At 45.8% G+C, this 230,686-nt stretch carries 236 protein-coding genes, 5 pseudogenes and 1 riboswitch (1 of these 242 cut by a window edge); of the genes and pseudogenes, 194 read left to right on the top strand and 47 right to left on the bottom strand.

The window, feature by feature from the left end:
* The 7 genes from HUG20_RS18670 to HUG20_RS18640 all read left to right on the top strand — a co-directional run.
* Nucleotides 1–495 carry the final stretch of an HD domain-containing protein gene (locus HUG20_RS18670; RefSeq protein WP_200086463.1) on the top strand. It extends 798 nt beyond the left edge of the window, so the window shows 495 of its 1,293 coding nt (coding positions 799–1,293); the start codon falls outside the window, past its left edge; the stop codon is at nucleotides 493–495.
* Nucleotides 496–508: 13 nt separating this feature from the next.
* The gene (locus tag HUG20_RS18665; RefSeq protein ID WP_200086461.1) at nucleotides 509–1,069 is read left to right on the top strand and encodes a YwgA family protein; all 561 of its coding nucleotides are present in this window, start codon (nucleotides 509–511) and stop codon (nucleotides 1,067–1,069) included.
* 606 nt (nucleotides 1,070–1,675) lie between these two features.
* Nucleotides 1,676–2,941, top strand: a complete 1,266-nt coding sequence (locus HUG20_RS18660; RefSeq protein ID WP_200086459.1) for a C40 family peptidase — start codon at nucleotides 1,676–1,678, stop codon at nucleotides 2,939–2,941.
* 177 nt (nucleotides 2,942–3,118) lie between these two features.
* Nucleotides 3,119–3,667, top strand: coding sequence for a YwhD family protein (locus HUG20_RS18655; protein ID WP_200086451.1), 549 nt, complete (start codon nucleotides 3,119–3,121; stop codon nucleotides 3,665–3,667).
* Nucleotides 3,668–4,041: 374 nt separating this feature from the next.
* Nucleotides 4,042–4,938, top strand: coding sequence for an N-acetylmuramic acid 6-phosphate etherase (gene murQ / locus HUG20_RS18650; RefSeq protein WP_200086449.1), 897 nt, complete (start codon nucleotides 4,042–4,044; stop codon nucleotides 4,936–4,938).
* 1 nt (nucleotide 4,939) lies between these two features.
* On the top strand, nucleotides 4,940–6,298 hold the full coding sequence (locus tag HUG20_RS18645) for a PTS transporter subunit EIIC (RefSeq protein WP_200086435.1): 1,359 nt from the start codon (nucleotides 4,940–4,942) through the stop codon (nucleotides 6,296–6,298).
* A 47-nt stretch (nucleotides 6,299–6,345) separates the two neighbouring features.
* The gene (locus tag HUG20_RS18640; protein ID WP_200086433.1) at nucleotides 6,346–7,419 is read left to right on the top strand and encodes a DUF871 domain-containing protein; all 1,074 of its coding nucleotides are present in this window, start codon (nucleotides 6,346–6,348) and stop codon (nucleotides 7,417–7,419) included.
* Between the two features lie 436 nt (nucleotides 7,420–7,855).
* Here the strand turns inward: HUG20_RS18640 and nagE are convergent, their stop codons facing one another.
* The 3 genes from nagE to HUG20_RS18625 all read right to left on the bottom strand — a co-directional run bounded on the left by nagE (nucleotide 7,856) and on the right by HUG20_RS18625 (nucleotide 14,263).
* On the bottom strand, nucleotides 7,856–9,331 hold the full coding sequence (gene nagE, locus HUG20_RS18635; RefSeq protein ID WP_200086431.1) for an N-acetylglucosamine-specific PTS transporter subunit IIBC: 1,476 nt from the start codon (nucleotides 9,329–9,331) through the stop codon (nucleotides 7,856–7,858).
* 256 nt (nucleotides 9,332–9,587) lie between these two features.
* Nucleotides 9,588–12,008: a penicillin acylase family protein gene (locus tag HUG20_RS18630; RefSeq protein WP_200086429.1), complete on the bottom strand. Its 2,421-nt coding sequence runs from the start codon at nucleotides 12,006–12,008 to the stop codon at nucleotides 9,588–9,590.
* 161 nt (nucleotides 12,009–12,169) lie between these two features.
* Nucleotides 12,170–14,263 (bottom strand): transglycosylase domain-containing protein, encoded by a 2,094-nt coding sequence (locus HUG20_RS18625; protein ID WP_200086427.1) that lies wholly within the window; start codon nucleotides 14,261–14,263, stop codon nucleotides 12,170–12,172.
* A 502-nt stretch (nucleotides 14,264–14,765) separates the two neighbouring features.
* On the opposite strand from HUG20_RS18625, the gene HUG20_RS18620 reads away from it, so the two are divergent.
* The 10 genes and pseudogenes from HUG20_RS18620 to HUG20_RS20070 all read left to right on the top strand — a co-directional run bounded on the left by HUG20_RS18620 (nucleotide 14,766) and on the right by HUG20_RS20070 (nucleotide 24,755).
* Nucleotides 14,766–15,530, top strand: a complete 765-nt coding sequence (locus HUG20_RS18620) for an IclR family transcriptional regulator (protein ID WP_200086425.1) — start codon at nucleotides 14,766–14,768, stop codon at nucleotides 15,528–15,530.
* A 97-nt stretch (nucleotides 15,531–15,627) separates the two neighbouring features.
* Nucleotides 15,628–16,289, top strand: a pseudogene (locus HUG20_RS18615) (transposase); the annotation flags it as partial.
* Between the two features lie 257 nt (nucleotides 16,290–16,546).
* Nucleotides 16,547–17,755 (top strand): CaiB/BaiF CoA transferase family protein, encoded by a 1,209-nt coding sequence (locus HUG20_RS18610; RefSeq protein WP_200086415.1) that lies wholly within the window; start codon nucleotides 16,547–16,549, stop codon nucleotides 17,753–17,755.
* Nucleotide 17,756: 1 nt separating this feature from the next.
* Nucleotides 17,757–18,704 (top strand): hydroxymethylglutaryl-CoA lyase, encoded by a 948-nt coding sequence (locus tag HUG20_RS18605; RefSeq protein WP_200086413.1) that lies wholly within the window; start codon nucleotides 17,757–17,759, stop codon nucleotides 18,702–18,704.
* A gap of 401 nt (nucleotides 18,705–19,105) precedes the next feature.
* Entirely contained in the window at nucleotides 19,106–20,104 is a 999-nt protein-coding gene (locus tag HUG20_RS18600; RefSeq protein WP_200086411.1) for a tripartite tricarboxylate transporter substrate binding protein, read from the top strand.
* A 22-nt stretch (nucleotides 20,105–20,126) separates the two neighbouring features.
* Nucleotides 20,127–20,567, top strand: a complete 441-nt coding sequence (locus HUG20_RS18595; protein ID WP_200086409.1) for a tripartite tricarboxylate transporter TctB family protein — start codon at nucleotides 20,127–20,129, stop codon at nucleotides 20,565–20,567.
* 38 nt (nucleotides 20,568–20,605) lie between these two features.
* Entirely contained in the window at nucleotides 20,606–22,117 is a 1,512-nt protein-coding gene (locus tag HUG20_RS18590; RefSeq protein WP_200086407.1) for a tripartite tricarboxylate transporter permease, read from the top strand.
* A complete protein-coding gene (locus HUG20_RS18585) occupies nucleotides 22,114–22,803 on the top strand; it encodes an RraA family protein (protein ID WP_200086400.1) in 690 nt (229 codons plus the stop codon). The genes HUG20_RS18590 and HUG20_RS18585 overlap by 4 nt, the downstream gene beginning before the upstream one ends.
* An 11-nt stretch (nucleotides 22,804–22,814) precedes the next feature.
* On the top strand, nucleotides 22,815–23,693 hold the full coding sequence (locus tag HUG20_RS18580; protein WP_200086398.1) for a prephenate dehydrogenase/arogenate dehydrogenase family protein: 879 nt from the start codon (nucleotides 22,815–22,817) through the stop codon (nucleotides 23,691–23,693).
* A gap of 16 nt (nucleotides 23,694–23,709) precedes the next feature.
* Nucleotides 23,710–24,755, top strand: a pseudogene (locus HUG20_RS20070) (Ldh family oxidoreductase).
* 138 nt (nucleotides 24,756–24,893) lie between these two features.
* Here HUG20_RS20070 and HUG20_RS18565 read toward each other — a convergent pair.
* Nucleotides 24,894–25,430, bottom strand: coding sequence for a shikimate kinase (locus HUG20_RS18565; protein ID WP_246476473.1), 537 nt, complete (start codon nucleotides 25,428–25,430; stop codon nucleotides 24,894–24,896).
* Between the two features lie 106 nt (nucleotides 25,431–25,536).
* Between HUG20_RS18565 and aroD the strand changes: the two genes are divergently transcribed.
* The 7 genes and pseudogenes from aroD (at nucleotide 25,537) to HUG20_RS18525 (ending at nucleotide 31,320) form a co-directional block, all read left to right on the top strand.
* On the top strand, nucleotides 25,537–26,301 hold the full coding sequence (aroD, locus tag HUG20_RS18560; RefSeq protein WP_200086379.1) for a type I 3-dehydroquinate dehydratase: 765 nt from the start codon (nucleotides 25,537–25,539) through the stop codon (nucleotides 26,299–26,301).
* Between the two features lie 114 nt (nucleotides 26,302–26,415).
* Complete coding sequence (locus HUG20_RS18555) at nucleotides 26,416–27,735, top strand: hypothetical protein (RefSeq protein ID WP_211199993.1); 1,320 nt, start codon at nucleotides 26,416–26,418, stop codon at nucleotides 27,733–27,735.
* Between the two features lie 173 nt (nucleotides 27,736–27,908).
* Nucleotides 27,909–29,080 (top strand): annotated as a pseudogene (locus HUG20_RS18545) (IS3 family transposase).
* A gap of 534 nt (nucleotides 29,081–29,614) precedes the next feature.
* Nucleotides 29,615–29,959 carry a hypothetical protein gene (locus tag HUG20_RS18540; RefSeq protein WP_200086373.1) on the top strand — a complete coding sequence of 115 codons (345 nt, stop codon included), beginning with the start codon at nucleotides 29,615–29,617 and terminating at the stop codon, nucleotides 29,957–29,959.
* Between the two features lie 159 nt (nucleotides 29,960–30,118).
* On the top strand, nucleotides 30,119–30,214 hold the full coding sequence (locus HUG20_RS18535; protein ID WP_200086370.1) for a helix-turn-helix domain-containing protein: 96 nt from the start codon (nucleotides 30,119–30,121) through the stop codon (nucleotides 30,212–30,214).
* A 491-nt stretch (nucleotides 30,215–30,705) separates the two neighbouring features.
* Complete coding sequence (locus tag HUG20_RS20065) at nucleotides 30,706–31,008, top strand: transposase (protein WP_200086364.1); 303 nt, start codon at nucleotides 30,706–30,708, stop codon at nucleotides 31,006–31,008.
* Nucleotides 31,009–31,320, top strand: coding sequence for a hypothetical protein (locus HUG20_RS18525; protein WP_200086357.1), 312 nt, complete (start codon nucleotides 31,009–31,011; stop codon nucleotides 31,318–31,320).
* Between the two features lie 446 nt (nucleotides 31,321–31,766).
* On the opposite strand, the gene acsA is transcribed toward HUG20_RS18525, so the two are convergent.
* From acsA to HUG20_RS18510, 3 genes are read right to left on the bottom strand one after another with little or no spacing between them, the layout of a single operon-like run.
* Complete coding sequence (gene acsA / locus HUG20_RS18520) at nucleotides 31,767–33,488, bottom strand: acetate--CoA ligase (protein ID WP_200086355.1); 1,722 nt, start codon at nucleotides 33,486–33,488, stop codon at nucleotides 31,767–31,769.
* Nucleotides 33,489–33,541: 53 nt separating this feature from the next.
* Nucleotides 33,542–35,086: a solute symporter family protein gene (locus tag HUG20_RS18515; RefSeq protein WP_200086354.1), complete on the bottom strand. Its 1,545-nt coding sequence runs from the start codon at nucleotides 35,084–35,086 to the stop codon at nucleotides 33,542–33,544.
* Nucleotides 35,083–35,418 (bottom strand): DUF485 domain-containing protein, encoded by a 336-nt coding sequence (locus HUG20_RS18510; protein WP_200086351.1) that lies wholly within the window; start codon nucleotides 35,416–35,418, stop codon nucleotides 35,083–35,085. The genes HUG20_RS18515 and HUG20_RS18510 overlap by 4 nt, the downstream gene beginning before the upstream one ends.
* Before the next feature lie 257 nt (nucleotides 35,419–35,675).
* Here HUG20_RS18510 and HUG20_RS18505 point away from each other — a divergent pair, with 257 nt between their 5' ends.
* The gene (locus HUG20_RS18505) at nucleotides 35,676–36,329 is read left to right on the top strand and encodes a LytR/AlgR family response regulator transcription factor (RefSeq protein ID WP_200086349.1); all 654 of its coding nucleotides are present in this window, start codon (nucleotides 35,676–35,678) and stop codon (nucleotides 36,327–36,329) included.
* An 87-nt stretch (nucleotides 36,330–36,416) separates the two neighbouring features.
* Complete coding sequence (locus HUG20_RS18500) at nucleotides 36,417–37,106, top strand: type 1 glutamine amidotransferase (protein WP_200086347.1); 690 nt, start codon at nucleotides 36,417–36,419, stop codon at nucleotides 37,104–37,106.
* Nucleotides 37,107–37,148: 42 nt separating this feature from the next.
* On the opposite strand, the gene HUG20_RS18495 is transcribed toward HUG20_RS18500, so the two are convergent.
* The gene (locus tag HUG20_RS18495) at nucleotides 37,149–38,579 is read right to left on the bottom strand and encodes a CopD family protein (protein WP_200086345.1); all 1,431 of its coding nucleotides are present in this window, start codon (nucleotides 38,577–38,579) and stop codon (nucleotides 37,149–37,151) included.
* A 6-nt stretch (nucleotides 38,580–38,585) separates the two neighbouring features.
* On the bottom strand, nucleotides 38,586–39,176 hold the full coding sequence (locus HUG20_RS18490) for a copper resistance CopC family protein (RefSeq protein WP_200086343.1): 591 nt from the start codon (nucleotides 39,174–39,176) through the stop codon (nucleotides 38,586–38,588).
* Between the two features lie 185 nt (nucleotides 39,177–39,361).
* Here HUG20_RS18490 and HUG20_RS18485 point away from each other — a divergent pair, with 185 nt between their 5' ends.
* The gene (locus tag HUG20_RS18485) at nucleotides 39,362–39,928 is read left to right on the top strand and encodes a DeoR family transcriptional regulator (protein WP_200086341.1); all 567 of its coding nucleotides are present in this window, start codon (nucleotides 39,362–39,364) and stop codon (nucleotides 39,926–39,928) included.
* A gap of 185 nt (nucleotides 39,929–40,113) precedes the next feature.
* Here the strand turns inward: HUG20_RS18485 and HUG20_RS18480 are convergent, their stop codons facing one another.
* The 5 genes from HUG20_RS18480 to HUG20_RS18460 form a co-directional block, all read right to left on the bottom strand.
* Nucleotides 40,114–40,920 (bottom strand): DUF3800 domain-containing protein, encoded by an 807-nt coding sequence (locus HUG20_RS18480; protein WP_200086339.1) that lies wholly within the window; start codon nucleotides 40,918–40,920, stop codon nucleotides 40,114–40,116.
* Between the two features lie 55 nt (nucleotides 40,921–40,975).
* Entirely contained in the window at nucleotides 40,976–42,019 is a 1,044-nt protein-coding gene (locus tag HUG20_RS18475) for a ribonucleotide-diphosphate reductase subunit beta (RefSeq protein ID WP_200086337.1), read from the bottom strand.
* A complete protein-coding gene (locus HUG20_RS18470; RefSeq protein ID WP_200086335.1) occupies nucleotides 41,946–42,452 on the bottom strand; it encodes a class Ib ribonucleoside-diphosphate reductase assembly flavoprotein NrdI in 507 nt (168 codons plus the stop codon). The genes HUG20_RS18475 and HUG20_RS18470 overlap by 74 nt, the downstream gene beginning before the upstream one ends.
* On the bottom strand, nucleotides 42,452–44,767 hold the full coding sequence (locus HUG20_RS18465) for a ribonucleoside-diphosphate reductase subunit alpha (RefSeq protein ID WP_200086333.1): 2,316 nt from the start codon (nucleotides 44,765–44,767) through the stop codon (nucleotides 42,452–42,454). The genes HUG20_RS18470 and HUG20_RS18465 overlap by 1 nt, the downstream gene beginning before the upstream one ends.
* A 156-nt stretch (nucleotides 44,768–44,923) precedes the next feature.
* Complete coding sequence (locus tag HUG20_RS18460; RefSeq protein ID WP_200086331.1) at nucleotides 44,924–45,130, bottom strand: hypothetical protein; 207 nt, start codon at nucleotides 45,128–45,130, stop codon at nucleotides 44,924–44,926.
* Nucleotides 45,131–45,410: 280 nt separating this feature from the next.
* Here HUG20_RS18460 and HUG20_RS18455 point away from each other — a divergent pair, with 280 nt between their 5' ends.
* Together HUG20_RS18455 and argS are read left to right on the top strand one after the other, a co-directional pair.
* Nucleotides 45,411–45,845 carry a YwiB family protein gene (locus tag HUG20_RS18455; protein ID WP_200086329.1) on the top strand — a complete coding sequence of 145 codons (435 nt, stop codon included), beginning with the start codon at nucleotides 45,411–45,413 and terminating at the stop codon, nucleotides 45,843–45,845.
* 1 nt (nucleotide 45,846) lies between these two features.
* On the top strand, nucleotides 45,847–47,523 hold the full coding sequence (gene argS, locus HUG20_RS18450; protein WP_200086327.1) for an arginine--tRNA ligase: 1,677 nt from the start codon (nucleotides 45,847–45,849) through the stop codon (nucleotides 47,521–47,523).
* A gap of 155 nt (nucleotides 47,524–47,678) precedes the next feature.
* Here argS and HUG20_RS18445 read toward each other — a convergent pair whose 3' ends face one another.
* A complete protein-coding gene (locus HUG20_RS18445) occupies nucleotides 47,679–48,620 on the bottom strand; it encodes an SDR family oxidoreductase (protein WP_425504127.1) in 942 nt (313 codons plus the stop codon).
* Nucleotides 48,621–48,800: 180 nt separating this feature from the next.
* Between HUG20_RS18445 and HUG20_RS18440 the strand changes: the two genes are divergently transcribed.
* The 10 genes from HUG20_RS18440 to HUG20_RS18400 all read left to right on the top strand — a co-directional run bounded on the left by HUG20_RS18440 (nucleotide 48,801) and on the right by HUG20_RS18400 (nucleotide 54,850).
* The gene (locus HUG20_RS18440) at nucleotides 48,801–48,965 is read left to right on the top strand and encodes a hypothetical protein (RefSeq protein WP_200086323.1); all 165 of its coding nucleotides are present in this window, start codon (nucleotides 48,801–48,803) and stop codon (nucleotides 48,963–48,965) included.
* 121 nt (nucleotides 48,966–49,086) lie between these two features.
* Nucleotides 49,087–50,328: an Nramp family divalent metal transporter gene (locus tag HUG20_RS18435; protein WP_200086321.1), complete on the top strand. Its 1,242-nt coding sequence runs from the start codon at nucleotides 49,087–49,089 to the stop codon at nucleotides 50,326–50,328.
* 121 nt (nucleotides 50,329–50,449) lie between these two features.
* Nucleotides 50,450–50,683, top strand: a complete 234-nt coding sequence (locus tag HUG20_RS18430) for an AbrB/MazE/SpoVT family DNA-binding domain-containing protein (RefSeq protein ID WP_200086314.1) — start codon at nucleotides 50,450–50,452, stop codon at nucleotides 50,681–50,683.
* Entirely contained in the window at nucleotides 50,683–51,096 is a 414-nt protein-coding gene (locus HUG20_RS18425) for a type II toxin-antitoxin system death-on-curing family toxin (RefSeq protein ID WP_200086312.1), read from the top strand. Before HUG20_RS18430 ends, HUG20_RS18425 begins: the two co-directional genes overlap by 1 nt.
* A 77-nt stretch (nucleotides 51,097–51,173) precedes the next feature.
* The gene (locus HUG20_RS18420; RefSeq protein ID WP_211199992.1) at nucleotides 51,174–51,614 is read left to right on the top strand and encodes an NUDIX domain-containing protein; all 441 of its coding nucleotides are present in this window, start codon (nucleotides 51,174–51,176) and stop codon (nucleotides 51,612–51,614) included.
* A 493-nt stretch (nucleotides 51,615–52,107) separates the two neighbouring features.
* Nucleotides 52,108–52,497 carry an alpha/beta fold hydrolase gene (locus HUG20_RS18415; protein ID WP_200086308.1) on the top strand — a complete coding sequence of 130 codons (390 nt, stop codon included), beginning with the start codon at nucleotides 52,108–52,110 and terminating at the stop codon, nucleotides 52,495–52,497.
* A 54-nt stretch (nucleotides 52,498–52,551) separates the two neighbouring features.
* A complete protein-coding gene (locus HUG20_RS18410; protein WP_343073190.1) occupies nucleotides 52,552–53,343 on the top strand; it encodes an ABC transporter ATP-binding protein in 792 nt (263 codons plus the stop codon).
* Nucleotides 53,344–53,454: 111 nt separating this feature from the next.
* Nucleotides 53,455–54,057 (top strand): MerR family transcriptional regulator, encoded by a 603-nt coding sequence (locus HUG20_RS18405; RefSeq protein ID WP_343073189.1) that lies wholly within the window; start codon nucleotides 53,455–53,457, stop codon nucleotides 54,055–54,057.
* A complete protein-coding gene (locus tag HUG20_RS19835) occupies nucleotides 54,050–54,193 on the top strand; it encodes a hypothetical protein (RefSeq protein WP_343073188.1) in 144 nt (47 codons plus the stop codon). The genes HUG20_RS18405 and HUG20_RS19835 overlap by 8 nt, the downstream gene beginning before the upstream one ends.
* A 12-nt stretch (nucleotides 54,194–54,205) precedes the next feature.
* Nucleotides 54,206–54,850 carry a hypothetical protein gene (locus HUG20_RS18400; RefSeq protein WP_200086306.1) on the top strand — a complete coding sequence of 215 codons (645 nt, stop codon included), beginning with the start codon at nucleotides 54,206–54,208 and terminating at the stop codon, nucleotides 54,848–54,850.
* Nucleotides 54,851–54,903: 53 nt separating this feature from the next.
* On the opposite strand, the gene HUG20_RS18395 is transcribed toward HUG20_RS18400, so the two are convergent.
* Nucleotides 54,904–55,128 (bottom strand): hypothetical protein, encoded by a 225-nt coding sequence (locus HUG20_RS18395; RefSeq protein ID WP_200086304.1) that lies wholly within the window; start codon nucleotides 55,126–55,128, stop codon nucleotides 54,904–54,906.
* A gap of 430 nt (nucleotides 55,129–55,558) precedes the next feature.
* On the opposite strand from HUG20_RS18395, the gene HUG20_RS18390 reads away from it, so the two are divergent.
* Nucleotides 55,559–56,773: a transposase gene (locus HUG20_RS18390; protein ID WP_246476802.1), complete on the top strand. Its 1,215-nt coding sequence runs from the start codon at nucleotides 55,559–55,561 to the stop codon at nucleotides 56,771–56,773.
* A gap of 291 nt (nucleotides 56,774–57,064) precedes the next feature.
* On the opposite strand, the gene HUG20_RS18385 is transcribed toward HUG20_RS18390, so the two are convergent.
* The 3 genes from HUG20_RS18385 to HUG20_RS18375 form a co-directional block, all read right to left on the bottom strand.
* Nucleotides 57,065–57,235 carry a hypothetical protein gene (locus HUG20_RS18385; protein ID WP_200086302.1) on the bottom strand — a complete coding sequence of 57 codons (171 nt, stop codon included), beginning with the start codon at nucleotides 57,233–57,235 and terminating at the stop codon, nucleotides 57,065–57,067.
* A gap of 153 nt (nucleotides 57,236–57,388) precedes the next feature.
* Nucleotides 57,389–58,567, bottom strand: a complete 1,179-nt coding sequence (locus tag HUG20_RS18380; RefSeq protein WP_200086295.1) for a M20 metallopeptidase family protein — start codon at nucleotides 58,565–58,567, stop codon at nucleotides 57,389–57,391.
* Nucleotides 58,567–59,499, bottom strand: coding sequence for a S66 peptidase family protein (locus HUG20_RS18375; protein WP_200086293.1), 933 nt, complete (start codon nucleotides 59,497–59,499; stop codon nucleotides 58,567–58,569). Before HUG20_RS18375 ends, HUG20_RS18380 begins: the two co-directional genes overlap by 1 nt.
* A gap of 135 nt (nucleotides 59,500–59,634) precedes the next feature.
* Between HUG20_RS18375 and HUG20_RS18370 the strand changes: the two genes are divergently transcribed.
* Nucleotides 59,635–60,060: a pyridoxamine 5'-phosphate oxidase family protein gene (locus tag HUG20_RS18370; RefSeq protein WP_200086291.1), complete on the top strand. Its 426-nt coding sequence runs from the start codon at nucleotides 59,635–59,637 to the stop codon at nucleotides 60,058–60,060.
* Nucleotides 60,061–60,324: 264 nt separating this feature from the next.
* Here the strand turns inward: HUG20_RS18370 and HUG20_RS18365 are convergent, their stop codons facing one another.
* The 4 genes from HUG20_RS18365 to HUG20_RS18350 form a co-directional block, all read right to left on the bottom strand.
* Nucleotides 60,325–62,298 carry a TRAP transporter permease gene (locus HUG20_RS18365; RefSeq protein WP_200086289.1) on the bottom strand — a complete coding sequence of 658 codons (1,974 nt, stop codon included), beginning with the start codon at nucleotides 62,296–62,298 and terminating at the stop codon, nucleotides 60,325–60,327.
* A 17-nt stretch (nucleotides 62,299–62,315) separates the two neighbouring features.
* Entirely contained in the window at nucleotides 62,316–62,813 is a 498-nt protein-coding gene (locus tag HUG20_RS18360; protein ID WP_200086287.1) for a DUF1850 domain-containing protein, read from the bottom strand.
* Nucleotides 62,814–62,851: 38 nt separating this feature from the next.
* On the bottom strand, nucleotides 62,852–63,856 hold the full coding sequence (locus tag HUG20_RS18355) for a TAXI family TRAP transporter solute-binding subunit (protein WP_200086285.1): 1,005 nt from the start codon (nucleotides 63,854–63,856) through the stop codon (nucleotides 62,852–62,854).
* A gap of 176 nt (nucleotides 63,857–64,032) precedes the next feature.
* Nucleotides 64,033–65,235: a phospholipase D-like domain-containing protein gene (locus HUG20_RS18350; protein ID WP_200086283.1), complete on the bottom strand. Its 1,203-nt coding sequence runs from the start codon at nucleotides 65,233–65,235 to the stop codon at nucleotides 64,033–64,035.
* 170 nt (nucleotides 65,236–65,405) lie between these two features.
* Between HUG20_RS18350 and HUG20_RS18345 the strand changes: the two genes are divergently transcribed.
* The 6 genes from HUG20_RS18345 (at nucleotide 65,406) to pyrG (ending at nucleotide 73,077) form a co-directional block, all read left to right on the top strand.
* On the top strand, nucleotides 65,406–67,523 hold the full coding sequence (locus HUG20_RS18345) for a (Fe-S)-binding protein (protein WP_246476472.1): 2,118 nt from the start codon (nucleotides 65,406–65,408) through the stop codon (nucleotides 67,521–67,523).
* 77 nt (nucleotides 67,524–67,600) lie between these two features.
* Nucleotides 67,601–68,779 carry an acetyl-CoA C-acetyltransferase gene (locus HUG20_RS18340; RefSeq protein WP_200086281.1) on the top strand — a complete coding sequence of 393 codons (1,179 nt, stop codon included), beginning with the start codon at nucleotides 67,601–67,603 and terminating at the stop codon, nucleotides 68,777–68,779.
* 35 nt (nucleotides 68,780–68,814) lie between these two features.
* Nucleotides 68,815–69,942, top strand: coding sequence for an acyl-CoA dehydrogenase (locus HUG20_RS18335; protein ID WP_200086280.1), 1,128 nt, complete (start codon nucleotides 68,815–68,817; stop codon nucleotides 69,940–69,942).
* 14 nt (nucleotides 69,943–69,956) lie between these two features.
* Entirely contained in the window at nucleotides 69,957–70,568 is a 612-nt protein-coding gene (locus HUG20_RS18330) for a TetR/AcrR family transcriptional regulator (protein ID WP_200086278.1), read from the top strand.
* A gap of 128 nt (nucleotides 70,569–70,696) precedes the next feature.
* Complete coding sequence (rpoE, locus tag HUG20_RS18325) at nucleotides 70,697–71,179, top strand: DNA-directed RNA polymerase subunit delta (protein WP_200086272.1); 483 nt, start codon at nucleotides 70,697–70,699, stop codon at nucleotides 71,177–71,179.
* Between the two features lie 287 nt (nucleotides 71,180–71,466).
* Complete coding sequence (gene pyrG, locus HUG20_RS18320; RefSeq protein WP_200086269.1) at nucleotides 71,467–73,077, top strand: CTP synthase; 1,611 nt, start codon at nucleotides 71,467–71,469, stop codon at nucleotides 73,075–73,077.
* 197 nt (nucleotides 73,078–73,274) lie between these two features.
* Here pyrG and HUG20_RS18315 read toward each other — a convergent pair whose 3' ends face one another.
* The gene (locus HUG20_RS18315; protein WP_200086267.1) at nucleotides 73,275–73,790 is read right to left on the bottom strand and encodes a DUF2529 family protein; all 516 of its coding nucleotides are present in this window, start codon (nucleotides 73,788–73,790) and stop codon (nucleotides 73,275–73,277) included.
* Nucleotides 73,791–73,939: 149 nt separating this feature from the next.
* Between HUG20_RS18315 and HUG20_RS18310 the strand changes: the two genes are divergently transcribed.
* From HUG20_RS18310 to HUG20_RS18285, 6 genes are all read left to right on the top strand, one after another.
* Nucleotides 73,940–74,314, top strand: a complete 375-nt coding sequence (locus HUG20_RS18310) for a response regulator (protein ID WP_200086265.1) — start codon at nucleotides 73,940–73,942, stop codon at nucleotides 74,312–74,314.
* 342 nt (nucleotides 74,315–74,656) lie between these two features.
* On the top strand, nucleotides 74,657–75,307 hold the full coding sequence (gene fsa, locus HUG20_RS18305) for a fructose-6-phosphate aldolase (RefSeq protein ID WP_200090589.1): 651 nt from the start codon (nucleotides 74,657–74,659) through the stop codon (nucleotides 75,305–75,307).
* Nucleotides 75,308–75,547: 240 nt separating this feature from the next.
* Nucleotides 75,548–76,834 carry a UDP-N-acetylglucosamine 1-carboxyvinyltransferase gene (locus HUG20_RS18300; RefSeq protein WP_200086263.1) on the top strand — a complete coding sequence of 429 codons (1,287 nt, stop codon included), beginning with the start codon at nucleotides 75,548–75,550 and terminating at the stop codon, nucleotides 76,832–76,834.
* Between the two features lie 14 nt (nucleotides 76,835–76,848).
* Nucleotides 76,849–77,817, top strand: a complete 969-nt coding sequence (gene glpX / locus HUG20_RS18295; RefSeq protein WP_200086256.1) for a class II fructose-bisphosphatase — start codon at nucleotides 76,849–76,851, stop codon at nucleotides 77,815–77,817.
* A gap of 306 nt (nucleotides 77,818–78,123) precedes the next feature.
* Nucleotides 78,124–79,422, top strand: coding sequence for a transcription termination factor Rho (gene rho / locus HUG20_RS18290; RefSeq protein WP_200086254.1), 1,299 nt, complete (start codon nucleotides 78,124–78,126; stop codon nucleotides 79,420–79,422).
* Nucleotides 79,423–79,535: 113 nt separating this feature from the next.
* Nucleotides 79,536–79,781 carry a type B 50S ribosomal protein L31 gene (locus HUG20_RS18285; RefSeq protein WP_200086252.1) on the top strand — a complete coding sequence of 82 codons (246 nt, stop codon included), beginning with the start codon at nucleotides 79,536–79,538 and terminating at the stop codon, nucleotides 79,779–79,781.
* 111 nt (nucleotides 79,782–79,892) lie between these two features.
* Here the strand turns inward: HUG20_RS18285 and HUG20_RS18280 are convergent, their stop codons facing one another.
* Nucleotides 79,893–80,099 (bottom strand): hypothetical protein, encoded by a 207-nt coding sequence (locus HUG20_RS18280; RefSeq protein WP_200086245.1) that lies wholly within the window; start codon nucleotides 80,097–80,099, stop codon nucleotides 79,893–79,895.
* A 384-nt stretch (nucleotides 80,100–80,483) separates the two neighbouring features.
* Nucleotides 80,484–81,824 carry an FAD-dependent oxidoreductase gene (locus HUG20_RS18275; RefSeq protein WP_200086243.1) on the bottom strand — a complete coding sequence of 447 codons (1,341 nt, stop codon included), beginning with the start codon at nucleotides 81,822–81,824 and terminating at the stop codon, nucleotides 80,484–80,486.
* A gap of 131 nt (nucleotides 81,825–81,955) precedes the next feature.
* On the opposite strand from HUG20_RS18275, the gene prfA reads away from it, so the two are divergent.
* The 38 genes from prfA to HUG20_RS18085 all read left to right on the top strand — a co-directional run bounded on the left by prfA (nucleotide 81,956) and on the right by HUG20_RS18085 (nucleotide 119,267).
* Nucleotides 81,956–83,026, top strand: coding sequence for a peptide chain release factor 1 (gene prfA / locus HUG20_RS18270; protein ID WP_200086241.1), 1,071 nt, complete (start codon nucleotides 81,956–81,958; stop codon nucleotides 83,024–83,026).
* Nucleotides 83,013–83,897: a peptide chain release factor N(5)-glutamine methyltransferase gene (gene prmC / locus HUG20_RS18265; protein WP_200086239.1), complete on the top strand. Its 885-nt coding sequence runs from the start codon at nucleotides 83,013–83,015 to the stop codon at nucleotides 83,895–83,897. The genes prfA and prmC overlap by 14 nt, the downstream gene beginning before the upstream one ends.
* Nucleotides 83,898–83,996: 99 nt before the next feature.
* Complete coding sequence (locus tag HUG20_RS18260; protein WP_200086237.1) at nucleotides 83,997–84,587, top strand: stage II sporulation protein R; 591 nt, start codon at nucleotides 83,997–83,999, stop codon at nucleotides 84,585–84,587.
* A 102-nt stretch (nucleotides 84,588–84,689) separates the two neighbouring features.
* The gene (locus HUG20_RS18255) at nucleotides 84,690–85,733 is read left to right on the top strand and encodes an L-threonylcarbamoyladenylate synthase (protein ID WP_246476471.1); all 1,044 of its coding nucleotides are present in this window, start codon (nucleotides 84,690–84,692) and stop codon (nucleotides 85,731–85,733) included.
* Nucleotides 85,734–86,313: 580 nt separating this feature from the next.
* Nucleotides 86,314–87,471, top strand: a complete 1,158-nt coding sequence (locus HUG20_RS18250; protein WP_200086227.1) for an ArgE/DapE family deacylase — start codon at nucleotides 86,314–86,316, stop codon at nucleotides 87,469–87,471.
* 310 nt (nucleotides 87,472–87,781) lie between these two features.
* Nucleotides 87,782–88,330 (top strand): manganese efflux pump MntP, encoded by a 549-nt coding sequence (locus tag HUG20_RS18245; protein WP_200086225.1) that lies wholly within the window; start codon nucleotides 87,782–87,784, stop codon nucleotides 88,328–88,330.
* A 104-nt stretch (nucleotides 88,331–88,434) separates the two neighbouring features.
* Nucleotides 88,435–88,875, top strand: a complete 441-nt coding sequence (locus tag HUG20_RS18240) for a low molecular weight protein arginine phosphatase (RefSeq protein WP_200086223.1) — start codon at nucleotides 88,435–88,437, stop codon at nucleotides 88,873–88,875.
* 3 nt (nucleotides 88,876–88,878) lie between these two features.
* Nucleotides 88,879–89,316 carry a ribose 5-phosphate isomerase B gene (gene rpiB / locus HUG20_RS18235; protein WP_200086221.1) on the top strand — a complete coding sequence of 146 codons (438 nt, stop codon included), beginning with the start codon at nucleotides 88,879–88,881 and terminating at the stop codon, nucleotides 89,314–89,316.
* 18 nt (nucleotides 89,317–89,334) lie between these two features.
* A complete protein-coding gene (locus HUG20_RS18230; RefSeq protein WP_200086219.1) occupies nucleotides 89,335–89,889 on the top strand; it encodes a TIGR01440 family protein in 555 nt (184 codons plus the stop codon).
* Nucleotides 89,890–90,199: 310 nt separating this feature from the next.
* The gene (glyA, locus tag HUG20_RS18225; RefSeq protein WP_200086217.1) at nucleotides 90,200–91,435 is read left to right on the top strand and encodes a serine hydroxymethyltransferase; all 1,236 of its coding nucleotides are present in this window, start codon (nucleotides 90,200–90,202) and stop codon (nucleotides 91,433–91,435) included.
* A gap of 117 nt (nucleotides 91,436–91,552) precedes the next feature.
* Entirely contained in the window at nucleotides 91,553–92,182 is a 630-nt protein-coding gene (upp, locus tag HUG20_RS18220; RefSeq protein WP_200086216.1) for a uracil phosphoribosyltransferase, read from the top strand.
* A gap of 518 nt (nucleotides 92,183–92,700) precedes the next feature.
* Nucleotides 92,701–94,914, top strand: a complete 2,214-nt coding sequence (locus tag HUG20_RS18215) for a S8 family serine peptidase (protein WP_200086214.1) — start codon at nucleotides 92,701–92,703, stop codon at nucleotides 94,912–94,914.
* A 192-nt stretch (nucleotides 94,915–95,106) separates the two neighbouring features.
* The gene (locus tag HUG20_RS18210; RefSeq protein WP_200086212.1) at nucleotides 95,107–95,337 is read left to right on the top strand and encodes an AtpZ/AtpI family protein; all 231 of its coding nucleotides are present in this window, start codon (nucleotides 95,107–95,109) and stop codon (nucleotides 95,335–95,337) included.
* On the top strand, nucleotides 95,337–95,726 hold the full coding sequence (locus HUG20_RS18205; RefSeq protein ID WP_200086210.1) for an ATP synthase subunit I: 390 nt from the start codon (nucleotides 95,337–95,339) through the stop codon (nucleotides 95,724–95,726). The genes HUG20_RS18210 and HUG20_RS18205 overlap by 1 nt, the downstream gene beginning before the upstream one ends.
* Nucleotides 95,727–95,809: 83 nt before the next feature.
* Nucleotides 95,810–96,460 carry a F0F1 ATP synthase subunit A gene (atpB, locus tag HUG20_RS18200; protein ID WP_200090588.1) on the top strand — a complete coding sequence of 217 codons (651 nt, stop codon included), beginning with the start codon at nucleotides 95,810–95,812 and terminating at the stop codon, nucleotides 96,458–96,460.
* 143 nt (nucleotides 96,461–96,603) lie between these two features.
* Nucleotides 96,604–96,825: a F0F1 ATP synthase subunit C gene (gene atpE, locus HUG20_RS18195; RefSeq protein ID WP_200086201.1), complete on the top strand. Its 222-nt coding sequence runs from the start codon at nucleotides 96,604–96,606 to the stop codon at nucleotides 96,823–96,825.
* 86 nt (nucleotides 96,826–96,911) lie between these two features.
* Nucleotides 96,912–97,415, top strand: a complete 504-nt coding sequence (atpF, locus tag HUG20_RS18190) for a F0F1 ATP synthase subunit B (protein WP_343073187.1) — start codon at nucleotides 96,912–96,914, stop codon at nucleotides 97,413–97,415.
* Nucleotides 97,412–97,957 carry a F0F1 ATP synthase subunit delta gene (locus HUG20_RS18185; protein WP_200086198.1) on the top strand — a complete coding sequence of 182 codons (546 nt, stop codon included), beginning with the start codon at nucleotides 97,412–97,414 and terminating at the stop codon, nucleotides 97,955–97,957. The genes atpF and HUG20_RS18185 overlap by 4 nt, the downstream gene beginning before the upstream one ends.
* A gap of 17 nt (nucleotides 97,958–97,974) precedes the next feature.
* Nucleotides 97,975–99,486, top strand: a complete 1,512-nt coding sequence (gene atpA / locus HUG20_RS18180) for a F0F1 ATP synthase subunit alpha (RefSeq protein ID WP_200086196.1) — start codon at nucleotides 97,975–97,977, stop codon at nucleotides 99,484–99,486.
* 30 nt (nucleotides 99,487–99,516) lie between these two features.
* The gene (gene atpG, locus HUG20_RS18175) at nucleotides 99,517–100,389 is read left to right on the top strand and encodes an ATP synthase F1 subunit gamma (protein ID WP_200086194.1); all 873 of its coding nucleotides are present in this window, start codon (nucleotides 99,517–99,519) and stop codon (nucleotides 100,387–100,389) included.
* Nucleotides 100,390–100,433: 44 nt separating this feature from the next.
* The gene (gene atpD / locus HUG20_RS18170; RefSeq protein ID WP_200086192.1) at nucleotides 100,434–101,834 is read left to right on the top strand and encodes a F0F1 ATP synthase subunit beta; all 1,401 of its coding nucleotides are present in this window, start codon (nucleotides 100,434–100,436) and stop codon (nucleotides 101,832–101,834) included.
* 27 nt (nucleotides 101,835–101,861) lie between these two features.
* Entirely contained in the window at nucleotides 101,862–102,260 is a 399-nt protein-coding gene (locus HUG20_RS18165; RefSeq protein ID WP_200086189.1) for a F0F1 ATP synthase subunit epsilon, read from the top strand.
* Nucleotides 102,261–102,595: 335 nt separating this feature from the next.
* The gene (locus tag HUG20_RS18160; RefSeq protein WP_246476470.1) at nucleotides 102,596–103,570 is read left to right on the top strand and encodes an IS110 family RNA-guided transposase; all 975 of its coding nucleotides are present in this window, start codon (nucleotides 102,596–102,598) and stop codon (nucleotides 103,568–103,570) included.
* Between the two features lie 831 nt (nucleotides 103,571–104,401).
* A complete protein-coding gene (locus HUG20_RS18155; RefSeq protein WP_246476469.1) occupies nucleotides 104,402–104,686 on the top strand; it encodes a DUF1146 domain-containing protein in 285 nt (94 codons plus the stop codon).
* Between the two features lie 408 nt (nucleotides 104,687–105,094).
* Nucleotides 105,095–106,420: a UDP-N-acetylglucosamine 1-carboxyvinyltransferase gene (murA, locus tag HUG20_RS18150; protein WP_246476468.1), complete on the top strand. Its 1,326-nt coding sequence runs from the start codon at nucleotides 105,095–105,097 to the stop codon at nucleotides 106,418–106,420.
* Between the two features lie 145 nt (nucleotides 106,421–106,565).
* Complete coding sequence (locus HUG20_RS18145) at nucleotides 106,566–106,844, top strand: YhdT family protein (protein WP_200086187.1); 279 nt, start codon at nucleotides 106,566–106,568, stop codon at nucleotides 106,842–106,844.
* Nucleotides 106,844–108,319: a sodium/pantothenate symporter gene (gene panF / locus HUG20_RS18140; RefSeq protein ID WP_200086185.1), complete on the top strand. Its 1,476-nt coding sequence runs from the start codon at nucleotides 106,844–106,846 to the stop codon at nucleotides 108,317–108,319. Before HUG20_RS18145 ends, panF begins: the two co-directional genes overlap by 1 nt.
* A 137-nt stretch (nucleotides 108,320–108,456) precedes the next feature.
* A complete protein-coding gene (gene spoIID, locus HUG20_RS18135) occupies nucleotides 108,457–109,545 on the top strand; it encodes a stage II sporulation protein D (RefSeq protein ID WP_246476467.1) in 1,089 nt (362 codons plus the stop codon).
* A gap of 308 nt (nucleotides 109,546–109,853) precedes the next feature.
* Nucleotides 109,854–110,723, top strand: coding sequence for a stage II sporulation protein SpoIIQ (gene spoIIQ, locus HUG20_RS18130; RefSeq protein ID WP_200086183.1), 870 nt, complete (start codon nucleotides 109,854–109,856; stop codon nucleotides 110,721–110,723).
* Between the two features lie 904 nt (nucleotides 110,724–111,627).
* The gene (locus HUG20_RS18125; protein WP_200086181.1) at nucleotides 111,628–112,257 is read left to right on the top strand and encodes a uracil-DNA glycosylase; all 630 of its coding nucleotides are present in this window, start codon (nucleotides 111,628–111,630) and stop codon (nucleotides 112,255–112,257) included.
* A 261-nt stretch (nucleotides 112,258–112,518) separates the two neighbouring features.
* A complete protein-coding gene (locus HUG20_RS18120) occupies nucleotides 112,519–113,121 on the top strand; it encodes a response regulator transcription factor (RefSeq protein ID WP_200086179.1) in 603 nt (200 codons plus the stop codon).
* 32 nt (nucleotides 113,122–113,153) lie between these two features.
* Nucleotides 113,154–113,426 carry a hypothetical protein gene (locus HUG20_RS18115; protein ID WP_200086177.1) on the top strand — a complete coding sequence of 91 codons (273 nt, stop codon included), beginning with the start codon at nucleotides 113,154–113,156 and terminating at the stop codon, nucleotides 113,424–113,426.
* Nucleotides 113,423–113,974 (top strand): 7TM diverse intracellular signaling domain-containing protein, encoded by a 552-nt coding sequence (locus HUG20_RS18110; RefSeq protein WP_200086175.1) that lies wholly within the window; start codon nucleotides 113,423–113,425, stop codon nucleotides 113,972–113,974. The genes HUG20_RS18115 and HUG20_RS18110 overlap by 4 nt, the downstream gene beginning before the upstream one ends.
* A gap of 236 nt (nucleotides 113,975–114,210) precedes the next feature.
* Nucleotides 114,211–115,443: an IS110 family RNA-guided transposase gene (locus tag HUG20_RS18105; RefSeq protein ID WP_200086174.1), complete on the top strand. Its 1,233-nt coding sequence runs from the start codon at nucleotides 114,211–114,213 to the stop codon at nucleotides 115,441–115,443.
* A 120-nt stretch (nucleotides 115,444–115,563) separates the two neighbouring features.
* Nucleotides 115,564–116,778, top strand: a complete 1,215-nt coding sequence (locus HUG20_RS18100) for a sensor histidine kinase (protein ID WP_200086171.1) — start codon at nucleotides 115,564–115,566, stop codon at nucleotides 116,776–116,778.
* A 231-nt stretch (nucleotides 116,779–117,009) separates the two neighbouring features.
* Nucleotides 117,010–117,594: a signal peptidase I gene (locus HUG20_RS18095; RefSeq protein ID WP_200086169.1), complete on the top strand. Its 585-nt coding sequence runs from the start codon at nucleotides 117,010–117,012 to the stop codon at nucleotides 117,592–117,594.
* A 109-nt stretch (nucleotides 117,595–117,703) separates the two neighbouring features.
* Entirely contained in the window at nucleotides 117,704–118,354 is a 651-nt protein-coding gene (locus HUG20_RS18090; protein ID WP_200086167.1) for a TasA family protein, read from the top strand.
* An 82-nt stretch (nucleotides 118,355–118,436) separates the two neighbouring features.
* The gene (locus HUG20_RS18085) at nucleotides 118,437–119,267 is read left to right on the top strand and encodes an LPXTG cell wall anchor domain-containing protein (RefSeq protein WP_200086165.1); all 831 of its coding nucleotides are present in this window, start codon (nucleotides 118,437–118,439) and stop codon (nucleotides 119,265–119,267) included.
* Nucleotides 119,268–119,325: 58 nt separating this feature from the next.
* Here HUG20_RS18085 and HUG20_RS18080 read toward each other — a convergent pair whose 3' ends face one another.
* Nucleotides 119,326–119,676 (bottom strand): hypothetical protein, encoded by a 351-nt coding sequence (locus tag HUG20_RS18080; protein ID WP_200086163.1) that lies wholly within the window; start codon nucleotides 119,674–119,676, stop codon nucleotides 119,326–119,328.
* A gap of 276 nt (nucleotides 119,677–119,952) precedes the next feature.
* On the opposite strand from HUG20_RS18080, the gene HUG20_RS18075 reads away from it, so the two are divergent.
* The 3 genes from HUG20_RS18075 to spoIIID all read left to right on the top strand — a co-directional run bounded on the left by HUG20_RS18075 (nucleotide 119,953) and on the right by spoIIID (nucleotide 121,148).
* Entirely contained in the window at nucleotides 119,953–120,285 is a 333-nt protein-coding gene (locus HUG20_RS18075) for a helix-turn-helix domain-containing protein (protein WP_200086161.1), read from the top strand.
* A gap of 147 nt (nucleotides 120,286–120,432) precedes the next feature.
* A complete protein-coding gene (locus HUG20_RS18070; protein WP_246476466.1) occupies nucleotides 120,433–120,621 on the top strand; it encodes an anti-repressor SinI family protein in 189 nt (62 codons plus the stop codon).
* Between the two features lie 257 nt (nucleotides 120,622–120,878).
* Complete coding sequence (spoIIID, locus tag HUG20_RS18065) at nucleotides 120,879–121,148, top strand: sporulation transcriptional regulator SpoIIID (protein ID WP_200086152.1); 270 nt, start codon at nucleotides 120,879–120,881, stop codon at nucleotides 121,146–121,148.
* Here the strand turns inward: spoIIID and HUG20_RS18060 are convergent.
* Nucleotides 121,135–121,491 (bottom strand): hypothetical protein, encoded by a 357-nt coding sequence (locus tag HUG20_RS18060; RefSeq protein ID WP_200086145.1) that lies wholly within the window; start codon nucleotides 121,489–121,491, stop codon nucleotides 121,135–121,137. The genes spoIIID and HUG20_RS18060 overlap by 14 nt on opposite strands.
* A 75-nt stretch (nucleotides 121,492–121,566) precedes the next feature.
* Between HUG20_RS18060 and HUG20_RS18055 the strand changes: the two genes are divergently transcribed.
* From HUG20_RS18055 to HUG20_RS18025, 7 genes are all read left to right on the top strand, one after another.
* Complete coding sequence (locus tag HUG20_RS18055) at nucleotides 121,567–122,559, top strand: LLM class flavin-dependent oxidoreductase (RefSeq protein ID WP_200086137.1); 993 nt, start codon at nucleotides 121,567–121,569, stop codon at nucleotides 122,557–122,559.
* Nucleotides 122,560–122,827: 268 nt separating this feature from the next.
* Nucleotides 122,828–123,829, top strand: coding sequence for a rod shape-determining protein MreB (gene mreB, locus HUG20_RS18050; RefSeq protein WP_200086135.1), 1,002 nt, complete (start codon nucleotides 122,828–122,830; stop codon nucleotides 123,827–123,829).
* A 16-nt stretch (nucleotides 123,830–123,845) separates the two neighbouring features.
* Nucleotides 123,846–124,670 carry a flagellar hook-basal body protein gene (locus HUG20_RS18045; RefSeq protein ID WP_200086133.1) on the top strand — a complete coding sequence of 275 codons (825 nt, stop codon included), beginning with the start codon at nucleotides 123,846–123,848 and terminating at the stop codon, nucleotides 124,668–124,670.
* A 39-nt stretch (nucleotides 124,671–124,709) separates the two neighbouring features.
* Nucleotides 124,710–125,525, top strand: coding sequence for a flagellar hook-basal body protein (locus tag HUG20_RS18040; protein ID WP_246476465.1), 816 nt, complete (start codon nucleotides 124,710–124,712; stop codon nucleotides 125,523–125,525).
* A gap of 150 nt (nucleotides 125,526–125,675) precedes the next feature.
* Nucleotides 125,676–125,786 (top strand): DNA-directed RNA polymerase subunit beta, encoded by a 111-nt coding sequence (locus HUG20_RS20060; protein WP_200086129.1) that lies wholly within the window; start codon nucleotides 125,676–125,678, stop codon nucleotides 125,784–125,786.
* A 1-nt stretch (nucleotide 125,787) separates the two neighbouring features.
* Nucleotides 125,788–126,231 carry a 3-hydroxyacyl-ACP dehydratase FabZ gene (gene fabZ / locus HUG20_RS18030; RefSeq protein ID WP_200086127.1) on the top strand — a complete coding sequence of 148 codons (444 nt, stop codon included), beginning with the start codon at nucleotides 125,788–125,790 and terminating at the stop codon, nucleotides 126,229–126,231.
* A gap of 220 nt (nucleotides 126,232–126,451) precedes the next feature.
* On the top strand, nucleotides 126,452–126,736 hold the full coding sequence (locus tag HUG20_RS18025; protein WP_200086119.1) for a DNA primase: 285 nt from the start codon (nucleotides 126,452–126,454) through the stop codon (nucleotides 126,734–126,736).
* Between the two features lie 133 nt (nucleotides 126,737–126,869).
* Here the strand turns inward: HUG20_RS18025 and HUG20_RS20055 are convergent, their stop codons facing one another.
* The 5 genes from HUG20_RS20055 to HUG20_RS18000 are packed head-to-tail and all read right to left on the bottom strand — an operon-like array spanning nucleotide 126,870 to nucleotide 131,138.
* The gene (locus HUG20_RS20055) at nucleotides 126,870–126,995 is read right to left on the bottom strand and encodes a YvdQ family spore coat protein (RefSeq protein ID WP_200086117.1); all 126 of its coding nucleotides are present in this window, start codon (nucleotides 126,993–126,995) and stop codon (nucleotides 126,870–126,872) included.
* Between the two features lie 39 nt (nucleotides 126,996–127,034).
* Nucleotides 127,035–127,235: a CLC_0170 family protein gene (locus tag HUG20_RS18015; protein ID WP_200086115.1), complete on the bottom strand. Its 201-nt coding sequence runs from the start codon at nucleotides 127,233–127,235 to the stop codon at nucleotides 127,035–127,037.
* An 11-nt stretch (nucleotides 127,236–127,246) separates the two neighbouring features.
* Entirely contained in the window at nucleotides 127,247–128,446 is a 1,200-nt protein-coding gene (locus tag HUG20_RS18010) for a Ger(x)C family spore germination protein (RefSeq protein ID WP_200086113.1), read from the bottom strand.
* A complete protein-coding gene (locus HUG20_RS18005) occupies nucleotides 128,443–129,540 on the bottom strand; it encodes a GerAB/ArcD/ProY family transporter (RefSeq protein ID WP_200086111.1) in 1,098 nt (365 codons plus the stop codon). Before HUG20_RS18005 ends, HUG20_RS18010 begins: the two co-directional genes overlap by 4 nt.
* Before the next feature lie 35 nt (nucleotides 129,541–129,575).
* A complete protein-coding gene (locus HUG20_RS18000) occupies nucleotides 129,576–131,138 on the bottom strand; it encodes a spore germination protein (RefSeq protein WP_246476464.1) in 1,563 nt (520 codons plus the stop codon).
* 380 nt (nucleotides 131,139–131,518) lie between these two features.
* Between HUG20_RS18000 and HUG20_RS17995 the strand changes: the two genes are divergently transcribed.
* From HUG20_RS17995 to HUG20_RS17985, 3 genes are read left to right on the top strand one after another with little or no spacing between them, the layout of a single operon-like run.
* A complete protein-coding gene (locus HUG20_RS17995) occupies nucleotides 131,519–132,130 on the top strand; it encodes a TetR/AcrR family transcriptional regulator (RefSeq protein WP_200086109.1) in 612 nt (203 codons plus the stop codon).
* Between the two features lies 1 nt (nucleotide 132,131).
* Complete coding sequence (locus HUG20_RS17990) at nucleotides 132,132–133,058, top strand: ABC transporter ATP-binding protein (protein ID WP_200086107.1); 927 nt, start codon at nucleotides 132,132–132,134, stop codon at nucleotides 133,056–133,058.
* A complete protein-coding gene (locus tag HUG20_RS17985; protein WP_200086106.1) occupies nucleotides 133,055–133,831 on the top strand; it encodes an ABC transporter permease in 777 nt (258 codons plus the stop codon). The genes HUG20_RS17990 and HUG20_RS17985 overlap by 4 nt, the downstream gene beginning before the upstream one ends.
* A 109-nt stretch (nucleotides 133,832–133,940) precedes the next feature.
* On the opposite strand, the gene HUG20_RS17980 is transcribed toward HUG20_RS17985, so the two are convergent.
* Genes HUG20_RS17980 through HUG20_RS17970 form a run of 3 tightly spaced genes read right to left on the bottom strand, consistent with a single transcriptional unit; the run spans nucleotide 133,941 to nucleotide 135,691 of the window.
* Nucleotides 133,941–134,411 (bottom strand): CBO0543 family protein, encoded by a 471-nt coding sequence (locus tag HUG20_RS17980; RefSeq protein WP_200086104.1) that lies wholly within the window; start codon nucleotides 134,409–134,411, stop codon nucleotides 133,941–133,943.
* A gap of 15 nt (nucleotides 134,412–134,426) precedes the next feature.
* The gene (locus tag HUG20_RS17975) at nucleotides 134,427–134,900 is read right to left on the bottom strand and encodes a hypothetical protein (RefSeq protein WP_200086102.1); all 474 of its coding nucleotides are present in this window, start codon (nucleotides 134,898–134,900) and stop codon (nucleotides 134,427–134,429) included.
* Between the two features lie 8 nt (nucleotides 134,901–134,908).
* Nucleotides 134,909–135,691 carry a hypothetical protein gene (locus tag HUG20_RS17970; RefSeq protein WP_200086100.1) on the bottom strand — a complete coding sequence of 261 codons (783 nt, stop codon included), beginning with the start codon at nucleotides 135,689–135,691 and terminating at the stop codon, nucleotides 134,909–134,911.
* A gap of 174 nt (nucleotides 135,692–135,865) precedes the next feature.
* Here HUG20_RS17970 and HUG20_RS19730 point away from each other — a divergent pair, with 174 nt between their 5' ends.
* Nucleotides 135,866–135,997 carry a hypothetical protein gene (locus HUG20_RS19730; RefSeq protein ID WP_281392463.1) on the top strand — a complete coding sequence of 44 codons (132 nt, stop codon included), beginning with the start codon at nucleotides 135,866–135,868 and terminating at the stop codon, nucleotides 135,995–135,997.
* A 14-nt stretch (nucleotides 135,998–136,011) separates the two neighbouring features.
* Here HUG20_RS19730 and HUG20_RS17965 read toward each other — a convergent pair whose 3' ends face one another.
* Together HUG20_RS17965 and HUG20_RS17960 are read right to left on the bottom strand one after the other, a co-directional pair.
* Nucleotides 136,012–136,458 (bottom strand): hypothetical protein, encoded by a 447-nt coding sequence (locus HUG20_RS17965; protein ID WP_200086098.1) that lies wholly within the window; start codon nucleotides 136,456–136,458, stop codon nucleotides 136,012–136,014.
* A 175-nt stretch (nucleotides 136,459–136,633) separates the two neighbouring features.
* Nucleotides 136,634–136,810, bottom strand: a complete 177-nt coding sequence (locus HUG20_RS17960; RefSeq protein WP_200086096.1) for a hypothetical protein — start codon at nucleotides 136,808–136,810, stop codon at nucleotides 136,634–136,636.
* Nucleotides 136,811–136,936: 126 nt separating this feature from the next.
* Here HUG20_RS17960 and HUG20_RS17955 point away from each other — a divergent pair, with 126 nt between their 5' ends.
* From HUG20_RS17955 to HUG20_RS20050, 12 genes and pseudogenes are all read left to right on the top strand, one after another.
* Nucleotides 136,937–137,254, top strand: coding sequence for an RNHCP domain-containing protein (locus HUG20_RS17955; RefSeq protein WP_246476463.1), 318 nt, complete (start codon nucleotides 136,937–136,939; stop codon nucleotides 137,252–137,254).
* A 297-nt stretch (nucleotides 137,255–137,551) separates the two neighbouring features.
* A complete protein-coding gene (locus tag HUG20_RS17950) occupies nucleotides 137,552–138,265 on the top strand; it encodes a LuxR C-terminal-related transcriptional regulator (RefSeq protein WP_200086092.1) in 714 nt (237 codons plus the stop codon).
* A 200-nt stretch (nucleotides 138,266–138,465) separates the two neighbouring features.
* Nucleotides 138,466–140,553 carry a hydantoinase/oxoprolinase family protein gene (locus HUG20_RS17945; protein ID WP_200086090.1) on the top strand — a complete coding sequence of 696 codons (2,088 nt, stop codon included), beginning with the start codon at nucleotides 138,466–138,468 and terminating at the stop codon, nucleotides 140,551–140,553.
* Nucleotides 140,546–142,162 carry a hydantoinase B/oxoprolinase family protein gene (locus HUG20_RS17940; protein WP_200086088.1) on the top strand — a complete coding sequence of 539 codons (1,617 nt, stop codon included), beginning with the start codon at nucleotides 140,546–140,548 and terminating at the stop codon, nucleotides 142,160–142,162. Before HUG20_RS17945 ends, HUG20_RS17940 begins: the two co-directional genes overlap by 8 nt.
* Nucleotides 142,163–142,176: 14 nt before the next feature.
* Complete coding sequence (locus HUG20_RS17935; protein ID WP_200086086.1) at nucleotides 142,177–142,962, top strand: SDR family NAD(P)-dependent oxidoreductase; 786 nt, start codon at nucleotides 142,177–142,179, stop codon at nucleotides 142,960–142,962.
* Nucleotides 142,963–143,491: 529 nt separating this feature from the next.
* Nucleotides 143,492–143,797 (top strand): ArsR/SmtB family transcription factor, encoded by a 306-nt coding sequence (locus HUG20_RS17930; protein WP_200086084.1) that lies wholly within the window; start codon nucleotides 143,492–143,494, stop codon nucleotides 143,795–143,797.
* An 11-nt stretch (nucleotides 143,798–143,808) separates the two neighbouring features.
* Nucleotides 143,809–144,720 (top strand): cation diffusion facilitator family transporter, encoded by a 912-nt coding sequence (locus HUG20_RS17925; RefSeq protein ID WP_200086082.1) that lies wholly within the window; start codon nucleotides 143,809–143,811, stop codon nucleotides 144,718–144,720.
* A 1,026-nt stretch (nucleotides 144,721–145,746) separates the two neighbouring features.
* Nucleotides 145,747–146,718: a dihydroxyacetone kinase subunit DhaK gene (gene dhaK / locus HUG20_RS17920; RefSeq protein ID WP_200086080.1), complete on the top strand. Its 972-nt coding sequence runs from the start codon at nucleotides 145,747–145,749 to the stop codon at nucleotides 146,716–146,718.
* A 12-nt stretch (nucleotides 146,719–146,730) separates the two neighbouring features.
* Nucleotides 146,731–147,345, top strand: coding sequence for a dihydroxyacetone kinase subunit DhaL (gene dhaL, locus HUG20_RS17915; protein ID WP_200086072.1), 615 nt, complete (start codon nucleotides 146,731–146,733; stop codon nucleotides 147,343–147,345).
* Entirely contained in the window at nucleotides 147,345–147,737 is a 393-nt protein-coding gene (gene dhaM, locus HUG20_RS17910; protein ID WP_200086070.1) for a dihydroxyacetone kinase phosphoryl donor subunit DhaM, read from the top strand. Before dhaL ends, dhaM begins: the two co-directional genes overlap by 1 nt.
* Complete coding sequence (locus tag HUG20_RS17905) at nucleotides 147,734–148,015, top strand: hypothetical protein (RefSeq protein WP_200086068.1); 282 nt, start codon at nucleotides 147,734–147,736, stop codon at nucleotides 148,013–148,015. The genes dhaM and HUG20_RS17905 overlap by 4 nt, the downstream gene beginning before the upstream one ends.
* 923 nt (nucleotides 148,016–148,938) lie before the next feature.
* Nucleotides 148,939–149,518, top strand: a pseudogene (locus HUG20_RS20050) (transposase); the annotation flags it as partial.
* 766 nt (nucleotides 149,519–150,284) lie between these two features.
* Here HUG20_RS20050 and HUG20_RS17895 read toward each other — a convergent pair.
* Nucleotides 150,285–150,808, bottom strand: a pseudogene (locus tag HUG20_RS17895) (tyrosine-type recombinase/integrase).
* Nucleotides 150,809–151,009: 201 nt separating this feature from the next.
* Nucleotides 151,010–151,139, top strand: a riboswitch (FMN riboswitch).
* 154 nt (nucleotides 151,140–151,293) lie between these two features.
* On the opposite strand from HUG20_RS17895, the gene ribD reads away from it, so the two are divergent.
* The 7 genes from ribD (at nucleotide 151,294) to HUG20_RS19725 (ending at nucleotide 156,476) form a co-directional block, all read left to right on the top strand.
* Nucleotides 151,294–152,352: a bifunctional diaminohydroxyphosphoribosylaminopyrimidine deaminase/5-amino-6-(5-phosphoribosylamino)uracil reductase RibD gene (gene ribD, locus HUG20_RS17890; RefSeq protein WP_200086064.1), complete on the top strand. Its 1,059-nt coding sequence runs from the start codon at nucleotides 151,294–151,296 to the stop codon at nucleotides 152,350–152,352.
* Nucleotides 152,337–152,999, top strand: a complete 663-nt coding sequence (locus HUG20_RS17885; protein WP_200086063.1) for a riboflavin synthase — start codon at nucleotides 152,337–152,339, stop codon at nucleotides 152,997–152,999. The genes ribD and HUG20_RS17885 overlap by 16 nt, the downstream gene beginning before the upstream one ends.
* A complete protein-coding gene (locus HUG20_RS17880; RefSeq protein ID WP_200086061.1) occupies nucleotides 152,992–154,188 on the top strand; it encodes a bifunctional 3,4-dihydroxy-2-butanone-4-phosphate synthase/GTP cyclohydrolase II in 1,197 nt (398 codons plus the stop codon). The genes HUG20_RS17885 and HUG20_RS17880 overlap by 8 nt, the downstream gene beginning before the upstream one ends.
* Nucleotides 154,189–154,198: 10 nt before the next feature.
* On the top strand, nucleotides 154,199–154,672 hold the full coding sequence (ribH, locus tag HUG20_RS17875) for a 6,7-dimethyl-8-ribityllumazine synthase (protein WP_200086059.1): 474 nt from the start codon (nucleotides 154,199–154,201) through the stop codon (nucleotides 154,670–154,672).
* Nucleotides 154,673–154,682: 10 nt separating this feature from the next.
* Complete coding sequence (locus tag HUG20_RS17870; protein ID WP_200086057.1) at nucleotides 154,683–155,159, top strand: nucleoside deaminase; 477 nt, start codon at nucleotides 154,683–154,685, stop codon at nucleotides 155,157–155,159.
* On the top strand, nucleotides 155,143–155,916 hold the full coding sequence (locus HUG20_RS17865) for a class I SAM-dependent methyltransferase (protein ID WP_200086055.1): 774 nt from the start codon (nucleotides 155,143–155,145) through the stop codon (nucleotides 155,914–155,916). The genes HUG20_RS17870 and HUG20_RS17865 overlap by 17 nt, the downstream gene beginning before the upstream one ends.
* A 428-nt stretch (nucleotides 155,917–156,344) precedes the next feature.
* On the top strand, nucleotides 156,345–156,476 hold the full coding sequence (locus HUG20_RS19725; protein WP_281392460.1) for a hypothetical protein: 132 nt from the start codon (nucleotides 156,345–156,347) through the stop codon (nucleotides 156,474–156,476).
* Nucleotides 156,477–156,955: 479 nt separating this feature from the next.
* On the opposite strand, the gene HUG20_RS17860 is transcribed toward HUG20_RS19725, so the two are convergent.
* Entirely contained in the window at nucleotides 156,956–157,327 is a 372-nt protein-coding gene (locus tag HUG20_RS17860; RefSeq protein WP_200086053.1) for a single-stranded DNA-binding protein, read from the bottom strand.
* Between the two features lie 299 nt (nucleotides 157,328–157,626).
* Here HUG20_RS17860 and galU point away from each other — a divergent pair, with 299 nt between their 5' ends.
* A complete protein-coding gene (gene galU / locus HUG20_RS17855; RefSeq protein WP_281392459.1) occupies nucleotides 157,627–158,496 on the top strand; it encodes a UTP--glucose-1-phosphate uridylyltransferase GalU in 870 nt (289 codons plus the stop codon).
* Between the two features lie 158 nt (nucleotides 158,497–158,654).
* Here the strand turns inward: galU and HUG20_RS17850 are convergent, their stop codons facing one another.
* From HUG20_RS17850 to HUG20_RS17840, 3 genes are all read right to left on the bottom strand, one after another.
* Nucleotides 158,655–159,962 carry a UDP-glucose dehydrogenase family protein gene (locus HUG20_RS17850; protein ID WP_200086049.1) on the bottom strand — a complete coding sequence of 436 codons (1,308 nt, stop codon included), beginning with the start codon at nucleotides 159,960–159,962 and terminating at the stop codon, nucleotides 158,655–158,657.
* A gap of 168 nt (nucleotides 159,963–160,130) precedes the next feature.
* Nucleotides 160,131–161,171 carry an LCP family glycopolymer transferase gene (locus tag HUG20_RS17845; protein WP_200086048.1) on the bottom strand — a complete coding sequence of 347 codons (1,041 nt, stop codon included), beginning with the start codon at nucleotides 161,169–161,171 and terminating at the stop codon, nucleotides 160,131–160,133.
* Nucleotides 161,172–161,314: 143 nt separating this feature from the next.
* The gene (locus HUG20_RS17840; RefSeq protein WP_200086046.1) at nucleotides 161,315–161,947 is read right to left on the bottom strand and encodes a YigZ family protein; all 633 of its coding nucleotides are present in this window, start codon (nucleotides 161,945–161,947) and stop codon (nucleotides 161,315–161,317) included.
* Nucleotides 161,948–162,186: 239 nt separating this feature from the next.
* Here HUG20_RS17840 and HUG20_RS17835 point away from each other — a divergent pair, with 239 nt between their 5' ends.
* The 14 genes from HUG20_RS17835 (at nucleotide 162,187) to HUG20_RS17770 (ending at nucleotide 173,089) form a co-directional block, all read left to right on the top strand.
* Complete coding sequence (locus HUG20_RS17835; protein WP_246476462.1) at nucleotides 162,187–163,323, top strand: sensor histidine kinase; 1,137 nt, start codon at nucleotides 162,187–162,189, stop codon at nucleotides 163,321–163,323.
* A gap of 58 nt (nucleotides 163,324–163,381) precedes the next feature.
* Complete coding sequence (locus HUG20_RS17830; protein ID WP_200086044.1) at nucleotides 163,382–164,086, top strand: response regulator; 705 nt, start codon at nucleotides 163,382–163,384, stop codon at nucleotides 164,084–164,086.
* Between the two features lie 72 nt (nucleotides 164,087–164,158).
* Nucleotides 164,159–164,998 (top strand): DegV family protein, encoded by an 840-nt coding sequence (locus HUG20_RS17825; protein ID WP_200086042.1) that lies wholly within the window; start codon nucleotides 164,159–164,161, stop codon nucleotides 164,996–164,998.
* An 85-nt stretch (nucleotides 164,999–165,083) separates the two neighbouring features.
* The gene (locus HUG20_RS17820) at nucleotides 165,084–166,616 is read left to right on the top strand and encodes an ATP-dependent helicase ComFA (RefSeq protein WP_200086040.1); all 1,533 of its coding nucleotides are present in this window, start codon (nucleotides 165,084–165,086) and stop codon (nucleotides 166,614–166,616) included.
* Between the two features lie 208 nt (nucleotides 166,617–166,824).
* Nucleotides 166,825–167,304: a ComF family protein gene (locus HUG20_RS17815; RefSeq protein WP_200086038.1), complete on the top strand. Its 480-nt coding sequence runs from the start codon at nucleotides 166,825–166,827 to the stop codon at nucleotides 167,302–167,304.
* Between the two features lie 118 nt (nucleotides 167,305–167,422).
* Nucleotides 167,423–167,830, top strand: coding sequence for a TIGR03826 family flagellar region protein (locus HUG20_RS17810; RefSeq protein WP_200086036.1), 408 nt, complete (start codon nucleotides 167,423–167,425; stop codon nucleotides 167,828–167,830).
* Nucleotides 167,831–167,843: 13 nt separating this feature from the next.
* Nucleotides 167,844–168,107 carry a flagellar biosynthesis anti-sigma factor FlgM gene (gene flgM / locus HUG20_RS17805; RefSeq protein WP_200086034.1) on the top strand — a complete coding sequence of 88 codons (264 nt, stop codon included), beginning with the start codon at nucleotides 167,844–167,846 and terminating at the stop codon, nucleotides 168,105–168,107.
* A 5-nt stretch (nucleotides 168,108–168,112) separates the two neighbouring features.
* The gene (locus tag HUG20_RS17800; protein WP_200086025.1) at nucleotides 168,113–168,613 is read left to right on the top strand and encodes a flagellar protein FlgN; all 501 of its coding nucleotides are present in this window, start codon (nucleotides 168,113–168,115) and stop codon (nucleotides 168,611–168,613) included.
* A 27-nt stretch (nucleotides 168,614–168,640) separates the two neighbouring features.
* Entirely contained in the window at nucleotides 168,641–170,116 is a 1,476-nt protein-coding gene (flgK, locus tag HUG20_RS17795) for a flagellar hook-associated protein FlgK (protein ID WP_200086023.1), read from the top strand.
* Between the two features lie 19 nt (nucleotides 170,117–170,135).
* The gene (gene flgL / locus HUG20_RS17790) at nucleotides 170,136–171,023 is read left to right on the top strand and encodes a flagellar hook-associated protein FlgL (RefSeq protein WP_200086021.1); all 888 of its coding nucleotides are present in this window, start codon (nucleotides 170,136–170,138) and stop codon (nucleotides 171,021–171,023) included.
* Between the two features lie 117 nt (nucleotides 171,024–171,140).
* Nucleotides 171,141–171,602 (top strand): flagellar assembly protein FliW, encoded by a 462-nt coding sequence (gene fliW, locus HUG20_RS17785; protein ID WP_200086019.1) that lies wholly within the window; start codon nucleotides 171,141–171,143, stop codon nucleotides 171,600–171,602.
* An 82-nt stretch (nucleotides 171,603–171,684) separates the two neighbouring features.
* Nucleotides 171,685–171,879: a hypothetical protein gene (locus HUG20_RS17780; RefSeq protein WP_200086017.1), complete on the top strand. Its 195-nt coding sequence runs from the start codon at nucleotides 171,685–171,687 to the stop codon at nucleotides 171,877–171,879.
* 57 nt (nucleotides 171,880–171,936) lie between these two features.
* Nucleotides 171,937–172,158 (top strand): carbon storage regulator CsrA, encoded by a 222-nt coding sequence (gene csrA / locus HUG20_RS17775; protein ID WP_200086015.1) that lies wholly within the window; start codon nucleotides 171,937–171,939, stop codon nucleotides 172,156–172,158.
* Between the two features lie 199 nt (nucleotides 172,159–172,357).
* Nucleotides 172,358–173,089 (top strand): response regulator transcription factor, encoded by a 732-nt coding sequence (locus tag HUG20_RS17770; protein WP_200086013.1) that lies wholly within the window; start codon nucleotides 172,358–172,360, stop codon nucleotides 173,087–173,089.
* A gap of 117 nt (nucleotides 173,090–173,206) precedes the next feature.
* Here HUG20_RS17770 and HUG20_RS17765 read toward each other — a convergent pair whose 3' ends face one another.
* Nucleotides 173,207–173,662 carry a competence protein ComK gene (locus HUG20_RS17765; RefSeq protein ID WP_200086011.1) on the bottom strand — a complete coding sequence of 152 codons (456 nt, stop codon included), beginning with the start codon at nucleotides 173,660–173,662 and terminating at the stop codon, nucleotides 173,207–173,209.
* Between the two features lie 209 nt (nucleotides 173,663–173,871).
* Between HUG20_RS17765 and HUG20_RS17760 the strand changes: the two genes are divergently transcribed.
* The 7 genes from HUG20_RS17760 (at nucleotide 173,872) to HUG20_RS17730 (ending at nucleotide 178,093) form a co-directional block, all read left to right on the top strand.
* Nucleotides 173,872–174,216: a DUF8042 domain-containing protein gene (locus tag HUG20_RS17760; protein ID WP_200086009.1), complete on the top strand. Its 345-nt coding sequence runs from the start codon at nucleotides 173,872–173,874 to the stop codon at nucleotides 174,214–174,216.
* 88 nt (nucleotides 174,217–174,304) lie between these two features.
* Entirely contained in the window at nucleotides 174,305–174,643 is a 339-nt protein-coding gene (locus HUG20_RS17755) for a flagellar protein FlaG (RefSeq protein ID WP_200086007.1), read from the top strand.
* A gap of 41 nt (nucleotides 174,644–174,684) precedes the next feature.
* Nucleotides 174,685–176,460 carry a flagellar filament capping protein FliD gene (gene fliD, locus HUG20_RS17750; protein WP_200086005.1) on the top strand — a complete coding sequence of 592 codons (1,776 nt, stop codon included), beginning with the start codon at nucleotides 174,685–174,687 and terminating at the stop codon, nucleotides 176,458–176,460.
* Between the two features lie 11 nt (nucleotides 176,461–176,471).
* A complete protein-coding gene (gene fliS / locus HUG20_RS17745) occupies nucleotides 176,472–176,885 on the top strand; it encodes a flagellar export chaperone FliS (RefSeq protein ID WP_246476461.1) in 414 nt (137 codons plus the stop codon).
* Entirely contained in the window at nucleotides 176,885–177,241 is a 357-nt protein-coding gene (gene fliT / locus HUG20_RS17740) for a flagellar protein FliT (RefSeq protein WP_200085996.1), read from the top strand. Before fliS ends, fliT begins: the two co-directional genes overlap by 1 nt.
* A gap of 85 nt (nucleotides 177,242–177,326) precedes the next feature.
* The gene (locus HUG20_RS17735; protein WP_200085995.1) at nucleotides 177,327–177,572 is read left to right on the top strand and encodes a hypothetical protein; all 246 of its coding nucleotides are present in this window, start codon (nucleotides 177,327–177,329) and stop codon (nucleotides 177,570–177,572) included.
* Nucleotides 177,573–177,718: 146 nt separating this feature from the next.
* Nucleotides 177,719–178,093, top strand: a complete 375-nt coding sequence (locus tag HUG20_RS17730) for a DUF8042 domain-containing protein (RefSeq protein ID WP_200085994.1) — start codon at nucleotides 177,719–177,721, stop codon at nucleotides 178,091–178,093.
* Nucleotides 178,094–178,134: 41 nt separating this feature from the next.
* Here the strand turns inward: HUG20_RS17730 and HUG20_RS17725 are convergent, their stop codons facing one another.
* On the bottom strand, nucleotides 178,135–179,025 hold the full coding sequence (locus HUG20_RS17725; protein ID WP_200085993.1) for a DUF6612 family protein: 891 nt from the start codon (nucleotides 179,023–179,025) through the stop codon (nucleotides 178,135–178,137).
* A 596-nt stretch (nucleotides 179,026–179,621) separates the two neighbouring features.
* Here HUG20_RS17725 and hpf point away from each other — a divergent pair.
* The 39 genes from hpf to HUG20_RS17540 all read left to right on the top strand — a co-directional run bounded on the left by hpf (nucleotide 179,622) and on the right by HUG20_RS17540 (nucleotide 219,210).
* On the top strand, nucleotides 179,622–180,188 hold the full coding sequence (gene hpf, locus HUG20_RS17720) for a ribosome hibernation-promoting factor, HPF/YfiA family (protein WP_200090579.1): 567 nt from the start codon (nucleotides 179,622–179,624) through the stop codon (nucleotides 180,186–180,188).
* 215 nt (nucleotides 180,189–180,403) lie between these two features.
* Complete coding sequence (gene secA, locus HUG20_RS17715) at nucleotides 180,404–182,938, top strand: preprotein translocase subunit SecA (RefSeq protein ID WP_200085992.1); 2,535 nt, start codon at nucleotides 180,404–180,406, stop codon at nucleotides 182,936–182,938.
* A gap of 35 nt (nucleotides 182,939–182,973) precedes the next feature.
* Nucleotides 182,974–184,075, top strand: a protein-coding gene (gene prfB / locus HUG20_RS17710; protein ID WP_200085991.1) for a peptide chain release factor 2 whose coding sequence is annotated in 2 segments (ribosomal slippage) — nucleotides 182,974–183,045 and nucleotides 183,047–184,075 — 1,101 coding nt in all. Because the reading frame shifts where the segments join, the coding sequence is not laid out codon by codon here.
* 58 nt (nucleotides 184,076–184,133) lie between these two features.
* A complete protein-coding gene (locus tag HUG20_RS17705; RefSeq protein ID WP_200085990.1) occupies nucleotides 184,134–185,003 on the top strand; it encodes a YitT family protein in 870 nt (289 codons plus the stop codon).
* Nucleotides 185,004–185,067: 64 nt separating this feature from the next.
* Nucleotides 185,068–185,442, top strand: a complete 375-nt coding sequence (locus tag HUG20_RS17700; RefSeq protein ID WP_200085989.1) for a c-type cytochrome — start codon at nucleotides 185,068–185,070, stop codon at nucleotides 185,440–185,442.
* A gap of 264 nt (nucleotides 185,443–185,706) precedes the next feature.
* Nucleotides 185,707–186,393: a cell division ATP-binding protein FtsE gene (ftsE, locus tag HUG20_RS17695; RefSeq protein ID WP_200090578.1), complete on the top strand. Its 687-nt coding sequence runs from the start codon at nucleotides 185,707–185,709 to the stop codon at nucleotides 186,391–186,393.
* Nucleotides 186,383–187,270, top strand: coding sequence for a permease-like cell division protein FtsX (gene ftsX / locus HUG20_RS17690; RefSeq protein ID WP_200085988.1), 888 nt, complete (start codon nucleotides 186,383–186,385; stop codon nucleotides 187,268–187,270). The genes ftsE and ftsX overlap by 11 nt, the downstream gene beginning before the upstream one ends.
* Nucleotides 187,271–187,288: 18 nt before the next feature.
* Complete coding sequence (locus HUG20_RS17685) at nucleotides 187,289–188,671, top strand: murein hydrolase activator EnvC family protein (protein ID WP_200085987.1); 1,383 nt, start codon at nucleotides 187,289–187,291, stop codon at nucleotides 188,669–188,671.
* Between the two features lie 307 nt (nucleotides 188,672–188,978).
* Nucleotides 188,979–190,439, top strand: coding sequence for a S41 family peptidase (locus tag HUG20_RS17680; protein ID WP_200085986.1), 1,461 nt, complete (start codon nucleotides 188,979–188,981; stop codon nucleotides 190,437–190,439).
* Nucleotides 190,440–190,571: 132 nt separating this feature from the next.
* Complete coding sequence (locus HUG20_RS17675; RefSeq protein ID WP_200085985.1) at nucleotides 190,572–191,720, top strand: PDZ domain-containing protein; 1,149 nt, start codon at nucleotides 190,572–190,574, stop codon at nucleotides 191,718–191,720.
* 140 nt (nucleotides 191,721–191,860) lie between these two features.
* On the top strand, nucleotides 191,861–193,843 hold the full coding sequence (gene uvrB / locus HUG20_RS17670; protein WP_200085984.1) for an excinuclease ABC subunit UvrB: 1,983 nt from the start codon (nucleotides 191,861–191,863) through the stop codon (nucleotides 193,841–193,843).
* A gap of 68 nt (nucleotides 193,844–193,911) precedes the next feature.
* A complete protein-coding gene (uvrA, locus tag HUG20_RS17665) occupies nucleotides 193,912–196,782 on the top strand; it encodes an excinuclease ABC subunit UvrA (RefSeq protein ID WP_200085983.1) in 2,871 nt (956 codons plus the stop codon).
* A gap of 61 nt (nucleotides 196,783–196,843) precedes the next feature.
* Nucleotides 196,844–198,028, top strand: a complete 1,185-nt coding sequence (locus tag HUG20_RS17660; RefSeq protein ID WP_200085982.1) for a DUF4097 family beta strand repeat-containing protein — start codon at nucleotides 196,844–196,846, stop codon at nucleotides 198,026–198,028.
* 28 nt (nucleotides 198,029–198,056) lie between these two features.
* Nucleotides 198,057–198,254: a PspC domain-containing protein gene (locus HUG20_RS17655; RefSeq protein ID WP_200085981.1), complete on the top strand. Its 198-nt coding sequence runs from the start codon at nucleotides 198,057–198,059 to the stop codon at nucleotides 198,252–198,254.
* The gene (locus HUG20_RS17650) at nucleotides 198,254–198,604 is read left to right on the top strand and encodes a phage holin family protein (protein WP_200085980.1); all 351 of its coding nucleotides are present in this window, start codon (nucleotides 198,254–198,256) and stop codon (nucleotides 198,602–198,604) included. The genes HUG20_RS17655 and HUG20_RS17650 overlap by 1 nt, the downstream gene beginning before the upstream one ends.
* 416 nt (nucleotides 198,605–199,020) lie before the next feature.
* Nucleotides 199,021–199,152, top strand: a complete 132-nt coding sequence (locus tag HUG20_RS19720) for a hypothetical protein (protein WP_281392453.1) — start codon at nucleotides 199,021–199,023, stop codon at nucleotides 199,150–199,152.
* 204 nt (nucleotides 199,153–199,356) lie between these two features.
* Complete coding sequence (gene hprK / locus HUG20_RS17645; RefSeq protein WP_200085979.1) at nucleotides 199,357–200,292, top strand: HPr(Ser) kinase/phosphatase; 936 nt, start codon at nucleotides 199,357–199,359, stop codon at nucleotides 200,290–200,292.
* A gap of 68 nt (nucleotides 200,293–200,360) precedes the next feature.
* The gene (lgt, locus tag HUG20_RS17640; protein WP_200085978.1) at nucleotides 200,361–201,221 is read left to right on the top strand and encodes a prolipoprotein diacylglyceryl transferase; all 861 of its coding nucleotides are present in this window, start codon (nucleotides 200,361–200,363) and stop codon (nucleotides 201,219–201,221) included.
* 23 nt (nucleotides 201,222–201,244) lie between these two features.
* On the top strand, nucleotides 201,245–202,201 hold the full coding sequence (locus tag HUG20_RS17635) for a nucleoside recognition domain-containing protein (protein WP_200085977.1): 957 nt from the start codon (nucleotides 201,245–201,247) through the stop codon (nucleotides 202,199–202,201).
* Nucleotides 202,167–202,823: a pyrophosphatase PpaX gene (gene ppaX / locus HUG20_RS17630; protein ID WP_200085976.1), complete on the top strand. Its 657-nt coding sequence runs from the start codon at nucleotides 202,167–202,169 to the stop codon at nucleotides 202,821–202,823. Before HUG20_RS17635 ends, ppaX begins: the two co-directional genes overlap by 35 nt.
* Nucleotides 202,820–203,326, top strand: a complete 507-nt coding sequence (locus HUG20_RS17625; RefSeq protein ID WP_200085975.1) for an acyltransferase — start codon at nucleotides 202,820–202,822, stop codon at nucleotides 203,324–203,326. The genes ppaX and HUG20_RS17625 overlap by 4 nt, the downstream gene beginning before the upstream one ends.
* Nucleotides 203,326–203,811, top strand: a complete 486-nt coding sequence (locus HUG20_RS17620; protein WP_200085974.1) for a hypothetical protein — start codon at nucleotides 203,326–203,328, stop codon at nucleotides 203,809–203,811. Before HUG20_RS17625 ends, HUG20_RS17620 begins: the two co-directional genes overlap by 1 nt.
* Nucleotides 203,812–204,245: 434 nt before the next feature.
* Complete coding sequence (locus tag HUG20_RS17615; protein ID WP_200085973.1) at nucleotides 204,246–204,869, top strand: DJ-1/PfpI family protein; 624 nt, start codon at nucleotides 204,246–204,248, stop codon at nucleotides 204,867–204,869.
* A gap of 427 nt (nucleotides 204,870–205,296) precedes the next feature.
* Nucleotides 205,297–206,487 (top strand): ATP phosphoribosyltransferase regulatory subunit, encoded by a 1,191-nt coding sequence (locus HUG20_RS17610; RefSeq protein ID WP_200085972.1) that lies wholly within the window; start codon nucleotides 205,297–205,299, stop codon nucleotides 206,485–206,487.
* A complete protein-coding gene (gene hisG / locus HUG20_RS17605) occupies nucleotides 206,480–207,124 on the top strand; it encodes an ATP phosphoribosyltransferase (protein ID WP_200085971.1) in 645 nt (214 codons plus the stop codon). Before HUG20_RS17610 ends, hisG begins: the two co-directional genes overlap by 8 nt.
* Nucleotides 207,121–208,410: a histidinol dehydrogenase gene (gene hisD, locus HUG20_RS17600; protein ID WP_200085970.1), complete on the top strand. Its 1,290-nt coding sequence runs from the start codon at nucleotides 207,121–207,123 to the stop codon at nucleotides 208,408–208,410. Before hisG ends, hisD begins: the two co-directional genes overlap by 4 nt.
* A complete protein-coding gene (hisB, locus tag HUG20_RS17595) occupies nucleotides 208,403–208,996 on the top strand; it encodes an imidazoleglycerol-phosphate dehydratase HisB (RefSeq protein WP_200085969.1) in 594 nt (197 codons plus the stop codon). Before hisD ends, hisB begins: the two co-directional genes overlap by 8 nt.
* Nucleotides 208,997–209,650 carry an imidazole glycerol phosphate synthase subunit HisH gene (gene hisH / locus HUG20_RS17590; protein ID WP_200085968.1) on the top strand — a complete coding sequence of 218 codons (654 nt, stop codon included), beginning with the start codon at nucleotides 208,997–208,999 and terminating at the stop codon, nucleotides 209,648–209,650.
* Nucleotides 209,637–210,377 carry a 1-(5-phosphoribosyl)-5-[(5-phosphoribosylamino)methylideneamino]imidazole-4-carboxamide isomerase gene (gene hisA / locus HUG20_RS17585; RefSeq protein WP_200085967.1) on the top strand — a complete coding sequence of 247 codons (741 nt, stop codon included), beginning with the start codon at nucleotides 209,637–209,639 and terminating at the stop codon, nucleotides 210,375–210,377. Before hisH ends, hisA begins: the two co-directional genes overlap by 14 nt.
* Entirely contained in the window at nucleotides 210,371–211,129 is a 759-nt protein-coding gene (gene hisF / locus HUG20_RS17580) for an imidazole glycerol phosphate synthase subunit HisF (protein ID WP_200085966.1), read from the top strand. Before hisA ends, hisF begins: the two co-directional genes overlap by 7 nt.
* Before the next feature lie 2 nt (nucleotides 211,130–211,131).
* Entirely contained in the window at nucleotides 211,132–211,752 is a 621-nt protein-coding gene (hisIE, locus tag HUG20_RS17575; protein ID WP_200090577.1) for a bifunctional phosphoribosyl-AMP cyclohydrolase/phosphoribosyl-ATP diphosphatase HisIE, read from the top strand.
* A gap of 1,057 nt (nucleotides 211,753–212,809) precedes the next feature.
* On the top strand, nucleotides 212,810–213,862 hold the full coding sequence (locus HUG20_RS17570; RefSeq protein WP_200085965.1) for a tetratricopeptide repeat protein: 1,053 nt from the start codon (nucleotides 212,810–212,812) through the stop codon (nucleotides 213,860–213,862).
* A 72-nt stretch (nucleotides 213,863–213,934) separates the two neighbouring features.
* Nucleotides 213,935–214,885 carry a thioredoxin-disulfide reductase gene (gene trxB / locus HUG20_RS17565; RefSeq protein WP_200085964.1) on the top strand — a complete coding sequence of 317 codons (951 nt, stop codon included), beginning with the start codon at nucleotides 213,935–213,937 and terminating at the stop codon, nucleotides 214,883–214,885.
* A 458-nt stretch (nucleotides 214,886–215,343) separates the two neighbouring features.
* Nucleotides 215,344–215,475, top strand: coding sequence for a hypothetical protein (locus tag HUG20_RS19715; protein WP_281392452.1), 132 nt, complete (start codon nucleotides 215,344–215,346; stop codon nucleotides 215,473–215,475).
* 174 nt (nucleotides 215,476–215,649) lie between these two features.
* Nucleotides 215,650–216,108, top strand: coding sequence for an NUDIX domain-containing protein (locus HUG20_RS17560; RefSeq protein ID WP_200090576.1), 459 nt, complete (start codon nucleotides 215,650–215,652; stop codon nucleotides 216,106–216,108).
* 52 nt (nucleotides 216,109–216,160) lie between these two features.
* A complete protein-coding gene (gene rapZ, locus HUG20_RS17555; protein ID WP_200090575.1) occupies nucleotides 216,161–217,000 on the top strand; it encodes an RNase adapter RapZ in 840 nt (279 codons plus the stop codon).
* Nucleotides 216,997–217,941 carry a gluconeogenesis factor YvcK family protein gene (locus HUG20_RS17550; RefSeq protein WP_200085963.1) on the top strand — a complete coding sequence of 315 codons (945 nt, stop codon included), beginning with the start codon at nucleotides 216,997–216,999 and terminating at the stop codon, nucleotides 217,939–217,941. Before rapZ ends, HUG20_RS17550 begins: the two co-directional genes overlap by 4 nt.
* A 50-nt stretch (nucleotides 217,942–217,991) precedes the next feature.
* Nucleotides 217,992–218,930: a DNA-binding protein WhiA gene (gene whiA / locus HUG20_RS17545; RefSeq protein WP_200090574.1), complete on the top strand. Its 939-nt coding sequence runs from the start codon at nucleotides 217,992–217,994 to the stop codon at nucleotides 218,928–218,930.
* A gap of 25 nt (nucleotides 218,931–218,955) precedes the next feature.
* Nucleotides 218,956–219,210, top strand: a complete 255-nt coding sequence (locus tag HUG20_RS17540; RefSeq protein ID WP_200085962.1) for an HPr family phosphocarrier protein — start codon at nucleotides 218,956–218,958, stop codon at nucleotides 219,208–219,210.
* 46 nt (nucleotides 219,211–219,256) lie between these two features.
* Here HUG20_RS17540 and clpP read toward each other — a convergent pair whose 3' ends face one another.
* The gene (clpP, locus tag HUG20_RS17535; protein ID WP_200085961.1) at nucleotides 219,257–219,853 is read right to left on the bottom strand and encodes an ATP-dependent Clp endopeptidase proteolytic subunit ClpP; all 597 of its coding nucleotides are present in this window, start codon (nucleotides 219,851–219,853) and stop codon (nucleotides 219,257–219,259) included.
* Nucleotides 219,854–220,244: 391 nt separating this feature from the next.
* Between clpP and HUG20_RS17530 the strand changes: the two genes are divergently transcribed.
* The gene (locus tag HUG20_RS17530) at nucleotides 220,245–220,499 is read left to right on the top strand and encodes a hypothetical protein (protein WP_200085960.1); all 255 of its coding nucleotides are present in this window, start codon (nucleotides 220,245–220,247) and stop codon (nucleotides 220,497–220,499) included.
* A gap of 48 nt (nucleotides 220,500–220,547) precedes the next feature.
* Nucleotides 220,548–221,879 (top strand): RNA polymerase factor sigma-54, encoded by a 1,332-nt coding sequence (rpoN, locus tag HUG20_RS17525; protein WP_200085959.1) that lies wholly within the window; start codon nucleotides 220,548–220,550, stop codon nucleotides 221,877–221,879.
* Between the two features lie 109 nt (nucleotides 221,880–221,988).
* On the opposite strand, the gene HUG20_RS17520 is transcribed toward rpoN, so the two are convergent.
* Nucleotides 221,989–222,168 (bottom strand): ubiquitin family protein, encoded by a 180-nt coding sequence (locus tag HUG20_RS17520; protein ID WP_200085958.1) that lies wholly within the window; start codon nucleotides 222,166–222,168, stop codon nucleotides 221,989–221,991.
* Nucleotides 222,169–222,466: 298 nt separating this feature from the next.
* On the opposite strand from HUG20_RS17520, the gene HUG20_RS17515 reads away from it, so the two are divergent.
* The 7 genes from HUG20_RS17515 (at nucleotide 222,467) to HUG20_RS17485 (ending at nucleotide 230,646) form a co-directional block, all read left to right on the top strand.
* Complete coding sequence (locus HUG20_RS17515) at nucleotides 222,467–223,495, top strand: sugar-binding transcriptional regulator (RefSeq protein WP_200090573.1); 1,029 nt, start codon at nucleotides 222,467–222,469, stop codon at nucleotides 223,493–223,495.
* Between the two features lie 41 nt (nucleotides 223,496–223,536).
* Nucleotides 223,537–224,544, top strand: coding sequence for a type I glyceraldehyde-3-phosphate dehydrogenase (gap, locus tag HUG20_RS17510; RefSeq protein ID WP_200085957.1), 1,008 nt, complete (start codon nucleotides 223,537–223,539; stop codon nucleotides 224,542–224,544).
* An 89-nt stretch (nucleotides 224,545–224,633) separates the two neighbouring features.
* On the top strand, nucleotides 224,634–225,821 hold the full coding sequence (locus HUG20_RS17505; RefSeq protein WP_200085956.1) for a phosphoglycerate kinase: 1,188 nt from the start codon (nucleotides 224,634–224,636) through the stop codon (nucleotides 225,819–225,821).
* Between the two features lie 15 nt (nucleotides 225,822–225,836).
* A complete protein-coding gene (tpiA, locus tag HUG20_RS17500) occupies nucleotides 225,837–226,592 on the top strand; it encodes a triose-phosphate isomerase (protein ID WP_200085955.1) in 756 nt (251 codons plus the stop codon).
* Complete coding sequence (gene gpmI / locus HUG20_RS17495; protein WP_200085954.1) at nucleotides 226,589–228,139, top strand: 2,3-bisphosphoglycerate-independent phosphoglycerate mutase; 1,551 nt, start codon at nucleotides 226,589–226,591, stop codon at nucleotides 228,137–228,139. Before tpiA ends, gpmI begins: the two co-directional genes overlap by 4 nt.
* A 6-nt stretch (nucleotides 228,140–228,145) precedes the next feature.
* Nucleotides 228,146–229,429, top strand: coding sequence for a phosphopyruvate hydratase (eno, locus tag HUG20_RS17490; protein WP_200085953.1), 1,284 nt, complete (start codon nucleotides 228,146–228,148; stop codon nucleotides 229,427–229,429).
* Nucleotides 229,430–229,554: 125 nt separating this feature from the next.
* A complete protein-coding gene (locus HUG20_RS17485) occupies nucleotides 229,555–230,646 on the top strand; it encodes a PRK06851 family protein (protein ID WP_200085952.1) in 1,092 nt (363 codons plus the stop codon).
* Nucleotides 230,647–230,686 lie beyond the last annotated feature (40 nt).

Genomic DNA, 230,686 nt, shown 5'->3' with positions numbered 1-230,686 from the left:
CACCTTCAGCCTTTTTTTGACGGAGATATTTCGATCGCAGACTATTTAAAGCTTGATGAAATGATTATTTTCTATTATTTTCAAGTGTGGGAAGAGGAACAGGATGAAATTCTTGCTGATTTATGCGGCCGTTTTTTACATCGGCGGTTGTTTCAATACGTTGAATTCAATCAACATTTTATTATGAATGAGTGGGCAGGGTTGCAAGAGCGATTTAAAGCCATTGGGGTAGATCCGGATTATTATTTGGTCATTGATTTTTCATCCGACCTCCCCTATGATTTTTACCGGCCAGGGGAAGAGGAAGAACGGATGCCGATCCATTTGCTTATGAATGATCGGAAACTCCGCGAGTTATCACGGCAATCAGATGTCGTCGAGGCGATTTCCGGCAAAAAACGAACGGATCATAAGCTGTATTATCCCAGTGATATCTTGCACACGCCCGGCCAAGAAAACGAGAAGCGTGAAATACTGGAGATTTTGTCAGGTTGAGGAGGAAGGCCGTGTGTTGGACCAACATGTCAATGTCTTGTCATTATTGCAGACGGTTGGAGAAATAACCGGACGCAAGAAGTTTCAAAAAATCGTTTTTATCAGCAAAAAATTAGGAATGCCGTTTCATGAAAAGTACGATTTTCATCGCTATGGTCCGTATTCCGAAGAACTGAACCTTCGCCTTGAAGAACTGCAACAATTTGAATTTATATCGGAAATTAAAGAAGAGATGGCAGGGTATCATCAATATCGCTATCAGGTGGCTACAAATGGCGAACATTTTCTGAAAACAAAAGGTAATAATCGTGAAACATTTGAACAACAGAAAAATGTCATTCAAGAAATGAATGTTTGCTCATCCAAGTTTCTTGAATTGACCGCCACGATCCTTTTTTTGGAACCTGCAAATCAAGAAGAAATCATCAGGAAAGTACATGTGTTAAAGAAGACGCAAAACTACTCCAAAGCGGATATTGAACATGCCTATGCCCATATTGAACGTTGGAGGCAACACCTTAATAAAGTGAAACTGCCATCAGAGGGGAGGGTATCATCCTCTTTTGATGGTTAGTTGAACGAATTGGGGTGTTAGTCGCCGTTATCTCTTCGCTTACGAGGGTGAAGCGGGAGCTTAACAGGCACTTACTAAAGTAAAGCTCAAGGACAGCGAAAATGGTCCTTGAGTTTTTTTAATACTATCAGTAAGTATAAATTGTTCGGATGATAGGATAAAAAGGGCTTTGATTTTCGCTGTTCGTGATTCTTGAGGATAAGTCTTTTCTATTGAAAAGAAGCATTTGGGCTTTAACAAAAAGATTACAAAAAGATTACGACAGAACTCGAGCCATTTCCACATCAAACCACATCTATGCAAATATTCCCTTCATGACGCCTATCTATTAAATTTTGAAAAAACTGTAGGATAGCATAATAGTCTATCCACATTACATTTAAAATACAAAACGGTAAAAGATATTGTCACTTCCAAGTTTAGAATCTATAATGCAATATATGACATCACAGACAGATGAAAGATAATACTAATTACACAATTTTAGGAGGTGACGATTCACTCAGTTAGTACGTTCGTCTTAGAAAGATCTGGTACATATCTACCACCGATGAAAAACCAGTTACGGATGAATAAATGTCGAACAATATATGAGTGAATATCATTATGAAAAAGTATGCTTTAAGTACAGTCGTGGCAGTAGGATTGCTATTCGCACCAAACGCAGCAGACGCATTTAGTGTAGATGCAGATTCGATGTCCGAAGGAGACGTAAATGACTCCGTAAACGAACTGCAAACAGAACTAAAAGATCTCGGGTACTTTGAAGGTTCCACAGGATCCACGTTCGGTCCAAGAACGCTAAGCGCTGTAAAAGCTTATCAAGAAGATCATAGCATTTCTTCAGAAGCGGGGAACTTCTTTGGGGTTGCAGGGCCCCAAACAATCGGTTCACTTGAAGAATCTTCTTCTTCAGATGAAAGTACTAGTGAAAGCACTAGTTCCGAAGGAAATTCAAGTTCCATGTCCAATGGAGATACTGGTGAAGCCGTAAGTGATCTTCAGGCACAACTTCAAGATCTAGGATACTACGACGGTAATGTCGATTCTATTTTCGGTCCGCAAACGGAAAGTGCCGTAAAAGCTTTTCAACAAGATCACGGCATTTCTTCAGAAGCGGGGAATTTCTTTGGAGTAGCAGGAGCAGCAACATTAAGCTCCCTTGAAGGACAGCCAAGTGAGAATACCGGCAACAATGATAACTCCGAAGATAATTCATCAGATAACTCATCTGAAGAAAGCAGCACTGAAGACACTGCTTCCGAGAACAACAACACTGAAGAAAGCAGTACTGAAGACAACACTTCCGAGAACAACAACACTGAAGAAAGCAGTACTGAAGACACTGCTTCCGAGAGCAATAACACTGAAGAAAGCAGTTCCGAAAGCGAAAGCAGCTCAGAGAACGAAAGCAACAGTGAATCCGAGAATTCCGGTAGCGACAACGCTACAAATGAAGAAGACAATACCGAAGAAGTCGTCGATGGTGCCTCGACTGATAACAATGGTGGTGACGCTAGCGGCGTGATCGATACTGCTATGGCACAGATGGGAACTCCATATAGTTATGGCGCTAACGGTCCAGGCGCATTTGATTGCAGCGGATTCATCAACTACGTGCTTGATCAAAACGGACAAGGTCCTGATCATCGCGCAGACACATCTTCTCTGTATAACATGAGCACATCCGTATCGAATCCGAGCGAAGGCGATCTCGTATTCTTTGACACTAGCGGCGGTGTATCCCACGCGGGTATCTACATCGGAAATGGTGAATTTATTCATGCGAGTGCATCAAACGGCGTAACGATCGATAGCATCGATGACCCTCATTATTGGGGCGACAAGTACATCGGAGCTGGGAGCCTCTAAGCTTCACAATTAGAATGGATTAGTTATCATTACCCCTTGAGGATAACGTTAAAACCGTTATTCCAAGGGGTAATTTTTACTCTGCGATCAGATCGCGAAAACGTTTGCTTGTTTATGGACGGGGGTGTTGTGATACACTAAAATAAAGTAGAATGTCTTCAGTAAGGAGAGGATATCGTGGAACTTTTTAATAAGAATAAAGAGAAACGCACAGGTTCAGGTTTTAATATATTAAGCGGAGATTCGACAGACGGAGACGGCGGATTCGGGGTAGGTTCCTTAAGTCTCGATCATTTAACGCCGATCATTATTGACCCTGTTGATGAACGTGTGTTTATTGACATGGGAGCCATCCACGCCCGTTCCGAAATTGAGAAGAAGGTTAAACTGCTCGAAAATAAAGAGGAGCTGAATGACCCGAGAGAATATTGGATGATTTGGGTGACGACCGGCCATACGAAAGATGGGGAACCGAAGTATGACGGCGTCGGGGCTTGCCGTTTTTATCGGGAAGTTGAGCCTCCGGAAGGCAGTCGTTTTCGCAGAGGATACAAAAGCATGCCTGAACATGTAAACAACATGGATAAAGCCTTAAAAGGCCGGATCGTTGTGGATCTTATGGATGAAAAATCCCTGTACATGTTGCGGGAATATTTGAAAGGGTTCAGTGAAGAATACTGGAACAATTCAGATGATCAACTCAAAGAAACATTGGCGGATTCGTGAGCGATTTGTGAAATGTTAGGCATCAGATTCCGAGACACTAAAGTGCGCAGGGGATAATGCATCCTTTGCCCACTTTAGTGTTTTTTTGGCAGATAAGAAACAATGTGGCTACGCTGCCCGTAGTCCCCATCTACCATGAAAATGGGAGTTTGACCCAAACGGAAGTAATCTTCGCCAAAAAGAAAAGATGAGATGGTGTAACATATGAGTGAATTTTTATCGAAAAAATAACACAGCATTTGGTTTATGTATAACCGGGCCATTTTTTTTAGGAAAATAGTATTTTTTTATTGATATTGCACTAGATTTGGGATATTGTGTAACTGCATTCATATTTAAGGGAATTTGTACATTTGTTAAAGGAAGGAGCATTTATGTTCAACCGCTTAGAAACGGAACGAAGAAATCCTAAAAGTGAGCACTTGGATGAAATGTCCGTCCATGAAATTCTGCAAACGATGAACGAAGAGGATCAACATGCGACGGAAGCGGTAAGGGATGCTTTGCCTGCGATTGCGCCATTAGTGAAAGCGGTTACAAAATCTTTGCAAACGAAAGGTCGACTCATTTATGTTGGAGCAGGCACGAGCGGACGGCTCGGGTTGCTTGATGCCGTTGAATGCCGCCCTACGTTTGGTGTGCCAACATCTACCGTCATTGGACAAATGGCAGGCGGCGAGGCCGCTTTTACTGAAGCAAAGGAGGGAGCGGAAGATTCACAGGAAGCAGGGGAGCGCGATTTAAAAAACCTTTCCTTAAAGGCAAATGATGTGGTGGTTGGTCTAGCTGCCAGTGGGCGAACACCTTACGTTGCAGGCGCTTTGCAATATGCACATTCATGTGGGGCTGTCACCGGAAGTGTTGCTTGCAACTTCTCTGCTGTAATTAGTGAACATGCGGATTACCCGATCGAGGTGAATACGGGAGCGGAAGTACTTACCGGCTCTACACGATTGAAAGCCGGCACTGCCCAAAAATTGATATTGAACATGATTTCCACCGCATCAATGGTCGGGGTAGGAAAGGTCTATGAAAATTTAATGGTAGATGTAAGGCCCACGAATGAAAAACTATACAAGCGTTCTCACCGCATTATTATGGAAGCGACTGGTGTAGATGAGGACACGGCGGTTACAGTATTTGAGGAGGCTGGCCAACACATCAAAACGGCGATCGTAATGATTATCGCTGATGTACAGGAAAAAGATGCCCGGCAGATGCTTTCACAAGCGAACGGTTTTATTAAAAAGGCAGTGAGAGGCGGGGATTAAAATGAAGAAAGAGGAAGCCATTGTTCAAGAACTGATATCCTACTTGGGCGGAAAAGAAAACATAATCTCCATATCCAACTGTATGACGCGGCTACGGTTGAATTTTCATAATTACGAAAAGGTTCAACTTGAAGAGATCCGCAACATGGATGATGTACTAGGCGTTGTGGAAGATGAGACATTGCAAATTGTCCTTGGCCCCGGCACTGCCAATAAAGTGGCCATAGCGCTTTCGGAAACGACGGGTTTAACTGCAGGAGAAGACGAAGATGAGCACGTGGCCGAGGATACGAAAAACCACATGAAACAAAAAAATAAAACGCCGGTTAAAAATTTCCTGAAACGCATCGGAAATATTTTTATTCCCCTTATTCCGGCGTTGATCGCGTCCGGGCTTATTAATGGAGGGGCCGGTCTCGCGGAAAATCTCGGGGTAGATGAACAGACGACCTGGTTGCAAATGGCGCAAGTCATAGGGGGAGGTCTCTTTGCTTTTCTGAGCATCCTTGTCGGTTGGACGACGGCTCGGGAATTTGGGGGGACACCGGCGCTCGGTGCCGTTGCCGGTATTATAATTATCAATCCTGAACTGGAAGCCATCACACTTTTCGGAGAGGAGCTTGTCGCCGGTCAGGGCGGGGTATTTGCTGCCTTGTTAGCGGCCTGGGTAATGGCGATGGTGGAACGAACCGTGCGCAAATTCGTGCCCGCGGCTTTGGATATTCTTCTAACGCCGTTTATTACCGTTCTTGTCGTTGGATTTGCGACTCTTATCGTGTTGCAACCGATCGCTGCTGCCTTTTCTGATATGGTACAAATGGGCATTAACTTTCTGTTGGAGATCGGAGGTCCGATCGCGGGGGCTGTCCTTGCCGGATTTTTCCTTCCGCTCGTCATGATCGGCATGCACCATGGATTGACACCGATTCACCTGGACTTTATCGAAACGATCGGATACACGCCGATTCTTACCATTCTTGGCATGGCCGGAGGCGGTCAGGTAGGTGCGGCTCTTGCCGTCTATGTGAAAACGAGAAGCCAGAAATTAAAAGACAGGGTTAAAGGCACAGTGCCTGCCGGTTTTCTCGGAGTCGGGGAGCCGTTATTATTCGGGGTGACCTTGCCCCTCGGGCGCCCATTTGTGACCGCCTGTTTAGGAGCAGCTGTCGGCGGAGCTTTCCAGGCCGTCGCGGGCACCGGGGCTACAGGGATCGGCATTTCCGGTTTATCCATGATCCCAATCATCGCGGAAGGGCAGTATCTCTCCTATATTATCGGTCTGGTGCTTGCTTATGCGTTTGGGTTCCTTTTCACGTATTGGTTTGGTTTCAAGGAAGAAATGGTCAAAAACTTGGAGTAGAACAACAGGAGGTCCCGGCCGGGACCTCCTCATTTAGGAGTGAGAGAATGATAGGCTTTTCCGTGTATTTAGGGAAGCAATCGGAATTAGAACAGCAACGGTTACTCTCAATGATGAAACGGGCGGGTTTTCAGTCTGTTTTCACGTCGCTGCACATCCCCGAAGATAATCCCGATACATATAAAACTGCTTTGCGTGTGTTAGGAAAGCAAGTGGGCGAACATGAAATGGAACTTTTTGCAGATGCCTCACCTGCATCTCTTTCCCATCTGGGGTTACGTTGGGAACAAGCCGAGGAAATTTTGCAATGGGGTGTGCGTGGGCTCAGAGCGGATGTTGGTTTTTCGGTCGAGCAAATTGCTTCTCTTTCCAAGCGAATGAAAGTGGCGCTAAACGCAAGTACCGTTGATCGGGAAACGCTGCAAAACTATTTGAACATGGGGCTTCGTGTAGAGAATACAGAAGCCTGGCATAACTTTTACCCACGCCCGGAAACGGGATTGTCGTTAAAAAATGTTAAACAAAAAAATGCGTTGTTCCATTCCTTTGGAATCCGAACGGTGGCTTTCGTTTCAGGCGATGGCGAGAAAAGAGGACCCATACACGCAGGGATGCCGACGGTCGAAGATCAACGCTATGTACATCCGTTTGCCGCAGCGCTAGTGCTGAGGCGAATGACGGATACCGATAAAGTGCTGATTGGGGATCCGGGCATTTCCGAAAAAAGCATTCAAGCATTTAAAAACTTTGAAAATGAGGCGGTTGTGCCCATTATGGCCAGGATAGGTTCTTTTGAAGATGAGTTGGTTCAGGCGCTTGTTTTGCAAACGCATCAACAGCGGATGGATAAGGCCGATTATGTGGTGCGCTCACAAACGTCTCGTCTTTATGCGAGGCGCGGAAACGTGAAAATACCAGCGAATGGTGGCGGGGCAAGGCCGACAGGGAGCATTACAATAGACAATGAACAATACGGGCGCTACCAAGGGGAGCTTCAAATCACAAAAACCGATCTCTCGGCAAATGAGAAGGTGAATGTTGTCGGGCACGTATTGGCAGAAGATCTTCCGATATTGAATGTTTTGCATGAAGGGGAACGTTTTTGCTTTATGGAGGGCTAGTGGTCTATATCAGAAGTTCCAAACCCCTCTTCACGTTTCACCGATAGATTGATAAAGCGGTTTAACACCCATCGCACCTCCGAGCCGTGGTTACGGTCTTTTTAGGGTTCACAACGTCCGCTGAATTGGAAGAAACCGCTAATCAAAAGTACGTTGTGGAGGCCCAACACACCCCAAGTTGGAAGAAATCGCTAATCCGAGGTACGTTGTAGAGGCACAACATCCCCCGAATTGGAAGAAACTGCTGATCCGAGGTGCATTGAAAGGGCCAATTAGAGATAGAATAAAACCCTGTTATCACACCCCGGAGTAGCGCTTTTTTGTATATCAGGTACATTGTGGCTTTTTAGTCATTAATGCGTTACCCGTTACCGTCTTCCGGCAGTACTAGGAAAAAGAAAGCGAACAGTGAGGGTGCTGTTCGCTTTCTCATGCATTATTCCCGGTTTCGAATTTTAATCATTTCATCGGCTACGAATTGGACTTGTGTCCCGACGACGACTTGTATATTGTGCTGGCCGACGACATTGACGCCCGGAACACCGGTTGCTTTAATCTTTTCTTGATCTACTTTATCCATATCGCCCACTTCAATCCGTAAGCGGGAAACACAGTTATCAATGGATGTAACGTTTTCATCTCCGCCCAGGCCTTCATAAATCTCTTCTGCCATAACGGTGGTTTTATCCCTTTGGGAAGTAGGAGCGGCGCCTCCGGCTGCAGGTTCACTGCCTTCTGTTTGGGCGACCACTTCCTCGTCTTCTCGTCCAGGTGTTTTTAAATCGAATTTCTGAATCAAGAAACGGAACAGGAAGTAGTAAAGAAAGGCAAAGAACAAACCTTGGACGAGTAACATATACGGTTGGTTCGCAATCGGTACCGCCAAACTCAGGGTATAATCCACGAAGCCGGCACTGAAACTGAACCCGGCGGTCCATTGGAACGAAGCTGCTATGAAGAGGGAAAGTCCTGTCAAAGCAGCATGCACCACATAGAGAAGCGGGGCTAGAAACATGAAAGAAAATTCAAGCGGCTCCGTCACCCCTGTAAAGAAGGAAGCGAATCCGGCAGCCATCAATAGGGATGCTGCTTGTTTTCTCCGTTTCGTTTTTGCTGTGTGATACATGGCTAAAGCGGCGGCGGGAAGACCGAACATCATAATCGGGAAGAATCCTGCCAAGTAGCGGCCGGTAATGCCTTGTTCCCCTTCGCTGTTCCAAAAGCTAGCAATATCATCAATTCCCGCGAGATCAAACCAGAAAACATTATTCAACGCATGATGAAGTCCGGTTGGAATGAGCAGTCGATTAAAGAAGCCGTATAAACCTGCGCCGGTTGCACCCATATCCATGATCCAGGTACCGAAGGTAACCAGCCATCCATAGACGATCGGCCATACAAAAAATAATACCGCCGATATGACTAACATGGCACCCGCGCTCATAATGGGAACCAAACGTTTGCCACTGAAAAAGGCAAGCGCGTCCGGCAGCCGTACATGGCTGAAACGATTGTACATGATCGAAGCTATAATCCCGGACAAAATTCCAATAAACACATTCTCAATGATCTCCTCGTCAAAAGCCATATTGACATTTTCCGGATCAATGCTTAGTAAAGCTGAAACAGATTCGGTTTCAAGCACTTGTGTGGTGACCAAAAAGGCGACAAGACCACTTAATCCGGCGGCTCCATGCTGATCTTTCGACATGCCAATGGCAACACCGACAGCAAACAAAATGCCGAGACTGCCAAGAATGGCATCACTACCAGCCATCATATAATTAGCGATTACACTATCTTCCGCGAAGTTGAGAATCCAGTGGGCGATACCGGCAAGAATCGCTGCAGCAGGTAATACCGCGACCGGTAACATCAACGAGCGACCGAGATTCTGTAGGTATTTCATCATTTTTCATTCAAACTCCTTTTTGAAAAAATAAAACGATTGAAACTAACAAGGATTTCATGGGAACAATCTAAAGATCTTTTTTTAAATTTTCATCCCCCCTCCCATTCCTAGGTTTTGTAACGTTTTTTATTCGAAATTTGCAATCTACCTAACATCATCATTAGCACGCAATCCAAGTCCTAAGTGATCCCTTAAAATTAAGAAGTACTGCTTTGAAAAGTATGAGAAATCCGTTAAAATCTCTCAAGGAGGGAATCTAGTTCGGAACCAATCGCAAATGCGTGCTCTCCGATTGATAGTTTTCCGGTACCATGGAAGTGGTATGGTAATTTCCATCTACCCAATCTAGGAGTTGATCGTGATAATGGTCACTCATGACGTGACCGGACTGTCCCGGCGCCACGATGTGCTCACTTTCACTTAAATCAGCCAGATCTATGACGCCTCGCCAACCTGCCCCATGATTTGTATCCCCGGTTTCGTCGTTATAGCTGGCGGCCATCACGGTAATACTGCTCCCGTCCACTGGTTTGGGAGAGGGATTAAAGAGAAGGTGAAGGGGTGCTACATCCCCAAGGGGATGGTCAAAAGCCGTTCGGTGATAATTCCCCCAAAGCCATGCTTCCGGTTCGTCTCCTTGTGCATCGGAGGCATAATCAACGGCGAGCTGCAAGGCTTCCGTCGCTACTACAGACAGTCCTCCGTTTTTTTTCATCCACGGTCCCGGGCTTCCTTCAGCTGCTTCACGGATCAATTGATCGACAACATTCGCCTCTCCTTCAAAAATATCCAGAATGCTCTCGGGAATGTCCTCCGCAAATAGCACATGCGGGATCGCATTCATCCATAAATGGAAGAGGAGCGGTCCACTTTCATTTTTGTCATCCACTTTATCCCAAGACGTTAGAACCCCCAGTGCATCTTCGTCGATCTCTCGCAAATCCTCATCCGCGACCGCTGCTGTTAAGATTGGAACAAACTCTTCCGCATGCATATTTTGTACATCCATTTGCATGGCTTTCATGTCATCAGCGGCGAAAGAACCGTCGTCATCAAGCATGTCGAGAATGCGTTCATGGCGGTAAGGTTGCGCCCACGTGTGTGATAGATGATAGTCGTAGCCTTCATCGTCGATCTGGTTGTTGGCGGTAGAGATCATGCCCGATTCCGGGTTTTCGATCGTCGGCAATTCATCCCAAGGAATATAACCTTCCCAATCATGGTCTCCAGTCCATCCCGGGACAGGGAAGAGGGCATCGTCATCGTCCGTACGAATCGGAATTTTTCCGTTCGCCCGGTATCCGATATCGCCATCTGTATCTGCAAATACAAAGTTTTGCGCAGGCGCATGAAAATGTTCCAAAGCGGTTGAGAAACTTTCCCAATCATCTGCCCGATTCATGCCGATTAAAGCTTGCATTTCCGTGGACGATTCATGTGCCGTCCACTTTAAAGCGAGTGCTTCATCACCGATTACACCTTTCTCATGGGAATATTCAGAGATTAGTGGTCCATGTCGCGTAATAATTGTTTCGTGTAGGAATGGCTTGTCGTATCCGTCTACTTCAATAAATTCTTCCACCACCTTCGCATCGTACCATTCATCTTCATATAAAAACTGATTCGGGTCGTCAGGATTTTGCTGCTCCATATACAATTGTTGGACATCTGGACCTACATTTGTCACTCCCCACGCGATGTCTTCGTTGTGGCCAAGAATGATTCCGGGAACACCGGCAAAGATCACCCCTGTAACGTTCACCGATGGGGAGTTCAAATGGGTTTCATACCAGATGGAAGGGGTATCAAGCCCAAGGTGAGGATCATCCCCCAGTAATGGCGCACCGGATTCCGTATGTTCGCCGGAAACAACCCAATTATTGCTGCCGTTAAAAGGCTTCGGTTGATAACTGCCGGCATCGGCAAAAGATTCCTCAATGTCTATATCCATATTTTTGGCTGTGTCCATAATTACAGGGCCATCATTTGGATATGTAGGCATTAAATCGAGTGCTTCTTCTTCACTTGCATTGTTGGCGAGCCAATGTCGAAAAGCCTGTCCTTGCCAATTGCCGCCCAGATCGTAAGCCATAAATTTGCCGATCGTTAACGAATCGAGCACGGTCCATGGTTCCGGTTCATAGCCGAGCAACTGAAATTCCACCGGGCGTTCATTTTCCGTATGCATATGGGAGATATAGTCGTTCACCCCATCTGCATAAGCTTCGAGCACAGCCAGGGTCTCTTCATCATAGGCATCCAATGAATCTTCTGCAGCTCGCCTCAGGCCAAAAGTACGAAAATAACGATCCGAATCAAGCGCATCTTCACCAACGACTTCGCTGAGCATGCCGGATGCTTGCCTGCGGCTCAAGTCCATCTGAAACATGCGGTCCTGTGCGGTTACAAATCCTTGAGCATAGTACAAATCTTCGTCATTGTCAGCTTCGATGTGGGGCACGCCGTTTTCGTCCCGATACACATCTACTTCGGACGCTAGGCCTGAAGCTTCATATTCTCCTTCCACTTGCGGAAGTCCACTCGTCAGTTGGAGGTAAGCCCAAACAGCGGTTCCGCTTGCCAATAAAGTAAAGATAAGTACAATGCTCAATATGATTTTCCGAAAGCGCAATAGGCGTCTTCGCGGCTTTTCTCTGTTATGTATTACATTGTTCATATGTTATTCACCGCCTTTTGTCATTATTTCGCCTAATTGTAGCTGAAATCCTGCAAATTGACCATATAATAAGACGGCTTTTTTATTAGAAAATAAAAAAGTGTCCAATCTTATAAAGATTGGACACTTTACATATTGTTTTCCCATGAGCACGTGCCAGGCTACATCTCTGCCTCATCACTGCCAAACCAGCGTTTTAATTTATCCATAAGTTTTTCACTCTCTTTATTATTTCGCTCTTCCCGTGCTTCTTCTTCCGCTTCTTCGTCATCAAGATACGTGACGCATGATTCTTTTGGTGCCGTGTCTTCCAAAAAAGATACGGTATAGGATGGACCACAAGCATCGTCAGCTAGCAATCCGGTTTCCAAATCTATGTCCACCTCTTCGACCCCATCAGGAGTGGAAAAGTCCTGTTTGAGGTGGCCGTCCAATCCGCTTTCAAGGGCATTAACCCAGATGCGTTTTGCAATCTGCCCGTGTTCACCGTGATCAAGTTCGGTGTTGTCATCATAACCAACCCATACACCGGTCACGAGCTCTGGCGTAAATCCAACCATCCAACTATCCGAGGGGGTAGATCCGCTTTTTCCCGCAGCCGGTCTTTGCAACAAATGGGCAATGGAATGGCCGGTGACAGCCGCGTAATCATTCATGGATGGATCAAACGTTTGCTTCATTAAATCGGTCGCAATATAGGCGAGTTCCGGTTCAAACACTTGTTGTTTTTCCGGCTCGGTTTCCAGCAATACGTTGCCCTCGTGATCTTCCACACGTTCAATCAAGCGATGTTCCACCTGCTCGCCTCCGTTTGCAAACGGACTATAACCTTTTGTCAACTCCAACACGTTGACTTCCGAGGTGCCGAGCGCAAGGGACAAGTTTGCCGATAGTGGACTTTCAATCCCCGCCGCTTTCGCAGTTTCAACGAGGGATTCCGGTTCTTGGAAGACATTGGTTTTCACGGCATAGATATTATCGGAATAGGCCATTGCTTGTGCTAGTGTGATAAAGTCATCGGCATATACTTCATTGAAATTGCCGGGTTCATAACGGCTATCCCCATGCGGGTTAGGAAAAGAGGTCGGTTCACTTTTAAGCGGTGTTGCCGCGGTAAACCCATTTTCCAGTGCCGCGTAGTAAAGAAACGGCTTAAATGCAGAGCCTGGAGGGCGGTGCGCATCAACTGCGCGATTGAAAGGGCTCTCGCTGTAATTTTTACCTCCAACCATTGCTTTTACATCGCCGGTTCTTGGGTCTATGGACACGGCAGCTCCTTGTAACGGATCATTGGTTGGCAACTCTGCTTCCACGTAACGCTCCGTGCTTTCCTGCATATCCGGATCAATGGTTGTATAAATATTCAACCCACCTGCTTCAAGAACGTCAGGATCGAGGTCATAGCGGTCCACGAGTTCTTGTTCAACAGTATCTTGAAAGTAGGGTGCCGTCGTTTCAAGCGCCTCTTCCTCTGCTGCTTCGTACGTCATGGTCTCGTCAAGTGCTTCCTCGTATTCGGCGGTCTCAAGCGTTCCCTGTTCATGCATCATCTCCAAAATCATTTGTTGGCGGTTCTCTGCCCGATCCGGATAGACGTAAGGAGAATAATAGGAAGGTCCTCGTGGCAAGCCGGCAAGCAAAGCAGACTGGGCGGCATTCAAATCAGAAGCAGATGTATTAAAATACATCTGTGCAGCTTGTTCAATGCCGTAAGCACCATGGCCGAAATTAATCGTGTTAACATATCCTTCCAGAATATCTTCTTTCGGAACATGCCATTCCAGACGGAGGGCGTAAAGCGCTTCACGGATTTTTCGATCCCATGTTTTATCATGATTTAGGAATAAATTACGCGCATATTGCTGTGTGATCGTACTGGCCCCTTGCGACATGGACGTCGCTTGAATGTTATTCAAAACAGCTGCCCCGATGCGCGTGTAATCAAACCCATGGTGGTCGAAAAACTTACGGTCTTCCACAGCGATAAAAGCATCGACCAAATGGGGAGAAACGTCCTCCAGATCCGTCCATTCCCGCTCTTGTCCTTGATGCTGCTCATTGATGACTTCATCATCACTGCTATAAATCGTCGTTGATTGTGAAAGTTCCATCGGCGGCGGTCCAAGTGCATAAGCAATGCCAAAAATGACGAGCAAACCAAACGCACCAAGGACCCCCATCCCAATCGTTAGCCGAAAAAGTACATGAAATTTGCTCTTTTTCCTTTTATATTGACGCCTCGTTGCTGTTTGCACTGCCAGCCCCCCATCTATGATTGATATATGAGTCTGTTAGCAGTGTCGGTTTTTTGAGGGGAAAATAAACGTAGAAAGGAGAGAGGATCTTAATTAACATAATTGGATGCAACATACACGAGATATTTTATATGACATCACTTCAAATATGGTATGTCTTTTAGTATAATAATTTAGAAATGCCTTTTTGTTTCGTAAAAACGCTCAAGCATTTATAGAATATAAAGTTATAAATGTAATAAAACTGTTTCCGAGAAAAGTGCTACAACAGCCGTCTTTACCGTAGGTGGTCACCATACTACACCCTCAGCAGCAGAAATGCTAATTAGTTGATAACGATAAATAGAATAATCTATAAGTTATCACCGAAACACGAACCGCTATGAATATATTGTTTTGGGACCATTGCGAAAATATGATGCGGGAAGGATTGTCTGATGAATTATGTTATATTTTCCAGGGAGAAATGAACATATGTAGAAGAGGTAGGTGACTGTATACAATGGAAAAGGAACGTGTAAAAGGCTTACGCACGGTACATCGCTCAATTCGATTGCTTAATTGTTTCACAGTGGATGAAACTGAATTATCTTTAACAGAAATATGTACTAAGCTTGAACTCCCAAAGTCGACAACAGCGCGCCTTATTGAAACATTAATTGAAACAGAAATGCTCCAAAGAAATGACCATAATTTCAAATATAAACTTGGCCATAACGTATACACATTAGGTCGAGTAGCTGAAAAATCAAATGATATTGTAAGATTGGCTGCTCCCTTTATGAAACAACTTAGGGAAGATACTGGAGAATCAGTTACTTTGTATAAGATTGAAAGAGATAAAAGAATTTGTCTCGAACGTTTTGTAAGCAATCAACCAATCAGTCATAATGTCACGGTCGGTACGCGTTTGGACCTTGATATAGGCTCTGCAGGAAAAGCCTTGCTCGCGTTTCAGGATGATCTCTTTGTTGAGAAAATACTAAAAAGACAGGAATTCTATGGCAGAATGGAACGGCTATGGTCTGAACTGAAAGAAATCAAAAAAACGAATATTACAAAAAGCTATGATGAGCGTGGAACAGGGGTGAATGCTGTGTCCTCTGCGATTTATAATATGACAGGTCAAGTCAAATTTGCACTATGTGTTTCCGGACCAAGTGTAAGATTTACAAAAGAGAAAATGGACAGGTGGGGATCGCGGGTGCAAAAAGATGCCGCCTCCATATCAAGCTCTTCGGGTTATGAACCTGAAGTAAAAACGTGAGTATTCGCACCCTGGTAAGCCAATTAAAAAACACCATGAAATTGGATGAAACAACAACTTCCGTTCTCTTTGTCAGAAGGTCGGATTCAAGAAAGACATTTGTGCTGTCAGTAAGGACTGGAGAGAAAGTGCCGATACCAAGGGAAGTACATGAATGCAAAGGAACTGATGAAAACCTTGAAAAACGAGGGTTAAAAAACGTTGCCGCAAACGCAATTATCCGGTATTATGAAGTCACCGTTATTATCTCGGGATTGATGAAACCGTCCCATTGTTTCTTGTCGCTTTCCATACCAAAAAGATTGGCGATTGTATCTCTCAACAGATCTCAGCTTATCATTCATTGAAACCATGGAAATTTATTCGGTTCGTTGGACCATCGAGATCTTTTTCAGAGAAACGAAACAGCACCTTCAGCTGGGAAAATGCGAATCCCAAGATTTTGACGCTAAAATTGCCCATGTAACGACCACTTACATCCTGTATGCCTTTTTGTCTTATTACCGACGAGTCAACGATTACGAAATCCTGGGAGGGCTATTTGAAGAGATGAAAGGCGACATGGTAGAGAAAAATATGGCGCAACAATTATGGGGCATGTTTGATGAGCTCCTGGACGTGGTTATCATGGCCATCTCAAAATCAGGAACGGTCGACATTCATGCTTTTAAGAAGTCCGAGGAATACCAATATATCAAAACGCTTTTTGAAGACTCATTTTTGAGTCATCAGCTATTTGACGGCAATAATGTCGCTTAAAGGACGAAAATGGAATTTAGGCAGAAACACTTTCATACAAGGATTTAGGAAGATATATATACGCTTAATCCCTTGTTATTTGGGTTGCGAAACTCGAGTAAAAAAATTGATTAAAGATGCGAGTCAGATTTTGGCTTGCTTCTTTTTTTTATGAAAATAATGTGGTAGACTAATAAAAAGTTCCGATAATTGATATTTAATTATTATTATGTGGAACAAAAATTCATCTAAGAAAACAATACATGGAGGTAGTATACATGTCAGAGACACAAACAGGACCATTATCTGGTATACGTGTGATTGATGCCTCAACGGTTTTAGCAGCTCCGTTTACTGCCAGTTTACTCGGGGATATGGGGGCTGAAGTGATCAAAATAGAACTCCCCGAAAAAGGTGATCCTTTAAGAGGTTTGGGACCATATAAAGATGAAGAACCGTTAAGATGGCCTGGAATGTCACGTAACAAGGAATCTATCACGCTCGATATTCGCAAACCAGAGGGGCAAGATATTTTTAAAGATTTAATCAAGACAGCGGATGTTTTAATTGAAAATTTCAGACCAGGAACACTTGAAAAATGGGGAATTGGTTATGAGGACTTGAAAAAAATTAACAGTCGTCTGGTAATGTCCCGTCAGTCAGGATATGGACAAACAGGGCCATACGCTGAAAAAGCCGGTTTTGGTACACCGGGAACTGCTTTTTCCGGTTATACTTACTTGCAAGGTTTTAAAGATCGTCATCCAGTGAGCCCTTCCTTTTCACTGCTTGATTATATTTCTGGTATCTTCATGGCATTTGGTACGGTAAGTGCACTATACAATCGCGATACGAACAATGACTCCGAGGGGCAAGTTGTTGAAATGGGGTTGTATGAAGCGATGTTTCGGATGATGGATTTTCTTGTGGCTGAGCATGACCAGCTCGGGGAAGTGAGAGAACGTGCACCAATGTTACACGGTCATTCAAGTCCAGCTGGTACTTACCAAACCAAAGATAATCATTGGGTTGTCATGGTATGTAGTACACAACGGACTTGGGAACGTTTAGCGCAGGCATTAGATCGAGAGGATTTAATTGATGATCCTCGCTATTTAACGAACGTAGAACGTATGGAAAATGATCAAGATTTGCAAGATCTGGTTACAGAGTTTATTGCAAATCGGGACAAAGAAGAATTAACAGAAATCCTTGACCATTATGGAGTACCGGTTTCACCGATCTTAAGTATTGAAGAAATTTTCAAGCATCCTCATTATCAAGCTCGAGAAAACATTGTAGAAGTGGAGCACCCACGTCTTGGTTCAATCAAAGTACCTGGAATTGTACCGAAGTTTTCTAAAACCCCCGGTCAAATTCGACATAGAGCACCAGATTTGGGAGAAGATAATGAGAAGATTTATGGACAACAACTTGAAATGACAGACAAAAAAATCACTGAACTTAAGGAAAAGGGGATCATTTAAAATGGCTGATTGGACACTACCTAACGAAGTCACTATCTGGGAAGTTTTACCGCGTGACGGATTTCAAATGGAAAGTGATTGGATACCAACAGAAGAAAAAATTCGTATCATTCGCCATTTGGCTCAAACAGGAATTAAACACATTGAGGCAACGTCGTTTGTACATCCGCGTGCGATTCCACAGTTAAAGGATGCTGAGTCTGTCATTAAAGGTGTTCAGGATCTTAATAATATTACTTTTAGAGCATTAGTTCCCAATTTAAAAGGCGCGGAACGAGCGATTGATGCAGGCGTGAGGAAACTAAAGCTTCTTTTGTCATCAACTGATTCTCACTCATTGAATAATTCCAATAGCACAGTCAAGGAAGCGCAGGAAAAATTACTTCCTATTGTTGATTTTGCAACCACAAAAAATGTTGAGGTAAGCGGTTCTCTCACGGTTGCATTTGGATGCCCTTATGAAGGTGAGGTTCCGGTCGATAAGATTATACCGTTAATCGAGCGCTACAATGAAATGGGCATCAAGGAGGTGTCACTTGCTGACACTACTGGCATGGGTAACCCGATACAAGTATACGAAGTACTTGGGAAGCTAAGAAAAACATTTCCTGATTCCATGTTCACGCTGCATCTTCATAATACAAGAGGAATGGCGTTTGCCAATGCCTTGGCAGGTTTGTCACAAGGGGTGACATCATTTGATAGTTCTACAGCTGGGCTTGGTGGTTGTCCTTACGCACCAAATGCAGCGGGAAATATTGCAACGGAGGATCTCGTTCACGGTTTTCATGAGATGAACATTCAAACAGGAATTGATGTAGATAAGCTTGTAGATGCAGCAAGCGGTGTTGCAAAAACCTTCGGTCATGACGGAGGAAGCTTCGTATTAAAAGCAGGACAAAACAAAGATCTGCATGTGAAGCCTAAAAGGCAAAAAAAGATGGGATAAAGACAAAGATAAAAGACCTATAAATGGCAGGTGACGTTACTGTACTCTGCACTTTATAATTTTCTGTCTATTATCTTAAATATTAATAGATATTGTAAATTTTTACAATCTATTTGGTAATTTTAGTTCTATCCATTCATATGCCGTTATAAAATGGAAATCGCAGACTATTTTATTAAATCTATGGGATTAAGACGATATTCAAATGCTAAATTTGTATTGCTCAAACGGGTAAATTTTCTAAACCCCTGCTTTAGAAATAATTAAGCATTGGGATTCCATAACTCGAAAAGTTTCTCTTAATAATAATTTTTTCGTAAAGTCGCTCACTCATTGATGAAACCGAATTCAATAAGTTGCTAACATCCGAATAAAAGAATATAGAAGGGAGTTGAATTCAAATGAAGAAGTTACTTCCATTTTTAATATTAGGATTATTTCTGTCAGCTTGTAATGAAACGGACTCTACTACCAGTCAGGAGGAAGAGCGTTGGGAACCTGAAGCAAATGTTGAGTTGGTCGCCCCTGCAAGAGCTGGTGGGGGATGGGACACATCGGCACGAATGATTGCTGATGTCATTATGGAACAAAATTTAATGGATCAAGATATTGGTGTGGTCAATAAACCCGGGGGGACAGGTGCAGTAGGCTGGGCATATATTGAAAATGTTCAAGACCCTCAAAATATCTTTACTACATCAACCACGATGGTTTTTTCTATGTTGGCTGGCAATTCGGATTACAACTGGGATGATATGACTCCTATCGCAAACTTAGCAGCCGATTATGGGATTATCGCGGTAAGAGAAGATGCACCATGGGATACATTGACCGAATTAATGGAAGATTATAAAGAAAATCCCGAAGACATTACAGTCACTGGAGGAAATACGCCTGGTGGTTTTGATCATGTTCAATTCATTGACTTAGCACAAGAGGCAGGTATCCCAATGGAAGATATCAGTTATGTGGCTGATCAATCAAGTGGAGGAATCCCGAATTTACTAAGTGGGAATGTAGATGTACTTACTTCCAAACTCGGTAGTGGTGTGATAGAACAACATCGTGCGGGAGACATTAGAATTTTGGCCGTGTTATCTGAAGATCGTCTGGAAGCCGAAGATGTATCCGATTTTCCGACAGCAGTAGAACAAGGATATGATACCGTGTTTATAAATTGGCGCGGAGTATATGGCCCGAGCAGTTTGACGGATGCCCAAGTAGAGTATTACGAGGACATTATGAGACAAGTTAGTGAATCAGACCAATTTGCCGATATTCGCGATCAATTTGGATGGGAAGAAATGTTTATGGGAAGCGAAGAATATACAGAGTTTATCCGAGAAGAAGTAGAAGAAAACCGAGTGATAATGGATGAACTTGGTCTTTTAGATGAATAACCCTGGGAGGAGTGGATGTCGCATGACAATGAATCAAAAAATTAGTATCCCTCTATTAGTACTTGCTGTGAGCTATATAATAGCAAGTATTCTCTTGCCAACCTATGAGTACATCATTATTGATGCTAATGCGTTCCCCATTCTTCTAGGATCATTACTGATTATTTTATCAGTTATATTGTTCTTCACGAAGAGTGACGAAGGTGCAAGTCTCTTTGTAGCAAAAAAAGATTTTAAAGTTATTGCCACTGTTCTAGGCATGCTTCTCATTTATATTTTACTATTAGAGCATCTTGGATTTGTGTTTATTACAACATTGTTTATCTTTATTTGCTCTCTATTTCTCGGCTATCGAAATCATATAGCGAATGCCATTGTCTCAATTATCGTTCCTATCAGCTTATATTTATTATTTACGAGATACTTAATGATTGCATTACCAGAGGGTATTTTACCATTTTAGACATCGTGATTATCTTCATAAGGAATTGAGGTGCAAATATGAATGGTTTTGGTGGAATTTTAGAGGGTTTTCAAGTTGCTTTTAGTCTAGAAGGAATGCTCTTTGTGGCAATCGGTGTAATTGTTGGAACTGCAATTGGTATTATGCCAGGGCTTGGACCAATTACTGCAATTGCTGTAATGATCCCTATTACATATGGCATGGATCCAACGTTTGCTTTGGTTATGATGGCTGGTGTCTATTATGGAGCAATATTCGGGAGTTCAACTTCTTCCATTTTGATAAACACACCGGGGGCAGCAAGTACAGTTGCCACAACATTTGATGGTTATCCAATGGCCCAACGAGGAGAGGCGGGGAAGGCGCTTGCGATCGCGGCAATGGCCTCCTTTGTCGGAGGGACAGTTGCAGCGATTCTCCTCATGCTATTTGCTCCGGTGTTGTCGAGTTTAGCTGTTTCATTTGGACCAGCAGAATACTTCGCGCTCATGTTATTCGGGATGACTGCTATCGCTAGTCTTTCTGAAGGTTCCTCAGTTCGTGCATTTATTTCTGCTGTATTAGGATTTATGGCTGTTACCATAGGTATTGATTCACAAACGGGAACGAGTCGCTTTACATTTGGAAGCGTGAATTTGCTAGAAGGGATTGACTTTCTCGTAGTCGCACTCGGTCTTTTTGCTTTAGCGGAAGTGAGTTCATTAATTATTAATCGTCATGATCGCTCTATTGAGAAAATGTCAAATATTGGATCCATTAAGTTGACGAGAAAAGACTTTAAAGAGATGACCGGGCCTATGTCCAGGCAATCAGTACTCGGCTTCATCATTGGTGTTTTGCCAGGTGCAGGCGCAACAATTGCATCATTCATGAGTTATATTGCTGAGAAAAGAGTATCAAAAAAACCTGAAGAATTTGGGAAAGGGTCTGTAAAAGGTTTAGCCGCACCGGAAACATCAACTAATGCAGCCTCTACAGGATCTTTTGTACCGTTATTGAGCTTAGGGATTCCCGGATCTGGTACAACTGCGGTATTATTAGGTGCATTTTTAGTATTAGGTGTTCAACCAGGTCCAATGCTTGTCTCGGAAGAACCCTCAATATTTTGGGGAATCATCGTCAGCATGTATTTGGGGAATGTAATCTTGATTATTTTAAACCTTCCTCTCATCCCCTATATATCAAAGGTCTTAAAGATCCCGAGACCACTTTTGATTTCTTTGGTTTTGACTTTTTGTTTGATCGGGATTTACGCAATCAGTTTCAGCACTTTTGATTTATATCTGCTTGTTTTGTTTGGCGTGATTGGTTTTGTCCTTAAAAGTTTAAAATTCCCAGCTGCTCCATTCATTTTGGCCTTTGTGTTGGGTGAGCTTTTGGAAGAGAACTTCAGAATGGCTTTAACCATCTCAAACGGAGATGTGATGGTATTTTTACAAAATCCTTTAATCATAACACTACTTATATTATCTGTACTTTCCATCATTCTTCCTAATCTACGTAAGAAGAAACATCAAAAATTTGATCAAAATAAAGGAGTGGAAAAATGAGAAGCGAAAATAAATATCCCGAAAAATTATCAAAAGAGATCATTGAACGAGCTCGGTTTCTTAATAGTTCCCTTATTGCGGACGCAATGGATGGTGCCAATACCATGAGTCATGAAATTAAACCAGTTGGCAAAGACATGGATTTTGTTGGTACTGCTGTCACGGTATCTATGAAACCCGGTGATAACCTGTTTTTGCATCAGGCGATTTATGATGGTGAGCCGGGATATGTGCTTGTTGCAGATGGAAAGGATCATAAAAAAAATGCTTATCTTGGAGAATTAATGGCTGCAGCAGCTAAAGCCGTCGGTTTGGAGAGTATCGTCATCGATGGGTTAGTTAGAGATAAAAACGACCTTACAAGATTAGGGTTTCCGATATATGCAAAGGGATTCGTTCCGAACGGCCCTTACAAGGAAGGGCCCGGAAACTATAATATCCCCATCGTATGTGGGGGCATAGTTGTACAACCTGGTGATTTGATCGTCGGTGACAATGATGGGGTTGTTGTTGTACCAAGAATAGAAATCGAATATGTTTTTAAGCGAGCGGAGAAAAAACAATCATATGAAGGGAAACGTCTGGAAACCATTGCTATATACGAAAAAGAAAGAAGAGACGGTTATGTTACGAGCAGTATAAAGCCAGATTGGCTCGAGGAAAAAATAGATCAATTTAAGGGATAGGAGTTTTAAGAATGAAAGTAGGTTTCATAGGATTTGGAGAGGCCGGTTTTGAGCTTGCATCTGGATTAGATAGTGAAAGTATAGATAATCTTGTAGCATATGATGCTTTCTGTGATGACCCTAAATTTGGTGCAAAAGTGAAAAACCGTGCGGATAAAGCAAACGTTCACTTGGTGAATAGACCAGAGAACGTGGTAGAAAAAGCCAATACAATTTTTGTTGCTGTTCCTACTCAATTCGCTTTAGAAGTTTGTAAAGAAATAAAAGAGAGAATTAATGAAGATATTCTTTATGTAGATGTCTCAGCATCAAACCCTGATATTAAGAAAGAAATTGATGAACTGGTCACATGCGCAAACGGAAAATTTGTTGATGCTGCAATGCTCGGACCATTAACTGTACATCAACATAAAGTCCCAATGGTGGCCAGTGGGGGTGGGACTCAAACTTTCATAGAACGCATGGAACCATACGGCATGAACATTCAAGAGGTTAGTAAAAAGGCCGGAGATGCTTCTTCTATCAAACTATTACGTAGCATTTACATGAAAGGCACTGCAGCATTACTAATAGAATTACTGGAAGCAGCAAGAACTCTAAACGTTGAAGAACCCGTCATCTATTCTCTCGAGGAAACAATGGCTGCTTCACCATTTAGAAAAACACTAAACCAATTGGTCACAGGAACCTCAATTCATGCTGAAAGAAGGGCCGAAGAACTGGAGGGCTCCCTTATCATGTTAGAAGAGCTAAAATTAGGATCAAAACTGACCGCAGCTGTAAAGGATAAATTAGAGTACGTGTCTAAACTAAATGTTCGAGAACAATTTGGGGGAGATCGCCCTGAAAAATGGGAAACCGTTATTGACAAAATCATTGATATAAAGTAATAAAGGAGCAACCGCTATGTCTACAGTCAGTATGCCAAAAGAAGAGTTAAAACAGCTTGTACAGAATATTTTCCAAGCTGAAGGTATGGAGTCTGATGATGCTCATACCATTGCAAAGCATTTAACCTTAGCAAACCTTCGCGGTATTGATTCACATGGTGTAAGCCGTGTAAAGAATTATACAGAACGTCTTCGGTCGGGCCTGTTTTCAAAGGGTACAAACTTTACCATCCATAAAGAATATCCCTCTAGTTGCTTAATAGACGGAAATAATAGTATGGGTATACTTCTTGCCACTGAAGGTATAAAAATTGCTGTTGAAAAAGCCAAAGATACAGGCGTCGGCATTGTGTCGATTAATCATTCTAATCATTGCGGAATGCTTGCAGATTATGTGAAATACGCTGCGGATAATGATTGTATCGCACTTGCGACTACAAATGCACCATCAAGTATGGCGCCATGGGGTGGAACAGAAAGTTTCTTTGGGACCAATCCATTTGCTTATGGCATTCCTAGTGGGAATGCCCCCCCATCGTATTCGATATGGCAACAAGTGTTGTTGCTCGTGGTAAAATACGCCTTGCACAAAAGAATGAAATGAAAATCCCGGTCGGTTGGGCTATTTCTAAAGACGGGGAGGAAACCGATGATCCAAATGTAGCACTGGACGGGGGATCAGTGCTTCCTGTTGGAGGACCAAAAGGGTATGGTTTAACATTTTTTGTAGAGGTGTTATCAAGTCTTTTAAGCGGGGCTAGTTTCGGACCGCATATAGGCAGCTTGTATACAGACGAAAAGCAAAACGTTGGACAGTTCTTTTTAGTTTTCAAAGCTGATTTATTTACTGACTTTGAAACATTTAAAACAAGAATGATTCAAATGAGGAGTGAAATCAAAAACACGCCACTTGCCAAAGGATTTGATCATATTTATTTACCGGGTGAGCTCGAATTCATTCAACAAGAAAAGAGAGAAAAAGAAGGAGTCCCATTAACTAAAGCAGTCTTTAATGAATTAAAACAAGTCGCTGAAGAAAATAAAATTAAAGGTTTTTATTAGTTCGCCCAATGTCCAACCTCAATGAAGAAGCAAAGGTTGGACAGTTGGCTTTCGTAAAATTGATTATTTAGGAGTGGACTTATTTTTTTGCAACCCTGAGTACAATACCTGCATGCAGTTCTTCGTTTCATATAGTTCTTAGATAGACTTACCCTGAAGAGCTGAAATAATCTTATCGCTCGCCTCTTCAGGGTCGAGTCCATCGACGGTGACACGATAATGATGTTGGTCGTAAATGGTTTGGCGATCATCGTAAAGCGTTCGGATTTCTGAGATGGTGCGGCCGTGTAGCACCGGCCGGGTTTCGACGAGCATATCCAATCGCTCGAGCCACGCGGTCCAAGAGATATGTAAAAAAATGACCGTCGTATTTTTCATGCAAATGTCACGCACCTCTTCCTGGAGAAAAGCCCCTCCACCAACAGAAATGATGGCGTTTCCAGCGGAAGACGCTGATAGATAGTTGGCGATTTCCATTTTTTCTTTCGCGCGAAACGCTGCTTCACCTTCCTTTTTGAAAATTTCCGTGATTGGCATGCTTTCCTTTTCCTCAATGATTTTATCAATATCCGCAAAAGGTTTGTTTAATTTTTTTGCTAACGCTTCACCGATCATTGTTTTGCCGGATCCCATGAAGCCGGTGAGTAAAATCGTTTCGTCTATCGATGTTGCCACGCAAATAACCTCGCTTTCCTATCATCTTTGATTGTCATTGTAGCAAACCATGATTGAAAAGTAACGATTGAAAGGGGAAAATGGTAGGAAAGGAGATGGGATGAATATGAACAAGGGATTACAACTACGTACGCGAAAAGGGGACGAAACAGTTCATCCAAAGATTTGTGTTCCGTTAATGGGAAAGAATCGTGAGGCTCTACAGGATGAATGGAAACAGTTAAAAGAAAAGACAGTGGATCTCTTGGAGTGGCGCGTGGACTACTTTGAAAACATTCGAGACGTGGATCTGATTGTTGATATCGCGACAGAGATTCAACGAGAAACAAAACGTCCGCTATTGTTTACGAAACGTTCCGAGGAAGAAGGAGGACAAGCGGTTTCTCTTAATGAGAATGAGGTTGTGCAACTTTATGAAGCAGTCATCGCAAACGATGCTGTGCACGGGGTCGATATAGAATTGCGTCAGCAGGAAAAAAATATACATCATCTCATCGAGCAAGCGAGGAATCAGAAAATTGATGTCATTCTTTCCTATCATAATTTTACGGAGACGCCTTCGGCACTATTGTTGGAAGAAAAGATAAGTGAAGCTGTGGTATTAGGGGCCGATGTTGCCAAGATAGCCGTGATGCCGCAATCAAAAATGGACGTACTTACTCTCTTGCAGGTTACTGAAAAAATGAGCCACACGATGCCGATTCCTCTCATATCGATGGCCATGGGAAGAAATGGAATGATATCACGTTTGGCAGGAGGACTGTTCGGCTCGGCACTTACGTTTGCCTCTGGCGCGCAATCCTCAGCACCAGGACAAATCCCTACCGCAGACGTTGAGCAAGTTCTTCGTATTCTAAAGCGGAATATGTAATCATAATCATAGAATAAAGCGAAGCTCCCACCTCCCACCTCCCACATCTCACCTCTAATAAAGTAGGTGTTTTCGATATTTTATTTATTTTTTATCTTAGTGATCAGTTACTTATTGAGTGAAGTCGTTGCATTGGAGTTTTTGGATTATGTAATTGGCATCAGTTCAATTGCGATTATTTTATTAACGATAAACAAGGCAGGTCCGCTGTATCGATGGGTGGGCCTTTCTTTCTTGGTGCTCGCGGTTATTTCTTATAGTACTGTTGCTCCGATTGATGAGCCTTTTTTGTCGTTGTTTGGATCGTTGGCTGGGTTGCTATCTTTGCTGTTTCTATTGCCTTGTATGAGCGTGGTGGTGTCTATTGGCCACTATGATCAGGCGCTCGGGAACATGATCAGCAATGGCCCGCGGCCGACGGCCACGACTCTTTACAAGCGGACGTCGCTTGTCACCTATATGCTTACCTTATTTTTGAACGTGGCAACGATACCGGTTGTCGTGTCAGCAGTGAATCAAAAGATTAAATCGCTAGGTAAAGAAAAAATTCAGCAGTTTTTTTCCCACAGTTTGCTGCGGGCTTATGCATTCGTGTTGCTGTGGAGTCCAACGGAGATACTCGTTGCCGCGAGCATTGACATTACCGGGCAAAGCTATTTGACGTTGCTGCCAACATTGCTTGTGATTAGCATGCTGTTCATGAGTGTTGATTGGTATTTGCATAGCAAGCGCTACAAAGGTGTTCACATTGAAGCGCTGGAAGCAGGGGAGGGGGTTGGGCAAAAGCAGTTAGCGAAAAAACTTAGGCAAATGGCACTCGCGATCACGGTATTTATTTTGCTCGTGCTTCTGTTTAACAGTTTCGGCGGACAAACCTTTTTATTTACCGTTACAATTTTAATCGTGCCTTTTACGTTCGGATGGGCGTTATTTTTGAAAAGGGGGAAGCGATTCCGTACGTTGGCTTTTTCCCGGGTGAAAGGGAATGCTCAGCAAATGCACGGTCTGTTTTTCTTGTTTTTATCTGCCGGTTTTTTTGTGGAGATTTTTCCGTATACCGGTGTGTTTGACCAGCTGCAAACGATGCTCCAACATGTATATGAAAATTATACCGTTTTGCTTTTTTACTCGATTATCGGCTTTATTATTTTCGGCCTTGCCCTGATCGGTTTCCATCCATTGATTTCTATCGCGCTCATCACGCCATTTCTCGGTGATGTCGTCGCGGCATATCCATATGGGGTCAGCGTTTTGTTGATTGGCGCAGGCCTTTGCACGATCATGATCGGACCGCTCAATGTTACGCCGACCATCCTTGCAATGCAATTAAGAGTAAGTCCGTACACGATCATTAAGCGAAACATCCCTTTCGCGCTAGTGTTTCTCACATTTATTATTTTGGTCGCTTATGGGTTTTCGGTGTTGATGGGTTGAAGGCGATGTGGGTGATCAATTTGGCTTAAAATATAAGGTTTTTTGATTACCAAGCTGTGGTCGATGAATTGAACGTTGATCCAAAGATATTCGAAAGAGTCATTTGGAGGTAGAATAAAAGTTGGACACACAAAATTGGTGCGTTGTTACAATGGATCTAAAGGAGTGTGCCGATAGTGCAACATCATGATATAGAATTTAAGCGGTATGCGGTGAAACTCATCGTTCAGGAGGGGAAAAAGCGAGCGGATGTCGCGAGAGAGCATGGGATCTCCGATAGCACGCTGGAAAATTGGGTGAGAAATTATCGGGAGGACAAGGGAGACGCCCTTTTCGGAAACGGTTATCTCACGCCAGCGGAAGAGCAGCATCAAAGGGATATGAAACGAATTGAGGAATTGGAAGAAGAAGTGGCGATTCTAAAAAAGGCGGCGGCCTTCTTCGCCAAAAACCAGGCGTAATCTATGCCTTCATCGAGGAACACCGACACGAGTTTCGTGTGGCGAAGATGTGCAAGGTTTTAGGTGTTTCCAGAGGCGGCTATTATGAATGGCGTAACCGTGCGCAATGCTCGCAAAAACAGCGGAAGGCATCCATCGTCGAAGCCATAAAAGAAATCTTCGTTCAATCCCGAAAAACGTATGGGAGTCCGCGGATAACGATGGAACTGTATAAACAAGGCTTAACGGTCACACAGAAAACGGTCTCGACTTATATGCGAGAATATGGGCTTCGTCCAAAGAGCGCCAGTAAGAAAGGGAAAAAGACAACGGATTCCAATCATCATCAACCGATTTATCCCAACCTGCTTAAACGAGATTTTCATACGGAGCAGCCCGGCGAGACTTGGGTGGCGGATATCACCTATATCTGGACCCGGGAAGGCTGGCTTTATCTAGCATCAGTGATGGACTTATTTTCTCGAAAGGTCATTGGCTGGAATATCAGTCACCGTCTCACGAAAGAACTGGCTACGACTGCCCTACATCGGGCTATGCGCCTTCAACCGCCGCAAGAGGGACTCATCCATCATTCGGACCGGGGGAGCCAATATGCGTCCCATGACTACCAGGCCATTCTCCGGGAACACGGCATGCGCACAAGTATGAGCCGGAAAGGCGATTGTTATGACAATGCGTGCATCGAGTCTTTTCATGCAACCATCGAAAAAGATCTGCTTGCGCATGAAACCTACGATACACGGGAGGAGGCTAAGATGAGCGTTTGGGAGTATATTGCCTGCTTTTACAACGAAGAACGCACGCATTCCACCATTGGCTATGTGTCGCCTAACCAATTCGAACGGCAGTATAGACAAGCTCAAGGAGGCGATACGACGGCGTAACGAAAAACGCGGAAAACAAGCATGATCGTTATTGCTGGGAGCCGTGAACTTTACCTTTGACAGCTGTGCCCGATTCCGCGATCCGACGGTTGGGGATCGGGGCCCCCGGCCGCAGGATCGTGTGAATCGATCGGTTCGTGGTATCCTAAGCATGCGGCTGATGCTAACATGAGTTTTTTCTTCCAGCCGCCATCAGATGCACACCACGAACCGAAACAGCTGTCAAAGGCGGCGGATTTGGAGAAGAGTCGCTTGAAACTTGAAGACTGAAAAGGCACCAATTTTTGTGCTCGTATTATTGACATAACTCCACATTGGTGAAATAAGAGAAGAATTTCTTAATGTTGGAGCTATTAAAGGAGGATCAACAGTTGTGACAAGGAAAAGCTGTTAAAAATGATAAAGGAATATAAGTTATATCTTTTAAATCCATCTAATCCCGATTTGAACATTCATCAGTTAGATCGCATTTTTGAAGAAAAAGGCATATAATAATGGAAATGAGGTTAAACTGAACAAAAGGAGTTGTTCTGAATGCCTGAACCTTTTAAAAAGGATTTACCATTTGATGAATTTATATATAAGTTAAAAAAAGAACTTGAATATCATCGAAATGGTGAGACAGTTTATCGCCAACAGACAGCAAAAATGGCGTTAGATGTTGCTTTAACGGTGAGAAAAGTAACTCCGTTCTTAAACCCTGTTAAAGTAAAAAAGACAGTAGATGGTTACTTTCCTTCACACGGTAATCATCGAAAAAATGATGTTGCAAAAATGTTGCGAGTGATCGCTAGAAGTATTTATTTAGAACGTACTGTTCCCGAGGAAGTAAACGAGTATGTCAATAAAAAGGTGAAAAATAAAGTTGTTTTAAAATAATTCAGGAACGGAATTCATAAAAAGCTGATGGTTCACCTATTCATATAGGCTTACTGTCGGTTTTTTTTATTTTTATTAGAAAAATAGGAAAAAAAGCTCGGTCAAGAACTTACATTTGGTATAATGAAAGGGAATCAAAGGTTTGGGAGGTGACAACAAATGCAGGTAAACATGAATTATAAATACGAAATGTTTCCAAACGAAGATCAGATGCAAAAGATGGATCATTGGTTGTCTATTTGTCGTCAACAGTAGAATTCCGCCCTTTTAGACAAACAGCGTTTTTACCAAAAGAATAAGGCCGGCCTATCCCGACATGAATTGCAAAGACAGCAATCAAAGGATAAACGAACATTTGCCCTTCTTAAAACAATGCCGTCGGAACCTTTGCAGGAGGTATTTTTTCCGCCTAGAAAAAGCGTATAAGACCTTTTTCGAAGGGCGTGCACGTTACCACAATTTGGGGTTGAAAAACGAAAGATAAAAAACAAGAAAACCGGTAATGTCAACGTACACGACGTTCGTTATGCTGCTTCGTTAGACGAGAACAATCGTCTTCTAATCTCAAAGCTCGGAGCCGTGTATGTCAACTTTCATCGCCCATTGGAAGGAAAGGTGAAACAGGTTACGATCAAACGGCAGGGTTATCGTTGGTTTGCGATCTTCAGTGTCGAAAGACACGTAAACGAAACGGTTGATTCCCTGTTCAATCAACAGGCGTTGATGTTGGTTTTCATACATTTGTCGTGCTATCGGATGGAACCAAAATCGAAAATCCGAGGTTCCTGTTGAAGGCAGAAAAGAAATTGAAACGATCGCAAAAGAAACTTTTCCGCATGAAGAAAGGTTCAAATAACTGGAGGAAACAGCTTCAAAACGTACAGCAGCTGCACCTAAAAGTGGCGAACCAACGGCGTGATTTTCTCCATAAGCGAAGCTATCATCTTTCGAAAACGTATAAATACGTTTTTGTGGAAGACTTGATTATCTCCCATCCGTTAAAATGTAAAAACATTATGATGACGTTTTCTATGAAAGAGGTGTTTTAAGTGAACGAAACAACGCCTACTTCAAAAAAACGAAGCGCTTTTTTTATCCCGGAAGTAGGAGTATGGATTCTCATATGGATAGTATTGACTGTATATTCGTTTGCTTCTTTTTTTAATACAAATATCCCTGAAGGATCTAACAACATTGAAATAATAAGTGTATATGCTTTTTACCTTCTCTTACCTCTAGTCCTCGTTATCAAAGGAATAAAAATGATTACAATGAAAAAAAGTAGAAGGGCTATTTTATACCTTTGTCTGTGTGTTTTATTTATCATACTTTTTTGGACTCCGTGGGAAAATTTATTATGATAATACACTAATTTCCATACAAAAGAGGGGGTGCCCCCTTCTTATTCAATGGTATCGTAGTAGGAATTTCGATAACAGAATCAGCCGATGAAATTCCGTTATTTTGCCTTTCTTCAATTTCATGATAACAAATAGAGTGGATTGAAAGGAAAGAGCAAAATTTTGACGATATGCCCGATGAAGCAGTTTCAGCAAGAGAGGGCAGTAGACTATCTAGCAATTGAAACGAGAAGAAGAACGCACTATTTAATGGAGAATTATATGGACAATGTCATCGGGCACATTGTTTCGATTATTGATTCACCTCACGCTAGCGTATTGTTTAAGCATGGCGTCCCAGGCAGGATTCGAACCTGCGGCCTACAGCTTAGAAGGCTGTTGCTCCTGCTTCAATAAAAAACCCGCAGCAATGCGATCCATTGCTGCGGGTTAAGCTTTACTTTGTATTAATCATCGTCCATCGTAGATAAGTCGCCGGTTGGCAAGTCAAGTTCCCAAGCCTTAAGAACACGGCGCATGATTTTGCCGCTTCGGGTTTTCGGCAATGTGTCTCTGATATCCATTTCTCGTGGCGCCGCGTGTGCAGCCAAGCCATTTTTCACGAAGACACGGATATCTTCTTTTAGTTCATCTGTTTCTTCATAGCCGTCCCTCAACGCGACGAAGGCTTTAATAATTTCACCACGTACCGGGTCCGGTTTGCCGATGACACCCGCTTCGCCTACGGCTGGGTGTTCCACGAGTTTGCTTTCTACCTCAAATGGACCTACGCGCTCACCGGCCGTCAGGATCACATCATCGACTCGGCCCTGGAACCAATAGTAACCATCTTTGTCTTTATAGGCGGAATCTCCGGAGACATACCAGCCCGGAAATTCAAAATAGCCATTATATTTTTCCTCGTTCTTCCAGATGGACCGCATCATCGACGGCCAACCCGTGCGCATGGCAAGGTTGCCCATTCGATTCGGAGGCAGTTCATTGCCCTGATCATCCACAATACCCGCTTCCACACCGGGGATAGGTTTGCCCATCGAACCGGGCTTGACTGTCAAGGACGGAAAGTTCGTAATCATAATCGCGCCCGTTTCCGTCATCCACCAAGAATCATGAATGCGCAGTCCATACACTTCATGGCCCCAACGGACGACTTCAGGATTTAATGGCTCGCCGACGCTAAGAATATGCCGCAAGCTTGAGAGATCATAATTTTTCACGATGTTATCTCCGGCGCTCGCCAACATTCTGAGCGCGGTCGGCGCACTATACCACACGGTGACATTGTATTTTTCCAATGTTCCGTACCAGGATTCGGGGCTGAATCGTCCGCCGCGAACGACATTCGTGACCCCATTAAGCCATGGGGCAAAGATGCCGTAAGACGTTCCGGTGACCCAGCCCGGATCAGCTGTGCACCAATACACATCGTCTTCTTTTAAATCCAGCACCCATTTCCCCGTTTGGTAATGCTGGATCATGGCTGCGTGCACATGGAGGACTCCTTTTGGCGTTCCCGTTGAACCGGAAGTGTAGTGCAAAATAAGTCCGTCCTCGCGGTCTACCCAGGTGATGTCATGGCTTTCGGGAGCCTGTTCCATCCGTGTTTTAAAGTCCAGCGTTTTTCCTTCTTCCCGGACATCGTCGCCTTGGATAAAGACGTTTTCCAACGCCGGCAGCTCTGAAACAGGCACACGGCCGATGAGATCGGGCGTCGTTACAATCGCTTTTGCTTCACTATTTTCCAGACGGTCCCGAACGGCGCCTTCCATAAAGGCTTCAAACAAAGGCCCGATAATCGCGCCAAGCTTTATGGCCCCGAGTGCGGCAAAATATAATTCAGGCGAGCGCGGCATGAAAATAAAGACACGGTCCCCTTTTTCAATCCCGGCTTCTTTAAAAACATTCGCCGCTTTATCGGACATTTTCTTCATCTCGGCAAACGTGTAAGCCTCATCGCGTTGATCATCGCTATAGTATAAGGCAACTTGATCTTTCTTGCCGTCTTTTTCCGCGAAGCGATCGATCGCTTCATAAGCCATGTTCACGTTCCCGGTTCTATGAAAAGTAAAGGCTTTTTCGACTTCTGTCCAGTCAAAATGTTGAGCAGCTTCTTCATAATTTTTAAGATTGAAGTCTCCACTTTTTGGTGGGAGTGATTGCAATTCCATCATTTATCTTCCTTTCCTTTAAATCCTTTTGCTTTGTGAAACTAAAGAAGCATCTACGCTTGTTCGTCTGAGTCTGAATAGCCTGTATTTGCTTTAATTTTAACTTCTCGATATTTCTCTTTATCCAATGGTGTTTTTGCAAGATAGGTCCCAATAATCGCACCTAAGAAACCGACCGGGACAGATATAATTGCCGGGTTTTCAAGTGGAAAGAGCGGCGTACCGACGAAAATTGCGTCTCCCTCCGGGGATAGCACACTCGGGCTGACAATCACGAGAAGAAGCGCTGTAATCAAACCTGACAAGATTCCTGTGACCGCTCCGGTCGTATTAAATCGTTTCCAATAAATAGTGAAAATAATAACCGGCAAGTTCGTACTGGCAGCAACAGCAAACGCTAACGCGACGAGGAAAGCAACATTTAAATTTTCCGCTGCAAGCGCTAAAATAATCGACATCACTGCTACACCAAAAGTCGCGGAACGGGCAGCGATTACTTGTTGTCTTTGGGTTGCCTGTCCTTTTTTAATAATGTGGCCATACAAATCATGGGCAAAAGCTGACGCCCCTGATAATACAAGCCCTGCTACAACGGCTAAAATGGTCGCAAAAGATACCGCAGCAATAAATGAGAAGAGAAGGTCTCCGCCAAGTACTTCAGCGAGCATTGGAGCGGCCATATTCCCCGCTGGGTTCGTCTCAATAATATCGCTGTGTCCAACGAAATACAGAGCGCCCATGCCTAAAAATACCGTAAGGAGATAGAAAAAGCCGATAATCCAAGTGGCTACAACTACTGAAGTCCGTGCCGTTTTTGCATCTTTTACCGTAAAGAACCTAAGTAAAATATGAGGCAAACCGGCAGTCCCCAATACAAGCGCGAGCATTAAAGATATCGTGTCCAAAGGCAGATCCGATTGAACGCCCGGATTTAAATAAGCATCTCCATGCGGGGAAGCGTCTCTCGCTGATGAAAATAGTTCTACAATATTAAAGTTAAAATAAAAGAGAACTAAAAAGGAGAGAACAATCATTCCGAACATTAACAAAACGGCTTTAATGATTTGTACCCAACTCGTAGCGGTCATTCCGCCGAACATCACGTATGTCGTCATCATAGCTCCGACGATAATGACTGCCAACCAGTAATCAATGCCAAATAGTAATTGGATTAATGCTCCGGCACCGACAAGCTGGGCAATCATATAAAACGTGACAATCGTAATTGTACTCAAAGCGGCAATTCCGCGTACTTTTTTAAAATCAAAGCGAGCCGTGACCATGTCAGCAATTGTATACTTTCCAATATTTCTCATCGGCTCGGCAACAATAAAGAGAACCACGAGAAATCCGACAAGGTACCCAATGCTGTAATAAAAACCATCATATCCATCAAGCGCGATTGCCCCGGCAATCCCGAGAAAAGAAGCTGCGGATAAATAGTCTCCGGCGATCGCCAACCCATTTTGCCAGCCGGTAAGCCCGCCGCCGGCCGTGTAAAAGTCACTGGCTGTACTCGTGCGTTTCGCCGCAAAATAGGTAATCACGAGTGTTGTTATTACAAAAACAAGGAATAGTGTGATAACGGTAAAGTTCATTTTTGCTGCTCTCCTTCCTCATCCAACACTTCTTGGGCGAGTTGATCAAAACGTGCAGCTTTGCGTGTATACATAATACAAAGCGTCCAAGTCATAACAAATTGCGCGAACGCCAGCACCCACGCCCAAGTGATGACGCCGATGGCTTCCCCATCTAAAACAGTTGTGTAAGACGCGAGCGTTGGCAAAGAAAAATAGAAGAGAAAAAAGAAAATGGAACAAGGAATAATAAACTTCTTTTTTTCTGAAATCAATTGCCTGAACGATGAACTTCTATCCACCCGTTCATAATTCATCCCGTGACGATGTTCAGATGACTTTTCGACATCCATAAAAACCCTCCTTCTAAATAGATATATGTCGCGAACTCAACATGAAAAGGGCATCAATAGAAAACGCTTACATACTTCTTTTTAAAACTATGATCTAGATCAGAGTAGTACACTTTGCTATTATAGAACAGGTAAACTATCTTGTGGTTATTTTTTGACAAACCATGATATCTAGTTATAGAAAATAATAATTGACGATTAACCGTGTTATAGTGTTATGATAAGTTTACATATTATAGGAATAAGGGAGCGACACGATGAGCCTGATTAATATTCAGCGAATCACCACATACATGAAAGATTGGACACCCGATGAAGCGTCAATTGCCATTGCAAGTGCAGATAAATATCTCGATTATTATGCAGGCACCCATGATATTAAGTTATATCCTGAGCAACCGGTTCCGTATGGAAGCATTTCATATGAAGTAGCCCGCAAAAAAAGGCGTGTCGAAGCATTCGTGGATCAATCGGTCTTTGGCCTTTCCTATTACGGTATCGGGTATCCGGTTGAAGAAAGCAAGAATAACGAAGTTATTGTAACAGTCATTCTCCCGCCGGATTATTTTTCAAAAAAACAGTTTTCCTATTTAACCGGTAAAAGTGGTGAAATATGGAAGCCAATACCGATTGAAGAGATCGCTTACATCGAAAGCTATCAAAAGAAAACGTGGATTTATACGGCAGACAACCAATACAGCATCATCTATTCTTTGAAAACGTTACAACAACATTTGCCGGATTCTTTTCTGCGTATTCATCGTTCCTATATTGTAAATATTTCATTTATTCAACAAATCTTTCGTGATATGTCTGCTAATTTAGTAATCTCACTAAAAAAAACCGGACATCCGCCTCTCATCGTAAGTCAAACATATGTAAAACATGTAAGAAAAATGCTAGGGTTTTAACGAGGGTTTATTGTTCCATACAGTCTGTATAAAGCGTACGGGTGATCACATGGGAATATCGAAAAGAGAAAGTGGGGCAGAAGAATCATGGCAATTTTAATTATTCAACCAATGGATATGGTCCCGGCGGGTGAACTGCTATACAGAATCCAGGCTTTTGATAAAGAGGCAAAAATCTGTAGGGTCGATGAAAATGAACAACTCCCGGGCGATTTGGAAGCCTTTGATTCTCTCGTCATTCTCGGGGGAATAATGGGTGCAAACGATATGGCCGATTTTCCTTTTATTAACAAGAGTATGTTTGCTGTGCAGAAGTTTCATGCTGCGGAGAAACCTATCCTTGGAATCTGCCTTGGGGCGCAAATTATAGCAAAGGCCTTTGGGGCTACCGTGGGGAAAATGGGGGAAACAGAGTTTGGGATAACAACCCTTGCGAAGACGGAAGAAGGCAGAAAGGACCCTGTATTTTCCGGATTACCTGAGTATTTTTCATTTATGCAGTTTCATGAAGATTCTTTTGCTATGCCACCTGGTGCAAAACGCTTGGCAACCGGTGAATATTGTGTCAATCAGGCGTATCGAATCGGCTCAAAAACCTATGGCGTTCAATTCCATCCGGAAGTTAACGCTTCCATCGTGGAACGCTGGTTTGTTGAAAAAAAAGAGACCATCGAGAACATTGAACCGAATTGGCCAAGTACGAATATTGATAAGCATTTGCGCCAAACAAAAGAATGGGCACATTGTATATTTGATGATTGGCTGGCGCTTACATAGGTGTAGACGGGAGCGATTGTTTACGGAACAATCGCTCCCGTATTACTCATCAATAACGTCCACTTCGTGCACAGGCATGCGATGCATCCCTCTTGCGGTCATATGCGGTTGGACATAATACGTTGAGGCTTCCCGGAATTGATAAGCGGCTTCATATATCCCGTTTCCGGTGTGCTCACCATCAATCATGATGCTTTGTTCATCCTCATCATGCCAAACTTCAAAAATGACATCGTCAGCATCTTCGACCGGTGTATCTTCCTGGGTGACTTCAACCTGCAACGTCCATTCATCACCGACCGTTGCCTCTGAATCATTTAATACCTCTACTTCAATCGGTTCGGTAGAAAGATCTTCAGGCGTATCTTCGGCTATCGTTTCCACATCCGCACCTATCATAAGGGTTGTGTACCCCGTCATGATGAATAAGGCAATATAGATCGGCGCGAACCAAAAAGGACGACTAGTACCGATACTATAGATGAAAAAGAGGAGAATAGTGATCGCCGAACCGGCCAGCAGGATGGCAGGGATGTTTGGAGTCCATAAGACCATTTCACCTGAAAGCAAATCCGTTGCAATCATTTGGCTCGCCAGTCCCGATACTTCCGTGAACTCCAATGTTTCTGCCACTTCATGGGGCGGTTCTTGTTCAGTCATGATGGCCGTGACGACAAAAACGATGACGAGCACAATGCTTTCCATTTGCAAAGAGAAGCGTGGTTTTCGCTTGTTGCCATATTTCATGGGATCCGTCAGTCTTTTTTTCATGATAAAGCCATGGGCGAATCCATAGAACACAATCGGAATGAATAGCAAATGTTTCAGTAATTGCCATTGACCGTACGGAAGGAGCCAACTATTCGTGTACTCCGGTGTAATGAACATGAGCATCCCGATCCCGCTCACGAAGAGAAGAAGCACCATCGTAATTGCAAATGGAGTGAACCATTGAAAAAAGCGGAACCAATGATCTTCACCGATCGAGAAGAAGCTGGCAATGAGAAGTACTCCCGTCCAGGATAACGCTGATGTCGTATGCAAGACATCAAAGATATAGCCTTGATCGGAAAGGGATGCGGCATGAGAACTCCAACTCGTGGCCAGAATCATGCCAAGAATGGGAAGCAGAAGGAGGGATCGTCCTTTCCCCGGCCCTTTTAATGTGAAGCGACCAACGAAAACAATAACAAGAAAGCATACAAACGCTACGAACCCTTGTCCGATAGCAAACTCAAATAAGCTGGAACCAAGGACAGAGATAAAGGGTTCCGAGGAAATGGCGGCTGTCTGTTCCGCGATCAGGCCGATTGGAATGAAGCTAAAGACGATCATCGCGATGGCAAGAGCCGGCAGGAGAAATTTTGGAATGCGTAATGTCGGCCGCTGATCGCCAGATATAGCTTCGAGAATGTGAATCCCGATAAAAAGCGCCAGGGCGATGAACAATACCGTATTCGCAATGATGACCATCGGTTTTTATGCAGCCTTTCTACTACGGAAGATAAAGAAAAGTAAAGCGCCTGCAATGATCACGCCAATGGCGCCGATCAAAAGTCCTCCTGCGCCTCCGTCATCGCCGCCTTCAGCTGTTTCGGCTGCAGCACTTTCTTCATCAGTGGTTTCTTCTGTGGCTGCTTCTCCTTCAACCGTTTCAGCTTCTTCTGTACCATTATTCTCTTCTTCGGTAGCTTCCTCTTCCTCACTGGCTTCATCGGCATCTACGCTAAAAGTGAATGCCTCTTCGGTCGTATGTCCGTCCTCCGCGAGCACTGTCGCTTCAACCGTATAATCCCCCGATGTTAACGGTTCTTGAAGGGTAGCGATGTAATCATCTCCCTCAATCGTTTCATCCGCAAGTTCATGTTCGTTTCCTTCTTCATCGGTCACCGTTGACGTCGTCGCTGATTCAATGCCTGAATCGAAGAAAACCGTGATCGTCTCAACTTCTTCTTCAACGGTTTCGCCGTCTTCGGGGTCGGAATCTTCCATATGTGCGTGCGCGAAAGTCGTGGACGCAAAAGCCAATGACAAAAGAGCTGTAGCTATGAATACGAAAAAATATTTCATCATTTTCCCTCCCAAATTTATCTTAACAATAGCATGTCTAAAGATTAAGCGTTTTCTACCAGGCTAACCATAACATACAGATATGTTATATAATCACATCTTATAACAATTTCACACAATATTCATCTTGTTCCATTTTTCAAGGAAGGTTTACACTATAGAGTGGGAAAGGAGTGCATGAATCAATGATGCCTTATCAGAGAAAAGAGTCTGTTATGCATTGGTTAGAGAGAGAAAAAACCTTAAGTATTGCAACGATTAGTTATAGGCTTGGCGTTTCGGAGATGACCGTTTACCGTGATATCAAACCGCTCGTGGAAAAAGGAGACATCGCTCGCATAACTGGGGGTATTGTGCTTCGAGAGCGTGAACCAACGCCTGATCATTGTGCATACTGTCTGAAGCCAAACAACCGTATTCATCAGGCACAAATGCTATATGGCGATCAACAGATTGAACATTTTTGTTGTCCCCATTGCGTTTTGTTGGGTTATCACCATCAAGCGGAAAAGGTTGATCAACTTATTTGTAGGGATTTTTTGAGGGGGACGACGATCAGCGGGAAAAATGCTTTTTTTCTTTTGGAAGCAGATGAGATATTAGGGTGCTGTTCTCCCCAGGTTCTAGCCTTTGAAAAAAAAGAACAGGCGGAGAAATTCACGGAGGGATTCGGAGGGCGTGTTTTTTCGTTCTACTCAGCTGTTCGTGAAGTGCATAAACAAATGAGCGGTTCTTGTGATTGCTCGGAATAGCTATAGTCGAGGAGGAAGTCGTTTGCTCAACTGTTCAAGTTCGATGGATGCAGCTAAGCGGCAAACAATAAAAAACCACCCCATCTTTCCTACATAAGGAGCTCACATTTTTAACGCAAGCCTTCGGATTGACAGAGTGGTATTTTTTATAGTATACACAAAAAGAGAATAAGATGCAATTAATTTTATTGCTTCGGCATAAACCTCCAATGTGAATATGGATATAGCCAGTTATTTGAAAAATCATTGTCAATCCCTGTACTTACTCCTGCATTAAATCCAGGTTTCCATTCTGATATTCTTGAATAAATGTGTTTATATAATTTTTCCTTAGCAATGGTCCTGTTTCCTCGCCTGTTTGTACTTTCATCTTTAATTAAATTTAAACGATTTAGTTTAAAGTTCATTGCACCAGTAATTATATCAACACATTGAAGGATTAAATGTTCTTTAGAATCGGCTTCGACTATGTCTTCGTATCTTATTGCGAGCATTGCCCTCTTGAATTCATCTGAAAATTGCAATTTATATATATAATCCTTGAAACTCCTTACCTTCTCTATTTTATCAGGAAATTGGTCAAAAAAAGCTCGGATATATACTTTTTCACCAATGCCGGCATGAATAAGGCCAAACGCAAGTTTGATAAATTGATAGTAAAGCTTAAAATAAGAGTCATCGAGTTTTTCACTAGGCAATTTTGTTATAATCTTATCACTGAATTCATTTTGTTGAAACATTACCCGCATTTTAATTTTTGATTCAAAAATTAAATCGAAGAAGATGTCTATAAATGCTTTATAGATTTCTAAGAAAGATGCTGACACACGTGTCCATTTCATTTCTGTGTTTATATCTTTTTGAATCTTGAAAAACCCCAGGCGCTCGTTCACTTCTTCAAGATGGATAGATTTTACTAAGGCTCCTCCATAAAAATAACTGAATCTATCTCCTCGCTTAATTGATTCATCGCAATAAAGAATATATTCCATGTGCTCCCTCGCTTTGTGCTTTATATACCATTATGTCCCCCCTAATGGGGGGGGCTTACAATTCATCAAACCCGTTATCTGCATCGACTTTCTCGTAGCTGCGGTTGCGGGCTTCGAAGAAGTCGGTTTTTGTTTCGTCGAAGTTGTCGACGAAGGCTTTGATCCAAGGCATGGCGTTTTCCTGAGCGTTCGGATAAATCGGATCCAAGCCGAGCATTTTTAGCATTTTGTTGGCGCGATACTGAATATACTGATGCATTTCATCGAGGTCGATGCCGATAATGTCGTCGAGGACTTCGTTGGACCAGGCGATTTCCGCTTCAACGGCGTGTTGAAATTCACTTTTAACGAAGTCCATGAATTCCGGCGTGTTCAAATGCGGGTTTTCGCCAAGGATGGCGCGCAATAACTCTGACATGAATTTGCCGTGCACGAGCTCATCACGGTTAATAAAGCTGATGATTTGTGCGGTCGCATTCATCTTTTGCTGTCTGGCCAGGTTATAAAAGAAGGCAAAGCCGCTGTAGAAAAAGATGCCTTCCAAGATGAGCGAATAAACGATGACGTTGACCAGTTTTTCTTCCGTCGGGTTTTCAATAAAGTCGTTATACGCGCGCATGATTCGTTCATTTCGGGCGACAATCGTCGGGTTCGTTCTTGCGTCCTCAAAAATTTGTTTTTGGTCTTCGAAGCCGAACAAACTGGAAAGCACGTAAGAATAGCTTTCGTTATGAACGACTTCCTGTTGCGCAATGACGGCGGCAATCGCGTGCACGCTGTCATCGCTGACATATTCGCTGACGCCATGAATGAGACGTCCTTGGGGAGTGTCCAGGGTGGCAAGGAGGCCAATCGTGAGTTTGTAGGCGCGTAACTCTTCATCGGATAATTCCATGATGGATTTATTGTCCGGGCTCATATTCACTTCATGTGGGATCCAGAAATTGGATAGCAGTTCTCGATACGTGCGGTAAAAAGATGGATAAGGAATGTCGTTCCAGTTCAGAATACCGCTCGATTGTCCGTTAATGATGCCGGTGGATCGCACCGGATTTGCCGGTTCCATAATCGCTACTTTTTCCAAGAGTTTGCTCATCATCAATCGCCTCCAACCAATTATCGATTTTTTCTTCGTCGCTTCTCGCGGGCATCTGTTCAATTTCTAACACCGGATAGGGGCTTTGATAATGTGTAGCCACCGTGTGTGCGGCCAGGCAATACGTGTCTCCCCATTGCGTGTCCCCGGTACCGAAAGCAGCGATTTGCTCATTCGGAAACGCGTACGTCTCCATTAACTCTTCAATCGGTTCCGGAGGGAGATGGGCGTCATCGGTGTACGTGCCAATCAAGATGGTTCCGTATGGCCCAATCATCGCTTCGGCATCTGCAATGGAGAGGTCGAGAAAAGACCGTAAAGGCATGCGTTCGACGTTTGCACCATCGTATTCAAGCATTTGTTGAATAAACATGGAGAGTTGTGCCGTGTTGCCGCTTAACGATTCATACAAAATCAATGCATTTCGGGGTGCCATCAGCTTTGGCACCATTCGCATTCGCGGATGTCCACTTTGCTGCTTCGTACGTAATACGTTGTTTTCAAACCTGAATTCCAGGCCGTTAAATGCAATTCAAGCAATGTCTTCGCTTTGATGGAAGCCGGGACATAAAGGTTAAACGACTGTGATTGGTCCACATGCTTTTGCCGCGCGGCGTTGTGGCGGATGCTCGCGAATTGGTCTTGTTGGAACGCGTTTTTCTCATAGTATTTGTAGTTCTCTCCTGTAATATCAGGAGCCGTTACGGTTACCCGGTAGTCTTTTTTCTCCTCCACGTAGCTTGCCCCAAAGAATGGATCAATGCCTTGCGTGCTGCCGGCGATCAGTGCTGTGCTGCTATTTGGGGCAACTGCAATCAAGTAGCCGTTGCGAATGCCGGTGTTCCGGACCTGCTCGGCCAGTTCTTTCCAATGATCGTTGTTTCCAAGCGCCGCATCTTCATCTTGGTCAAAATAACCGTGCCGTTCGAAATAGCGCCCGCTCTCCCATTCGGAACCCGGGAAGGCGGGATATGCCCCTTTTTCAATGGCAAGATCCGCGCTTGCCTGAATGGTCCGATAGGCGATATCTTCGTAAACTTGATCGGCGAGTTTTTCCGCTTCCGGGTCATCCCACGCGATATGGTTTTGGGCAAGAAGATGGTGCCATCCGAACGTCCCCAAGCCGATGGCCCGGTATTTATGATTGGTCATTTGCGCTTGTACGACCGGAAGCTGGTTGATGCCGATGACGTTATCAAGCATCCGTACCTGAATCGGGATCAAGCGCGAAAGAACATCGGCTCTGACGGCCCGTCCCAGATTGATCGATGAAAGATTGCAGACGACAAAATCGCCCGGTTTTTTGCGAACGAGAATCTCCCCGTCGTCTTGGATTTGCTCGATGACAACGGTCTCCGACATATTTTGCATGATTTCCGTGCAAAGGTTGGAACTGTAAACAATGCCTTCATGTTTGTTCGCGTTCATGCGGTTTACTTCATCGCGATAGAACATGTAAGGGGTGCCGGTTTCCAACTGCGATTGCATGATGCGTTTCATGACATCGATCGCGTTTACTTTTTTACGGCTTGTCAGTTCATTGGATTGTATGCATTGCTCATAGCGTTCCCGGAACGTGCCGTTGCCTTTTTCCTCATCATAACTGTCTTCCAGCGACCACCCGAAGACTTTGCGTACTTCGTGAGGGTCAAAAAGATACCAGTCGCCGCGTGCCTCGACTGCTTCCATAAATACGTCGGGCAAGGTAACGCCGGTAAAAACATCATGGGCCCGCTTGCGCTCATCTCCGTTATTCAAACGCAAATCGAGAAATTCAAAGATATCCGCGTGCCACACATCGAGATAAACGGCGACGGCTCCTGCGCGTGTACCGAGCTGATCGACGCTCACGGCTGTATTGTTGATTTGGCGAATCCAGGGAACCACGCCTGAAGAAGTGTTTTTATACCCGCGAATGTCAGAATTGGCGGCGCGGACTTTGCCGATATAAACGCCGACGCCTCCGCCGTATTTGCTGACGTTGGCGATATCGGTATTGCTGTCGTAAATGCCTTGCAGGCTGTCGTCCACCGTGTCAATAAAGCAGCTGGAAAGTTGTCCTGCTTTTTTGCCGGCGTTGGCAAGTGTCGGTGTCGCGACAGTCATATAGAGATTTGATATTGCCCAATAGGCCTCTTTCACAAGTTCCATACGCTTGGAACGGTCTTCTTGGGACATGAGCGTGAGCGCGATCGTGAGCCACCGTTCCTGCGGCAACTCGTAGACCTCCTTCCCGTCATAGCCTTTTGCGAGATAGCGGTCGCTTAATGTACGCAAACCGGCGTATGTAAGAAGGTGGTCTTTGTCAGAATCGATAAAAGAAGCGGCTTCTTCAATTTCTTCACGCGTGTAGTCCCGCAGAATGGTAGGGTCATAGATGCCCAAATGGCCGAGTCGTTTTTGCAGCCCGTAATAGCTGCCGTATTTTTGCTCGGCGTCGTAGCTGCGGTTGTACGCTGCTTTTTTGTACAAATCCCGCAAGAAAATTTTCGTGGCCGCATACGTCCATTCCGGCATGTCGACGTCGTTGTTCTCCGCGGCTGTCAAGAGTAAAAGCTGGGTGATTTCTTCGGCGGAAAACTGTTCTTTTGCCTCAATCGTCTTTATGATTTTTTCTTTGTATTGATCAATATAAGACGGAATTCGGATATCACTTGTGACTTCGTCGATAAATGCATACAAGCGGTCGCGGTCAAACGGCATGGAGCGCGAGCCGCTGTCTTTTGTAATTTTCGTTGTAACTGTCGTCATGAATCGCCACTTCCAATCTTTCGATTATATACCAATTATACCACATATAGTAGGGGTATGAAACATGGGATACTACAAATTGTGTTTTGGGAGGCTGATAAAAAAGCACATGTACGTTCATCACGGCAAAATTCGAGGAAAAATTTTTATTTTCGTTTACAAGTAAAGGAAGGATAAAACGATCAATGTCATTCCGAGTAATACATAAACGATGGCGACAAACCAATCCCGTTTTGTTTGTTTAAAATAATGGATGGCGAGTAAACAGAGCGCCGCTCCGAATAGGATAATGCCACTGATCATATGTACAAAAGCGATGAGGACAGAGAAGACGATAACGGCGACGCCGATATTTTTAAACAAAACGAAAGAGCCTCCTTGGTTCCCGCCAGAAAAAAACAACGAAAGGATTCTCCCCGCCGTTGCCTTATTGATCGTAAACATCATACGTTTTTGCAAGTGCCTTTCCATTTGTTATTCTACCGAAATTGACATGCTTTGTCGATTTGTTTTTTATTATTTTTTTCGTCCGGAGAGCAGGATTTACGGACGGGTCTCGACGAACATATCAATAGCAAATGTTCGGCTGTTGCAACCGATCAACAGAGAGGATAAACTCTACAATAGGAAAGGGGAAACGTTAATGACGGCGGAAGGCATCCCTATTCAAGTGTCAATGAAAACCGAAGTTCAACAAGGCGGAGAACGAAAAGAGATCCACGTGAATGGAAAAGGAGAGCTAGTGAAAAAAGAAAGCAGCACATATGTGACGTTTACGGAACAATTGCAAGATATCGGGGAAGTGAAAACCGTTATTAAAATTCAGCGGGCATCCGAACTGACCATTATTCGCTCAGGAGCAGTGTCCATGCGGCAAGCTTATGTGCAAGGGGAGGAGAAAGCAGGATCGTATGGGACTCCTTACGGCACGTTTGAAACATTAGCGAAAACAAAGCATGTGCAAGTGGGCTATCCAAATGAATCGTTGATACATGTTACATTGGATTATGATCTGGAATTACAAGGACAACTCGCCGGAAGTTACCATGTGGCGATTGATGTTAAGGAGTCGTCGTAAAATGAACATTTTGGATGAAACGAAACAAAAGATTAGAGAAACGTTAAGAGAATCTGTAATAGCGAATGGTTTTGCAAAAGAAGAAGAGATCCCGGATATTATATTGGAAACGCCCAAAGACAAAAACCACGGCGATTACGCTTCAAACGTTGCCATGCAGCTTGCGCGCGTGGCGAAAAAGAATCCACGGGAAATTGCGGAAGGAATTGCCCGGCATTTCGATAAGGAGAAGGCCTCCGTGCGCACCCTTGAAGTGGCGGGTCCCGGGTTTATTAATGTTTTCCTTGATCAGGCGTTCCTCCGCCAGGTCCTCCCTACGGTTCTTCGTGAGGGTGCGGCGTACGGACGATCCAATGCCGGCAAAGAAACCTCCGTGTTGGTGGAGTTTGTGTCGGCGAACCCGACGGGAACCTTGCATCTCGGGCACGCACGCGGTGCTGCCGTCGGCGATTCTCTTTGCAATATCCTCGATATGGCCGGTTACAATGTCGAACGCGAGTACTATATTAATGACGCCGGCAACCAAATCGACAAATTGGCACTGTCATTGGATATCCGTTATTTGCAAGCACTCGGCCGGGAAGCAGACATGCCCGAAGATGCTTATCAAGGTCCTGACATTGTCGGTATCGCAGAGCAGGTGGTGCAAGATCACGGAGAGGCGTTTGTCTCGTTGCCGGAAAAAGAGAGACGAGAACAATTTCGTAGACTCGGCCTTGACTACTTGCTTGAAAAATTGAAAACAGACTTGAACGATTTCCGTGTCTCATTTGATACGTGGTTTTCCGAAACTTCGCTTTATACGACGGGGAAGGTGGAGGAAACGCTTGAGACGTTGCGGGCAAACGGGGAAGTCTACGAAGAAGATGGGGCGACGTGGTTTCAATCCACACGGTATGGCGATGACAAAGACCGTGTCCTTGTAAAAAATGATGGTTCGTACACGTACTTGCTCCCGGACATCGCCTACCATAAAGATAAGCTGGACCGCGGGTTTGACAAGCTTGTCGACTTGTTCGGCGCCGATCATCATGGCTATATCGCTCGCATGCATGCGGCCATTCAAGCGCTTGGATATGCGAAGGAGAAGCTGGATTTTCAAGTCGGGCAAAACGTCAATCTCGTCAAAGGCGGCGAGCGCGTAAAAATGAGCAAACGAACGGGGAACGCCGTAACGATGCGAGAACTGGCCGAGGAAGTGGGGTTGGATGCCACCCGTTACTTTTTTGCCATGCGCAGTGTGGACACACATTTGGACTTTGATATGGATCTGGCCGTCGAGGAATCCAATGAGAATCCGGTATACTACGTGCAATATGCCCACGCCCGGGTGAGCAGTTTATTTCACCAGGCAGAAGAGAAAGGTGTCGCCTATGATTCGGAAGCAACCCTCGATTTAACGTTGATCGAATCTGAAAAAGCGTATGAGCTATTGAAAAAAATCGGTGAGTTCCCGACCGTTGTGGCAGGAGCCGCGGAACAATATACTCAGCACCGCATTCCGAATTATTTACATGAACTGGCGTCTGTGTTCCATAGTTACTATAACGCAGAGCGAATTGTGGACCCGGGCGCACCCGCTTTGACACAAGTGCGGTTAGCGCTGGCAATAGCAACGCAAATGGTGCTCGCCAACGGCCTCGCGCTCATCGGCGTGCATGCACCTGATCAAATGTGAATGTGAGTTTAAAGCCCGGATACTTCGTGTATCCGGGCTTTTTCGTGCGTGGCTGGACAGGTGTGATGAAAAATGGGTGCCTAAAGCCGTGTCCGCTGCTCCTAACACTTCGAGGTAGGTTGCCGTAAGCCGTTCAAGCTAGGATTAGATTCCGCTCATGAGTCCATTGTCTCTCCGCCGTTCACGTGGAGTACTTGCCCGGTGACTAAGCGAGCATCATCGGAGGCCAGGTAAACATAGGCCGGTGCAACTTCGAAGGGTTGCCCGATACGGTCAAAAAGATTTCCGCCGTGCAGTGCGGTTTCATCAGCGGAAAAGCTCGCCGGAATGAGCGGCGTCCAAATCCGCCCCGGCGCAACGGCGTTTACACGAATGCCCCGATCGGCAATATTCTGGGCAAGCGACCGTGTCCAACCGACCATCGCGCCTTTTGTGGCGCTGTAATCAACCAATAAAGGTTCGCCGGCATACGTCGTGACAGACGTCGTTCCAATAATTGAGCTCCCTGCCTTTAAATAAGGGAGCGCAGCCCGAGTTGTGTAAAAGTGAGAATAGATGTTTATTTTAAACGTGTCATCAAATTGCTCATCGGAAATGTCTTCGATATCCAGTTGTTGGAATTGTATTCCGACATTATTAACGAGGATGTCAAGACAGCCGAATTCCTTAATTGTGTCTTCAACAATCGCAACGCTTTGCCGTTTTGTGCCCAAATCACCGGGGAGCAACAGACATTTTTGTCCAAAGTATTCGATCCTTTCTTTCGTCCGTTTTGCATCTTCATGCTCATCGAGATAAGCGATGGCAACATCCGCACCCTCTTTGGCAAAGGCGAGGGCTGCTGCTGCCCCGATCCCACTGTCTCCCCCTGTAATCAACGCGACCTTTCCCTTTAGTTTTCCGCTTCCTTTATAATTTGGATTTTCAATGATCGGTTTAGGAACCATAAACGCTTCAAGCCCGGGTTGCCGTAGCTGACGCTGTTCGGGCTGCGCGAGAGGAACTTCTTCATACTGTGTTATTTTTCCGTAATTAGGATATAAGGGGTAAGGCTTTGTCTGTTTGTTTTCTTCGAACCATCTTTGCAGCTCTTTCATTTCTTCTGATGGATAACTTTTATCGTCATGTTGTGTCATGATGACCTCCAATATGTTATATGTTCCAAAACAATTTATGGTTGGGCGAATGCCCTTGTGCATGTCTTGAGATATTTGTGGTCATGACATGCTCCCATCGGAATGTTTTGCATAGATATAACGGTAGAAGGAGGCGATCGTTTGCGCTATGAATTTAACCCTGAGGTAGAACTGCTGCTTGTGGATGAATCCGATGAAGAGGTCACAATGGCGTATATGTCGGAGACGTGGGCAATGCCTAAAATCGGTGAGCGACCGCCTTATTATACGAACCCTCGTTATGAACCGTATTATCCACTAGTTTAAAACAAGGGGGCTTGGCAAACCGGTGCCGAGCCCTTACTCGTTTTCATTAAATTTGTTCTTGCTCCCCACTAAACCCTAAGGTATGCTGAATTCTACGATGTATAAACGGAGAGGTGCCAGTATGGAAAATAATACGTTAGTCGCCCGCTTTATAGCAAAACTGAAAGTGATCGGGCCGGGGGCCATCATCGCCGCTTCGTTCATCGGTCCCGGGACTGTATCAACCGCGACGGAAGCGGGGGCATCGTTCGGTTATGCCCTAATTTGGGCGATTTTGTTTTCGCTTGTTACCACGATGATTTTACAGGGGATGGCTTCAAAAATCGGCATTGTTACCGGAAGCGGGTTGGGAGAAGCGATTCGCGATCAATTCAAACGGCCGGTGTTGAAATACATAACGGTGACGGTTGTAGGCATATCGATTGCTACGGGCTGTGCGGCATATATGGCCGGGGATTTGACAGGCGGTGCGCTCGGGCTCACGTTGATCACCGGTATCCCGCAAAACTATATCGCACCGGTGCTCGGGATCATCATTCTCACTCTTGGGCTTTTGGGAACTTACAAATTTTTCGAAAAAATATTGATCGTTCTCGTGGGAATTATGAGCATCACATTCATTACGACAATGGTGGTCGTTCAGCCGGATGTGCTTGCGGTTTTTGAAGGTGCATTCACGCCCTCGATCCCGAGCGGCTCTATCGTGATTATTGTTGCCCTGATCGGGACAACCGTAGTCCCCTACAACCTTTTCTTACACGCATCAAGTGCGCATGAACGTTGGAATAGTCCGGCTGATCTAAATAAATCCCGTTTAGATATTGTGATTACGATTGGCGTCGGAGGGCTTATTACCGCCGCAGTTTTGATTACATCGGCGGCAGTGATGCGCGGCACGGACGTGACGGGGATCGAACAGTTGGCGGTTGCCCTTGAGCCAACGCTCGGTGAATGGGCAACGGTGTTTATTAGCATCGGCTTGCTTGCTGCCGGATTTTCATCGGCACTCGCGGCCTCGATGGGTGCAGCTTATACGATTGGAGGCGTTGCCAATTGGGGCACGGGCTTTGATAACCCCCGCTTTAAAACAGTGTTTATCATCGTCATCTCGATCGGGGTGATCACTTCAGCGACAGGCTTCGAGCCGTTGGAACTTATTTTGTTTGCCCAAGCATTAAATGGCCTGATTTTACCGATTATCGCGATTTTCTTGTTAATCGTCGTCAATAACAAAAATTTACTCGGCCAATACGTCAATTCAATCAAGCTTAACATTATCGGCGGCCTTATCGTACTGATTGTCAGCGCGCTTGGCATTTACAGCCTAGTGGAAGCGATTCTCGACTTTATTACAGAAGTGTAGTCGTTGCGTAAGGGGTCAGGGGGGTGTTCATGAATAGAACAGAAATGGCATGGACAGAATAAGGTATATACAAAAATATATACCAGGTGATAAAATGGAGAGAGAAAAAGGAGGGAATAAAGTGGCAACGAAAATACATCCTTATGGTGGCACATATGCAATGACTATCCCTGCTCATGTCAGAAAGATATTAGATATTGACGAAGATACGGAGTTGGAAATTGATATTCAAGATGGCGGATTTTTCGTGAAACCTGTCAAAGAGCATCAAACGCTTGATGACGACTTTCTGAAATTCTTAAAAGAAACAGATGAGAAGTACGGGGAAACCATGAGAAATCTCGTTGATCGTTAATGGAGTATATTACTATTCGAGAAGTCATTCTCTTTAATTCTTATTTGATTTCAACCTATTCCCCGAAGGAGCAAAAAGGCGTTAAAGATGAATCACTCTTGGAGTCAGCGGTCAACCGTCCGAAGCAGACGGCATTCGGTCAAGAAATATTCCCTACGCTTTATGATAAATGTGCAGCGTTATATCACGCGCTGATTAAGAATCATGCGTTTCATAACGCCAACAAGCGAACCGCACTTATGTCTCTCATAAGAATGCTTGCCATAAACGGGTATGAGTTTATGGCATCGCAGGAAGATGCAGAAAACATGACCGTTGAAATCGCAGATATCAAGCCCGAAGATATTGACACGGAGCAATTCATGAAAGACATTGCAGATTGGATTGAAAATAACTCAAGGAAGAAAGAATGATGGAAAGGGAACTGGATGAAAAGGTTCAATCCCTTTTTTGGTGCCAACCCTCTTGAGATGATTTGGAGGAAATTCAGATGATTAGGACAGCAAGTAGAGGGTTGTTAATCCAGGATGATCACATCCTTGCCGTGAAATATCAGGAAGACGGAAAGGTATTTTATGCTTTGCCAGGGGGAGGTCAAGAAGCTGGCGAGCCACTGCATAAAAATCTTCCGCGTGAATGTCGAGAGGAATTGGGCATCGATGTGAAGATAGGTGAATTGATGTTTGTTCGTGAGTGGCTTGACGAAGATATAGACGTTCACCAAATTGAATTTATTTTTGAGTGCTTCCCATACAAGAAAATTGAAGATGTGTATAGTGAAGTCCCAGACAAAAATCAAATAGGCATTGAATGGCTTCCCATCGCGGATATTTTCAATTATCATATTTATCCTCTTGAGATGAGGCAACACCTACATACACTGACGGATGGACAGGTGAAAGTTCCGGTATATCTCGGAAACGTCAATTGATCTTGTGTGCTGATCTCACATTTCCGGGGAGCTAACATGCGTAGTAAATGTTCTGGACCCGGAAACTTTTGGAAATACGTCACAAGAAGCAATAGATGCAGGATTATCCATGTGGCGATGAAGAAAATGAAAATGAATAAGTATTTTCGCATAAGTTTACCACTCCCGAAGATTTTATGGAGAGGGGGTGGCAGCTTGTTTTTGTTCAAAAGTTTTGATGACACTCACTTGCATTATGATAAAAAAGGGGATGGCCAATCCCTTTACTTTTTTCATCCCCCGGGGTTGGAGCAGCAATTTTCAGAGAACAACTGCCGCTTGCGCAAAATAGAAAAATTGTTGCGTTAAACGCGCGTGGCCACGGGCTGAGCTCAGGGATCAACTGCTTACGATTGATCAATGGGCAGGTGACACATGTGCGCTTGCAAAACATGAAAAAGATGATCGAACCATTATTTGCGGTTACTCGCAAGAGGTCTGGGGGCAATTGCTTTTGCGCTTAGAGATATGGACGTTGGCGCTTCAAGGAAAGTCGTTGATTGCTTTTGCATTATCACGGGTACATACATCCAATAAAGCGACGCGCAATAAGATCGCTACCTCCGTCAAAAGCGTGCAGACACACGTATTGAAGCGTTGGTTTGAATTGGGAAAACAAGCGGATTATCGCGAGTCATTACCTGAACTATCCGCTCCGCTCCTACTCATCTATGGGAAACGTGATCCTTATGCCAAATCATATCAGGAAGACTTTTATTCCCGTGTAACCCGGGTGCCGGTTCAATTTGTGTACATTGATGGCGTCGGCCACCAAGTCCCGACGAAACGGTCAAATGAATTAAACGCGATTTTACGCCAATTTGCGAAGAACGTCGGCGATTGACAAATGGTTGGATTCTTTTACCATTGTCCATAGAATGGAAAACGGAGGGTGAAAATGATGCTCATAGACATTGAAAATGTAACGTTGAAAAGAGATAAATACATTCTTAAAGATGTAAATTGGCAAGTTCGGCCCGGGGAGCATTGGGCGATGCTCGGGATGAATGGCGCCGGCAAAACAGCTCTGTTAAACGTGATTTGCGGATACGTATTCCCGACAAAAGGCACTGTCCGTGTACTCGGGGAAGAATTCGGCCGTTACCCATGGCAGGAGCTTCGCAAAAAGATCGGTTGGGTCAGTTTTTCTTTTTCCGAAAAAATGCATGATCAATTGCAAAATATCGGCTTGGAAGTCGTGTTGAGCGGGAAATTCGCTTCGATTGGCTTGCACGAGTATCCGACAGATGAGGAGATGGCTCAGGCAAAGAAAATCATGCGTGATTTGGGGGTAGGCTATCTGGAAAAACAACCGTATGCCCACATGTCCCAAGGGGAAAAACAACGGATGCTTATCGGACGCGCGCTCATGGCTGAACCGGACATCCTGTTGCTGGATGAACCGTGTAACGGATTGGACTTCTTTGCGAAAGCCCAGTTGTTGTATACGGTTGAACAGCTTGCGGAACGCCGGGAAACGACGATTATTTATGTCACGCATCAAGTGGACGAAATTTTGCCGGTGTTCGAGAAAACGCTACTTATTCGGGACGGCGAAGTATTCGACGCGGGAAAAACCGACGACCTTTTGACGTCAGAAAAGCTTTCCGATTTCTGTCGGGCACCGCTTCACATTCATCAAAAAAACGGCCGCTATGCGTTAGAAATTGAAGAAGAAAATGTTAAATAAATATCGGCGCCCCGCATTCTTTCATTAAAAAATGCGGGGTTTTTATACATAAAAAAGCTTGAAAATGACGCAACGTCATCCTTTATTATAAAGATGAGAAAGGAGCTTTCCATGATCCCTATCCAAGAAATGACGAACCAAACGGGGATAACCGTCCGTACATTACGCTATTACGACCATATTGGTTTATTGAAACCTTATACTAAAACGTCCGGTGGGCATCGAGTGTATAGTAAAGAAGAGTTAAAAAAACTGCAACAAATTCAGTTTTTTAAAACCATCGGTTTCAAGTTGCAAGAGATTCAGGACATCTTGGAAAATCCGGAATGGGATTGGGTGACCGGGTTAAAAAATCAGATGGCGCATGTCCGGAACGAGCAGAAAAAATTAAAGAAAATGGAATCCTCCATACGGGGGATGATGCACGTCATTGCCATGGAAGGGGAAGTGAGCCCAGCGAAGATCGAACAGTTGATTAAATTAACCGGAAATAAAAAACAGTCTTTTCGGGAAGAGCGCTTCGATGAAAATGAAATGAACCTGCTGGATCGTCTCCCGAATGTGAACAAGGATGATCCCGATTCTCTGGAGTGGGTGGCGTTGTTGGGACAATTGAAACGGCATATGCCAAAGGGGGCGAGGGCCTCTTCCGTACAACGCATTATACGGCGGATGGGGGGAAAAAACGGAAGAAGCATTTGGAGATGTGCCTGATTTTCTGGACAAAGTGTGGGACGTTCGCAAATCCCCTGAGCAGTCGCAACAAATGGGGCTATATCCGATGGATCGTGAATTTCTGGAATTTATTGAGCGGGCTTTTGATGTTTATGAGCAGGAACATGATAAGTAATGGAGTGAACCGATGATCGATGTATTAGTAACATATCAATGGCATTTATTTATTACTGCTGAAATTCTGTCGTTGCTGGCTATCTTGCTTTTTGGCGTGATACGTTATTTCTTTAATAAGCGTTCGTTTAGTTTATTTTTTCTATTTTTGTTTGTGGGATTAACCGGGTTTGAAGCAGTGTTAGCGTGGACCCTTTACCGGGAAACCGGTGAAATTTCTCAGTTTCAGATCATTATCAGCATTTTCGTTTTATATGCCATTACTTTCGGCATTCAAGATTTCAAAAAGGTTGATCGGTGGATGCGAGGTAAAATCGGTGATTTTCGTGGCGTAGACCTATTAACGAGTAGGGACCGAGAGCAGATGGCAAAACAAAAGGACCCTGTTCACATCGCGCGAAAATACCGCTATTCGTCACTCGCCCACATTGTTGTTTTCTTGCTTGTGCAAATCGTTTTCTGGGGGTTAAGTGTAGGGAGTTTTGAAGAAGCCACCGTTTATTTGACGGATTTTTCCTGGTTGGAGAGCGGTCATTATCATACATCCCCGTATGCAAATGAATTCATGTATAGTGTTTCCATGCTCTGGGGAATTGTTCTTGTGGTGGATACGATCTATTCTTGGTCGTATACTGTCTTCCCTTCAAAACAGGCATGACGCTTTGTGACCCCCGACTGAAGATGAAAACGAAGTACACAATATTCCGCTGTTTATTTTTCGCCCCATTCTTTTGCGTTTGTCGTCTGCTTGATCCATTCATTAATTTGTTCTCTGGTCCATCCTGCTTTATCTCCAATCAATACGGTCGGTTCAGGGAGCATCCCCCTTCCTTTGTATACGGATAAATGCCTTGTACTGTATTCCAATCCTTCTTCTTTAGCAAAGTCGGCAAATTCTTTAAGTCCATAGTATTGCACAGGTTGTTTTGAAGTCATTCAAATCACCTCGGTTACATTAGCTATTTTTCTTTCGCTTCCAGCGTGTTTTATATAAAATCATAAATGTCCACAGGCTGATCAGCATGGAAACAATGGAAATAGTAATCGTCGCCATATACATCAGGAGCTAATTGCGCTGTTCCAGAATCCTTGCCACGTAACGGCTAAGGGTAAGGAGAAAATAAACTTTCCCCCAAAATTCAATATACTCATGGGCTTAGCGACGTCCAAAAGCATTATGTTTGAAAAATCGACCCCAAAGCATAAAAAACAGGTGAAACCGCGCCGCCAGTAGGTTACAATGGTTATAGCCAAACAATTGAACACTGGAATGGAGGGGTCACCTGTTATGGCTATTATACCACAAATGAGTTTATTTTCGTAGGAAGATCTTGAGGATCTCGGAGATTTAGAACGTTTACGTTTGGTGCTGGACTATTTGCCGGATGAAGCGTTGATGAAAACGTTGGAGAAAGAACGATATAAAGGCCGCAATGACTACCCTGTTCGCGCGGTTTGGAATTCGATGCTTGCAGGGGTTGTCTTTGAGCATACAACGATTGAATCATTACGTCGGGAATTGAGCCGCAATGGGCAACTACGTGCATTGTGTGGCCTTCATAACGTTCCCCCTGCTTATGTGTATACGCGTTTCCTCAAAAAGCTTTTGGCACACGAATCAAAGGTAGAAGCGATCTTTGAAACGATGGTGGAACAGTTGAGCGATCTCCTTCCTGATTTCGGGAAGTCGCTTGCGATCGATGGCAAGGCGGTCGAATCTTTTGCAAAGGGTAAAAATAAGCATGAGGACCCCGACGGGCGCCGTGATACCGATGCCGATTTTGGAAAGAAAGCGTATAAGGGGAAGCACAAAGACGGGACGATCTGGACTAAAGTCGTTAAATGGTTCGGCTATCAAATCCATCTGATCGTTGATGCGGCCTATGAGTTGCCTGTGGCTTATTCAGTCACGAAAGCATCGGTTCCCGATATTAACGCCGGTCATGATATGATCAAGGATCTGACAAAGGAACGGCCTTGGATCTTGGAGCAAGCAGAAACACTTGCCGGTGATCGCGGTTACGATGACACCAAAATGCTTGAGAGGCTGTGGGATGATCATCGTATCAAGCCTGTGATTGATATCCGGAACATGTGGAAAGATGGCGATGAAACCCGTCAATTAATGGACATTGAGAATGTCACTCATGATTACAAAGGTACGGTGTACTGCCACTGCCCAGCGACCGGGAAAGAGCGCGAGATGGCAAATGGAGGCTTCGAAAAAGATCGGAAAAACCTCAAGAAGCGTTGCCCGGCCAAGCAATATGGCATCACCTGTGAAGGGCAAGCGGAGTGTCCGGTTGCCCAAGGGATTCGGATTCCGCTCAAAAAAGACCGTCGGATATTCACACCGATCGATCGAGCCAGTTACACATGGAAGAAGGAATACGCGAAACGAACGGCCGTGGAGCGCGTGAACAGCCGGCTTGATGTTTCTTTTGGCTTCGAACAGCATACCACGCGCGGGCAAAAGAAGATGAAAATGAAAACCGGGTTAGCCCTGTGCACCATGTTGGCAATGGCTATCGGTCATAACCAGGAAGGGCGACCGGAAAAAATGCGAAGCCTGGTGTCCTGAGTAATCCACATGTGGAGAAGGCGGATTTTTAAAAAGGCTCTGTGGACAACAGGATACCTGTGTGTCCTTTTTAGAGCATAAAACCGAACAATATTCGATCAATACCGACTATTGTTCGTGTAAGGGAATTTCAAAGCGATTTTAGCAAAAAAGCTAGGTAAAACCTGGTGCTGTCTTTACGCCTAAAACGAAAAAATTCTTACAACGCAAAAAGCTCATCAGATCAACTCCTTGACAATTTTAGTATTGCAAGGGTATGATAAAGCATATAATAGTGGTGAGGAAGGGGAACTAATCCCCTTTATCCTCTGGTGTTTTTGAATCCTTCTCCGATTGGCGCGGAGTTGGATTCTTTTCTTTTTGGCTACGTAACTCCAGATACGCCGTCATGTTTGCAGTAACAAAGCCGACGGTTGCCGTAATGAGACTAACAATAGCCGTTAGAAGCCCAATCTCGTCCACTATTATCACCCCCTTTCTAAAGAGGGCAGGGCAATTATCATACCCTTATGCTGAAGGTATACCAAACAGTTGAATAAGTCAACTAAAAAGAAATTTGAGGACAATATTATCGCATAGTCTGTGGTTTTGTCTTCATTTACCAGGTCGTTATCTTCACCCCTGTTGCCGAAAAAACCGCCATACATTTCCCGCCTGCATCGCCGCGCCTACCGCCAATGCGTGCTCGTCGATGTCAAAGCGTGGTGTGTGTCCGCCATGAATGATTCCTTTTTCTTCATTGCGGACACCCAATCGGTAAAATACGCCAGGCACCTCCGCCGCAAAAAAAGAAAAATCTTCAACGCCTAGGCTCGGTTTTGGGATGAACGTCACGTTTTCTTCGCCGAGAAGCTCAACACCTACCCCTTTGACGAGATCGACCATTCTCCCATTATTAATGAGCGCTGTGTAACCCGGCTCGATGGCGAGCTCAGCGCTGCCGCCCAATCCTTTTGCCACATTTTTCACCGTTTCTTGGATGCGATCGAGTGCGCCCGCGCGAGTCTTCGGATCCAGTGTCCGCATCGTGCCTTGAAGATGAACGCGGTCTGCAATGATATTAGGCTGTGTGCCACCGGATATTGTGCCAAACGTAACGACCGCACTTTCACGGGCATCGACATTGCGGCTCACGACGGTTTGCAGGGCGGAAATGATTTGGGCGGCGATGACGATGGCGTCCTTTCCGCCGGCAGGGTAAGCGGCATGGGCTCCTTCTCCATGCACGGTAAGCACGAGCGCGTCTGACGATGCGTTCATTTGCCCGTATTTGACACCGACGCTCCCAACCGGCAATTCGGGAGCTACGTGCAAGCCGAGCACCGCATCAACACGGGGATTTTCAAGTACACCTTCCTTAATCATGGGCGCGGCACCGCCAACGGTTTCTTCGGCGGGTTGGAAAAGCAACTTCACGTTTCCGGGTAGCTCGTCGCGAGCAGACGCGAGCATACAAGCAGCACCGAGTAAAATCGTCATATGGGCATCATGGCCGCAGGCATGCATCTTGCCTTCATGCCTTGAGCGATAGGGGACATCATTTTCATAAATGGGGAGCGCGTCCATATCCGCCCTGAGTGCAATCGTTTTCCCGTCAGGGTTGCTGCCTTCGATCATCCCTACAACACCGGTGTTGGCAATGTTTTTTTCATAGGGAATGTTAAGATCATGTAAATACCCGGCGATTTTATCCATGGTGCGATATTCTTCCATTCCCAGTTCGGGGTACATGTGAAAATCACGTCGAATCCCGGAAAGCCAAGGCAATAACTGTTCAGCCTCTTTTCTAATCATTAAATCACCGCGCTTTCAAGAACATCGATCTGTTGATGTGTCGCGTTGACATGGACATACGCGCCGAGTGGAAGCGTCAGTTGATAAGGCCCGTGCCCGGCTTGCACATTATAGACGCTTGGTTTTCCGTAGGGGGCAAGAATTCGTTCACAAACGGCAAGGACGTGATCCCCTTTCGGGTAATCTTTTGATGCGCAATGTTTACACGTGCCGAGCATAAAGCCCGCAGCATCTTGCAATTTTCCCGCCAATGCCAATTGAGTAAGCACTCGGTCCACTTTATAAGGTTCCTCCCCTACATCTTCGAGGAAAAGAATTTTTCCGCTCGTCTCAATTTCGAATGGCGTTCCGATCAGACCGGCGATAACGGATAAATTTCCTCCTGTTAACATACCGCCCGCTACACCATAGTTAAGTGTTTTGATTGGTTCATGGACAGGGTTTTGCAAACGCTGCGACCAGCGTGCGCCTGTTATGTTTTGCATGAAATGATCAACCGTAAAAGCAGGGGCATCAATGAGTTTGGTAGCCATTGGTCCATGAAACGTCATCATTTTGGCTTTTTGTTGGAAGGCGAGGTGTAATGCGGTGATATCGCTGTAACCAATCAGTAATTTTGCGTGCTTGGCAATTAAGGAATAATCCAGATAAGGAAGCAAGGCGGCACTGCCGTATCCTCCGCGTAAGCAAAGGATGCCGTCGACTTCCGGATCAACAAACAACGTGTGCAATTCCTCTACGCGGCTGCTGATGCTACCGGCTAGAAAGTTGGGATTATCTTTTTCAAAATTACGGGCGAATCGGACAGAAAACCCAAGTTCCTCGACGGTTGCTGTCGCTCTATCCAAGGTTTCCATACTTACGGGGCTTGAGGGCATTGCCAACCCCAAGGTGCCTCCGGGTTGGAGTGCATGGGTTTTAATTTTTTTCAAAACGCTCATTCCTCTCCGACATTGTTCTTACTTATGCTTATGAATGTAAAACTTGACCCAAAACATAGGGACGAGAGTAAAACAGTAAATTTTCGGGTATGGTAATCATAGCCAAGTGTTGAAGGAGGGCTCCCCGTGTCAAACAATGAATTGAAAGAACGCATCGCCGAGGTATTGAAACTAAACCGGATCGGTGTATTGTCCACGATAAAAGATAATCGCCCTTACGCTCGCTATATGACGTTTCACCACGAAGGGTTCACGCTCTTCACCCCCACGGCTGAAGACACACACAAAGTGGAGGATATCGAAGAGAACCCCCGGGTGCATATTCTTTTAGGTTATGAAGAACGTGAGCGGGGAGAAGCGTTTATCGAAGTGGAAGCAGAAGCGGAAATTGCGACAAATCCGGATGATCGTAAGAAAGCTTGGTCTGAAAAAGTGGCCGAGCAATATACCGGCCCTGAAGATGAACGATTTATCGTTCTCATTTGCCGCCCGTCCGTCATTCGATACCGAGATGATGATGAATCGGAAACGGCTGAAGAAATACACTTGTGAATAGAAAAGGCTTGCGTGCAACAGACCGTTGCTTGCAAGCCTTTTTTCGGTAGGTAAGAAAGTATAAATCAACTTTCTTACCTACATAAGCGCTACTAAGGTTTTCTAACAGGGAAGAAACTCCTGGTCGTCATTTTCTTATCTTCAATGGTCAAAAGCATTTGGATGACGCCATCACAATCCGATGACGCCATAATATGCTAGATGCTGTAGATTCATGGTATCCATAACCTCTATATTTCATTTTTCAGGACTGAAATCATGCTAAGAAGCGGCTGAAACGTCAGGTGTCTCCTGTCGTTTTTTCGAAATGAATTGGATCGCCAAGATGAAAAGGAGAATGACCAAACCAATAGCGTCTGACATCATGCCCGGATAGAGGAACATAATCCCTCCGGCCGCCATTAACCCGCTGAAGAGGAGATTGAGTTTGTGGAGAAAATATCGCTCTGCAGCCATGCCGAGCATAATGACCCCGATGGTCGCGGTTATAATGACGACGATGCTATTTAGCAAGGTCGTGTCAATCAATAACAGCGCATCGTTGTAAACAAACATAAACGGAACAATAAAGCCGGCAAGCGCTAATTTCAAAGCGAGGAAACCTGTTCGCATTGGGCTTCCCCCTGATAATCCGGCCGCAGCAAAAGCTGCAAGTGCCACAGGCGGTGTGATGTTAGCGAATATGCCGAAATAGAACACGAATAAGTGTGCAACAATCGGCTCAACCCCGAGCTGGACAAGTGCGGGCGCGGCCATCGTCGCAGTAATGATGTAGGCGGGAATACTTGGCATTCCCATCCCGAGAACAATACAGGCAACCATCGTGAAAAGAAGGGTCAAGAATAGACTTTCGCCACCGATGGCAACGATCGCATTAGCCAGGTTAATGCCGAAACCGGTTAAACTGGAAACGCCGACGATAAACCCGACTGTCGCACAGGCAACGGCAACGGTGACCGTTGTGCGTGCCCCTGTTTCCAAAGCGTCAATCATTTCTCTAAGATTCATGCGCGTGGACTTTCGAAACGAGCTAACGATGATGGTGACGATAATCGTCCAAGCCGCGGCATAAATAACTGTCACACCGGCGATGAACAGCATATAAATGAGAAAGAAGATCGGCAACAGCAAGTGCCCGCGCGCTTTCAGAACGTCGATGATGTTTGGTAGTTCAGCGCGCGGAATTCCGGATAAATGATTTTTGCTTGCGCGCATATGCACTTGTGTGAGAATGCCGAAGTAAAAGAGGAGTGCCGGTAAAATGGCAATTAGAGCGATGTCCGTGTAGGGCACTCCTAACGTTTCCGCCATAATAAAAGCGGCAGCCCCCATAATCGGCGGCAGGAGTTGACCGCCAACCGAAGCGGAAGATTCCACAGCTCCGGCGAAGTTGCGATGATAGCCAATTTTTTTCATCAAGGGAATGGTAAAGTTTCCGGTGGTGACCGTATTCGCAATCGCTGAACCCTGAATGCTGCCGAGAAAGCCGGACGCTATAACTGATACCTTCGCTGGCCCACCTTTTTGTTTTCCGGTAATGGCCATAGCCAAATCATTGAAAAGTTGTCCCATTCCTGATTTTAATAAAAAAGCGCCAAAGATAATAAAGAGAATAATGTAGGTGGATGATACCCCAATCGGAGTGCCAAAAATGCCTTCCGTCGTCATGTAAAACTGTTCGGCCAGTTGTGACCAGTCATAGCCCCGATGTGTGAAAATACCCGGCAGGTCTTGGCCAAACATTGCGTAAAGAATAAAAAGAAGAGCGAGAATCGGCAACGCAGCCCCGGTGACACGACGGCCGGCTTCAAAAACAAGAATGACCAGTAACGTCCCCATAATGAGGTCGGCTGTAATCGGCAACCCACCGCGAGTAACAATGTCTTCAAAATTGACGAATAAATAGATGGTGGATGGGATGGATAAAAGCGCAAGCCCGATGTCATAGAGCGGCAGGCGATCTCTCCTTGCTTTTTTCGTTGGCGGAAAAAGCATAAAAACAAGGATGAGCACAAAAGAAACGTGCAAGGCACGATGGACGAGTATCGGTACCGGTGGTCCGGTAAACGCGGTGATAAGATGATAGAGCGACATGGACACGGCAATAACTGTTACAAGAATGACGAGAAACCGGTTATTAAAACTGCGAAGACGGGATTCCGTATCATATTTTTCAAGTAATTCTTCCTGGTTTTTATCCAGCTGTTCATCGGTTTGCGCATTTTCCTGATGCATGATGTTCACCCTTTCTGTCAGAAGAAACTAGGTACGAACGGCACCTCCCTTTCCACTTTCATTTCCAGCAAGGTTTGATCGGGAAGCGCGGTCGTCTCAATGGTTGTCGCGTCATTAATCGAGATGGTGTAATCTACATTATAGGAGTGGAACCAACGATAGGCCTCAAATATTTCGTGTAAATCCGTAATGATCATATACCCATCTTCCACCATAAATGTACCGTCTGTTTCTTCCGGTGCCCCTGCACCATAGGATTTAAACCGTGCTTCGGTCTTCACCAGCTCGTTTTTTTCATTGATTCGAAATGTTTCGATCCATGGGGTCTGTTCTATGGAATGAACCCAGGAAACTTCCACTTCATCTCCCGGTTCGATCGGTTCCTGTAAAAAAACTTCATCTGTACGCTGGGAAGAGAAGGTGAGATATGTTTGATGTGGAAGCAAGTACCATAACACGAATAGAAGGGTAGCAAGCGTGAGCGTCCCGATTATCATCTTTTTCATAAAGCACATGAGGGAGCGGACTGCCCCCTCATCCCCTCGCTTTCCTTTTATTCATCGTCGGAGAGCAAGCCTTCTTCTTCGAAGTACTGCTCAGCGCCCGGATGCATAGGCACATTTAATCCCTCTTCGATATTTTCGGTATCAATGTCTGCGGCAGCGTCGTGGGAGGCATGAATGTCTTCCAGATTCTCATAGAATGCACGGGTTAGTTCATAGACTTCCTCGTCTGTCAGCTCCGGGTTAGGGATTAATTGATTCGTAATAGCAGCTGTCTGAAGGTCTTCCTCATTGTCATACGTATCGGCTGGAACTTCGTATTCCAGGAAAGATTCATAGTTTTCTTCTAAATATTCCATTCCCTCGTCTTCGACTTCTACAACGGTGACCTCATCGGTGCTTGCCAAATCCATGGCGGCAGGGTTGGGAAGGCCGCTGGTGACGAACGCCGCATCGATCACGCCGTTACGGATTTGGTCGATCGCTTCCCCATAATCCAAATAATCTTCATTGATATCGTCATAGCTCATGTCATGAGCTTCAAACATCATACGCGCATTTAATTCCACACCGGAATTGGCATCGCCGATTGCTACATCAGCGCCTTCAAGATCCGAAAATGTTTCAATGCCTGACCCCTCCGTTGTAATGATTTGGACAACATTCGGATACAAACCGCTGATGCCGACCAGGTTATCCATGGGCTCCTCATCTTCAAAGGGGCCGAAACCTTCGTACGCTTGCTCAGTGGCATCGGCCATGACAATGGCAAGCTCTGCTTGGTCGCTTTGCAACAAGTTAATGTTTTCAACCGAAGCGCCTGTTGCCTGGACAGAGGTGTCCATGCCTTCGGCTTCATAGACATTGGACATGGCGCTGGCAATCTGATAATAAACGCCCTCCGTCCCTCCGGCAGCAATGGTTACGAACAAGTCATCCACATCTTCCCCATCCGTATCACCGTCGGTTTCATCCTCGCCATTTCCGCAAGCGCTTACAATTAAGGCAGAAGCTGTTACGATGCCAATGAGTTTACTTAACAATACTTTATTCACATTTATTCCCCCTCTTGTTAAAAAATTATAATAAAATGTATCTTAAAACTAGCACATCCATAAAGGATATGCAATTGATAACGCAGGGAGTACAAAATGAACATGAATATACATGGGTCTATGGGTGATGTCAAAAAACCCCCGTCTTAAAACGGGGGACTTGAATTTGGGAAATGCTACAGCAAATCCGAGATCCATGTGGCAACTTTTGTTTTACCATTCTCAAAACCCGTGCGATTTTCAACATCCTGCATGGTGACTTTTTTGGCCGATTGCATGTCTTTTCTCACGGCGGCTTCTGCTTCTCCGATCATTGTCCCGTGGTCATGAAAAAAAAGATCCAACTCATCATTCAAGAAAAAGCTGCGTTTATCAAACTTTGCGGAACCGATATTCGCGAATTTGCCATCGATGATGATCGCTTTTCCGTGAAAAAAACCGGGGGTGTACTCATGTATGTTGCAACCTGCCTGCAACAATTCCCGAAAATAAGCATAGGCCGCATCTTGGACGAGGGGGTGATCCTTTTTTTTCGGGAGAAGCACATCGACCCTTACGCCGCGTTTGGCCATATTGGTAACCGCATCTTGAATGAGTCTGCCCGGGACATAATAGGGGCTTGCAATCATTGCATACGTTTTTGCGGAGTCAAACCAATCAATGAGATGATCGGCGTAACCGAGGCCTTCGCTCGCGAGTAATTGCAAAGGTTCGGGTCCTTGCATATCAATGGAAGGCATGAGGTTTGCGGGGGGCGCGCCTCCTGCTTCTGCCCAGTCGTCCAGAAAGACTTCCTGCAAATCAGCGACGCCTTCTTTTTCCATCCGCACATGATAGTCGCGCCAGTACCCTAATTTGTCTTTCCCTACATACTCATCCCCAATATTGAAGCCGCCAAGATAGGCTACTTTACCGTCAACGACCGTAATTTTACGATGATAGCGGCGGTTTCCGCTGTAAAAAATAAACGGGAATTTAGGTTTGTGCGCATAGGCGAAAGAAATGCCCGAGCGTTTCAATCGTTTGATGGTAGCGTTCGCGAGCCTGCTTCCGAAACGGTCGACGAGCAGTCTTACCGTTATCCCGTCCCGTGCTTTTCGTTCTAAAAGGGCTAACAGTCGCGTGCCGATCCCGGGTTCTTTGATAATGAAGACAGAGATGTGCACATGATCTTGTGCCTGTTCGATATCTGCAAACAAGCGTTGAAAAAATCTCCGTCCATCTTTAATCAGTTCGGTTTCACTATGGCGAAGGGGATAAATTTTGGCTGTCGAAGCCAACTGTTGATGACGTTTGCGGCCGAGGCGAAAATCAATGATGAACCAAATCGCGATGAGCAATAGAAGTGCGATAATGATAATGAGACTCGTCGTGAACATAGGAAATCCCTCCGTTTGTAACTTCTTTTACTATGCCCGTAATTGCATTTTTCATGAACTTTTTTACAGGTAAAAAAGACTTGCATAAAAAATGAATAGCCATTCAGTGATTTTTTTGTTATACTTGTCTAAATAGAGAAGATATATTTAACGGAAAGGAGAAGTTGAGAGTGGAGGATATATTTTTTTGGATACATGTAATCGCTTTTATAGCGGTGACGCTCTATGCCCTGTTTTTATTTTATAGACTCGTAAAATCGAGGGTTGATTTCATTCGCCTTGGGGATAAACCGAATTTCATCTATTCCGCGAAGGAACGATGGAAAGCGGTCATGGTCAATGTATTTGGTCAGAAGAAGTTGCTGAAGGATAAAAAAAGCGGGATTATCCATGTTGTTTTTTTCTACGGATTTATCATCATTCAATTCAGCGCGATTGATGTTATTTGGAAGGGCTTAAGTAACGGAGGGCACTTGCCGTTCGGGCCGCTTTATCCATTCTTTACATTGTCACAGGAAATTGTTGCTTTAATCATTCTTTTCGGAGTAGTTTGGGCTTTTTATCGCCGTTATATAGAGAAGATCGTACGCTTGAAACGCGGATGGAAAGCCGGCCTCGTCTTGATTTTGCTCAGTGGCGTCATGGTGTTTAAATTATTGGCAAAAGGTGCGGCCAACGTGTGGTTTGCCGGTAGTGCGCCAAACATTTACGAACCTGCGTCTTCCGTGGTCGCACTCGCGATTGAACCACTGGGGGCTACAGCAGCGGGCGTTTTATTTTACGCATTTTGGTGGCTGCACTTGTTGTTTTTGCTTACGTTCCTTGTCTATATCCCGCAATCCAAGCATGCTCACCTTATCGCGGCGCCGGCCAATGTGTTTGTGGGACCGACGCATCCGACAGGAAAATTGGAATCGATTGATTTTGAAGATGAAACAAAAGAAGAGTTTGGAAAGAACAAAATTGAAGACTTCGATCAAAAACAGCTGATGGATCTATACGCTTGTACCGAATGCGGACGGTGTACAAATATGTGCCCGGCCACGGGTAGCGGAAAAATGCTCTCGCCGATGGATTTACTCCTAAAAATGCGTGATCATTTGACGGAAAAAGGGGCGGCCATTACCTCGCAATCTCCTTGGATGCCGGCGTATGCATTTAGTGGTGCGACAGCGAATCAGTTGGCTGGCGAAGACAGGGACGATGAAGTCGCAGCAACAAAAGATGTTCATAGCATGAATTTGATCGGCGATGTCATTACCGAAGAGGAACTTTGGGCTTGCACCACTTGCCGTAACTGTGAAGATGCTTGCCCGGTGGCGAATGAACATGTCGACAAGATTCTTGACATGCGACGCTACCTCGTTCTTACCGAAGGGAAAATGGATGCAGATGCGCAACGGGCGATGACGAACATTGAACGTCAAGGAAATCCGTGGGGCATCAACCGCAAAGAACGGGAGAACTGGAGAGACAGCCGTGATGATATTGAAGTGCCGACGGTAAAAGAATTGAATAAAAAAGATGAATCATTTGACTATCTGTTTTTCGTCGGTTCCATGGGTTCTTATGACAAGCGCAGCCAGAAGATAGCGGCTTCGTTTGCCAAGTTGCTAAACGAAGCAGGCGTTTCCTTTGCGATTCTCGGAAACAAGGAAAAGAACTCCGGAGACACTCCCAGACGGATCGGCAATGAGTTTCTTTTCCAGGAACTTGCGACCAAAAATATCGAGGAATTCGAGAAAAATGAAGTGAAACGGATTGTTACCATTGATCCGCACGCGTACAACATGTTTAAAAACGAGTATCCGGAGTTTGGTTTGGAAGGCGTAGAAATTTATCACCATACGGAGCTCCTTGTGCAATTGTTGGAAGAAGGAAAACTGAAGCCGACGCAAGCCGTTAACGAAACGATCACGTACCATGATTCTTGTTACCTCGGCCGTTATAACGAAGTCTACGATCCGCCGCGTGAAATTTTAAGAGCTGTTCCCGGCCTTAACGTGGTCGAGATGGCACGGAACCGTGAAGAAGGCATGTGTTGCGGTGCCGGTGGCGGCATGATGTGGATGGAAGAGGAGGCCGGACAAAGAGTGAACGTTGCACGTACGGAACAGGCAATGGAAGTTGATCCGACGATGATCGGAAGCGCTTGCCCGTATTGCTTGACGATGCTCAGTGACGGCACGAAAGACAAAGGCCTTGAAGAAGATATTGAAACGCTTGATGTTGTGGAAATTTTAGAGCGTTCCGTTGTAGGGGCCGGTGAAAAAGAAAAAACGGCGTAAAACGTAAAGAAGGGAAATAAAAACGGGAGAGGATTCTCTTCCGTTTTTTCTACAAATTGGAAGAATGGAGGATGAAAATGGCAGAAACAGTCATTGTATCAGGGGCAAGAACTCCTTTTAGCAAAATGGGCGGGTCCTTAGCTTCGTTGTCGGCGATGGATTTGGGCGCACATGCGTTAAAAGCGGCAATCGCTCGTGCCGGGATTGAAGCAGGTCAGTTGGACGAAGTCATTATGGGTCACGTTCTCCAAGGCGGTCAAGGGCAGTTAACGTCGCGGCAAGCGGCAAGAGCAGCAGATATCCCGTGGAATGTCAAAACGGAGACGGTCAACAAAGTATGCGCATCGGGCATGCGAAGTGTCACCCTTGCCGATCAAATCATTCGCAGCGGCGATGCAACAAAAATCGCAGCAGGGGGCATGGAATCGATGAGCCGGGCGCCGCATGTTGTGCCGAATTTTCGATTTGGACAAAAAATGGGCGATGCCAAACTGATTGATTCGATGGTCCATGATGGATTGACATGCGCGTTTGAAGGCGTCCACATGGGTGTTTACGGAAACCGGAATGCAAAAGAGTTTGACATTAGCCGCGAAGCCCAAGACGAGTGGGCAGCTCGCAGCCATACAAGAGCACAAGAAGCGACAGAGAGTGGGCGCTTTAAAGAAGAGATTGCACCTGTAACCGTTCCGCGAAGGCGCGGGGAAGATAGTGTCGTAGATCGGGATGAAGCGATTCGTGAAAACGTTACGGCGGATACGCTCGGACAATTGCCGCCTGCGTTCGGAAAAGACGGGACAATCACAGCCGGGAACGCACCGGGCGTCAACGACGGCGCCAGTGCGCTTGTGCTCATGGAAAAAGAAACGGCACAAGCTGAAAATGTGGAACCATTGGCGACAATCGTCGGTCATACGGCAATCGCCGTTGAAACGGAACGTTTTCCGCAAACCCCGGGGCTTATTATAGATCAACTTTGTAAAAAAACCGGGTACAGCCAAGAAGATATTGATTTGTTTGAGATGAACGAGGCCTTTGCCGTTGTCGCCCTTCTCGGTGAACAACTATCAGGGGTTGATGCAACAAAAATCAATGTTAACGGCGGGGCTGTGGCACTTGGACATCCGATCGGAGCGAGCGGAAACCGCATATTGCTTACACTTGCCTACGAACTTAAAAAACGCGGAGGCGGTCTCGGCATCGCAGCGATTTGTAGTGGTGGCGGCCAAGGCGATGCTGTGCTTTTGAAAGTGTAAAACGGATAATATCTTCAGAAAGGCAGTCGAGAAGCATGGAATTTTTACTATCGGAAGACCAACAAATGATTCGAAAAATGGTTCGCGACTTTGCGAAAAATGAGGTTGAACCAACGGCCGCCGACAGGGATGCGGACGAACGTTTTGACCGCTCCCTTTTCACGCAGATGGCTGAACTCGGGTTTACGGGACTCCCTTGGCCGGAAGCGGATGGCGGCATCGGGGGCGATTTCTTAAGTTACGTCGTTGCCATCGAAGAGTTATCCCGTGTGTGCGCGTCCACAGGGGTTACGCTCTCCGCCCATATTTCGTTGGCAAGTTGGCCTATTTATAAATTCGGGACGGAAGAGCAAAAAGAAACGTATTTAAGGCCGCTTGCACGTGGCGAGAAGCTAGGCGCTTTTGCCCTTACGGAGCCGGGATCAGGCTCTGATGCAGGCGCGATGAAAACAACGGCCGCCCTCGAAGGGGAGAACTATGTGCTGAACGGATCGAAAATCTTTATCACAAATGGTGGGGAAGCCGATGTTTATGTCGTATTTGCGGGGATGGATTCAGGCACCGCGGCATTTATTGTGGATAAAGACTCCCCGGGTTTTTTTGTTGGAAAAAAAGAAGAAAAAATGGGCATCCGTTCTTCGCCCACAACAGAAATTCGTCTTGAAAACTGTCGCGTCTCCAAAATGAATCGTTTAGGGGACGAAGGTCAAGGATTTAAAATCGCGATGCAGACATTAGACGGCGGACGTAACGGAATCGCCGCGCAAGCATTAGGAATTGCCCAAGGTGCCCTTGATGCAGCGACGGCTTATGCGAAAGGGCGTAAACAATTCGGAAAAGCGATCGGCGGTCAACAAGGCATTAGCTTCAAACTTGCGGATATGGCGACAAAAATTGAAGCTTCCCGCCTGTTGACGTACCAAGCGGCGTGGCGCGAACAAGAAGGGTTGGATTATGGAAAGGCGTCTGCCATGTCGAAGCTTTATGCGGCCGACACGGCGATGGAAGTAACAACAGAAGCTGTGCAAGTGTTCGGCGGGTACGGATATATCCGTGAATACCCGGTGGAGCGGTATATGCGGGACGCGAAGATCACGCAAATCTACGAAGGAACAAATGAAATTCAACGTCTTGTCATCGGGAAAATGCTGTTGGCTGACTAACGGGAGGCGCCTCAATGGAGAAACGACATGTCCCTGCGATGGTGAAAGATGAGCAGCTAGTCCAAAAACGGCGCGATCAAATGGTGAAGAGTGCCGTCAAACTTTTTCAGGAAAAAGGGTTTCATCGCACGACAACCCGTGAAATCGCTCGTTTATCGGGGTTTAGCGTTGGCACGCTATATGAATATGTCACTTCCAAGGAAGATATCTTGTATCTCGTTTGTGATGCCGTTTACGATGAAGTGACCGATCGTTTCAATCAATTATTGGATCAAAGCTTGCCTGCGGCTGAACGATTTGAACAAATGGTAACTGCACTGTTTCAAGTGATGGATGACATGCAAGAAGAAGTGCTTGTCATGTATCAGGAAGCAAAATCCTTACCGAAAGAATCGCTTTCTTACGTTTTAAAAAAAGACGAAAGCATGACTGCAAACATTCGAAACGTGATTGATGAATGCCGCGAAGAAGGTTATCTGACGATGAATGAAGCGTCTGCCCGCCTTATGGCTGAAAATATAACGGTTAAAGGACATATGTGGACATTTAGGCGCTGGTCATTAAGAAAGCATTATACCTTGGAACAATACACCCGCTTGCAACTGGATGCGTTGTTATCCACATAGGCGGGCAATATTTTAAAAAAAGATCCCCTGCTTCATCATTTTTGTGGCATAAACTTTTGGAATATGTTTATAATGGTGGGTATGCACACGAGAAAAAATGTATTCTGAATGAAGGGGTGTAAGCCACTGTGACGACTCGTGAACTCGATCAGGATGAAGTATTGGAAAAGTCAGCGGTTGAGCTTGCTTACAAATTATTAAAGGAGAAACGTGAACCTGTTCACTATAAAGACTTGTTCGCGGAGATTGCTGATATCAAGCAATTAAAGAAGGAACAATTGGATGATCGCCGGACGAAATTATTCACGGATTTAAATATTGGCGGTAGTTTTGTTCACTTAGGGGCAAACCATTGGGGTTTGAAAGCATGGTATCCTGTTGATCAATCAGAGGAGGATTTGAGCCGGACCATCCAAGCCTCATCGAAAAGTCCGGACGATCAAGGATCGGAACATCAGGACGATGATCTGGAAGATTTGAAAGATGAGCTTGACGAATTGGCCAGTGAAGATGATGCCGACAACTCAGATAAAGAAGAACTCGATGGGTTTGGCAATGATGGCCAGCCTGAAGAAAAGCAAGATAAGGAAGATAAGGAAGATGATCAATAAGCCTTCTCCTTTTCGCCGATCTTGACTTTTTATAGTGCCCCAGATACAATAAATTTTGGGCTTGTTTCATAGATGTAAAGTCAAGACACCTAAAAAGTGTGCCCCACCCCGTCGGTGGCAGGACACACTTTTTTTGTTTTATTAGAAAACTTGGCTTTTCGCCAAGCTTTTATGGGGAAAACCTTCGCCCAACTTATGCGGGTAATAAAGTTAATTTATACGTTCTTACCTGCCGAAAAAGAATGTTTTCTCACTTCTCACCTCTAGAAAAGGAGATGGCATAAGGCATGTCTGTGAAATATATATTCGTTACGGGAGGCGTTGTATCTTCCCTCGGGAAAGGGATTGCAGCTGCTTCTCTTGGAAGGCTGTTAAAAAATAGAGGAATGAACGTGACGATTCAAAAGTTTGATCCATATATTAATATCGATCCGGGAACAATGAGCCCCTATCAACATGGGGAAGTGTTTGTCACAGATGACGGTGCGGAAACGGATCTGGACCTCGGACACTATGAGCGTTTCATTGATATTAATCTGAACAAAAACAGTAACGTAACGACAGGAAAAGTATATTCTTCCGTTATCCGAAAAGAACGGCGCGGAGACTATCTAGGTGGGACCGTACAGGTCATTCCCCACGTAACGGACGAGATTAAGGACCGGGTTTATCGGGCGGGAGAAGAATCCAACGTCGATGTGGTCATCACGGAAATCGGAGGAACCGTCGGAGATATTGAAAGTTTGCCGTTTCTTGAGGCTATTCGCCAAATCAAAAGCGATGTCGGCGTTGAGAATGTATTGTATGTCCATTGTACGCTGATTCCGGTTTTAGAAGCCGCAGGGGAGATGAAATCGAAGCCGACACAGCATAGCGTAAAGGAGCTACGTTCCCTTGGCATTCAGCCAAATGTTATCGTTGTTCGTACCGAACAACCTGTACCCGATGCGATGAAAGAAAAAATCGCACTGTTTTGTGACATTGATAAACACGCGGTCATCGAGTCCCGAGACGCTGATAATCTCTATCAGGTAACGCTCGACTTACAAGAGCAAAGATTGGATTCCATCGTGTGCGATCACTTAAACATGGAGACGCCAAACCCTGAAGCGGATATGGAGGATTGGAAAGCGCTCGTCGACAGGGTAAGCCATCTTTCCAAAAAAATTACGGTTGGCATTGTCGGCAAGTATGTGGCCCTTCCGGATGCATACCTTTCCATCGCAGAGGCGCTAAAGCATGCCGGTTACGTTTATGATGCAGATGTAACTATCCGTTGGTATAATTCCGAAGATATCACTTGGGATAATGCTTATGATCAGTTCAAAGATGTCGACGGTATTCTCGTTCCCTATGGTTTTGGGCACCGTGGAATTGAAGGGAAGATAAGTGCGATCCGTTATGCCCGCGAATATCATGTGCCGTTTTTCGGCATTTGCCTCGGCATGCAGCTGGCGTCCGTGGAATTCGCCCGAAACGTTCTCGGTCACGAAGAAGCAGCGTCGGCGGAATTCGTAGAGCAGCCGGAACATCCGATTATTGATCTGCTTCCGGAGCAAAAAGATGTGGAAGACTTAGGCGGCACCCTGCGCCTCGGGCTATACCCTTGCAAACTCGAAGATGGGTCGGTTGCAAAAGCGGCCTATGACGAAGAAGAAATTGTATATGAACGCCACCGCCATCGTTATGAGTTTAATAACGCCTATCGCGAAGCTTTTGAAAATGCAGGATTTAGGTTCTCCGGACAAAGTCCCGACAACAGGCTCGTGGAGATTATCGAATTGAGTGGCCATCCATTTTTCGTCGCCACCCAATTCCACCCGGAATTCGTGTCGAGACCGACACGCCCCCAACCGCTTTTTCGGGAGTTTATCCATGCGACGTTGCCGGAAACGTGAAGTCGAGTGCCCGTTTACTCGGCTTTTTTTCACTATCGGAAAGTATAAATTGTTCGGATGATAGAATAAGAAAGACTCTGACTTTCGCCATCCTTTGCGAAAAAGCCAATTTTTCTAAGGTTGAACGGTTGCGAGCGTTCATGCTCCATTGGATGGCGACTAATATTAGGCACATCCCCGTTATACAGCTGAGCCACTTAATCAGCGATCATCTCCGACAATTCGAACATCATCGCTTGATAGGCATAAATAATTGCGATCTCTGTCGGGTATCCGCATTTGTTTCCGTCGGGAGCGGGCACGATGGGAGAAGAAGGGGTAGTAATCACCATTGGTTCCTCCATGCCTTCTTCAAACGATAGGCCGGGGGATCCCGGTCCCAAAAAAACGATAGGAATATGCGCCTGTAACAAATCTTGAAGGTGTAATAATTCCTCCTTCGTTTCTGTTCCTTCGCTCAGAACAAGCATACGGTCAGCGGTGGTAAGCGCTTTTTTTTGTTGTTGGGTCATGCGCTGTATCCGCTTGGGTGTGTCTTTGTTCTGAACCATTGTATCTGCAAGTGCCGAGAAGCGCTTGTTCGCTATTACATATATTGTCCCCTCGCCTACAAGCGCTTGTGCTAAAAGGCGTGCGCCGTCTGCAATCGCTTCCTCTTGCTTGCCGATCGTATGGAAAACATGTTGCAATTGTGTTGTATAACTCTTTATCATGGAATCGTCTCCTTTCCTCCTACCCAACATCAAAAATACCATAAAAGCGGGCAATGATTAAAAGGATTTACGTTTTTGACAGAGAAATAAACATAGGAGAAGCAAATATGGATAAAGTCCGCATACCCTTTACAGCAAAGGAGAGAACCATGCGCAAAATATTAATTGTTGATGATAAAGAGGGTATTCGTACGTTAATAAGAGAAGTTTTACAGGCAGAAGGTTACGTGGTTGAAGAGAGCCATGATGGATGGAAAGCGCTGGGATGGATCAGGCAGGTTGATTATGGCCTTATCATTTTAGATGTAAAATTACCCGGATTAAACGGTATTGATGTATTGAAAACCATACGGGATGAGGGGATCACAACAGGCGTGATCATTGTGACTGCCTATGAAGAGATCAATACGAAAACGGATTTAACAAACTTGGAGATCGTTGCTTTGTTATCAAAACCATTTGATATTCAGGACGTTTTGGAAAAGGTAAATCAGTACATGGACAGCCATAAACGAGGAGATTGATCATCGTAACTTACATAATATCGATCGGCAAGAAAGCAAACTCATTTCCGGCACACGAATTTTCTCCACAGAGGGCAGGAAAAAATCATAAGAGTTGTGTTATAATACGCAAGTAGTGAATGGTATATCGAAATATGGATCTATATGTCATATTAATTGTATATTTAGTATGCCATTGGTCTTAATGAAAAAGCTTGTTCAGGGGGTATGCGCAAGAGCAAAATCCCCCTGGATTAATAAGGTTTCAAACCACCCATATACAACTGCCTAACTATCTCGAAAGGGGGGAAGGCAAGGACGTTCGGTTTAGCAAACAGCTAAGCAGCATCCTTGTTGAATACGATGAAATTTTTTGTTGATTCGGTAAATATGGATGATATTCAGTTTGCCCATGACCTCGGCATTCTTAGCGGAGTAACGACCAATCCCAGTCTTGTTGCCAAAGAAGGGGTGGATTTCACGTCTCGGTTACAGGAAATCGCTTCGGTTGTAAAGGGTTCCGTAAGTGCGGAAGTAATTGCCACGGAAGCTGGAGAAATGTATAAAGAAGGAAAAGAATTAGCGGCCATAGCGCCGAATATTACCGTTAAAGTTCCGATGACACTGGATGGCCTAAAAGCGGTAAAGGCTTTAAAAGCGGATGGAATTGAAACAAACGTAACCTTGGTTTTTTCAAGTGTGCAAGCGCTTTTGGCAGCCAGAGCCGGAGCCACTTATGTGTCCCCATTTATCGGCCGTCTTGATGACATAGGCCATAGCGGCGTTAGCCTGATCGGAGAGATCGCGAACAGCTTTGCGTTACATGACATCGATACACAAATCATCGCCGCTTCCGTCCGTCATTCCATGCACGTGGCAGAAGCAGCCAAACAAGGCGCACACATTGCAACGATCCCGCCCAAGGTGATCCATCAACTTGTACAGCATCCGTTAACAGATAAAGGGCTGGATGCTTTCCTTGCCGATTGGGAAAAAATGAATGGGAAAGCTTAGCGTTTTAACGGTTATCGACAGGCGTCTATAAAGATGAAGGGATGTCTACACTGGGCAGGTAAGAACGTATAGATCAACGTTCTTACCTGCATAAGTTGGGCGAAGGCTTTCGTCATAAAAGCTTGGCGAAAAGCCAAGTTTTCTAAAAATGTGCTGGCTGGTATATTGAAGTCCGGCATTTTTCCTTGTCAATAATTTTGCGAGTGGTGAGACAATTGCCAAATGAGGAAGTGACAGACGATGGACAAGCTAATGATAGAAGGTGGACATACGCTATCCGGCAACGTTCACATCAGTGGGGCGAAAAACAGTGCGGTAGCGTTAATACCTGCGGCAATCCTGGCGGACGCACCTGTTCATGTCGATAATCTGCCGCTGATCTCAGATGTTGGAATTTTAGCGGATTTGTTGCAGCACATCGGGGCTGATGTTGATCTGTACGGTGAATCGATCACCATTGATCCGCGTACTATTACACCTACGCCGTTGCCGAACGGTCACGTGAAAAAAATGCGAGCCTCGTATTATATGATGGGTGCCATGTTGGGGAAATATAAAAAGGCCGATATAGGGTTGCCCGGAGGTTGTAACCTTGGACCACGGCCGATTGATCAACACATTAAAGGTTTTGAAGCATTGGGAGCCACGGTATCCAATGAACAAGGGTCGATTTTTTTACGGGCAAATGAACTTAGGGGAGCAAGAATATATTTGGATGTTGTCAGTGTAGGGGCCACGATTAATATTATGCTCGCGGCCGCACGTGCGAAAGGGCGAACGGTGATTGAAAATGCGGCAAAGGAGCCGGAAATCATTGATGTTGCTACGATTTTATCCAGCATGGGTGCAGTTATTAAAGGCGCGGGTACGGATGTCATCCGAATTGAGGGAAAAGAAAAGCTGACAGGATGCAACCACACCATTATCCCCGATCGAATTGAGGCGGGCACGTACATGATAACGGCCGCTACAATGGGCAAGGACGTGGCGATTGAGAATATCATTCCCGATCATTTAGAATCGCTGACAGCAAAGTTACAGGAAATGGGCGTCGAAGTGATTACAAAAGATGACTCGGTAGTTGTACGCTCAAACAATGATCTTAAAGGGGTGGATATTAAAACACTTGTCCACCCCGGCTTTCCGACGGATTTACAACAACCGGTGACGTCGCTGCTTGCCAAGGCCCGAGGCACGAGTATCATTACGGATACGATCTACAATTCCCGATTTAAACATATAGATGAGTTACGGCGAATGGGTGCCGATATAAAAGTTGAAGGCCGTTCCGCAATGGTTAACGGCGGAATAAAATTGGAAGGCGCGCGCGTGAAGGCGAGTGATCTGCGGGCAGGAGCAGCCTTGGTTATCGCGGGGCTTTTGGCGGACGGTGTCACGGAAATTACCGGTGTGCACCATATTGACCGAGGATATGAAGCTTTTGAAGAGAAACTCCTACAATTGGGAGCCAGGCTTTGGCGGGAAGAAATGACAGAGGAAGAACAGGAACAATTGAAACATTCGTAATGGGGGAAAAGCAGATGGAAAGAAGTTTAACGATGGAACTCGTGCGTGTAACCGAGGCGGCAGCTTTATCATCCGCCAGATGGATGGGAAGAGGACTCAAAGAGGAAGCGGATGATGCTGCAACAAGTGCCATGCGTGATGTATTCGATACGATTCCGATGAAGGGAAGAGTAGTAATTGGCGAAGGGGAAAAAGACGAAGCGCCGATGCTTTATATCGGGGAAAAACTAGGAACCGGTTCCGGCCCCCAGGTTGACGTTGCCGTTGATCCGGTGGAAGGAACAAATATTGTGGCAAACGGCCAATGGAACGCGTTGGCTGTCATCGCGATCGCTGATCACGGGAAATTGTTACATGCTCCCGATATGTACATGGATAAAATAGCCGTTGGTCCTGACGCGGTCGGTGTGATTGACTTGGATGCATCTGTTGCCGATAATCTTCAGGCGGTTGCGAAGGCGCGGGGAAAAGACGTCGATGATCTTGTCGTCAGCATCTTAAATCGAGAACGCCATCGGAATATTATTAATGACGTCCGAAAAGCAGGTGCCCGGATCAAGCTTATTCAAGATGGAGATGTGGCAGCCGCCATTAATACCGCCTTTGATGAAACGGGAGTGGACATGTTAATCGGTGCCGGCGGCGCGCCGGAAGGTGTGATTTCGGCTGTGGCTTTAAAATGCCTCGGCGGGGAAGTGCAAGGCCGCTTATTGCCGAAAGATGAGGCAGAAGCTGATCGTTGCCGAGGGATGGGCATTGAGGACCTTTCGAAAATTCTTTACATGGATGACCTTGTCGGTGGGGATGACTGTATTTTCGCTGCTACGGGTATCACGGACGGGGAACTGTTGAAAGGCGTCCACTACAAAAGCAAACGGGCGTCCACGCAATCGCTTGTCATGCGGGCAAAATCCGGAACCGTTCGTTTTGTGGATGGGAAACATAATGTCGAGAAAAAACCGGCTTTTGTGTTCAAAGCATGATGCATAGAACTTGGCGAAAGCCAAGTTTTTCTAAGCTTTGGCGAGAAACGTGATATAATATAAAAACAGAACATACGGTTTTGTCCCGGCCTCTGTTTTTGTCTTATGTTGTCGTAGTGGTTTTTTTAAGCGGCTTCATATGTTATTTTTAAGTTAACCATAGAGACAGTTATCACATCTATCCTTAATGAATGGACCCTGCCTCGCTTCCTTCACAGAGAGAATATTGTTGCTTTGCCTCTCCTTATATGTATTCCTAAATAGAAATTGTAGCCAACCAGTTGAATTTACGAAAGACGGTGATGAATGTTGAGTTTATCTATAGCGGAGCTTGAAGATAAGACGTTGCGGGATCTTTACAGGCTCGCGAAAGAATTTAGAATTTCTTATTATAGCAAATTGACGAAACAGGAATTGATTTTCGCGATTTTAAAAGGACAAGCGGAGCAGGATGGCCTTATGTTCATGGAAGGTGTCTTGGAAATTATACAAACGGAAGGGTATGGTTTCCTGCGGCCGATTAATTATTTGCCGAGTTCTCAAGATATTTACATTTCTGCATCGCAAATTCGTCGTTTTGATTTGCGCAATGGAGACCGTGTTTCCGGCAAAGTGCGCAAACCGAAAGATAACGAGCGCTATCATGGATTGTTGCAAGTGGAGGCAGTGAACGGGGATGAACCGGAGACAGCGAAAGAACGCCCCCATTTTCCGGCGCTTACGCCGTTATTTCCGAATGAACGCATGCGTTTGGAAACGAATCCCGGACGGCTTTCCGCCAGGATTATGGACATTATTACCCCGGTGGGCTTTGGGCAACGGGGGCTGATTGTAGCACCTCCGAAAGCAGGCAAGACGTCGCTATTGAAACAGGTGGCGAACAGCATTACGGAAAATCATCCCCATGCAGAATTAATAATGTTGCTCATTGATGAACGTCCGGAAGAAGTGACCGATATTGAACGTTCGGTAGATGGGGAAGTTGTTCATTCCACCTTTGATGAGGTGCCGGAAAATCACGTGAAGGTGACTGAACTTGTACTTGAACGGGCGATGCGTCTCGTGGAACAAAAAAAAGATGTCGTTATCTTAATGGACAGCATTACGCGGTTGGCACGGGCATATAACCTCGTGATACCGCCTAGTGGACGAACGTTATCCGGGGGTATTGACCCCGCTGCCTTCCATCGGCCGAAACGATTTTTCGGAGCGGCACGCAATATAGAAGAAGGGGGCAGCATGACCATCTTGGCAACGGCACTTGTCGATACGGGCTCACGCATGGACGATGTCATCTACGAAGAATTTAAAGGAACGGGCAATATGGAACTCCACTTGGACCGTCGTCTCGCGGAAAGGCGGATTTTCCCGTCCATCGATATCCGCCGTTCCAGCACTCGAAAAGAGGAACTGCTCGTTACGCAAAGCCAGCTTGAAAGTTTGTGGGCGATGCGCAAAACGATGAACGATTCGCCCGAATTCATCGATCATTTTATTCGCCGGATTAAAGATACGAAAACGAACGATGAATTTTTTGAGCGCATGGAGCAAGACAAAGCAAGAGCAAATACAAAATCGAAAGCCGGAAGTTATTCCTCCGGGTGAATCACCGATGGCCACAATTACACCCCTTGAAAAACGTAAACGGCCTTGGTATAATCACAACATGTGTGAAACGATCGCTTATATTTAAGCGTGTAAGAGGAGGGAACGCAATAATGAAAACGGACATTCATCCGCAGTATCAAAATGTTGTCTTTTTAGATACAAGCACCGGTTTCAAGTTTTTGGGCGGTTCGACGAGCACGTCATCAGAGACGATTGAATGGGAAGACGGCAATACGTACCCGCTGCTTAAGGTAGAAATCAGCTCTGACTCGCATCCTTTCTATACCGGAAAACAAAAGCTTGCGGACGCAGGTGGCCGGATCGACAAATTTAAAAAGAAATACAACTTGGATTAATAAAAAAGACTGCCCGGTTGTCATTAACGTGACAGCAAAGGCAGTCTTTTTTTGGTAGATAAGAATGTATAAATCAACTTTACATAGGGGTTGCTGAACAACTTGCAGCTATCAGCCGAAGCCGGGATGCCGCTTCCATGGCCTCGTTTTCCGCGGACGAACGGTCAAGCCTCCTCGCGCAAAACCGGCGCTGCGGGGTCTTGGCGCGTCCGTTTTTCCGCTGGAGTCTCGCCATTGCAGCACCGTCCCTCCGTACGTTGCCAGAAGTGCAAGGGTCTCCAGCTTTGACAACACCAACGGAAAATGCTTATGTGCCAATCTTTTTCCGTTATTCAGCAGTCCTTACATAAGTTGGGCGAAGGTTTTCGCCATAAAAAATTGGCGAAAAGCCAAGTTTTCTAATTCCATTAACCTCCATGATTGCACGCGCTTGTCTAGGGAAGAATAGGGACACACCTCTGAACAAGGGGGTATCGGAATGGTTAAAAAGCTCTGTTGCTTGCTTCTGTTGGCGAGTCTTGTTGCTTGTTCACCGGCAAATCCGCCGCAGGCAATCGATGTCGGAGATATCCAGCATCTTAGTGAATAGAGCTCATCCTGGACATCTTAGGGGATCAATGGGGAACGTTAAGCAACCTCTCTGCACATCGGTGTGCAGAGGGTTTTCTACTTAGGAGTGTGGATTGGAGAAGTCTCCATATCTCATTTTACTCGCCTGGCCGCTTGTTGCACTGGGTCCCATACGCCGTTATAGGGTGGGGCATAAGACAGATCAAGATCTTCAAATTCATCCATGCTCATCCGATGAAAAAGCGCTGTTGCCAAAACGTCAATACGTTTATCGACGCCTGATTCTCCGATGATTTGGGCGCCGAGGAGTAAATGGTTGTCAGTTCGGTACACAAGCTTAATATGGAGCGGCTTTTTATTCGTGAAATAACCGGCAATGTCGGTCCCTTTATAATAGACGGATTCGGCGCGGATCCCCAGTCCTTCTGCTTCTTTTTCCGAAATTCCTGTACGAGCCGCAGTCAAGCGAAGAAAACGAAAGATGGAAGTGCCGACAACTCCCTGAAAGGATTTTTCTGTTCCGCTCATATTTGTGCCGGCAATACGCCCTTGCTTGTTTGCATGTGTGCCTAAAGGCAGGAAGTCATGCTGTTCTTTAATGCGATGGTACTGTAGGGCACAATCCCCGGCTGCGTAAACATTCGCAAGGTTGGTTTTCATTTGTGCATTGACGTGAACGGCGCCTTTTTCATTTAGCTTGACTCCCGTTTCGTGTAAAAAGGATGTATTCGGCTTAATCCCTGTAGCGAAAACGACAAGATCGGTTGGGTATGCTTCATTACCTGCATATAAGGCACTGACACGTCCATTCGCATCCGCTTTCAGTTCCGTGATCGTTTTATTGAATACGATTTCGATTCCTTGCTCGCTCGCTTCCTCATGCAAAAGCCGGGCCATATCTCCGTCAAACATTTTCGCCAATTGGTCGTTGCGTTCCACGATGCGAACGGGAATATGCTGCGTAGCGAAAGCTTCCGCGAGCTCGAGTCCGACGTAACCGCCGCCAACGATAGTTACGTGACGGGGTTGATGAAGCTCAACTTGTAAGCGTTCAAGATCGGGAATGGTTTTAAGCGTGTGCACCCCTTCCAGGTTATTTCCCGGCAGAGGAGGGACGACAGCATCTGCACCGGTAGCGATTAACAGTTTGTCATAAGGGATGGTGAACGGCTGGTCACGTTCCAAATCTATGCCGTGTACGTGTTGTTTTTTTGGCTCGATGCTTTTGACTTCATGATAAATACGTGCGTCGATGCCGTATTTTTCACGAAATGTTTCCTTTGATCTTGCAATCAAGTCATCCGTTTGGGCGACCGAGCCTTCAATGACATAAGGCAATCCGCATTGTGCATAGGAGTAGATGCCGCCTCTTTCTAACGTCGTGACTTGAGGTGCATCAGGGTCACGGCGGACAATTTGCATGGCGGCGCTCATTCCCGCAGCATCGCCGCCGATGATCACGTATTGTTTCATAATATACCTCCAGTCTGCTGTATCATTCCCGCTCGCGCATGAAAAGAAACCCTTGGTAGCGGCAACCCTCATTTTGACGCTTACAGCCCCTTATATTATACTGAGTGAAGCAGTAGAATGAGGTGAATGTTGTGTTCGAAAAATTGCAATCGGTGGAAGATCGCTACTTCCAGCTCAACGAATGGCTGAGCGATCCTAATATTGTTAATGACCCCGACAAACTACGCGATTATTCAAAAGAACAATCGGACTTGGAAGAAACCGTACAAACGTATCGCAATTATAAACAGACGACAGAAGAGCTTGAAGAAGCGAAAACGATGTTAAACGAAAACATGGACGATGATATGCAAGAAATGGTGAACGATGAGGTTGTAGAATTAGGCCATAGAAAAGAAGAACTCGAAGAGCATTTGAAAGTCTTGCTTATTCCGAAAGATCCCAATGACGAAAAGAACGTCATTGTAGAGATTCGCGGAGCCGCCGGCGGGGATGAAGCTGCCTTATTTGCGGGGGACCTTTTTCGAATGTACAGCCGCTATGCGGAAAAGAACCGTTGGAAAACGGATGTGATTGAATCCCACGAAACGGATATGGGCGGATTTAAAGAAATTATTTTCACGATTAACGGACAAGATGCATTTTCGAAAATGAAGTATGAAAACGGCGCCCATCGCGTACAGCGAGTGCCTTCCACGGAATCCGGCGGCCGCATTCACACATCCACAGCGACGGTTGCCGTATTGCCGGAAGCGGAAGACGTGGAAGTGGAGATTCACGATAAGGATCTTCGTATCGACACCTTTGCTTCCAGCGGACCCGGTGGTCAGAGTGTCAATACGACTATGTCTGCGGTCCGCATTACGCACGACCCCACCGGGATCGTCGTTTCTTGTCAAGATGAAAAATCGCAAATAAAAAATCGCGACAAAGCGATGAAAGTGTTACGGGCGCGTATTTATGACAAATATCAAAAAGAAGCGGAAGATGAGTACGCGGAGAATCGTAAACAGGCAGTGGGGACCGGAGATCGTTCCGAACGAATCCGTACGTACAATTTTCCGCAAAGCCGTGTAACGGATCATCGGATCGGATTAACGTTGCAAAAGCTTGATCAAGTGATGGAAGGAAATCTGGAGGAGATTATCGAGCAGTTGATTGTGGAGGAACAAGCGGAGCTGATGGAGAATGCACAACAATAACGGACAGGGGAGACCTGCCTCGCCCCCGCGTGTATTGGAAGCCCTGCAGTGGGCTTCGTCTTTTTTTCAAAAAAAAGGATTGGAAACAAAAGCTGCAAAATATCTGATGCAAGACTTATTGCAATTGGAAAGTGTCGCTTACCATCTTCATTTAAGGGAATATCTAAGCGATGGACAGTGGGAACAGTATGAAGCATGGGTCGAGCGCCACGGAGAGGGCGAACCGGTACAATACATTACAGGCGGTGCCTATTTTTACGGGCGCCGGTTCAGCGTTAATCGGTCCGTATTGATTCCCCGCCAAGAAACAGAGGAAATGGTGGAGCTCGTGATCGCGAAGGCAAAGAAACGTTTTCAGCGGCCGGCGATTGCGGATATCGGCACGGGAAGTGGGGCGATCGCGATTACCCTTGCCCTGGAGTATCCGGATTCGACGGTATCGGCGTTAGATGTATCCTTTGAAGCGCTGGCCATTGCCAAGAGGAATGGAGAAGCGCTGGGCGCTTCCTCCGTGGCGTTTATGGAGGGAGACTTGCTGGCACCTTTACGGGAAGAAGAGCGGCAGATCGATGTGATCGTAGCCAATCCTCCTTACATCGCTACTCGTGAATGGCGAGGGCTCGCATCGCTCGTGCGCGACCATGAGCCCCGAAAGGCGCTGGATGGCGGGGGAGACGGGCTGTTTTTTTACCGAAAATTGGCAGAAGATATCCCTTATGTACTTGCTGCAGATGGATTGGCTTTTTTTGAAATCGGCGAGATGCAAGGTCCGGCAGTGGCGCTTCTTATGGAACAACAGTTGCCCGGCGTGGATGTAGATATTGTTCAAGATATCAATGGAAAAGATCGATTTGTTGTGATTGAAAGGTAGATGTGAAAGGGTAAAATCGCAAACTTTGTCGGACGATTAAGCGTTTAGCCCATCCCTCCCTTTGCCCAGACTTGCGGGTAGAGAGGATGGGATTATGCGATGAAGTCAGCTATTATTTATGTTTTTATCGGTTTATTTTTGGTTGTGGGGAATTGGGAAAGTCAGCAACAGCATTGGCAAGAAGAGGATCCGGTACCGGAGGATTCGATTCGGCTGCGGATTTTTTCCCATGATGATTCATTGCTTCAACAGGAAATCAAGCGAGAAGTGAGAGATGAAGTGGCCATTTATAGCGCCGAGCATATGGATGATGTGCCGACAAAAGAAGAAGCGCGAGAAGTATTTGACGCACATTTGGAAACCATTGAAAAAAAAGCGGAAGAAGTCGTCCATGCTTATGACGCTTCGATGCCTGTGGATGTGTCACTGGAAGAAGACGTGGAATTTCCTACTCGTGTGTATGGACCGCTCGTTTATCCGGCCGGCGATTATGAAGCGTTGGTCATTGATATCGGGGACGGCGAAGGGGAAAACTGGTGGTGCGTGCTTTTTCCGCCTCTTTGTTTATCAGATCTGGGCATTGGGGAAGAAGAGGAAGAGACGGGAGAAGAAAAGGATGAAAACGTCGAAGAGGAACCAGAATTTTCGTTCTTCATTGCTGAAGTTTGGGATGAATGGTTTGGAGCATAGAACATAGATGCGTGGATAAAAGACGTCTGGGTGTGGATAACCGAAATATAGACAAAAGTTCTGGTATAAATGGGGTTACACGGACATGGAGGAGAAAAAGCGTTGAGTTGTCAACAAACAGAACATTTTACTGTGGATAATTATGTTGATGAAAAAACCTGGCAGGAGTACGTGGAAAAGGCAGCGCACATCCTGCGTGCGGAGGAGCTTGTTGCTTTTCCGACAGAGACGGTCTACGGTTTGGGGGCGAACGGATTATCCACACGGGCTGTGCAAAAAATCTTTAAAGCCAAAGGGCGTCCGAGCGATAATCCGCTTATTTTACATATCGGTTCGTTGACGCAATTATATTCGCTAATACGTGCGCCTCTTTCTTTTCATGCTGAAAAACTGATCGAACATTTTTGGCCGGGCCCTCTGACGCTTATTTTTCCCGCGAGTGATCGTGTGCCGAGGGTGGTGACTGCAGGTCTCGACACGGTGGCTGTGCGTATGCCGGCGCATCGATTGGCTCGTGCGATAATTGCAAAAGCGGATGTACCTATAGCGGCGCCGAGTGCGAATCGTTCGGGAAAGCCGAGTCCGACTCGCGCGGAACATGTAAGAGAGGATCTGGATGGACGTGTGGCCGCGATTATTGATGGGGGAAGCACCGGATATGGCCTCGAGTCGACCGTCGTAGATGTAAGTGATGGGGAGAGGTCCCCGCGGATTTTACGTCCGGGTGGGGTTACGAAAGAAGAGATGGAAGAAGCACTGGGTGTATCAATGGCCGCCGAAGGTCGGGAGCGAAGAAAAAATAATGTGCGAGCGCCGGGAATGAAATACCGTCATTATTCTCCGGATACAAATGTTAAGCTTGTGGATGGCTCATGTGCGGACATGCAAGCGCGTATTGATGAGGCGAGAAATCGTGGCGAGAGAGTGGCGGCAGCGATCACGTCGGATCGAATGGGGAAAATTTCCGCAGACGAGGTTCTGATCTTAGGGGACGCGTCTGATCTACAAGGCATATCCACCCATTTATACGATCATTTGAGAGCTGTGGACAAAATGGATGTGAATGTGCTTTTTATGCAAACATTTGCGGAAACAGGGCTCGGCAAGGCGATTATGAACCGGTTGCATAAGGCCGCTCATTCATAAGTGGTTTGAGACGGAAGAGTCACCACGCTTAGGAAGCGTATAAATCGGGTGATAAGTGCAGAAGAGTTGAATTAAATGATCACACCGCTGCCGACCACGCGTAAGCCTGTCTTTGATAACCGAACGGCTTTCGCTTACTGGAGTTAGGTCGTCAAAAGCTTGCGTTGGCGACTTAACAGCTTTTGAAAGCTCGAATTATGGAACCAAAGCTATTGCAGTGGACTAGTTGACCATCGAAAATCGGCAGTAAAGTGCCAATAGGTCAGAACAAATCAAGTTTGGTTGGTATGATCAAGAGATTCAACCACCCTGCACTAGTGTTGAGTGGTTGAATTTCCTGAGTTCACCCCCTAAAGTGCAAGTCACGGCTCGTGACCTAGCGGCTTCCGCGTTCTTGCTTTAGGGCACCATTCCGATCGGTTCGTGACCTAACCTCACCTCACCCTTAATCTTGCGTTAGGGCACAATCAACACTTTTTTGAACCATAATTTATAGTTGGTGACATTTTATTTACGCCGTTCTGCACTAGTTCATTGCTTTGTTTCACGTGAAACATGCAGAAAAATTGGGAGGGATAGAATGGAGCAAGCAAAAGTAATCGATTGGCTGAAAGCTATTTTGCGAACGGGTACGGTCAATCCACCGGGGAATGAGGAACGGGTAGCTGAACAACTTGAGGCACTATTCTTTGATTATGGCATTCAAACCGAACGTGTCCCTTATTCTGATGGGCGTACGAATTTGATTGCCACGCTTAAAGGGGATGGGAGTACGGATAAAGTACTCGGATTGAGCGGCCATATGGATGTTGTTCCAACGGGCGATCGGCAATGGTCCAATGATCCATTCGCGGCGGATGAAGTGGATGGAAAGATTTATGCCCGTGGAGCGTGTGACATGAAAAGCGGCCTTATGGCGTGTGTCATGGCAATGATCCAATTAAAAGAAGCGGGCGTAAAACTAGCGGGAGATGTGAAGCTATTGGCAACCGTAGGAGAGGAAGTCGGTGCCGTCGGAGCAAAGCAGCTCGTTGAGGAAGGGTATGCCGATGATCTCGATGCTTTGATCATTGCCGAGCCGACGAAATCGGAGATCGTTGTCACCCATAAGGGTGCGCTCTGGGTAGCGATTACTTGTTATGGAAAGACGGCACATGGTTCTCGGCCGCACCACGGGGTAAACGCATTGATGCATATGAATGAAATCATGAATGCGCTTCTCAGTGAACGTTTTCAGATGAAGCACCGCCGTGATCCACTTCTTGGTGAACCTACCTTTAGCATGAATGTCATTTTCGCGGGGGCAAACACAAACGTTGTTCCCGATTCCTGTACGTTAAAGATAGATATTCGTTCAGTCCCTTCCCAGGATCATAAAGAGATCGTTGCAGACATAAGAAGCGTCATTGACGAGGTTCAAGAAAACCTCCCGGAGTTATCCGCGGATATCCATGTGGAAAATGATTTGCCTCCAATGCAAACGACGCCCGATCATGCTTTTGTTGATTTTTTATTGGATGTTTACGAATCGGAAACAGGCGAACGAAAAACACCGCGGGGAATGAGTGGCTATACCGATGGTTCTCAATTCATGAAAAATAAAAAAGATTTTCCGATTGTGATTTGGAGCGGTATTCAAGGAAACACCGCCCATCAACCGAATGAGTACGTGACCATTGCAGATTACTTGCGGACGATTGATTTGTTCAAGGTTGTTACACATGAATACTTAAGTTGATTGATGCTCGTTGCTGTTGTGCATAATGAAAACGAGGATAGCGCCGACCGTTCGGGGTGTCGTGAATGTGCCTTGGAGTTCGAAATCGAAGAACCGAAGCATTTTCAGTCGTCATGAACATGCTATGGAACCATCAATCGCTGAAAGATCGTTTTTTTCCAACCAGTCGAACGCTACTTTTTCTTTCGGCGGCGTTTTTAGGCCTCCCACCGATTTCCGGACCTTCACTGTTCATCCCCAATTTTTTGCCTCTCCGATTTCTATTCGCCCCCTTGTCCGCATAAGTTGGTAAGAGTCAGGGGGTCCGGCGATGGCCGAATCGATCAGTATGTTATTATTGGCAATTGTATTAGGGATGGATGCGTTTTCGATAGCCATGGCACTCGGTTTTCAAGCCTTTCGTATTCATGCTGTTAAAACTGGCATTACGGTAGGTTTGTTTCACGTGCTCATGCCACTTGCCGGCATTGGAATTGGTCATTGGATGGCAAATGTCTACAGCCTCGATGTTGTTTATTTTATCGCAGGGATTATTCTTGTGTGGATTGGGCTGCAAATGATGATTTCAAGCTATAAAAGTAAAGAAAAGCCAATTTTAAAATTGCATGGCACAGGCTTATTTTTATTTGCCTTTATCGTTAGTCTGGACAGTTTTTCCATCGGCATCTCACTTGGGATCTTTGGTGCTGAAACATTTGCGGTCATTTTCGCGTTTGGTTTATCGAGTGCCGTCTTAACATGGACAGGACTGATCCTTGCAAGATTGACGCGCCTTCATGTTGGCAATTGGGGTGAATTATTCGGTGGCATGATCCTTTTATTATATGGGTTAAACACGATTCGTCCCCTATTCATGTGAGCCGCGGCATGAGCAACCCATCTATGTTAAAATGACAATAGAGAGAAGCTTCCACTAGAGGGGCGCTTATCCCCGGGATAAAGCAAAGATCGAGGAGGAATAGCATGGCCGTAAAGCGGGTCTTGCTCGTTTGTACGGGCAATACTTGCCGCAGTCCGATGGCTGAGGCGCTGTTAACCGTGAAAGAGACAGGCTTAGAAGTGAAATCGGCCGGAATGCAGGCATTGGCAGGTAGCTCGGCCGCTCCCCCCGCGCGTATCGTTGTCCGTGAACATGGAGCCACATTGGATGAGCACCATGCCGAGCGATTAACAAGATCGTTGTTGGAATGGGCGGATCTAGTATGGACAATGACACAGGCACAAGCTTTGCAGATAAAACAACAATATCCTGAACATGAAAATAAAATTACGACGTTGGCAAGCGCCGGCGGCTTTCATGAAGATATAACGGATCCGGTTGGCGGTGACCTTGATGCGTATCGACGGACCGCCGGGCAAATCAATCAAATGCTGGAACGTATAGAATGGGGAAGGGAGCTGTAAAGGATGAAAATGATTATTGGCTCAGATCATGCCGGCTGGTCGCTGAAAAAAGAGATCATACCGTTGCTCGAAGATTTAGGAATTGAATATAAAGATGTTGGCACGAATGGCGCAGAAAGTGTGGATTATCCGGATTTCGCAAGACCTGTGGCTGAGCAGGTAGCAGCCGGAAATTACGACTCGGGAATCCTCATCTGCGGCACGGGAATTGGAATGTCGATGACAGCGAACAAAGTTCCCGGTATCCGTTGTGCGCTCGTAAACGACGTATTCAGTGCAGAAATGTCTAGGCTTCATAATCAAGCAAATGTACTCGCGATGGGGGAGAGAGTCATTGGTCCCGGCCTGGCAAAAGCAATTGTGGAGAAATGGGTTTCAACTGAATTTGAAGGTGGTCGTCACGCAAACAGAGTGGAAAAAGTGATGGAGACGGAAAAATAACGCCGAGGGGGTGAACGTATGGGCATTGAAGCGCTCGGAAATGTTTTGGAAAAACTTCTGCACGAATTGAATGCCCAAGCACAATTGTCCCCGAAATCCTTGCTCGTCGTTGGTGCGAGTACGAGTGAGATCGCAGGCGAACGAATCGGCAGCTCGGGTTCGGAAGAAATCGCAGCAGATGTTTTTAACGCCATTGAACGCTTTCGTAAACACAACGGGTGCACCGTTGCTTATCAAGGGTGTGAACACATTAACCGCTCCCTTGTCGTCCCGCGTGATTATGCAGAAAACCATGATTTAGAGATTGTGTCGGTCGTTCCCTGCCGGAGAGCAGGCGGATCGCTCGCAACGTATGCATATGCTCAGGAAGATGACAAGGTTGTTGTGGAAGCTGTACGTGCCGATGCAGGCGTCGACATCGGCGCGACATTGATCGGCATGCATTTAAAGCATGTTGCCGTTCCGGTTCGCGGCAGTGAAGCTTTTATTGGCCAAGCTCCCGTGACGATGGCGCGCTCACGTCCGAAATACATCGGCGGCCCGCGAGCAAGTTATCCTGATGCAGGTATGTAGAATTCGAATAGAAAACTTATCTGCCCACAAGGTCTTTTCCGTGTTAAAATAAAGTGAAACTTCCATCAAAGGGTGGGTTATGCCCCCCTCTGATTTTAAGGAACGCTGGCTAAGATCGCCACTTTCTGTGGCAACGCCGAAGCTAGCACTTTCCTCCCGGACGTCGGCATTCGGAGAACGGACTTCAGAGGCCATATGGACTTCCATCGGAATTCCGGCTTCCGACGTCCGACCTCTGGAATAGCGGGCGCTTATCACCTGATGAAAAACATACATCATTTTACAGTTTGAAAGGGGCAGACATAGAATTATGAAGAATATTCAGCAACAAGATCCGGAAATTTTCGCCGCCATTGAAGATGAACAATCTCGGCAAAAAAATAAAATCGAATTGATTGCTTCCGAAAATTTTACAAGCGAAGCAGTCATGGAAGCCCAAGGTTCGGTTTTGACGAATAAATACGCGGAGGGTTATCCGGGGCGCCGTTATTATGGCGGCTGTGAATATGTGGACGTGGCGGAGAATTTGGCACGGGACCGGGCAAAAGAGCTTTTCGGTGCTGAACATGTCAATGTCCAACCTCATTCCGGTGCCCAGGCGAACATGGCCGTTTATTCTGCCATTTTGGAACACGGGGACAAAGTGCTTGGCATGAATTTATCCCATGGCGGACATCTTACACATGGGAGTCCGGTTAACTTTAGCGGCATTCAATACAATTTTATCGACTACGGCGTGAATGAAGACGATCAGCGCATCAATTATGATAAAGTATTGGAGACGGCCCGTGAACATTCGCCAAAATTAATCGTCGCCGGCGCTTCTGCATATCCTCGGGAAATTGACTTTAAGAAATTCCGGGAAATCGCAGACGATGTAGGTGCGTATCTCATGGTTGATATGGCACATATTGCAGGTTTGGTCGCTGCAGGTAAGCATCAGAGCCCTGTTCCTCACGCCCAATTCGTTACAACGACAACTCATAAAACATTGCGTGGCCCTCGGGGCGGCTTAATTCTTTGTGAGGAAACATTTGCGAAGAAAATCGACAAGATGGTATTTCCGGGAATGCAGGGCGGTCCGCTCATGCATGTGATTGCTGCCAAAGCAGTTTCTTTTAAAGAAGCGCTAGAGCCTTCTTTTGCCACGTATGCAGATCAAATTATAAAAAATGCCAAACGTCTAGGCGTTGCCTTGCAAAACGAAGGCATCAACCTTGTTTCCGGCGGTACCGATAATCACCTGTTGCTCTTGGACTTGCAAAGCTTGAATCTGACCGGAAAAGTAGCTGAAAAAGCATTGGATGATGTAGGTTTGACCGCGAATAAGAACGGGGTACCTTTCGATCCTGAAAGCCCGTTTGTCACGAGCGGCATTCGACTCGGCACAGCAGCGGTCACGACACGTGGCTTTCAAGAAGAGGATATGGATGAAATCGGCGCGTTGTTTGGCTTAGTGTTAAAAAATATGGATGATGACGCGAAGCAAAAAGAAGCGCGTGATCGCGTGAGCGCCTTGACGAATAAGTATCCATTGTATGCATAAGTGTACAGTTGAGCGACCTGTCCATCAAAATGGCAGGTCGCTACTTGATGCTGTTTCTTTTTTTCTGTACAATTTCTAAGGATATAAGATGCGGATACGTAAAGGAGAGTGAATCGCTTGGGAAAAATTTATGTTTTTGACCATCCCCTTATCCAACATAAACTCACATATATCCGAGATATATCTACCGGGACGAAGCAGTTTCGCGAATTGGTGGATGAGGTCGGTTCTTTAATGGCTTTTGAGATTACAAGGGATTTATCCCTCGAAGAAGTGACCGTTAATACACCGGTCGGGCCTTCCACATCGAAAGTGATCGCAGGCAAAAAACTGGGAGTTATCCCGATCTTGCGGGCAGGATTGGGTATGATGGACGGAATACTTAAATTAATGCCGAACGTAAGGGTGGGCCATGTAGGACTTTACCGTGATCCGAAGACGTTTGTGCCTCACGAATATTATATTAAACTTCCGAAAGACATTGAAGAACGCAACCTCATTGTTATTGACCCTATGCTTGCCACCGGGGGTTCTGCCGTGGCAGCGATCGATGCCTTGAAGCAACGAGGTGCACAAAACATGAAGCTGATGTGCTTGATCGCAGCTCCCGAAGGGGTCGGAGAAGTTCAAAAAGCGCATCCGGACGTTGATATTTATCTTGCCGCATTGGATGAAAAGTTAGATGAAAAAGGCTACATCGTTCCAGGGTTAGGGGATGCAGGTGATCGCCTCTTCGGAACAAAATAAGAAAGCTGAAGCTCGCCGCCATGAAAAGTGGCGGTTTTTTGGTGTGCGCGTGTCGGTCATGGCGACCGAACTCGAGCGAAGCAGGGGGTAACGGTCGCCATGAAGCGGCCATGGAGCCCGAACTAAACTGGAATGCCTCTTTTCAGTCGTCATGAAGCGGTCATGGTGCCCGAATTAGAACAAAGCCGGGCATTACGGTCACTATGAAGCGGTCATGGCGACCGAACTCGAGCGAAGTTGGGTATTTCGGTCGCCATGAAGCGGCCATGGCACCCGAACTAGAGCGAAGCGGGGCATTACGGTCGCCATGAGCAGCCCATGGTGACCGAGCTCGAACGAAGCCGAGCACTTCGGTCGTCATAAACCCCTCTCCATTCCATCTGCATGAATTTTGCAAGGAACGAACAAACTATGAGGGTCCGGCATTCTTTAGCAGTTAGAGGCAGCGGATGGCGAAGATGGATCTCCCACCTCCCACCTCCCACTTCTCACCTCTAACCCACACTAGGAGGGCTCACATGGAATTTCGTTGGCGTTTATTATTTATTCTGGCTTTCGCTGGCCTGGCTCTAAGCGTAGGCAGTGATGTTCAGGGCCAAGGAGAAGCGAAAACTGTGATCGTACACGTCGACGATGATCTGGAAATCGTCCAAGAAGAAATTCAAGATCGTACCGATTACGAGCCGGACTACATATTTTCATCTGCTTTTCTTGGCATGGCTTACACCCTTCCCGAGACAAGTGTCGATCAATTGGAAAACGTCCCGGGTGTAAGTCGTGTCGACGAAAGTGTTCAATATGATCATGCCTTAAGGGAAAGTGTGCCCTTTATCGGCGCTGAAGATATACGCACACAGCTTGACGACTTAGGCATTCAGCTTAGCGGTCACGGGATAAAGGTCGGCGTCATCGACACGGGCATTGATTACAATCATCCGGATTTACAAAAAAATTACGTGGACGGTTATGATGTGATCGATGACGATCATGATCCGATGGAAACGAAAGTGAAGAGCAAAGCGATTACTTTTCACGGGACACATGTTGCGGGGATTATCGCTGCGAATGGAAGTGTCCGGGGAGTGGCTCCTGACGCGGACCTCTATGCATACCGAGCATTGGGTCCTGAAGGCCAAGGGTCGACGGAACATATTCTTGAAGCGATTGATCGCGCGGTAGTTGATGGTGTAGACGTTTTGAATCTCTCATTAGGGAATCCTGTAAACGGGCCCGATTGGCCGACGAGCAAAGCTTTGGATGAAGCGGCGGAAGCCGGGGTAATCACGGTTACTTCAAGCGGCAACAGCGGTCCTGACATGTGGAGCGTAGGGTCACCCGGAACATCGGAAAAATCAATTTCCGTCGGCGCTTCAACCCCACCGTTAAAAGTCCCGCAGTTAACGGTACCCGAAATTAATGAAGAAGACCGTGAGCTGGACTTGCAACCGATACAGGGGGCTTCACCATGGAATATGAAAAGAAGGTTAAACATCGTTGACGGCGGTCTTGGCTTACCGGAAGACTTGACAGACATACGTGGCCGCGCCGTATTGATCGAACGCGGAGGGATTCCGATCCAAGCCAAAATAGAAAATGCGAGCGATGCCGGGGCTGATGCGATTTTGCTTATGAATAATATACCGGGGCCGCTGATGGCCGGGATGGAAGAGGAGATGGACATCACAGCCGCGGCTATTGATAATAAAGCAGGCAATCAATTAAAAAAAGCGATAAACGACAATGAAAATAAGGAAGTCGTCATTGAAACCAATTATGTAGAAGAAACCGATCATATGGCTATGTTCAGTTCCCGCGGACCGGTGACACAAACGTGGGATATTAAACCCGATGTTGTCGCGCCCGGTGTAGATATTGATAGTACGGTTCCGGAAGGGTACCAAGGATTAAACGGCACGAGCATGGCAGCGCCACACATTGCAGGGGCTGCGGCACTGATAAAACAAGCGCATCCGGATTGGGGGGCGGAACAGGTGAAAGCGACGCTGATGAACACGGCCATTTCTCTCTCTACCGATGAAGGGGAAATTTATCCACCGTTTGTCCAAGGCGCAGGACGTGTGGACATTGGAGCCGCGATTGAAAATGATACGCTTGTTTACCCCGGAACCCTGTCTTTTGGCGTATGGGAAGCGGGTGAATCAGATCAGCGTTTGGAAAGGGACATTACCATTGAGAATCAGAGCGCGCACCAACGGACGTATTCTTTCGATGTTCCAACTTCTTTAGGGACCGGTTTAAATTGGAAAATGCCGATGCCGATCACATTGGATCCGGGAGAAAAACAAACGGCAACCGTTAAAGTTGAAATCCAACCGGATATCATCGACTTTAAGCGCATTGATGGTGAAATCAACGTCAGTGGTGGGAAACAAGACGTCTCCCTCCCATTTCTTCTCTTTAGTGATGAACCGGATTATCCGCGGCTCAGCGGATTTCAATTTGCCAAAGTGCCTGACCGCGATTATTGGATGTATGAAGTTTTCTTGCCCGGTGGGGCTGAAGAACTGGAAATCACTCTTTATGAGCCGGATACGTTCGCATACGTCGGAACCCTTGACCGTCAAAAAAATCTTCCCGAAGGACCATTTGAAAAAGAATTCCACGCTGATGAGCTTGATTTAGACCCGGGAATCTACCATGTCATCGTTTATGCGAAATATAAAGATCGTGAGGACACGTTGGAAACGAAAATGGCAGTTGTCGAAGAATAGCAGCTCCTAGGGGGCAATTGCAATTGTCATCGTTTTGACACATTGAAACATACCAGAATCCTTGCTGCTTCCCGCTTCTAACGAATTTGAGCCGTTGACAGGAGGTAGTCCCTATTGTACGATTACAAAGGATAATCTGATTGGCGATTCACTTAAGTTTTGATGGAAAAGACGGTCGAAGGGAGAGACTTCATGCCCAAAGGTAACGGGAAACGTAATCCTTTGCGTAGTTCAGTGCTCGTATCCGCCATTTTGTCGTCCATTGTCGGATCGGTGGTGGGCGGGGTTTTGCTCGGGTATTGGCTCGACAGTAACTTCGATACATCACCTGTCTTTGTCATCATAGGCATGTTACTGGGGATATCGGCCGGTTTCTATGGAGTGGTACGTGCGGTCAAGCCCTTTTTGGGAGACGATGATTAATGCCATTTCTCCAACATAGGATGAAGCTTTACTGCTTGGTTACGATGGTTGCCGCTTTTATAAGTATTCTCGTTTTCTTCCTGACATCGTACCATTCTCTTTCGTTAGGTTTTTTGCTCGGTGTTGTTTCCTGCTTGCTGAGCTTTGCTTCTATTTTTATTAAAGCATTTGTTTTTGATAAAGTTGCCGAAAGGGAATCGCCCGGTGTGTTTTCATACTTGGTTACAGTATCCGGACTTGTCATTCGATACGGTTTGGTCGCAATCGCGGTTGCCCTTGCAATTGTCTTTTCCGAAACATTTCACCTAGCAGCCGTATTAGCAGGATACGCGGGTCTTTATCTCTACATTATGGTGGATATGTTCTTACAATTACAAAAAGAGAGGTGAACAAAGTGCATGAGGATTTAACCTTGACCTGGGAGATCGGCGGTTTTGATCTGGATCTGCATTTTAGTTTTTCCGTGATATTCATGTCAACTGTCGCCGCGCTCATCGTAGCGATTTTCAGTATTGTCGGCGCGAGAAAGCTCGCGATGCGGCCGACCGGTTTGCAAAACTTCATTGAATGGGTCATGGATTTCACAAAATACATCATCACATCGAACATGGCCTGGGATAAGGGTGGAAGATTTATTGCATTGGCGTACACGCTCTTGTTTTATATATTTGTGGCCAATATGCTTGGGATCCCTTTCGAGTTGGCAACTGAAACAGAGCACTACGCATTATGGAACTCACCAACGTCGGATCCTGTTCTGACGCTTACGATGGCTGCGTTTGTGATTATTCTCACGCACATTTACGGATTTAAGCTAAGGGGAGCGAAGGAGTATTTTGCCGATTACTTTCGCCCGTCGCCGATTCTATTTCCGTTTAAGATCATCGAGGAATTTTCAAACTTCCTGACGCTCGGCTTGCGTCTGTTTGGAAACATTTTCGCAAAAGAGCTCGTCACGATGTTGATCATTTCTCTCACGGGTTTAGGAACGGTAGGCATCTTGCTGGCATGGATTCCGTTAGCCCCGTGGCTGGCATTCGGTATTTTCATCGGTGCCTTGCAAGCGTTTATTTTTGCCATGCTTTCGATGGTTTACATGGCACACAAAGTTGAATCGCATTAAGACGTGAATAACGCCTGCCCGTTCCAGAAGTCAGACGTCGGAAGCCGGAAGGCAGACAAGTCATCTGGCCTCTGAAATCTGATCTCTGTACTATGGGTATGTTATCAATATTTTTTTTACTATATTAAAGGAGGATTTATTCAATGGCTCAATTGGCAGCAGGGATTGCAGCAGGACTCGCAGCGATTGGCGGGGGTATTGCCGTCGCGATCATCGTAAAAGGTGTTTTAGAAGGGGTTTCCCGTCAACCGGAACTAAGGGGAACATTACAGACGCTTATGTTCATTGGTATTCCGCTTGCAGAAGCCGTGCCGATTATCGCTATCGCGATTTCATTCATGTTGGTATTCGGCATCGGCGGATAACAGATAAGGCTATAGGAATGGCGATGACGTTTCCCGGGGGAACCTTCGCCATTCCTTATGTATCGCTGGAAGGAGTGAGATAGGGTATGGATATGATGGAATTTATAGCGGATATTCAGTGGGGCAATGCATTGTACCAGTTGCTTATCTTCTCATTGCTCATTTGGGTTGTCAGCCGCTGGGCGTTAAAACCGCTTCTCGGCGTGATGAAAAAACGAGAACAGCAAGTCAATGATAACCTGGATAATGCCGAAAAAAGCCGCGCGGAAGCTGAACAATATCTTGAGCAACAACGCGAAGAATTGAAAAAAGCGCGTGAAGATACGCAAGCAATGATTGATAACGCGAATAAAATGAGCGAGCAACAAGCGAAAGAGATTCTCGATAATGCAAAAGCAGAAGGAGAACGTCTAAAAGAAGCGGCAGCTGCAGATATTAATCGAGAAAAAGAACAAGCGTTGGAATCCGTCCGAGATCAAGTCGCCAGCCTCTCGGTAGCGATTGCTACGAAGGTGATCGAAAAGGAACTGGATGAAGGCGAGCAAGAGAAACTCATTGATAGCTATTTAAAAGAAGTTGGTAATGAATGAGTACACCGGCAGTAGCAAATCGTTATGCGAAGGCACTATTTGAACTGGCGAATGAAAATGGTGTTACCCAGCAGATCAACGAAGAACTGCACGGCGTGCGAACCGTTTTTCATTCCGTGCCGGCACTGTATAAAGTTCTGGCACATCCGAAGATGTCAAAGAAAGATCAGCAATCACTTTTGGAAAAAGGATTTTCCGATAGCCATCCTTTCATCATGAATATGCTTTTCGTATTAGCAGATCGCGGTCGTATCCAGATGATTGATTCCCTCGTTCACGCATTTCAAAATCTTACGGACGATGCGTTTCAAATTGCGCGGGCAGACGTGCGCGCGGTGCGGCAGCTTTCCGATAAAGAAAAAGAAGCGGTTGCACGTCAGTTTGCAAAAAAAGTGAACAATCGCCAAGTCGTCGTGACGGAGCATCAGGATGAAGAGCTGATCGGCGGTTTGATCGTTCGAATCGGAGATACCGTTTACGATGGCAGTGTGCAAGGCATGTTGCGGCGAATGGAACGGAAAATCGTCTCTACAAATCGGTAACTGAAGGGGTGAAGTAAATGAGCATCAAACCTGATGAAATTAGTTCGCTGCTCAAGGATCAGATTGAAGATTTTCAATCGCACGTTGAAGTCAGCGAAGTAGGTACTATTATCGAGATTGGTGACGGGATTGCCCGTGTATATGGCTTGAGCAATGCCATGTCCGGAGAGTTGCTTGAATTCTCAAATGGTGTTATGGGTTTGGCGCAAAACCTTGAAGAAAACAATGTTGGGGTCGTTATCCTCGGACCTTATGATGATATTCGCGAAGGCGAAGAGGTTAAACGTACCGGACGTATCATGGAGGTTCCTGTCGGCGAGGAACTTCTTGGGCGGGTCGTTAATCCTCTTGGACAGCCTTTGGACGGAGAAGGAAATGTAGGGACAAACAAAACGCGTCCCGTTGAGAGTCCGGCTCCCTCGGTCATGGATCGTAAATCCGTTGAGGAACCATTGCAGACCGGGATTAAGTCGATTGACGCGATGGTCCCCATTGGCCGCGGCCAAAGAGAACTGATCATCGGGGACCGCCAAACCGGGAAAACATCGCTGGCGATCGACACGATATTAAATCAAAAAGAAGAAGACGTTATTTGCATTTACGTCGCCATCGGGCAAAAGAAATCGACTGTTGCTCAACTCGTGGAGACCTTTCGCCAAAAAGGCGCATTGGACTATACAATTGTTGTAGCGGCAAACGCCTCTGATCCGGCTCCGTTGTTGTATCTTGCTCCGTATGCGGGCGCATCCATGGGCGAAGAATTTATGCATAACGGCAAGCATGTCCTCGTCGTCTATGATGATTTGACAAAGCAAGCGGCTGCTTATCGTGAGCTTTCCCTGTTGCTTCGCCGGCCACCTGGGCGTGAAGCATATCCCGGAGATGTTTTCTATTTGCACTCTCGTCTTCTGGAAAGAGCGGCGAAGTTAAATGATGAGAAAGGCGGCGGTTCATTGACCGCATTGCCGTTTATTGAAACGCAAGCGGGTGATATCTCCGCGTATATCCCCACAAACGTTATTTCCATCACCGACGGACAAATTTTCTTGGAGTCCGGGCTATTTAACTCCGGTCAGCGGCCAGCGGTGAACGCCGGAGCTTCCGTATCCCGTGTTGGCGGTTCGGCACAGCTGAAAGCCATGAAAAAAGTCGCCGGTACGTTGCGTCTCGATTTGGCGTCTTACCGTGAGTTAGCGTCATTTGCCCAGTTTGGGTCCGAACTGGATAAATCGACTCAGGAGAAGTTAAACCGGGGCGAGCGAACGATGGAATTGCTAAAGCAAGACTTAAATCAACCGTTACCCGTCGAGTACCAAGTATCAATCATTTACGCACTTGTGAACGGTTTTATGGATGACATTCCGGTAGAAGATGTTCGCCGTTTTGAAAAAGAGTTGTATACGCATATGCAACAAAACAATAAACAAGTGCTCGATCACATTCGTCAAAAGGGTACATTGCCGGAAAAAGAAGACTTCGATAAGGCGATCGAAGACTTTAAGCAAATCTTCCACCCTTCTGATGAATAAAGACCGATGTGAAAAGGTGGTGATTCGAGATTGGCTTCACTCCGTGAAATAAAAAATCGAATTGGCTCTACAAAAAATATGAAGCAGATCACGGGCGCGATGCAAATGGTCGCTGCTTCAAAACAATCAAGGGCGCAAACGAAATCGCAGGCTTATGAGCCTTATATGAACAAAATCCAGGAAGTAGTGGCGAGTATTGCCATGGGAGATTCTGATGCCAGCCACCCGATGATGGAGCAGCGTGAGGTTAAAAAAACCGGCTACCTCGTCGTCACATCGGATCAAGGATTGGCAGGCGGTTATAACTCCAATCTGATACGGTCTTTACGGCACACAATCGCTGAGCGTCATCAATCGACGGATGAATACACGATTATAATCATTGGGAAAATTGGCCGTGATCTAGTGAAACGATTGCGGTTTCCGGTTGAAATGGAATACACGGGCTTGTCGGATAACCCGTCCTTTGATGAAGTAAAAGCGATTACCCGCAAGGCTGTCGGCATGTTTGAAGAGGAGAGCATTGACGAACTGTTTATCTGGTATAACCATTTCGTCAACACGATGCGTCAGGATGTGACGGAGACAAAACTTTTGCCTTTAACGGATTTGGCCGGGCAACTTGAAGAAACCGTAGGGGCAACGACCAACTATGAATATGAGCCTTCGGAAAATGCGATTCTTGAGCGGTTGCTCCCTCAGTATTCCGAAACCTTAATTTACGGTGCGTTGCTGGACGCAAAAGCGGCAGAGTTCGCAGCCAGGATGACGGCGATGAAAGCAGCCTCCGACAACGCGGACAACCTCTTGGATGAGCTTCAATTGTCTTACAATCGCGCTCGCCAAGCCGCAATTACGCAAGAAATCAATGAAATCGTCGGTGGGGCTGCAGCATTGGAGTAACCATCGGGACAACGTGACAACCAGATAAGCAAGGAGGTAAAAAGATGAGTGAAGGATATATCACCCAAGTGCTGGGGCCGGTTATTGACGTTCACTTTGAGAGCGGTGAGCTTCCGGAATTGAATAGCGCCCTCAACGTATACCAAAGCGATAAAGAAACGTCCGATGTAACACTCGAAGTGGCTCTTCACTTAGGGGATAATAACGTGCGCACGGTCGTCATGGGTGCAAGTGAAGGCTTGCAGCGTGGAGCGCTTGTCCGTGACACGGGTGCACCCATTTCCGTACCGGTCGGTAACGCTACCCTAAGCCGTGTCTTTAATGTTTTAGGGGAAAATATCGACCTGGATGAGCCGGTTGGCGACGAAGTAGAACGAAAGCCTATACATCGTGAAGCCCCGGAGTTTACGGAGCTTACGACAGGTACGGAAGTACTTGAGACTGGCATTAAGGTCGTCGATTTGCTAGCGCCTTACGTTAGAGGCGGGAAAATCGGTCTTTTTGGCGGCGCCGGGGTTGGAAAAACCGTATTAATCCAGGAGTTAATCAATAACATTGCCCAAGAGCATGGCGGGATTTCCGTTTTTGCCGGCGTTGGCGAACGTACCCGTGAAGGAAATGACCTTTATTATGAAATGAAAGACTCCGGGGTCATTGAAAAAACAGCGATGGTTTTCGGACAAATGAATGAGCCGCCGGGTGCCCGTATGCGTGTGGCGCTAACCGGCCTTACGATGGCGGAACATTTCCGTGACGAAGAAGGCCAGGACGTGCTTCTTTTCATCGATAATATTTTCCGTTTTACACAAGCAGGGCAAGAGGTTTCCGCCCTCCTCGGGCGTATGCCATCCGCCGTTGGGTATCAGCCAACATTGGCAACGGAAATGGGGCAACTTCAAGAACGGATTACGACGACAAAAAAAGGATCCGTTACATCGATCCAAGCGATTTATGTCCCTGCCGATGACTATACGGATCCGGCACCGGCAACAACGTTTGCCCACTTGGATGCAACGACAAACCTCGACCGTAGCCTTTCGGATATGGGGATTTACCCTGCTGTGGACCCATTGGATTCAACGTCCAGAGCACTTGCTCCGGAAATTGTCGGGGAAGAGCATTACCAAGTGGCGCAAGAAGTGCAGCAAACCCTGCAAAAATACCGTGAACTACAAGACATCATCGCGATACTCGGGATGGACGAGTTATCCGAAGATGATAAGTTGACCGTTTCTCGCGCACGTCGCATTCAGTTTTTCCTTTCCCAGAATTTCCACGTGGCCGAACAATTTACCGGCCAAAAGGGATCTTACGTGCCGGTGAAAGAAACCATCCGTGGCTTTAGGGAGATTCTTGACGGAAAACATGACGATGTTCAGGAAGACGCTTTCCGCCTCGTCGGTCCGATTGAAGATGTGACGAAAAAATCGGAAGAAATGGCCTAAACCCGTGGGTAAAGGAGGACGATTACGTTGAAAACGAGTGTGAACGTCGTTACCCCAAACGGGAACGTATATGATAATGACGCCGATATCGTCTCGGCGAAAACGGAATCAGGCGAAATCGGCGTCTTGCCTCGGCATGTTCCTTTAGTTGCGCCGCTCGTGACCAGTGCCGTGCGTGTGAAAAATGATGGCACAGAAGATAGCATTTCGGTAAACGGGGGATTTTTGGAAGTCCGGCCCGATCAAGTCACCATTCTTGCCGAGACGGCGGAACTCCCTGAGGATATTGATGTGGACCGTGCGCAAAAGGCAAAAGAACGAGCGGAAAATCGTCTCAATCAAGACGATGAAGATATCGATAAAAAACGTGCACAACAAGCGTTGTCACGCGCAGAAATCCGCCTAAAAGTAGCAGAGAGCAAATAAAAAGAACCGGAAGAGCGAGCGGAATCGCTCTTCCGGTTCTTTTTTAGCAGGTAAGAAACAATGTGGCTACGCTCCTCGTAGCCACCATCTACAATGAAAATGGTTGTTAGCTCAAAATGGGAGTATGCCATCTTTATGAATTGGCAATATCTTGACTAACAATACAGCCAGGCTGAATGCTTTTTGGTGGATCTTGAAAAAGATACCCTGTGTAAGAAACTGGTTGTGACAGTATGAAAGAACCATCTATTGTGCTGCTAGCACGTATACAAAAATTTTGAAACCGAACGACTGTCATTTGTATTGTTCAATTACGTAGGAAGGTGGTTTTTCCCATGGAAGCTATGATTGAAAGGTGTGCAGGCCTAGATGTACACCAGGAAACCATTGTCGCTTGTGCTTTATTTGGACCATTAGACAAAAAGCCGGAGAAGTCCATCCAATCATTTTCAACCACTACACCAGGATTGTTGGAATTGAATGATTGGCTCACATCCCTGAAGGTCACAGATCTTGTCATGGAAAGTACCGGTGTCTACTGGAAACCTGTATGGAACATTTTAGAAAGTGATTTTCAGCTTATTCTTGCTAACGCTAACCATGTTAAAAATGTTCCTGGTCGTAAAACCGATGTCAAAGATGCCGAATGGTTAGCCAAACTATTGAGAAGTGGATTGATCGAAAGCAATTTTGTTCCCCCCGAGGATATTCGCGATTTACGCGACCTGACGCGTTATCGAAAGAAACTGACGCATCAGCGCACAGCTGAGCAAAATCGCATCCACAAAATCCTTCAAGATGCCAATATCAAGCTGACGTCGGTTCTGTCCAATATCTTTGGTTTATCTGGACGCCGGATCCTCGAAGCGATCATCAATGGTGAGAAGATCGAGAAGAAGAATCTTCAGGAAATGGTCCACTGGCGAACGAAAGCTAGTCTCGATGACATTGCCAAAGCGATCAATGGACGGGTGCGCCGTCATCATCGTGATATGCTGCAGTATCACTGGGATCATATGCTGTATATTGAGGGAATGATCCAAAACTTAGAGGAACAAATCGACCAAAGCTTAGCGCCTTATCGCAAGGAAGTCGACCTTTTGGACACAATTCCAGGTGTAGATCAATCAGGCGCGGCTACTTTCATCGCTGAAATGGGCGTGGACATGTCTGTATTTAAGTCTTCCAAGCACCTCGCTTCCTGGGCTGGATTAAGTCCTGGAAACAACGAAAGTGCTGGTAAAAAAAAGGAAGTAAAACCACAAAAGGGAACAAGGCATTACAGACCATGGCGGTACAATGTGCTCTGACTACAGCAAGGCAAACCAATCGAATTTCTGCACACCAGAAAAGAATTATGAAACGGCAAGGCAAGAAAAAAGCCCATTTCGCTTCCGCTCATCTAATCGTAACCATCGCGTATAACATCTTAAAAACCGGTGAACCGTAACTTAAAAACCGGTGAACCGTATCAGGAACTAGGCCCTGAGTACGTTCATCAAAGGCAAGAAAATAAAGAGCTTAAAATGATCGAACACCTCAAAAAGAAAGGATATACCGTTTCAAGTGCTGACCCAGAAACAGCTTAAATAGATCTTACCGAATAAGATATTTACGTTTTAGTCCTACAAAATCAATTTTTAGGGCCTAGTTTCCTATTGCCATCTAGTCAAAATGGTTTTCATACAAAAGTATAAATCACCTTTATTACCTGCATAAGTTGGGCGAAGGATTTCGCCATCAAAGCTTTGCGAAAAGCAAAGTTTTCTAATGCATTATCGACAGGAAATACTGGAATATCCGCAGGAAATATGTAAATACCCGCGGGAAATAACAAATTATCCACGGAAAATATGTTATTTCCTCAAAGTGAATTCCATTTTTCGCATACCTGCATAAAAACAAACCTTTCGAATACATTCAGATGGATACAGATTTGTAACAAATAGCTTGAAGGCGTAGTCGACAACGCATATTTCTTTTGGTATAATTTTATTGCTGTACAAGTAAAGTGAGACTTCCATCAGAGGGTGGGTTTTCCACGATGGTTAGTCGCCGTTAACTCTCGCATATCACCGGGATAAACCGTACAGGGGGTCAATTCTAACGAACGTGCAATAGATAAGGGTTCGCATATATATGTGCGAACCAAAAAGCGCGGAGCAAAGAAAGGAACGTTGAAACGAATGCCGGGTGAAATTGAATTCGGACAACAAGCTTTGCTACATATTTTCTTTAACCTGTTCGTGTTGGTTATCGTTTGGTGGAGCTTACAGGCCTTTAAATTTGATGTCCTTGTTCGACATCCGCACGGGGCGAAAGGAACCATGCTGTTTTTCCTGGTGGCCATTTCGATCACCCATTTAGTTAGCAGTTTTTTCCTTGATTACTTAAACCATGCACTAAATCTTCGTTATTTTTTCTAAAAAGATTGAGCGGCATGAAGTATGCCATGAGCACAATTGTAAACAATAACGATAAATCAACGGAAATCGACGTACCAATACAAAAAGTTACACAATGTTTAACCGGATAACGGACTGGGAAGAGATTGACAAGGGAAGAAAATTTTGAAGATGAGATGTAACGTTTAGTGGACAATGTCGTCAAATTTTACGGGACACACTTTATTACTTATTGGTTCGTTTTTGTCGAATTGCATCGAAAACGGGTGGAATGGGCATGATTTCTCTCTTCGGCAAAGGGAACGCCTAATTAAGCAAATGAATAGGATAAACCAAATGAATGGTTGCCTAGCGATCCAATACGGTTTGTTCGTCAATGACCGATAAGCACATGCGGAAAAATGATTACTGGACGCGGAGGGGAATACGTTGGAAGAAAAAATTATTGTTCGAGGGGGAAAGAAGCTAAAAGGTACAGTGCGGACTGAAGGCGCGAAAAATGCAGTTCTCCCTGTACTTGCAGCTTCTTTGTTGGCCGAAAAAGGAACCAGCACCATCTATGATGTGCCTCCTTTAGCAGACGTATACACGATGAAAAATGTATTGAATCACTTGCAAATGGATGTATCATACGAAGACGGCGTGTTCAAAGCAAATGCGGAGCGAAATACGTTGCGCCCGAATGCCCCGTTTGAGTATGTCCGAAAAATGCGTGCTTCATTCTTGGTTATGGGTCCGTTGCTTGCGCGTACCGGACGCGCAAATGTTGCGCTACCCGGTGGTTGTGCGATCGGATCGAGACCGATTGATCAACATTTAAAAGGTTTTGAAGCAATGGGCGCAAAAGTTGAAATCGGTCAAGGCTATATTGAAGCCCGCGTGGATGATCGTTTAAAAGGGGCAAAAATCTACCTTGATTTCCCGAGTGTGGGCGCAACGGAAAATATTATGATGGCTGCAGCCATGGCTGAAGGAACGACGATTATTGAAAATGTGGCTGAAGAGCCTGAAATCGTGTGTCTCGCCAATTACTTGAACGCCATGGGCGGCATTGTACGAGGTGCCGGTACAGACACGATTCGCATCGATGGGGTCGATCACATGGAAGCTGCTGACCACACCATCATTCCCGATCGAGTGGAAGCCGGAACATTTATGGTAGCGGCAGCCATTACGGGCGGAGATGTGTTTGTAGAAGGCGCGCTTATTGAACATTTGCGTCCGCTCGTTGCAAAAATGCGGGAGATGGGTGTTATTATTGAAGAAAAGGACCATGGCATGCGTGTCATCGGCCCGGATATTTTACGGCCGGTGGACGTTAAAACCTTGCCACATCCCGGCTTCCCGACAGATATGCAAGCGCAGTTCATGACTTTGCTTACACAAGCGAAAGGAACCGGCGTCGTCACCGAAACGGTTTTTGAAAATCGTTTCATGCACGTGGAAGAATTTCGGCGAATGAATGCTTCCATTAAAATTGAGGACCGCTCAGCCATCGTCACGGGACCTACTCGCCTGACGGGAGGAGAAGTTTCCGCAACGGATTTGCGGGCAGCCGCAGCTCTTGTCATTGCCGGGCTCGTATCCGAAGGAGAAACCACGTTAATGGAACTTCGCCATATTGACCGCGGGTATGTCGACTTTCACGAGAAATTGCGGCAATTGGGGGCGAAAGTGGAACGTGTCCCCGTCGAGGATGAAACGGATGCAATTGATGCAGCACCGGTAGAAATGAACAACGAGGCCATTCACTAAAAAAAAAGCAACGGAGACCGGCCGTCGGTTTCCGTTTTTTTGTGTGCAGAATGGCAACAAACGCATACATTTTGCTGTTTTTTAAATTTTTTCTTTTCCATCTCGACATAATTCGCTAAGATAGCAGGAAAGGGAGGGAGCCAATGTGAACGGGCAAAATGATCAGGACCCGCGCTTTAAAGTAGCCAATCGCGAAGCGCTTATCGGCGTCGGTCTCGCATGTTTTAATTTCATCTGGTGGTATGCATTTGCTTACGGTTTAGGTTCCCAACCGGTTGCGAATTACGATTTTATCTTGGGGATGCCCGCTTGGTTTTTTTATAGCTGCTTGATTGGATCTGTGATCATGATTATTCTCGTAGCGGTGATGGTGAAGCTATTTTTCAAAGAAGTACCTCTTGATGATGAAGGGGATGGATCTTAATGAATTGGGAAGTTATCGTACCGCTGCTCTTTTTCATTGCTGTTGTTTTCCTGATCGGTTTTTGGGCTTCCAAACACGTTTTTAACAAAAGCAATTTTATGCAGGAATATTTTCTTGGCAGTCGTGAGCTCGGCGGCTTGATTTTAGCGATGACGATGATTGCTACATATGGAAGTGCGAGCAGTTTTATCGGTGGGCCCGGCGCCGCTTATCATGAAGGGCTCGGATGGGTACTTCTTTCCATGTCCCAAGTGGCGACCGGTTATTTCGTCCTCATGATTTTGGGGAAAAAATTTGCAATCATGGCTCGTAAATACGATGCCGTCACTTTGGTTGACTATTTCAAAAAAAGATATAATAGTACACTCGTTGTGCTCATAAGCGCCGGGAGCATTATTGTCTTTATCTTTTCAGCGATGGCTGCCCAATGGGTGGGCGGTGCGCGGCTCATAGAAGTCGTTACCGGATTGACCTATCCATCGGCCCTGTTTATTTTTGCCGTTGCAGTTCTTATTTATGTTATTATCGGTGGGTTTCGGGCAATTGCGGTTACGGATGCCGTGCAGGGAGTGATCATGTTTTTCGGAACGCTCGTGCTGCTTGTGGCCACGATTATTGCCGGCGGTGGGATGGGCAACATCATGGGTGATCTTGCCGCTGAAAACGAGCGCCTGATTTCTCCGTTCGGTGCTGAGGGTAACTTGACGCCCCTTTACGTCTCTTCCTTTTGGATTCTTGTCGGTGTCGGTGTTGTCGGCTTGCCGCAAGTAGCTGTTCGTGCCATGTCCTACAAAGATTCACGCTCCATGCATCGGGCCTTGATTATTGGAACAATTGTCGTTGCGTTCATGATGTTCGGCATGCACTTGGCCGGTACGCTGGCTAGACCGATTATCCCGGGGATCGAGGTTGCCGATAACGTTATGCCCACATTGGCGATGACCGTTCTGCCCGCGTGGTTGGCAGGCATTGTTCTGGCCGCGCCGTTGGCTGCGATCATGTCTACTGTTGATGCCCTACTTTTGATGGTTAGTTCCGCTGTCGTGAAAGATGTGTATTATAATTACATTAATCCAAACGCTACCGCAAAAAAAATCAGGAAAGTTAGCATCGGAGTGACTGCATTTTTGGGAATAACGGTCGTTCTTTTTGCCCTCAGTCCCCCGGAATTTTTAATTACGTTAAATTTGTTTGCGTTTGGCGGTTTGGAGGCTGCTTTCGTTTGGCCGCTTGTGTTGGGTTTGTATTGGGCAAAAGGCAACCGTTATGGTGCGTTGGCTTCGATGATTCTCGGCATCGGTTCTTACATTGCCATCTATCTTTTCATCGGAGAACCCCTTGGCCAAATGGGACCATTCGGGATGCATTCTGTCGTTGTTCCCGTGGTACTCTCATTGATTGGTTATGTCCTTGCAAGCATGGTAACACATAAAGTGAAACTTCCATCAGAGGGTGGATCTCCTTCTAATGGTTAGTTAAACTAATCAGGGCAGAGGGCATTTGGTTCTTTTTCGTTCTAGTAACGGCTTTTCTGCCATATATATCGGATAGAGGTTTACAGCAGGAGAATACAGTTGCAACAAGCTAGAAGTCGGAAAAGGTGTGATAGACTTTGCGGATCTCGAAATTACAGGGAAAGGCTACGCCGTTAAAAAAAATGACAGCAGCGATCTTAATGTTTACAGGCAGTATCATCGTCTTTCCCGCTTTACTAGTACTTCTTTTTTCCGGTTCGGAGGGGGAGGAGGCTACTTCTTCTGAGACAATAACAGATTCGGTTTCGGATACCTCCGGGGAACAGGAAAGCGATTCTGAAAGTGAAGTCATTGTCCCCGTGTATCGTGATGCTCAAGATACAGTCGATCATGTAGAATTGGAAGCGTATGTTGCAGGTGTTGTCTCTGCGGAAATGCCGACGGATTTTGAAATGGAAGCACTAAAAGCACAAGCATTGGTGGCGCGAACCTTTATTGCACAACAAATGGAGTTTGCCGAAGGTGCTGATTTGCCGGGAGACGCGATTGTTTCTGATACGACGGACCATCAAGTATACAAAAGCGTGGAAGAATTGGAGCAAGAATGGGGAGCAGACGCTGAAGAAACAACAGAAAAAATTACGGAAGCTGTGGAAGCTACCGCAGGTGAAATTATTACCTATGAAGACTCGCCGATTACGGCTTCCTTCTTCTCGACGAGCAATGGGTATACGGAAAACGCGGAAGATTATTGGGAAGATTCGGTGCCATATCTGCAAAGTGTGGAAAGCCCTTGGGATGAGGATTCTCCACGCTATACAAATACGATTAGTTATGCCGTCGAAGAAGTTGAACAACAGTTAGGGGTTGAGATTCCCGAGGGAGAAGACTTAAGCGCCAATAAAGAAAAAACCGAAGGGGACCGGGTGGAAACGGTCACTATTGGCGACACATCGTTTGAGGGAAGAGAGGTTCGCGAAGCACTTGATCTTGATTCCAGTGATTTTGAATGGCAACAGGAAGGCGATGAAATCGTTATTCATACAAAAGGATGGGGACATGGCGTCGGCATGAGCCAATACGGGGCTGATGGCATGGCGAAAGAAGGAATGAATTATCGTGAAATCGTTGAACATTATTATCATGATGTAGAGATCAGCGAGGACCAAGCCCATACGGAAGCTTTTGTCCATCATCAAGAAGAAGAGGAAGAAACAGAATCATAGATGATTGAAAAGCGAGGGTCTGGCGATCGAATGAAGGGAAGACAGCGCGTTACGGTCGCCATGAGAGGCTTATGAAGGCCTAAAACCGGGGAAATGAGTCATTCCGGTCACCATGAAAGGCTCATGGCGCCCGAAAATCGGAAAAGCTACTCATTACGGGCGGACCACGATCTATATCGGCAGCACCCGGTACCACCTCTAATTAGGGGTGGTTTTTTCATTTTTTCCCATGAATTCAGAAAAAATTTTCTAATCGGAGTATATCTTTCTATCATTTTGATCAAACTGGTTGCTGAGGTGGTGATAAGATGAAAGATGAGGAGAAAAGAACCTCTGAATCCCGGGAAGAAAAAGAAAATCCGGGGGGTCAAATAAAACAATGGTCGAAAAAACCTTGGTTCTGGCCTGCGGTTTATTTGACAGTCTGTGCGGTGTTGCTCGGTTCCTTTTTCGCGTTCCAAGGCGGAGATACAGAGTTTGCGGAGGAAAGCGATGATAGCGAAGGCATCGGCTTTGAAGGCGGTCAGGAAGAAGAAGCCTTGCCGGTTGGCGCCGAAGCTGAAGAGATGCAACTACCCGTAGTAGAGGAAGACGTCGTTGATGTTGTCGGTTATTTCTATGACCATGATGCTTCTGCCGAAGAACAAGAAGCTGCACTCGTTTACTACAACCAGATTTACTATCAAAACAAAGGCATTGATCTAGCACATCCGGATAACGAATCGTTTGAAGTTGCCGCATCACTCAGTGGTGAAGTCGTAAAAGCAGAGCAAGATTCATTGCTGGGGAATGTCGTTGAACTTCGTCATGAAGATGAACTCGTGACTGCCTATCATAGTTTGGAGGACTTGGACGTTGAAGAAGGTGATGTCGTTGCAAAAGGAGATGTTATCGGCACAGCCGGAGAAAATACGTATAACCGAGATGCCGGCGTTCACGTTCACTTTGAAGTCCGTCAAGACGGTGTCGCGTTCAATCCTGAAGAGATGTTGCACCAAACCATTTCGGAAATGATCTTCGATGAGGAAGAAGGACTCGATGCAGAGACGGATCCATCCGAAGGAGACCGTGAGGACGATGAAGAAGAACCTTCGGAAGACGAAGACCCTGCTGCTGAGTCGGATGAAGCCGGCGATGAAGACGACGAAGAAGACGCAGACAACGACGACGAACAATAGAAGTGCAATATAATTGGCACGCCCTCGTAGGAGGGCTTTTTTTTCGTGGGGAAGGCATACGGCTAGACGAGGATGCCCTAACGGAAGTAGGCGAAAGGTGTTAGGTCACCACGGACCGTCCGGGATGATGCCCTAACGGAAGATGCCGTAACGGACGTAGCCGGATGTAGCCCGTCAGTCAATATAATAAGAAGCTTTTCCACGGTTAATACAATTAAAGTTGCCAGTATTCCAGCATATTATTTGTAATTTTTAAAAATTTGTATTGTTAAAGGTTCTATTACCGATAAATATACAGATATGATACAATAGATTTGAGTTACATAAGCAGGATGAGGTGGTGGCATCTCGTTGACCGTCCCTTGGCATGAGGGGAGGTGTTGCCTCACGTGATTACTTTGTATCAAGGTTTGATACTGATGATCTCATTCACCACAATGGTGGTCGGGATTGTTTCAGTCGTCATCCTGATAACTAGAAAAAAGTAATCCCCTCACCTGTGAATTTGGGATAAGGAAGGGGATTACTTTCCTGATGCCGCCGCCACTTCTATGCGGTGTAGCTCATCGGAACCTCGATGTTAACCCATCGTGGTTCCTTTTAGTCATACTCTATCTACCACCATTATATGCCACGTTTGACAAAAACACAAGTTATCATTTTTTAAAAAACAACGACAAAAAGGCGGGACAATATGACAAACATAAGGAATGTTGCATGGTAGGCATCGGTGCAGTCGGCTCCGTGTATGCCATGTTATTGCAAAAGGGCGCAAAACAGAAAATGACTATTTCGCAAAAAAGTTATTGAATGGGGCAATCATGCAACATAGAAACACCGGTCAATCAGAGCTTATATGCGATGGCGAAGTATTTAGAGATGCCAAAAAAGGAGAGTAGCGCTGATGGAGTTCCCCGCGCACATCATAGAGCAATGCCAAACCGACCTCAAAGGCCATCAACTTGAAGGATTCCTAACCGGGGCGGGAAATGAAGTTGCTGATATTATGTTTATCGGCGAAGCTCCGGGCGAAAAAGAAGCGGAAACCGGCGAGCCGTTCTGCGGCCGATCAGGAAACGTTTTGGACAGCTATCTAACGGCGCTTGGTCTTGCGCGCAAAGACGTCTACATCACGAGCGCGGTGCGCAGTCGCCCTTTCAAATGGGGGGAGCGCCGTCCAAACGGAACCCCCGTCATGAAAAAAATAAATCGGAAACCGACGGAAAAAGAACTTTTTGCCCACGCAGCCCTTCTTGATTATCAAATTGCCGAAGTTCGTCCGCGCATCATTGTTTGCCTTGGAGACGTCGCGCTTAAACGTCTGCTAGGAAAAACAGCAGCGCTCTCTGCCATGCATGGGAAATCCCATTATTCACACGTGCAAAAGCGTGAAAAAGATACCTATCAATGGAGCGCCGAAACGTACGCGGTTTTCGGGCTCTATCACCCCGCGGCTGTCTTTTATAATCCATCCATTCGCAAAGTGATCGATGAAGATTTACATGCCTTGAAAAAACTAATCGAATCTATGTAGACGCATTCTCAGCTAAAAATGCGTCTGCATGCATTATTCATTTTCTGCGAAACAAGCAATCCGTCTCCGGGGGGAAGTTTTTGGTTGACTGGAAACCCCAAGTTTTTGCAATATTATTCTCTTAGAGCATTTCCTTTGCTGTTCCTAGTTTAAAAACTGAAACTACACTAATATATTCATAAAAATTGTGAAATGTTTGATTTTTAATTGAACGTACGCTATATTAACAGTATACACGTACTAGAAAGAAGGTTTTCTTCAATGAATAAAGGGAAAATACTCGTTGTTGAAGATGATTTGGAGATACGTGAACTCGTTAAAGGGTATTTGGAGAAAGAAGATTATAAAATTTATGTTGCAGAAAATGGAAAAAAAGCTCTGGATCTTTTCCGAAAAAATAATGTAGATTTAAGTTTACTCGATATCATGTTGCCGGATATGGACGGCCTTCAGGTTTGTCGGGAAATGCGTATACAATCAAAAGTCCCGATCATTTTTTTAAGTAGTCGCCGCGAGATGAACGATGTAGTCACAGGTTTGAATGTTGGGGCGGATGATTACATAACAAAACCGTTCGACCCGGAAATTTTGGTAGCTCGGGTAAATGCCAACATACGCAGGCAATTTTATACGGCCGGCGGTTATTCCTCCGAACAATCACGGCATCTTTTTGACGTACTGACGAAGCGGGAAGTTGAAACGTTGATGCTAATTAATCGGGGGCTGACGAATAAAGATATTGCTCATCGTCTGTATTTGTCAGAGGGGACGGTAAAAGGGTATAATAATACAATTTTTCATAAGCTTGGAGTGAAAAATCGTACGCAAGCGGTGAATTTGGCCAGAGAACTCGGTTTGCTTTAATCATGTAAAGCCGGGCTAAGGATGTGGGAACGATGAACGGGAAACTGCTATTCATGTTCACCCATATTGCTGTTATGTTTGTCCTCAGCGTGGAGATGTCCGAAGGGAAGTCACCTCCGATCGCTAAACAAGGTCATCTTTCATTTGACCAGTGGAATTTTCAGCAAAATGGTCTTACCAATCTTGACGGTGAATGGGAATTTTATTGGGAGCAATTACTGGAGCCCGGAGATTTTGCTGGCGGCGAACGTCCCCCCTTCCTTATTATCTGGATGTTCCCCACGCCTGGTATCAGTCATCCATGAACGAAGATAATCTTCCCCATGAAGGGTATGCCACGTATCGGTTGACCGTTGACTTGCATGAAGACGACCAAAACGAGCTTATGTCTCTTTACATTCCGAGGGTTTATAGTGCCCACAGGACCTGGGTGAATGATGAATTATTGCATGAGCAAGGTGTCGTCGGAGTGGATCGTTCAGATATGGAGCCGGATGAATACAGCCAGGCATTACCATTTCAAACCGACAGTGATCAGCTTGAGATTATTCTTCAAGTCTCTAATTTCACACAACGTGCCGGGGGAATATGGGGTCCGATTATGATCGGAACTGAAGAAGATATATCGGCTTATCGGGAAGACAATGTCACGGAGACGACGTTTTTCGTGGGAAGCTTAATCACAATGGGGCTCGTTTTCATTTGTTTTTATCTATTTCGGCGAAAAAACCGTTCCCCACTCTACTTTGGCATATTGTGCATTGCAGTCGCGCTGCAAACTTTTTTGCAAGGGGACAAGTTTTCTTCTTTAGAAACAATGTGGCTACGTTCCCGTAGCCACCATCTAGCATGAAAATGGATTCTTCTCAAAATGGGCGTATGTCCCCTTCATGGATTGGCAATATCTTTACTAACAATACAACCAGACTGAATGCTTTTTGGTGGATCTTGAAAAGGATACCCTGGATTAGAAACTGGTTGTGGCAGTATGAAAGAACCATCTATTGTGCCGAGAGAGCACGTATACAAAAATTTTGAAACCGATCGACTGCCATTTGTATTGTTCATTCATGCATGAGGTGATTTCCCATGGAAGCTATGATTGAAAGGTGTGCAGGCCTAGATGTACACCAAGAAACTGTTGTCGCTTGTGCTTTATTTGGTCCACTAGACAAAAAACCGGAGACATCCATTCAATCATTTTCAACCACAACATCAGGGTTGTTGGAATTAAATGATTGGCTCGCATCATTGAACATCACAGACCTTGTCATGGAAAGCACCGGCGTTTACTGGAAGCCTGTATGGAACATTTTAGAAAGTGATTTTCAGCTTATCCTTGCCAACGCTAACCATGTCAAAAATGTCCCCGGTCGCAAAACCGATGTCAAAGATGCGGAATGGTTAGCCAAACTCTTGAGGAGTGGCTTGATCGAAAGCAATTTTGTTCCACCGGAGGATATTCGCGACGTGCGAGACTTGACACGTTATCGAAAAAAGATGACTCACCAGCGTACAGCCGAGCAGAACCGCATCCACAAAATCCTTCAAGATGCCAACATCAAGTTGACCTCGGTTCTCTCCGATATCTTTGGTCTATCTGGACGCCGGATCCTTGAAGCGATCATGAATGGCGAAAAGATCGAAATAAAGGATCTCAAAGAAATAGTTCATTGGCGCACAAAAGCTAGCCTCGCTGACAATGCCGAAGCCATCAATGGTCGGATACGCCGTCATCACCGTGATATGTTGCAATATCACTGGGATCATATGCTGTATATTGAGAAAATGATCCAAGACTTAGAAGAGCAAATCGACCAATGCTTAGCGCCTTATCGAAAGGAAGTCGACCTTTTAGACACCATCCCTGGTGTAAACCAAGTGGGCGCAGCCGTTTTCATCGCAGAAATGGGCGTTGATATGTCCGTATTCAAATCGTCCAAGCACCTTGCTTCATGGGCCGGATTGAGTCCCGGAAACAACGAAAGTGCTGGTAAAAAAAAAGGGAGTAAAACCACAAAAGGGAACAAGGCATTACAGACCATGGCGGTAGAGTGTGCCCTATCTACGGCAAGGCAAAACAACCGAATCTCCGCACACCAGAAAAGAATTATGAAACGGCAAGGCAAGAAAAAAGCCCAATTCGCTTCCGCCCATTTAATCGTAACCATTGCGTACAACATCTTAAAAACGGGTGAACCGTACCAGGAACTAGGCCCCGAATACGTTCACCAAAAGCAACAAAACAAAGAACGCAAAATGATCGAATATCTCAAAAAGAAAGGCTACACGATCTCGAATTCTGATCCAGAAACAGCTTAAATAGATCTTATCGAATAAGATATTTACGTTTTAGTCCTACAAAATGAATTTTTAGGGCCTAGTTTCTTATTGCCTTATAGCCCAAAATGGTTTTCATACAAAAAGCCGTATTGGAGCTGGATGCTCGGATATAAACTGGAGTATCTGGCCCAATTGATGGCCTGGGGGAGCTTCGCTCTGTTCGTTCGCACTTTATATCCGCAAGAGATGAACAGGTGGGCATGTTGGGCTATCCTCTTATTCTGTAGCGGTTATGGTATGTTTGTTGGGCTCACACATCCGCATATTTTTTCATATACGATGCTTTTTTTCCAGTTTGTGATTATTACTTCGTTTTTTTACCTCATTTATGTGTTTATCAGCGCGGTTATCAACCGTAGACGCGGAGCTGCATTCCATATTTTGGGTTTTTCGGTCCTTTCCGTTGCTTTGATGTTCGATATCCTTTTTTATAATCAGGTCGTTTCCGGGCAGCCTCTTCTTTACTATGGAATGTTTTTTTATATCTTTATGCAAGCCCTTCATTTGTCGGTGTTGTTTGCAGAGTCTTATACACGGATTGAAGATCTGTCCGGGCAATTACGCTTGTTGAATACCAATTTGGATGAGAAGGTGAAAAGTCGAACGCGGGAACTCCGGGAGAAAAATGAAGATCTTAACCATATGCAAACACTACGGAGCCAGCTGCTGATGAATATTTCTCATGAGCTTGGCACGCCGCTAACCTCTATCCGAGGTTATGTCAAAGGGATGCTGGATGGAGTTTTTCCGCGCGGAGACGATAAATACATGCAACTCGTTTATGATAAAACCCTGTTGCTTGACCACTTTATCGGGGATCTTCACGATTTGAGCAAATTGGAAAATCGACAGCTTTCATTTATTTTTCAAGATGAAAATATTTGTCTTTTTTTGCAGCATTTATACGAAGAATATGAACCGGAAATAAGCAAAAGCGGGCGGACATTCATTTATAACGACGCGTTGAATGATGAGTATGCTGTGGCGCAGATAGACACGATCAGAATGGAGCAAGTGTTTTCCAATATCCTTTCCAATGCCCGAAAACATACCCCGAAAAATGGAGCGATCACCGTTAAATTAGAAAAGGAGAAGGCAAATGCGGTGATTAGCATTATTGATTCGGGTGATGGTATAGAAGAAGACATGATACCTTTCATCTTTGACAGATTTTATCAAAGTACATCGTCAAATGGATTCGGTATCGGATTGGCGATTTGCAAAGAAATCATTGAGCAGCATAACGGGGCGATCGGCGTGCAAAGTGAACTCGGCGTTGGAAGCCGCTTTTATTTTAAACTGCCGCTGCAATGAAACATTCTTACCATCCCGGTTGATTTTCGCCAAGGTGCATTTTTGAGTTCTTGTTCCATTTAAAGAACAAGCAAAGCGTGAAATTTAAAGGGAAAGTAAGATTACGGGCCATAATTCTATATAAAGAACATTAATCGTTCATAATAACGAATAATGTTCTTTTTTGACGCTTTATTTTCCGAACGAAGTTGTTTATTATTCGTTATATAGAACAACGAAAGGTGTGAATAAATGAAAAGGTCTTTAAAGATATTGAAAAGCACCGTATCTTTTCTTCTCACTGTCTTTATCATCGTTACCGTTGCTTTCGTTGTACAGGCGCAATTAACCGGGGGGAAAGCTCAAGTTCTGGATCATGAAATTTTGACTGTTTTATCAGGGTCTATGGAACCGGATATTGAAACCGGCTCTGTCATTGCGATTGAAACAGTTGATCAGGCCCGAGATTACGAGGTTGGGGATGTCATTACGTACCATATGCCCAATGATCCGGAAACGTACGTTACACACAGAGTGATTGACGTCCAGCCAAATGAAGGTGAGATCCAATATGCGACACAAGGCGATAATAATCGTACACCTGATCTAGAACTCGTAGAGGCCACACAAATTATCGGACATTATAACGGGATGTCGGTGCCGTATGCCGGTTACGTTTTTGATTATGTGCAAAGTGACCAAGGGATTGTGCTCATGTTGATGGTTCCGGGGTTTTTGCTTCTAATATCATCATTCATTCAAGTATGGAAAATTGTGCGTGACACGGAGTATCAGGAAGTGACAGCAATGGGAACTGACAATGAGACTACGGGATGATCCATAGATACGTTTGAACCTCTTCTCGATGTCTGGCAAAAGGGAGGTGAATGATTAAGGGATCGAGGAGAGTGTCCATAAATATTTATTGCTATAAGGAGGATGCAAATTGAGAAAAAAATTATTGGGGGCTATAGGCACGCTGGCTCTTGCGGCATTATTGATAGGCGCTGGAACGTTTGCCCTTTTTACGGACAGGGCAACAAACGCGGGGAATACGTTTGCAGCAGGGACGTTGAGCATTGAGGACATCACGAATGGGGACGGGAGCGCGGCTATTGAATTGGGAGGATTAGCACCCGGGGATAATACCTCCGGACAAATTGAGTCCCATTCTGCAGTTCAAGCACAGAGCGCAGGTGAAATCGGCCCTAATTCCATAGGGTGTTCGGTATTTCCATGGTTACCGTGGTGTGATGGTAGTGAAGACCCACCGGTAGACGAAACCACTCATGATCCAGGTGAAATTACCATCGTTAACGATGGCTCTATGGATGCTTGGGTGAAGCTTAGCGACATCACAACTGACGGTGTTCTTTTCGGTGGCGACAACCCGATCGCGCTTGGTGTGGATGAAGATCCTGTGCTTCTTGAGCCAGGTGAAGAGCAAACATTCACTGTACATTGGGCATTTCCACTTGAAGCAGAAAATGAGTATCAGGGTGGAGAAGGTATCGCAGATTTTCACTTTGATGCCGTGCAGGCTGACAACAATGATGCAGGCGATGGACCAAACTCCTGGAATGAAGATGCTTCATAAGAATGCGTAGGCAGAATACACCGCGGCAACGATTGTCGCGGTGTAGGTTTTAGCAGCCATCGTGCGTGAGGAGGGCAGTGATGTGGAAAAATATCATCTCAGATTATTTATATTATTGTTCATTGATTTAATATTCGTTCTATTAATGGCTATTTTTTCAAGCGATTTGCAGGCATCAGATCAGCAAGAGCAAATAGATTCGACTTTTGAGATTGACATCGGAACTTTTCCTTCCTCGGCATTTATCGGAGGGAGTAATTTCGCTCCCGGCGATCAGATTCAATCCGGCATTGACGTCCAAAATCGAGGCCAATATGATTTTGAGTACACCATGACGGTCTATAGAGAATACGGTTCGGAACGCTTATATGATATTTTGAATGTGGAAATTGAACATGAGGGCAGCATCATATTTGCGGGGCCATTAAAGGATTTGGACGTAGGGATGGGTGTATTGAAAAGCGGTGATGAAGATCATTTGCATGTCACTGTTCATTTACCATTACACGCGGGGAATGAGTATCAAGGTTTAGAAGCGGTGGCTGCTTTTGATTTTGTTGCACAGGGAGCACCCGGGGACGATGACGAGCCGTTGTCTCCGACAGAACCCCCTGGAATTGACCCTGACCCTCGTGGCACATGGTCATCTGATGACACTTCTTCTGCCACTAAAGAATCAGGAATGGACACACGTTCTTCAATTGAAAAATCCTGGGAAGACATCCAAGATACCTTCCAGGATGCTATTCAACCACTCGTAACTCGGACAGGTATGGGTGAAAGCGATTCACGCTCCGGAGGTTTATTACCTGAAACGGCTTCGCATTGGCTTGTTCTTCTTATATTAGGTTTGCTGGTGATCATTATGGGCATTTATTTGCTTAAAAGACAAAAAAAGAACATCAAGGCATAAAAATAAAACAACGGCTGTCTGTTGATCGGCCGTTGTTGTTTGTCGGTAGGCTCTGGTCTCAAGGTTGTTCTTCCTCCATGTCAGCATCCGTCTGTTCACTCTTATCCTCTTCGGAAGGCTCTTCTTCATGGTTTTTCTCGATGGATTCATTTTCGGGGGGTAGTTCCGTTTCTGTTTTTTCCTGTTCATTTTCTTCAGACTCTTCCAGATCTAATTTTTCTTGCTCTGTTTCTTCCTCACTGACATCATTATTTTCTTCTGTTTCTTCTTCAGGTTCGCTTTCCCAGTCGGCTTTAAAATTCGCGCGTGAGTGTTCTTCATCCGTGAACAGTGTACTTGCGGCATCGACAACATGTACAAAAGAAAATAATAAAATAACACCGAAAACAAATATTTTTGCTATTTTCAATGTATATCCTCCTTATGTTCTTTTTAACGAACTGCACATTAAGTATAGAACATGATAAGCAAAATGGAAAATGCTATTTCAGACAAAAATTCGCTATAAAGAACGATTATTGTTCTTTATAAAGCATACCCTCTGTTTTCCTAATGATTGCGCCTCTTTAGTAAAGCGGTGGACCCAGAAATGAATTTGACGTTCGTGATATAGAAAGATACAATATCTGTAAGGTGTTGGCTTCGGACGCGATTGACTATACGAATAAGAATAGGGAGATCTAATGTGATTGGAGAACGCATTCAACAGCTCCGTACTGAAAAAGGTTTTTCATTGTCAGAGTTAGCCGAGCGTGCAGGTGTAGCTAAATCTTATTTAAGTACGATTGAGCGGGATTTGCAAAAAAATCCGTCTATTCAATTTTTAGGAAAAGTTGCCGAGGTGCTTGACGTATCCATTGATTATCTTTTGCATGAGGGAGGGAATCAGGATGATCGTGAACTTGATCCCGAATGGCAAAAGCTTATTGAAGAAGCGATGGACGCAGGGGTAAGCAAAGAGCAATTTCGAGAATTTTTGAACTTCAATAAATGGCGAATGAGCAACTCGGATCAATAATCGGAAACACCGAAGCTCGGTTTTATCCATTTTCTTTCCCTTGTGGCTAAAAGCATAACTTTAGATAGGTTTTTGTAACACTGTATAATGCTATAGTTATAGTATGAGGTGTAAGCGGTGGATAAAATGCATAGGGGGGAATGCACGTTGCACGATAATTTGTATTTCGTCGATCGTGGGATGCAACAGGAAAAATTATTGATTCGACAGAAGGCAAGCCATTATAATGTAGACCCGGAATGGATGGAGCTGATGAAAGAAGCCCGGAATATGGGGTTGAGCAAGGAGCAGATTCGACGTTTTATTAAGGAAGCGGCCATGTCCAAGAATACATAGAGAACAATCATAAAAAACATTAAGCTCATCAACTCATTGAATGGATTCGATTCAAGAGGCCGATGAGTTTTATTTTTGATCGCTTACCTTGATTCGACAATGTTAACGATCAACGAACTGTGAGCGGGAGTGCCTGTTACACCCGAACTTCCGCAGAAGATTTTGCTTCAAACCCTTGTCCTGCCTGAGTTTTTGGTATATATGCCGGTCTCGGATAATAAACTGTAACAAACCATCCAGACTGGGAGGCGAGGGGTGTGCATGACTACATCAAAGAACGGACCATCAAGATAGGAAGATATGTGGTGGAAACCCGGAAAACTGTCCGAACAATCGCCAAAGAGTTCGGTGTTTCGAAAAGTACCGTGCATAAAGATTTGACAGAGCGGCTTCCTGACATTAATCCCGAACTGGCACACGAAGTAAAAAGCATATTGGATTATCATAAATCAATCCGGCATTTGCGTGGTGGGGAAGCAACAAAAGTGAAATATAATAATAAGGGGGAAAAAATCATTCACTCGTAGCAACTTTATTACTGTCGAAAAATTCGTGTTTTTTCGCTGATGCAAAAGCAGAAGCAACTAAACATGAACATAGCGCGATCGAAAACCTTGCAAAAAGACGAATGACGAAGGCTCGTGATCCGTGCTTCGTATTCGTCTTTTTATTTTCGATGAAAATGAATGGTTTTATGGCGCCAATATCGGCGTTCGCCTGTTCGTTTTGGACTTCATGGCGCCCAAAAGGACGACCGTTTTGCGCGTACGAACACCATGACCGCCCCCTATGTTCGGTCTCCATAACCGAACCATGGTTTTGTAGGATAAACGTTTCGTGCCCATAGTGATTGAGCATTTTTCTTTTCATGAAGACAATTCCCTTGTATTGTTTCTATTGTATAGGTTCATCCTCATGTATAGGACTAAGAAAGGGTGAAAGGGCATGAATGCAGAGTTTTCCTTATCCGTATTGGATTTGGCGCCGGTCCATGCGACACAGACGCCGGCAGATGCATTTGAAAATAGCAAAAAACTGATCCAACATGCGGACAAGCTCGGGTATCATCGCTATTGGGTGGCTGAACATCACAATATGAAAGCGATCGCCAGTTCAGCTACTTCCGTGCTGATCGGTTATTTAGCCGGCCATAGTGAGAATATTCGCGTCGGTTCAGGTGGCGTAATGCTCCCGAATCACGCGCCTTTAATCATTGCTGAACAATTCGGCACGCTGGAAGCGATGTACCCGGGCCGCATCGATTTAGGTCTGGGACGAGCGCCCGGTACGGATCCGATGACGATTCGTGCGTTACGCCGCGATCAAATGAGCAGTGTCAATGATTTCCCCGATAACGTGAATGAATTGCTGAATTACTTCAGCAAAGAAGACGCACCGGTGAAAGCAATCCCCGGCCATGGCCTTGAAGTGCCGATCTACTTGCTAGGCTCGAGTACTTACAGTGCGCAACTTGCGGCAGCTTTAGGATTGCCGTTTGCGTTCGCGAGTCATTTTGCGCCGGGTGAACTGTTTAATGCTTTGCGCTTGTATCACGAACGTTTCCAAGCCTCGAAGTTTTTAAGCGAGCCGTATGCGATGGTAACGGTCAATGCCGCTTTGGCTGATACGACACAGGAAGCTGAAAAACTGGCGACGACGAACTATTTACGGTTTTTAAGCATCGTTCGCGGGGGCCAGGCGGAAATCGATACGAAGCCGGTCGATAATATGGATGAACATTGGACAGAATTTGAAAAAGCACAGGTACTCCAATCGTTAAAATACTCATTCGTAGGCGATCAGGAAAAAGTGAAAAAAGAACTGGAAGATTTCCACGCTGAAGCAAAGTTCAATGAGCTCATCGTATCATCGGACATTTACGATCAGGAAAAAAGAAGACGCAGCTATGAGCTGTTGGCAAATATATGGAATGAATGAGAAAACCGGCAAGGGGGATGCCCCTTGCCGGTTTATGTATGTGCATCTTTCTGATCAATTCCTTTCCAAGTCACAAAATTTAACAAATATCGATAGGAAGATTCATATTTTGATTCGAGTGTGGTAAAATTAAGCATTGAGTGTGGCAATTATGAGTGCAAAGACAGCTCGTACATATAATAATAAAGAAACTTTCTACCCAGAGAGAATTTTCAATCTCCCTCGGGATAAAATAAATTATCATTCACGGCTGAGAGGAAGGTGCAACATGTTCGGAAGAGATATCGGAATCGATTTGGGGACCGCCAATGTGCTTATTCACGTCAAAGGTCAAGGCATTGTGTTGGAAGAACCATCCGTTGTTGCCGTTGATAACACGACCGGCAAAACGATGGCAGTGGGGGAAGAAGCCTTTCAAATGGTTGGTCGCACACCTGGGAATATTGTAGTGTTGCGTCCGATGAAAGATGGGGTGATTGCCGACTTTGATTTAACGGAATCGATGTTGCGTCATTTTCTGTCAAGGATTAATGTCCGTTCAGCTTTTGCGAAACCGCGAATTTTGATCTGCTGCCCGGCAGACATTACTTCCGTAGAGCAAAAAGCAATTCGTGAAACGGTTGAAAAAAGTGGCGGAAAGCATGTGTATTTGGAAGAGGAGCCCAAAGTAGCTGCTATTGGCGCAGGAATGGAGATTTTCCAGCCAAGTGGCAACATGGTCATTGATATTGGTGGAGGTACCACGGACGTTGCTGTTTTGTCCATGGGAGGGATCGTTACATCGAAGTCGATTAAAACGGCAGGTGACCAATTCGACAATGATATTTATCATTACATCAAGCGGCATTATAAACTATTAATTGGAGAGCGCACAGCAGAGGACATAAAAAAAGAGGTCGTAAGTGTTTCGCCGAACGGGCGTGCAGAAACATTCGATATCCGTGGACGTGATATGGTTAGCGGCCTTCCCCGTACGATCACGATTCACTCGGAAGAACTAAACGATGCCTTGAAAGAATCAGTGGCTACCATCACACAGGCGGCTAGGATTGTATTGGAACAAACGCCTCCGGAACTTGCGGCTGATATTATTGACAAGGGAGCATTTATTACAGGAGGCGGTGCACAGTTGCACGGGATGCAGGAACTTTTCGCCGAGGAGTTAAAAATCCCTGTCTTTATTGCCGAAGAACCGATGCAGTGCGTAGCGAATGGTACCGGAGTTATGTTGGAAAACTTAGAAAAAATATCCAGCAAAGTACGCGCCTAACAAGGGGGACACCGGAATGATCAGAGGTTTTTACCAAGCAGCTTCCGGAATGATTGCAGGGCAAAGGCAGACAGAAATGCTCGGCGATAATCTCGCGAATATGCACACCCCCGGCCATAAAAGCGATCATGGCGCCACGCGGACATTTCCGAACATGTTGATTCAAGCGATGGACAACGGGGATGCCGGAACAAATGGAATCATCGGGGATATTCCGACCGGGGTATACATGCAAGAACGAATACCGGATGTCCGGCAGGGAGATTTGCGCGAAACCGGTGTGGAAACCGATGTCGCCCTTCTGCAAGGAGCGCTGGAGCCTGAAGCGGATACCGGTGAGCCCGGAATGCTATTATTCGCCGTTCAAGATGAGGACGGGGATGTGCAGTACACGCGCAACGGAAACTTTGCCGTTGATGGACAAGGGCTTCTCACTACCGGCGAAGGTCATTACATATTGGGAACGGACGGCGAGCCATTGGAAGTAGAGAATGAGGGCTTTGTGCTGGAAAGCGACGGCGAGATCACGGCTGACTCAGGTGAATATGTCGGGCAATTAGAGGTTGCTTACGCACCCGATCCCTTGCAATTGGCAAAGACTGGCGCCGGTCTCTTGCAATATGAAGGGGAAGATCTCGAGGGATTGCCGAGTGCAGTGGGTGATGATGCGTATCCTTATGAATTACAACAGCAGTTTCTGGAGAGGTCTAATGTGGACGTCGGTCAAACGATGACAGACATGACAAAGGCGTATCGACAATTTGAGGCAAATCAAACGGTTTTACAAGCTTACGACCAAAATATGCAACGAACAGTGAATGACATAGGAAGCATTGGCTAATATTCCTTAGGAAATATGTCGAAAATAAGGAGGACGATGATGCTTTCATCAGCTGTCACGATGAGCCAATTGCAGCAAAGCATGGATACGATTTCAAACAATATGGCCAACATCAATCGTACTGGCTATCAACGCCGGGAAGATTCATTTTCCGATTTGCTTTTTCAACAAACGGATCATCAGCGTGTGTCTCAACCGGAAGGCAATCGTTTGACGCCTGAAGGCATACGTGTCGGAAACGGTGCCGGCATTTCGCAAACAGCGCTACGTTACGATCAAGGAGCGGTGCAAGAAACGGAACGTGCCCTTGATTTTGCGTTGGCGGAAGCCGGGGTCTTTTTTCCCGTACAAACAGAAGACGGACAAGCGTTTACGAGAGATGGCGCTTTCTATTTAAGTGAAACTGTCCCGGGTGCTGATACGTGGCAACTTGTGACCAGGGAAGGGGACGTGTTGACAAACGGTGATGGGGAACCATTTGTTGTTCCCGGTCAAGCGAGCGATTTTACGTTGGATCCGGACGGCACGCTTGTTGCTGATCTAATGGAAGGAGGCAGCGCTACATTGGGCGAATTGGAAGTGGCGACCATTGAACGCCCGCAACTGTTGGAAGCGATGGGAAATAATTTATTTCAACTCCCTGATTTGGCAGCGCTTGATGTAGATGAAGCCGATGTGCTTGGATTCGATGTTGCAGGTGCTGACCAAGTCACCCAAGGCGCACTGGAACAGTCCAATGTGGACATGGCCATGGAAATGACGAATTTGATGGAAATGCAGCGCAGTTACGGCATGCATGCACGGAATATTACACAACAAGATGAGATGATGGGGCTCGTGAACAGTCTTCGATAAGGGGTTATTCATGATCATGTGTGACGAAGGAAAAGATGGAAAAAATGAAAAGCGTGGCGAATCAAAAGGAAAAACGCGCATTAAGGGCTCGTCTCGTGTCTATTTGGCTGCGCCTTTTTATCGTTCTTTTTTTTGCTTTTCGCAAGCGTGATGGTCGGTTTGGTCCTCGGCTACTCGGCCGTTGGCGACGGCGAAGGGTTTCGGATATTACGTTTAGAGACGTGGCAAGACCTTTACCAGTATATTTCAGGGGGTTCATAAGATGTTGACGACAGAAGAAATACAAGCGATTATTCCCCATCGCCATCCGTTTTTATTGGTTGACCGTGTGGAAGAACTTGAAGTAGGAAAGCGATGTCTCGCGCTGAAAAATGTGACTGCCAATGAGGATTATTTTAACGGCCACTTTCCGGGTTATCCGGTTATGCCGGGGGTGCTCATCGTTGAAGCATTGGCGCAAACAGGGGCAGTTGCGTTGTTAAAAGATGAAAAAAACCGGGGAAAGTTAGCCGTCTTCGCGGGCATTGACAACTGTCGATTCAAAGGGCAGGTCACACCAGGAGACCAACTCAAGTTGGAAACGACTTTGACGCGCGTACGAGGTTCCATCGGAAAAGGCCATGGCATGGCGACCGTCAACGGTGAAGTGGTTGCAGAAATGGATTTGATGTTTGGACTTGTGGAACACGAAAATGGGAAAGCTTGATGAAAAGCTCAGGGATCCGGCGGTAATGAGGTTATTTTATCTATTCTAAGTATCCTTCCGTGACGGTGTGAAAATATAGGAGAATATGAAATAATGTATAAAGACATTCAAAAACAACCGCAACCCATAGACGAGAACCCAAGACGTTGTTATGATAAGCACAGTTAACAGGAAGCGCTGTTAACATATAAACTCTAACAATTAATGGGGGAACTTAATCATGAATAAGAAACTACTTTATGGAGTACTTTCAGGTATCCTTTCCGTAGGTATGCTAGCAGCATGCGGCGCAGAGGAAGAAGACGGTGAAGATCCTGCTGGCGACGATCCTGCTGGCGAAGAAGAAGACGATGGCGGTCTTGAAGAAGACGACGGCATGGAAGAAGATGACGGTATGGATGATGAAGGAGACGATGATCTAGATGCTGACGACGAAGAAGACGACGGTCTAGACGACGAAGAAGATGAAGAAGACGACGAAGAAGACGATGAACTAGAGCTTTAATTAAAGATCAATAGGAAGGCGCCCGTTGGGCGCCTTTTTGCATGCTCTACTTAGCTTAATTTGAAAGATTAAGGCTTCGCCAATTCATCGCGGCCGGGTGCTTGCGGTGGATTCTCCATCCATCCGTTGTCAATCATGAGCGTTGCACCGTCGCCGGCGTAAACGTGTCAGAATACAGGCGCGGGGTATTCACATTGACATCGTCCTCTGTGAATCCAACAGAAACCAGAAATTGCTCATCGTTAAAGAAAGACGTCAATGATTGGATATGCCCATCGGATATCCCCCTCTTTTCCTTTCACCAAAACCATTGATCAATCATCCAATTTAAAATTAATAAGGAAATTCCACTGTAAAGATTAATCCTGCCAATGATGATGGCTGTCTTTCTTTCCTTTTTTTTCTTCTCTCGGTCGTAAGCCTTGACATCAAAATACAAGATGAGAATCCCGGTCACCACTAATAACGTCACCATATAATTTGTATATCCAATCTCCATTACGTGCCTCCTCAATTTGCTTGTGTATCCACGCGCCGGATATTGTACATAACGTCAACATCAACATCGAGATGCTGAAATGTTTCTTGCCAGTTCTCTTTTGTGCCAATTTCCTCATTCCAATAGCGGGGATGCTTGGCACGAATGTATTCTCCGAATCCGAATATATCTGACTGTTCTTCTTGCATTTTCGCAATGAATCGTTTAGCTCCATCAGCCGTTAACTCTTTTCCTTTTTTTTCTATGCTCTCAATCACTTGCGGATCACTTAAGTTGGCATCTTCGTTCGTTTTTTCAGTGATCACGAATTCATAACGAATCTTCACGTTAACGTGAGGTTCCCCATCTTTTATGGTGGTATCCATTTTTGTTTGCCGTTTAATCGCTTCTGTTAATACTCGTGTATCCGTTTCGGGAACAGGCACAAAAATAGAATATCCCCCTTGCGAAAATCCAATAATTCCCATGAAGGTCCCAATTTCGAGTGGTTCTGTTTTCCCAATCATTTGATCACCTTTAAAATAGGCGAGGCCGTTGATTTGGATGTTTTCACTCGATTTAATCTTGAGATAGGGAAGGAATCCGTCTTGACCTTGGCTTGAGACCATTCGCCAAAATAAACCGAGGTAATCTTCGGGGAACTTCCCTAACCCAACGGCATTATCAACCATATTTGCGAGATATAATGTTGGCACTTGCTCCAATTCCGGTGCGATATCCATATATTGCGCGGCTTTCTCCTCGGAGATAACCATCCAGACATTTCTCCTTATTTGCGGATCGCGCCGCAAAGATTCGTTAAATTGATCCACCCCTTTTTTGGCCACATTTTCATTGATGACAATCACTCGTAATTGCCCTAAAAATAACTGTTCGGCAACTTCTTGTTGCAAATTGCTGATGGCTTCCTCCAGTGAATATCCGGTAACACTCAATACCCATACCGGATCTGATTCACCTTCGTCTCCCATTGGCGGCCCTAATGGAACTTCTCCTGGTATGGCAATTTGCACCGTCACGCAAATCATTTCTGTTTGCGGTGTTTCCACGATATGGCTAATGTTGTCTTCCTCTTCTTCTGTGCCGGGGTTTGCCTCGTCAATAGCAATTGCGAGCACGTTTGCCCGATTTTCAATGTCTTCACTGTCCCAACAGCCGGTGAGTAACGGAATAAGTAAAAATAGGAGACATCGGGCACCGATCCGTTTCATTGGGATCTCCTCCCTTGTTTCTTTCGCAATCGTGCGATCACATATAAAAGGATGGGATAGATGAGGGTCAATACAAGTCCCGCTATCCCAATCCTTTGAATGATTTCATACATCTGAATCGAGTTTTGCGGAAGCATGGCAATCACGAAGACGAAGGGGAGCATAAAAAAAGAAAACATTTTATGATCACGGAGCCGGAAAAGTTGTTTTGTGGCGTAGACGATAAACATGTATGTGGTATACATCGTTGTAAAAACCGCCGTGACAAACACGACTAAAAAAAATATATCAAGCCGCTCCAGAAACTCCCCGGGAATCGTTGCCGTCCTTGCCAATTCTAATGTCGGCCAAAGTAAATTCTTGATTTCTTCAGGCCCAAACAATACCAACGTATTGATGACGATAAAGACATACATTCCTCCCGCGACTACACTAGACCACACGGTTGCCTTCATCGCTTTTTTGGGCGCGCGCATAAACGGAATAATCATAGTGATGATAAACGAACTTTGCAGCAACGCGGCAATGGTTAACACCCCTGTGAACATCCCGCTTGCATCATTTCCCCATAATGGTTGGAGATAAAGAGAGTTCCCGTCCTCTAAGGAAAGGGCGATGAGGAGGATACTAGGCACAAAGAGAATCGGGAGATAAAAAACATGAATATATGCGAACGTCATCATATCGTTACGGGAAAAGATAGCAGCAAGTAAAAGCATAACGATAACCGTTATTTCCAATGGCGTTTCCGGGAGAATGTTCGTAATGACGACTTCCCCGAACTCGCGCGCGACAAGACTCGTTAATGTAATGAAAAAAACGATGATCAACAAACTGCCGATTCGCCCCGGCCATTTGCCGATAATATTTTCACTGTAGTGAATGATCGACTGCTCCGGAAATCGCATCCCCAGCATGGTTAAAACCGCAAGTCCGAAAAAGCTGACCAATATGGCCAAAAATGTCACCAATGGGGCCCCTGTATCCCCGGCTCTTACAGCTATTAACGGGAGAGGAAGCAGACCAACGCCGAGCCCTGCGTTAATAACGATGGCTGTTGTTTGATAAACGGTTAGATTTCTTGGTAATCCCATGACTTCCATCCTCTCGTCGAACCACCGATGCTCCATTAATCACGTGTGCTGTTTGATTCATTGGACATTTGTTCGGATTCTTTTCTATCTACGCGTCTTTGATTTGGTGATCGGAGAAAGTCCGGACGTCTCCATTGCCCCCATAATGGTGAGCGAAACACAACATCTTTCCATCCTTGCGCATTTCCCGGCGAAACCGGGCTCATATAAGGAACCCCAAACGATCTTAATGAGAGCATGTGATTAAAGATGGTGAGGATTCCGATGACAACGCCATAAAGTCCGAATATGGCAGCCAGAAGAATGATAGGAAAACGTAGAATACGTAGAGCAAATGAAGCGCTATAGGCCGGGGTAGCAAAAGATCCAATCGTGGCTAAAGCGATGACAACCACGGTGATCGGACTGGCAAGTCCGGCTTGGACAGCTGCATCGCCGACGATCAGTACGCCGATGATGGATAACGCTCCACCAACTTGGGTCGGTAAACGAATGGTCGCTTCCCGTAAAACCTCCATGGAAATTTCAATAAGTAATACTTCTACCAAGGCTGGGTATGGGACTCCGGCTCTTCCGCTTGCAACCGCAACGGCAAAATCCGTAGGCAGTAATTCCGGATGAAAAGATATAAAGGCGACATAGAGTGAAGAGGTTACTAACGCAAATACAAGTGCTATGATTCTTATGATTCGGATGAAGTTTCCCATTAATAATCGATTCGTATAATCCTCTGTCGTTTGATACAGTTGATTGAACACAATCGGCAACAGTAAAGCAAATGGAGATCCATCGACAAGGATCGCCACCCTTCCCTCCACTAAATTGGCCACTGTTTTATCGGGGCGTTCGGTCGTTTGCAATTGAGGGAAAGGGGAATATTTGTTATCCTCAATGAATTGTTCAATGTACCCGATATCGGCAATAAAATTAATATCGATGGTGTCCAGGCGTCTTTCCACTTCTTCAACGAGCGTCGTCTTTGTTGTTCCTTCCAAATAACATATCGCTACTTTTGATTGGCTTTGACGTCCGAGTTTAAGGGTTTTCACCCGAAAAGCAGGGGATGCCAGTCGATAACGCAACAAGGATATATTGGTTCCCAATTGTTCAATGAACCCTTCCCGCGGTCCCAGAACGACTTGTTCTGTCTTTGGTTCGTCGATGGCCCTTTTCTCACGTTGACTTGTTTCGATAAGAAGTGCTTCATCGTGACCTTCGATGATAACAATCGTTTTCCCGCTTAGCATTTCCTGCACCAGTGTGGATAATTGATTTTCCAATTCCATTTCACTATGGTGGATGGTTTCGTTTAAAAGTACGTCCAGCAACTGTTCTTTTTTTACACTCTTACCGGTCAAGTGGGGCGGCACATACATTAAGGCTTTGAGAATATCGGTGTTGATCGATATATGATCCACCAGGTCCGAAAAATAGAACATCACCGCCGAAAAGTTCCCGAAAACATGAAAACGGCGCGTTACGAAATCCTCACTCTGCCCCAACGCGTCCTGTATAAAGCGAATCGCATCCTCCAGATTTCCGGAGAGCACTCTTTGCGTTTGTTGTTGATATTTTTTTTTCATAAAAAGGAATGACACGATTGATCATCCTTTGGAGATGCTGTGATTGGGCTTGCAGAAGGGTGGCGCCCGTGGTTAACAACTTACAATAATGAGCATCTCATTTGTTTATCTTATCGTTCCTTTTAAAGACAAATCTATACGGAATGTGTACGGCGCCCATCGAAAAAAGACGCCACCGGGCGCCTAAGGCACCAAAAAACTGTGGCGCACAATCAGTTCTTTTCTGGATTCCCTGCGCGATAGCTATAAATAGAAGTTACACCATGTCCAATATGGCCAAAATTTTCTGTGAAAATTGAATGATGGGATTGTCTTTGAACATTTGTCATAATGGTTTATAATAGTTGTGAATGAAAAATATTTTTATTCATGCATTCATATAAGGAGGTTTTTAGTTGGCTCGAGGATTTAATGATGATGAAAAACAAGTCATCACGAACTCCCTTATAGAACAAGGAAAGATTCTTTTCGGCAAATTTGGATTGCAAAAAACAAGTATTCATGAAATCACTAAAAACGTTGGGATTGCTCAAGGGACATTTTACAAATTTTTTCATTCGAAGGAAGAATTATATTTTGTGATACTTGAAATGGAAGAAGATAAAATAAAAGAACAATTTGCTAATTTGGATATTTTCAAGGAAAATCAACCGAAAAAAGCAATCAAACGTATACTACAGCAAATGGTCAATACAATCGAGCAGAACCCATTCATTCGAGAATTATATATTGGACGTAACATGGAAAATATGCTAGACAAATTATCTCCGGAATTACTTGACAAACATTTTAAAAATGATTCTATCTCATTTTTGCCTTTAATTGAAAAATTTAAGAATGAAGGGTTCATTATTGAAGAAGCCCCCGAAACCATCGCGAGTGTATGCCGTTCTTTATTTTTACTAACACTTCATAAAAAAGAAATTGGTGAAGAAATTTATACTGAAACCATTAAACTGTTTATTGATCTGATTGTCGATGGTCTTATAAAAGAGGAGGGGGAGTAAATTGCGAACAGTCATTAAATCAAACCGTATATCAAAGAAATACAAAGGTTTTCAGGCTGTCAAAGATGTTTCTCTAAGTATTGGTAAAGGAGAAATATATGGATTTATCGGGTTAAATGGATCTGGTAAAACGACAACGATTAGAATGTTACTTGGCATGATCAAGCCAACTGAAGGCACTTGCTATATAAAAGGTGAAAAAGTAACTTCCACTAATCAGCGTATTTGGAGAAGCGTCGGACACATCGTTGAAACTCCCCATTGTTATCCTGAGCTTACTGTCTTAGAAAACTTAGAAATTTTTCGGCGTATCAGATTGATGTCAAACCCTGATATCGTCTCGAAAGTCATGGAACAGCTTAATTTAACACGATACGCCCAAAAAAAGGCTGGGAATCTTTCATTAGGGAATGCTCAACGATTAGGAATTGCAAAGGCTCTTCTCCATTCACCAGAAATTTTGATTTTAGATGAGCCCATGAATGGCTTGGACCCTTCAGGAATTGTAGAAATTAGAGCGTTACTTCAAGATTTAGCGTTTAATCGAGGCGTTACCATTTTAATGAGCAGTCATCTGCTTAGTGAAGTAGCTAAAATAGCAACTAAAATTGGCATCATTCATAATGGGCGATTAATACAAGAAATTGAATCCATTCAACTGCGTGATCTTCTCAACCAACAGCTAGTCATTGATACCCGTCATAATAAGTCGGCTATTTCGCAACTAACAACTGCTGGGTACGCCTCAAAAATAAATAACGATGGATTAATTGAAACCACCGATGGAAGAGCCATTCGAGATCCCGATGAGATATCCCGATTGCTTGTGTACACAGGGTTTGCCCCAACGAAATTAATTGTAAAAGAGGAAAACTTAGAATCTTATTTTATGAAAATTATCGAAAGGGAAGGGGAAAAAGTACAATGAAATATTTTCTCGTTACCTTGCATATGGAAGGGCTTAAAATCATCAAGTCGAAAGTCATTTGGATAATCGCAGCAGCTTTCAGCATTGCCCCGCTAATGGCTGGTTTTTTTATGTTCGTATTAAAAGATCCAGCACTTGCGGAAAGTACCGGATTAGTCGGGGCTCAAGCGCAAGTTGCTGGAGAGGCTAACTGGCAGTCCTATTTAGACTTACATGCCCAGATGATTGCAGTAGGCGGTATTTTCGTTTTTGGTTTTGTTACAAGTTGGATATTTGGAAGAGAGTACGTTGATAACACTGTAAAAGACCTTCTGACCCTTCCTTATTCAAGAGCAGTGATTGTTATATCAAAATTTTTAGCGTCATTTATTACAAACATAGCATTAAGTGCCTATATCGTAACTTTCGGTTTTTTTATTGGGTGGATCGTAGGTCTTCCACAATGGTCTTCAGCCATCGTGGTGCCGAGTCTTTATGTCATACTAATCGTTACCATGTTAACGATTATTCTAAGCACTCCTGTTGCTTTCTTTGCAAGTTATAGTCGTGGATATTTAGCTCCGGTAGGCTTTGTCATTATGACACTTATTTTTTCGCAAATTGTTGCAGCTGTAGGGCACGGTGACTATTTTCCATGGGCGATACCGGCACTCTACAGTGGTTTAACGGGAGAAAACATTATCAATTGGAGCAGTTTAATCATCATTGGCATTACAAGTTTGTTAGGCTTTCTCAGTACATTATATTGGTGGCTTTTTGCAGACCAGCATTAAGAAAGGGAATGCTATTGCTAAGATTGTTTATCCAACCGGGATCGCCATTTCCTCGACGACACACATCTGCAATCATGGCCAAAACCGTTTTTTGACCTCAATATTTTCTCTAATCGTCGTATCGCGCGGACAAGCATTTAAATAATGTAAGCACTCCGCTGCTGCCGATAAAAACCATCGATAGGGAAGCAACATTATGGTACCATTTCCATTTACGCCACTTTACAAGCCCCGTCTTTTTATCCACAAAATATTCGATCAACGTATGAATGCTGCTGTAAAGCACAGCTTGTCCAATGATGCTCCACCATTTGGCGTGATAAGTGAATTGGTTAAACCAGACGCAAAAGAGCGGGAGGATAAGGTGCTCGTACAAAACATTCGTGTCAAAATACTTCGGTAAAGGACGTATCGGATAATTCAATCGTTTTCCTTTCACGACGATCTGGGCCAAAAAGGTGACCACCCACCCTGTTGCAAAGAAAACAATTCCCCATTCTTTTACGCGATTTTTTTGAAATGTAAATGGAAAACATGCCAAACCAATCACGAGTAATAGTCGTAAAACTAATCGTTCCAAAATGTCCTTCCTCCTTTATTGACCGGATGCATCCTCGGTTTTTGCCACCCCAAGGGCGTGATGATCCCATAGTATCTGTTCTACCTTTTCCACTTTGTCCGGATGACATGCAACGATTAAAATTACTTCGGATTTTTTGCCTTTTAACAGCCTTTTTCTTTTACTAAATACTTTATATATCAGGAGGTCGATGATAAAACCAAACAAGAATCCAGATGCAGCGCCAAGCAGTCCCCAATAGATCGGTCCCCATTCCCACTCGAAACCGAGGCTGGCTCCGATAACGGAAAACACCACGGCCAGGGCGACTCCTTTATCAAACAAACTCACTCCGTCCGAACGATGGAGCGAATCAAACAATTTGCGCTCCTCGACGCGATTTTCAAGTGGAACGGCTAGAATACTCTTTTTTTGGATGCCGATCGTGTTCAAACTTGATAAAGCGAGTTCTAAATAGATGGAATGTTCAAAGGTGGCAAAGATTTGCATGTTTATATCTACACCTTCCGATCAGACAGTCTTATACGGTACGTTTGATAATTTGCTTGTAAAAAATTACGTTGTTCGTTTTCAAACAGTTTATTATTTTCCACCGTATTCACGTAAGCGTCATAAATCGCGAAGCCAAAGACAGACGGCAAGAAAAGAAGCCATTGTGGGTCCAACACTTGTGTGGCTTCACCGACTTGACCCAAAAAGAGAAGATGGGTGGCGATCAACACTTTCGAATAATAAACGAAAACAATAAACCAAGTGGTGACAAAAATAGCTGTAAGCACACGATGAATGTATAATTGCCCCAACCCCGGGGTTACGAGCGACCAAAGAACCGCCATGATTGGCCTTCTTTTGTCCAAGTAATTCATTTCCATCGCACCCAAATTAAAAGAGGCAATCGGGGCATTTTCCCGCTCAGCCAGCAAATACTGTTTATTTAGATCCACCGTCGTTCGATAACTGTCCCAGATTCCGAAAATATACACCGGAATATACATCAGCACCCATCTTGGTTCGAGGGCTTCTTTGGCCAACTCAAAATGACCCGTAAACGAATAAACCATCGCAAGGTTGAGATTAGACATCACATTGATAAGAATTTCCCAGAGGAACAAAGTGAAGCCTCTCAGATATTTTGATAAAAGAAGATGGCCAAATCCGGGAAGGGCGGCGCCCCACCACGCGACGATGTAAGGGTTGCGTAAATGTAATTGTGTGGTGCCTAAAATACTGACATATGCTTTGAAGCGACGCTCTTGATTGGTTTGAGAAAAATTCTTCATGATGGTCGATCTCCTTATAATGGCTTTAGGTGAGCGTCTTAATTAGGGACTGCTGACTAACGGAAAAAGACTGGCACATAAGCTTTTTCCGTTGGTGTTGTCAAAGCTGGATGCAAGGAAATCCATCCTATAAGCAAAAAAACCCTTGCACTTCTGGCAACGTACGGAGGGACGGTGCTGCAATGGCGAGATTCCAGCGGAAAAACGGACGCGTCAAGCCCCCACAGCGCCGGTTTTGCGCGAGGAGGCTTGCCCGTTCGTCCGCGGAAAGCGAAGCCATGGAAGCGGCATCCCGGCTTTAGCTGATAGCTGCAAGTTGTTCAGCAATCCCTAATTATTATCCTGGTTGCAAATCCAAGTCCCAATCCGACAAAAGAGCTGAGAATCGGCAAAAAGATCGGTCCGACAACCACGCCCATGATCGCTTGGGAGGAATAAGCAACGCCAATCGTCGTAATGAATGCGGCCGAGGCAAAGGGGACAGCCATATACGGTTTTTCGTCACCGCCGGCATTTTTGTAAGCATCCCAAATCGCAAAAAAATATAAGCAAGGATAAAACATAATCCATAAGTAATCCGCTTGCTGAACTGCTTCTTGGGTATGTCCTTGAAAACTTAAAACGATCAACGTGTTCAAATTTCCTTGCACATTAACGATGATCTCAATCAAGATAAGCAGGATCCCTTTCACATAGTTTCGACTTAACAATTGGGCGAATCCCGGCAAGGCGATGCTCCATAAAATGGCTTCAACCTTTTTTTCCATTGGTCTCTCCTACTTTGTGTTATTGTCGAAAACGGCAGCGGAACTTCCATTTTTGCTCTTTCAAAGGGTCCTTCTTTTCTAATTAGCTTTTCCGGGTGATAAAGATCAATGCATGGGCGAAAAGGTTGCCTAGAAATTGCCGCGGCCTTGGTTAACCGCGACAATAGCTGTTTTTTTATTCCAGTGTACGATTCATATCGTCGACATTGATGGGGCGTTCGGGATGTGTGGGATCACCTTTTGCAAAAATCCCGTCACCGCCGCAAATCGTGCAAGGATATTGCCACCCTTCGTCATCCGCCAAGAGACCTGTCCCATCACAGGACGTACATACGTTTTTATCTTTGCTCATGCGTTCAACGCCTCCTTCTTTTTCATCATGATGTCCATGCGCTCGATAAAATAACACGGATATGAGAGGATGGAAGCAATTGCTACTTGCACTGCTATAATCAGTGGGAAAGTTGGAGGGATTGGCTTGAGCAAAACAACGGAAAACACCGGTTTTACATGTGAACACTGCGGGAGAGAGGTGCAACCGTTAACGAACGGCAGTTATCGAAATCATTGCCCGTTTTGCCTCCATTCCAAGCATTTGGATAAGCGCCCCGGTGATCGTGCTTCTGTATGCGGAGGGATCATGAAACCGGTTGATCTGAGCTATCATTCGAAAAAGGGATACCAAATCGTCCACATTTGTCAGCGCTGTGGTCATGAACAACTGAACAAAACAGCGGAAGACGAAGAACAAAGCGACGATGTCATCGCACTTATGGCACGGTTGGCGAAGGGTTGAAGCGCACTGGAAAAACATTGTTGCACACTTATGACCTCACCAGCGGCTCATGATGACCTAACCCGAATTCGAACCGGTACTTCGGTCGCCATGCCCCCCGCTCATGAAGCCCCAAATCGTGTTCAAACCAGTATTTCGGGTACCATCCACCAGTCGATCATGGTGACTTACCTCTGCTCCGATCCAACGCCCCGTTCGTCGTTGTTTCAACACTGAGTATAAACTTTGCTTAATATTTTGATAATGAAACCAAAATATGCTATTATTAAGTATATTTACAAAATGGGAGGATACACGATGATTGTTTGTTTGACCTTTTACGAAGAAACGGAAGCGCAACAGCGGTTGGCTGAACTGTATGAGTTTCATAATGATATGTATTTCGATCCGGATCAAAAAAGGCTTCTCTTTGAACGGGAGCAAATTCATGTTGTCGTGGGAAAAAGGGCAAGTCTTGAACAGTTAAGAGAGCGAACGTTACATAATTATGTTGCCCTGGTTAATCCCGGGGACCGGCAATCATTCGAGAAGGTCCTGAATGCGGGGGTTTCGCATGTTATTGCCGGTTCACATCCCATCCCAACGTTAGCATATCAGATTAAAAACAGGACATCCGGTCCTTCTTATATCGACCCGGCGCTAAACATTGATTTTCTTAAGGTATTTGATAAGGCGATCACTCGCAAGACTGGTGTACAAAGGCACTTTCAGCTTGATTTCGAAAAAGCCTCTTCGAAACTCAGCCCTGCTGAATGCCGTATTTTGCAAGGAATTTTAGAAGGGAAAAGCAATCTAAAAATTGCGGAAAATGCTTATCTTGCCAAATCAACCGTCAACAATCATGTAAGTCAAATTATAAAAAAAATCAATGCCAAAGACCGTACACATGCAATCAAAAGAGCGATTGAATTGGATTGGATCGTAGGCGCGTTTCACGATCGGGGAAGTTTCGAAAGTCCGCAATTAATGGCGGTGCATCGGTCGAGTGGCCACGCAGCTTACAACGTTTAGAATAATACCATCGGGCGCCCGATTCTATCCTGGGCGCTTTTTTGGGCAGGTAAGAAAGTGTAAATCAACGTTATTACCTGCATAAGTTGGGCGAAGGATCTCGCCATAAAAGCTTGGCGAAAAGCCAAGTTTTCTAATGCCTGAAATAAAGGATTTTGTACCTTTCATCGAGAAACTACATACAGAGAGGAGGTCCGTGTATGACATCGATTAAAGTTGGTGTTGACATTGGCGGAACGTTCACCGATTTTGTTTTTCTCGAGAGCAAAGGAAACCGGTCGTTTGGAAAAACGTTGACAACGTATCCGGATCCTTCGGACGGGTTTATTGACGGATTGGAAGATAATTTACAAAAATTTGGGTATCGTTATGAAGACATTGATACGATCATTCATGGCACAACGCTTGTAGTGAATGCTCTGATTGAGCGAAAGGGGGCGAAAACGGCATTAATCACTACCGAAGGGTTTCGGGATCAACTGGAAATCGCTACCGAGAGTCGCTACGACCTCTATGATCTTTTTGTAGAAAATCCGTTTCCCCTCGTTCCGCGGGAACTACGGTATACTGTAAAAGAACGGATCTTGAATGATGGAACAGTAATGGAAGCCCTCGATGAAACGGGGGTAAAAGAAACCTTTCGTCGGCTTAGGGAGGATGGTGTGGAAGCTGTAGCCGTTTGTTTTTTACATAGCTATCGGAATATGGCGCATGAAACTCGCGTACGTGAAATAGCCGAAGAAGTGGCACCGGATCTGTACGTCTCTCTTTCCGGCGAAGTTTCGCCCGAAATCCGTGAGTATCCGCGCACGTCCACAACAGTGGCGAATGTATTTGTGCAACCCCTCGTGCAACGCTATTTGGGTAAATTGGAAAATGCCTTGCAAGCGAGAGGATTTTCCGGAAATTTTCTCATGATGCTCTCGGGTGGGGGGACGTGTACGGTTGAGACGGCGACGCGCTTTCCCATTCGCATTCTTGAGTCCGGGCCTGTCGGCGGGACGATTGCCGGTGCTTATTACAGCGAGCGCAGTCGCCTTGGCCAATTGCTTGTATTCGATATGGGCGGGACAACGGCAAAAGCAAGCCTCGTCGATGATGGAAAACCGCTCACGACGAATGAATTTGAAGTCGGTCGTGCGGAGCGGTTCATGAAGGGGAGCGGCATGCCGGTGAAAGTGCCGGTCGTGGAAATGATTGAAATCGGCGCCGGCGGCGGAAGCATCGCGCATGTCAATCGCCTTGGTCTTTTGAAAGTGGGTCCTGAGAGCGCCAGTTCCAACCCGGGGCCGGCCAGTTATGATTTGGGCGGCACGCGGCCAACGGTTACCGATGCCGATCTCATCCTTGGTTATTTAAATCCGGATTATTTTCTCGGCGGAAATATGCCGTTGAATAAAGCGCGGGCGTATGCGGCCATTGAAAAGGAAGTTGCCAAGCCGCTCGGGTTAGGTGTAGTGGAAGCGGCATGGGGCATTCACGAAGTCGTGAATGAAAATATGGCGAGTGCAAGCCGCATTCATGCTGTTGAAAAGGGTAAGGATATTCGTGACTATCCGCTTTTTGCCTCCGGCGGTGCCGGTCCGGTGCATATCAGTCACGTGGCGGAGATTTTAGGTGTGGACACGGTGTTGCTGCCGATTGGCGCCGGTGTGAATTCGGCTTTCGGTTTTCTCACATCAGCCCTCGCGTTTGATTTTGTCCGTAGTTTTCACGGGAGGCTAGACACAATGGTTTGGAAAGCAGTCATGGCTTTGTTTGAGGAAATGGAACGTGATGGAAAGACGCTGCTCGCGCAAGCGGGTGTGACAGAAGAGATTGAAATCTTGCGGTATGCGGAAATGAAATACGCCGGGCAAACGCACGAGATTAGCGTGCCCATTCCCGCCGGCGAACTTACGGTCCAAAGTGTTGCCGAGATTACGGAAAACTTTAAAACGGAGTATGCGAAACGTTACGCCGAAGCGAATGAGGAGATGGCGATGGAAGCATTGAATTGGCGGGTCGTTGTGCGTGGCCCCGAACCGCACATTTATCTCCGGGCGTCGGAAAATCAAGCGACGGCAGTTGCTAGTCCGAAAGCGTACCGCGACGTTTATTTTCGGACATATAAATCTTTTCGGCAGACACCTGTCTACGAACGGGCAACCCTTGCCCCGGGGGTGGAGTTCAACGGTCCCGCTATCGTGGAAGAACGGGAATCGACGCTCGTCGTCAACCCCGGTTTTCTTTTAAAAGTAGATGAATTATCCAACTTATGGATGATAAAGGAGGGGGCGCATGTTTGATCCGATTCAATTGGAGGTGCTTTGGAACCGTCTCGTCACTTTGCTTGAAGAGCAGGCGAAAACATTGATCCGGACCTCCTTTACGAGTATTTTGTCCGATGCGAATGACTTGTCGGCCGGTTTGTTCAATAAAAATGGAGATATGATTGCGCAAGCGCAAACGGGAACGCCGGGACATATCAATTCCATGGCCACCGGTGTGCGGTATTTTTTGGAAAATATACCGGGGGAGACATTAAGAGAAGGGGATGTCCTCATTGGAAATAACCCTTATGAAATATCGGGCCATCTGTTGGATATAACCATCGTAACGCCTGTATTCTTCAAAGAGCAATTTATCGGTTATTTTGCCTCCACCTGTCACGTTGCCGATGTGGGCGGGCGCGGTTTCAGCCCTGAGGGAGAGAGCATTTACGAAGAGGGTGTCCTTATTCCCTATATGAAGTTCTATGACGAAGGAGTGATCGATGAGACGCTTGTGGCGTTGCTTCGCGCCAATGTACGCGCGCCCGACCAAGTGCTCGGCGATTTACGTGCCCAAGTGGTCGCGCAGGACGTGGCCATTGCGCGTTTACGGGAGACACTTACGGAATTTGGGCTTGAGGATTTGGAAGCAGTCGGTGCCGAAATCATGCGCTTGTCGGAAACGGCCATGCGCAAGGCGATCGCCGAATTGCCTGACGGAACGTATGAAAATGAATTGTACAGTGATGGCAGTGAGAAACCGGTGCGGTTGAAGTGCGCGCTCACCGTCAGGGGCAATGAGGTATATGTTGATTTCAGCGGAACTTCGGATGGCAGCTCGAAAGCGATTAACGTTTGCCTTAATTACACGCTCGCCTATGTGAATTATGTATTGAAAGCAACTCTTACGCCGGATATCCCGAGCAATGAGGGAAGTTTTCGCCCGGTGAGCGTGCGCGCACCCGAAGGCAGTGTGCTGAACGCGGTGCATCCGATGCCAACGGCGGCGCGCCATATCATCGGCCATTTTGCTCCGATGTGCGTGCTCGGTGCCCTCTATCACGTAATGCCGGAAAAAATCCCGGCAGAAGGGTCCGCTGCCATTTTCGCACTGCAAGTGCATGGAGAGGATAAAGCGGGGCAAGCCTTTTCTTTTGTTGTGTTCAATGCCGGCGGGGCGGGCGCCCGTCCGGGCAAAGATGGCCTTTCGGCAACGACTTTTCCATCGGGTGTTAAAGGAACGCCGGTGGAAATCATTGAAAATATGTCGCCGTTATTGCTGTATCAAAAAGAACTTCGTCCTGATTCAGGGGGTACGGGCGAATTTCGGGGTGGGCTCGGGCAGACGATTCGTTTCGGCGTACGGACCGATCGACCTTATCACTTACCCTTAATGTTTGACCGCACACAATTTGCGCCGAAAGGATTGGAAGGCGGGGGCGATGGGGCGAAGGCGGAAGTGAGCATCAATGATGCCCCCGTGGGCGATTCAAAGAAGTTGTACACGTTAGCGCCGGAAGACATTGTTACGATGCACTTGCCCGGCGGAGGCGGCATCGGGAATGCCGCGGATCGCGATCCGGAGGCAAAAAAAGATGATTACCGCAAAGGTTATGTCACGCGGGAAAAAGGGAATAGGTACTAAAAAGGAGGAAGCGTATGCGTTTACAAGATAAAGTAGCCATCGTGACCGGTGGTGGCCAAGGGATCGGCAAAGGCATTGCCGGAACGTTCGGAAAGGAAGGGGCAAAAGTTGTTGTCGCCGATGTCGATGAAGAAATAGGCCGTGAAACCGTTCAACAATTGCAAAACAATCAAATGGACGCTTTTTTTCAGCCGACCGACGTTAGTGATGATGCGAGTGTGATGGATCTGGTGAAAACGGTGGTGGACAATTATGGCGGCATTGATATTTTGGTGAACAATGCCGCGATCAATTTTCGCAAATCCTTGCACGAAACGTCCTTGGAAGAGTGGAACCAACTTCTGGGGATCAACTTGACCGGCCCTTTTCTATGCTCAAAATACATGTTGCCGGAAATGCAAAAACGGGGAGGCGGCTCCATCATCAACATCGCATCTTGGCACGCGGAAAAGACGATCCCCCGCCTCGCCGCTTATGCTACTGCGAAAGGTGGATTGACGGCACTTACACGGCAAATGGCCCTCGATTATGGCGCCGATCAGATTCGTGTGAACGCTGTAGGGCCGAGCACCGTCGATACACCTCTGCTGCAAAAAACATTCGAAAGTCTCGAAGACCCGGATGAAGCGTTTAGGCAAACGCTTGATTTTCAGCCGATGGGCCGCATCGGCACGACGGAAGATATCGCGAACGCTTGTTTATTCCTTGCTTCGGATGAATCCACGTACGTAAGCGGGCAGACGCTTATGGTTGATGGCGGCGCCATCAACAAAATCGCCCGTCCGTTGATGTTTGACTGAGCGCCCGGGGATTCGATCCATGGCGCCCGTATTGGAAACGGCCAAGACGCCTAACGATCTGTTTTAGACGACCACGCTGATTCTAGATCGTTTGAAGGCGTCTAACGATCTGTTTTAGTCGCATGGCGCGATTCTGGATCGTTGGAAAGCGTCAATCGATCTATTTTCTGTGTTTGCCGCAGATTTAGAACGTATGGCAGGATTTTTTTAAAATTGGTGAACGGGATTTTTGGACACTACACTTAAAATTAAGTTATGGCGTCCGTATCGGGAGTGATTAACGGTAAACGGTCGACATGGACGCTTCATGGTGCTTTTTTAAACTGTCATACGATTACGATCTTATGGAGCCCCTGTGGACAGACATCAAGTCAGACATCATCGAACTTCGGTCTTCATAAACGCTTCGTGGTGCCCCTTTTGATTGCGAATATCAAGTTTCAGTCCTCATGAATGTTCTCGACGCCCGGTTGATATTGATCAACCGTTCATGATAATATGAATATATGATCATATAAATAAGTATAATATGGAGGATCCCATGCACGATCTCGACGAAGAAACGCTGTTCACTGTTTCACAAACATTTAAAGCTTTATCCGACCCGACAAGAATTCGTATTTTACACTTGCTTTCCATAAAAGAATGTTCGGTGAACACGATAGCCGAACGTTTGTCATTAAGCCAGTCCACGGTTTCTCACCAGTTACGTTTGTTAAAAAATATCCGGCTCGTTACGTCGAGAAGAGAAGGAACATCGGTTTATTATTCCCCGGATGACAGGCATGTGCTCGAAGTTCTGGAACAAACTATTCATCATTCTTTGCATGATTAGGAGGTGTTCGAATGTCTCATAACCACCACCACCATCATACCGATAATAAAAAAGCGCTTTTGTTAGCCCTATTATTGATATTTACCCTCGTCATCGCCGAAGTGATCGGAGGTTTGTTAACGAACAGCCTTGCCCTTTTGGCTGACGCCGGACATATGCTGAGCGATTTTTTTGCCATTGGTCTCGCACTGATTGCGTTTAGGGTCGGAGAACGGGCAGCAAGCAAAAGCAAAACATTTGGTTACCGGCGATTTGAGATTCTTGCGGCGCTAGTAAACGGAATCGTGTTGATCGGAATTTCCGGATTTGTTCTTTGGCAGGCGGTTCAACGTTTTCAAGAACCTCCCGAAGTTGCGGGGGGAGGAATGCTGGCGTTTGCAGGCATTGCTCTCTTCATCAATTTGCTGATTGCCTGGATATTTTTGCGCGGGGGCGATGTGAAAGGAAACTTGAACTTGCGCGGCGCCTTTTTTCACGTACTCGGAGATATTGTCAGTACGATCGGTGTACTGGTTGCAGGACTGCTTATATTATCTTTCAATTGGACACTTGCCGATCCGATTATCAGCATCGTAGTGGCGCTGTTAATTTTAACGGCAGGATTTCGGATTGTGAGCGAGTCGGTACATGTCCTGATGGAAGGGAAACCACCGAGCATATCCTTGCAAAAGATTGAAAAGCATATAAAAGCATTGCCGCATGTCCATTCGTTGCATGATTTGCATTTGTGGTCGATCACTTCAGACTTCCCGGCGTTAAGTTGCCATCTTGTTGTAGAAGAGGGGGCGGACCGCGACGTATTGCTCTGGCAAGCGAACCACATATTAAAAGAAGAATTTCACATCTCACACGCAGTCATTCAAATCGAAGGTGAAGGGGTGGAATGTACATCCATGTGCTCAAGTCCGCGTCCTTCCACGTAACATTAGGGCGTGGGAATATGTCGATACGATTTATTAAACAAATGTTTGATGAAGAATGTGTGGACAGCCGCTCCGTATCGGGCGATGACCGTCTAGTGGTGAGGGACGCTGAAAGCTCCAACATCCCCCGAATTGGCAAAAACTGTTGAACTGAGGGACGCTGAAAGCTCCAACATCCCCCGAATTGGCAAAAACTGTTGAACTGAGGGACGCTGAAAGCTTCAACGTCCCCCGAATTGGCAAAAACTGTTGAACCGAGGGACGCTGAAAGCTCCAACATCCCCCGAATTGGCAGAAACTGTTGAACTGAGGGACGCTGAAAGCTCCAACGTCCCCCGAATTGGCAAAAACTGTTGAACTGAGGGACGCTGAAAGCTCCACAACATCCCCCGAATTGGCAGAAACTGTTGAACTGAGGGACGCTGAAAGCTCCAACATCCCCCGAATTGGCAAAAACTGTTGATCTGAGGGACGCTGAAAGCTCCAACATCCCCCGAATTGGCAAAAACTGTTGAACCGAGGGACGCTGAAAGCTCCAACATCCCCCGAATTGGCAGAAACTGTTGAACCGAGGGACGTTGAAAGCTCCAACATCCCCCGAATTGGCAGAAACTGTTGAACTGAGGGACGCTGAAAGCTCCAACGTCCCCCGAATTGGCAAAAACTGTTGAACTGAGGGACGCTGAAAGCTCCACAACATCCCCCGAATTGGCAGAAACTGTTGAACTGAGGGACGCTGAAAGCTCCAATATCCCCTGAATTGGCAAAAACTGTTGAACCGAGGGACGCTGAAAGCTTCAACGTCCCCCGAATTGGCAAAAACTGTTGATCTGAGGGACGTTGAAAGGGCTAACGTTTCTCGAACAGGTAGAAAATGCTGATCCCTTTTGAAACGTTACACTAGCTACTGTAATCATTGGCTATGGCGTGTTCACTGAAATCGAGCAGGTGAACGCGTTTTTTCACGATTTTCTCTCTCGATTAACGGGTATATATATCATGCATATTACGATCGGAGGGATTTATATGAAAAAAATAATGAATGATCCTGAAAACATTGTGTCTGCTTTTCTGGACGGGCTTGTCGCGGCAAACAATACCTTGATCCAACGTTTGGAAGGGACGGATGTCATTGCCCGGCGCTCGCTCACTTCGCAAAAAGTCGGCCTCGTTAGCGGTGGCGGAAGTGGACATGAACCAGCTCATGCCGGCTACGTCGGAGAAGGGATGCTCGATGCTGCTGTCGCCGGAGAGGTGTTCACGTCACCGGGAGCAGACCAGTTTTTCGCGGCTATCCAGGCAGCTGATCAAGGAAAAGGTGTATTGCTTCTCATAAAAAATTACAATGGGGACGTTATGAATGGTGAAATGGCACAGGAGATGGCGGAGGCAGAAGGGGTCAAAACAGAGATGGTCATCATTAATGATGATGTTGCCGTTAACGATCCCGAACAGCGCCGGGGAATTGCCGGAACGGTGCTCGTCCAAAAAATTACGGGTGCGTTTGCGGAAACAGGTGCATCATTGCCCGACGTGAAGCGTGTCGCAGAAAAGGCGGTGAGCCGGATTCGGAGCATGAGTGTTGCACTCAAGCCCTGTACATTGCCGGCGGTTGCTCAGCCGAGTTTTGATCTTTCCGAAGACGAAATGGAAGTTGGGATTGGCATTCACGGGGAACGGGGCATGGAGCGCCGGGACGTGGCGACGTCCGAAAAGACGGCGCAACTTTTACTGGAACCTATTTTAAAAGAAATTCCTTCGGAAGCGCCGTTGGCGATCATGATCAATGGCATGGGCGGCACTTCGCTTATGGAGCAGCATGTGTTTGCGAATGATGTGATGAAGCAATTGGATCGGGATATCCAACACACGTTTGTCGGGGATTATATGACAAGCCTTGATATGGCAGGCGTGTCCTTGACTTTGTTGGCACTCGATGAAGAATTGTCTGAATGCTTAGAAGCACCGGCGCGAACGGTTCAATGGACGCAAGGTTGAGGGGGTAGAGAAATGAATAGTGAGCAGGCAGCTCAGTGGATGCGGAGAACAGCGAAAAAGCTGGTCGAACATAAAGATGAATTATCCAAGCTAGATCAATTCGTGGGCGATGGTGATCATGGTGTGAATATGGAACGGGGCTTTCGAGCCGTAGTTGAGCGTCTGGACGATTGGCGGGAGTTACCTCTGTCACAACTAATGCAAAAAATCGGCAGTGCACTCGTCTCTAACGTTGGTGGTGCCGCAGGTCCGTTGTATGGGACTGCTTTTATGCGTCTGGGTGCAGCTTGGAAGGATGAGCGTCAAGCGGATGGTCCGGCGTGGATGTCGGGGATGACAAAAGCGGTGGAAGGGATTGCCCAGCGAGGGAAAGCCCAAGCCGGTGACGGCACGCTTTTGGATGTATGGTCTCCGGTGGCAGCAACGCTGGATGAAAATGAACCGGACTGGAAGAAAGTCGAGGAGATTGCGAAAAAAGGAATGGATGAAACCGAAGACATGGTTGTCAAAAAAGGGCGCGGAGCACTTCTCGGCGAGAAGTCGGTGGGTCATCTCGACCCGGGAGCAGTATCCAGCTTTTATTTGTTTCAAGCATTGGCGAAGACAATGAATGAGGGGGAAGGATAATGGCGGAGAATCGAGTGGCGATCCTTTTAATCTCCCACGTTAAGGCATTGGCGGAAGGCGCGCGGGAATTATTGCAGCAAGCGAATCCGGAGGTGGGCGTCTATGCTTGTGGTGGGCTCGACGGAGGCGAAATCGGCACAAGCGTGGACCGTATTGAAGCAGTCGTAGAAGAAATTGATCCGGAAAACGCTATTCTTATTTTTTATGACATTGGAAGCGCGAAAATGAACGCGGAAATGGTACAGGAAATGTATGAAGACCGAAACATCGCGATTTGCAATGCCCCGATCATCGAAGGGAGCTACGTGGCGACAGTGACCGCCGGCTTGGGTTCGCCAACGCTTGCGGAAGTGAAACGGGAAGCGGAAGAGGGGTATAGCAAGGAAGGGTGAAAACCCATCCGGTCATGAAAAGCAATTATGAAGAATTGGACTCCCAAGTCTCGGGAAACGTCTGTTTGTTGTATGGCTTAAAAAAATTGTTGGTATTTTTCTTGCTGATTCTATCGCTCCCCATTTATTTATTCAAAAGAGGATTTTATGCACACTTTTATACGCTGCTTGACAATACGGAAACCGCAAGACGTTGCGGTTTTTTGGATTGCATTAAGAGAGAAAATCAACGCACACGCATCAAGGTTAATATAACAGGGTTTATGGGACGTATGTAATAACATAATGTATGTTGGCGGAAGTCGTTTTGCATATCGGCGTATACATCATACATTTACAAACACACATTATTTAAAAGGAGCGAATGGGAATGAGCGATAAGGCAACATATATGACAAGTGATTTGAACGGTAATATAAAAAAGGTTGTTTTGTCAAAAAAGGACAGGAAGAACGATGAATTAAATGAGGGAAATTACTGCTGCTATAAAAAAACATTCTAATCACTATGCTATATATGAGTAATTTTAATGCGAGGTAGTGAACAAAATGTATCGGAGGGAGGGAACCGATCTATTGAATATATGATATACTAGAAATACAATAAACAATCCATCCAGGGGTGATTGTTCACCACTTGAACCTTCGTGCCACGGGCGCCCTTTTCTCTAAGGGAGAAGGGAGGTGAATCGTCTATGATTGTTATTTCATACGAAACGGCGATGCTTGGCATCGCTGTGGCCACGTTAGTGGTCATGATAATCAGAAATGACGACCAAAGAAAAAAGTAATCACCCCTGGACACCAACCGGATGGGTGATTACTTCATCTAAAAGGTGAACAAAACCCTTGGTATGGGCTGTTCTATTGGAAGACCGTCGGTGTATCCGCACCGAACGGTCTTTTTTAATGTATGTCTTCTCTATCCGTAGTATACAATAACATCGGTTTTATGGCAAATAACTACTGAATCAAGAAAGAAAGAAAAGACACCAAAACCTTTGTCATCAGTGCTTTGGTGCTTTTTATTGAACTCGACACAATATGATTGTGTCAAATTAATTACTCAACTTTCGGAGCTAAAAATCACAGGTGAGCCCTTGTAAAATCAGGATTTGTGGCAGGTTTTTTATCCAAAAAAAAGCAAAAAACACCCTGTTCTTTGTATAATAAAGGTACAACTACCAAAACCAAAGATAAGGATGTTTTCTGTGGTTTCAATGATACCAGATTCGGATCAAGGTAACCAACAACAATCTCGCGTGACGCGCTTTTTCAAACAAGCCAAAGTTGGTACGTTTTTGCAACAATCCAATATTCATAAAGAAAAAAGGTTTTCTGCGCTCGTCCTTGTGTAATTTATCTTTTCTCTCGTTCTTCAAGGGGAAATCTTTACCGGACGCTTGAATCCAATCGTCTCCCTGATGCACCGGAAAAGGATGCGGTGTACGCTTGATGAAACGCGCAACGTGCAACTGGCGGAAATTCCTCGTCTTGGTTAGCGCGCATCTCATCGAGATCTATCTCCAACCGTTGACGGATCGCGATGGAGTGTTGATCGTCGATGACTCAACCTGTGACCGCAATCGAAGTAAAGCCGTCGAACTTCTCGCGCGTGTCAAAGACCATACCACAGGCGCCTATTTTAAAGGATTTCAGATGCTCACGCTCGGCTGGTCAAATAGCACAACGTTTCTGCCCTTGGTTTTTTCATTGCTCAGTTCGAGAAATGTAAAAAACCGTTTCCAGGAGATGAATCCGACCATCGATAAACGAACGGTGGTTTCTGGACCGTCTCAATGAATCGTCTCCTTGACTCTGCTGTCACTGTTCTGTCGTCAATACTCATGTTTATCCTGTTGCAAGCAAATTGGTCAAATCAGGGCGCTCACTGTATTTTAAGTTATCATCCGGTTTTGTCTATCAAGCATTTTTCTGGGAAGTGCTCCAACGCGTTCAAACATTAAAACTAGAGTGAGATACAGGGATCGAATATAGCACATTTTTCAAAAGCCCGATTAAGACCAAGGGGACGTGTGTCCAAAAACCGTGATTTTTTTGGCGATGACGGCTTTATCCTGTCATTATTCTAAAATAACCACTGCATTTTAGTAATTCGAAGCATAAAACTCCTTGATTTAATATCAAATCACGTTTTTGCTAGAGGTATGAATAATTCAGGAGATTAATTATTTTCTTCGGTGTAGTTCATTAATTTTAGTAGGAGTTACTTTATTATAATCTTACTATGGGGGAAGAATCAGCGAACGTCCCTTAAAGAGCAAGGTGAATGGTTAAAGAAAGGAAGCAGCAGAAATCATGCTGCTTACACTCCCATCATCTCGAATGAGATGCCGTTGTAACGTTCCAACACCTCGATGGCGGTCATCTTTTCGCAAAATCATTTTTCACTGTTTATTTTTCTTTTATTTCGGTCTTGTAAGTACTGGGATAAAGCAAAAAAAGCAATCATTACAAATATACTTATGTGCCAAGAATTGTGAAAAGGATAGCTTTCTTTGCATCCGCTACATACACGCCCTCCCCCCTATAAGCTGAAATCGTCTATGGCGTTATCCATCACATCTTGATTGATGCCAATATAACGCAACGTGATCGACGGGGCCGCATGGTTGAATAACTCCTGCAATAAAGCCACATCTTTGGTTTGCTTGTAAAAATGATAACCGAACGTTTTGCGCATATACGTGCCGATCTCCTCCAGGCCCGCCTTTGGGGCCGCCGCCCTTAGCACTCGGTATGCTCGGATGCGGCTGATCGGGACTTTCGGGTTTTTTGACTGGCGAATAAAAACGTCTCATCGCTTTTCCCCTCGATATATCGCACCAATTCCCTCTTAATAGCCTCGGCGATCCGGACCCGTTTCGGCTTCTGGGTCTTTCCCTCCTAGGTCATCAAGTGATCCTTGCCTTTGATATCCACCACTTTGAGGTGAAGCAAATCGCTGATCCTAAGGCCGGTATTGATTCCCATGAGGTAGCTGCTTTGCATCAGATGCGCTTTCACTTCCCCAATTTTGGCGGGCTCTCGGATGGGCTGAACGGTGTTCATCCTCCCTCGCTCCCCTCCATTATGTTACCTAGAATGATACACACCATCATGTTGTGTTTTCAATCAGCCAAACGCCAAAACAGTGTACAGCGTTCGTAAATAGATTTGATGAGGACTGTTTTTGAAGCGAACTGGTAACTTAAAACATATCACTTGCTGATCCATGATGAATAATGATAAAGTGTTTATAAATATTTTAATAAAAAACTTCGGGGCAGGGTGAAAGTCCCTACCGGCGGTGACAGTCCGTGACCCGGTTTGCGTTTGCAAAACGGTGGATCTGGTGGAACTCCAGAGCCGACAGTGAAAGTCTGGATGGGAGAAGTTTGGATGCGCATTATCAAGCGATCGTCGTGCTTGAGATGTATGTGTCGTGATTGGCAATACATTCGTGTATTCGTTTTTCATCTTCATTCAAAAAAACAAACCTCGGAGCCCAGGAACTCCGGGGTTTTTTTCGTCCTGAAAAAAGGAGACCGCTGGCCATGAATGATCATTGGTATATGCAGCGCGCCTTGGATTTGGCTGCTGCGATGGAAGGGCAGACGTCGCCGAATCCGATGGTAGGCGCTGTCGTTGTAAAAGACGGTAGAATCGTTGGTACCGGCGCTCACATGGGTGCCGGCGGCGATCATGCCGAAGTGCATGCGTTGAACATGGCAGAGGGCTGTACAGATGGCGCGACCATGTATGTGACGCTTGAGCCTTGCAATCATCACGGACGCACCCCCCCTTGCACAGAGAAAATCATAGAGGCAGGGATTGCCCGTGTTGTCGTTGCTGCAAAGGATGTGAATCCGGAAGTAGCCGGGAGTGGCATCGAAGCGCTACGGAATGGCGGGGTGAAAACAGAGGTAGGCGTGCTGGAGGAGAAAGCGGCAAAGCTAAATGCAACGTTTTTTCATTACGTGCAAACCGGCAAGCCTTATGTCACCGTTAAAACAGCTTCATCGCTCAATGGGACAATGGCAACACCAAAGGGCCTATCTCCATGGATCACTGGAGCAGCGGCGCTTGAAGACGTTCATCAACTTCGCCATATTCATGACGCGATTCTCGTAGGTGTTGGCACCGTATTGAATGACGACCCGGCACTCACGACCCGTTTGGAAATCGGAGGAAGAAATCCGATCAGGGTTGTGCTGGACCGCTATTTGCGCACACCGGCAGATGCGCAACTTGTAACCGATGGAAAGACTCCCACATGGATTTTTACGGAAGAAAGCCCGAAATCTGGAAACGCACCCGTGCTGGAACAAAAAGGCGTCCGGGTTATCTCCTTGCCAACGGTAACGCCGAAAAATGTGCTCGCTGAACTCGGCCGAGCCGACATTCAATCCGTTCTGGTCGAGGGCGGGAAAACGATTATTTCCGCGTTTATAGCCGAGCATGAAGTTCAACGCTACATCTCCTATGTCGCGCCGAAATTGTTCGGTACAGATGCCGCGATGGAACTTGAGGTGGAACATGCGCAATTGGTCGGCGGCGATATAAAAATTACAGCGACAGCAAAGAAGGGGGATGGATCATGTTCACAGGGTTGATTGAGGAAGTCGGAGTGGTCGACAACATTGTCCAAACCGGACAAAAGGGAAAAATAGCCATCCGTTGCGCGCACGTATTGGAAGACGCTCGCATTGGTGACAGCATCGCGGTTAACGGGGTGTGCCTGACGGTTACCTCGATCCACGACGCTCTATTTACAGCAGATATCATGGCAGAAACGCTCGCGAGCACGAGCCTTTCCCAACTCAAGCCCAATGATCCGGTCAACCTGGAAAGGCCCATGGCTGCAACGGATCGTTTTGGCGGACATATCGTTGCGGGCCATGTCGATGGGGTTGGGGAGATCATAAAACGCACGACCGAAAGCCAAGCGGTGAATTTTGAGGTCAAAGTTGCGGATGATTTACTGCGCTATATTGTGAAAAAAGGCTCGGTAACCGTTGATGGGATCAGCTTGACGGTCGCCCATGAACATGCTGATCGTTTTACCGTCGCGATCATTCCCCATACGCTTAAAGAAACAAATCTCGGTAGTAAATCTGTCGAAGACCATGTGAATATAGAAACGGATATCATCGGCAAATATGTAGAAAAATTACTACAGCCAACGAATAGGGATGAACAGTCGGAGGAAATGATTGATAGACTTCTCGAGAAAACGAAAGGGGGGAAAGGTAATGTTTGATTCGGTGGAAAAGGGAATTAAAGCTCTTCGCGAAGGGAGAGTTATCATCGTTTGTGACGATGAAGATCGAGAAAATGAAGGCGATATGGTGGCGCTCGCGAGCACCGCGACTGCCGATACGGTGAATTTTATGGCTAAACACGCCCGCGGGCTTATTTGCGCCCCTATTACACGAGAACGCGCAAGCAGCTTGTCGCTTCCGCAAATGGTTCATGATAACACGGATCCACATGGCACGGCGTTTACGGTCAGTGTGGACCATCATGAGACGACAACGGGCATTTCCGCCGAGGAACGGGCAAAAACAGTGCGAGCACTTGCATCCGATACGGCAAAAGCTTCCGACTTTAAGCGGCCAGGGCATATTTTCCCCCTTGTGGCCCAGGATGGCGGTGTGCTCAAGCGCGCGGGGCACACGGAAGCTACTGTAGATCTGGCCAGAGCCGCCGATTCAAACGCGGAGATCGGATTGATTTGCGAAGTCATGAATGAAGACGGAACCATGGCGCGTGTGCCGGATTTAAAAGTCGTTGCTGATCGGTACGGCCTCCCGATGATTACAATTGCCGATCTCATCCATTATCGCCGCGAACACGACTCGCTCGTTCAGCGTGAAGTGGAAACGGCACTGCCGACGAAATTTGGTTCTTTTCGGGCAGTCGGGTACACAGATGTAGATGAAGGGCAGGAAAACATTGCGCTCGTCAAAGGGAATATTGCCGACGGAGAACCGGTCCTCGTCCGCATTCATTCGGAGTGCATGACCGGTGATGTATTCGGGTCTGAACGCTGTGATTGCGGACCACAGCTGCACGCAGCGCTTGAAAAAATCGAGGAAGAAGGCCGGGGCATTTTGCTTTATATGCGCCAGGAAGGCCGGGGCATTGGGCTCATGAATAAACTTCGCGCATACAAACTGCAAGAAGAGGGGTACGACACGGTGGACGCCAATGAGCAACTCGGCTATTCCGCGGATTTGCGCGACTATGGCATCGGTGCACAAATATTGCGGGATTTGGGAGTAGAAAAGGTACGACTATTGACGAACAATCCATGGAAAATCAGCGGTCTCGAAAGTTATGGTATAAATGTAGATGACCGTATTGGGCTGCAACTACCCCCTTTGGAACACAACGAATCTTATCTGAAAACAAAGTTTCACAAGCTCGGACATTTGCTTGAATTTTAGGAGGTCCATCATGGGAGAAACATTCGAAGGAAACTTGGTTGGAACAGATGTAAAAATAGGCATTGTCGTCGGACGCTTCAACGAATTCATCACCGGCAAACTTCTTGAAGGCGCAGAAGGAACGTTGGTCAGGCACGGGGCGAGCCCGGAAAACATTGATGTCGCCAAAGTGCCCGGCGCTTTTGAGATTCCTTTTGCCGCAAAACAAATGCTAAAAACTGGACAATACGACGCGATCATTACACTTGGCACCGTTATCCGCGGTTCAACTCCTCATTTTGATTACGTGTGTAACGAAGTTTCGAAAGGCGTTTCGTCTCTGTCGCTCTCCTTCGATACGCCGGTTATTTTCGGCGTGATTACGACGGAAACCATTGAACAAGCGATTGAACGTGCCGGCACAAAAGCAGGAAATAAAGGGGTAGAAGCCGCAACTGCCGCGATTGAAATGGCAAACCTCAAAAAGGTGTTAAACCAAAAGTAGGAGGTGAAATATGACAAAGGAAACCTTTATGAGAAAAGCAATCCAGCTAGCTTGTGAAACGGTCGACCATGGCAATACACCATTTGGAGCCGTGATCGTAAAAGATGGGAAAATCATCAGCGGGGAAGCTAATGAAGTAGCCAGCGGAAACGATCCGACAGCGCATGCGGAGTTGCTTGCCATACGAACGGCAGGAAAGCAGCTCGGAACCGAAAATTTGGCAGGTTATGAGCTTTTTGCCAGCGGAGAACCCTGTCCAATGTGTTTGGGAGCTATATATGCGGCAGGTATTGAAAATGTCTACGTCGCATATTCCCTTGAAGAAGCAGTTGAATATGGTTTGGCTTCTCCGTATGTTTACGAGCAAGTGGCAAAACCAAACGATAAAAGGGATATTTCGTTTATCCCTCTTAAACCGAGTCTTGTCGAAGAACATCCCTATGACGTTTGGAAAAGGCAGGTAAAGAGTGATGAAAAACAATCATAAAGCGGTGCAAAAAACATTTTCTGCTTCAGCAGAAAAGTATGTACATAGCTCCCTGCACGCAAAAGGAAAAGATTTACAAGCATTGGCAGCAACAATAAACCTAGCCGGTGAAGAAACGGTGCTCGACATTGCCACGGGCGGCGGGCATGTGGCGAACGCCCTGGCACCATTGGCAAGAGAAGTTGTCGCCATGGATGTCACTGTAGAAATGCTACAATCGGCAGAAGCGTTTATCCATGGAAACGGACATGAAAACGTTCGTTTTATCGAGGGGGACGCTGAGGCCACTCCATTTTCGGATGAAGCATTTGATGTAACTGTGAGCAGAATCGCTGCCCATCATTTTTCCCGGCCGGGCGCATTTTTGCAGGAAACCTTCCGGGTGTTGGAATCCGGAGGCTCTTTTTTCTTGTTGGATAATACAGTTCCGGAAGCAGATGTATTTGACACGTTTTATAATAAGGTTGAAAAGCTGCGCGATCCAAGCCATATCCGGGCATGGAAAAAGAGCGAATGGATCGCAAAAATAGAAAAGGCCGGTTTTACCGTGGAACATATGCAACGATTCCGGAAAACGTTCGATTTTCAAGATTGGTGCGCGCGGCTCGACGTCCCGGCTGAAAAAAGAGGAATGTTACAACAGCTATTTGCCGAAGCCCCTCCATCGACTCGGCAGAAGTTTAACATTCGATACGATGATGATGGTCACGTCCGCACATTCGACGGGGAATCGATCCTGTTGCATGCGTGTAAATAACGGTGACAACATGATTTGATATGAACGAAAACGTGGTGTAAAATAGTTTCAAATAAGGATACACTTTAACAACTGCCCAGTGTTACGATCACTGAGCAGTTGCAGCTGAATCCCTGTACGGGTATGGCGTAGGGAAAAATAAGCCTTCAGAGACCATCAACTCATAGCGGCTTATTTTTTTTGCTCATTTTTCAATGACAGTATGGCCACAATGAGAGTCCCCAGAGTAATCATCGAATTGAATGTTTTAAAGAATACTGTCATCATAGGTAACCCCCCTTTCTTAGGAGAGTTACCATAGGGACTGCTAAATAACGGAAAAAGATTGGCACATAAGCATTTTCCGTTGCTGTTGTCAAAACTGGATGCAAGAAAATCTATCCTAAAAGCAGAAAACCCTTGCACGTCTGGCAACACACGGAGGGACGGTGCTGCAATGGCGAGCCTCCAGCGGAAAAACGGACGCGTCAAGCCCCCACAGCGCCGGTTTTGCGCGAGGAGGCTTGACCGTTCGTCCGCGGAAAGCGAAGCCATGGAAGCGGCATCCCGGCTCCAACTAATATATGTAAGTTGTTCAGCAGTCCCTACCATACCCGCACATGAGTTATTCAGCTTCTTTTATACTATCATAGGAAGACTTTCGTACAAGAATATAGATTAGAAAGCTATTATTTGCCATAAAAAACCGCCCCTACACACCCGGGGCGGTGGTGCCAATGAAGAGATTTATTTCTGTTGAGGGATGTTACGTGGGTAATAAAGCGATGAAGCGTAGGAACGATTGAGGAGAAATCGGCACCGAAATGGTTGATATGCGTAGGCTATGTTCGATGATGTCTATCTATATGTGACCGTCAGGGGAAACGATCAGTTGTATGTTGTAGCCTTTTGCATACAATTAACCATCTTTGCAAGATTGACAGGACGGTTAGGATATCTTGTGAGAGAGCCCCAATGCAGTCCTCGGCGTACAAGGGCAGTTATACGGAGGTTGTTCTATATTGAGTGGTTAGTATACCCTGTAGGCCTGATGTTCTTGTCAAGACGGCTGGTTCGTTTTTGCTTCTGTCTGTTCTTGTTGCCTACGGTTGGATTCAAGTTTTAAAAATCTTAAATCTTCACCGACGACCTCTGTGATAAATACCTTTTCTTCATCTTTGTTCGTAAATTGTCTTATCTGGATACGGCCGGTAACAGCTACGAGTGAGCCTTTGTGGCAGTAATTTGCCGTATTTTCCGCACGTTTTCGCCAAATGGTGCAAGGGATGAAATCAACATCGTTTATCCCCTCATTGTTTTTAAAAGGGCGCTGCACGGCAAGAAACAATTTTACATAAGCGACTCCGGAATTTGTGAACATTAGCTCTGGGTCTTTCGTTAAACGGCCAATCAAAGTAACTTGATTTAACAAATTTTCACGACCCTTCTTCTATGCAATTGTAGAACTAAACTTTGTAATGGGAATAAAAGGGTGGGTGTATGACAGCGGAGGGGAATGCTGCCAAACTGTTCGGAGTTGAGAAATCGATGTAATCTTAACGTTATCAGTTCATCGCAAACCTCCTTTCATGGAGTCAAAATAATTGTAACATAAGTCCTGTCATATTTTAAATAGATAATCCAAAAGATTTACAAATTTTTTTGCGGAAAGAGATTTATTTGAAGAAAAGGCACATTGCATCATATAATGAAAGCGAGAGGAGGATTTTGATGAAAGTAAAAAAAGCAGTCATTCCGGCAGCAGGACTCGGTACACGGTTCTTGCCGGCGAGTAAAGCCTTGCCAAAAGAAATGTTGCCGATTGTTGACACGCCAACGATCCAATACATAGTGGAAGAAGCCATAGAGTCAGGGATCGAGGATATTCTTATCGTAAGCGGACGCGGAAAACGAGCGATTGAAGACCATTTTGACAAATCGTATGAATTGGAAGAGACGTTGGAACGAAGCGAAAAATGGGACCGATTGGAAGAAGTAAAAAAAATCTCTAACATGGCGAGCATTCATTACGTCCGTCAAAAAGAACCAAAAGGATTAGGGCACGCCATTGCTTGTGCGCGCACGTTTATCGGAGATGAACCATTTGCCGTAATGCTCGGGGATGACATCGTCCGTTCCGAAGGCAAACCTTGTTTGCAACAGCTCATGGACATATATGAGGACAGCGAAGCTTCCGTATTGGGTGTACAAGATGTTCCGGAGAACAAGGTTTCAAGCTATGGGATCGTTTCGGCAGCAAATGGAACAGATTCGAGCATTGTTAATGTTACCGATCTTGTAGAAAAACCGAAACAAGAAGAAGCGCCATCGACGTTGGCGATTATGGGCAGATATGTGTTGACGCCTGAAATTATGCCGATTTTGGAAGAAATGCCGCCCGGAGCAGGGAATGAAATTCAGCTTACCGATGCGATCAAAAAACTGGCAGGTATACAAGAAGTGAACGCTTTTCGATTCGATGGAGACCGCTATGATGTCGGGGATAAACTTGGCTTTATCCAAGCAACTCTTGATTTTGCACTCCATCGCAAAGATTTAAGCGAAGACTTGAAAGCCTATATCAGACAGTTAGATATTTAAGGTTTGGCGGACGCTTGAACCAGATTAGAAAACTTGGCTTTTCGCCAAGTTCTGGCGAAAGCCTTACCTGCTAAAAAAGGCAACCCAGGCGTGAGCCTGGGTTGCCTTAATCCAATCCTTGTCGCCAATTACAAGTAGTCACTTTTGTCGGATCATCCTTACCTGCGCCCAATCCCGTAATAGTCGAATCCATGTTCTTTAAACGTCTTCGCATCGAGTGCATTTCTGCCGTCAATGACGATTTTCCCGGTCATTGCAGAAGAAAATTCGGCAATCGAGTATTGTTTGTATACATCCCACTCGGTGACGAGCACCATTGCATCTACGCCCGTTATTGCTTGTCCGACGTTATCGTGCAACGAAACCGCTCTGGGAAGCAACGGCGCCGCATCATCCAAAACGATCGGGTCATGGGCATGTACGTCAGCGCCCGCTTTGACGAGTTCATGGATGATATCGATCGAGGGCGCGTAGCGCATATCATCTGTCCCCGGTTTAAAAGCTAATCCGAGTACGGCTACTTTCATATCCCGGAGTCCTCGCGGGAATTGTTGCTGTAAAATTTCCACGGGTTTTAATCGTTGTGTTGCGTTGATAGCGACGGTAGAATTTAACAAATTAGCTTCATAATTCTTATCTCTTGCCAAGGCAATAAGTGCTTGTACGTCTTTTGGAAAGCAAGATCCGCCGTAACCGAGTCCGGCGTTTAGAAAGTGGGGGCTAATTCTTCGATCGGCGCCAACCCCTTGAGCCACTTCGTCAATATTTGCTTCGTACGCTTCGCATATGTTCGCGATTTCATTAACAAAAGAAATTTTCGTTGCCAAAAAGGCATTCGAGGCATATTTAATCATTTCCGCGCTGCGCGATGAAGTGGTAATAATGTCATTGGCATCTGCCAATGGCGCATGCAGTTGGACGAGCCGTTCTCTTGCCCATGACACATTCGTGCCAATGACAATGCGGTCCGGATGGAACGTGTCCTTTACGGCAGAACCTTCTCGTAAAAATTCCGGAACGGAACACACAGCGACATCGGCAGTTGCATTTTTTTCACGGATCATGCTTTCCACTTCTTCTGCGCTTCCGATCGGAACGGTGGACTTATTGACGACGACGGTGCGCTTGTCAGATGGGAGCACTTCTCCCAATTCGCCGGCAACTGTCCGCACAAAAGAAAGATCAGCGGAGCCATCGTCTGCCTGAGGCGTTCCTACGGCAATCATAATAATATCGCTAGCGGCAACGGGTTCGGCTAAGTTAGTGGTAAAATGAATCTTCCCATTATGGATATTTTTTTCCAATAAAGGTTCCAATCCTTCTTCATAGATCGGGCTGATCCCTTTTTTGAGTTGCTTAATTTTTTCCTCGTCTTTGTCGACACAAACGACATCATTCCCAAGTTCGGCAAAGGACACCCCGGAGACGAGTCCAACGTATCCGGTGCCTAAAATTGTTAATTTCATTCAGAGTGACCTACTTTCTGTTTTTCATCTTTCAAAAAATCAAGTTTGTGGAAACGAAGGGCAAGCAAGAGTCTTCTGACCTTATTCTACCATACCTTGTACCCCAATCAAGAGTAAGAGAAGCGAACAAAAAACCTGCTCCTCAAAAGAAGAGCAGGTTCGTGAAAATTATTGTTGTTCCGTACTTTCCTCGGCATTGATTGTTTCGTTCGCGTCGTGTTCACGTTCCTCCTCCAGGTCAAGATGCTGTTTTAGCATCGCCTGTGTGTTCGCGAGATCTGTGTCATCGACCTGGTAGTAATCAACGCCGTTCTCCCGAAAATTTTCGCCGTCCAATTGATGATATTCGATCTCATTCACAGAACTGGCGTAAGTGTGTAGACCAAGGATCTCATTGAAGGACATGTTCATGTTCATATTTTTTTGTAGACGTTCAAACACTTCATTGTAGTTTGCAATGGAAGAGAGGGAAGTGGCTTCGTCAATTAAAGCACCCAACACTTCTTGTTGCCGTTCCCCGCGTCCGATGTCGCCGGCAGGATCTTGTTTTCTCATGCGAACGTAAGCAAGCGCCTCTTCCCCGTCTAAGACTTGGGGACCTTCATCAATTTCAATCGCATCCATATCTCCGTCCGCGTTCTGTTCAGTGAAAGAGAGAGATGAATTTACCTCTATACCCCCGAATACATCAACCGTATCCATAAAAGCGTCAAAATTTAAGGTTGCATAGTAATCGACAGGAACATCGAGCAGGTTTTCCACCGTGTCAATTGCCATATCCGTTCCGCCGAAGGCGTGGGCATGGTTAATTTTATCCTGGGTTGGCCGCCCGGGGATTTGCACATAGGAGTCCCGCGGAATACTGATTACATTTACCGATCCTTCGTCCCGGTTAAACGTTGCCAATAAAATTGCATCGGCTAAACCGTCCAAATCGCCATCGCGATTGTCGGTTCCGAGAAACAGAACGGAGATGTTATCTTCATCGGGGTCTACGGCAACTTCTCGCATATCCGAATGTTCTCCCCGCTCCAGAGGGCTTTGTGTCTCTTCGACGAGATTGTTCGCCTGTGTAATGAAGTAAAACACGAGCCCGCCTGCGGCGATAATGACAAGGCCAACAAGTGCCATCAAAGTGAAGATTATTTTTTTATTTCGCCTTTTTTTACGTCGATGTCGTATCGCTCTAGAAGGTTCCTTTTTTGGCATTTCATTCTCTCCTTCCGGGAATATATCCGGATGTTGCCCATACCACACGATCATATTTTACAAGAAGAGTGTAGAAAAAGTAAATGATAGATTGGGAATATCGACAAAAATTTTATTTCCCAGGAAATTTGTCGAACAAGTAGTCAAACGTCCTTTTCCATATATGACGTTCCTGATGAGCTGATCGTTACACGATTGTTGGAAGTGTTGACGATCCACTTTTCGAATGATTCCTTATCATTGATGTTTACGGCGACATGGATGTCCACATGCGTGCCATAATCTTTGGATACTAGCTTATAAGGGGATTCCCGCAGTTCATTTTCAATTTTTCCGAGAAGCGCATAAGCAATGGTTAATTTATATTTCTGCATCGGCTGTCGATGTACGGTTCCTATATCGTTAATGGCTTCGGTGACGCTATTTCCGTATGCGCGTATCAATCCTCCGGCGCCCAGCTTAACCCCTCCGAAATAACGCGTAACGACAACGGCTGTATTTTTTAATTCCTGTTTCACCAACACATTTAACATTGGAACGCCGGCTGTTCCCGACGGTTCTCCGTCATCATTTGCTTTTTGTGTTTCATTTCCCATCCCAAGCACGTATGCGGAGCAGTTATGGGTGGCATTGAGATGTTTGGTTTTTATTTCTGCAATGAAAGCCTTGGCGTCGTCTTCGTCTTGAATCCTTCGCATGTGTGCAATGAACCTCGACTTTTTGATCGTCTGTTCATATATGCCATCATTTTTTATGGTATAGTGCGATTGACACATCAAACCCCTCCTTAATTCTAGTGTCTGTAATTGCATTATAATCTCATTGTAATAGCTGAAATCCTAAAAAAATGGTAATGTCAGATTAGCGAGGGAGTTGCCCGTAATTCTGGCAAAATGTGTGATTTCTTAAACTTTTATTTCCAAATGGCTTTTATCATCCAAGAGTGTGCTAAAATAATCATATCGAATCAAGCGTTGATGTCAAACATTAGATTCGGTGAGGTTGGTGGTGCAACTTGGAAAATAACAAGGAAACCCTTGAAAAAATCATCATACAAATGAAGGACACGATCCAAAACAGCAAAGAACAGATTTTTGAAATATGCGAGCAAACAAGGCGAGAGTATGAAACATTGGAGAGGGAACTAAAGGACACGACCTGCAAAGTGACTGAAATTATTAAACAAACAGATGAAAGACGGCAACAAGCGAAATTGGCACGCAATCGCCTCGCTGCAATTAATCGAGATTTTAACACATATTCCGATGAAGAAGCCAAAAAAGTGTATGATGATGCAAATGAGCATCGCCTCCAACTCGCCGTTATGGAAAATGAAGAAAAACAGTTGCGGGAAAGACGAGATCAAATTGAGCGCCAGCTGTTACAGTTGGAAGATACGTTGAACCGCGCAGAGTTGCTTGTGGGACAAGTATCGGTGGTGCATAATTTTCTGGATGGCGATTTGCGTGAGGTTGGGGAAATGGTCGAGGAAGCAAAAGAAAAACAGGCATTTGGGTTGAAGATCATTCGAGCCCAGGAAGAAGAGCGCCGGCGAGTGGCGAGGGAGATTCATGATGGACCTGCGCAATTGTTGGCGAATGTTCTTCTCCGATCGGAGATCATTGGCCGAACCTACAACGAGCACGGTCTCGATGCTGCCTTAAATGAAATACAGGATGTTCGTGAAGCGATTAAGGGCAGTCTCGCCGAAGTAAGGCGTATCATCTATGATCTTCGCCCCATGGCGCTCGACGATTTGGGGCTTATCCCAACGTTAAAAAAGTATTTGGACGGCATTGCGGATGAACAAACTGAGACAGATATTCGTTTTGTCCTCCACGGCAATGAATATAGGATGGAAGTAAATCTGGAAGTAGCCTTGTTCAGGCTGGTTCAGGAATCTGTCCAAAATGCACTCAAACACGCGAACGCCAAGCAAATTTCAGTGAAAGCTGAGATGCGTGCAACACAAGTTCATTTGATCATTCATGATGATGGTCGGGGATTTGATCCGGAGGAATTATCACAGCCTGGCTTCGGTCTTATAGGCATGAAAGAGCGAGTGAACGAGCTCAAAGGCGATTTAAAGATTGAATCATCCAAAGGGAAAGGAACCAAAATTACAATTATCGTGCCGATTAATACCGAATAGATCTCGTTACTAAATAAAATGAAACTTCCATACGGATAATCCGGAAAGGGTGGGCAATATGGCTGCACGAGGACAAATTAAACTTATACTTATCGATGATCATAAATTATTTAGGGAAGGCGTTAAACGTATTCTCGAGATGGAAGATCAGTTGGAAATCGTCGCTGAAGGTGATGATGGGAACGAGGCAACCCGGCTTGCTGCCCAACATCGGCCGGATGTTGTATTAATGGATATTAATATGCCGGGAGTAAACGGTGTTGAGGCTACTCGAAACCTGGTTGAACGGTTTCCCGATGTTAAAGTATTGATTCTTTCCATTCATGATGACGAAGCCTATGTCACCCATGTCTTAAAAACAGGGGCAGCCGGTTATTTGTTAAAGGAAATGGATGCAGATGCGTTGATCGAGGCAGTCAAAGTTGTCGGTGCCGGCGGTGCGTACATCCATCCGAAAGTTACCCATAATTTAATTAAAGAATATCGTAGACTCGCAAGTGCCGACGGGGATCATTCCACCGGTCATGTGGGTTACAAAGAGATTGAATATCGCAAGCCTTTGCATATTCTAACCCGGCGGGAATGCGATGTACTTCAGTTAATGACCGATGGTTACAGTAACCGCATGGTAGGGGAAGAACTGTACATTAGTGAAAAAACCGTCAAAAACCACGTCAGCAATATTTTGCAAAAAATGAATGTGAACGATCGTACACAAGCGGTCGTTGAATCCATTAAAAAAGGCTGGGTAAAAGTACGTTAATTCCTCGCTTGCGTCCTGCTTTTTCCCGTTCTATGATAGTGATTAACCATGGAACCGAAAAGAGGGAGCATTATGTCAAAAATATCAATCGTAACGGACAGTACCGCGTACTTGGATGAGAAGACGTTAGTGGAAAACGAGATAGCCGTTATCCCGTTGAGTGTTGTATTCGATCAAGAGACGATCCCGGAAACGGAGATAGGGACGGAAGAATTTTACGGAAAAATGCGTGCGCACGAAAAATTGCCAACGACTACGCAACCTTCCATTGGTGAGTTTATTGATTTGTACGAAAAGTTGGGAGAAACATCAGATTCGATTCTATCGTTTCACTTGTCAAGCGGAATTAGCGGAACATTTGAAACGGCCGTAGCAGCTTCCCGTTCGGTAGAAGACGTTAACGTTTATCCGTTTGACAGTGAAATTAGCTGTAGCGCTCAAGGGTATTATGCAGTGGAAGCGGCAAAACTTGCCCGGGAAGGGAAGACGGTTGATGAGATTTTTGAATCGTTAACATCCATTCGTGACACGTTAACAGGTTACTTTATCGTTGCTGATCTAAACCATCTCCATCGAGGGGGCCGTATGAGCGGTGCACAAAAATTCCTCGGCAGTGCTTTGCAAATAAAACCGATTCTCCATTTTAAAGATAAAGTCATTGTCCCTTTTGAAAAAGTGCGTACCGAAAAACGCGCCATTAAACGGGTGATGGAATTGCTGGAGCAGGACGTCGCAGACGGGCCGGTTCGAGCAACCGTCGTTCATGCCAATATCCCCGAGAAGGCGGAAGAAATACGATCCACTCTTGATAAAAAATACGACACCCTTGATATTGACTTAGGGGTTTTCGGTCCGGTGATCGGCACACATCTCGGTGAAAAATCCCTCGGACTCACTTGGTACAAAAAATAACCGCGTATCATAGATATCGGAAGTGGGAGTGGGAACTTCCAACTCCCCGCCTCTTCACCTCTATAAATAACAAAGGAGCCAATCGATGAAAGTAGCCCTTGTTACACCTCGCGATACTCACTCCCCGGTTATTCTCCCTCTTGCTTGTGTAAACGAACATGATGAGATTCAGTCAGATCCGTCTACGATTTCGTCGCTTAACTATTCGCAAATCCCTATCCCGGAATCCTCCTCCAACCATCTGCCAGGCTGGCATGAGGTCCGGGAATTATTGGATGGGCGTGCGTTGCTTCCCGATGAACTCCCTTTTTCATATAAAAAACTGGAGCCCTTTATACGGCGTGGTTATGTGCATATGCAAGCGGGTATCCATATCCGCCCCCGTTTGAAATGCACCCGTTGCGGCAACAACCATAAGCATTGGTTTTCCCGATATGCCTGCGCGTGGTGTGACGACGCTTGCCTCTATTGCCGTGCTTGTATTTCGATGGGGCGTGTAACGACATGCACCCCTCTTTTCACGTGGAAAGGTCCTGCCCTTAGCGGGGAAAAAACGTGTGTGAACATATTGGCCTGGGGAGGAGAACTGTCCTCTTTGCAACAACGTGCGGCTGACCGTATTTCCCAAACGATTAAACAATCGCGGTCCGCGGAACTACTCGTTTGGGCGGTGTGCGGAGCCGGAAAAACCGAAATGTTGTTTCCCGGAATCTCCTGTGGGCTAGAGAAAGGGAAACGGGTGCTCATTGCTACGCCACGGACAGATGTTGTCCTTGAACTTTTGCCTCGTTTAAGACAGGCGTTTCCGACGGCAGCATTGACCGGGTTATACGGAGGCAGCGAGGAACGTCTTTCCTTCGGCCAACTTGTGGTGGCAACGACCCATCAAACGCGACGTTTTCAAGATGCCTTTGATGTTGCCATCATTGATGAAGTGGATGCGTTTCCTTATCGTTTTGATGAAAGTCTGGCTTATGCAGTGAAAAAAGCGACGAGAAAGAATGCGGCTACGATTTATTTAACGGCCACCCCTGATGATCGATTGCGAAAAAGATGCGAAAATAAAGATGCGGTCATCCGCGTCAATCGACGCTTTCATGGGTTCCCGTTACCCATTCCCGGTTTTCAATGGTGCGGGGATTGGCGAAAGACACTTTTGCGAGAGCGATTGCCGAAAACTTTTTCGAATTGGGCCGATCAACAACTGGCATCAGGAAGACAAGCGCTGATCTTTGTTCCGAGTGTTCAAACGGCCAAAGCGATATGCAAGGTCTTGCAGCAACGAGAGCCATCGATTGGAAGTGTGCACGCCGAAGACCCGGAGCGCAAAGAAATTGTTGAAAATTTTCGGAATGGGGATATGCCGTTGTTAATCACAACGACGATTTTAGAACGAGGCGTCACCATTTACGGAATCGATGTGGCAGTTCTTGGGTCAGAAGATGAAGTGTTCACGGCGTCTGCGCTTGTGCAAATTGCAGGCAGAGCAGGAAGAAGTGCTGAAGACCCGGACGGCAAGGTCACCTTTTTTCACTATGGAAAAACCAAAGCGATGCATCGTTGCCGGAAACAAATTTTGGCCATGAATGGAAAGGATGGGCGTGAAAATGGTTCGTAACCGTTGCCCGCAGTGTTTACAACCATTGAATGGAAATGCAAGTTGGGAAGCGTTATTTTCATGGAGGCAGAAAAATTTATGCGACAAGTGCCAAGGCAAATTAAAGTTGTTGAAGGCTCCGTGGTGTCTGTATTGCAGTCGGCCGCTGGAACGGACCGACTGCTGCTCGGATTGTCGAAGGTGGGCAAAAACGAGGCATTGGTCCGGTTTGCTTGCGCGAAATGTTTCTCTTTTTTCTTATGATGATCATTTGCAAGCATTGATAAGCACTTATAAATATCGAGGGGACGTAGCGCTTGCACACGTATTTACAGACACGTTAAAACGAACATACCGGAAAAATTTTAAAGGAGCAATACCGGTGCCGATTCCGCTAAGTGAAGAGCGTCTTCTGGAGCGGGGGTTTAATCAAGCGGCTGTGTTGGCAGAGCAGTTGCCGGTTGCTTACAATGCGTGCTTAGTGAGGACAGTCAACGAGGATAAACAGAGCAAACAATCCCGTAGGGGGCGTTTGCGCGGCTACGTCCGGCCTTTTTCCTTTCAAGGGGATGCGGCGTGCGTGGCCGATAAACACATGCTGCTCATCGATGATATTTATACGACAGGATCCACTTTACGCAAAGCCGCCGTCCCTTTATTGGAACAAGGCGCGAAACAAGTGTCCGCACTAACGGTCGCCAGAGGCTAACAAAAGTATGACGGGGCGTGTGCGCACAGCTAAAAATTTTGTGAAAATGAAAGCACCCCTTAAACTTAACGAAAAAGCGTCCGATATGATAGATACAATCATTTTTGGGGGAGCAACGATGGCAGAGTTAGCTAACTGTCCGGAATGTGGGACGTTATATGTAAAAACAGTTATTTCTCTATGTGACCGTTGTCGTCAATCGAAGGAAAAGCGTTTTAATAAGGTTTATGAATTTTTGAGAAAGAAGGAGAACAGGGAATCGACAATATCAGAAACGGCGGTGCGCACCGGAGTTTCTGAAACGGAAATCCTGGAATTTATTCGTGAAGGACGGCTACAACTTGCAGAGTTCCCCAATTTTCATATGCGCTGCGCATTTTGCGGAGACGCTACCCGCAACGGCCGGCTATGTAAATCGTGCGAAAAGCAATTGCAGGGAGATATCGCGAATATAAACGATGCAAAAAAGACATACACGGAAAATGTCTACGTAAACAAACGGCTTCATTCACGCAAAAATGAATGAAAAGGTGATCGTGATGAAAATTAATCCGCATAGTCAAATCCATCATTCCTATAAACAAACGACAGAGCAAGTAAAGCAACAACAAAAACCGAAAGCAGAAAAACAAGATCAGGTAGAGATCTCTCAAGCGGCAAAAGAAATGCAACATTCGGGGATCGATGAAACACGCAAAGCAAAAATGGATGCGCTACAGAAACAAATAGATGCGGGAGAATACCGGGTGGATGAACGAGCAGTCGCCAATCGGTTTTACCAATTTTGGAATGAACGGGGATAACAGAAATGAATGAAATTGCGGCGCTGAAAGAAAGCCTCGAAAACCTGAATAAACATCACGAGTACTTGTTAACGCTCGCCGGCAAGAAAACGAGAGCCATTCAAAGATCCGACCATAAAACCCTTGAAGAAATTGTGCGTCTTGAACAAGGGGAAGTGCGGACGCTTCGGCAATTGGATAAGGAACGCCGACGTTTCGTGGCAACGTTCATTGGCCGTCATTGCCCACATCTTGAAACAGATGCTCCCATGATGCAGTGGATTTCTCATGTGCCGGAGAAGGAACGTTTGGAAGTGGAGGAACAACGGGATAGATTACAGACGGCAATCCGCCATTTGCAAGATAAGAATGATCTCAATCAGCAATTGTTGAATGATGGGCTTGCGATTGTAGGCGCAATGTTGGATGCCATCCGACTTGAAGATTATACGATGTACACATCGACTGCCAATACGAAGACAACGAATGAGCACGAACGGTTTTCGACGTTCGATTCCAGGGCGTGAAGAACAAAAAGGAGGCATCCATAAGCAATGACCTCGACGTTTCATGGACTACAAGCTGCATATAAAGGATTAATGGGACAACAATCAGCTTTAAAAACGACCGGCCATAATATTGCCAATGCAAACACGGAAGGGTATACACGGCAACGTGTGAATTTCAACGCCTCCCAGGCTTATCCGGCACCTGGCAAAAATGCGCCTTCCATCCCCGGCCAAGTAGGAACGGGAGTGGATGTAGAAAATATCGAACGTGTTCGAGAGCACTTTCTTGATGCACAGTACCGGGAGGAGAATGCAAATGCCGGATACTGGGAACAAACGCTAACCGCTATGAAGCGCATGGAAGAGGTTATGAATGAACAATCCGAAACCGGGCTTTTGGCAGAGGCGATGGACGAATTTTGGGGGTCGTTACACGACCTGTCGGCAAACCCCGATGATGCCAGTACCCGGGAGATTACCGCACAGCGCGCCGCTGCACTTGCCGATACATATAATCATATGGTGGGCTCGATGCAAACGAATAAACGTGGGATTGAGGACGAAATAGACACATCCGTAAAAGTTGTAAATGGCCTGCTGGCACAAACGAATGATTTAAATGAAGAGATCGCACAAATCGAAGCCCAAGGGCAAATACCGAACGACCTCTATGATCAACGTGACCGGGTCATTGACGAATTGTCCGAGTATATCAACATTGAAATTGAACCTGAAAATCCGGGCTCACATACACATCCCGCCGCAGAAGGTGGGATTAGCGTCTACGTAGTTGATGATGATGGGAATCGTCTCGGAGATGGTGATGGCGTTGCAATTGTTCAAGGAGAAAGTGGAAATGAAGGCCATCTTGAACTTGCTGTGGAAAAAGATGATGAAGAAAGCGTGGTAGAAAGCATCAATTTTGGGGCTGATCTTGAGCTTTTGGGCGATCATCACGGAAAGTTGGGTGCCCTGGTGGATGCATTCGGTTATGGAGAAGAGGACGGTCTATATCAGAGTAAAATCACAGATTTAAATCATTTGATGACGGCTTTCATTGGTGAATTTAATGATGTTCATCAAGAGGGTGTCGATTTAAATGGGGATCAGGGAATGAATTTCTTTGATCTCGATGATGAGGGTGTACTAAGTGTGAACCAGGACATAATGGACGACACCGACTTAATTGCTGCTGCACAAAGCAATAACGACGGTGATGGTTCCAATGCTTTGGCTTTGGCGAATGCAAGAGAAGACTCCGGTTTTGACTCCACCTATCAGAGCATCATCGGGGAGATGGCAATTGAAGTGGATGAGGCCCGTACTATGAACGAAACGTCCATGGTGCGCCGCGATACGATTGAAATGAACCGTCAATCGGTGAGCAGTGTCTCCCTCGACGAAGAAATGACGAATATGATTCAATTTCAGCATGCGTACAATGCCTCTTCGCGGATGGTTACGGTGATTGATGAGATGTTGGAGCAAGTGATTAATCAGATGGGCATTGTCGGACGATAAATTGAAAGGAGGAGAACGCATGCGGGTCACGCAGTCGATGGTTTCCAGCCAAACGCTCACGAATATACAAAAGAACAATGGGAAACTCGCAAATTTACAGGAGCAGCTTTCCACCGGAAAAAAGATTAATCGCCCGTCCCAAGACCCGGTGGTGGCCACGAGCAGCATGCGTCATCGCACAGAATTGCGTGGGATTGAGCAATACGAGCGAAATGTTTCGGAAGCAAAAACATGGATGGAAAGTGCTGACAGTTCTCTTGATACAGTAAATCAGGCGATGCAACAAATGCGGGAAATTATTGTACAAGCTTCCAATGATACGTATGATGAAACCCAGCGGCAGGCGATGGCTGAAGAAGTTGGCCAGCTCATCAGCCATATCGAAGATTTGGCGAACACGCAAGTAAACAACAAATATATTTTTAATGGAACAGATACGGCAAATCCACCTGTGGATCTTGCGGAAGGAATTTTCCCGAATCCAGACACGGACGCGGGTGAGGTCACACTCGAATTGATGGATGGCGTTGAAGTTCCGATTAACGTATCTGCTGATCAAGTGTTCCATGAGGAGATGTTCACTGATCTACAAACGCTTGAAAGCAAACTTGAAGACCCTGACACGTCCGACGAAACATTCGACGCTTTTTTAGAAACCATTGACGGGCATTTGGATGAAGTATTGCGCGTTGAAGCGAAACTCGGTGCACGGGTAAACAGGGTTGAAATGATCGAGGATCGCTTAGGGGACCAGAACGAGATTGCCACACGGATCATGTCCGATAATGAAGATGCGGATGTCGCCGAGGTTATTATGGATCTCGTCACTCAAGAAAGTTTGCACCAAGCTGCATTGTCGGCAGGTGCACGCATTATCCAACCAAGTTTGATGGATTTCCTAAGGTAATATTCGTTTCATGTTTGATTTATCAGTCCGTACCGGCAAACCTCGTTGGTTTGCTTCTTTTTTTTGTCGAAAACATGGTAAAATATATGATGGCAATTGCGCGAAGAGAAAGGAAGGATGAGATTGAGAATCTCAACGACGTATAGCGGAGAAATTGAGGTCTCTGAATCAGAGGTGATTGATTTTCCAAATGGATTACCGGCCTTTGAAAATGAAACACGTTGGATCTTACAGCCTTATAGAGGTCCGTTTCACGTATTGCAATCGGTTCATACGGTGGAATTGGCCTTTCTCGTTTGTGAAATCTTTTCTGTTTTCCCGGATTACCAAATAGAGTTGCCTTCGTCCGTGACCGAGCCCTTGCAGTTAACGAATACAAAACAGGCTTCCTTATGGACGATCCTCACGATAAAAGACCCTTTTGAGACTTCGACGGCGAATATGGCGGCGCCTCTTGTTTTAAATGTGGATTCAAAAAAGGGCAAGCAATATATCTTGCAAGATAGCGAATACTCTCGGCAATTCCCACTCTTGTTAGAAAACTTGGGTTTTCACCAAGCTTTATGGCGAAAGCCTTAGTTGCACTTATGGAGGTAGGGACTGCTGAATAACGGAAAAAGACTGGCACATAAGCATTTTCCGTTGCTGTTGTCAAAGTTGGATGCAAGGAAATCCATCCTATAAGCAAAAAACCCTTGCACGTCTGGCAACGTACGGAGGGATGGTGCTGCAATGGCGAGCCTCCAGCGGAAAAACGGACGCGTCAAGACCCGGAAGCGCCGGTTTTGCGCGAGGAGGCTTGACCGTTCGTCCGCGGAAAGCGAAGCCATGGAAGCGACATCCCGGCTTCAGCTGATAGCTGCAAGTTGTTCAGCAATCCCTACCTACCAAAGAAAGGAGTCGTCTCCCCAGCATGCTCATATTAACTCGCAAACATGACGAATCGATTCAAATCGGCGATGGAATTGAAGTGAAAATTGTCAGTATTGAAGGAGATCAAGTGAAATTAGGCATAGACGCACCGAAACATGTGGACATTCACCGGAAAGAAATCTATGATTCTATCCAGGAAGAAAATAAAGTTGCTGTCATTTCTTCGGCGAAAATCCCATCGTCGCTATCGCTTAATGAATAAATGCAGGTCTTTTTTCTCAGCGTTAAGATCATTTTTCCTAAATTTTCACAGTATTCAACGATGATTATCGTCCCTTGTTGCTTAGGGAAATCATTGCTACGATTTGCAGATGGAAAGGAAATCCAATTTATGCATGCGAAAATTACGATATTTAAACAAGCGTTTATTTAACATGTACATATAGAGGAGGAAACTCTTGATGCTGAGGAGAACTCAACATCATTTGGGAGAAAATCCCACGTCACTATGCTCGTATTTATGGTTGCAGCTTAGTGGCCAAAAAAATGATGATTATTTACTAACGGCCTTACAGGAGAATGGATATTCTGCAGAATTTCACAGACGTTTGCCGAAGAAGAAGCCGCTAAGTCAAGAAAAGGTGATTGTTTTATCAGCGGAAGAGAGTTTTCGATTGTTGGAAAGCGGGGTGTTGCATGCTTTAGCGAACGCATACCGTCTGTGCGCGATTATTCCTCCCCATTCTCCGGGTTTGATGGAGAGAACGATGGATTCAGAAGTTATGATCTTGTTTTCGATCAACCAATCATTTCGGCAAATGATCCAACATTTTTCTGTGGCACGATTGTATAAAACGTATGTGGATCCATTGTTGCAGAACGATTTGTTACAAGCTGTGCGACGGAGCAATTCCGGTAAAGAAGACCATGATCCATCCGCGATTGCCGGTCATGATGAAGGGGTTCTTTACTTGGATAATGCACAGGCATCGGAAAAGCTTACCGCTTCGGAATGTCGGGTACTTGATGCTCTGTTAAAAGGAAAAAGCAACCGAAAAATTGCCGAAGACGATTATTTATCGGTGTCCACAGTTAATAATCATGTCAGTCAAATAACGAAAAAAATGGATGCCAATGATCGCACCCATACGGTAAAACGAGTCATAGAACTGGGGTGGCTACGTTACAGTTAGCGCACTGCGCACTGATTCCTGTGAGCCATTGTTAAAATTGATAAATGGAGTCCGGACGATTATTTGGTTCGGATTCCATTTAACAATGTTGGAGCATCGCCCATGGACCCCGATGCGTTATCGGAATAGAAACAATGACATTACCCAGCCTGTCCGTTGCATTTGTCTATGTAGCGTGTACAGACTTTTCCTTACGGAAATCATTTGTTGGTCATGGAAAAAAATATTGCATAATCCTCCATGGGAAGCTACAACAGTATCAATGTGATGGTAGAATACCCAGCAACAATCATGATCGCGTAATCCTGATGTTGGAAACGCAAACCAATTTTCTTCCACATTAACCGGTATGGGGAGCTTCCTCGCCAGCTTTGTTTTATGCCGCACGGCATCTAACCTTCCTTCCAACGATGCTCCCCCATCCAAACATGATCGTCGAATGATGTGTAACGGTCGCTCACGGCAATACACAACCGTTTGTCCTCGCTCATAAATGATCGAACCTTGTGTAGCCGGCAAGATTGCCATTGTTTTGGCGCTAACCCGGTACATCGCCTTCATTGATTTCTCCATAGGTCTTATCACCCTATAATTTATATTTGGTTCTATTATAATGGATAAATGACCTAATTAAAAGATAATATTTCAAAATTCTTATTATGAGAATTATAAATATAATGGAAGGGATCTAAACGTTTGGCACTTATCGCCGATAAGAATAGTAAGACCACTGGTGAACGATCATAAAAGAACTGAAAATAGGGTAATGGGGATGAAAACAAATGAATGATGGGGGCATGTTTAAAAGAGTCATTTTTACTTGCGATCACTTAATTAACGAGATGGAAGAAAGTTTGCGTAAGATGGAGCAAAACAGCAAGGAACAGATGTTGCAATTATTCGAACAAATGATGGGTAGTTATGAACAGTTGGAGATTACAGCTTTAACCATAGACGGACATAGACAAAAGGGGAATATAAAGGCACGCCTCACACGGGTAAAACGCGAGCTTCAAGATGCAAAAACGGCGGTGGAATTTGAACAGTACGAGAAGGCGATGGAGATGCTGGAATACCATTTGATTCCGGCCTTAAAACGGTTTCAGGAAGGGTTGTTTCCGAAATAGCAGGAAGGATGCAAGTGAAAAATAACAAAGAAACCCAGCACTTCACCATTGATTTTAGTGTTGATCCAGAAAACCAGGAGGGGCGATCATGGATTCCAGTCAAATCACTTCCGCAGGAGGTGGAAGCACGTTTCCTATGCAACGGTTTTTATCGTTGGCGAATGAGCATGCACAAAGGATGGAGAAAAAAAACGATGGGATCGGGCAGGAGCAAATGGAGGGCTACATTGAAGAATTCAACGACATTCTGGAAAGAACGCCGACGTCGTTACGATTTAATATTCACGAGGATTTGGATCGTATTTATGTGCATGTGGTCGAGCGTTTTTCCGAGGAAATATTGCGAGAAATTCCACCTGAAAAGCTGCTTGACATGACAGCGGCCATTTTAAAACAAGCAGGTATAATCGTGGATGAACAATGGTAATTTTTTGTGACCTGATATTTTACTGAGGATGTGAATGGCAAATGAGAATAACGGGGATGGCTTCCGGGATGGATATCGACCAAATGGTTGATGATCTAATGCGTGCCGAACGCATGCCGCAGGACAGGTATGTTCAGGAACAAACATTTGCGAATTGGCAAGTGGATGCTTACCGTGAACTTAACACGAAGGTTAGCGCCTTCGAAGAATCTGTGTTTGACCGGCTTCTGACGCCAAGCAGCTTTCTTCAGCGGACGGGGACATCTTCGAACGATTCGCTCGTTTCCGTGACCTCCTCTTCCGGCACCGGTAATTCAGAGTATACTGTCTCTGAAGTCAATCAATTGGCAATGGCGGCTACGACGCAGAGTACCGAGGCGATTAGCGAAGAGGAAGGGGCATTCGATCCTTCACGGCCATTAGGGGAGGTAGAGGGATTAAATTGGGAGAACGGGACGGTTCACACTGAGCTTTTGCGAGGGGAAGGGGAAACAGATACTTTTGAATTTGCCGAAGAAACAGGGCTGAATGATGAACATCCTATGATTGTAAATGTGGATGGTGTTTCCCATACAGTTATAAGAAGTGGACAGCCCGGTGATGGGGAAGTGTTATTAAATGCTGATGACCAAACCTTGACGTTTGCAGAACCCGTTGCGAACAGCGCCCGTGTCGAAGTTCAGTATGTAGATAATGATTCGGAAAGGCAGTTTATGTTCGCAGGTGCCCAGACCTACGGAGAAGACGGAGAGGTACTCCGTCATGAAGGGTTCATCACCGAGGAAGACAGTCTGCAAAATGTACTGAATGAATTTAATAACAGCGATATTGGCATTAACGCTTTTTATGATAGCCATTCCGATCAAGTTTCCGTTTCCCGCACGGAAACGGGGATCTTTAATCCAAATGGCGGCGAAGAAATGGAATTTGATGACGACAGTTTTTTTACGGAGTTTCTAAACTTGGGCAACAACACGGATCAAGGAGCGCAAAATGCTTCTTTTACGATCAACGGATTGGAAACTGAGCGTCGCTCCAACACCTTCGCTATGGATAATTTAACGATCACCTTGCATGATGAATTTGACGAGTCCGTCACCGTGTCATCATCGGTGGACACAGATGCAATCGTGGAAAACATTACGGAATTTGTGGATGAATATAATGCTTTGCTGACAGAGGTTCACGAGAAACTTGGAGAAAGCCGAAACCGTGATTACCCACCGCTTACGGATGAACAACGCCGAGACATGACGGAACACGAGATTGAACTTTGGGAGGAACAGGCGCAAAGCGGCTTATTAAGCCATGATCGCCAACTGGGAAATTTCATGAGCCGAATGCGTGAGAATCTTTATGAAACGGTCAATGTGGAAGGATCCGATATCGGGCATTTAAGTGACTTGGGGATCACGACTTCGAATGATTATCTGGAGCGCGGCAGATTGGATATTGATGAAGGGGTGTTACGTTCCGCTGTGGAAGAAGATCCGGAAGGAGCGTCCAATTTCTTTTCGCAAAGCGGTGCGGAGAATGGCATTGCCGGGAATTTGCGCGAGACAATCAATGAGATGGAAGAAGCGATTTCCAGGGAAGCTGGGGGGTCCAATGGGCGGTATCAGAATCATCAATTCTCATTAGGGCGTGAGATTAATCAGCTTGATGATCGGATTGAAAATTTTGATCGGCGTTTGGAACAGATCGAAAATCGGTATTGGCGCCAATTCACTGCTATGGAGCAGGCAATCAGCGAAGCGAACAACCAAAGTCAAATGCTCATGAACTTTATGTTTGGTGACGGTAATCAAATGATGTAGGGGGGATACGAATGTATAATGGGGGAATGGGTACGCAAACGCATGCCGAATATCAACAAAATGCTTTTCAAACAGCTTCTCCCGGAGAGTTAACGTTAATGCTCTATAATGGATGTTTGAAATTTATCCGGCTTTCCGCAAATGCCATGGAAAAAAAAGATTATGAAGCAAAAAACATCAATATCACGAAAGCGCAAAAGATCATACGAGAACTGATGGTCACGCTGCGGATAGAGAATGAAACGACCCAACACATGATGCAATTGTACGATTTTTCCCTTGATGCGCTCGTACGGGCAAATATTAATAATGATGCAAATGCATTGGAAGAAGCAGCTTCCATAATCACTGAATTTCGTGATACGTGGAAAGAAGTTATAAAGATTGATCGTAAACAAAGGCACGCATCAGGTGTTAATAGATAATGGGCGAGATGCGGGCAATTTATAAAGTGACGAAGCAACTGGCCAATCATCTGCGTGATCCTTTGCCGTCTGAGGATGAGGCACGTGAGGATTATCTTGATATCATTGCTTTTTTGTTGGAAAAGAGAGGTCTAATGATGACCTCTTTTACATCGACACCATCTACTGTGGAACCGCCTATCGCCAAGGAAATGGTGGAAATGAATGCATCGATCGAAGAAAAAATAAGAGCGGTCAAAGCGCAGATCGGTCGGGATTTAAATCAAACCCGCGCCCGTTTACATGTAGAAAATCGGTATACCAACGCTTTTTCTTCGCCAACTTTAGAAGGAATCTATTTTGATAAGAAAAATTAAATGAACTTAGGGCCTCGGGTTAGGAGGCGCTAAGTTCATTACTCCCCTTGTTCTTTTTTATCAAATAATTAGGTGCTGCTGAATAATGGAAAAAGACTGGCACATAAGCATTTTCCGTTGGTGTTGTCAAAACTGGATGCAAGGAAATCCATCCTATAAGCAAAAAACCCTTGCACTTCTGGCGACGTACGGAGGGACGGTGCTGCAATGGCGAGACTCCAGCGGAAAAACGGACGCGTCAAGCCCCCGCAGCGCCGGTTTTGCGCGAGGAGGCTTGACCGTTCGTCCGCGGAAAGCGAAGCCATGGAAGCGACATCCCGGCTTCAGCTGATAGCTGCAAGTTGTTCAGCAATCCCTAATTAGCTATTTTATACAGGAAGGATTTCTGGCACATAGTATAAGCACAACATTTTAGGTTTAAAAATTTGACGGTAAGGGAATCTCCCACTTAATAAACCTCTGAAGGGGCGATTAGGCGTGGAGACACTGACAGCAAAACAACAGCGTTTTATGCGGCGATATGAGGAATGGATCGATCAGGTCGTTGATGCTTTGATGATGGTTGTCCAATTTTATCGCGACGGCCATGAAGAACAAGGGGATCGTCTGTTGGCGGAAACGATGGCAGGTTTTGAGCGATTCGGCGAAGAAAATATGACCATGCAAAGTGTCTTTGGCCGGGACGAAAAACATTTGCATGAGTGGGATCTTTTTCAACAACAAATCAATGAAACGTTGGAAGTCCCAACCTTTTCGGAGCCTGTTGAAAAGGTTGGGCACGTTACGAAAAGGACACTCCCGGCATTTCAACGTTGGCGCACGATTGTAGCGTCCATCCTTTCGGAAGGCTGATACAATGATTGTCCCTCTCTCCCGGCGCTGCGTTATGATGCTTACTCATCTTCAGCATCCAAATCCATTTGAAAATCGATCTCTTCTGCGGCACTTTCCACGTCTTCGGGAACGGTGATCTCATCAATTTCGTTGAAAGATCCATAGGATGCTGTTAGTTTTTGTTGGGAGGCGACCCTTTGCCCTTCTTCCACCTCAAAGTCCATATCTATTTGCGCATTAAACTCTTGAAAAGCATGCGTTTCTTTGTCAATCAATAGTTCATAATGAATATCATTTATATCGACGACGGATAGAATATCTTCAAGCACCATATCCATGCCGCCATTAAGAGAATCAATGATCGCTGCGCTCACTTCCTGCAAACCTTCTGTATCTCCCTGTACGGTAATGACATAATGATCTTGCTCGTCTTCTGCATTCATACTGTCATCATCTACTTGCGTCATTAGCATTTCCAGTAGCAGCTCCGGATCTTGTTGTTGGGCAGACAACTTCCTTATATCACCTTCAATATCTTCGGGGAATTTCACCCATTCGTCCAGAAATGATTCATAGGAATAAAAGCCATCATCCGTAAAATACGTTTCCATGCTCATTTCCTCACCCTCGTCTTTTTCAATGATAGTTGTTTCTTCATGATAGGCAAAAGGGGCATAGGTTACGATTGTATCTGCCGTACTTTCGGTGCGAGACGTTTCTTCATCAAAAGCTACGTCTTGCTCTGTTGTCATGGTCACCGAAAAGCTGTCCAGGTCGCTCATTGTTTTGATAGACTGTTGTAAGAGTGCTGTTGGATTGCTGTCTTCTTCCGTATTTTGTTCTACACCATTTTCGTCAGGAATATCCGTTTCTTCAGAGTTCCCATCATCATCGCAGGCGGTAAGGATTGGTATGATGAGCAGTATCAAGAAGCCGAGCTTACATTTCATGTAATCATCGCCTTTTCCTCCAAAAATATGTACATGAATTTTATCATACTTTCTTTGGAAATGAGAGAAAGAATCACCGCTGTGAGAGGAAGGGGGTATACAAATAGGGAAAAGGGAAGCGAATGTTCCGTAGTGCTGTGCGGGGAAAATAAAGGGAGGGCGGTGATCCGGTATAGAGTAGTGAATCATATTTATTATGCGTTGCCAAACAACGATTGTTTATTTATGTGCATGAATTCGACAAATTTCGCATAGGAGGCAAGCGGGAATGCTCGGCGACGAAAGAGTGTTCCTCTTGGGAACGCAGCAATCATTGATTTAACGTACATTTGTTTTTTTGCACATTTTTAATTGGAAAGCAAAATGCGCATGTCCAAGTGGGAAGTAGCGGAAAGTAATTTTGAGAGCATAAATCCCGCGGTTTGGTATGTATAAGACGAATTGATGCTTCTAAGGGGAGGGCAACAACATAAAAATAAGTGTATACCGAAGGAACATTTGATCAAATAGGTATCAATTGGAATATATTTTGTCGTTTTAGCAGGAATAAAAAAAGGAATAGAGAAGTATAGAGCATGAAAGGAGGAGTTTTGGTGATGAATTACAATGTCCGTGGGGAAAACATGGAGGTAACACCATCATTGCGGGAATATGTGGAGAAAAAGGTGGGTAAGGTGGAGAGGTATTTTGATACACCTCCAGTCGCCGATGTTTACGTAAAAATGCACGTTCAAAATAACCAACAACATAGCATTGAGGTTACAATTCCCATGTCTCGCCTTCTTCTGCGTGCCGAAGAGGACCATTCGGATATGTACGCTGCTATAGACCTTGTCGTTGAGAAACTGGAAAGGCAAATCCGCAAACATAAAACAAAAGTAAACCGTAAGTTTAGACAGAGCGGCACGAAAGATGTATTTAAAAATGAAATGGGCGTTACGCAACTGGAGAATGGTTGGTCGGAAGAAGATGACGATGCCGGCTTCCAACTTGTGCGCACAAAACGTTTTAACCTTAAGCCGATGGATGCGGAAGAGGCCGTGTTGCAAATGGATATGCTTGGCCACTCGTTCTTCGTCTTTTCCAATGCAGTGAGCGGAGACACAAACGTTGTTTACCGAAGAAAAGACGGACGTTACGGGTTAATTGAACCGGAGGCTTGAAAGCGGAAAATAATAAAGGGAGCCCCCATCATTGCAGAGGGGGCTTTTTTATCGTTAAAGTACTTTATCGCCCTTTATCCACATCTGAAGATCTTCGGTATTTGTAACAAAGGGATCAAGTTGATAAAATGTAATATATAGTGTGTACAAATCAAGGCGCATGCCACAAATAATGATAAAAATTATTCGTGATGCGGGAGGACGATGATACTGACATGATCGGTTTAATAAAAAAGGTCATTGGTGATACAGACCAGCGTAAAACGAAGAAAATGCAAAAAACCGTCGATGAAATCGAAGGTTATGCAGATGAGATGAAATTGCTGTCGGACACTGATTTGGCTGCAAAAACCGAAAATTTTAAGGCACGATACGATGGCGGGGAGGACTTGGAAAGTCTTCTTCCGGAAGCATTCGCTGTCGTGCGTGAGGCCTCTACTCGTGTGCTCGGGCTCACTCCGTATCCGGTTCAATTGCTGGGGGCAATTGTGCTCCATCACGGTGATACGGCGGAAATGAAAACCGGGGAAGGAAAAACATTGGTAGCGACGATGCCGGTGTATTTAAACGCTTTAACGGGCCTTGGGGTTCATATCGTCACCGTGAACGACTATTTGGCGCGTCGGGACAGTGAAGACATGGGACGTCTATATCATTTTCTCGGCTTGACGGTAGGGCTAAACGAGAAAGGCATGTCCAAAGATGAAAAACGCGAAGCCTATGCCTGCGATGTCATGTATGGAACGAACAATGAATTTGGTTTTGATTATTTGCGTGACAACATGGTTCTTTATAAGGAGCAAATGGTGCAACGGAAGCTTCATTATGCCATCGTCGACGAAGTGGATTCCATCCTCATTGACGAAGCGCGAACGCCGCTGATCATCTCTGGATCGGTAGAGCAATCCACGGAGATGTACGTACAAGCAGATGGATTCGTACGGTTGTTAAAAGAAGAGGAAGATTATACGTACGAAGAGAAATCGAAAAATGTCCGTTTGACGGAAGAAGGGGTCAATAAAGCGGAAAACTACTTTAATCTGAACAACTTATATGATCAGGGAAACGTGCAACTGACCCACAATATCAATCAGTCACTAAAGGGGCACCGCGCCATGCAACGCGACGATGATTACGTCGTGGAAGACGGGGATGTTGTGATTGTCGATCAGTTTACCGGAAGGCTCATGAAAGGGCGCCGCTATGGAGATGGCCTGCATCAGGCCATTGAAGCAAAGGAACAACTTCCGATCAAAAAAGAAAGCATGACACTGGCTTCGATCACGTTTCAAAATTACTTTCGAATGTACCAAAAACTTGCCGGCATGACCGGGACGGCCAAAACGGAGGAAGAGGAGTTCCAAAATATTTACAATATGAATGTGGTCTCCATTCCGACAAACGAATCGATTATCAGAGAGGACAAGGCCGACCTCATTTATAAAACGATGGATGCGAAATTCAAGGCTGTTGCAGATGATATAAAAGAAATCCATCAAAGAGGGCAACCGATCCTTGTCGGCACGGCAAGCGTAGATACGTCTGAGTATGTATCAAAATTGTTGAAGAAGCGAAAGGTTCCCCATGAGGTTTTAAATGCGAAACACCATGCCAATGAAGCGGAAATCATTAAAAACGCCGGTCAAAAAAATGCCGTTACCATCGCTACCAATATGGCCGGTCGCGGCACGGATATTAAATTGGGAGCGGGCGTTCCGGAACTCGGCGGTCTTTTTGTCATCGGCACGGAGAGGCATGAAAGCCGCCGAATCGATAATCAACTACGCGGTCGTTCCGGACGTCAGGGTGACCCGGGGGTTTCGCAATTTTACCTGTCGATGGAAGATGTGCTCATGCGCCGATTTGGTTCGGAAAACATGCAAAACATGCTTAATAAAATGGGCATGGAAGAGGACGCTCCCTTGGAAAGCCGTATGGTCAGCCGTGCCGTGGAGCAATCGCAAAAACGCGTGGAAGGGCATAACTTTGATGCGCGTAAACAAATCCTTGAATATGATGATGTCATGCGGGAACAACGGGATATCATCTATGAACAACGGATGGAAGTACTGGAATCGGACAACCTGGAAACGATCGTTCAAGGCATGATCAACAATGTCGTAGACCGAACGGTTGCACGTTTCACTTCGGAAGAAGAAGTTCCGGAAGACTGGGACTTGGCCGGCTTGGTCTCAGACCTGAACGCGATGGTTCTTTATAATGGCGACATTACGCAAAATGATTTGTACGGCTTGGAACAGGATGAGATCCAGGAGCTCGTCAAAGGAAAGGCCGAAGCAAATTATAAAGCGAAAGAAGCAGAGATTGGCGAAGAAAAAATGCGTGAGTTTGAGAAGGTCATTATGCTGCGGGCCGTTGACCGCAAATGGATGAATCATATTGACCAAATGGACCAGCTTCGCCAAGGTATTCACCTGCGGGCATATGGACAAAGCAACCCGCTTCGGGATTATCGTTTCGAAGGATACAACATGTTTGAAGACATGATCGCCAGTATTGAAGAAGAAGTTTCCCGCTATGTGATAAAAGCGCGTTTGACAAATAACATGCAACGGGAAGCAGTCGCAGACGAGAGTAAGTCCAAAGCTGTGCACGGAAACAATAAAAAAGAGCAAGAGAAGAAGAAAAAACAACCGATACGCAAAGCAAAACAAGTTGGAAGAAATGAACCGTGCCCGTGCGGAAGCGGGAAAAAGTACAAACATTGCTGTGGGGTGCAGAATGCTTAAAAGCACACGCTTATCATGGAAAAGAGGGTGAGAGAATGGATAGTGCCGAAATAAAAACGGAATTAACGACAATGGCGAATCGTCTCGCGGAATTTAGGGGGTCTCTTTGACCTGGAAGCGAAAGAAAGCAGGATCAAAGAACTGGAAGAAGAAATGACGGTTCCCGGTTTTTGGGACAATCCGGACGCCTCCAGAGAAGTGATTGGCGAGACCAATTCATTAAAAGAAACCGCTCATACGTTTCGTGCGTTGGAAGAAGAACTGGAAAATTTAAAAGTGACCCGGGAACTGTTACAAGAAGAGGAAAATGATGAGTTGCGAGCGGATCTGGAACAAGGCATTCGATCGCTTTCAGAGGGAATCAATCAATTTGAGCTGAAAATGCTGTTGTCAGATCCCCATGATGCAAAAGATGCGATCCTTGAAATACACCCCGGGGCCGGCGGGACGGAATCCCAGGATTGGGCACAGATGCTTCTTCGCATGTATACTCGTTGGGCTGAAAAACGTAAATTCAAAGTGGAGACGCTTGACTATTTGCCGGGAGACGAAGCAGGTTTGAAAAGTGTCACGTTGCTGATCAAAGGGCAGGATGCCTTTGGCCATTTGAAAGCGGAAAAAGGAGTTCATCGTTTGGTACGCATTTCCCCTTTTGATTCCTCGGGCCGGCGCCACACGTCTTTTGCTTCCTGTGAAGTGATGCCGGAGATGGATGAAGATGTTAATATTGAAGTGGCTGCCGAAGACTTGAAAATTGACACGTACCGTGCAAGCGGTGCCGGCGGCCAGCACGTAAACACGACGGATTCTGCCGTAAGAATCACGCATATTCCAACAAACACGGTTGTGCAATGCCAAAATGAGCGTTCACAAATTAAAAATCGGGAACATGCGATGAAGATGCTTAAAGCCCGCCTTTATCAACAGGAGCTTGAACGGCAACAACAAGAATTGGACGAAATGCGCGGTGAGCAAAGTGAAATCGGGTGGGGGAGCCAGATTCGATCTTATGTTTTCCACCCTTATAATATGGTGAAGGATCACCGTACCAATTATGAAGTCGGGAATACGGAGGCTGTCATGGATGGCGCGATCGATGTCTTTATTGACGCATACTTACGCTCAAGAATAAAGTAAGGATGCCAGGCATCCCTCATATGAGAGCGATCCGGATTTTTCGGAATGGAGTGTTTGGATGAGGCGGAAAAAGCGGCGTAAACCGTCACAAGGTTTGGCACGAGTGCTCATAAATGTGCTGCTCGTTTTGAGTGGCTCGGCGATTGTGGCGATCGCATTTAATTTGTTTTTATTGCCAAATGCAATCGCCTCGGGCGGACTTAGCGGCTTTGCCACTATTATGTATCAAGTGTTCGGTTTCGCTCCGCACATTACCCTATACGCTCTTAATATCCCCTTATTTCTATTGGGAATGCTCTTGCTCGGAGGATTTCGATACGGGGGAATGACATTGGCGGGAACGTTGTTCCTCCCATTTGTCGTTTTTTTGACACAACATTGGCCGCCTTTAACGACAGAGCCTCTCCTGGCGGCAATATTTGGCGGTGTCGGTGTCGGAACAGGGCTCGGCCTTGTTTTTCGTTCAGGTGCATCCACAGGCGGTACCGACTTGGCGGCTCAAATTATTCATAAATATACCGGTGTTTCTCTTGGTGCCGGTGTATTTATCATGGATGGACTAATCGTTGGCATGGCTGCAATTGCGTTTAGCATCGAATTTGCGTTGTTCGCACTCATTGGGCTTTTTATCACCGGAAAGACCATAGATATTGTACAAATTGGTTTTGGCTATGATAAGATTGCATTCATAATTACGGAAGAACAGGAGAAAATAAAAAAAACCATTTTAAATGATGTCGACCGTGGAGTCACCAAACTTCAGGCATACGGTGGCTATACGGAAGATGACCGACCGGTGTTGATGTGTGTTGTGAACCGCAATGAAATTCCTTTTCTGCGACAAGTCGTGCAAGACATCGATCGTGATGCGTTCATTGTTGTTACCAATGCGACAGAAGTGCTAGGGCGTGGTTTTAAAATGGAATAAATCGTGTATAATAAATGGAGCGTTATCCTTACGCGTTACAGCACGATAATGGAGGAGATTTATCATGAAAAAAGCAATGCTAGTGTTAGGTACGGCGATTTTTATCATCGGCGGCTGTAATGGTCAAGCAGGTGAAGAACAGGAGCCTGTCGGTGATAACAATGGTGGAAATGGTGGCGGCGACAACGGGGCCGAAGAAGAGGAAGAAGAGGACAATGGCGAAACCGTTGATGCCGGCGAAGGCATGGATCTTTATGAAGAGAATTGCATGAGTTGCCACGGCGGGGACTTGGAAGGCGGTCAAGGCCCGGCGCTTGACGGATATAGCGCCGACGAAGTTCACGATGCGATTGAAGAAGGCCCTGGTGCCATGCCGGAAGACCTTGTTTCCGGTGACGACGCTGATGCTGTTGCGGAATACGTAGAAGAAGAAGCTTAGGTTCAATAAAGGTAACGGACGCCCTGCCGATGATGGCAGGGCTTTTTTTTGTTCTTTTCGATTCAATTTAGCTGTTGAAAGTGCCAAAAAATTGGAGTCATTTGAGTCAATAGGCTCACATTTAGTTAATTTTTGTAATCGATTTGAAAACAAACTGTAATATAAAAGTCTTTTATAAAGACGTAAAGATGATATAATATGACTAAGGATGTGGGTATTTGTCAAAAACCCTCAGAATAAGGAAAATTTTTGGGTGTGAGAGATTTGATCAATATGCAAAGGATACAAAAAACCTATCAAAATGGGGTCCAAGCGTTAAGCAACATTAACATACATATCGGGAAAGAGGAGTTTGTATATGTCGTTGGGCCTAGTGGTGCCGGAAAGTCGACGATCATTAAGCTAATCATCCGTGAGGTTAAGCCGACAGAAGGCACCGTGCATGTGAACGGGACAAACCTTGGTGATCTCAGAAAAAAACAAATTCCATATTTAAGGCGCAAAATCGGGGTTGTTTTTCAAGATTTTAAACTATTTCATAAGTCATCCATATTTGAAAACATTGCTTTTGCACTTGAGGTTATCGGAGAACCCACCGATCGCATCAAACCACGTGTGATGGAAGTATTGAAGCTTGTCAAATTAAAAGATAAAGCCCGTTGTAAACCGCGTGAGTTATCCGGCGGTGAACAACAGCGAGTGGCTATTGGACGGGCGATGGCAAGCAAGCCGGCAATTTTGATCGCAGATGAGCCGACCGGCAATTTGGATCCGGAAACGACGTGGAGCATTATGGGTACTTTAGAAGATATTAACTATCGAGGCACAACTGTTGTGATGGCGACGCATAACAGCCACATCGTCAATAACTTAAAAAAACGGGTGATTGCCATTGATAATGGCAATGTTGTGCGGGATGAAATGCGAGGTGCGTACAGCTATGAAGCGTAGCACCTTTGCGAGGCACGTAAGAGAAGGTTTTAAAAACGTTGGCAGAAATGGGTGGATGAGCTTTGCCTCCATTAGTGCCGTGGCGATTATGCTGCTTGTCGTCGGGGCGTTTTCCTTGCTGATTTTAAACATGAACAGCCTAGCATTCGATGTTGAAAACGAAGTTGAAATCCGTGCTTTTTTGGAAACGGAAACCGAAGAGGATGCACAGGCGGAAGTGATGGAAGACATTGCAAGCGCCAATGCGGTGGAAGACGTTTCGTATCTTGACAGGGACGAAGGGTTGGACCAATTTATCGACAGCCTCGGATCCGAAGGCGCTGTTTATGAAAGCATCCGAGATGAGAACCCCTTGAATGATGCTTTGGTTATCGAAGCGACCGAACCGGAACTGACAGAAGCTGTCGCAACCTCCGTCATTGAATATGCAGAAGTGGAAACGGTTGAATATGGAGAGACCATTCTTACGCAATTGTTCACGATTACAAATTATGTGCGTGTACTTGGCGCGACTATGATCATCGGTTTGTTGTTTACTTCTATATTCCTGATTTCAAACACGATTAAACTTACCATTATCTCCCGCAAAGATGAGATTGAAATTATGAAACTCGTGGGAGCGACGAACGGTTTCGTGCGCACCCCCTTCATGATCGAGGGGTTACTCATCGGTGTGATCGGAGCTTTGGTGCCGGTTGGAACACTTATGGCCGGTTATGTTTATCTTTATGATTTTTTTGATGCCCAGTTGCCCTTTATTACGATGGTTGAGCCTTTTCCGATGGTTTGGCAAGTGGCATTGGTATTGTTGGGTATTAGCGTTGTCGTTGGTATGTTGGGAAGTCAAATGTCTGTACGTAAATTCTTGAAAGTATAGCGATGGAGGGTACAGGAAATGAAAGGAAAAAAACCATTATTGCTCGGTTCTGCTTTTCTGATTGGATTATCCGGTTGGTTGCAAGCTAGCGATGTTGGAGAAGCTGAATCCATCAGTGAGTTGGAAAACGAATTGGACGACATCCGTGAATCCCAACAAGAAACGGGAAATGATGGAGAAGAGGCAGAAGAGGATTTAGAAGGCGTAGAGGAAGAGTTGGCAAAAATCGAAGGTGAGATTCGTGAAATGGACGAAGAAATGTCTGCCACCGTTGAAGAAGTCGGAGACAAAGAAGCGGAAAGTGCTGAATTGGAAGAAGAAAACGAACGGTTACAGAATGAAATCACTGAACTTGAAGAACGTATCGAAGAACGGGATGAAATGTTGAAAGAACGAGCCGTGACTCTTTATCAAAATGGTGGCGGGACAGTTGAATACATAGAAGTGTTACTTGGCGCGCAAAGTTTCGGGGATTTTATAGATCGAATTCGCACCCTCTCAACGATTGCCGGACAAGATCAGGAAATACTTGATGAGCATATTGCCGATCATGAACAACTAGAAGAAAATAAAAAAGCGGTTGAAGAAAATCTGGCAACCTTGGAATCTACTCTTGCAGAATTAGAAACTTTACAGGCAAACTTGGACGAACAAATAGAGGACAAAGAAGTTGTGATGGACGGACTTGATGAAGAGCAGCGTCAGTTGTTTGACGACTTGGAAGAAGTCGAAAACAAAGAAGAAATCTTACAACAGCAAGAAATTGCTAAACAGAACGAAATCGAACGTGAAGAAGAGCGAGTACGAGAAAGAGAACAGGAGAAAGAACAGGAAAGAAAACAGGAAAAAGATGAACAGGGTGAACAGGAAGCTGGAGAATCCGGAGATTCCGGAAACAATGAGGAAAATGATTTAAAAGAATCCGAAGGAAGCGACGATAACAGCGGCGGATCATCTTCGTCACCGTCAACCGCAAATGTCAGCGATTCCGGTTCCGACGGCGGAGACGGAAGTGGCACGCTGGCAAGGCCGGCATCGGGTCCGTTGACTTCAGAGTATGGGCCGCGATGGGGCCGGATGCACAATGGCATTGATATTGGCGGTTCAGGTGTTCCGGTTCATTCCGCTGAATCAGGCACAGTTAGTTACGTCGGGTACATGAGCGGTTTCGGTAATACGGTGATGGTTACGCATCAAATGAATGGACAAACGATCACGACATTGTATGCCCATCTGGCTTCCTCCAATGTATCCGAAGGCGATTCGGTTGACCGTTCGGAACAGATCGGCATCATGGGAAATACAGGGAATACGACAGGTCCCCATTTGCACTTTGAAGTACATGAAGGCGGTTGGGCCGGCTCGGGTGTGAATAGCGTCGACCCAATGAATTATCTATAAGCTAAGAATAGTCGAGCGGAAATGAGTTTCCCGCTCGATTTTTTGGAATCAACTTTCTTATCTGCACAAGTCGGGCAAAGGCTTTCGCCATAAAAGCTGGGCGAAAAGCTAAGTTTTCTAGCGATCGGACCGTAGATTTTTTGTCTCGCCAGTTAAAATGTGTTTAAATGGGAGAAAGAAACATAGCATATGCAAAAGAGGACGGCAAACTGGAAAAGGACAGCGCCTAAAGCAGACGATGCTTTAGAGAGAGATAGAAATGGATGAGTATGTCATGTTTTTCAAAAGCTGAGATAGAGGTGACAGTATGAATGTTAGCGGCAAGTGGCTCGTTATTTTAGCGAGTGCGGTCATCATAGCCGGATCCGGTGGGGTGATCGCGGGAGTCTCTATCGGCGAAGAGGGACAAGGTCAAAATGCTGCTCCGCAAATGGATGAAGAAAACGGTGAAACTTCATCTGAAGAAGGTTGGGAAAAAGTTCATCAAGCGCATGACTTGATTGTGGAACAATACATCGATGATGTTGACGAAAGCACCTTGTATGAAGGCGCAATTGAAGGAATGTTAGACGAATTGGGCGACCCCTATTCCGTCTATATGGATCAGGAAATGGCGGGTCAGTTTGAGGAATCGTTGGACAGTGAATTTGAAGGCATCGGTGCAGAAGTTAACATGGTAAATGAAAATGTAACGATTGTTTCTCCGATTCAAGGCTCACCGGCAGAAGAGGCTGGTTTAATGCCGGACGATCAAATTTTGGAGATAGATGGAAATTCAACGGAAGGTCAATCTTTGAATGAAGCGGTGATGGATATTCGCGGGGAGGAAGGCACTTCCGTTACGCTGACAATTGAGCGCCCCTCTGCTTCCGAGCCGTTTGAAGTCGACGTGGAGCGTGACGCGATCCCGATGGAAACAGTCGAAAGTCGAACGATTGACCGGGATGGAGAAACCATCGGTTTACTCGAGATTATTTCTTTTTCCGCAGAGACAGCCCAAGAATTTGAAGATGAATTGAATGGGTTGGAATCCGAAGGCATTGACGGGTTGCTCATCGATGTTCGCGATAATCCGGGCGGATACTTGAACAGTGTTCAGGATATTGGCAGTTTGTTGCTCCCTGAAGGGGAAACGATCGTCCAAATCGAGCAACCTGACGGAGAAGTTATCGCTACTCCCTCTACACTCGAAGAAGAGAAAGAATACCCAATGGCTATGCTTATTAATCAAGGTAGCGCGTCTGCGTCGGAAATATTGGCAGCTGCTCTTAATGAAGCAGGTGACTATGACCTCATTGGCGAAACAACGTTCGGGAAGGGCACTGTACAACAAGGATACCAATTTGAGGATGGCAGTGAAATGAATTTATCAATGTCCAGATGGTTAACCTCCGACGGCAACAATATTCATGAAGAAGGAGTGGAGCCGACGATTGAGGAAAGCCAACCGGATTATTTCTATACAGCCGCGCTTGCTGTAGATGAGACGCTCACGTTTGATGACAACAATGATCAAGTGGGCAACGCGCAACATATTTTAGACGGATTGGGTTATGATCCGGGCAGAACCGATGGATATTTTGATGAACAAACAGAAGAAGCAGTGGCTGCTTTCCAACAAGAGACGGACGATTTAGAGGAAAGCGGGGGAATCGATGAAGAGACTGCCCAGCACCTTCATAGCGCAATCGTGGATGAGATTCGTGACGATGAAAATGATCGCCAACTCGATACGGCCATTGGCTATTTGGTTAGTGAAGTGTCCTAATTTCGGGAAAAAGCAGGAATTCCATGACTTTGTGTCGAAATACATCCGTAGCACTAGGGTGTATTTCTCTTTTTTATCCTGTATTGTATAGTAAAATAGATAGCAACGATGTTTTTAGAAGGAGATCAAATAATGGATCATTGGTTTATAGATCTATTGATCGGTGTAGGAAGCTTCCTTATCCAGCCGTTGACCTATATCGGTTTGTTGGCAATGGTAGGAATTGGCTACCGCCGTTTAAAAAGGGAAAGAAAGATGTTTCATACGTCCACCGGCCCTGTTGGGAAAGACGTTTTTCACCGTCTATTGCCTGGGTTTTTGGCTGGAGGGCTTCTATCGGTTGTTGCAGTGGCTTTTGGTATTGTGCTCACTCCGGAATTTCTTTTGACAATGACAGTAACCTATCTTGTGCTGATTATTGCTGGTGGCGCGGGATTTGCCTCACCTGCTTATGCGTTGGGGTTGGCTTTGCTCCTTTCCTATTTCCTGCCTTTCGGGGGCGCAATGTCTGTAGATCCATTACCCGTCCTTATCCTCATCGCCGTATTGTTATTCGTTGAAGGGGTATTCATGCGCTTACAGTCAAAGCGCGAGTTTTCACCGCTTCGCTTACGGAGTAAAAGAGGGAAATGGATCGGAGGTCAACGCCTTGATCGGATGTGGCTCATTCCCGTATGCATATTCATTCCCGGGGACTCTTTTGCAGCAGGAGATTGGTGGCCATTGTTGCCGATTACGGATGATGTATCTTTACTGTTGGCGCCTTTTCTTGTTGGGTTTCGCCTAACGACGCTCGGGCAACGAATGCAATTAAAAATAAAAGATGCCGGAACGAGAGTGATAGGGTTTGGGGCGTTGATGTTGATTGGTGTCGCTCTATTTATGTACCTCGCAGGATGGGCATGGTTGCCGGTCGTGCTTATCGCTATCTTCGGCCGGATTCTTTTGCAAGTGTACGAGTATGTTAGTGACCGTATGAAAGATCATCATTTTGTTCCAAAAAATGAAGGCATTGTCATTCTCAGTGTATTACCGGGATCTCCCGGGGAGAAGATGGGGCTGCTGCCCGGAGAAATTGTGACAAAAGTGCATGGCAATCCCATCCATACGGAAGGCAGTTTTTATCAACAATTACAGATCAACCCGGCATACGGCCGTATTGAATTGATCGATGCCAATGGGGAACGTCGGGTGGAAAAAGCAGCCTTGTATGACAATCAACATCATGAGCTGGGCTTGCTATTTTTGCATCCCCATGAGGAACATTGGGAAACTGAATAAATGGATGAACCTTCCGAAAAAGCATTCAGATGCATTCGGAAGGCTTTTTTCCATCTATAAGCAAATAAACGTTCGTTTATTTTCAAATTGTGTTATAATAAATGATACAGGATTGTACCGCCAGTGAAGGAGGGTGAACGTTGCAACAAACGTTTTCACTTGAATCTGTTTATCAACCCGAAGGGGATCAACCCAAAGCGATAGAAAAAATAGCAGAAGGAATTAAAGCGGACAAGAAACACCAAGTGCTGTTGGGAGCAACAGGAACGGGCAAAACATTTACGGTGTCAAACGTGATTCGGGAAGTGAACAAACCGACGCTTGTCATGGCTCACAATAAAACACTCGCCGGTCAATTGTACAGCGAATTTAAATCATTTTTCCCCAATAATGCTGTAGAGTACTTCGTCAGTTATTACGATTATTATCAACCGGAGGCGTATGTCCCGCAGTCGGATACATTTATTGAAAAAGATGCCAGTATCAATGATGAAATCGATAAACTGCGGCACTCCGCGACGAGCGCTTTATTTGAACGCAATGATGTCATCATTATTGCCAGTGTCTCTTGCATCTATGGACTGGGTTCGCCGGAAGAATACCGCGATTTGGTCGTTTCCCTTCGTATCGGAATGGAAAAAGGACGAGATGAACTTTTAAATAATCTCGTCGATGTGCAATATGATCGTAACGACATTAATTTTACAAGAGGGACCTTCCGCGTACGCGGGGATGTCGTGGAAATTTTCCCGGCTTCCCGTGATGAACATTGCATTCGTGTGGAATTTTTCGGGGATGAGATTGACCGGATGACCGAAGTGGATGCACTAACGGGGGAAGTACTTGGCGAACGCAACCATGTTGCGATTTTTCCGGCTTCCCACTTCGTTACGCGCGAACAAAAAATGAAAAAAGCGATCGTCAATATCGAGCAAGAATTGGCCGAGCGACTTCAAGAACTGAAAAGCCGGGACAAGCTTTTGGAAGCGCAGCGGTTGGAACAGCGCACCCGATACGACATTGAAATGATGCAAGAAATGGGCTTTTGCTCCGGAATTGAAAACTATTCCAGGCATTTAACGTTTCGCGAACCGGGCGAAGCGCCGTACACGCTACTGGACTTCTTTCCGGATGATTTTCTTATGATCGTCGACGAATCCCACGCAACATTGCCGCAAGTGAGGGGCATGTATAATGGTGACCAGGCGAGAAAACAAGTATTGGTCGACCACGGATTTCGGTTGCCGTCAGCGATGGACAACCGCCCGTTAAAATTCGAGGAGTTTGAAAAGCGAGTGTCGCAAGCCGTGTATGTTTCCGCGACTCCCGGTCCCTACGAGGAGGAGAAGGCCCCGGAGGTGGTCGAACAGATTATTCGCCCGACCGGGCTGCTTGATCCGAAAGTGAGCGTGCGACCGATCGAAGGGCAGATCGATGATTTAATCGGCGAGATTAACGACCGGCAGACAAGAAATGAACGGGTGTTAGTGACGACGCTTACGAAAAAAATGGCGGAAGACCTGACGGATTATTTAAAAGAAGTCGGCATTAAAGTAAAATATTTACATTCGGATATAAAAACGTTGGACCGCTTGGAAATTGTTCGCCAACTTCGCCTTGGCGATTTTGATTGTCTTGTCGGGATCAATCTCTTGCGCGAAGGGTTGGATATCCCCGAAGTATCGCTCGTGGCGATTTTAGACGCAGATAAAGAAGGGTTTTTGCGCGCCGAACGTTCCTTAATCCAAACGATGGGGCGGGCGGCACGTCATGCAGATGGACAAGTGATCATGTATGCCGATAAGGAAACGCGTTCCATGGAAGTTGCGATAAATGAAACGAAAAGACGCCGGGGCATTCAAGAAGCGTATAATGAAAAGCATGGAATTACTCCAAAAACCATTGATAAAGCAGTGCCGCAGGCGATACAGGCTACGGTAGCCGCAGAAGATGAAACAAGCTACACAGCGCCGAAAGACAAGAAAATGACGGAGGATGAAAAGGCTCGTTTAATCGAACAAATAGAAGAGGAAATGAAGGATGCCGCGAAGCAACTTGACTTTGAACGTGCCGCGGAACTTCGCGATACGATGATTGAATTAAAGGGAAAGAAAACATCATAACGATACGAGAGGTCTTTCCGCTTCCTACCTCTCATATCCCACCTCTAGTACAAGGAGTGACCGGAACCATGGCCAATGAGAGAATCAGCATAAAAGGAGCGCGTTCCCATAACCTGAAAGGGATAGATATTACGATTCCCCGGGATAAGTTGATCGTTTTTACCGGGTTATCGGGTTCGGGTAAATCGTCGTTGGCGTTTGACACGATTTATGCCGAAGGGCAAAGGCGATACGTGGAATCGTTATCTTCCTATGCGCGGCAATTTTTGGGGCAGATGGATAAACCGGATGTAGATTCGATCGAAGGATTGTCCCCGGCGATATCCATCGATCAAAAAACGACAAGCCAAAATCCGCGCTCTACAGTTGGGACGGTCACGGAAATATATGATTATTTACGGTTACTATTCGCGCGTGTCGGTGTTCCGTATTGCCCGAACCATAACATTCCGATTACCTCGCAAAGCGTCCAGCAAATGATCGACCAGTTGATGGATTATCCCGAACGGACGCGTATTCAAATTCTCGCTCCCTTGGAAGCCGAACGAAAGGGAACGCATGTAAAAGTCTTTGAGGATTTAAAGAAAAAAGGATTTGTGCGCGTGCGTGTGAACGGAGAGATCCGTGATTTGTCCGAAGACATTTCATTGGAAAAAAATAAAAAACATACTATTGAAGTCGTCATTGATCGGGTAATTATAAAAGAGGGAGTGGAATCCCGTCTCTCCGGGTCATTGGAAACAGGGTTGGAACAATCGGGAGGGCGCGTCCTCATTGATGTCATCGACGGGGAAGAAGTATTGTTTAATCAACATCATGCTTGCCCGTATTGCGGATTTTCCGTCGATGAATTGGAGCCAAGGTTGTTTTCTTTTAACAACCCGTCCGGTGCTTGTCCGACTTGTGATGGAATTGGTTCGAAGTTGGAACCCGATGAAGAATTGGTTATCCCGAACCCATCCCTTACCTTGCGCCAACACGCCATTCTTCCATGGATGCCGACAAGTTCCGAATATTACCCGCAACTGCTCGGTGCCGCTTGCGAACATTTTGGGATCGACATGGATGTTCCTTTTGAGCAGTTGTCCAGGCAGGATCAAAAAATTGTGCTCCATGGCAATCGAAAAGAACAAATTCATTTTCGACATGAGAATGAGTTCGGCAATGTAAGAGAACGCAAAATCTATTTTGAAGGCGTGTTGAAAAACGTATCCAGGCGATACTACTCCACCTCATCGGATTATACGCGCGAACAGATGGAACAGTTTATGATCCGGAAAGCTTGTCAAGCTTGTCATGGTCATCGCTTAAAGGATGAAGCCCTTGCCGTTTTGCTCAATGGGAAGCATATCGGTGAAGTGACAGACTTGTCCATTGACGGGGCTAAAGCTTACATGGAAACGCTTGATTTGTCGGAAAAAGAAATGCAAATTGCCCGCCTCGTCATCCAGGAAATTAACAACCGGTTAGGGTTTTTAAGTAACGTGGGCATCGATTATTTGAATTTGAGCCGAATGGCCGGGACCTTGTCCGGTGGTGAAGCCCAACGAATCCGACTGGCTACCCAAATCGGTTCAGCGTTAATGGGGGTTCTCTATATCCTTGATGAACCTTCCATCGGCTTGCACCAGCGTGATAATATGCGATTAATCCACACACTTGAAAACATGCGTGACCTCGGGAACACGGTTATCGTCGTTGAACACGACGAAGATACGATGCTCGCAGCGGACCACATTGTGGATATCGGTCCCGGTGCAGGTTTGCAGGGAGGATATATTACTGCAGAAGGATCGCCGCAAACGATCCGTGATCATCCTGACTCCCTGACGGGCAACTACTTGTCCGGTAAAAAGTTCATTCCATTGCCGAAGCATCGCCGTCCAACGACGGAACGAAAGCTTACGGTTAAAGGTGCGGACGCGAATAACTTAAAAAATATCGACGTTGATCTTCCGCTTGGTGTCTTTAATGTCGTTACCGGTGTTTCCGGTTCCGGCAAAAGCACGCTCATTAATGATATATTAAGGAAATCACTTTCCAAGAAATTGCATCGTGCGAAAGAAAAGCCCGCGAAGCACAAAGAAATCAAAGGCATGGAAGAACTCGATTTCGTTGTAAACATTGATCAGTCACCGATCGGACGTACGCCGCGCTCCAATCCGGCGACGTACACCGGTGTGTTTGATTACATCCGCGAAGTATTCGCTATGACTAACGAAGCAAAAGTGCGCGGCTATAAAAAAGGACGTTTCAGCTTTAATGTAAAGGGCGGGCGTTGCGAAACGTGTCGAGGAGATGGCATTATAAAGATAGAGATGCATTTTTTGCCCGATGTATACGTGGAATGTGAAGAGTGCGGTGGCAAACGTTACAATCGGGAAACATTGGATATCCGCTATAAAGGCAAAGATATTGCGGAAGTGCTGGAGATGACGGTCGACGAAGGGGTGGAATTCTTTGAAAACATCCCCAAAATCAATCGGAAACTGCAAACATTGAAAGATGTAGGACTTGGGTATATTAAACTTGGGCAACAGGCCACAACGCTTTCCGGCGGGGAAGCCCAGCGGGTAAAGTTGGCCTCCCAACTGCATCGGCGCACGACGGGCCGTTCCCTTTACATTTTGGATGAACCGACGACCGGTCTTCATATGGATGATATTCGTCGGCTATTGCAAGTGTTGCAACGCCTCGTTAATAATGGAGATACAGTCATCGTAATCGAGCACAATTTGGACGTCATTAAAACGGTGGACCATATTATTGATCTTGGACCCGAAGGTGGTGATGGTGGTGGTGAAATCGTTGCAACAGGCGCCCCCGAGACAGTCGCCAACGTTGAACACTCTTATACCGCGCGTTTTTTAAAACCGATTTTAGAACGGGAAAATCAACGGATGGAAGCGTTGGAACAGGATGAAGCCGTCGTCAAGTGATTTTTTCAACTGACTTTGGGCAGTTCATAATCGTATAAAAAATGAAAGCGAGGAAAAAATCATGCAAGAAGAGCGTAAAATGATCCTGCAAATGGTGGAAGACGGCAAAATCAGTCCGGAAGACGGGAGTAAGTTGATTAAGGCATTGTCATCAGGGAAAGAAAAAGAGACGACGACAAGTTCGGCCACAACGCGAAAAAGCAAAGAAGAAGATAAAACCGAAACATCCGGCAGTACGGATTTAAGCACGACGATTGATTGGGATAAAAGCAATCGCCATTACGATGAATCATGGAGAAACTACCGGGAAGACCGGGATGCAAAAGGGTCCCCTTTTTCTGAAGGAGCACGCTGGTTTACGGAGTTTGTGGACTCGGCGGTTCATAAAATCAAAGAACTCGACCTCGACTTCAATTTTGGCTCTGCACAGGAAATCAACCATATCTTCCAACACACGAACATGCAGGAGCGAATTTTTGAACTATCGCTCGAAAATGGATCGATTGATATTCAACCATGGGATGGCGAAGATGGAAAAATCGAGTGTAGTGCCAAAATCTACAAGGCGGAAAACGAAGAGGATGCCCGCCGTATTTTTCTTGAAGATACGGTTTTTGAGTCCGTTGATGAAGAGCTCCACTTTTATACGAAATCGAAAAAAATCAAACTGCAGGCAACGGTATATGTGCCACGTGAGCGCTTTGAAAAACTATCGTTGTACACGTTTAACGGCCATCTGAACATGAATGGGCTAAACAGCGTAGCTTTGTCGGCGAAAGTCGTAAATGGAAGCATTAATATGGAAGACGTTCGTGCCGATGTGCTTGAAGCGGAAACGGTCAACGGTGTCATTGACCTTGACGGAGCAACAAGCGAGCGTGCCGACTTGCGCACTGTACACGGAAGCATTGATATTAACGGAAACATTGAAGATATTGATGCCGAATCCGTGAACGGCTCCGTTAATTGTTACTTTGACGGCAAGGAAGGCGGTCACGTTTCGTTAGCAGCAACGACTGGCTCTGTCTTTCTCGCTGTCCCGGAAGATATTCGCACAGAAGGAAAATTGAAAACAAATGTCGGGAACTACCATTGGAAGCTTCCAAATGTTGAAGTGCTCGATGAAAAACGAGATTTTATTCAAAAAACATTAACGTTCGTTTCCAATCCGGATCAATCAGCGGTATTGCGGGTAGATGCCGGCACGAAAACAGGATCCGTGTCTGTCAAAACCCATAACCGTTAATGTGGAAAACCAGGAAGGCGGGAAAAAAATGAAACGTTTTGTACGTTCTGCCAACAGCCGTATCATTACTGGCGTTTGTGGAGGCATTGGCCAATATTTTAATATTGACCCGATCATTATTAGGATACTAGCCGTAATCAGCCTTTTTATTAGCCTTGGCATCACATTGCTTATCTATCTGTTGCTCACCGTGTTGGTGCCAAGTGAAGGAGATTTTCGTTCATAATGGGTTGCCTCGTCAATATTGTCATTAATACGGTTGTTTTAATGGTCACGGGATTGATTTTCACCGGTTTTAAATTGGAAAGCGTTTGGGCAGCTTTGATTGCTGCTGCCCTTCTCGCGATTGTCAATACGATTGTTCGTCCGATACTCGTCGCTCTAACCCTGCCGGTTACGGTGCTGACATTAGGTATTTTTCTCTTTGTCATTAATGCTGCCATGCTAATGTTAATTGCGTGGATAATGGGTGGCGCGTTTGTCATAGATGGATTCGGGACAGCGATATTGGCAGCGGTCGTAATGGCTATTCTTAACGCGATCATTAATGTCGTTTTTAAACCGGCAAGAGCTTAATCGAAGAGCACCTGCTAAGCGAGGGTGCTCTTTTTTTATTCGGAGCCATTGGATGAGGCGTTCATGGAGCCCGAAAAGATCAAAAACCGCTCGATACGGTCACCATAAAGCGGTTTATGCCCCCCAACCCACGCAGTATCTGATCGTGAAGGAATCAAAAGTGAGGTTATCTCGCCTACAATCGTGGACATTCATTCTCGCAAACCACGACCATACCATTTTCGGTGAAAAACATGCTACAATGTACAAAGTGTGATGATTTTGCAAAAACAGTCGCTGCTACTTAGGGATTGCTGAATAACCGGAAAAAGACTGGCACATAAGCATTTTCCGTTGGTGTTGTCGAAACTGGATGCAAGGAAATCTATCCTATAAACAAAAACACCCTTGCACTTCTGGCAACGTACGGAGGGACGGTGCTGCAATGGCGAGACTCCAGCGGAAAAACGGACGCGTCAAGCCCCTGCAGCGCCGGTTTTGCGCGAGGAGGCTTGACCGTTCGTCCGCGGAAAGCGAAGCCATGGAAGCGACATCCCGGCTTCAGCTGATAGCTGCAAGTTGTTCAGCAATCCCTACTTATAAAGCGTAACTTTCATCAGAGGGGGCTTTTTCTTCTGATGGCTAGCTGAACAAATAGGAGTGTTAATCACCCGTTTTTCCGGAAGTCAGAAAGATGTCGGAAGTCTGGATTCCGACATCTGGACTCTGAAATCTGACCTCCGGGATGCACATCCGAGTTCGGAGGGAACAAGATGACCAAGGTCACGGCAAAAGATTTGATTGATCGTTTCTCCCTGGAATTATTAAGCGGTGAAGAGGGGATTTATCGGCTGATTACAACGAGTGACATTTCTCGTCCCGGCTTGGAAATGGCAGGTTTTTTCACCTATTATCCGCGAAGAAGGTTGCAGTTGTTAGGACGCTCGGAGCTTACGTTTCTTGAACAGTTGGATGGCGACGTGAAGTTGGAACGTCTGGATAAATTATGTACGGCCAACACACCCGGCGTCATTATATCCAGAGGGTTGGAAGCATCGGCGGAATTGCTGAGTATCTCCGAAAAATCCGGCGTTCCGATCATGCGTGCCAATGATACGACGACACGAATCAGCAGCCAACTGACCGAATTTCTTGAAGCGCAGCTCGCGGAAACGACGGCGGTGCATGGCGTCCTTGTAGACATATACGGAATTGGTGTCCTGCTTACCGGGGCCAGCGGGGTTGGAAAAAGTGAAACGGCGTTGGACTTGGTGCGGAGGGGGCACCGGCTCGTTGCTGATGATTCGGTGGAAATCAGTCAACAGCATGGGGATACATTGATGGGGCGCCCTCCTGAACTGATTAAGCATCTGCTTGAAATTCGTGGACTCGGCATCATTGATGTGATGACTTTGTTCGGTGCCGGAGCGGTACGGCCGTTTAAACGGATCACCCTTAACGTGCACCTTGAGCTTTGGGATGAAGATAAGGCTTACGACCGGTTAGGCATTGACGAAGATACGATGAGGATCATTGAAACGGATATCCCCAAATATACAATTCCGGTGCGCCCGGGGCGTAACTTGGCTGTTATTGTGGAAGTCGCTGCCATGAATTTTCGTTTGAAACGCATGGGCATTAATGCAGCACAGGAATTTTCGGACAAATTGATGGGTGTGATCGAAGATTATGATCGAGATGAATTTTAACGCAGTGCCCGAATTAAAAGTAATAACGCACATCTTAAAAGAATCAAATAAAGGAGGTGGCTATCCGGATGCTTTTTCATGCACAGCCGTTTGATCCCGTAGCCTTTGAAATTGGAGGGTTTCCGGTCCAGTGGTACGGAATCCTAATCGTGCTGGGTGCGGCCATAGGCTATGTAATAGCGGCGCGGGAAGCAAAAAAACACGGTTATCCGGACGATTTATTTGCGGATTTGCTTATTTGGGCGGTTCCGATTGGCATTATCAGTGCCCGTCTTTATTATGTTATTTTTCAATTTGATTATTATGCGCAAAACCCGGCCCAAATTATTGCCATTTGGGAAGGTGGGTTGGCCGTACATGGGGGTTTGATCGGGGCTGTCATCACGGGTGTTGTTTTTGCCAAGAAGCGCGGTTATTCATTCTGGAAACTGGCCGATATTGCCGCGCCCAGCATCATTCTCGCTCAAGCGATCGGCCGCTGGGGCAATTTTATGAATCAGGAAGCCTATGGGGGAGAGGTTTCCCGCTCATTTTTGGAAAACCTCATGTTGCCGGATTGGATCATCGATCAAATGTTTATAGAAGGAGCCTATCATCATCCGACCTTTTTGTATGAAAGCATTTGGAATGTGCTCGGCTTTGCATTATTGATCTTCTTTTTACGTCGAATGAACTTGCGTCGCGGAAACATATTCTTGACGTATGTCATTTGGTATTCGTTCGGCCGTTTCTTTATCGAAGGAATGCGAACGGATAGTTTGATGATCGGAGGCTTTTTGCAAACGGCACAAATCATTTCTGTCGTGCTTGTCATAGGTGCGATCATTTTGATGATTTATCATCGCAAAAAAGGGATCATAGAAACGCGTTATTGGGATAAAGACGAGAAACTTATGAAAAAAAACCGGAATAAAAAGAAGAAAAAGTGAGTTTGAAGTAGGGGAAAGATAAAATGCAAACGCTGAAAAGGGGCCTGAAATCAGGGCTGACTACGACCTGGACATTGGCGAAGATCATCTTTCCGATTACCTTTGCCGTGACCATCCTGTCGTTCACGCCGGCTTTGGATTGGCTTGCGGCGCAATTGGCACCGTTTATGTCTTGGATAGGATTGCCCGGAGAAGCGGCTATCCCGCTCGTCCTTGGGAATGTATTAAATTTATATGCGGCCATCGGCTCGATTTTGACGTTTGATTTTACGGTTAAAGAAGTTTTTATTCTTGCGGTTATGCTTTCTTTTTCTCACAATTTATTCGTTGAATCAGCAGTTGCAGTCAAATTGGGAATACGCATGTCTGTCGTTTTGGCGGTACGCATCGGTCTTGCCATCGTGTCTGCCTTTCTCATTCAATGGATTTGGCAAGGCGGGAGCCAATCTGCTCAATACGGATTGGCGAGCGGCACGGAACCTGCGGAAGTTAGTGGCTGGCTGGATGCTCTTTTGGAAGCGACTTCGAGTGCTGCCATGGGTGTTTTTACAATCGCGGTTTTTGTGTTTCCGATCATGATGATTGTTCAAGTGATGAAAGATTTTAATATGCTCGAATGGTTTTCCAATAAGATGCTACCCTTTACGCGTATGCTTGGCATCCAGCCCAACACATCGACGACGTTGGCATCCGGGATCTTTTTCGGGCTAGCCTTCGGCGCGGGGGTTATGATTCAAGAGGCAAGGGAAAACGGCGTGAAGAAAAAAGATTTATACCTCGTTTTTATCTTTTTGATCGCCTGTCATGGGATCGTAGAAGACACACTCATTTTCATTCCGCTCGGGATTCCGGTATTGCCGTTGCTCATCATTCGGGTAGTGACTGCGATAATGCTTACAATGGTGATCGCTTATTTCTGGAATCGTGCGGAAAAACAGGAGGCGAATGTTGATGGACAACGTGAATACAGTTCTTTTTGACCTTGATGGAACGTTAATTGATACGAACGATTTGATTATTGCATCTTTTGTCCACACGCTCGAACACTATTATCCCGGTAGGTTTGAGCGGGAGGATATCCTTGATTTTATTGGGCCGTCGTTGGCCGATACGTTTCATAGCTTGGACGCAAACCGGGCAGAAGAAATGATGACGATGTATCGTGCACACAATCATGCTCGCCATGACGCATTAGTCAAGGAATACACTGGGGTACGTGAAACGTTGGAACAATTGGCGGCTGGATCATTCCAATTAGGGGTCGTGACGACGAAACGGGGGGAGACTGCGTGGAGAGGGCTGGATTTGATGGGTTTAAAGCCTTTTTTCCAAACGGTAGTTACCCTTGATGAGGTAAAGAACCCCAAACCCCACCCCGAACCACTGGAGAATGCGATGAAAGCATTGGCGGCAACAGCGGAAGAAACGCTTATGGTCGGCGATAACGTGCACGATATTGAAGGGGGGAAAAACGCGGGGACGAAAACCGCCGCGGTTGCCTGGTCGATCAAGGGCGTTGATGTCCTGAAGGAGCACAAGCCAGACGTTATTCTTGATGATATGCGCGACCTTCTCGGCATTCTGGGAGTGCCTGGGCAATGACCCGCCGGACCGATCGTTACCACGTTTCTAAAAACAATTCCCTTTGGCATATTTATCAAACGGTTCCTTTTTTTAAAGTTGTAAAAAATTTCATTGTCATCGAAATCGCCCGTATCACGCCTTTTCTAAGTGTCAAAAACTGGCTCTATCGAACGTTTTTGCGCATGAATGTCGGAGCAAAAACTGCCTTTGCCCTGAAAGTGACGCCGGACGTTATGTTTCCGGAAAAAATAGCTGTGGGCAACAACTGTGTCATCGGTTTTCAGACAACGCTTTTGACCCATGAATATTTAATTGAGGAATATCGCGTTGGGGAGATTCATATCGGGGATAATGTGATGGTCGGCGCCCAGTCGTTGGTACTTCCCGGCGTGACGATCGGTGATGGAGCAGTCGTCTCGGCGATGACGCTCGTGCATAAAGACGTGCCTGCCGGAACTTTTGTTGGGGGGAACCCGATGCAGGTCATTCGTGAAGGAACACAAAAGGAGGAGGATACTTGATGGAGGCAATCATCTTACTTTTACTTTTCTTCGTGCTATTCATCTTCGCGGGAGGAATTGCGCTCTATCTTTTGTTTGCGTTCGGTCTTTTTCGGCTTGCCAATAGAAATGAAATCGCAAATGCCTGGCTCGCTTTTATCCCGATCGCGCAATATTACACGCTTGGCATGGTGGTGTGGGACCGTGTTCCGGCTGGATTTCGGGACGTTCTTCCTTGGTTGATGATCGGGTTAGCCGCAGCGCAAATTCCGCTCATGTTGGTCGAGTTCATTTTCCCGCCGATCATTATTGTGTCAATGTTATTGTCTTTTGCTACATTAGGATTGATGATGTATGCTTTGTTCGAGGTATTCAGGAAGTATAGTGATCAATACGTCATTTTGCTCGTTTTTTCAATAGTAACATTAGGCCTTGTCGGGATAATCGCTACGTTTGTGATTAGAAATAATGAAGCAAGGCCTGTCAATCAGGAGCACACGGCGTGAACATATGGGACACATGATATGGGTGGCATGGAGGCGTCTTATGGTGAATTTATTACTGAAAAGAAACTTTAGAATGGGGGTCAACACTAAAATCAATGGATGATATTCGTGATTAAATATGGTAACACTACTAGCGAGCGAAGGAAAAACACGTAGACTCCTGTGGGAAAGCGCAGGGCGAAGACCCCGCAGGAAAAAAGCGAACTTCTTTTTTTTCCGAGGAGGCTTAGCTCGGGGCCCACGGAAAGCGTAGTGTTTTTCCGTAGCGGTCACTACCAACCATAATTGCCCCTAGTTTGTCAGCCATAGATTTTGGTGAAGAGCCTAGAATGGGTGGTGTAAGATATTTGTTAACCTTCAATAACCAGCTAATACCGGCAAAATCGCTCCAGAATTGGAGTGCTTATCCGAGTTAATGAGGGAGACTTTCTCCAGTGAAAAAGAAGAATGTAGGAATATTATTATTCGATTTTGTAGACATTTTAGATTTTGCTGGTCCAGCTGAGGTTTTATCACTCGCTGCAAAAACAAAAACGCAGCAGTACATTTCTGTGTATAAAAAACAACTGCCGCCTAAAATGCCCTTTGAAGTATTTACCATTGCTGAAACAAGTGAGCAAATAAAGACTCACTCAGGAATTAGAGTTGAACCACAGTTTAGCATTGATAGCAGTCCTAAATTGGATGTCATTATTATTCCCGGTGGACCATTAAGGGCTGTTCTTTCGATGGCTCAAAACGAAAAAGTGCGAGATTGGCTCATCGAAAATGAAGATATTGAATATATATGTTCCGTTTGTACTGGGTCATTCATGTTAGGTGAGACTGGATTGCTTAACGGTAGAAAAGCCACAACTCATCATTTAGCATTAGGTAAATTACAAGAAAAATATCCTGAAATCAGCGTAGAAACTAACGCTAAAGTGATTCAAGATGGGAAATTGATTACTTCCGGAGGTGTATCGTCAGGAATTAATATGGCTTTATATCTCGTTGAAGCAATTTTGGGTAAGCCTGCTTCAGATCGTATAGCAAAGACCATTGAATTTAGTAAATAACTATACAATGATCGGAGCAAAAAGTGGATGGAAGAATATAGCGTGCGGACGTTTAAATGACTTTATTCACACTGAACAACGGAGTCCTACTAACATGAAAGACGGCGTTATCCGACATAAAAACGGGGTGTTTGCAAAAGTATAACGTATGCCCCCTCTATGTGATCAAAAGCGTATACAAGCGTAAGCTGATTGGGAGCTTTTGCAAAGCCTGCACGGGATTGAAGCTCAAGAGGCGTGCTCGGAGATTTGCCTCGGAACGGAAAAAGCATTCTTCGGTTTTTTCAAGGGCGTCCACGTGACGCTAGGCTGTTTACATGCGTTGACGCACTTAAATTCCAAGTGTAAACTAAAATACATAAACATTTTACTTCTCTATCGAACTAAAGGATTTCAGGCGAACTAAAGGATTTTGGAGGCTGTACACATGCCACTGATGTTTGAGAAACCGCTGGGAATGATTGATACGCTTCCCGCGCTGTATGAACGCGCGCGCGAGGTGCGAAGATATATGGAACAGGAAACAAAAAATTGGGGATACCGCCCCATTCAAACACCGTCATTGGAGTATTACGAAACGGTTGGGAATGCTTCCGCGATTCGGGACGAGCAATTATTCAAATTACTGGATCGGGAAGGGCAAACACTCGTGTTGCGGCCGGATATGACTGCACCGATCGCACGGGTCATAAGTTCAAGCATGAAAGAAGAACCCTTGCCGTTACGCCTTTTCTATTGCAACGCTTTATATCGGGCGCAACAGCATGAGGGAGGCAGGCGAGCGGAATTTGACCAATTTGGCATTGAACTTGTCGGCGACGATTCCATGAATGCCGATGGGGAAGTGCTCGCCTTGTTGACGTCTAACCTTCGCGCATCCGGTCTGTCTCCGTTTCGTCTTGCTGTGGGACACATTAAATATATGAATGCTCTTTTTGAGGAAATCATCGAGGATTCGAAAATTGCAGAAGCCCTCAGACGTTATCTTTATGAAAAGAACTTCGTAGGCTACCGACAACGAGTGGATCAATTGGAGATTTCGGAGGCTGATAAAAGCCGTCTCCATCAATTGCAACGTTTACGCGGCGGTCCGGAAGTTCTCGATCGTGCGAAAACGTTGGCTCATAGTTCGAAAGCACATCATGCCATCAATGATCTAGAAGATTTATGGGAGATTTTGAAAGATTTGGGCGTCCAGGATGTCATTCAAATCGATCTTAACCTCGTCGGCCAAATCGATTATTACACCGGGATTGTGTTTGAAGGATACGGCGGGGCGCTTGGATTCCCCCTTGCGAGCGGTGGGCGCTATGATGAATTGCTCGAAAAATTTGGCCGCCCGGCTAGTGCGACCGGCTTCGGGATACGCTTGGATCGATTGCTTGAAGCATTGAATCATATTAACGAGGGATATTCCCAAAACCGCCCGACGCTCATTCTTTTTAATAAAAAACGTCAACAAGAAGCGTTGCAGGAAGCGAACCGTCGCCGCAATAACGGTGAAGCGATAGTGGTGCAAAATATCGAAAGTGTCCCGGACATCGATGCTTTCACGGAGAAATATCCGGAAGTTGTCTCCTTCACGGACGGATCGGAAAGGGGGAGCAGTGATGAATAAAGATTGGATAACATTTGCCATGCCTAAAGGCAGAATCTTTGAAGAGGCGGCCGACCTTCTCCGAAATGCCGGTTATCCTCTGCAAGAGGACTTTTCGGCGGGCCGAAAGCTGATCTTGGAAGCTCCGGATGCCGGCATGAAATTTTTTCTGGCGAAGCCGATGGATGTGCCCACGTACGTAGAACACGGCGTTGCCGATATCGGTGTTGCCGGGAAAGATGTTTTACTCGAAGAGCAGCGTGATGTGTATGAAGTGCTTGATTTGCACATTAGTGCTTGCTACTTGGCAGTCGCCGGACTTCCACAGCAAAGGAAGGAGCGAGTGGCGCCGAAAATTGCGAGCAAGTATCCGAATATCGCTACGCAATATTTTAAAGCGCAAGGCGAGCAAGTGGAAGTCATCCGATTAAGCGGATCGATTGAACTTGCTCCTTTAATCGGACTAGCCGAACGAATCGTCGATATCGTTTCTACCGGAAAAACGTTAAAGGAAAACGGGCTCGTCGAGCTAGAGACGATCGCATCCGTGACGTCCCGGTTAATCGTCAATCCGGTAAGTTACCGTATGAAAGATAAGCAAATTGATGATATTGTCGCGCGTTTATCAGCGGTCATTAAGGAGGGGAGCCCGTCATGAAAATCATTCAAGTAGATGAACATGTCAGTTTACGCCGGGACCCCGACAGCGGCAATGAAGAAACACAGGTGATTGTAGACGAGATCATTGCGGAGGTTCGAAAAAATGGCGACGAGGCATTACGGGCATATACAAAAAAATTGGATGGCGCCGCACTCGATTCCCTGTTTGTGAATGAAATGGAGCGAGCACAAGCCTATAAGGTGATAGATACGCGGATAGTGGAAGCAATTCGGCAGGCGATCGCCAACATTCGTGATTTCCATGAGCGACAGCGGACGGAATCTTGGATGACAACGAAGGAAAACGGTACGATCCTTGGGCAACAAATCACGCCGCTAGATGCCGTCGGTGTTTATGTGCCGGGGGGCAAAGCTGCCTACCCGTCGACGATTTTAATGGATGTGATCCCGGCGCAAGTGGCAAGTGTTGACCGCATCGTGGTGACGTCTCCGCCGGATGAATCTGGGCTGCTCCATCCGGCCGTTTTGGTAGCGGCCTCCGAGCTAGGTGTAGAAACAATCCTGAAAGTAGGCGGGGCACAGGCGATTGCGTCGCTCGCATATGGAACTGAATCCGTAACCGCCGTCGATAAAATTGTCGGTCCCGGAAATGCATTCGTTGCATTAGCGAAACGGGCGGTTTTCGGGCAAGTGGATATTGATATGATCGCGGGTCCGAGTGAAATCGTCATTCTCGCCGATGATTCTGCCCGCCCGGACTATGTGGCCGCTGATTTGCTGTCGCAAGCCGAGCACGAGGAACGGGCGACGGCTATTGTCGTTACGCCTTCGAAAATGCTTGCGGAAAAAGTGTCTGCGGAAGTAGAGCGCCAATTGAAAGGTTTGCCGCGGGCATCGATCGCCCGAGAGGCGCTCAACAATTTTGGCGCTATTTATTTGACTGCCGATCTTAACGAAGCGGTTGATGTTGTCAATACATTGGCTCCCGAACATGTTGAAGTTCTCTGCAATGAACCGTTTCAACACCTTGGAAAAATCAAGCACGCAGGCGCTATTTTCCTCGGTGAAAACAGTGCGGAATCGGTCGGTGATTACTTTGCCGGTCCAAACCATGTGTTGCCGACGAATGGAACGGCCCGTTTTTCAAGCCCGTTAACGGTCGACGACTTCCTCAAAAAATCAAGCATCATTCATTACAGCGAGGAAGCACTTTCTCAAAATAGCGATATGATTGCATCGCTTGCGCGTGTGGAAGACTTTGAAGCCCACGCCCGGGCGGTGGAAATTCGTCAAAAAAAGGACGTGCGACAAAAGGATGAATGAGACACGAAAAGCAACGGTAAAACGGCAAACCGGGGAAACGGATATAGAACTCGATGTGCAATTGGATGGTTCCGGCCAGGCGGATATTCAGACGCCGGTTCCGTTTTTGAACCACATGCTTGATCTCTTTGCCAAGCATGGGCAGATGGACGTGCGTGTGCAAGCGAACGGCGATGTGGAAGTGGATGACCATCATACGAGTGAGGACATTGGAATTTGCCTGGGGCAGGCGGTAAAAGAAGCCCTTGGCGACAAAAAAGGGATCCGGCGGTACGGGACCGTGCATATTCCCATGGACGATGCCCTCGCCCAAGTCGTCATTGATCTTGGCAATCGCCCCCACCTTGAATTCCGCGGAGAGATCGGCGCTGCAAAAGTAGGGACGTTTGATACTGAGCTTGTGCACGAATTTTTATGGAAGTTTGCTGTTGAGGCACGCATGAACTTGCACGTGATCGTGCATTACGGCTGGAATACGCATCATATTATTGAAGCTATTTTTAAAGCGCTAGCCAGGGCTTTATCGGAAGCGGCGGAAATCGATCCGCGTGTGAAGGGGATCCCCTCGACGAAAGGGGTTTTGTAGATGATCGCAGTCGTAGACTATGGGATGGGAAACTTATACAGCGTAAGCAAAGCGCTTGAACGTCTGGACACGCCTTACGTCATCACCGAAGAAGTGCATGTGTTGGCATCAGCGGACGGTTTGATTTTGCCCGGTGTCGGTTCTTTTAAAGATGCCATGGCTATCCTCCAAGAAAAAAACCTCGATACAAACATCAAACAATTGGTCGAGAACGGAAAACCTTTGCTTGGCATTTGTCTCGGCATGCAGCTATTGTTTTCCGAAAGCGTAGAAAACGGGATTACCCGGGGGCTTGATTTGTTACCAGGGAAAGTTCGTCGTTTTCCGGGGAAAACAAGGGCAGGCATTCAATATAAAGTCCCCCATATGGGTTGGAACTTCCTCCGATATCGTCAACCTACCCACGTCATCGTCGAAGGAACGAAAGAAGGACATGCTTATTTTGTGCATTCCTATGTCGTTCATGCCGATACGGCAGAGGTCGTCGTGGCAACGACTGATTATGACGGGGAAGTGCCGGCGGTTGTTGGCCGGAATCATATTTTCGGTACTCAATTTCATCCGGAAAAAAGCAGTGCGCTCGGGATGCAAATGTTGAACAATTACGTGACTTACGTGAAAGAAAGGCAGGTACAGACGAGTGACAGCCTTTAATTTATTCCCGGCCATCGATATTCGCAATGGCAAATGTGTGCGGTTAAAGCAAGGCGATTACAACCGGGAAACAATTTACGGAGACAATCCGGCACAGATGGCGGCAGGTTTCGTTGAGGATGGCGCAACATGGGTGCACGTCGTTGATTTGGACGGTGCCCGTGATAAACATCCGGTCAATGATACGGCTATCTTTCGTATTGTCGAAGAAACAGCCGCTCGTGTTCAGGTGGGAGGAGGCATCCGTACGGAACGAGACGTGGAGCATTACCTCTCGCGAGGTGTTGATCGGGTGATCCTCGGTTCGGTTGCGGTGCAAAACCCTGATTTCACAGCGAAAATGCTTGCGGCTTATCCGGGCAGAATCGTGATCGGCTTGGATGCCCGAAATGGAAACGTGGCTGTGAACGGTTGGTTGGAGTCATCCGATGTGCAGGCGGAAGTGCTTGCAGCTGAGATGGCAGCCGCCGGAGCGGATACGTTTATATTTACCGACATCGAAAAGGACGGTATGCTCACGGGCCCAAACGTGGAAGCCAGTGCCACCCTTGCAAAAGCGAGCGGCGCCCACGTCATCGCATCGGGCGGTGTAAGCCACTTGGATGATGTGCGAGCGTTGTTGCGTTATCGAGAGGCAGGCGTAAGCGGGGCGATTGTCGGCAAGGCGCTGTATACAGAAGCCCTTGACTTGTCTGAAGCGTTAAAAGAGGTGAAGCGAACATGTTAACAAAACGGCTCGTTCCTTGTTTGGATGTAAAAGAAGGCCGGGTAGTCAAAGGCGTCCAATTTGTAGGGTTGAGAGATGCGGGAGACCCGGTAGAGCTTGCGGCCTATTACGACCGGGAAGGGGCGGACGAGCTCGTTTTCCTGGATATATCGGCGTCTCATGAAGGGCGGAAAACGATGGTGGATGTCGTCCGGGAAGTCGCCGGAAAACTTGCGATTCCGTTTACGGTCGGCGGTGGCATTAATAGCGTGGATGATATGCGTCAAATCTTGCGTGCCGGAGCGGATAAAATATCGTTGAATACGGTGGCAGTGAAAAACCCAGGCTTAATCGCTGAAGGTGCGGACTTTTTTGGCTCCCAATGCATCGTCGTCGCCATTGATGCCAAATGGGACGAGAAATTACAATCTTGGCGTGTGTATACCCACGGAGGACGGCGTGAGACGAATCTGGAAGTTACGGATTGGGCAAAAGAAGTCGTGAAAAAAGGCGCGGGAGAAATCTTGCTCACGAGCATGGACCAGGATGGCGCAAAAACAGGATATGATTTGCCGCTTACACGCGCGGTGAACGAGGTTGCGAGCGTTCCGGTGATCGCTTCCGGAGGCGCGGGGGCACAACAAGATTTTGTGGATGTTTTTCTGGATGCCGGAGCGGACGCGGCATTGGCGGCTTCCATTTTCCATTACAAGGAAACGGCTGTGTCGGAAGTGAAGGATGCGCTGAGGAAACAGGGGGTGAACGTAAGGTGAATATGGAGAACATTGTTTTTGATGCCGATGGATTGATACCCGCGGTTGTGCAAGATGTGAATAGCAAGGAAGTGCTGACCGTGGCGTATATGAACCGGGAATCATTAAATAAAACGATCGATACGAAGGAAACGTGGTTTTACAGCCGTTCGCGCCAAACCCTTTGGCATAAAGGCGAAACGTCCGGGAATGTGCAACAGGTGAGCGATGTTCGTTATGATTGCGACCGCGATACCCTCCTCGTGCTCGTGCACCCGCAAGGCCCGGCGTGTCACCGCGGGACATACAGTTGTTTTACGGAGAGCATGCTCTCCGAAGAACCGGCGCAAGAATCAAATGATCTTACGATTTTGCGGACCGTGGCTGCGACGATTGCAGAACGAAACCATGAACGCCCGGAGGGAGCGTACACCACGTATTTATTTGAAGAAGGCGTGGATAAAATATTAAAAAAGGTCGGCGAAGAGGCTTCCGAAATTATTATAGCGGCAAAAAATCGGGATGGAGAAGAACTGGCGTGGGAGAGTGCCGATTTTATTTATCACCTTCTCGTTTTGCTCGAAGAACAGCAATTGCCCCTCGATCGAGTGTTGGATACGCTAACGGAACGGCGTGGGAAATAAATAGCGATCGTTTCTTCGCATTGGTTTTCCAAACAGCGACAATAAAGGGATGTCGCACCTTTAATTGTAATCATTCTAAAGAGGGGATGCACTTGGAAGGTCCAGCGTCCTTAAAAATAGAATAAGCCTCATTTAGGGGGACGATGGAAGGTCCAGCGTCCCTGAAAAAAGAATAAATCTTAATTTGAGGGACGCTGTGAAGGCCTAGCGTCCCTAAAAAAAGAATAAACCCCAATATGAGGGACGCTGGAAAGTTAAAAAGACGAATCATCGAAAGCGCGATTTCCGGAAAATAGTTAAGCCACGCTATGACGTGGTTTGAATGACAATATGGGTGTGAGTGATTAATTAATCACCCTGCACTAGTGTACTGTTTCAAAAGTTCCTTCCCGGCGTTATACGGACAAAACCTTTGTTAATAGCACGATAAATGGACGAACTCGGAGCATCTTCGGATAGTTTTGCCAGAGAAAGGCATAAAAGGTCCGGTAACAGCCGTAAAGGCTGGTCGTCTAATGGCGTGAGCGTCTCCGGTGGTCCGTTGGGCGATTCAAGCAATTCGTATATCCGATGCGAGGGAGGTAACAGGTAACGAATCACGTTCTGCTCGGAAGTACAAAGTAATCCCTCTAATGAAGGGTGAGCTGCTCCGAGAGGGATTAAACTTCATCCTCTACGAATGCTGTTCCATTTTTCAATGGGGAAAGGATCTCTGAAACACGCCACTAGTGATCGGAGGCAGACAGTCTTAACCGGATGCCTTGTATCTTTATGGATGAAGATATAACGAAAGGAAATGGATAAGTTTCGGTATCCATTTTTTATTATAGGGTTAAACCTCACTAGGAAACTCAGTTATATCGTTAATGATTATTGAGGAAAATTCTAATTTTGAAAAAAGGGAAGTCCTGCCGACTCGGGAAATTATACACATAAATTTGAAAATTACTACTTTTTAGACTTATCCTAAAACATCACCTATACACCATCTTTTGGGATGCGCCATAAACTATGTTACAATAACGATGATCAAAGTATGTGGAAGGCGTGTGAACGCATGGGGCAGTTGATCCCTTTTCTTCAAAATCCGGAATATTTTTTTGACCGGGGAATCACGTTTTATAAAAATAAAGAGTGGAATCGCTCGATCCGTTATTTGAAACGGGCGATTGAATTAAGGCCCCTGGAAGGGGTTTTTCATTGTCAACTTGCAGCGATATTATCCGACATGGGCGAGTATGAACGTTCCAATGAGACCCTCTTGCACGTCTTGGATCATATAGATGGCGACATGTATGATTGTTATTATTTTCTCGCCAACAACTACGCGTTTCTCGGACTTTTTGATAAATCAAAGGAAGCGGCGCTTCACTATTTGTCCTCCTCGCCGGAGGGAGAATTTGTGGAAGATGCGCAAGAGTTGCTTGAGTTGGTAAAACTTGATGGGAATGAAGATTTTTTTGCCGATGAATATGAAGAAAAGCCTGCCTTCCCCGATGACTTTATTTTACAGTACGAGCGCGCTGGGCGCTTCATCAACGAGGGAAATTATGAAAAAGCAGAGCGTTTGCTCAAAGGATTAATGATGGATTATCCCGCTTATTATGCTTCATACAATCAATATGCGAGAACGCTTCACCTTCAAGGGCGCAGTGATGAGGCGATGCATTGCTTGCGTACCCTGTTGGAGGAAGTGATGTATGTGCCTGCGCTATGCCAATTAACATTATTGCTCGAAGATCAGCGTAAGGACCGGGAAGTTGAACAGTTGAAAAAGAAACTTAGGCAATTGGTGCCGTTGAATAAAGGCCATATTCACAAATTGGCAGCCACGCTTTGTCGGCTTGGGGAATACGAGCAGGCACTTTTATTGTTCCATTTTTTACAAAAACACAGCCCGCCTGAAATGGCCGGCGCATTTTTTTATCGTTACGGAGTAGCCGCTTTTCATTGCGGGTACCATAAAAAAAGCAAAAAAGCCTGGAAGCTCGCGCGTGATCATGGTGATGATAAAGCAGCAACGCTTTTGCAAGCATGGCAAACCCGCGCCCTTAAAAGCGACGAAGTACAGTGTGAACATCTGCACGATTTATCGTTTGGGTTGGATTGAGCAGATGAATAGACGTTAACCGAAAAGCGGGATAATATAGAGACAGAAGGTAATTGGAAGGAGCGTCGGTCGATGTCAGGAGAAACAGATACCATCTATGATGTCATTATTGCCGGGGCGGGTCCCGCGGGCATGACTGCTGCAGTGTACACTTCCCGAGCGGAAATGAAAACATTAATGCTTGAACGCGGGATTCCGGGCGGACAGGTAGCCAACACGGAAGATGTGGAAAACTATCCCGGGTATTCGCACATTCTTGGCCCCGATCTATCGAATAAAATGTTTGAGCATGCACGCAAATTCGGTGCTGAATATGCCTACGGGGACATTAAAAAGATCGAAGACGGCGGTGCATATAAAACGATATACGCGGGGAATAAAACGTACAAAGCTCGCGCTGTGATCGTAACTACAGGTGCGGAATATAAACAATTGGGCATCCCCGGGGAAAAAGAACTCGGCGGTCGCGGTGTCTCCTATTGTGCCGTATGTGACGGCGCGTTTTTCCGGGACAAAGAAATTATCGTTGTTGGCGGAGGTGATTCCGCGGTTGAAGAAGCCGTTTATCTCACGCGTTTCGCCAAAAAGGTGACGGTCATTCATCGCCGTGATGAACTGCGTGCACAAAAAATTCTTCAACAACGGGCATTTACCAATGAGCAAATTGATTTTAAGTGGGACCATGTTGTAAAAGAAATCCATGATACGGACGGAAAAGTGAGCAGCGTGACCCTCGTTAATGTGAAAAGCGGCGAAGAGTATGATTTTCCGACCGATGGTGTGTTTGTTTATATCGGTCTGTTGCCGCTCAATAATGCTGTGAAGGATTTGGGGATTACGAACGAAGAAGGTTATATCGTCACGAACGAAGAAATGGAAACCAATCGTGCAGGGATTTTTGCGGCCGGTGACATTCGCGAAAAAACGCTGCGGCAAATTGTGACAGCAACCGGTGATGGAAGTTTAGCGGCGCAAAACGCGCAGTCCTATGTCGAAGAATTGGAGAAGACGGTAGAGGCATAAGAAAAGTTCCCGAAGAACATGACGAAAAAAAGTTATGTGTTTTTAATGCTATTGTAACAGCTGTGAAACAATTAAGCGTTATGATGGAAGTACGTTAATTGACCCCCCTTATATATATTTTGGATGCGCAAGGTACATCGCCTTGCGTATTTTTTTTGGTAGGTAAGAAACCCTCATGGCGGTTGAGCATGTCGCCACCATCTATAATGAGAACAACTAGTTTAGCGTAAAAAAATATAATCGAGACATACGTTGGTTATACTGATTCGTTTACGCTGCTCCAATTATGGTTGTTTTCATACAAAAGCATAAATCAACTTTCTTACCTAGGGATTGCTGAATAACGGAAAAAGACTGGCACATAAGCATTTTCCGTTGGTGTTGTCAAAACTGGATGCAAGGAAATCCATCCTATAAGCAACAAAACCCTTGCACTTCTGGCAACGTATGGTGGGACGGTGCTGCAATGGCGAGACTCCAGCGGAAAAACGGATGTGTCAAGCCCCCGCAGCGCCGGTTTTGCGCGAGGAGGCTTGACCGTTCGTCCGCGGAAAGCGAAGCCATGGAAGCGGCATCCCGGCTTCAGCTGATAGCTGCAAGTTGTTCAGCAATCCCTACCTACATAAGTGCAACTAAGGCTTTCGACAGAAAAGCTTGTCGAAAGCCAAGTTTTCTAATCGAAAACGCGGTGCGTACGCAGTGACCGGAGGCTTAGATTTGTGGGATGCATCGGTTCACGTTATAATTAATGTGAGGTGATGAACATGCGGCGTGTGGCAAACTGCGTGTTAACACATGAGGATCGGGTTTTATTGTTGCAAAAGCCCAGAAGAAACTGGGTTGTCGCCCCCGGCGGGAAGATGGAGGACGGAGAAACCCCACTTGCCACCGTGCGCAGGGAGTTCATGGAAGAGACCGGAATAGAACTGCTGAACCCACAGTTACGGGCAGTTTCTACGATTGTCATTCAGGAAAGGTACGCGAAAGTTTCCGAATGGATGATGTTTTCTTTTTTTGCGAATAAACATAAAGGGGAAATGTTGGAACATTCACCTGAAGGCAGGCTATTTTGGGAAAAAGAAACGAACGTTCTTTCTTTGCCAATGGCCTTGGGTGATCAAGATTTATTCAAACATCTTTTGGGAAAACAAGGAATGTTGTTCAGCACATTTTATTACACACCTGATTACGAGTTGCTCGACGCAAAGCTCGAAACAGTGTGAACGGAGAGATGTTGGTGTGGAAGATGATATCCAGATCGTTGTGATTACCGGAATGTCGGGAGCGGGAAAAACGGTTACCGTGCAAAGCCTTGAAGATCTCGGTTTTTTTTGCATCGATAATTTGCCGCCGGCGTTGATTCCGAAATTATTGGATCTCGTGGAAGGCGGGTCGATGAACCGTGTCGCGCTTGTCATGGATTTACGGGGCCGGGAATTTTTTGAACAAGTGTTTTCGGCGGTAAGCATGCTTGGAGATAAGCCGAATTTGCACACGCACATTTTATTTCTCGATGCAGAGGACAGCAAACTTGTGCAGCGATTTAAAGAAACTAGGCGTTCGCACCCCCTTGCTCCGTCCGGCCCGCTGTTAGACGGCATCAAAGAAGAACGGCAAATACTGGATGAGATCAAGGGAAGGGCACGTTACCATATTGATACGACAACGCTTACCCCTCGAGAGTTACGCTCGGAAATTAACAAATTGTTCACTGCTCCCGAGGAGTTGACCTTTAACGTACATTTTATGTCCTTTGGGTTTAAACGCGGGATTCCGATTGATGCCGATCTTGTTTTTGATGTCCGATTTTTGCCGAATCCTCATTATATTGAACGGATGCGCCCGTTAACAGGGATGGATTCGGACGTTGCCGAATATGTCATGAAGTGGGCGGATACAAAGGAATTTCTCGTGAAGCTGGAAGACATGCTAACCTTTCTGTTGCCTTTGTATAAACAAGAGGGAAAAAGCCAAGTAATCATCGCGATTGGTTGTACGGGCGGGAATCACCGTTCCGTTACGCTTGTGGAACATCTTGCTGATGTTTATTCTAAGAATTACCTAGTGTATAAGAGCCATCGCGAACATAAGGACAGGGGAGAAACAATCGAGTGACGAATGGAAAGAAAATAGTTGTTATCGGAGGCGGTACGGGATTGTCCGTTTTACTGCGAGGGTTAAAAACCTACCCCGTTGATCTATCGGCAATCGTTACCGTAGCTGATGATGGAGGAAGTTCCGGACGGTTACGCAAGGAGTTAAATGTCCCGCCGCCCGGGGATGTTCGAAATGTGCTCGTGGCATTGGCGGAAGTTGAACCATTAATTGAACGTTTATTTCAGCATCGCTTCGAAAATGGGGAAGGGCTTACCGGGCATTCGCTCGGCAACTTGCTGATCGCAGGTATGACGTCTATCACAGGTGATTTTGCCCGCGGCATTAGCGAACTCAGTGCTGTGCTCAACGTACGCGGTACGGTGTTACCTGCGTCCAATGATAGCATTGAACTTGTGGCGAAAATGACCGATGGCAGTGTCGTTCGGGGAGAGTCCAATATTCCGAAGGCAGGGAAAAAAATCGATGAAATGTTCCTTGATCCAGCCTTTCCCGAGGCATTGCCGGCGAGCATTCAGGCGATTCGACAAGCAGATAAAATTATTATGGGACCGGGGAGTTTATATACCAGTGTGTTGCCTAATTTGCTCGTTCCCGGCATTGCGGAAGAAATAAACCGGTCGTCAGCGGATAAAATCTATATTTGCAATGTCATGACGCAAAGCGGGGAAACGGATGAATTTACTGCTTCCGATCATATTAAGGCGCTTTATGCCCATATCGGGAAATCGATGATTGAGCAAATTTTTGTCCATGACGGAAACATTTCACCGGAAATGATCGAACGATATGCCGAGGAAGGTTCGGAGGCTGTGATTTGTGATGAAGACCATTTAAAAGCGCTGGGTTTGCATGCGATCCAAGATGATTTCATCCAAACAGACGGCTCGGTGTTGCGTCATAATGCGGAAAAAATTGCCCGGATGATTCTCGAAGGTTAAGGAAGTTTGATCAAAAAGGTGGTGAATGTGGCTTGTCTTCGTTTGCGGCAATGACGAAAAAAGAACTCACACAGATCCGTGCAGATGATTGCTGTGTAAAAGCGGAACTTTCCGCACTTATCCAAATGACCGGTGCTCTTAATATTTCGGAATCGCGTACGACTTTGGATATAACGACCGAGAACGCGGCGATTGCACGAAGGTTTTATACGCTTCTGAAGCAACGGTATGAACACATGAAGGCCGAACTCGTCGTTCGTAAAAAAATGCGATTAAGGAAAAACAATATTTACATCGTTCGCGTGTACCGTTTTGTGGAAGAAATTTTAGCTGATACAAACGTGACGGCCAACGGGCATACGTTTGCGCAGTCGATTTCAGAACATACATTTGAGAATCATTGTTGCAAAAGAGCGTATTTACGGGGAGCCTTTCTCGCAGGTGGGTCCATTAATCATCCGGAGACATCATCCTATCATTTGGAGTTGTTTTCTTATTATAAAGAACACAATCAATCGCTCTTGGCGTTAATGTTGGAATTTGATCTGGATGCCCGTGTACTGGAGAGAAAAAAAGGGTATATTGTTTATATTAAGGAAAGCGAGAAGATCACCGAGTTTCTCAATATTATCGGTGCTCATCAAGCACTGCTCTATTTTGAAGATGTTCGGATTGTGAAGGATATGCGTAACTCTGTCAATCGACTCGTAAACTGTGAGACAGCAAATTTGAACAAAACGGTAGGAGCTGCCTTGCGGCAAGTGGAAAATATAGAGCTTGTCACGCGAGAGATCGGTTTGGAAAGCTTGCCTTCCAAAGTGCGTGAAATGGCCGAACTTCGTGTGAAGCATCAGGATGTCACCTTGAAGGAATTGGGTGAAATGGCAGAGAGCGGGAAGGTGAGCAAATCCGGGGTCAATCACCGGTTGCGAAAAATCGACGAACTGGCTGAACGAATTCGTAATCGCGAATCGTTGCCACAAGGATGATAAACAGCAGAAAGGATGGGTCGCGATGGTCGAGCGTGACGTGGTAGTGAATTTAAAAATGGGCTTGCAGGCGCGACCGGCCGCCCTATTCGTGCAGGAAGCCAATCGCTTTCATGCGGATATCAACCTTATCAAAGGGACACATGAGACCAACGCCAAAAGTATTATGGGAGTAATGAGTCTTGCCGTCCGCAATGGGACAACGATTCGCATAGCTGCTGATGGCGGCGATGAAGAAGAAGCAGTAAAAGCGCTTGGGCAATTTGTAAGCGAGGAATGAAAAAAACCACGCAGGTCGCGTGGTTTTTTAGGTGGGGAAGGATCGGTTATTTTTCTGTGCTTTCATTCTTCTCGAAGATTCGATCGATGAGCCCATACTCTTTTGCTTCTGGTGCAGTCATGAAGTTATCCCGGTCGGTGTCCCGTTGGATTACTTCGAGCGGCTGGCCTGTTCGCTCGGCGAAGATATTGTTCAATTTTTCCCGCATTTCCAGAATACGACGCGCATGAATTTCAATATCGGATGCCTGCCCTTGTGTTCCTCCAAGCGGTTGGTGGATCATAATTTCACTGTTCGGGAGGGCGAAACGTTGGCCTATTTCTCCTGCATTGAGCAAGAAAGCGCCCATAGAAGCAGCCATGCCGATGCAAATAGTCGAAACCTTAGGTGTAATATATTGCATCGTATCATAAATGGCCATGCCGGCGGAAATGGAACCTCCGGGGCTGTTAATATAAAGGGAGATGTCCTTGTCCGGATCCTCCGCTTGGAGGAAAAGCAATTGGGCTACGATTGTATTGGCCACATTGTCATCGATCCCTGATCCGAGCATGACGATACGGTCTTTTAACAGACGTGAATAAATGTCATAAGCCCGCTCCCCGCGGTTTGTTTGTTCAATAACTGTTGGTATTAGATGCATAAATCTAATCCTCCTTCATTTCGTTTGCAATATGGGGTTACTGCTTATATCATACCCTATTGGTCAATAAAGGTCAAATACATTGCATTTATTCATCACCCATTACTATGTTTACCTTTTTTCGTAAACTTCAAACCGTTTTTTCCTGATATGGATCGGTATTAGAAGGGAATATCCGCGAGAAACAGGAGAATGCAATTTTAAATCGATATTAGAATGAATGACACACTACCCTAGCTTCTGGATGTTAAATGCGATATAATTACATTAGAAAAACTTGACTTATCGTCAAGGATGGCGAAGGTCAAAGTATTACTTATACTATCATTCGAAGAATTAATACATTCTGATAGTGTAAAATGAAATTGTAACATTCGCGGAGGGGGATTCCATGTTTGGCCAAGAACGCTTAGAGCAAACGGAACGGTATGCCCGGGAGCAGGAACTGACGGCGAATGAAGCAGCTACTGAACTCGAAAAGCTGGCCGAAGCCTTAAGAACCACCGGTTCATTTGATTTCTTGCAGGATGATCGCACGTATGTGCAAGCTCATATCCCTTCTTATATAACGATGAATAGCGAGTATGTGCAAAAGAAGCAAACGCACACCGTCCGTCTAACTTTTTCATGGTTGGAACAGAAATAATTTTGTGCTATCTTCATAGAAAGCGCTTACAAAACTAGGGGGCGCACCATGAATCTTGAAATGGGACTTATTCAACAACAAACGATGAAACTCGTGATGACCCAGCAATTGCGACAGGCCATTTCTTTGTTGCAATACTCTACATTGGAATTATCTGAATATATAGAAGAACAAGCGTTGGAAAATCCATTGCTGGATGTCAATGAGGCGGATAGGGACGAAGGGATCCGGGATAGCCCGGTGTTATGGAACGATCGTGAGGAAAGCAGCGGGGAGCAGGGGAAAGAACCTTTCATTGATCGTTTGGGAAATGCCCGTCAAGGGTTAACGGTTCATCTCATTGATCAACTTCGAATGCTTGATTGTGAGGGGGAAACAAAGGAACACCTGAAATATTTTATCCATAATTTAGATGAAAACGGTTATTTAGTTGTGAATGAAAAAGAAGCGTCAATTGAACTCGGCATCACCCCCGACCGTTTCCATGAATTATGTGCGCTTTTGCAAAACTTTGATCCCGTTGGCGTGGGGGCGCGATCTTTATCGGAATGCCTGTTGTTGCAGTTGCAAGCGCTTCCTGAGGAGCATCCGATTGTTGAAACGATTGTTGCCCATTATTTGCAAGCGTTCGCAGAGAAAAAATGGAAATGGTTGGCGGAAGAAATGCAAATTACCCTTGAAGAAATACAAGATGCCCATGATTTCATCCAAACGCTGAATCCTCGCCCTGCCCAAGGGTTTAGTGAAAGTGAAGCGGATTATATCACACCGGATGTCTATATAGAAAAAAACAATGGAGAGTGGACGGTCGTTTTAAATGATGATTCCTTGCCGAGGATTCGTTTGAATCGCCAATACCGAAATCTTCTTCATCAAAAAAACGATAAAGAAACGTTTGAGTATGCCCAGTCCAAATACAAACAACTCGTGTGGCTGTTGAAAAGCATTGACCAGCGGCAACAAACGATTCGTGCCGTAACAGAAGCGATCGTCGAATATCAGCAAAGCTTTTTGGAAAACGGCGAGTTGCGTCCGATGACACTCAAACATATTGCCGAACGGGCAGATGTTCATGAATCGACGGTTTCACGAACGACAAATGGGAAGTATGTACAGACCCCACGCGGATGTTATGAGTTAAAAGCATTTTTCAGTAAAGGTGTATCCGGCAATGACGGCGAAGATATTTCGGCAATGATGGTGAAAGAAGCGCTCCGTTGCTGGATTGAGCAGGAGGATAAACAAAAACCAATCTCTGATCAGAAAATCGCCGATCGCTTTAAACAGGAAGAAGGGGTTACAATTTCTCGGCGCGCGATCGCCAAATACCGTGATGAACTTAACATCCAGGCTTCATCCAAACGAAAGCGCTTTGCATAAACCGTCCTCATCGGGCGGTTTTTTTGTTTGGAACAGAGATAAAAGAGATGAATATGGTCGCCATGAACCTGTCATGGTGACCGGCTGGCATCAGAAACAAACGATACCGTCACCATGCAGCACCATAATGAGGGATTGCTGAACAACTTACATATATTAGTTGGAGTCGGGATGCCGCTTCCATGGCTTCGCTTTCCGCTGACGAACGGTCAAGCCTCCTCGCGCAAAAACCGGCGCTGCGGGGGCTTGACGCGTCCGTTTTTCCGCTGGAGTCTCGCCATTGCAGCACCGTCCCTCCGTGTGTTGCCAGACGTGCAAGGGTTTTCTGCTTTTAGGATAGATTTTCTTGCATCTAGTTTTGACAACATCAACGGAAAATGCTTATGTGCCAATCCTTTTCCGTTATTCAGCAGTCCCTAATGATACCCAAGCTTATAAATCACATGTACATTTGTTTGGCCAGGAATGGAGGCATTTTTAACATTGCAAACAAAAAGAGAATGATTTATAATCAAGGTAACACTTATTGGGAACGAAAATGACTAATAGGGACAATATTGTTCCCGAAAAAAGAAGTGATCTTTTCAATGTTGGATCTTCTGGAATGGCAAAAGAAACTACAACCCGACATTATGGAGAATTTAAACCGCCGGTTTGATATTTTGCGATTTATCCGTGTGAGTGCTCCGGTGGGCAGGCGAACAATTTCCGCTTCACTGCAAATCTCGGAACGAGTCCTTCGCAACGAGGTAGAACTTTTCAAGGAACAAAACCTGTTGGAAGTGAAATCCGGAGGAATGGATTTGACGGAGGAAGGGCGTATGTTGCTTGATCAACTGGGGCCGAGCATGCAAAACATTTCCGGGCGTTCACAGTTGGAAGCTGATTTACAGCAATCCCTTCATATTTCGCGTGTGATTGTGACGAGCGGCGATAGTGATGGCCAACCGTGGGTGAAAAAAGAAATGAGTCGTGCCTGTGTCAGCGAGATGATTCAAACCCTCCGCACCGACGATGTCGTTGCCGTTGCAGGCGGGACGACCCTCGCGACGTTGGCGGAATCCGTGTCTCCTCATCCAAACTTGCAACATGTTACATTTGTTCCCGCTCGCGGTGGTCTTGGGGAAAATGTTGATTTGCAATCGAACACGATTTGCGCGGCGTTGGCGAGAAGTGCTAACGCTCAATATCGATTGTTGCATGTGCCCGATCAGTTAAGCGACCTCGCTTATGAATCGCTAACGCAAGAACCGGGGATTCAAGAACTGCTGAACTTGATTCGTTCCCCGCGTATGGTTATCCATAGTGTAGGCGATGCTCATACGATGGCTACAAGAAGAAACGCCGACGAAAAAAAACTTGAGCGTTTAAAAACATGTAACGCTGTTGCTGAAAGCTTCGGTTACTATTTTGACGGAAACGGGAACGTTGTTCAGAAGGAAAAAACGGTCGGTTTGCAACTTGATGATCTGGGGGAAGGACAAAAGGTTATCACCATGGCCGGCGGAGCATCGAAAGCCGAGGCGATTATCGCCTATATGACGTACCGTCCAAGTGATCTGCTGATCACCGACGAAGGGGCGGCCGAAGCCATTAAAGCATCTATCCAACCATAGATTGCGATTTTAATTTTTAACCTGTTAAGGAGGAATCTGTAGTGGCAACAAAAGTAGGAATCAACGGATTTGGCAGAATCGGGCGTTTGGTTTTTCGGGCAGCAATGGAAAATAGTGAAGTTGAAGTCGTCGCCATCAATGACCTTACAGATGCGGACATGCTTGCCCATTTACTGAAGTATGATACGGTCCACGGTGAATTTGCAGAAGACGTAAGTGTCGATGGCGAGGCCCTCATCATTGGGGAGAAAAAAATCCATGTTTCGTCGGAAAAAGATCCGGAAAACATCGGATGGGCCGATCGCGGCGTTGAAGTGGTCGTTGACGCGACGGGACGTTTCACACAGCGGGACGATGCGGCAAAGCATCTCGATGGCGGTGCAAAAAGAGTCGTTATTTCCGCCCCGGGTAAGGAAGCAGACCAAACCTTCGTCATGGGGGTTAACGAAGAAGACTATTCCCCTGAGAAACATTATGTCGTTTCCAACGCTTCCTGCACGACGAATTGCCTGGCACCGCTCGTGAAGGCACTTCATGACGAATACGGCATCCGTCGCGGTTTTATGAACACCGTTCATTCCTATACAAACGACCAACAAATTCTGGACTTGCCGCATAAAGATTACCGCCGGGCACGAGCAGCCGCGCAAAACATCATCCCGACATCGACTGGTGCAGCCAAGGCCGTCTCCCTTGTTCTTCCCGAACTTGAAGGCAAGTTGAACGGCGGTGCCATGCGAGTGCCTACCCCTAATGTCTCTCTCGTTGATCTCGTTGCCGAACTGGATCAAGACGTAACGGCAGACGCTGTAAACGCGACGTTGAAAAAAGCGTCGGAAACGAACATGAAAGGGGTCCTCGGTTACAGTGAAGAGCCACTCGTTTCCAGTGATTACAATGGCAACAATCATTCGTCCACTGTTGACAGCCTTTCAACATTAACGATGGAAGGCAATATGGTAAAAGTCATTGCATGGTATGACAATGAATTTGGATATTCCAGCCGTGTTGTAGATTTGGTCGCACATATGGCACAAAAAGGGTTATAATAGGCAGAAGAAGAGAAACGGGACAGAACACGTATGTTTTGCTCCCGCTTTTCTCTTTCCACCATACATAAGAGAGGAAGGAGCCTAACGTGAAGAAAAGAACCATTCATGACCTCGGTGTCGCCGGGAAAACCGTATTTTGCCGGGTTGATTTCAACGTCCCTTTGCAAGATGGGGAGGTAAGCGATGATACGCGCATTCGTGCAGCTTTGCCTACGATTCGGTTTTTACGGAAAAAAGGGGCAACGGTCATTCTCGCGAGCCACCTTGGGCGGCCGAAAGGAGAAGTTGCAGAGGCATTGCGTTTGGATCCGGTCGCCCGCAGGCTGGAAGAACTGTCGGAAATCAAGGTTCATAAGGTTGATGAAGTCGTTGGCGCAAACGTTAAACAAACGTTTGATCAACTCACTTCCGGGGACATTCTGTTATTGGAAAATGTCCGATTTGAGGCAGGTGAGGAGAAAAACGATGCCGGCCTCGCCAAACAAATGGCAGCGCTTGCCGATGTATACGTAAACGATGCATTCGGCGCTGCCCACCGCGCTCACGCTTCTACGGAAGGCATTGCCCATCACCTGCCTTCCGCGACCGGTCTTTTGCTTGAGAAGGAAATCGAAGTTCTCGGATCGGCTTTGGAAGATCCCGACCGTCCATTTACCGCAATTATCGGCGGCGCGAAAGTGAAAGATAAAATTGAGGTCATCGATCATCTTCTTGACAAAGTTGACGTCCTATTGCTCGGCGGTGGATTAGCTTATACGTTTGTGAAAGCGCAAGGGTATGAAATCGGACAATCCTTGCTTGAAGAAGATAAAATAGCATTGGCACAACAATTTATGGAAAAAGCTACGCGTAATCGCGTAAAGTTGCTTCTTCCGATGGATGCAATCGTTTCTGATGATATTAAGGAAGATGCAACGGCCGAAATTGTGGATATCGATGGCATTCCTGCCGATTGGCAAGCCCTTGACATCGGCCCGAAAACCGTGAAAGCCTATAAAGAAGAAATACAAGCTTCTTCCTTGGTGATATGGAACGGTCCCATGGGTGTTTTTGAAATGGCGCCATTTGCAGAAGGAACGAAAGAAGTAGCCGGAGCATTGGCAAATACGGACGCTTATACGATTATCGGCGGGGGCGATTCTGCGGCAGCCGTAGAACAGTTTGGTTTTGCGGCGGAAATGAACCATATCTCCACTGGAGGCGGCGCGTCCCTGGAGTTCATGGAAGGAAAAGAGTTGCCCGGTATTGCAGTGATTGACGATCAAATAGAATAACAAGAGGTGATGCTTATGCGGACACCATTTATCGCGGGAAATTGGAAAATGAATGTGACCGATAGGGAAGCGCTGGCGTTTGTCGATGCCGTAAAGGATCGCGTTCCTTCAAACGAAGAAGTGGAAAGCGCGGTTTGTGCACAAGCGCTATCGTTAAAAGGAATGACGGAAAAAGCCGCAAACACCGATTTAAGGATCGGCGCGCAGAATATGCATGAAGAGGATTATGGCGCTTTCACCGGTGAAATTAGCGCTCCGGCGTTAACATCGATCGGAATTGACCTTGTCATTATCGGCCATTCCGAACGGCGGGAAATGTTCAATGACACCGATGAACGGGTGAATCGAAAGCTTCATGCAGCCTTGGCACATGACATGACCCCCATTGTATGTATCGGCGAAAAGTTGGAAGAGCGAGAAGCGAACCGCGCTGGCGAAGTCGTGCGTAAGCAGCTGGAGCAAGCATTACAGGGAATTGGACCCGAGCAGGTAAAAGGATGCGTCTTTGCTTATGAACCTGTTTGGGCGATCGGCACCGGAAAATCCTCAAATCCCGAGGAAGCCGGAGAGATGGCAAGGACCATTCGTGCATACATTCGTGACCAATATGGCCAATCAGCGGCCGAAGCCGTCCGCATCCAATACGGAGGCAGTGTCAACTCGGAAAATATCGCGGAATACTTGGCGGATGATGATATTGATGGAGCACTCGTGGGCGGAGCCAGCATCAAGGTGGATTCATTTCTCGCGCTATTGGAGGCTGCCCAATGAGAAAGCAAGCGCCACACGCATTAATTATCCTTGACGGCTTTGCCCTTCGGGATGAAGCATATGGAAATGCAGTTGCGCAAGCTCGGACCCCTAATTTTGACCATTTATGGAGTGTGTACCCTCACGCTACCCTATTGAACTCGGGTGAAAGTGTGGGTCTTCCGGCCGGTCAAATGGGAAATTCCGAAGTCGGCCATATGAATATTGGCGCCGGCCGCATTGTGCATCAGAATCTTTCATTGATTAGCAAAGGCATTCAAGCCGGAACTTTTTTTGAAAACGAGGCATTTCTTAACGCGACAAACCATGTGAAGAAAAAGAAAAGCGCCCTCCATCTCTATGGTTTATTGTCGGACGGCGGGGTTCATAGCCACATCGACCACGTTATTGCTCTTTTGAAGCTTGCAAAAAAAGAAGGGGTATCCAACGTTTATGTTCACGCGTTTCTCGATGGCAGAGATGTGGATCAGCAAAGTGCGAAAACCTACATTGCACAACTACAAGCAGAAATGGATGACATAGGTGTCGGACGACTGGCAAGCATGCACGGCCGGTATTATGCAATGGATCGTGACCGGCGTTGGGAACGGATCCGAAAGTCTTACGAAGTCCTTGTTTATGGGAAAGGGAACAAAGCAGACGATCCGATGGCGGCCATTGACCGCTCATATGAACAAGGGATTTATGATGAATTTGTGGAACCGATCGTTTTGCAAACGGCAGACGGAAGCCCCGTAGCAACAATTTCCAATGGGGATGCCGTAATTGGTTTTAACTTCAGGCCTGACCGTGCCATTCAACTGACCGAAGCATTGGCAACGGAAACGTTCCAGGCTTTTGATCGGGGCGAAAAGCATCCGCAAACCCTTTATGATGTAACGATGACGCACTATCATGATACGTTTACGGCCGATGTTGCTTTTGAAGCGTTTCAACTCCCAAACTCGCTTGGAGAAACTATTTCCAACGAAGGTTATTCACAATTGCGCATCGCGGAAACCGAAAAATATCCCCATGTTACGTTTTTCTTAAATGGCGGAATGGACACGGTCTTTGATGGAGAAGAGAGAATTCTTATTGATTCTCCGAAAGTTGCCACGTATGATTTGAAACCGGAAATGAGTGCGGGACCGGTGACAGAGGCATTGTTGGATGCAATCGAAAATGACCGGCATGACGCGATTGTCCTTAATTTCGCAAACCCTGATATGGTCGGGCATTCCGGGAAATTGGAGCCTACGATTGCCGCGGTGGAAGCAGTGGATGCGCATTTGGGACGAATTGTGGAAGCTATTCACGAAAAAGACGGAGCTGTGATTGTAACGGCCGATCACGGCAATGCTGATGAAGTCACGGAAGCAAACGGAACCCCGATGACGACACATACGAAAAATCCAGTGCCGGTCATCGTCACAAAAGCGGGAGCTGAATTACGAGGCGACGGCATTCTTGCCGATTTGGCGCCGACATTGCTTGCGATGATGGGGATTGCCCAGCCTGCCGAAATGACAGGACAAAATTTAATAGCAAAGGCTGAGAAAGGATGACGAAGGATGACAATGATCGCGGATGTGTTTGCCCGGGAAGTGTTTGATTCCCGGGGAAACCCGACAGTGGAAGTGGAAGTGGTTACAGACGAAGGAATCCTCGGGCGGGCGCTCGTCCCGAGCGGAGCTTCAACCGGCGAGCATGAAGCGGTGGAACTTCGCGATGGCGGCGATCGTTTAATGGGGAAAGGTGTGCTCAAAGCAGCGGAAAATGTAAATGGAGAAATCGCCTCCCACCTTGTCGGCATTGATGTGACCGACCAACTCGGAATTGATCGTTTGCTCATTGAACTTGACGGTACCCCGAACAAGGAAAAATTGGGCGCGAACAGCATTCTCGGCGTATCGATGGCTTGTGCATACGCCGCTACCCAAGAGATGGGACTTGAATTATACGAATATCTTGGTGGCTTTAATGCAAAAACCATGCCCGTGCCAATGATGAATATTTTAAATGGCGGTGAACATGCCGACAATAGTGTCGACTTGCAAGAATTTATGGTGATGCCCGTCGGCGCAACGGACGTCCGGAGCGCGGTGGTGATCGGTGCGGAAATTTTTCATACCTTGAAAAAAGTATTAAAAGAAAAAGGGCACAATACGGCCGTTGGCGATGAAGGTGGATTTGCCCCGGACCTAAAATCAAACGAAGAAGCGCTTGAAGTCATTATGGAAGCCATCGAAAAAGCAGGGTACAAACCCGGGGAAGACGTCATGCTCGCGATGGATGCAGCTGCATCGGAAATGTATGCAGACGGCAACTATCATTTAAAAGGCGAAGGCGTGATAAAAAATGCCGATGAAATGATCGATTTTTACAAAGGCCTCGTTGACAAGTATCCGATTGTTTCGATTGAAGATGGCCTTGATGAAAACGATTGGGACGGGTGGAAAAAACTAACCGATACGATGGGTGACCGTGTGCAGCTCGTCGGCGACGATTTGTTCGTTACCAATACGGAAAAGCTATCCGAGGGCATTGCGCGCGGCGTTGGAAACTCCATCCTGATTAAAGTAAATCAAATTGGAACGCTCACGGAAACATTTGATGCGATTGAAATGGCGAAAAAAGCCGGATACACAGCTGTGATCTCCCATCGTTCCGGAGAAACGGAAGATGCTACCATTGCGGACATTGCCGTTGCTGCAAATGCCGGGCAAATCAAAACGGGTGCTCCATCACGAACCGACCGTGTTGCCAAATACAATCAACTCCTACGCATTCATGACCAGCTCGGCGGCCGGTCTATCTACCCGGGAAAAGAGACGTTTTATCAGTTAAAACAGTGAGCATAGAGGTGCTTGAAGGGTAATCCCTTGGGCGCCTTTGTTGTGTGCAAAGAGGTAACGAAAACAGCTCCCTCCGCATAGGCTAATCATTAGCTACATGCCTAATAACGGAACGGGGGAGCACGATGAGTAACGTTAAAAATTACTATGCCGGCAGTAACTCCAGCCTCGGCTTTTATTCGCTTTATGAAGAGGCGGTGCAGGGGCTCGAGCAACTTTATATATTAAAAGGTGGACCGGGAACAGGTAAATCGACGCTAATCAGACATGTCGGCAACGCTGTAGCGGAAAAAGGCGAACCGATTGAATTTCTCCACTGTTCTTCTGACAACGACTCTCTTGACGGCGTGATCATACCTTCCTTAAAGGTCGGGATCGTAGATGGAACAGCACCGCACATGATGGATCCCAAGTACCCGGGTGTGGTTGACGATATCGTTCATTTGGGGGACTTTCGAGACGACACAAAATTGAACGAACACAAGAAAGACATCGTGGCATTGACCGATAAAAACAAGAATGCTTTTTCCGAAGCGTATGCGGCATTTGCTGATGCCCGGAACGTGCACGACGATCTAGAAGCCATTTACTTAACTGCCATGGACTTTCAGAAGGCGGATCAAGTCACGGAGGAACTGATTGAAAAAATTTTCTCTGAAACCGCGGAAGCCGAACGTGTCCCGATAAATAAGCATCGATTCTTCGGTGCAGCCACACCTAAAGGTCCGGTTCATTTTTACGATAATTTAACGGAAGATGTGAGGAAGCGATACATCTTAAAAGGGCGTGCCGGTAGCGGGAAATCATCGATAATGAAAAAAATCGGGAAACATGCGGAAAGTAAGGCTTATGGGGTTGAGTATTATTATTGTGCATTTGATCCGGAGAGCATAGACATGGTGATCATTCCGGCGTTGCAAACCGTTATTTTGGACGGAACGGACCCGCATCCATTTGATCCGAGTCGGGAAAATGACGAAATCGTCGATATGTTTGTGCGTTGTATGGATCCATCAATCGAGAAGCAGAAGGCCGCTGCGATCCGCGAAACGGAAACGTCTTATAAGAATAAAATGAAACAAGGGACGCATTATTTAAACGAAGCAAAAAAAATACACGATGAATTGGAAAAATATTATGGGCAAGCGATGGACTTTCTATCCATTAACCGAAAAGCACAGGAGCTTGCAACGGAAATCATCAATCGTATCGAGTGATTCGATAGGAAGGCATCCTGACAAAAAGACAGGGTGCCTT

This window comes from Salicibibacter cibi, from assembly GCF_016495865.1.
GTDB classification, from domain to species: domain Bacteria; phylum Bacillota; class Bacilli; order Bacillales; family Marinococcaceae; genus Salicibibacter; species Salicibibacter cibi.
The sequence above is the reverse complement of the archived record's forward strand: the minus strand, read 5'-3'. Positions and strand labels throughout refer to the sequence as shown.

What these genes read in the sequence shown, in the direction of transcription:
- HUG20_RS18660 (WP_200086459.1), top strand. Translation starts at nt 1,676, where the DNA reads ATGAAAAAGTATGCTTTAAGTACAGTCGTGGCAGTAGGATTGCTATTC.
- murQ (WP_200086449.1), top strand. Translation starts at nt 4,042, where the DNA reads ATGTTCAACCGCTTAGAAACGGAACGAAGAAATCCTAAAAGTGAGCAC.
- HUG20_RS18645 (WP_200086435.1), top strand. Translation starts at nt 4,940, where the DNA reads ATGAAGAAAGAGGAAGCCATTGTTCAAGAACTGATATCCTACTTGGGC.
- HUG20_RS18640 (WP_200086433.1), top strand. Translation starts at nt 6,346, where the DNA reads ATGATAGGCTTTTCCGTGTATTTAGGGAAGCAATCGGAATTAGAACAG.
- nagE (WP_200086431.1), bottom strand. Translation starts at nt 9,331, where the DNA reads ATGATGAAATACCTACAGAATCTCGGTCGCTCGTTGATGTTACCGGTC.
- HUG20_RS18630 (WP_200086429.1), bottom strand. Translation starts at nt 12,008, where the DNA reads ATGAACAATGTAATACATAACAGAGAAAAGCCGCGAAGACGCCTATTG.
- HUG20_RS18620 (WP_200086425.1), top strand. Translation starts at nt 14,766, where the DNA reads ATGGAAAAGGAACGTGTAAAAGGCTTACGCACGGTACATCGCTCAATT.
- HUG20_RS18610 (WP_200086415.1), top strand. Translation starts at nt 16,547, where the DNA reads ATGTCAGAGACACAAACAGGACCATTATCTGGTATACGTGTGATTGAT.
- HUG20_RS18605 (WP_200086413.1), top strand. Translation starts at nt 17,757, where the DNA reads ATGGCTGATTGGACACTACCTAACGAAGTCACTATCTGGGAAGTTTTA.
- HUG20_RS18600 (WP_200086411.1), top strand. Translation starts at nt 19,106, where the DNA reads ATGAAGAAGTTACTTCCATTTTTAATATTAGGATTATTTCTGTCAGCT.
- HUG20_RS18595 (WP_200086409.1), top strand. Translation starts at nt 20,127, where the DNA reads ATGACAATGAATCAAAAAATTAGTATCCCTCTATTAGTACTTGCTGTG.
- HUG20_RS18590 (WP_200086407.1), top strand. Translation starts at nt 20,606, where the DNA reads ATGAATGGTTTTGGTGGAATTTTAGAGGGTTTTCAAGTTGCTTTTAGT.
- HUG20_RS18585 (WP_200086400.1), top strand. Translation starts at nt 22,114, where the DNA reads ATGAGAAGCGAAAATAAATATCCCGAAAAATTATCAAAAGAGATCATT.
- HUG20_RS18580 (WP_200086398.1), top strand. Translation starts at nt 22,815, where the DNA reads ATGAAAGTAGGTTTCATAGGATTTGGAGAGGCCGGTTTTGAGCTTGCA.
- aroD (WP_200086379.1), top strand. Translation starts at nt 25,537, where the DNA reads ATGAACAAGGGATTACAACTACGTACGCGAAAAGGGGACGAAACAGTT.
- HUG20_RS18540 (WP_200086373.1), top strand. Translation starts at nt 29,615, where the DNA reads ATGCCTGAACCTTTTAAAAAGGATTTACCATTTGATGAATTTATATAT.
- HUG20_RS18535 (WP_200086370.1), top strand. Translation starts at nt 30,119, where the DNA reads ATGCAGGTAAACATGAATTATAAATACGAAATGTTTCCAAACGAAGAT.
- acsA (WP_200086355.1), bottom strand. Translation starts at nt 33,488, where the DNA reads ATGGAATTGCAATCACTCCCACCAAAAAGTGGAGACTTCAATCTTAAA.
- HUG20_RS18515 (WP_200086354.1), bottom strand. Translation starts at nt 35,086, where the DNA reads ATGAACTTTACCGTTATCACACTATTCCTTGTTTTTGTAATAACAACA.
- HUG20_RS18510 (WP_200086351.1), bottom strand. Translation starts at nt 35,418, where the DNA reads ATGGATGTCGAAAAGTCATCTGAACATCGTCACGGGATGAATTATGAA.
- HUG20_RS18505 (WP_200086349.1), top strand. Translation starts at nt 35,676, where the DNA reads ATGAGCCTGATTAATATTCAGCGAATCACCACATACATGAAAGATTGG.
- HUG20_RS18500 (WP_200086347.1), top strand. Translation starts at nt 36,417, where the DNA reads ATGGCAATTTTAATTATTCAACCAATGGATATGGTCCCGGCGGGTGAA.
- HUG20_RS18495 (WP_200086345.1), bottom strand. Translation starts at nt 38,579, where the DNA reads ATGGTCATCATTGCGAATACGGTATTGTTCATCGCCCTGGCGCTTTTT.
- HUG20_RS18490 (WP_200086343.1), bottom strand. Translation starts at nt 39,176, where the DNA reads ATGAAATATTTTTTCGTATTCATAGCTACAGCTCTTTTGTCATTGGCT.
- HUG20_RS18485 (WP_200086341.1), top strand. Translation starts at nt 39,362, where the DNA reads ATGATGCCTTATCAGAGAAAAGAGTCTGTTATGCATTGGTTAGAGAGA.
- HUG20_RS18480 (WP_200086339.1), bottom strand. Translation starts at nt 40,920, where the DNA reads ATGGAATATATTCTTTATTGCGATGAATCAATTAAGCGAGGAGATAGA.
- HUG20_RS18475 (WP_200086337.1), bottom strand. Translation starts at nt 42,019, where the DNA reads ATGATGAGCAAACTCTTGGAAAAAGTAGCGATTATGGAACCGGCAAAT.
- HUG20_RS18470 (WP_200086335.1), bottom strand. Translation starts at nt 42,452, where the DNA reads ATGGCACCCCGAAATGCATTGATTTTGTATGAATCGTTAAGCGGCAAC.
- HUG20_RS18465 (WP_200086333.1), bottom strand. Translation starts at nt 44,767, where the DNA reads ATGACGACAGTTACAACGAAAATTACAAAAGACAGCGGCTCGCGCTCC.
- HUG20_RS18455 (WP_200086329.1), top strand. Translation starts at nt 45,411, where the DNA reads ATGACGGCGGAAGGCATCCCTATTCAAGTGTCAATGAAAACCGAAGTT.
- argS (WP_200086327.1), top strand. Translation starts at nt 45,847, where the DNA reads ATGAACATTTTGGATGAAACGAAACAAAAGATTAGAGAAACGTTAAGA.
- HUG20_RS18445 (WP_425504127.1), bottom strand. Translation starts at nt 48,620, where the DNA reads ATGAAAGAGCTGCAAAGATGGTTCGAAGAAAACAAACAGACAAAGCCT.
- HUG20_RS18435 (WP_200086321.1), top strand. Translation starts at nt 49,087, where the DNA reads ATGGAAAATAATACGTTAGTCGCCCGCTTTATAGCAAAACTGAAAGTG.
- HUG20_RS18425 (WP_200086312.1), top strand. Translation starts at nt 50,683, where the DNA reads ATGGAGTATATTACTATTCGAGAAGTCATTCTCTTTAATTCTTATTTG.
- HUG20_RS18420 (WP_211199992.1), top strand. Translation starts at nt 51,174, where the DNA reads ATGATTAGGACAGCAAGTAGAGGGTTGTTAATCCAGGATGATCACATC.
- HUG20_RS18410 (WP_343073190.1), top strand. Translation starts at nt 52,552, where the DNA reads ATGATGCTCATAGACATTGAAAATGTAACGTTGAAAAGAGATAAATAC.
- HUG20_RS18405 (WP_343073189.1), top strand. Translation starts at nt 53,455, where the DNA reads ATGATCCCTATCCAAGAAATGACGAACCAAACGGGGATAACCGTCCGT.
- HUG20_RS18400 (WP_200086306.1), top strand. Translation starts at nt 54,206, where the DNA reads ATGATCGATGTATTAGTAACATATCAATGGCATTTATTTATTACTGCT.
- HUG20_RS18395 (WP_200086304.1), bottom strand. Translation starts at nt 55,128, where the DNA reads ATGACTTCAAAACAACCTGTGCAATACTATGGACTTAAAGAATTTGCC.
- HUG20_RS18380 (WP_200086295.1), bottom strand. Translation starts at nt 58,567, where the DNA reads ATGATTAGAAAAGAGGCTGAACAGTTATTGCCTTGGCTTTCCGGGATT.
- HUG20_RS18365 (WP_200086289.1), bottom strand. Translation starts at nt 62,298, where the DNA reads ATGCATCAGGAAAATGCGCAAACCGATGAACAGCTGGATAAAAACCAG.
- HUG20_RS18360 (WP_200086287.1), bottom strand. Translation starts at nt 62,813, where the DNA reads ATGTGCTTTATGAAAAAGATGATAATCGGGACGCTCACGCTTGCTACC.
- HUG20_RS18350 (WP_200086283.1), bottom strand. Translation starts at nt 65,235, where the DNA reads ATGTTCACGACGAGTCTCATTATCATTATCGCACTTCTATTGCTCATC.
- HUG20_RS18340 (WP_200086281.1), top strand. Translation starts at nt 67,601, where the DNA reads ATGGCAGAAACAGTCATTGTATCAGGGGCAAGAACTCCTTTTAGCAAA.
- HUG20_RS18335 (WP_200086280.1), top strand. Translation starts at nt 68,815, where the DNA reads ATGGAATTTTTACTATCGGAAGACCAACAAATGATTCGAAAAATGGTT.
- HUG20_RS18330 (WP_200086278.1), top strand. Translation starts at nt 69,957, where the DNA reads ATGGAGAAACGACATGTCCCTGCGATGGTGAAAGATGAGCAGCTAGTC.
- pyrG (WP_200086269.1), top strand. Translation starts at nt 71,467, where the DNA reads ATGTCTGTGAAATATATATTCGTTACGGGAGGCGTTGTATCTTCCCTC.
- HUG20_RS18315 (WP_200086267.1), bottom strand. Translation starts at nt 73,790, where the DNA reads ATGATAAAGAGTTATACAACACAATTGCAACATGTTTTCCATACGATC.
- HUG20_RS18310 (WP_200086265.1), top strand. Translation starts at nt 73,940, where the DNA reads ATGCGCAAAATATTAATTGTTGATGATAAAGAGGGTATTCGTACGTTA.
- fsa (WP_200090589.1), top strand. Translation starts at nt 74,657, where the DNA reads ATGAAATTTTTTGTTGATTCGGTAAATATGGATGATATTCAGTTTGCC.
- HUG20_RS18300 (WP_200086263.1), top strand. Translation starts at nt 75,548, where the DNA reads ATGGACAAGCTAATGATAGAAGGTGGACATACGCTATCCGGCAACGTT.
- glpX (WP_200086256.1), top strand. Translation starts at nt 76,849, where the DNA reads ATGGAAAGAAGTTTAACGATGGAACTCGTGCGTGTAACCGAGGCGGCA.
- rho (WP_200086254.1), top strand. Translation starts at nt 78,124, where the DNA reads ATGTTGAGTTTATCTATAGCGGAGCTTGAAGATAAGACGTTGCGGGAT.
- HUG20_RS18285 (WP_200086252.1), top strand. Translation starts at nt 79,536, where the DNA reads ATGAAAACGGACATTCATCCGCAGTATCAAAATGTTGTCTTTTTAGAT.
- HUG20_RS18275 (WP_200086243.1), bottom strand. Translation starts at nt 81,824, where the DNA reads ATGAAACAATACGTGATCATCGGCGGCGATGCTGCGGGAATGAGCGCC.
- prmC (WP_200086239.1), top strand. Translation starts at nt 83,013, where the DNA reads ATGCACAACAATAACGGACAGGGGAGACCTGCCTCGCCCCCGCGTGTA.
- HUG20_RS18260 (WP_200086237.1), top strand. Translation starts at nt 83,997, where the DNA reads ATGAAGTCAGCTATTATTTATGTTTTTATCGGTTTATTTTTGGTTGTG.
- HUG20_RS18250 (WP_200086227.1), top strand. Translation starts at nt 86,314, where the DNA reads ATGGAGCAAGCAAAAGTAATCGATTGGCTGAAAGCTATTTTGCGAACG.
- HUG20_RS18245 (WP_200086225.1), top strand. Translation starts at nt 87,782, where the DNA reads ATGGCCGAATCGATCAGTATGTTATTATTGGCAATTGTATTAGGGATG.
- HUG20_RS18240 (WP_200086223.1), top strand. Translation starts at nt 88,435, where the DNA reads ATGGCCGTAAAGCGGGTCTTGCTCGTTTGTACGGGCAATACTTGCCGC.
- rpiB (WP_200086221.1), top strand. Translation starts at nt 88,879, where the DNA reads ATGAAAATGATTATTGGCTCAGATCATGCCGGCTGGTCGCTGAAAAAA.
- HUG20_RS18230 (WP_200086219.1), top strand. Translation starts at nt 89,335, where the DNA reads ATGGGCATTGAAGCGCTCGGAAATGTTTTGGAAAAACTTCTGCACGAA.
- glyA (WP_200086217.1), top strand. Translation starts at nt 90,200, where the DNA reads ATGAAGAATATTCAGCAACAAGATCCGGAAATTTTCGCCGCCATTGAA.
- HUG20_RS18215 (WP_200086214.1), top strand. Translation starts at nt 92,701, where the DNA reads ATGGAATTTCGTTGGCGTTTATTATTTATTCTGGCTTTCGCTGGCCTG.
- HUG20_RS18210 (WP_200086212.1), top strand. Translation starts at nt 95,107, where the DNA reads ATGCCCAAAGGTAACGGGAAACGTAATCCTTTGCGTAGTTCAGTGCTC.
- HUG20_RS18205 (WP_200086210.1), top strand. Translation starts at nt 95,337, where the DNA reads ATGCCATTTCTCCAACATAGGATGAAGCTTTACTGCTTGGTTACGATG.
- atpB (WP_200090588.1), top strand. Translation starts at nt 95,810, where the DNA reads ATGTCAACTGTCGCCGCGCTCATCGTAGCGATTTTCAGTATTGTCGGC.
- atpE (WP_200086201.1), top strand. Translation starts at nt 96,604, where the DNA reads ATGGCTCAATTGGCAGCAGGGATTGCAGCAGGACTCGCAGCGATTGGC.
- atpF (WP_343073187.1), top strand. Translation starts at nt 96,912, where the DNA reads ATGGATATGATGGAATTTATAGCGGATATTCAGTGGGGCAATGCATTG.
- HUG20_RS18185 (WP_200086198.1), top strand. Translation starts at nt 97,412, where the DNA reads ATGAGTACACCGGCAGTAGCAAATCGTTATGCGAAGGCACTATTTGAA.
- atpA (WP_200086196.1), top strand. Translation starts at nt 97,975, where the DNA reads ATGAGCATCAAACCTGATGAAATTAGTTCGCTGCTCAAGGATCAGATT.
- atpD (WP_200086192.1), top strand. Translation starts at nt 100,434, where the DNA reads ATGAGTGAAGGATATATCACCCAAGTGCTGGGGCCGGTTATTGACGTT.
- HUG20_RS18160 (WP_246476470.1), top strand. Translation starts at nt 102,596, where the DNA reads ATGGAAGCTATGATTGAAAGGTGTGCAGGCCTAGATGTACACCAGGAA.
- panF (WP_200086185.1), top strand. Translation starts at nt 106,844, where the DNA reads ATGAATTGGGAAGTTATCGTACCGCTGCTCTTTTTCATTGCTGTTGTT.
- spoIIQ (WP_200086183.1), top strand. Translation starts at nt 109,854, where the DNA reads ATGAAAGATGAGGAGAAAAGAACCTCTGAATCCCGGGAAGAAAAAGAA.
- HUG20_RS18125 (WP_200086181.1), top strand. Translation starts at nt 111,628, where the DNA reads ATGGAGTTCCCCGCGCACATCATAGAGCAATGCCAAACCGACCTCAAA.
- HUG20_RS18120 (WP_200086179.1), top strand. Translation starts at nt 112,519, where the DNA reads ATGAATAAAGGGAAAATACTCGTTGTTGAAGATGATTTGGAGATACGT.
- HUG20_RS18115 (WP_200086177.1), top strand. Translation starts at nt 113,154, where the DNA reads ATGAACGGGAAACTGCTATTCATGTTCACCCATATTGCTGTTATGTTT.
- HUG20_RS18110 (WP_200086175.1), top strand. Translation starts at nt 113,423, where the DNA reads ATGAACGAAGATAATCTTCCCCATGAAGGGTATGCCACGTATCGGTTG.
- HUG20_RS18105 (WP_200086174.1), top strand. Translation starts at nt 114,211, where the DNA reads ATGGAAGCTATGATTGAAAGGTGTGCAGGCCTAGATGTACACCAAGAA.
- HUG20_RS18100 (WP_200086171.1), top strand. Translation starts at nt 115,564, where the DNA reads ATGCTCGGATATAAACTGGAGTATCTGGCCCAATTGATGGCCTGGGGG.
- HUG20_RS18095 (WP_200086169.1), top strand. Translation starts at nt 117,010, where the DNA reads ATGAAAAGGTCTTTAAAGATATTGAAAAGCACCGTATCTTTTCTTCTC.
- HUG20_RS18060 (WP_200086145.1), bottom strand. Translation starts at nt 121,491, where the DNA reads ATGAAAAGAAAAATGCTCAATCACTATGGGCACGAAACGTTTATCCTA.
- HUG20_RS18055 (WP_200086137.1), top strand. Translation starts at nt 121,567, where the DNA reads ATGAATGCAGAGTTTTCCTTATCCGTATTGGATTTGGCGCCGGTCCAT.
- mreB (WP_200086135.1), top strand. Translation starts at nt 122,828, where the DNA reads ATGTTCGGAAGAGATATCGGAATCGATTTGGGGACCGCCAATGTGCTT.
- HUG20_RS18045 (WP_200086133.1), top strand. Translation starts at nt 123,846, where the DNA reads ATGATCAGAGGTTTTTACCAAGCAGCTTCCGGAATGATTGCAGGGCAA.
- HUG20_RS18040 (WP_246476465.1), top strand. Translation starts at nt 124,710, where the DNA reads ATGCTTTCATCAGCTGTCACGATGAGCCAATTGCAGCAAAGCATGGAT.
- HUG20_RS20060 (WP_200086129.1), top strand. Translation starts at nt 125,676, where the DNA reads ATGGTCGGTTTGGTCCTCGGCTACTCGGCCGTTGGCGACGGCGAAGGG.
- fabZ (WP_200086127.1), top strand. Translation starts at nt 125,788, where the DNA reads ATGTTGACGACAGAAGAAATACAAGCGATTATTCCCCATCGCCATCCG.
- HUG20_RS18025 (WP_200086119.1), top strand. Translation starts at nt 126,452, where the DNA reads ATGAATAAGAAACTACTTTATGGAGTACTTTCAGGTATCCTTTCCGTA.
- HUG20_RS18015 (WP_200086115.1), bottom strand. Translation starts at nt 127,235, where the DNA reads ATGGAGATTGGATATACAAATTATATGGTGACGTTATTAGTGGTGACC.
- HUG20_RS18010 (WP_200086113.1), bottom strand. Translation starts at nt 128,446, where the DNA reads ATGAAACGGATCGGTGCCCGATGTCTCCTATTTTTACTTATTCCGTTA.
- HUG20_RS18005 (WP_200086111.1), bottom strand. Translation starts at nt 129,540, where the DNA reads ATGGGATTACCAAGAAATCTAACCGTTTATCAAACAACAGCCATCGTT.
- HUG20_RS17985 (WP_200086106.1), top strand. Translation starts at nt 133,055, where the DNA reads ATGAAATATTTTCTCGTTACCTTGCATATGGAAGGGCTTAAAATCATC.
- HUG20_RS17975 (WP_200086102.1), bottom strand. Translation starts at nt 134,900, where the DNA reads ATGCAAATCTTTGCCACCTTTGAACATTCCATCTATTTAGAACTCGCT.
- HUG20_RS17970 (WP_200086100.1), bottom strand. Translation starts at nt 135,691, where the DNA reads ATGAAGAATTTTTCTCAAACCAATCAAGAGCGTCGCTTCAAAGCATAT.
- HUG20_RS17965 (WP_200086098.1), bottom strand. Translation starts at nt 136,458, where the DNA reads ATGGAAAAAAAGGTTGAAGCCATTTTATGGAGCATCGCCTTGCCGGGA.
- HUG20_RS17960 (WP_200086096.1), bottom strand. Translation starts at nt 136,810, where the DNA reads ATGAGCAAAGATAAAAACGTATGTACGTCCTGTGATGGGACAGGTCTC.
- HUG20_RS17950 (WP_200086092.1), top strand. Translation starts at nt 137,552, where the DNA reads ATGATTGTTTGTTTGACCTTTTACGAAGAAACGGAAGCGCAACAGCGG.
- HUG20_RS17945 (WP_200086090.1), top strand. Translation starts at nt 138,466, where the DNA reads ATGACATCGATTAAAGTTGGTGTTGACATTGGCGGAACGTTCACCGAT.
- HUG20_RS17940 (WP_200086088.1), top strand. Translation starts at nt 140,546, where the DNA reads ATGTTTGATCCGATTCAATTGGAGGTGCTTTGGAACCGTCTCGTCACT.
- HUG20_RS17935 (WP_200086086.1), top strand. Translation starts at nt 142,177, where the DNA reads ATGCGTTTACAAGATAAAGTAGCCATCGTGACCGGTGGTGGCCAAGGG.
- HUG20_RS17930 (WP_200086084.1), top strand. Translation starts at nt 143,492, where the DNA reads ATGGAGGATCCCATGCACGATCTCGACGAAGAAACGCTGTTCACTGTT.
- HUG20_RS17925 (WP_200086082.1), top strand. Translation starts at nt 143,809, where the DNA reads ATGTCTCATAACCACCACCACCATCATACCGATAATAAAAAAGCGCTT.
- dhaK (WP_200086080.1), top strand. Translation starts at nt 145,747, where the DNA reads ATGAAAAAAATAATGAATGATCCTGAAAACATTGTGTCTGCTTTTCTG.
- dhaL (WP_200086072.1), top strand. Translation starts at nt 146,731, where the DNA reads ATGAATAGTGAGCAGGCAGCTCAGTGGATGCGGAGAACAGCGAAAAAG.
- dhaM (WP_200086070.1), top strand. Translation starts at nt 147,345, where the DNA reads ATGGCGGAGAATCGAGTGGCGATCCTTTTAATCTCCCACGTTAAGGCA.
- ribD (WP_200086064.1), top strand. Translation starts at nt 151,294, where the DNA reads ATGAATGATCATTGGTATATGCAGCGCGCCTTGGATTTGGCTGCTGCG.
- HUG20_RS17885 (WP_200086063.1), top strand. Translation starts at nt 152,337, where the DNA reads ATGTTCACAGGGTTGATTGAGGAAGTCGGAGTGGTCGACAACATTGTC.
- HUG20_RS17880 (WP_200086061.1), top strand. Translation starts at nt 152,992, where the DNA reads ATGTTTGATTCGGTGGAAAAGGGAATTAAAGCTCTTCGCGAAGGGAGA.
- ribH (WP_200086059.1), top strand. Translation starts at nt 154,199, where the DNA reads ATGGGAGAAACATTCGAAGGAAACTTGGTTGGAACAGATGTAAAAATA.
- HUG20_RS17870 (WP_200086057.1), top strand. Translation starts at nt 154,683, where the DNA reads ATGACAAAGGAAACCTTTATGAGAAAAGCAATCCAGCTAGCTTGTGAA.
- HUG20_RS17865 (WP_200086055.1), top strand. Translation starts at nt 155,143, where the DNA reads ATGAAAAACAATCATAAAGCGGTGCAAAAAACATTTTCTGCTTCAGCA.
- galU (WP_281392459.1), top strand. Translation starts at nt 157,627, where the DNA reads ATGAAAGTAAAAAAAGCAGTCATTCCGGCAGCAGGACTCGGTACACGG.
- HUG20_RS17850 (WP_200086049.1), bottom strand. Translation starts at nt 159,962, where the DNA reads ATGAAATTAACAATTTTAGGCACCGGATACGTTGGACTCGTCTCCGGG.
- HUG20_RS17845 (WP_200086048.1), bottom strand. Translation starts at nt 161,171, where the DNA reads ATGCCAAAAAAGGAACCTTCTAGAGCGATACGACATCGACGTAAAAAA.
- HUG20_RS17840 (WP_200086046.1), bottom strand. Translation starts at nt 161,947, where the DNA reads ATGTGTCAATCGCACTATACCATAAAAAATGATGGCATATATGAACAG.
- HUG20_RS17830 (WP_200086044.1), top strand. Translation starts at nt 163,382, where the DNA reads ATGGCTGCACGAGGACAAATTAAACTTATACTTATCGATGATCATAAA.
- HUG20_RS17825 (WP_200086042.1), top strand. Translation starts at nt 164,159, where the DNA reads ATGTCAAAAATATCAATCGTAACGGACAGTACCGCGTACTTGGATGAG.
- HUG20_RS17820 (WP_200086040.1), top strand. Translation starts at nt 165,084, where the DNA reads ATGAAAGTAGCCCTTGTTACACCTCGCGATACTCACTCCCCGGTTATT.
- HUG20_RS17810 (WP_200086036.1), top strand. Translation starts at nt 167,423, where the DNA reads ATGGCAGAGTTAGCTAACTGTCCGGAATGTGGGACGTTATATGTAAAA.
- flgM (WP_200086034.1), top strand. Translation starts at nt 167,844, where the DNA reads ATGAAAATTAATCCGCATAGTCAAATCCATCATTCCTATAAACAAACG.
- HUG20_RS17800 (WP_200086025.1), top strand. Translation starts at nt 168,113, where the DNA reads ATGAATGAAATTGCGGCGCTGAAAGAAAGCCTCGAAAACCTGAATAAA.
- flgK (WP_200086023.1), top strand. Translation starts at nt 168,641, where the DNA reads ATGACCTCGACGTTTCATGGACTACAAGCTGCATATAAAGGATTAATG.
- flgL (WP_200086021.1), top strand. Translation starts at nt 170,136, where the DNA reads ATGCGGGTCACGCAGTCGATGGTTTCCAGCCAAACGCTCACGAATATA.
- fliW (WP_200086019.1), top strand. Translation starts at nt 171,141, where the DNA reads ATGAGATTGAGAATCTCAACGACGTATAGCGGAGAAATTGAGGTCTCT.
- HUG20_RS17780 (WP_200086017.1), top strand. Translation starts at nt 171,685, where the DNA reads ATGCAAGGAAATCCATCCTATAAGCAAAAAACCCTTGCACGTCTGGCA.
- csrA (WP_200086015.1), top strand. Translation starts at nt 171,937, where the DNA reads ATGCTCATATTAACTCGCAAACATGACGAATCGATTCAAATCGGCGAT.
- HUG20_RS17770 (WP_200086013.1), top strand. Translation starts at nt 172,358, where the DNA reads ATGCTGAGGAGAACTCAACATCATTTGGGAGAAAATCCCACGTCACTA.
- HUG20_RS17765 (WP_200086011.1), bottom strand. Translation starts at nt 173,662, where the DNA reads ATGGAGAAATCAATGAAGGCGATGTACCGGGTTAGCGCCAAAACAATG.
- HUG20_RS17760 (WP_200086009.1), top strand. Translation starts at nt 173,872, where the DNA reads ATGAATGATGGGGGCATGTTTAAAAGAGTCATTTTTACTTGCGATCAC.
- HUG20_RS17755 (WP_200086007.1), top strand. Translation starts at nt 174,305, where the DNA reads ATGGATTCCAGTCAAATCACTTCCGCAGGAGGTGGAAGCACGTTTCCT.
- fliD (WP_200086005.1), top strand. Translation starts at nt 174,685, where the DNA reads ATGAGAATAACGGGGATGGCTTCCGGGATGGATATCGACCAAATGGTT.
- fliS (WP_246476461.1), top strand. Translation starts at nt 176,472, where the DNA reads ATGTATAATGGGGGAATGGGTACGCAAACGCATGCCGAATATCAACAA.
- fliT (WP_200085996.1), top strand. Translation starts at nt 176,885, where the DNA reads ATGGGCGAGATGCGGGCAATTTATAAAGTGACGAAGCAACTGGCCAAT.
- HUG20_RS17735 (WP_200085995.1), top strand. Translation starts at nt 177,327, where the DNA reads ATGGAAAAAGACTGGCACATAAGCATTTTCCGTTGGTGTTGTCAAAAC.
- HUG20_RS17725 (WP_200085993.1), bottom strand. Translation starts at nt 179,025, where the DNA reads ATGAAATGTAAGCTCGGCTTCTTGATACTGCTCATCATACCAATCCTT.
- hpf (WP_200090579.1), top strand. Translation starts at nt 179,622, where the DNA reads ATGAATTACAATGTCCGTGGGGAAAACATGGAGGTAACACCATCATTG.
- secA (WP_200085992.1), top strand. Translation starts at nt 180,404, where the DNA reads ATGATCGGTTTAATAAAAAAGGTCATTGGTGATACAGACCAGCGTAAA.
- HUG20_RS17705 (WP_200085990.1), top strand. Translation starts at nt 184,134, where the DNA reads ATGAGGCGGAAAAAGCGGCGTAAACCGTCACAAGGTTTGGCACGAGTG.
- HUG20_RS17700 (WP_200085989.1), top strand. Translation starts at nt 185,068, where the DNA reads ATGAAAAAAGCAATGCTAGTGTTAGGTACGGCGATTTTTATCATCGGC.
- ftsX (WP_200085988.1), top strand. Translation starts at nt 186,383, where the DNA reads ATGAAGCGTAGCACCTTTGCGAGGCACGTAAGAGAAGGTTTTAAAAAC.
- HUG20_RS17685 (WP_200085987.1), top strand. Translation starts at nt 187,289, where the DNA reads ATGAAAGGAAAAAAACCATTATTGCTCGGTTCTGCTTTTCTGATTGGA.
- HUG20_RS17680 (WP_200085986.1), top strand. Translation starts at nt 188,979, where the DNA reads ATGAATGTTAGCGGCAAGTGGCTCGTTATTTTAGCGAGTGCGGTCATC.
- HUG20_RS17675 (WP_200085985.1), top strand. Translation starts at nt 190,572, where the DNA reads ATGGATCATTGGTTTATAGATCTATTGATCGGTGTAGGAAGCTTCCTT.
- uvrA (WP_200085983.1), top strand. Translation starts at nt 193,912, where the DNA reads ATGGCCAATGAGAGAATCAGCATAAAAGGAGCGCGTTCCCATAACCTG.
- HUG20_RS17660 (WP_200085982.1), top strand. Translation starts at nt 196,844, where the DNA reads ATGCAAGAAGAGCGTAAAATGATCCTGCAAATGGTGGAAGACGGCAAA.
- HUG20_RS17655 (WP_200085981.1), top strand. Translation starts at nt 198,057, where the DNA reads ATGAAACGTTTTGTACGTTCTGCCAACAGCCGTATCATTACTGGCGTT.
- HUG20_RS17650 (WP_200085980.1), top strand. Translation starts at nt 198,254, where the DNA reads ATGGGTTGCCTCGTCAATATTGTCATTAATACGGTTGTTTTAATGGTC.
- hprK (WP_200085979.1), top strand. Translation starts at nt 199,357, where the DNA reads ATGACCAAGGTCACGGCAAAAGATTTGATTGATCGTTTCTCCCTGGAA.
- lgt (WP_200085978.1), top strand. Translation starts at nt 200,361, where the DNA reads ATGCTTTTTCATGCACAGCCGTTTGATCCCGTAGCCTTTGAAATTGGA.
- HUG20_RS17635 (WP_200085977.1), top strand. Translation starts at nt 201,245, where the DNA reads ATGCAAACGCTGAAAAGGGGCCTGAAATCAGGGCTGACTACGACCTGG.
- ppaX (WP_200085976.1), top strand. Translation starts at nt 202,167, where the DNA reads ATGTTGATGGACAACGTGAATACAGTTCTTTTTGACCTTGATGGAACG.
- HUG20_RS17625 (WP_200085975.1), top strand. Translation starts at nt 202,820, where the DNA reads ATGACCCGCCGGACCGATCGTTACCACGTTTCTAAAAACAATTCCCTT.
- HUG20_RS17620 (WP_200085974.1), top strand. Translation starts at nt 203,326, where the DNA reads ATGGAGGCAATCATCTTACTTTTACTTTTCTTCGTGCTATTCATCTTC.
- HUG20_RS17610 (WP_200085972.1), top strand. Translation starts at nt 205,297, where the DNA reads ATGCCACTGATGTTTGAGAAACCGCTGGGAATGATTGATACGCTTCCC.
- hisG (WP_200085971.1), top strand. Translation starts at nt 206,480, where the DNA reads ATGAATAAAGATTGGATAACATTTGCCATGCCTAAAGGCAGAATCTTT.
- hisD (WP_200085970.1), top strand. Translation starts at nt 207,121, where the DNA reads ATGAAAATCATTCAAGTAGATGAACATGTCAGTTTACGCCGGGACCCC.
- hisB (WP_200085969.1), top strand. Translation starts at nt 208,403, where the DNA reads ATGAATGAGACACGAAAAGCAACGGTAAAACGGCAAACCGGGGAAACG.
- hisH (WP_200085968.1), top strand. Translation starts at nt 208,997, where the DNA reads ATGATCGCAGTCGTAGACTATGGGATGGGAAACTTATACAGCGTAAGC.
- hisF (WP_200085966.1), top strand. Translation starts at nt 210,371, where the DNA reads ATGTTAACAAAACGGCTCGTTCCTTGTTTGGATGTAAAAGAAGGCCGG.
- hisIE (WP_200090577.1), top strand. Translation starts at nt 211,132, where the DNA reads ATGGAGAACATTGTTTTTGATGCCGATGGATTGATACCCGCGGTTGTG.
- HUG20_RS17570 (WP_200085965.1), top strand. Translation starts at nt 212,810, where the DNA reads ATGGGGCAGTTGATCCCTTTTCTTCAAAATCCGGAATATTTTTTTGAC.
- trxB (WP_200085964.1), top strand. Translation starts at nt 213,935, where the DNA reads ATGTCAGGAGAAACAGATACCATCTATGATGTCATTATTGCCGGGGCG.
- HUG20_RS17560 (WP_200090576.1), top strand. Translation starts at nt 215,650, where the DNA reads ATGCGGCGTGTGGCAAACTGCGTGTTAACACATGAGGATCGGGTTTTA.
- rapZ (WP_200090575.1), top strand. Translation starts at nt 216,161, where the DNA reads ATGTCGGGAGCGGGAAAAACGGTTACCGTGCAAAGCCTTGAAGATCTC.
- whiA (WP_200090574.1), top strand. Translation starts at nt 217,992, where the DNA reads ATGACGAAAAAAGAACTCACACAGATCCGTGCAGATGATTGCTGTGTA.
- HUG20_RS17540 (WP_200085962.1), top strand. Translation starts at nt 218,956, where the DNA reads ATGGTCGAGCGTGACGTGGTAGTGAATTTAAAAATGGGCTTGCAGGCG.
- clpP (WP_200085961.1), bottom strand. Translation starts at nt 219,853, where the DNA reads ATGCATCTAATACCAACAGTTATTGAACAAACAAACCGCGGGGAGCGG.
- HUG20_RS17530 (WP_200085960.1), top strand. Translation starts at nt 220,245, where the DNA reads ATGTTTGGCCAAGAACGCTTAGAGCAAACGGAACGGTATGCCCGGGAG.
- rpoN (WP_200085959.1), top strand. Translation starts at nt 220,548, where the DNA reads ATGAATCTTGAAATGGGACTTATTCAACAACAAACGATGAAACTCGTG.
- HUG20_RS17515 (WP_200090573.1), top strand. Translation starts at nt 222,467, where the DNA reads ATGTTGGATCTTCTGGAATGGCAAAAGAAACTACAACCCGACATTATG.
- tpiA (WP_200085955.1), top strand. Translation starts at nt 225,837, where the DNA reads ATGCGGACACCATTTATCGCGGGAAATTGGAAAATGAATGTGACCGAT.
- gpmI (WP_200085954.1), top strand. Translation starts at nt 226,589, where the DNA reads ATGAGAAAGCAAGCGCCACACGCATTAATTATCCTTGACGGCTTTGCC.
- eno (WP_200085953.1), top strand. Translation starts at nt 228,146, where the DNA reads ATGACAATGATCGCGGATGTGTTTGCCCGGGAAGTGTTTGATTCCCGG.
- HUG20_RS17485 (WP_200085952.1), top strand. Translation starts at nt 229,555, where the DNA reads ATGAGTAACGTTAAAAATTACTATGCCGGCAGTAACTCCAGCCTCGGC.